Genomic DNA, 223829 nt, shown 5'->3' with positions numbered 1-223829 from the left:
GGATGTGCTGAAAAGCTTTGCGGATGCCTATCAGCCAGACTACGACAATTGGGACTTCCTGACGGGCTATTCCTATGAGGATGTCAAAGAATGGTCAATCAAATCCTTTCAATCCCCTGTCAAGAAAATGGAAGATTCCGATCAGATGGCCCACGGAACGAGCTTTTTTCTTGTCGGTCCTGACGGGGACATATTAGAGAATTACAGTGGGACAAGTGCCGACAGCATCAACGAGATCATCAAAGATTTAAAAGAATATAAAAAGTGACCAATGTAAAATGTTGTCAATCGATAGAGGGAACGCTATACTTGGATGGAAAGGAGATCTTAGATGAACAGAAAGCAGCTATCCGACCGTGAAATTGCCGAATCATTATTCATCGTAAACCGCCACGCAAAAACGGCTCCTGAGCCGAAACATTTATATGACATAAAAAAACACACCATCGACCTCCTGCTGAAGGAGAAACGGGCCAGGAAAGTTGGTCTTCATTATTCTGATCATCCTCGTTTAAGTCAGCAGCATTCCACTCTTCTGATCGAAATTGGCGGGTATTATTTTCACGTACCAGCAGCAAAGGATGACTTCCAGCACCTGGAACACCTTGGCCGGGTCGACCAGTCCTACCGCAACCCTAAGCCGAAGCTGTCTTTGTCCCGTGCGAAACGGACCTTATACCAATATTTAAACTGGAAGCAGCCGGAAAAGAGCTCTCCCCGCGCTTTTCATTCCACTCCGCAGCCATCCCTGCTCGGCCAAAGGACGGAAACCCCTTGGAATCAGCGCCCAAGAAGATGAATGTAATTCTCTTCCTTTTTGATGTTTCGTTCTTTCAGGAAGAAGGAATGAAAGTACCAGAGGAGGAGGATCACTATGACGATGAATCCAATGGACGATTTTCTATGGCACTTGAAAAAGTATATGGAGTATACCACAGAAATGAGAGCTTCTTATGAGCATCTATCCGATCATGAAAAAAGCCTGATTGTAGAATCATCCCCTACAAAACAAGGGCCGGAAACCCTTTCTAAACAGGCCTATGCCTGGCATGACGAACTGTTTGAACGACTGAAGAAATAAAGAAAAATCCGCTGATTCCAGCGGATTTTTCTTTATGTTACAAGATGTTTTGATCGATGATTTTGACCAGCTCCACGATTTCCGGTTTGGAAACCTGGGCATCTGCCCCTACTCGTTCTCCTTTATGTCGGAGATCTTCTGTAATAAGGGAGGAAAATATGACAACAGGAAGTACCTGCAGCTGCTCATGCTCTTTCAACAGTTTCGTAAAATGATGACCGTCCATCATAGGCATTTCGATATCTGTAATGATCAGCTGGTATTCCTCGGTCATCGTTTTTCCTTCTTCCATCATTCCTTCGAGATGATCCCACGCCTCCCTGCCGTTTTCAAAACTGACGGTCTGATCATACCCGGCTTCACTCAACGTTTCCTGAAGCATCGCACGGAGCATGGCAGAGTCTTCAGCTATAAGGATCTTTTTCGAAGAACGCTCCCGCTGTCCCAGCTCCCGGAGCTGTTCTTTTTTCATACTCGTTTCCGGGTTGATATCAGCGACCACTTTTTCGAAATCAAGCAGAAGCAGCATATCCTCTTCTCTTTTGATGACCCCGGTGATCTGCGTGTCGAGGCCTTGATACATTTGATTCGGTTTTTCAATCTGTTCCCATGAAATCCGGTGAATCTGAGTAACCGTATGGACGTGAAAAACGATTTTCGTCTGGTTGAATTCCGAGAGAATAAACTTATCCTTTTCCGGACGATCAGAGGCTGGAAATCCCAGCGCATGCGCAACATCGACGACGGGCACGACTTCACCGCGTATATCGATGATCCCCTCTACAGAGGGGTGGGAGTGAGGCACTTTTGTCATTGGCTGCGGGTTTAAAATCTCTTTCACTTTTATCACATTCATACCGAAGCGGTTTTCACCAATTCCAAACTCTACGATTTCGAGTTCATTGGTACCACTCTCCAGTAAAATTCCCTGGTCCTGTTTCATGAACATCGCCCTTTCTTCTAAACATCCTCCTATAGTATCGGCAGGACTCGTCCAGTGGTGAAGAAAAAAACTCTCTTTTTAAAAGAGAGTTCAAGCAGCCTTCCTTCTTTTACGCTTCGTGAATCTGAGGTACGCCTGTTTTACCGTCAGCCACCCGGCGAGGGTGAGACCGTATCCACTGATAGCGGAAAGGCAGATGAACCAGTAGTATTCCGGCAGGGTGGATGTTGTTCCTGACATGGCATACCTGTCCACCATCTGCAGGAAAACGAGCGCGATCAATACAGAGGCCCCGCCACTTAAAAAGATGAGCCAGTTTCGCAGCATCAGCCACTCGACCACCGGCTTTACCACCCACATCAAAGCCCCCATGAAAGCAAACACCAGAAGAAACTGGATGTATTCCGGCTCCATACCAAATATCTGAAGGATATCTTCATCCAGCCATTGGATCGGTTCTTCCAAAAAGTGAGGATCGAGCCATTCACCCATATTCATCATGTACGTCTCCTTTATCCTTGTTCTCTTCTCCATTATGAACAGGAGCTTTAAGGAATAAACCTAGAGACGGTCCAGCAGGTGAGGCTGCTTGTTCTTCAGCCACTTCAATCCCTCCCGGCGGCTGAGGGGACGGCATTCATGCGTCGATAAAAAATCGATAACAGCATCCGGATCGGTTTTGCTGTATTCCCTGAGGGCCCATCCGATGGCTTTTTCGATGAAAAATTCCTTCTCCTCTCTTAAACGGAGGATGGTTTCAAATAAAAGGGCTTCATCTGTCTCCCCTTTGTACTTCAGTTGAAAAAGCAGTGCGGCACGACGCAGCCACATAAAGTCCGAATCACGGAATTGTTCTGTATATGGACGCAGCTGTTCCGGGTAGAGCTTAAAATATTCGCCGCACAGATGGGAAGCGATCATATCAACAGTATCCCACCACGGTTTCATCAAAAGGAGCTCTCTGTAAAACTCCAGCGCCTCCGGAGAAACCGCCTTTTTCCCTTTTTCCAAGACAGCCAGGGCTGCATAGTGACATTCTCTCTCAGGCATCTGAAAAAGTTGAAACGCCAATCCGAATCGTTCCTTCTCATGGTAGGTTTTACTGTCGCTCACAAAAGGAGCCAGGATTTTTTTCCTTTCGGGCGTTTGGATTCCATAGAATGGAAAGTGGTTTTTCATATAGTTTTCCATCGGCTGCCGTTGGCGGTCATCCTTATGTTCCGCCAAGGCTTCATTGATTTCAGACGCTATATACTCAGGTCTCATGTCCGGCTCATTTCTAAGTGATCCATCTGAAGAAAATCGGCCAGCTGTCCTCCAAGATCCTCTGCTTCCTGATAGCCCTGCGTATAGAGGTTGTGCAGCCGGTCGCGGTTCCTCTCAATCCGGCTGACCACCAGCGGCTGGCGGGGACGGATGACGAGAGCCCTGCCCTCCTCCTCCAATTTTCTTACGTGTTCCAACTGGGCATTGTAGTTTAAATGGCGGTCTGTCATCGTTTTAGCGAAGTTCGGAAACTTTTTATACCGCCGGTTCAAATACCAGCCCGCTTTGGATTTTTCTTTCGTATACCCGTCATTTCTTGTCAGGACGATCACATGCTTTTGATTGCCGTCATCAATCGAACGCTGCAATGGGATCGGATCGGCAATACCGCCGTCCATGAGTTGAAATCCGCCGAAGTCAATGCTGGGAGCAATCATCGGAAGCGAGCTGGAAGCCCGGATGACTTTCAGAAGACTTTCCCTGTCATGGAAGGAATCAAAAAAGACCGGTCTGCCGGAATCCATGTCTGTTGTCGCTACGACGAACTTCGTCGTCTGTTTCATAAATGAGTCATAATCGAAAGGGACCAGTTCATTTGGAAGCTTGTCGAAAAGAAAGTCCATGCCAAACAACTGCCGTTTCGTCAGCATTCGCTTATAGGATATGTATTCGGGATGATCCCCGTATTCAACAATGACCCGGTAATTCCTGCCCCGCTGTCTCGCTACATAGGAGCTGCCATTACACGCGCCGGCAGAAGCTCCGACAACATAGGGGAAATGCAGACCCTGATCGAGAAAATAATCCAGGACTCCTGCGGTATATGCTCCCCGCATCCCCCCGCCTTCCAACACTAAACCAACATCGTTCATATGGATCACCTGCCTGAAAATAGTTATGGTTTATGCTTTACATTCTCCCACGTTCCTATGAAAATGTAAAAAGCAGCCCCTTGCAGGCGGCCGCTTTTTTTAGTACAGTCATTAATTTACAACATGGTCAGGACGAAGTTTATTTGTATGTTTTTCATCTATTTGTCTTTCAATTTCTTCAATCGCTTCTTCGTCTTGCAGCAGCTGCTGCTTGTTACGATCAACAAGTTCTTCAAAAGATAAACGGTGAATCGACCTCATTCTACACTTCCTTTCCCTGTCTTAGTTTGAATTATAACAAAATTCAACAAATGATACACTTGAATTGTTTGAACATTTTGTTAACTTTATGTAAAAAGGAGAGCTATAATGGAGCATTTGATCAACCCAACAGTTAAAAACATCGAAATTTCAGGCATCCGCCGCTTTTTTAATATGGTCAGCCATTATGAGGACGTCGTTTCCCTGACCATCGGCCAGCCGGACTTCCCTACCCCTGATGCCGTCAAGCGGGCGGGTATCCAGGCGATTGAAAGAGACCAGACGAGCTACACACATAACGCCGGCCTCCTTGAGCTCCGCCAGGCGGTCCAGCATCATGCGGCCGCATCCTATGGTCTTTCTTATGACGCCGAACAGGAAATCATTATAACGGTCGGAGCATCCGAAGCGCTGGATCTTTCCCTGCGTACCATCCTCCATCCTGGAGATGAAGTTATCCTCCCCGGCCCTGTATATCCGGGATATGAACCATTGATCCGGCTCGCCGGCGGCATACCGGTATTTGCAGATACGAGTGCTGAGGAATTCAAGCTCACCGGCGGCATTATTCAGTCACATATCACCGAAAAAACTAAAGCGGTCATTCTTCCCTACCCTTCCAACCCAACCGGTGTTTCATTAACAAAAGAAGAGTTGGAGGACATCGCTGAAGTCATCAAGCAGAACGACATCTTCCTCATTGCTGATGAAATTTACAGCGAGCTCGTCTACGAACAGCCGCATACATCCATTGCTTCTATTTCGGATGTCCGCGACAACGTCATCGTCGTGAACGGAGTATCCAAGTCCCACAGCATGACGGGTTGGCGGATCGGCTATCTGCTTGCACCGGAATGGCTGTCCCGTCATCTATTGAAAGTCCATCAATATAACGTGTCCTGCGCCACCTCGATCAGCCAATATGCTGCTCTGGAAGCACTGTCCAATCAGAAGCAGGAAGCGGAGAACATGCGTGATGCCTATAAGGAACGTCGCGATTATGCAGCAGATCGACTCAAACAAATGGGATTATCATTCGCTCAGCCGGACGGTGCCTTTTATTTGTTTATCCAATTCCCCCTGGATGGTAAATCGACCACAGATAAAGCCGTCGAGCTGGTGGAAGAAGCCGGCCTGGCCCTCGTGCCGGGAGATGCTTTTTCCAGCTATGGAGAAGGATATATGCGACTTTCCTACGCTTACAGCATGGAAACACTGAAAAAAGGTCTCGATCGACTTGAGAAATATTTGAAATAACAAAAACACGTGTGACAGCTTGCAGATGCAAAGGCATCATGTGTAGATGGTCACGTGCGACTTAACGCTGGATGTTTGCATCGTCACTAAGTCTTTGTGAATCAAAGCCTTTACACATGGTTAATTGCGATCAACGTTTCTCAAAACAAACCTTTATTTACAAGATTACAGAAACAAGCCCCTTATCAGAGAAACGAAGGAAAACCGACGGCCTGGGCCAAATTGTTTTAAGACACATCCATGACGGATGTGTCTTTTTATTAGAAGTGCCTGATTTTAAAAACTTTCATTCCTCTAGTACACAAACCTATGCAGCTTCTTCTTTTTATCATAGGCTGTACTATAACGATTCAAGGAGGAAAACGAATGGCGAATTGTTGTTGTCCCGACCGCGGTGGTCAATTTGCTATGGATGAGTTCTGCGGAAACTTTACGATCGATTGTTTAACTGATACGGCAGACCCGGCATTCGACCTTGCAGAAACGGTCTGGACCTCAAGTTTTTCGATTGATGCCGGTACCATCAGTGTCTTTTATGATACCGGGTGTGCCGATCCATTGACTGTTTATGTAGCGAATGGTGGAGTGGTGGTGGATACCTTTACGATCCCCCTGGCAACACTTGGGAGTAACGGAAACACACGATCAGTGACGGTCCAGACCTTTGATGAAGTCCGGATCATTTGTAATACAGAAGCGGCAGCAGGAAACGCATGCCGGGGAAAATACTGCATCAGCGCGAATTATCGATTATGAATGGCGGGGCAGGATACCTTTTACTCCTGCCTTTTCCGATTTACCCCAAAATTCAATCTTTTTAGGAAAGGTAGTGTGCCGGTATGGCCACAATAGATGAAATTGTTGAAGCACTGGTCACTCCTTTGACAAAGTGCTGTTTAGTAAATGCTACAGTGACGGGTCCATCTGTTCAAAGTGAAATTTTCTCTACGGCGCTCCAGGGTTTTCCGACGAATGGAAATGAATTTGTCGTTTTAAGCAGTGGTTTTGCCAGCCTGTCTCCAGGAACCGCTCCTACTTTTGTTTCCCAAAACACAGGCGGGCCCATCGTGCCCGCCGGAGATCCTTTAGGTTCCCCGGACGGGCAGGTGTCTCTTGATGTTGTCACCGTCAGGCTTCAATTCCTTCTGCCGAAAGACCCCGGCAAGCTGACATTCGACTGGAAATTCGGTACCGAGGAAAATCCACAGTTTGTCGGACAGTTTGCCGACTATTTCCGGGCGGATGTCTTCACTTCTCTCGGTACAGAAAATATTGCCCTGCTTCCGGATGGAAATCCTGTAACGGTTACGAATGCTGCGCCCTTTTCCAATATGCCGAATGGGAGTTCCATGGCTCCTCTTCCACCTTTCCCTACACCTAATGATGTTACGTATAACGCTGTGACTACGGACATCTACACCGCGGAGCTTGACCTGTCCTGCTACAGCTGTGAACTGATCACCCTTCAGATCAGAGTGGCTGATGTCATTGACCGGGTGTTTAACTCGGCTGCTTTTTTGGATAATCTGCGAATCACCGGATGCGAAGATCCGGAACCCGTGAAACCGATCTGTCCATGAGCCGTTATGGTTCCCTGCAGGAAGAAGATGGAGGAGCGTTTGTTACGAATGATAAAAAAGAGGGACCAGCATGAATGTTTACAGGTGCCGGCTACTATTCTAAAAGGGGGGATCTTATGGATAAGCATTGTATACAAACAGAAAAAGTGTATGACTGGGTGACCGCACCTCTTCAATTTACGAAGTGTTTAACCATTTCATTTCGTGATGATATCCTTATGGATGAGGTCTGCGGCAACTTCACCTTGACGAATGATTCCCGTCAACTGCTTTGGCAGTCGCTGTTGACTGAACCGATTACAGGAACCATTGTCCTCACCCTTCAGCAGGGAGATTTAAGCGATCTTTTTATTTTTATTAATGGCGAAAAAGTAAATAGTGGTACAGGGAAAACATTCAGCAGGACTGTTCAAGGTCTTCAGAGCCTTGAAGTTGTCCGTACGGGGGATATGGTACTGAGAGGAAAATACTGCCTGGATTTAAATTACATCCTTCCCCAAGGAAAGGAAGAACTGCCTCTCGACTGTGAATGTTACACCTGCTTTTTAACGGATGGGTGCTGCAGGAAATCAGGTCTTGACTCCATTATCTGCAGGGAAATTGGACAGAGAAAAGAAGTCCCGGTTCTTCTGCCGTCTGGTGAAAAAATCATCCTTCATGAAGTTACTTTATGTAAAGAAGGCTGTCTGGGTGTCAAACTCCCTAATGGATGCGTCTGTGTGTGTGCCTTTTCGCAAATTGAAAAACTGCTCCTTTGTGCCCCGCCCGGCACGAGTATCCAATGTGAAGTGACCCATTTTACCTGCAGGGTACAAATGATTACGAAAATCAAACACTGCCTCTGCCTGGAACTGCTGATTGATATCTGCCAGTCGGTCAAAGTGATTCACCCTGCCACCATTGCTGTGACTGCTCAGGAATGTGATCCCCGCCCTTTGATCGATCCTCTTTCCTGTTCCAATCAAACAGAAAAAAACTGATCTGCTCTTTATGTATAGATGACATCATCGCTGAGGGCAGCTACATAAAAAAACTTACAGAACGGTAAGCTCTGTAAGTTTTATGATTGTTGTTGAATCTCGTTGAGTAATGTATCCAGCCGCTGACTGATTTGAACCGATTCCACACTGGAGAATCCCTTTTCATTGGCGACCTCCATCATTCTTTTTCGAAGGTGCTCAATCTCTTCCAGCATCGTCTCTTTATCCATGACCTGCACGTGCGACGACCTCCTGCCAGTCCTATCTTTTTGTCTTTATCTCTTTCAAATACGTAAGCAAAAGGAATGTTTGTTCGCCTGTCCAACCTGCACGAAAAAAATTATCTCAATTTTCATTCCATTTGTAAAGATATATGCTAAAACAATTTACAATTCGACATAGGTTGACGAAGATTCCCCCTTTCCTATGTTACATATCCATTACATTGAAATCGATCTCCCTTTCATTTCTAAACCAATATGGTAAAATAAAAGCGAAATCATTTCTGTTCATCGAGAAAGGAAGATGAGATTGTCTGAACAATCTAAAAATGAATGGCTGGAATGGTTGAAAGCCATTGCCGTCGCCATCACGCTGGCCTTCATTCTAAGAACGTTCTTCTTCGCCACGTCTATCGTAGAGGGTGCCAGTATGGATCCTACTCTTCAAAACGGTGAACGAGTCATGTTCAATAAAATTATCTACTATATAGATGAACCTGAGCGTGGAGATATCGTGATCATTGAACGTCCTGTTAAAAGTTATGTGAAACGAATCATCGGTCAGCCGGGGGATACCATCGAAATCCGGGACCACGAGCTTTATGTTAATGGAGAAAAGCAGACGCAGGAATACTTGAGTGAAGATGCGGCCTCCGCTACGAGAGACTACGGTCCTGTGGATGTTCCAGACGGGAAATACTTTGTCATGGGAGATAACCGCTCCATCAGTAAAGACAGCCGCAACGGTCTCGGCTTTATCGAAGAAGATGAGATCATCGGCCGTACAGAACTGGTCATCTATCCATTCAATCAATGGGGGCTTACCAATTAAAAAGAACATCCAGCCTGTCATGGCTGGATGTTCTTTATTTTTGATTGATCAGCTTTTCCGGCCACTGATGCATCGTTTCAATCAACTGATCCAGCTTTCCTTCGATCCGGTGAAGCAGGTAAAAGGTCACCGCAACCGGAAAACCGACATCCGCCATGATGGATATCCACGTGTCCAAGGGCAGCATCCTCCTTTTGATAAAAAAGCCGCCCGCATCTCCCGGGCGGCTTTCTTCATTTACAACGCAATATCAAATACGTTCCGTTCCACAATACGGGCTTCTTTCTTGGATACAAGACTTCCCCCAGTTGAAGTAAAACAGTCTTGCACGAGGATTTCGTCCATCGCAGCGTTCACCAAAGCCGGATCCACTGGTTCTACTGGATCATCAAGACTGATTGTCACTGTCCTGTTTTCTTCATTTAAAAACTTAAGCTCGAGCTTTTTCATCGTTTGACCTCCTTGTTATTATTCTTCAGTAAGAATCGAGCGGTTGTCTCGGGCGACTTCTTCCATGATGTGCTGTTGAAGCGGTGCAAGCGCAGCTGCGGTTTGGTAAAGCTGTTCATCCGTTGCTTCGGTTTTCATGTTGTTAAATGATTTCGTCTTGTAAACCATGTTTCCCTCTTCATCCTGTCCAACCGCTAATACAAGCTGCAGCCGGGAATCCATGCGTGTGTTGGTTACGGCCATATTTCTCACCTCCTCTCACTTCTATAATCGAAGTGAAAGACAAATAGGTGTCGGCCTATTTTTTCTGCGGCCCAAATTACAATATGGTAAGTCTTCATAGACGGATACACAAGCTGTTTCTACGAAATGACATAGATTATTACTATAGTGTAGAAGTGAAATTTGAGACTGCAAGGAGGAATGAATATGTGTGGTGTCTATTCGGATTCCGGGTCCGCGTGCTGCCCCCAGGCACAGATCGTCCAGGAGGAAATCTGTGGGAATATCAATGAACTGCTGGTCGCTGATACTTTATGGGAGGCTCCAGCCGGCAGCTATGTTTCTGCAACGTTCCAAGTATTTAATTCAGCATCAAGTACAGGGAACATTGTCACAGCCGGAGATGTCGTTTTGACAGCCCTGCCGGGGAACACCGTTTCCGAAAGTGTTAACAACCCGACATTATTTACGGTAACCACCCTCGCCGGAGTCACCGGCACGTACTGTATTACGTTGTATAAACGTGTTTTAGCTTAATAAAACAAAGGAGAATATTACTATGTGTCAATCACATTCGGCCTGCTGTCCGCAGGCGCAGATTGTTCAGGAAAAAATTTGTGGGAATTTCAACGGTCTGCTTGCAGCTGAAGAAGTGTGGAGCGCTCCTCCAGGAAGCTACGTCTCCGGAACCTTCCAGATTTTCAACTCCGCTTCCAGTCTCGCTCCTGTAGCAGGGGCAGTCGTAGGTGTACCCGCAGGTGTGCTTGCAGCGGCTCCAGGTGTTACTGACTCTGTCAGCGTCAACAGCCCGACGTCGTTTACAATCACCTCTGCTCTTGGTGACAGCGGTACCTACTGCATCACGCTATATAAGCGCGTCCTAGCTTAATTCAACTAGATAAACAGCTCATCTGCGTACGCGTGCGTTAACAATAAAAAAGCCCGGGAACCTGTATGACAGGTTCCCGGGCTTTTTTTTCTACGTATTAACCGTGATCAAAAATCGTGAGGCCGATCAATCCCAGCATAACGACAATACTTACTACATTCATGACCATTTCCATGATCTTCCCACTCCTCTCTCTGCTCCCATTTTAACAAAAAACGCTTTCATCTGCTTCGTTTATTTTTAGACATTCTCTCTTCTTTATTCGGGATTCTTTCCCGATAACCTTCCTTTGCCCCTCACTGTTCACCATTCGTTCTTATGTTTTTGGCTATATTGTGAAATAGTGAGCAATACACCATCCATCCTCATGATTCAATATATAATGGAGTTGTAACAAAGATGCCGGCAATCATGTGAAACAATGAACATAATAAACGAAGGAGTGAGGAACATGTTGAATCATTTCCTGAGAACCAATAAAATAGCGGCTGCTGTGTTAGCGGTCATCCGGGTTTATATCGGTGTGACGTGGCTGAAAGCTGGTATTGGTAAGCTGACCGGTGGTTTTGAAGTCCAGGGATTTCTCCAGGGAGCCATCAGTCAGGCGGCAGGCGATCACCCGGCCGTACAAGGATGGTGGGCGGCTTTCCTTGAAGGGTTCGCGCTTCCGAATCATCCATTATTCGCACAGCTCGTCATGTGGGGAGAAATTCTTGCGGGCATCGCTCTTATCCTTGGATTATTTACAACAGCTGCAGCCTTTGGAGGCATCCTGATGAATTTTGCTTTCTTGTTCAGTGGTACAGTCAGCACCAATCCACAGATGGTCATCCTGACGATTTTCATCCTTGCTGCCGGTATCAACGCCGGACGGTACGGCCTGGATCACTGGATCGTTCCATTCATGCAGAAACGCCGGCCGCACATACGAAAAGGGCAGCTGGCTCATACGTAACAGAATAGACAAACACAAAGAGCAGGCCCATGCCTGCTCTTTGTGCATGAAAGGAACCCCTGTATCCGGATTCCATTTGAATACAAAATATTGTTTATTTTCTATATGGATGAGGTATCATGATAGGAGGTCTCGACCCTGTTATATATTTGATATTCTTCGTAGAAATTGAGGTGCGTTCATGTCCACTTATATTTTCCGCTTTTTTATTTTCTGGTACATATGCGGCGTATTCCTGGTTACCTTTGACTGGCTGCCCCCCTGGCTCGAATGGGCCAACAGTGTATTTTTAATCGCTGCCGGTATTGTCGCCGGGCTGTACTTTATACATATGTATGGGAAAAGAACAGGCATCCTCTACAGCCTGTTCATTATAGCTGCCAGTATTTATATCGAACATTTAGGAGTGGCCTACAACTTCCTGTTCGGAACCTATGACTACACGCAGGACTTTGGGATAAAGATCGCCGACACCCCTGTCACCATTGGGTTTGCCTGGCTCTTGATCATCGGGTGCTCCCACGAAATCGCTCGTGTTATTTCCAGCGGCCTTCCATCCCTCCCCCGCTTCCTTACGTTTCTTTTGACGGGAGCGTTGTGTGCGGTAACGATCGATCTTATTCTCGATCCTGTATCCTATAAAGTAAAAGAATACTGGATCTGGCAGGAACCCGGCTTTTATTATGACATTCCTTTCAGCAACTTTGCCGGCTGGTTTGTCACCGCCGCCTTCTTCCATCTCGTATTCCTGATATGGAATCCGGATAACCTGGTGAATGAGGGAACATGGCCGAAACGAATGGCTTTGGTGTTCGGGCTGATGGTGTTCTTATTTATCTGTATGGCCTTTACCGGGGGGCTGTATTTGGCTATCACGCTTGTCGCTCTCTTAACCGCTGGCTGGTACGCTCTTTATTTTTGGAGGAAAAAACATGTTCAAGCCGTCTCATAAACGTCCGATCATCGAGTGGGGGTTTACCCGTTTCAACCGGATGTTCCTGAACAAACATTTCAACCGGATCCTGTTGGATGCCCCGGAGACCGTTCCAAAAAAGAATACCTTATTTCTTATCAACCACTCAGCATGGTGGGACCCTTTGTTCATCTTTTATCTCAATGACCAGGTCGTCCATTCCGACGGATACGGTATGATGCATGAGGATGGGCTGCAGAAATTCCCCTTTTTCAGGAGCATTGGCGCCTTTTCCATCAACAGCAGCAGCCACAAGCATCTTATAGAATCCCTTTCCTATAGTGCGGATCTGTTATCTAAAGGAAAAACGGTATGGATTTTCCCCCAGGGGGCGGAACAGCCTTTGGAAAAACGTCCGCTTGAGTTTTTTTCCGGCATCAGTTATATCGTGCAAAAAGCTCCACACGTCAACGTGGTGCCTGTTTCCATCTATTATGCCCTGGAGCATGAACGAAAACCGAATGCTTACATAACAATCGGGGACCCTCTTCCACAGGAGGGGTACTCCGATTTGAACCGGAAATCTATGACCCGTTACTTTGAAACAGCCGCCACGAAGCAGCTGGATGAACTCCGGACACGAGTCCTACAGGAAGACCATCAGCTGTTCCGCCCTATTTAAACAGAAAGGAGGCTGCCGTCATTGCTATGGTTTTTTATCTTTGTCCTTCTTTTAGTCGTTATGAACGTATGGACAATGGTTAACAGTTTATTCCTATATCCTTTGCGGGCAGGTAAACACGAAGAGGCGGATCAAAAAGTTTCCCTGCTCGTCCCCCTCCGGAATGAAGTGGATAACGTGGAGGGCTTGATCCACTCGCTATCATCACTCACCTATCCAAATCTTGAGATGCTTCTTCTTGATGACCATTCCGAGGATGGTACCTATGAAAAACTACTCTCTCTCACAGCGGAGGATGCCCGGTTTACGATTCTGCAGGGGAAAGAGCTGCCGGATGGATGGAACGGGAAAGTTCATGCCTGCCACCAGCTTTCAGAAAAAGCAGGGGGCGACTACCTGTTTTTCCTGGATGCAGATGCCCGTGTCGCCCCATCCGTGATACAGCAAACATTGGGAACAATGAACAAAAGAAAAGCTTCTATGCTCAGCGGATTTCCGTATTACCCGAATCATCATTTTCTCAGCCATATGCTTGTGCCGCTTCAGCATATGGTCGTGTTGCTTCACCTTCCACTTTTTATGGCCAACCGCACGACAAAGCCGATGTTTACAGCAGCCTGCGGCATTTTTATTATGATTAAACGGTCGGCTTATCAGGCGGTCGGAGGTCATGAATCGGTAAAGGATTCGCTTGTAGAAGATGTTCATCTCGCTCGTGAAGTGAAAAAGAACGGTTACCGCATGATCCTTGCCAATATTACATCATCCGCTCTGTCGTATATGTACGAGTCGAACAAAGAAACGTGGGCAGGATTTAAGAAGAATCTATACACCGGCATCGGACGTTCCACATGGATGGTCGTTTTCCTAACCGTGTTGTATGCCATCCTTTTTATACTCCCAGGGGGCCTCGCCGTTTTCGGTGTCTTCACGGGAGCCTTTTACCTGCTGCTTCCCTATGTATTGCTGATTACGTTCAAAATGTATGTGGATGCACGGACAGGACACCCCTTGTGGCTGTCGTTTCTCATGCCAGTAGCAGGAGTGCTGCTGATTGCGATGATGTGGGCATCCATGCTTGTACATAAACGAGGACGTACTTATCAATGGAAAGGCAGGTCGTATCAATGAAAGCAGTCATTATCGGGGGTGGACTCGGCGGTCTTTCCGCTGCGGTCCACCTGGCCAGTGAAGGCGTAGATGTGAAATTGTTTGAAAAGAACAGCCATTTTGGAGGCAAAATGATGGCCGTAGACGAAGAAGGCTATCACTTCGACTTTGGCCCCAATACTATGACAATGCCGGATGTATTCACAAGAGTGCTGTCGAAAGCTGGACTCTCCCCCCATCTTCTCGACTTTGAAAAGATTGACACTCATACGAGAAATGTCTTTCCGAATGGCACGACCTTTGATTTTTCCACCGATCAGGATGTTATGAAAAAACAGCTGAAGCAGCTTGATCCTGAAGGGTACCAGGCTTATGAACCGTTTCTGAAGGAGATCGAGCGGCTCTACCATATGTCCCGGGAGCATTTTCTGCACAGAACATTCAACGGATGGAAGGATTATCTGTCTCCCGCCCTTATGAAGAGCATGATGAAGGTACGCCCGCTCCAATCGATGGATCATTTTTTCAGACAGTACTTTACCAATCCTGATATCATTAAGGCCTTGAACCGGTACTCGACGTATATCGGATCCAATCCTTATCAAGCTCCGGCCACATTCAGTATGATTGCCCACCTTGAATGGAATGAGGGGGTGTATTATGTGAAAGGCGGCAATACGAAAATTGCGGAAGCCTTCGTTCAAGCAGCAGAAGCTGCCGGCGTCCATCTCTACAGCGGCACCCCCGTATCAAAAATCCATACGTATCAAGGAAGTGCCGTAGGCGTCGAAACAGAGGATGGCGATTTCTTTGAAGCCGATCATGTCATCGTAAACGGCGATCTGCTCCAGGCAGTCCCGGACCTCATCGATCAGAAGGAAAGGAAAAAAATGAGTGACGGGAAGCTCGCTTCCTATGATCCTTCCATTTCCGCTTTTGTGATCATGGCAGGACTGGATACCTATCTTCCCCAGCTGCACCACCATCATCTGCTCTTTTCGGGTGATTACAAAAAAGAGTTCCGGCAGCTGTCCCGTGGAAGGTATGCCGACGATCCGACGATTTATATCTGTACGTCAGCAAAATCAGATCCTGATGTTTCTCCTAAAGGGGATAATTGTTTTATTCTCGTCAATGCTCCAGCCGTTGGCGGGCATCCGCAGAATAAGGACCATTACAAAGCGCTGATCTATGAGAAGCTGAAAAAGGCCGACATCCCCATCAGTGATCATCTTGTATATGAAAAGGTCATCGGACCGGAGGAAATTGAAGTGACATTCGGAGCCTATCGTGGTTCGCTTTACGGCCCTTCCTCCAACAGCAGGAGTCAGGCCTTTATGAGGCCGTTCAACAAATCCCAGGACTTGAAAGGCTTATGGTTCTGTGGCGGCAGCACCCATCCTGGTGGTGGTTCCCCGATGGTCGTTCTCAGTGGAGAAAACGTAGCTAATCAAATCATCGGAAAAATTGTCCATATCGAATGAATGCCACACCTGCAAAAAGAGGCTGCCGGAAATCCGGCAGCCTCTTTTATTATGTAAGTTTATGCCTGTTTTCTTTTTGGCAGACAAGATAGGAAATAGGATACGGTGGCCACCACGACCAGGATCAACAGATGGGATGGACCACTGCCAGCTCCGCCTGTCCCAGGGTCATATTGGATCGTCAAAATTATACCAGAGAGATATTCATAGAAAAAATAAAGAACGATAAAACTACTTATAAAAATCAGATACTTTTTCATCAGGCTGCCTCCTTCTTCTGTCTATACGAAAAAAGCAGCCAATCGTTTCAAAAAAAATAGGAAATGCATCAGGAAAGGGAGATTGATCGGCTCCGTAAATCCTTCCCTGACGGATCGTCTTCGTTATACAAATGACAGGCTGCATAGTGTCCACTTTCAACCTCCTGCCATTTTGGAACTTCCTCTGCGCAACGGTCCATCGCTGCGGGGCACCTTGTCCGGAACACACACCCGCTTGGAGGATCGATCGGACTGGGAATTTCCCCTTCAATAATCATTTGTTCGCGCTCATCTTCCAAATCCGGGTCAGGAATTGGAATCGCAGACAACAGCGCTTTTGTATAAGGATGGAGGGGTTTTTTATAAAGCTGATCACTGGTTGTCAGCTCGACGAGGTGACCTAAATACATCACCCCGATGCGGTCCGATATATGCTGCACCATAGACAAGTCGTGGGCAATAAACAAATACGTGAGCCCCTTCTCCTCCTGCAGCCTCTCCAACAGGTTGACCACCTGAGCCTGGACAGAAACGTCGAGCGCAGAAATAGGTTCGTCAGCAATAATGACGGATGGATCAAGAGCAAGAGCGCGGGCAATCCCGATCCGCTGCCGCTGTCCGCCGCTGAACTCGTGTGGATATCGATTGGCATGATCACGGTTCAACCCGACTTCTTCAAGCAGTTCATACACCCGTTCCATCCGCTCCCGCTTTGTTCGGAAGAGCTTGTGAATTTCCATGGGTTCCGCAATGATTTCCGCGACCGTGGATCTTGGGTTTAAAGAAGCATAAGGATCCTGAAAGATCATCTGCATCTCTCTTTTCAAGTGGAACTGCTCTTGTTCACTACGATCATGAACACTTTTCCCTTTATATAGAACCTCTCCATCTGTGGCGGAATACAGGTTCATCATCGTCCGGCCTGTGGTCGATTTGCCGCACCCGGACTCCCCGACAAGGCCGAACGTCTCCCCTTCATATACATCAAAGCTGATGCCGTCCACAGCTTTCAACGATTTGTTTCTGCCGATGTCAAAGTGCTTTTTCAATTGTTTGACTTCCAATACTTTTTCCATCGTCATCCTGCCTCCTCCGCTTCTTCCCAGTATCTTCGTACCGCACACAGTTCTTTTTCATAGATCGTGTCGTTCAGCTCAATGATTTCAATGCTCTTCCCTATGTTCGGAGAGTGAAGCATTTTTCCGTCCCCATAATAGAACCCGACATGGTGGACACGCCCCTGACCTTGATCATAGGCAAAAAACAACAGATCGCCAGGCTGCTTTTGATCGATCGGTACTTCCACTCCTTTGGTCACTTGATCAGTGGCGTCACGCGGAATGATGTAGCCATGAGCTTTGTGCAGTGCATAAGCGAAACCTGAGCAGTCAAACCCATATGCACTCATCCCTCCCCAGAAATAAGGCAGATCAAGGAAGGTTTCTGCTGATTCTATAATGGCTGCTCCACTGCCTTTCGGGACCGCTTCACCAGAAGGGTAAACCGATACAGCCTCTGCATATACATAGCCTTCTCCATGAGGGGTACGGACCTTGATCAGCACGCCCTCCTCTTGAATGACCGGAAGAGAGGTCAGATAACTGAGCTCCAGGAACGGCTGGCGTTTTTCATCCAGAAGCATCGTCTGTTTATCATGGACAACGAGCATGCCATTTCCCTGCCATTTGGAATCCGCCAGAGCACTGAGCTGCCTTTCAGGTATGTAGCCGGGATATCCCCGGGCATCTTTTTTCGAAGCCTGATGCGGAATAATAATCCGTGCCCACCCGTCCTTCATGTCATCGACGATCACTTCTTCGCCGTATAAAAGCTGGGATTGAACGAGATTGTCATCGCAGAGTGCAAGTTTCTGTTTATGATCGAGCTGGTTCAGCCATTCGGACATCGAACTGACCGCTGACAGCCCTGCTTCATCACAGTCTCTCGGGGAGTCTGGTGCCGTCCAGACCGTGGCTACTGGAACGGCCACCACCCAGACTGTTTCGATTGTTGGTTTCTTTGTCATGGTCTTCCTCCTTTTATGAAATCCCGGTATTCTTTAAAGAGAGCCTGGAAACGCCGAGACCCGGAGTTTTTGGTAGAGTCATAACCGCCTGATTGTAATGCACGCCTCCTTCAACAGGGTCTGCGGTAAGCATGAGAGGAGCATCGAAATCTACTTTCGTTACGTTCTTCTGACTGGCAGCAAAATGGGCCGCTGCGGTAATGCCGAGTTTCGTTTCAATCATACTCCCCACCATGCACGGGACGCCGAAACTTTCAGCAGCCGCATTGATTTTCAAGGCCTGGTGAATCCCTCCGCTTTTCATCAATTTAATATTAATCATATCTGCGCTTCCTGTTTTCAAAATACGTATCGCATCTTCTGGAGAAAACACACTCTCATCAGCCATAATTACCGTACTTACTGCATCGGTCACCATCTTAAGTCCATCAATGTCTCCCGCTTTGACCGGCTGCTCCACCAGTTCGATCGGAAGCTTCCTGTTTTCCATCTCACGGATCGCGTAGACAGCTTCTTTTGCTGTCCACGCTTGATTAGCGTCAAGTCGTATGGCAGCTTTTTTTCCTATTCTTTGATGAATGGCTTGTATGCGTTCAATGTCATGGTGGATACTGTCTTTACCAACTTTCACTTTCAAGACGCGGAATCCTCGCTGGATATAGGCGTCAGCGTCCTCCGCCATTTCCTCTGGTGTATGGACACTGACGGTATAATCCGTTTCCAATTGGTCCGTCCACCCTCCAAGAAATTGATAAAGAGGGAGTCCGGCAGCTTGAGAAAGCCCATCATACAATGCCATATCGACGGCTGCTTTGGCACTGGTGTTTCCTACACAGCTCCTATGGAGAGACTCAAATACAGCTTCTCTCTGCAATATGTCGGAGCCAATTAACACCGGTGTCAAAATCTCCTTGATCGTGTGCTCAATACCTCCGAGCGATTCCCCTGTGATGACATGGGTGGGCGGGGCTTCCCCGCAGCCTGTCAGACCATTATCAAATTCAATTTTCACATAGATCGATTCGGCGACGGTCACCGTACGAAGAGCGGTTATAAATGGTTTGTGTAGTGGAACGGCCACCCTCATTGTTTCTACGGACTGGATTTTCATCGCTTTCCCCCCCCCTTTCGTTATTGAACACCTGCGGCAATCCTCAAATATTCCGCGTTGCTGCACAGCTCCGCCTCCACCCCGAGAGGCACAGCATAGTGAGGCAGACAATGACCGATTCTAAATCCTGACAGGACCGGTTTTTGAAAATCAGCAAAATAATGATGGAATACTTCCTGAACTTCGATCGTTTCTTTTTTCTTTTTAGGATCGGTCTCACTGAAATCACCAACGACGATACCGGAAGCGTCGTCGAGTTTACCTGCAAGCTTTAATTGACTTAAGAAAGAATCAATCCGGTAAGGTTCCTCACCGACATCCTCGATCAACAGAAGCCGGTTCTTCGTATCGATTTCATAAGGGGAACCGATGGAGTTGACAAGAAGGGAAAGGTTTCCCCCCACAAGTCTGCCCGAAGCCGTCCCCTTACAGATTACTTGTAACGGTGATGTCTTATTGGTGTACGTAAATGTCTCCGGATGAAACAGCTGGGTAAACCGCTGTTTTGAACGATCATCAAAGCCGGGCTTCCCGACATCCGAGCTCAACATCGGTCCGTGAAATGTGACAAGACCTGCCTGACGCTGGATGGCGGTATGTAAAAAAGTAATATCGCTGTAGCCCCAGAATACTTTGGGGTTTCTGCGGATCATGCTGTAATCGATGGAAGCAGCCAGACGACTGGTCCCATACCCCCCTCCGGCACAGAAAATCCCTTTAATGGCTGGATCTCTGAACATCTGATGCAGGTCGTTCAGTCGTTCACGGTCTGTGCCAGCCAAGTAGCCGTATGTCCGCTTAACGTTTGGTCCGATCATAACGTTCAATCCCAGCGAATGCAGGAACGGCAGCGCATTTGTTAAATTCGTTAGATCCGGAGGGCTGGCTGGAGCAATCACTCCAACCGTATCTCCTTTTTGTAATCGGTTTGGTTTCTGCATAGACTCCTCCATAGAGAAGAGGCAAGCCCGGCTCAGCCGGGTGCCCCTTTGGTTGTTACTCCTTATCTGCCCATTTCAATTCCAGATAGCCGACAGGATGACGGATGACATCGGATATGCCTTCTTTTTCGAGCAGAACGAAGTTGTAGAAATGGATCGGGAAGATCGGCATCTCTTCAAATAAAATCTTCTCTGCTTCATACATATGCTCCCACCGCTTCGTTTCATCGGTTTCATTTTTCGCCTGTTCAATGAATTGATCATACTCGTCATTGGACCAGCCCGTCCGGTTCATGGATGAATCGGTGACGAAACTTTCCAGGAAGTTGATCGGATCGGCATAGTCGGCGATAAAGGAGCTGCGTGACAACTGGTGCTTCAAATCTTTTTGATTCTGGAGGAATACGTTCCACTCTGCATTTTCCAGGGTGACGTCAACATCCAGGTTTTCCTTGAACATCTGCTGGATCGTTTCCGCAACCTTTTTATGTGACTCACTTGTATTATAGGAAAGAGTGATTGGAGGCAGTTCTTCATAGCCTTCTTCCTTCATCCCTTCCTCCAGCAGCTTTTGCGCCTCTTCAGCGTTGAACTCTACAAGGTTTCCATTCTGTTCACGGAAATCTTCCCCGGAAGGGCCTTCGAATCCATAGGAAACGAATCCGTAAGCAGGTTCTTCTTTGTTTTTCGTTACATAATCGACGATGTCCTGCTGATTGACAGCCATCGCAAGCGCCTGTCTGATTTTCTTGTTCTGGAACGGCTCTTCGTTTACATTAAAACGATAAAAATAGGTGCCCGCCTGGTCTTGAACTTTCAGCTGTTCATGTTCCATCAGCTCTTCGGACATATCAGCCGGGATGTTCGTCGTGTCCAGTTCCCCACTTTCATACATCTGGTATTCTGTGTTGGTATCATTGACCATGGCCCAGTGAACTTCATCCAGCTTGACTGTATCCTTGTCCCAATAGTTTTCATTTTTCTTAAACGTCATTTCACTGTCATGCTTCCACTCGTCCAACGTAAACGGTCCGTTTCCTACAAAGCTGTCCGCTTCCGCATACCATTCGGCATTTTCTTCCGCCACACTTTCATGAATCGGGAAGAACGCCGGGTTGGAGATAATATTCAGGAAGTAACCGGTTGGTGAGGAGAGGGTCACTTTCAGCTCCTTCTCGCTTACGGCCTCGACCATCACATCTTCTTTTGATTCATCACCATTGTTAAACGCTTCTCCACCTTCAATGAAATAGCCGAGAAACGCAGCCGGAGAGGCCGTTTCAGGATCCAAAAGACGTTTCCAGGCAAATTCAAAATCTCCTGCTGTTAAGTCGTCACCATTGGACCATTTAGCATCCTCACGAATCATAAACGTGTAAACCTTACCATCTTCAGAAACTTCCCACTCCTCTGCCGCTGCAGGCTCAGGCTGATGATCCTTCCCGAGCCGGGTCATTCCTTCCATCAGGTTGTTCAAAGCGTTCCAGGAAACGGAATCAAATCCCATCGGAGGGTCAAAGGACGTCGGCTCTTCCCCATTATTGAGCAGTAATGTTTTAGTGTCTCCTGATTCTGCCTGCTCCCCTTCCGCATTGTCCTCTTCACTGGAACTGTTGGCTGTACAGGCCGCCAGCACAGCAATAATTGCAATCCCCCATAAAACATGCAGCCACTTTTTCATCGTACTACCCCTCTCTTTGATCATGATTGAATGGTTGCTGAGTATTTCTCCGCCCGCTCATCTTGAAGCCAGCAGTCCACCTCATGGGTTTCGCTGCGGACCGTTGGATATGGATAAATCCTGCTGCACACTTCCATAGCAGCCGGACACCGGGCGGTAAATGGACAGCCTTCCGGTGGTGAAAACAAATCCGGAGGCGTACCGTCAATCGGAATCAGCTTTTCTCCTTTTTGGTCCAGACGGGGAACGGAATGCAGAAGCCCTTTTGTATAGGGATGCTGCGGCTCATAAAAGATCTCCCGCCTTGTACCTGTTTCGACGACTTTCCCTGCGTACATGACCGCGATCCGGTCCGCCACTTTCGCAACCACACCCAAATCGTGTGTGATCAGGATGATCGAGACTCCGGTTTCCTTTTGAATTTTGTTAAACAGCTGGAGAATCTGCGCCTGAATCGTTACGTCAAGGGCAGTCGTCGGTTCATCGGCTATCAAGAGCTCCGGTTCACATATAAGAGCCATAGCAATGACAATCCGCTGCCGCATTCCGCCGGAAAACTGGTACGGATACTGCTTCATCCGTTCATCAGGATTCGGAATGCCGACGAGGTTCAACATGTCCACAGCCTGGCCTTCCGCTTCTTTTTTCGTCACACGCCGGTGCTGTCTGAGCCCTTCTGTAAGCTGATCACCGACAGTCAACGTCGGGTTCAAGGCTGTCATCGGATCCTGGAAGATCATCGATATGTCGACACCACGGATCCCTCTCATTTTCTTGTCGGACAGTTTCGTCATGTCCTTTCCCTTAAAGAGAATGCTTCCCTCTTTGATCTGTCCCGGAGGGGTCGGGATTAAGCGCATAATGCTTGAGGCTGTTACACTTTTTCCACAGCCGGATTCTCCGACAATTGCAAGCGTCTCTCCTTCGTACAAGTCGAGATTGACTCCGCGCACCGCCTGCACTTCTCCTCCGAACGTCTTAAAGGAGATATGCAGGTCATGAATTTCAAGAATCTTGTTCAACATCCTCACCTCCTTAAGCGTGGGTCGAGCGCATCCTGCAGCCCGTCCCCGAGCACATTAAATGCAAACATCGTTGCTGAAATAAAGAAGGCCGGGAAAAACAGCCGCCACCAGTCCCCCGACAAAATGACGCCGAGGGCATCGTTCGCCATGACTCCCCAGCTGGCATAGGGAGATTGGATGCCGAGACCGAGAAAACTTAAAAAGGCTTCGGCGAATATCGCCGTCGGAACGGTCAGCGTCATTTGTACAATGATGGGCCCCATCGTATTAGGCAGCAGATTCTTCTGGATGATCCGTTTCGTTTTGGCACCAAAGGACTGCGAAGCCATCACAAATTCGTTGTGCTTCAACTGCAGCACCTGCCCACGGACAATCCTTGCCATCCCCACCCATCCGGTTACTGTAAGAGCAATAATGATGGTCAAAAGGCTCGGCCCCATAACGACTAACAGAAGAATGACAACGAGCAGGTAAGGAAGGCCGTACAATATTTCAATGATTCGCATCATCACATTGTCCGTACGGCCGCCTTTATAACCGGAGATCCCTCCATAAACGACTCCGATAAAGAAATCAATCAGGGCGGCCATCAAACCGACAAACAAAGAAATTCTCGCTCCATACCACGTTCTTGTAAACACATCACGGCCGAGTTCATCCGTCCCAAACCAGTGACTGAGAGACGGGGGCTGGTTTTGATCAGCCAGGGAAGCTTCGGACACGGTATACGGGGAAATCCATGGGCCGATCACCGCCATGACGGCAAGCAGAATGAGGAAAACAAACCCTGCCATGGCTAATTTGTTCTGGCGGAGCCTGCGCCAGGCATCTTCCCAGTATGAAAGGGAAGGACGGACCACAGACTCAGCCTCATCGATGTTTTTCTCTTTTGGCCGGAACCACTCATCCGGAATCGATGAATGGGAATCATCCCGTTGCTTTTCTTTTAAAGCAGACATATCAGCTGCTCCCCCCTTCCTTATGAAGTTTGATGCGCGGGTCTAAAAAGCCATAGGCAATATCAACAAGGAACAGCATGAATACGAGAAAAGCGCTGTAAAATACGGTCGTTCCCATAATGACTGGATAGTCCCTCTGGTTGATCCCTTCTACGAAATATTTGCCCATACCTGGAATAGCGAAGATTTTTTCGATAACAAAAGTGCCTGTTAAAATTCCTGCAAGGAGGGTCCCCATAATGGTCACGACCGGCATCAAGGCATTTTTCAATGCATGTTTCACAACGACCTTATAGGGAGAAAGCCCTTTGGCACGGGCTGTTTTTATGTAGTCCTGGGTCAAGGTTTCCAACATGCTCGATCGTGTCAGCCTGGCGATAATCGCCATCGGCCCTGTCGCAAGGGCGAGTACAGGGAGAACCATATGAGCAGGAGAACTCCAGGTCGCTGCCGGAAGCCATTCCAGCTGTACAGCCAGCTGTTGGATTAGCATGGTAGCCAGGACAAAGTTTGGAATGGAAATGCCGAGAACGGCGATAGTCATGGCCATGTAATCAATCAGATGGTTATGTTTTAAAGCCGCAAACACTCCGAGAGCCACCCCGGATACCAGCGCGATCAGAACCGTCCAGATTCCGAGTTCAGCTGAGATAGGAAAACCACGGCCAAGCAGAGAATTCACCGTTTCGGTCGGCTGCTTGATCGAAGGACCAAAATCAAGAGTGATGATGGATTTTAAATAAAGCACATACTGGACAGCGAGCGGTTCATTCAAGTGGTAATGCTCCTCCAGATTCTGCTGAACCGCTGCATTAGTGGTCCTTTCTTCGTTAAACGGTGATCCTGGAATCAAGTTCATCAGGAAGAATGTTAACGTAGCGATAATAAAAACGGTAACAACCATGTAAACCAAACGTTTCACTATGTATGTAACCAATCGTTTTTCCTCCCCTCAGCTTGATGTCGCCTGCATCGCAAGTTCTGTCATGACGAGCATCGCCTGGTAGGCTTCCAGTAGATCGACGGACTTAAAATGAACCGTTGTTGAACCTGGTTCAAGTGTGGTTCCCGGCATCAAATGGGCCCATTCTGCCTGTCCATAGTTCATGAATTCAATTTTCAGCTCAGGGTGTGCTGCTGTCGTGAGCGGCTTTATTTCCCCCCGTCTATTTATGGCAAGTGCGGTTCGCTCCCGGAGAAGCTCACCGGCTTTTTTCGGTGTGAGGCTTTTCACGGCTGTACGGGAGATGGTCTCTTTCACAGGTGCCGTCACGATGTTCGGCACCAGGTCTTCGGCTTCAGCTGCTGCACAATCATCACCAGCCACCATCAGGACAGGCACGCCGTAGTAGCCGGCCATCAAAGCATTGAACCCCAGTTCTCCAACGGGTTTGTCGTTAATGAAAAAGTGACGCACTCCAAACGTCATGGAATGGGAAAGCACCCCTTTTTGGGCCGCTCTTGCGTGATAGCCGATAAACACCGCGCCGTCAAAGCCCGCATCAAGTCCCTGAACCATTGAATAAGGTTTCGCACTTCCGGTAATAAGCGACACATCCGGATGGATTTCATCAATAAGCAGGTTATTCATTTTAGAATGACTGTCGTTGACGAGAATCTCAGTGGCCCCATTTCGAAATGCTTCTTCAATCACATGATTCGTTTCCTGTGTCATGATTTTTCTAGCGCGTTCATAATTGTGTTTGGACGAATCGACAAAGGTGTGATCGGGAACCCCAGTAATTCCCTCCATGTCGACAGAAAGATACAGCTTCATACAGTTCTTTCCTCCCTAGTCATTATGTGTTAATATTTCTAATTTTCTCATAACTTTACCAATAAAAAGGAATAATTTCAAGAAGGAAAACGAACTATGAAATATTATTTCAAACCGCAGAATCCCTCGATTCCTCGGCAAAACAGCCGGTGTTCGACAAAAAGGGATGCAAAAAACCGCTGGATTTTCCAGCGGTTTTCAACTAAAAAGCTCTATTCCTTCCCGATTCAACACGTTCCCTTTCACCGATGGTTGATGGGGGCTGTTTTTGAAAACGTCATGACAGGGCACCATGATTCCCGAGCCTGTCTTCTCAGCCATCTGCTTATTTGAAACGCTGTATACCACCCGGCGGACGCTGGAAAACACGATAGCACCGGCGCACATGACGCACGGCTCACAGCTTGTGTACAACGTATAGTCACTCAAGTCTGTCCCCCCTGTTTCCCGGCAGAAACGCCTGATTAAGGCAAGCTCTGCATGATGGGTGGGATCGCTGTTTGTATGCACCTGGTTTCCTTCCTCCATGATTACAGCACCCTCTTTCACGAGAAGGGCACCAAACGGCGCATTTCCTTGTTTTTTAGAACGGCGGGCTATGATAAGCGCCCGCTGAATCATCTCTTCATCCTTCGTCATTATCCAATCCCTCCTGTCTAGTCCTTTTGTTCCTTGTTGTGTTCCCTTTTATTCCCTTCACCACCCATAAAAAAAAGAGACGGATGCTATTCGTCTCTTTTCTAAAGTAATCGGATGTGTGTAATTTTAGTTTCAGGAAACTTTCTCAAATGGCTTTCCCGGGCTTGTTCCCGGTGAGCAGCAAACACGGGAACACGTTTGACTACACCAGATTTTGCCTGATAGTAGATCAAATACTTCTCCTGCATCAGGACGCTCCTTTCTATAAACAACAGATCGTAGTTACAAGTATCTGCTATATTATAGAAAACTATACCTGTGGACGCCCCGGCGCATGAATCATCCGCTTTCCCTTTTTGTCCAATCGACTGCGGAACGAATCCCGCCTGACACCCCCGCTCCGGCAAGAAAGATCATCCCATAGGAGGCCAGCAGGAGCGGTCCCGGAATACCCGAAGAAATAACGGCTCCGCAAGCGGAGCCGATTCCGATAGCAGAGATCCATAAAACTAGAACATTCTTCAATATCTTATTCAAGCACAGTCCTGACACGAATAAGCCTCCTGCTATCCATAACACAAGCGTCATATAGCTTCCTCCTTTTTCTATGCCGCCCCGGTCTTGTCCTATAAAGAAAGCAGCGGTCATTCCTCCGCCCGCTGCTAATCGTGATAGCCTTCTGCTGTTTTACCAGATCCTGGTTTATTCCACAGCTCATGAAAGGCCCAGTATGGACGTCCATTTTCATAGTAAAAAAGCACAGAGTTTGACTCTGTCACCAGCCCTTTTCCTTCGTATCGCCAGTCCATCAGCCATGCTGTTTTCAGCCTTCGGATAGCTTCTGTGTCGGTAAGACGGGTGTGTACGGCAACAATTCTTAAAGGCGGTGCAACTGACACCCCTTTAATTTCCTTGACCGGTTCCCACAACTGTTCCATCAGACGTACTTTTTCCAACCACCGCAGACCTCGGCTTTTCTTTTCATGCCCATCCTGTTTTTTCTGCATCCATAAACCGATTCCCCAGCAAATGAGAAGCAGGGCACTGACTATCGATAATATTCTCACTCGTATTCCCCTCTATCAGCTTATGCGGGCAGAACAGGATCCTTTCCTACGTAAAAAAAGAAGCAGCATCACTGCATTTCTGCAATGATCTGCTTCTTCTGCTTGTCCGAAACGTAATTCCGGCGGCCGAACACTTGGTAATCATTTTTTCGAACGGTGGGAAGGATCGCACGATACATCTTCGCCGCTCCCCCCACAGGAGCTCTGGAATACACCGGATAATCGGGAATGGTTTTCAAAGCCCTCTCGTAATAGGTTTCTGCGTCATGAGCCAGGTCCTCCCACATTTGTATGAAGGCGGTATTTACTTTTCCATTCTGCAGATCCCGAGAGGTATAGCCATAGGATTCCATGACTTGTGTCGGTAAGTATACACGGTCAATTTCCACATCTTCTCCAATATCCCGCAGGATGTTGGTCAACTGCATCGCATAACCGAGTTCAACAGCCCCCTGCCTTAAAGAAGCCGTACGCCCGGGAGCAATGACAGGCAGCAGCATCACACCAACGGTACTCGCTACATGATAGCAGTAGTCAAGAAGATCTTCCTTCGTCTCAATCAAAGTCGGATACAGGTCCATCCGCTGCCCCTTGATCATATCGTAATATGGGTCCGGATCTATAGAAAAACGTCGGAAAACGTCGTCCAGAGCGAGCCAGCACGGATCATTCAGTTCAAGCTTTCCCTCAAGGAATTGGTCAAATTCAAAGGCGAACGCCTCCAGCTCTGCTTTCGGGTTCGTCCCTTCATCAACAATATCATCCACACGCCGGCAGAAAGCATAAATGGCCCAGACAGCCCTTTTCTGCTGCCTGGGCAGCATAGCGAATGCTTTGGAAAATGTCTTGGAATGTTCTTCAATAATCCTTCGACAATGATGGTATGCTTGATTCAAATCCGTCATCATTAAACACCTCGCTTGTAATTATGCCTTTTTTTAGACCCATATTGCAAATAATCTGCCAACAATTTTGCTCCCTGCATAACAATAGGGACGCCACCGCCGGGGTGAACAGACGCTCCGACAGCATATACATTCCTGACCGGATAAGGCTGAAGCTGTGGTCGGAAGACACCGGATTGGAACAGGGTGGGGGCAATCCCGAAGCTGCCGCCTTCAAACAAACCGTCTCTTGCCGCTTCCTCCGGAGAACGGACATGCATCCATTCGATATGGTTTCGGAGTTCAGGGAAACCGCGAGCTTCCATTTCATCCAGGACGTGCTCGATCAATGCTTCTTTTCCGTTCCAGTCCACGTCTTTTCCAGCTGGTACTGGAATCAGCGTATACAATACCCCTTTTCCTTCCGGAGCCAGGGAGCCGTCGATAATGGATGGGTGGAACGTGTAAAAGGATGGTTCATCAGGAAGCACTTTATCCATAAATACCTGTTTCATATGATGGTCGAAATCAGACGTCATGAAAAACTGGTGCATCGTGTTGTTTTCATAAATACGGTCAAGACCCATATAGAGGAGGAGACATCCGGAGGAAGCCGTATATTTTCGATTCAGACGCTTCTTCTCGGGCATCAGTTTATCCATTAATGGAAAGTCACCATTCAGGATATATTCATCAAAAGAACGTGTTTCTCCATTGACGGTAATGGAAGAAGCTTCTCCCCCCTCCACCTCCACATGGCTCACTTCCGCATTCGTGTGTATCGAAACGCCGCGGCGTTTCAATTCCTTTTGTATGATCTCCACAAGGTGGGCGTACCCTCCTTTGACATACCAGATCCCGTGTTCGTGCTCACTGTAGGAAACGAGCGAATACATCGCCGGAGACTGCTCGGGGTGACCGCCGATGTACAGCGTCTGGAGTGTGTACGCTTCTACAAGACGTTCATCATCGAAGTACGTCCGCATCATCTTCTTCACATTTTGATATGCTTTCAGTTTCATCAGCGTTTTGATGTTCTTCCCCGAAAAGAACGTCCGTTTTTCGACAAAAGACTTTTCAAGAAACTGTGCTTTTCCCTGCAGGAACCTCGTTTTCATGTCCTGAAGGAACCGGTCGAAATGCTGTTCGTTCCCTGGAAATTTCGCTTCCAGTTCTTCCTTCTGAAGAGCTGGATTTCTATGTTTCGTATAGATGGACCCATCCTTAAAGTGAATATGATATAACGGATCACACGGTTCCATAGGGATTTCCTCTCTCGGAATTCCCGCCTCCTCCATAATGGTGAGCAGCATTTCGGGCAGAAGGACGATGGTCGGGCCCTGGTCAATCTTGAAACTGCCGTGACGCTCATAAGTTAAACGCCCGCCTAGAAAATCGTTCTTCTCAAAAATCGACACGTGTCGTCCTTCCTGTTTGGACAAGTACAAAGCGGTCACAAGTCCGCCTATTCCTCCTCCGACAATGGCTGTACGTCTCATACCGGCTCCACCTCTTTCTCGGTAATCCATCCGGTGGTGATTCGTGCCGATTCCAAAATCGTAGGAAGACCGCTTCCCGGGTGCGTTCCTCCTCCCACAAGCCAGCAGTGATCCAGCTCCTGGAATCGGTTGTGAGGGCGGAAGTACATCATCTGCGACAGTTGGTGACCAAGACTGAACGTAGCTCCCTGATGAACAAAATGGTCCGTTTCCCATTGTTTCGGTGTCAGAACTTTCTCGACGACGATATGATCCCGAATGTCTGAAAAGCCGGTTTTTGCTTCTATTTCGTCAAAGACCAATTGTTTAAAAGTATCTTCCTTATCCTCCCAGTCGATTTCAGAATAATTGTTCGGTACAGGGGCCAGAATGTAAACAGCCGAATGACCTTCGGGTGCCAGTGTATCATCCGTGACACTGGCGTTATGAATATAGATGGAGGGTTCATCGGATAAAACGAGGTCTTTGGTCATTTCCTCCACATTCTTCTTATAATCTTCGGCGAACAGGATCGTGTGATGGGGCATTTCATACTTTTTGTCCAGGCCGACATAGATCATAAAAGTGGAACAGGAGAATTTTTTATTCTCCAGCTTCTTCTTCGAATGCTTGCGGAGGACGCCGTCATCAACGAGTTTCGTCATGGCCTCTGCAAAATCGGCGTTGATGATGTATTCGTCCGCCTTCACAATTTCGCCGGAATCCAGTTCCAGGCTCGAAATGGCCTGATGATCTGTATGGATTCGTTTTACTCCACTGTTCAAATGGATCTTCCCACCGTGTTCTTCTGTCACTGCGGCCATCGCCTTGGAAAGCTGATTGACGCCTCCAATGGGATGAAATACGCCCCATTCGTGTTCCATGTACGAGAGAATGGAAAAAGCTCCCGGGCATTCCCACGGAGACATGCCGAGATATTTAGCCTGGAATGTAAAGGCTATTTTCAACTTCTCATCCGTAAAGTAGTCGGAGAGGACATCGTACACGGATTTACCCAGTGACAACTTCGGCAGGGCTTTCAACGCCCGTTTGGAAACATAGTCCGTCAGACGGTTATGTTTCGTCTGCAGCAGCGGCATCAGCGCCTGCATCTTCTCCCCTGTCTCCTCCATAAACCGCTCATACCCGTGTTCATTTCCAGGGAAATGTTTCTGGATGACTTCCACCATCTTCTGCCGATCGCGATACATCGGGATGCGTTTCCCATCAAACTGCAGCTCATACATTGGTGCCAGTTCTTTTAAATCGAGATAATCATGGACGTTCCTCCCTGACATCTCAAAGATCTCCTCCATGATCTGCGGCATACTTAAAAATGTCGGTCCAATATCAAACGTATATTCTCCTAAAGAAAAATGACCGTTTCGTCCTCCTACAAACGGCTGTTTTTCATAAACGTCTACGTCGTACCCTTTTGCGGCTAAAATCATAGCCGATGCAAGCCCTCCGGGGCCGGCACCAATCACAGCGATCTTTTTCATTACGTTCACCTTCTCTTATGTGACATCTATTGTGCAATCATTATACAAAATATGTACAAAGCCGGCTATTCAATGTACTTCCTCAATGTGCCGGTCTTTTTCCTATACACATGATGTACCCTTCTTCGTTGTTCTATAACCTACATAAGAGCATTCACATTAATTATTTTCGACACATGTGTCAAAAAACCTTCTCCTCTACCGATTTTAACGGGATAAAATCATGAATTATGGGAAAAATACAGCCGAAGGAGGACTGTCTATGTATGCAAACCAAAGAATTTCGGGACCTTATTACCCTTCTCATTCGACTCAGCATCCGCCCCATAACCAGTATAACAATGAACAGATAAACCACTGGTGCGAAGAGCTCGACCAATGCAGCCATCAGCAGAAGCAGCAGGCTGATGCCCTTCACCAAAGGAGCAGCATTACGAAGTTATCTCCACCAACATTTATGAACTGATCTTTCTGGGTGAATGACCATACACAACAGCCTCCCTCTGCATAGGCTACGAATGTAACAACAGGAGGTGAGCTTATGTACGGAGGCTATCCTTACGGAGGAAGACAATGCCACAGACCTTGCTACCGCAACAACTTTGCTTTAATCGTCGTATTGTTCATCCTGCTTATTATTGTAGGTGCAGCATTTTACTGCTGATGGGTTGGTCATAAACTGCCGCAGTGAGATCAGGCGGCCGGGCCGGTCTGAAAAGAAAATTCGGGAACAGGAGGGTATGTCATCTCCCTGTCCCCTTTCTACAGACTCATCCTATACCTTATTAAAAAAGAACACAGCCCACGCGCTGTGTTCTTTGTCTTTATCTGCAGCATCAAAACCGTGTGAGTTGGGAATAGCTGCCCGCTGCATGATCGGTGCCGTGGACGATTTCCACGGTTACCATAAGGAACAGGAGTAGATCCTGAATCCGGCTTTGAACCTATTCTTCCACCGGTCAGGATGAATTTGAATGCTCAAGCATTCAGCTTCCTGTTGTTTATCCAATGATGATTCTTTCTCTCGGATAATGGTAATTTCCCCTGGCATCGTTTTTCTGGAACGTAAACAAGAATGTCAACAGACCTATTCTTCCTAAGAACATAAGGAGCATTAACACACACTTCCCGAATGTTGTCATTCCAGGGGTGATCCCCAGGGATAACCCGACGGTTCCGAATGCAGATGTTACTTCAAATACAAGTTCATTCAAAGTAAATGGTTCTGTAATCGTTAATGTAATCACAGCGCTCAGACAGACAAATAGAGCAACAATTAAAACGACAACGGCTTTATTCAAGTCTTCCGGATGAACCTCACGACGGAAAATGCGGATGTTATTTCCTCCGCGGGCAAAAGTGAGCACAAAAATGACCACAAGAGCAAAAGTTGTCGTTCGAATCCCGCCTCCGACACTGCTTGGAGACGCCCCGATAAACATCAGCGAGGACATGAACAACTGGGTCTGCTCTGTAAACTGGTTGATATCCAGCGTGGATAAGCCGCCGCTCCGTGTGGTGACGGATTGAAAAAGCGCATAAAAGAATATTTCATGCCAGGTCTTATCAGCAAAGAAATGATTGAACTCAAGCAGGACAATCATGATCGTCCCGAACACAACCAGGACAAAAAATGTCAGGGTTGTAAGCTTGGCAAACAAGGAAAAACGAATCGTCTTCTCCTCCTGATTTTGGAGGAGATACTGCTTCACCTCAATTAAGACGGGAAAGCCGATCGCCCCTGCGATAATCAAAATCATATTAATGAACTGGACAAAGTAGTCGTCCTTAAAGAGGACGAGCGACTGTCCTGTAATATCAAAACCACCGTTGGTCATGGCACTGATTGTCCCGAAAAATCCTTGAAGGTAAGCTTCCCCGGGATCGAAATACTGGAGGTAGTACGTACCCAGCACTAAAAATCCAATCAATTCGATTAAAAGCACTACGAGGACAATTTCCTTCACAAGCCGTACCATTCCCTGGAAGGAGGTCTGATTCTGATCGGTCATGATCAAACGCCGTTCCTTCAGGCCGATCTTCTTCCCGAGGACAAGCCAGATCAGTGTTCCAAGCGTCATGACGCCGATCCCGCCAAGCTGCAGGACGATAGCGAGGATGAATATGCCCGGTGTACTGAAAGTCTCGGCTGTAGGGACCGTTGTCAACCCTGTTACACTGACAGCACTGACAGCTGTAAATAATATATCAATAAAATCCAACTTCACGCCGTCCTGGTGAGCTACAGGCAGAGCGATCAAGATGGAAGATATGGTCACAGCGAGCAGGTAATACACTGCAATCAACTGAAATGGTGTTAAATCGTTAAGCCACCGCAGGCCTTTTCTTCTCACCCACATACTAAAACTCCTTTTGATGCTGCTTTTTCTGTTCGATGATGACCATCATTCATAGTATAGCAGGATAATCGACATAATACTTCCATGATTTATGAATTTACAAAAGCTGATAAAAGAAGCACATAGAAGGCGTCTGGGGGGGATCCCAGACGCCTCTGTCCGTTCAATTAAGCTTTCGATTCGCTGCCTTTCTGCTTGAACTGCTCCAACAGATCCTCCCCTTGATATCCTTCATCAAGCAGCTGTTTGAGCACTTTTTCAACCTGTTCCTGTTGACGATCCATCATCGTTCCCATGAAAATGACATTCATTGAACCACCAATTTCATTAAAATCGATCGGTTTGACCATAAACGTAGCGGGACGGTTTGTCTGTTTCGTAATCTTCGCCTGGATAATAATCTCATCCCCGTTCCGGTACATATCCTCAAAAAAGGAACGGTAGCTGTTATCCATGTAGGCCTCAATCACCCAGCGCCCGTGATCATCTTCACGGTTGATGATTAAACCATCCTGCAGCTTGATTCTCCGCTGCGTAATGTCTTCGTTCTTCTCTTCGACAATGTCCAATGAAATTAATTTAAAGGTTTTCATCCGAATGACCTCCGGGATTCATCATTATAACTTATTATAGAGGAAAAGGAGGGGGTGAGAAAAGCCTGAATCTTACTTTTTTCTATCCTCCGATGTAGGACATTTCAATTTTCCGCTCTTTCATCGGTTTTCCCCGGGCTCTGTCAGCCGAGTATTGATCGGCACGTCCTTCCCATACAGCCATCAAATAATCGGTCAGGTCCTCGTCACTCCAATCCTCCCGCAGACGTCCACGCAGATCGTATCCTGAATCCGCAAACAGGCAGGTATACAGCTGCCCGTCTGCTGACAAACGGGCTCTCGTGCAGCTGGAGCAGAATGCTTCAGTAACCGATGAAATGATGCCGATTTCCCCTGACCCATCTTCATATTGATAACGGGAGGCCACTTCTCCGTAATAATTAGCTTCTGCCGGAATTAAAGGCATCTCCTCATGAATAGCATCAACGATGGCTTTTTTTGATACGACGGCATCCATATTCCACCCATTATGGTTTCCGACTTCCATAAACTCAATGAATCGAAGGTTGTCCCCCGTCTTTTTAAAGTAACGGGCCATCGGAAGAATCTGATCCTCATTCATTCCTTTTTTTACGACCATATTTATTTTAATTCCCAGTCCAGCCTTTCTTGCGGCTTCAATTCCACGCAGGACCGGATCCGTATGAACTCCTCGGCCGTTGGTTTTCTTGAACACTTCATCTTCAATGGCGTCAAGACTGATGTTCACCCGGTCTAGTCCCGAGGCCTTCAATTTTTCTGCCTGCTTCACAAGCATCACCGCATTCGTCGTCAAAGCGATATCTTTGATTCCGTCAATTTCCCGGATACGCCGGATGAGTACATCCAGATCCTTTCTGAGCAGAGGTTCCCCTCCGGTCAGACGGATTTTTTCGACACCGAACTGGGCAAAGATGTGGACAAGACGTATAATCTCATCAAAGCTGAGCCGCTCTTTTTCCGGCATAAATAAATAATCCGGTCCAAAAATCTCGGCAGGCATGCAATAGCTGCAGCGGAAATTGCATTTATCAATAACAGATATCCGCAGATCTTTAATCGGCCTTCCTAGTCGGTCTATGATACGGGAATCGATAGGATCACCCCTTTAAAATTGTGTTTGACCCGTCTGGTCTTCCAAAAGGACGGCTTCCACCATGTCCCCTTTGCTGTATCCCCTTGTACCGCCTCTTAAGACGATGAAAACATCTGTATGGGCCAGTGAGGTCACAACGGCTGATTTATCCATGCCGGCGGGATAAACGACGACTTTCCCCTCTTCGTAGTGCAGTTTCCCACGGACGAACCTCATAAATGGATTGGCTTTCTTGAAATCCTCACCAAGAACAGCCTGCACCCGGGTGTGATAGGGACGTGTGTTCCCCATAAAATGCTGAAGGATCGGATGGACAAATAATTCATACCCGACATAGCAGGCCGAAGGATTTCCGCTCAGTCCATACAGCAGTTTTCCGTGATGCTCTGCGACCGTTGTGACACTCCCCGGTCTCATCGCCACCTTATTGAATAAGACTTCCGCATCCAGCTTTTCGTAAATATCCGGCATCAGATCATAATCCCCGACAGAGACGCCCCCTGTTGTCACCAATACATCGTAATCTCCAAGAGCGCTGGAGACCGCTTCATAGCAGGAATCAAAATCATCATCCAGTTTTCCTAAATATGTACACGCTGCCCCGGACCTCTGCAACTGAGCCTGAATCATAGATGCATTGGAATTGCGGATCTTCCCAGGTTCCAGAGGTTCATCCACTTCCAGCAGTTCTGTACCTGTGGCAAAAACACCTACCCTGGGTTTTTTATATACGCTGATTTCAGAATAACCGAACGTGGCCAGCAGGGCTTGGACCCCCGGATTTATTTTAGCTCCTTCCGGTACGAGCACTTCTCCCTGCTCTGCTTCCGAGCCTTTCTGAATTACATTCTGCCCTGCATCCATCCTCCTCTTAAGCGTCATAACCGGGTGCCCTGTTTGATCTTCTCCCGTGGTGCAGATTTCAAACATAGCTACGCAGTCCGCCCCCTGTGGGATTTCAGCACCTGTCATTATTCTGACGGCCTCCCCCGGCCGCAGCTCCCTTGAAGCCCGGTGTCCTGCAGCCACCGTTTCTATAACCTGGAACGTTCCCGGATTTTCGCGGGACAGGTCTTTTGTATCCGCTGAAGACAAAGCAAAACCGTCGTAAGGAGATTTATGAAAAGGAGGTACGGCATGAGTGGCAGATACATCTTCTGCCAGCACTCGTCCACCACTTTCATGAAGGAATTTCTTTTCCACCCCGCCCTTTCGTTTATACTGCATGACCCTTTCCACAGCATCCAGGACGGGAAGAGGTGTTCTATGTAAATGTGCCATCTATTTCTTTCCTTTCTGTGATCCGGTAAAATGGATACGCTTCTTAGAACATAAAGCATTTTTCCAACTTTTTCAAAGGTTGTCGAATGTAATCATTTTTTCCCTTTACAGACGATTCTGAAACATAAGGACAGCACATGTTCTTCTCATGGACGTTACGCAAAGAATCGAATATGGAAGCGTTTTGGAGTGACGGGCCTGCTGCGGATGTATCCACCGATAAGCCCCCCGGACAGGATACGGAGAAAGGTGTTCCATAAAGGGTTACCCTTCACCTATAAAAATTCAAAGGGATCATCAATAACGTGTACGATGAGGCACGCCTGTCCAGACTTCACAGAAGAATAACAAAATCCCTTGGCAGCTTGTAGAGAAACCCCTGTTTCTTTACAAGCTTTTTTCGTTCTTACCGCCAGGAGCGAAAGCCCCTTCCCTTTCCGCGGACGAGCGCCCGAGCTTCCTCGCAAAACCCACGCTCGGCGATCTCGGATCACTCGTTCTTCCGCAGGAGTGGAAGGGGCACCGCTCCTTGGGAGTTATTTAACATCGAAAAAGACTCTCCTTCACCCAGCTAATCCTTGCTGGATGGAGGACAATTTTTCCCATATTCTGGCGGGCGTCTGTGAGGTTCAACCCTACGAACTATCCATAAGCAACATTAGTTTAAATCTGTTATTATAAATCACGTTCGGAACGGATGCCATAAAAATAACCGATGAACACCATTTTGAATAATACATGAGGATCAAGGGAAGGAATCCCATTGTCTTCGGAATAGCGGGGTCGTACTTTTTCGGGGGATACAAGAGAAATCTATGTATTGGTTGATCCTACGGAGTAAGGCCAAGGTTCGTTGCCCCTGCCCCGTGCGAATGCACCAGGTTCATCAATGTGAAGAAGAAACAAAAAATCACAACCTATACAGATTCTTATTTTTAGGATATCAAATGAACAAGGTGAAAAATAAAAGAAATCAGAAAAAAACAAGGCTGTCGAGACTTTCTCGACAGCCTTGTTTGTATTGTTTATCCATTAGTAAAAAGGATGTCGGAAAATTTCCCGACACCCTCCGGACAGCTTTTGCTGTCATTTTTCAGTTAGATGGGGTCATAGACATTGACTACGTGGTTCACGGCTGTTTCACCCTGGTCTTTACCATGTCCTCGTTTACGTTCTGCTGGTTTCTTTCTGCCGGTTTCAGCAAGTTTTTTATTCCCTGAAGCCATCTCGACTCCCTCCCCTCGTCCTTATTCTTCACCGCTCTACATTTCAATATGATACCAAAATCAGGATACGCCAAAGAAAAACCCCTGCACAGCAGGGGTTTGCATCATATGTGGTATTTGGATTTCACATCATTGATCTTCTTCCCAATCGCGCGGGCACGCTGGATGGAGTGATCCATGTTTTTACGACTGGTCCGTTCAATAACAATCGTAAACATCAGCATATTCAATCTCATCGTTCTACCTCCTCTTTGTAATGAGGCTAATCCGTATCCTTCTCCGCATTGAACCAGCTCATAAAGACCATCTTGAATGTTTGTGTCATTGTTTATTCTCCTCCTTCTTGTATTTACACGTAGCGGTTAAAAGCGGATGATTTACGGTCGAGCCATTCGTCTTTGACTGTGGGTTGGTACCCGGGAACCGGCTGCAGACGCTGCTGCTTCTTTTTGGTCACATGAATCGTAAACAGGAAAAAATGAATCGTCATACGTGTCAACTCCTTCATAAATATAGTGTAATTTTATATCAAAAGAGTAAAATTACTCTTTGACAGCATAAGAAAAAGCCGCAGGAGGTCTGCGGCTTTTCAACATTCAAATCCATTAAAAAAGCCACAGGAATACAATATGCACCTCCTGCGGCTATCATGATTCATTGTAGGTAAAATAGTCGTTGGTCTCAGAAATTATTCCGAGCGCAGGTCGATGGTATGAAATTATTCAGGAAAACCGTTTTTGTGTTTTTCATGATTTCCGACCTCGCTTTCTGAGAATTTTTTCTTACAATGGAAAGTATATAGGGCTTTTTTCCAATTGTAAACCTTTTTGTGTAAATCATTTGACTTTTCTGAAACGCTTCATACAGATTCAGGATCCTTCTCATCGAAAAAGGCTTCGATTTTCTGGTCCAGTTCGTGCAGACGTTTCAATGCTTCACTTTTATCCATTTCCTTATAATGATGCAGCCCCATCGGCTGTTCATCTTTTTCATCGGCCTTGGCGACCACATGCTGGAGCGGGGTTCTTTTTTCATCCAGTCCAAACGGAAGGTAGCTGTCCGTATGCAGAAGAACAGCGACGGATACATCCTTCGCAGTCAGCCGGTCTTCCCCAAGCCGGATCAGCAGTTTATGAGCCCTCTCTGCTCCTTTGATGGCATGGATGTCATGTCGGCGGTATTCATCATAATCCCATTTCCCATCCCTGTACCATTCATAGTGCCCCATATCATGAAGCAGGGCTGATTTCGCTGCAAGATCTGGATCCACCCCTTTTTCAACCGCCATATCAAACGCATAACCTGCCACGGTGACCGCGTGATGAATGCCTGAGCGTTGAAGATACTTTTGTGTTATTCTGTGCTTAAATACATCTACCAGGGTAACACGAGCCATACGATCACCTCCGTCGATTTCCAGTCTCTCCCTGATATGGTTGGCTCTACGGGAGAGAACGTGCATCCTTTTGTTAAAAAAAAGCTTATCATGAGGCTTGCTTTTGAACAAGGCTGAAAAGCTATTCCAATCTAGAGAAAAAGGTGGACAACCCATGAGCGAACGCAATGAAACCGTCCTGATCACAGGTGCGGCAGATGGAATTGGTTTTGGGACAGCAAGATTTTATGCAGAAAAAGGCTTTCAGGTCATCGGGGTGGATAAGGACCGGGAAAAAGGAAAAGAAGCACTCGAAAGCCTTCCCGGAGGAAGAGGCGCTTTTTATTATTGTGATGTCAGTGACCCGGATAGTACAGCGGAGCTTTTTCAACAGTTGAATGAAGACAGCCGTTCCTTTTCGATCCTTATCAATAATGCCGGAGAAAGCACCTTTACATCCATGTTCGAGTTGTCTGTGGAAGATTGGGACCGGATACTGAATACCAACCTCCGCAGCGTATTTCTCTTTTCCAAGCTCGCTGCAGCACTGTGGAAAAAGAATGGGACGAACGGAAGAATCGTAAATATGGCTTCCACGAGAGCTTTGATGAGTGAGCCGGATTCAGAAGCCTATGCAGCCAGCAAAGGCGGCATTACAGCGCTGACTCATGCCATGGCCTCTTCCCTGTCTCCGTGGTCCATCCGGGTCAACTGCATCAGCCCCGGTTGGATCCACACAGGCTCCGAGGAGTTGACAGAAGGTGACCACCTCCAGCATTTATCCAATCGTGCAGGCCGGACGATAGATGTGGCGAAAGCCTGCTTTTACCTGACCGATCCGGAGAACGATTTTGTGAATGGGGAAAACCTTGTGGTCGATGGTGGAATGACACGGAAAATGATATATGAAGAGTAAATGCGTCGATGTTTAGTATAAACAGCACCGGGGTAACGTTATATCAACAAACTAATACGGAGGTGACGACAGTGAATGAGCTGTCATCTTACCAGATTCAGTTGAACCGTCCTTTAAAAACGAATGAAATCATGAAGGTGCACCATACCGTCAAACAGCATGGATGCGACTTATACATCCATCAGAATCAATTGATTGCAGATGCCGGACACCTTCCCAAAATGTTGTCTTTTTTCCTATTCATGAATATAGATGACCCATTCGTGCTGATCATTGACGGCCGCTGTGTAGAAGATGTATACGAGGAGATCACCGCATTTCTTGACGACACCATCGTAAACAGTGTCTGCCGCAGGAAATACAGTTCTTCCATGGTCACGGACGAAACATCCATCCCTGTTTAACAGGCATACTTACCGCTTTACGCAATCATCACTCTTTTATCATACGAAATGAAAAAGGAAAAGCACAGCCGCTGATACGGCTGCCTGCCGGAATCTAAAAAAGACTCTCCTCCATCCAGTAAAGTTGAGCTGGGTGAAGGAGAGTCTTTGTCGATGTTAAAGAACTCCCAAGGAGCGGTGTCCCTTCCACTCCTGCGGAAGAACGAGTGGGCCGAGATCGCCGAGCGTGGGTGTTGCGAGGAAGCTCGGGCGCTCGTCCGCGGAAAGGGAAGGGGCTTTCGCTCCTGGCGGCAAGAAAGAAAAAAGCTTGTAAAGAAACAGAGATTTCTCTACAAGCTGTGAACCCGCTCCTTATAAGGAGGCGGGTTCTTCTTGTGCTGCCGGCTTTGTCGTTTTGTTGTAGTTCAGCCTGAACTGAATGAAACCAACGGCAATGATGACAGCAAAAACTAAAAAGACGTTACTGTAAATGGCTGTGTTCCCGTTAAATCCAAGCACATTTATAGGTTGGAAAGGGTCATACAGATCCAATGCTTTTCCGATGACCGCTCCACTTAAAGCTCCTGAGACAAAGTTCAATAGATTAAACACACCCATCCCGACCCCTGTTTCATTTTTATGAAGCAGGTTGGCCAGAATATCGGCAGAAGAAGCCTGAACGAGCGGGAAGCTCATGTATGAAATAATGATAGCGGCACTCAACACATACGGATGGGCACCGACGAGGGTGGACAGAACGGCAAATCCCGTGATCAACAGCGTTAAAGCAAGATAAAGGACAAAGGTATTCCCTTTGGAATCAACAAGGTTTCCGCCCTTCTGCCCCATCAGGGCCGCACTGATCGCACCAGGGAAAAGAATCAGACCGATGGTCATCGTATCCATCTGGTAGGCATCCCTGAACATAATCGGAAGCATAAACATCATTCCGAACAAGCACACAACACCTAAAAAGCTCGTAACGATCGTCGCTGTGTATTTGACATTCTTAAACAGATGAGGCGGGATAAACGGTTCATCAATCATCTTCATCCGCCAAAGGTTCAAGGCAAAAAACAGGGCGGACACGGCAAAAAGCCACGTCACTCCGAGTGTAATCGCCAGAAGAAGGGTAGAGATGAAACCTCCGATCAAACCAGCACCCACGTAATCGATATATCCCTTCTTCGCTTCTTCCTGAGGCAGATTCTTCCTCAGAAACGGCAGGGTTATGATGATCAGCGCTGATGTCAGGAACAAATAGCGCCAGTCAAGAAAGCCAGCGATAAATCCTCCGGCGATCGGACCGATCCCCGACGCAAAAGCCATGACTGAAGATACAATCCCAAGTACTTTTCCGCGTTCATTCGGAAAATACCGGATGGGAGCCAGGAAAACAAGCGCCGGGATCATCGCACCTCCAAGAGCTTGAATAACACGGGCCATGAGGACCATGGCATAATTCTGGGCAAAGAAACCGAACAGAGACCCCACGGCAAAAACCGTTAGTCCGAACGTAATGAGCGTTCTGTACGGATAATAGTCAGCAAGCTTGCCGTAAGTAAGAGCCCCTACAGCATAAACCATAATATATCCAGTCATTACCCAGCTGACTTCTGACGGCATCAGCTGGTACGTTTTAGCGATATCCGGAACGGCAATATTGAACATTGTCCCGTTCATCACAGACATCATCATGACCGCACAAAGAGAGATCAGTAATCCCCTCGGATTGCGGACCGTTTGTTCTTCACTCATGATCTCTCCTCCTTTTATTTCGCATTCCGAAATGAATCATACGTGACATCTATGGATAAAGCAACGGGGTTGCTCACGAAATATGAAATTTATTTTTTCTAATCATTCCGATATAATTGAATTGTCTACCAATTTCATGTAGAGGAGTGACAGGCATGTACGATATTGCAATCATTGGTGCCGGTCCAGCCGGGGCCGGAGCTGGTCTATTTACAGCGAAAGCAGGTAAAAAAACGCTCGTACTCGATCACGGAAAGAGTATAACCGCAAAAGCCTGGGTCGAGAATCATTATGGGGTGGACGCGATCGAAGGTCCGGCCCTTCTTGAAACGGGACATCAGCAGCTGAAAAAATTCGGAGCGGAGTTAAAGTCTGAAGAAGTGACTAATCTTTCCTTTAAGGATGGCGCCTATTATGAAATCACAACTACGGAAGGCAGCTATGAGTCGGAACATCTCCTGTTTGCTACCGGAATGTCCGTGAAGGCGGCTGAACAGCTTGGCGTAAAGACGACTGATGGCACCGAACCGCGGGTCGCTAAAATCATTGAAACAGACCAGCATGGGCGTACATCCCTCCCGAAAGCTTGGGCAGCCGGGACAGTTGCTGGAAAAAGTGTACACACCATCATTACAGCCGGCCACGGTGCAGAAACAGCCGTCAATATCATCAGCGAATTGAACGGAAAACGGTATGTCGATCACGATATCCTGAAGAACTGAACAAAACGGAACCCCACAGCCCTGTACCGGCCGTGGGGTTCTTCTATTTATCTTTATGTGGCGGGTTGAACCGGCCGACGCCCAGTTCCCTTCCTTCCTTATAAATCGCCTTGATAAAGCTGATAACCATCAGCAGCATAATAATGGAAAACGGCAGCGCAGCAATGATCATCGTGTTCTGCAGAGCCTGCAGGCCTCCCGTGTATAGAAGAGCAACCGCTGTTGCGGAAAGAAGCACGCCCCACGTCAGTTTGATAGAAGTTCCCGGAGTCTCCGATCCCCCTGTCGTCATCATCCCGAGGACAAATGTCCCGGAATCCGCAGAGGTAATGAAGAAGGTTGCCACAAGCGTCATGGCTGTAATGGAAGCCAGCCAGCTGAGGGGGAGATTTTCAAATACTCCGAACAGGGATTCTTCAGCTGTCAGTTCCGATATCATACGAAGACCGCTGTGCTCCATGTCAATCGCTGTCCCCCCGAATGTGGAAAACCACAGGAACCCGATAATCGAGGGTACAACGAGGACCGTAAAGACAAACTCCCGGATGGTCCGGCCTCGGGAAACCCTTGCGATGAACACACCGACGAACGGACTCCAGGCAATCCACCAGGCCCAGTAGAACAATGTCCACGCGTCAATCCAGTCTCTCGTCTCGGCATTTAACGGAGCAATCCGGAAGCTCATCATCGGCAGATTCTGCACATACGTACCAATTGAGTTCGTAAATAAGTTCAAAATAAACATGGTCGGCCCAAGGATGAAGACGAGTAGAAACAGCAGACTCGCCAGTCCCATATTGGCATTACTGAGAATTTTAATTCCTTTTCCAAGTCCTGACCAGGCGGAAATCATGAACAAGACCGTCACGACAGCAATAATGATAAATTGGACAAGAATGCCGGATGGAAGGTCAAACAAGTACGAAAGACCTCCGTTTATCTGAACGGCTCCAAACCCAAGGGTGGTTGCAACCCCGATTACAGTAGCGATCACAGCCAGAATATCGATGACCTGGCCGAACGCGCCCTTCGCTGCTTTTTCACCGATCAGCGGCTTCAGTGTCGCACTGATCAGCCCCGGCTGTTCATGACGGAAATTGAAATAAGCGAGCACAAGAGCAACGATGCCATAAATCGCCCACGCATGGATGCCCCAGTGAAAGTACGTAAAGCGCATAGCATCTTTAATTGCCTGCTCAGTTCCTGTCTGCCCTGTCGGTGAACTGACAGCATAATGACTGATCGGCTCCGCTGTTCCCCAGAACACAAGCCCAATTCCCATACCTGCACTGAACAGCATCGCAATCCATGTCGGACGGGAAAATTCAGGCTTATCGTCCTTCTTTCCGAGCTTGATCCTTCCCAAAGGTGTGACTAAAAAAGATAAACAAACGAGAAGAAACAAGGTGACAACAATTAAGTAATACCACCCGAGGGTGTTGGCAATGAGTGTTTTTATGGATGAGGTCGTCTGTTCAAGCGCGTCCGGCCATATGACCCCGAACACGACCAGCACAAGCATAATAGCAGCGGATACTTTGAACACCATGTTGTATTTTTTCAGCAACGGGAATGCTCCTCCCTTGATTTGATGAGTCACGTATAGTATCCAACCGCTTGTTTTTCTTATTCTTTCGAAAGGGAAAGTTGTATTTTTTCCTTCAACCTGTCAGACTAGGGAAGAAGACCGCTCAACAGAAAGTGCAGGTGAACGAAATGATCGAAGTACGGACTTCCACACTGGAAGACGACGAACTGGGACGCGGAATGTTTGCTGTCCGTAATATTCAAAAGGACGAATTGATCCACAGGGCACCGGTTATTCCTTATCCGAACGAAGAACACGAGCATATTGAAAAAACAATGCTTGCCGATTATGCCTTTGAATACGGGGAAAACCATACCGCCTTCGTTCTTGGATACGGGATGATGTTCAATCATTCCTATAAACCGAACGCGAATTATGTCATTAATTTTGATACGCATACGTTTGACTTTTATGCTTATACAGATATCAAAGCGGATGAAGAAATCTTCATTAACTATAATGGTTTCGTCGACGACGACGAACTGCTCTGGTTTGATCAGGAAGATTAAAGTCAAAAGCGCCTGGAGGTGATCTCCAGGCGCTTTTTTTCGTTTATCGAGGTCGGCGTTCTTCCATATCAATGGAGATTTCCAAAGGGTTCCACATGCTTTCATCTCCTTTGTTTTGTAGTTATCTCCAGTATAGAACGCCCCCCTCATTTCCATAACGGCCGGACGAGTGAACTTTTCTCCTCCTTAAGACGGAAAAAAGACGGAGATTCATTCTCCGCCTTTTCCTTAATCAAACCATCCTTTATTTTTGAACCAGAAGAACATGCTTGCAGCAACACCGATCATAATGATCCAGACGATCAGGTAGCTGTATTGGAATCCAAGCTCCGGCATATGTTGAAAGTTCATGCCATACACCCCGACGATGAATGTCAAAGGCATAAAGATGACACTGATGACGGTCAAAATCTGCATTGTCCGGTTCGTCTCATGGGAGTTTAAAGACATATAGCTGTCCCGGATATCCTGCGTCATTTCCCTGTTGGACAAAATCATATCTGCCACTTTGATCAGGTGGTCATGGATATCCGCAAAGTATTCCCTCCGCTCGAACACCCCTTCCAAATGATGAGAGTTCAAAATCCGATACAAAAGATCGCGCATCGGGTGAACCGTCTGCCTTAATGTCAACAGTTCCCCCCTCCTGTCAAACAACTGCTCCAGCAGCTTTTCCATCGACAGGTTTTTCGTATTGTCCTCAATATCATTGATATGATCTTCAATTCCGTAAATGATCGGGAAATAGTTGTCGACCACTTTATCCAGAATCTGATGGAAAATATAATATTCATCCACCTGGGTGAAATCGCGCGTCCGTTTTACGATAGTATGCGCTTGATCCAGGGGGGCGTTCTTTTCCTTATGAAAGGTGACGATGGAACATTCCCCGAGAAAGATATCCACTTCCTTCCGTTCCAATGTCGTGCTGTCGACTGAATGGATGACGAGAAATGTGTGATCATCATAATAATCCAGCTTCGGCCGCTGCAATCCATGGAGACAGTCCTCCACGGCGAGCGGATGAAAATGGAAATCTGTTTCCAACCGTTTCACTTCATCTTCGGTCGGGGCTTCAAAATCCACCCAGTACCAATCCCACTGCTGGTTATGCAGGTCATCCACCGATAAACCTTCCTTCAGGCCGTTTTCTTTTGAATAGGCCATAACATGAATCATCTTCTCACCTGCCCTGCTTATGTACGTTTCCTTATTTTAATTCCACACTTCCATTTTTTCAAACAACCCTCTTCAATTATGGTACGATGGAAAAAAGTGTGAACGGAGGGGGATGCGCTTGCAAAAACTGAATAAGGCACTAAAATTGACCAGTCAGCTCGTTACACTACGAAGTATTGAAGAAGAAGATATACCCATTCTTTATCCTTTAATTTATGGAAAAAACGCGGAATGGAAAAAATGGGATGCTCCTTATTATCCTCTGGAGCCTCATACAATGGACAGCTATCGAAGTCATGAGTACGCCAGAAAGCGCAGGCTCGCCCCCGATGAACCCGATTCAAGATTGATCATCGAAGTGAACGGAGTCATCATCGGCACCGTTTCCTATTACTGGGAGCACAAGCCTTCGCTGTGGCTCGAGGTCGGCATCGGGATATACGACCCTGTCTACTGGAACGGCGGCTATGGGTCAGAAGCGCTCAAGCTTTGGATCGGTCATTTATTCGAAAACCTCCCACTGGCCCGGATAGGGCTTACGACGTGGTCGCGGAATGAACGAATGATGCGTGTCGGGGAGAAGCTGGGGATGAAAATTGAAGGAAGGATGCGGAAAGTCCGTATCTATCAGGGTGACTATTATGACTCTATCCGCATGGGGGTTCTTCGGGAAGAGTGGCAGCACCAAACATGAATCGATGGAAACTGACCAGTGCCGTTCTTCTTTTCACAACACTCCTCTCTTCCTATCTGGCATTTGATTTCAGCCGGGCGGATGATGTGGATGAATTTTCAGTGGCCGCCTCTGAATCCATCATTAAAGAACTCCCCTTTATGTTGGAAGATGTAGCGATCAGCTATGAATCCTACCACAACCAGGACTCTGGAGAGGCTGGAGCCCAAATGAAGACGGCCCTTTTGACCAAAAGTCTGCAGCGGTTGACGGGAAACCAACGCCTCTTAAATACGGCCGAGCGTTCAGCCCTGCTTGAAAAGGGATGGTTCAACGAGTACAATAACGCCCTGTTCACTCTGAACGGAATCATCACCCACCATTCCTTCGAACAGGAGACAGATGCAGACAATAAAGCATTGGCGTCTTCCTTACGAACGCTGAAGGAAGAAATCAAAACGTTGGTAAACGACCCTTCTTTTTCCATACAAAACCCATCGCAGCTCGACAAGCTGACCACAACCATCCAGCAGTTTAATGAAAACTACTAAAACGCCGCTCCCTTTAAAGGTCTGAACATGAATACACTCTTAAGCTCTCCTTATGGAGAGCTTTTTTTGTCTGTTCTGTGACTATTTCATGACAAGAATCGCACAATCATCTCGTAATTTTCTTCCTTATCCAATTCTATTTGAAGGGGTTGTCCTTTTTTTATACCCTGATAGATGGAGCTTTTTTCTCCATCCTCAAAATCTATCTATGCATATTGATCCAGTTGGATCGTTCATTCGTAATCTTTATGCCGACTAAAAACCAAACCATCCCAATGTTAAAGGAGCCGGACACATGAGCCATCATCCCCTTCCAGCAGATAAGCAGTCAAAAAAGAAAAAAAGAGCGACCCTCTACCAGACGATATGGAAATGGCACTTTTACGCAGGTATCCTTTTCGCCCCATTTCTTCTGATACTGGCCGTTACAGGAGCTGTTTACCTGTTCAAACCCCAGATTGAAGCTGTTCTTTACAGTGAGTATCATGAGGTAACAGAAACAGGCCAAAAGGTACCAGCATCCGAACAGGTGCAGGCAGCGGAAGCTGAATATCCAGAAGGAACTACTACTGCATTCCGCCCAGGAGAATCTCCCATCCGCTCCAGTGAAGTCAACCTACAGACTGAAGGGGATGGACTTACGGTATTCGTTGATCCCTACTCAGGCGAAACCATGGGAACTTTAAAAGATGAAGACCGCATTATGGATAAAATAGAAGAAATTCACGGAGAGCTGATGGCTGGCACAACGGGCGACAGAATTGTTGAATTAGCCGCGAGCTGGGGTGTTGTGTTAATCGTGACAGGCATATACTTATGGTTTCCCCGGAAAAGGAAAGGCCCCTGGGGTATATGGATTCCGCGTTTCAATAAAGGGAAGAATATTTTCCGGCGGGATCTGCACACGGTTCCTGCCTTCTGGATTTCTGCCGGCATGCTTTTCTTAATAATGACCGGTCTTCCTTGGTCCGGGCTTTGGGGCACCAACTTCCAAAACATGGCCACAAATACTGGGGAAGGCTATCCCCCTTCCGTCTGGACAGGCAGCGCTCCGACCTCGAATATGGAAACAAAGGATATTGCGGAAGTGCCATGGGCCGCAGAAACCCTGGATGTTCCCGTTTCTGCTGTCCAGGGGCTGACGCCTGTTTCCATAAATGATGTGGTTCAAAAAGCGGAACGGCTGGATATTCACCCGACGTATAGTGTTTACTACCCAAGCACCCCGGAAGGCGTGTACACCTTATCCGCTTTTCCACCACGTGCTCAAGATGAAGCAACGGTTCACATCGATCAATATTCCAATGCCGTTCTTGCCAACTATCAGTTTGAAGATTATGGCTGGATCGGAAAGACCGTCGCTCTGGGGATCACCCTTCACAAAGGAACTCAGTTCGGCATAGTCAACCAGCTTCTAAGCCTCTTCATCTGCCTTGGAATTATTCTGGTAGTTGTCAGCGGCGTTTACCTATGGTTGAAAAAGAAGCCCAGTCACAGCATGGGTGCGCCAAGAGAGAGAAAAGAAAGAAGCGTGAAGCCATTCTTCACCTTACTGCTTCTTCTCGGCTTATTCTTTCCACTGGCGGGGTTGTCCCTGCTGGCCGCCCTTCTCATTGATCAGCTGATCATTAGACGAGTGGGAACCTTAAGGAGGTTTTTCCATGAAGCTTAATGGAATATCCATCATCATTGGAGCTTTGCTGTTATTGTCGGGATGTCAGTTGAAGGAAGATGCTGCATCCATGTATAAGGTTACACACCCCCTCCAAGCGGAAATTTCCATACCTCAAGATTTAGTTAAAGGTGGATCAGCTGTTACAACTGTCACCCTCACTCAAGACGGACAGCCGGTAACAGACCCTGATTTCGTACATATCGAATGGACAAATCGGGATGGAACGTCATCTGGAATGAACGCCATGAGCCATCATAAAGAGGGATCATGGCGTTCAGAAAAAAGCTTGGAAACCGAAGGCCTGTACTTTGTAAAGGTTCATGCCTCCAATGAAGGCTCAACCATTTCACCGATGACCCAGGTTGTAGTAGGTGAACTGACTTCTGAAGACATTCAGTATCTTCAAGATCAGGCCCCTGCCGACATGACAACCCATGAAGGACACCATTAAAAAAGGAAGGCTGGTAAACAGCCTTCCTTTTCAGCTTGTAGAGAAACTTTTTTTCTAGTGACTCCAAAGGAACGATCACCAATACTTGGTCATGAATAGGATTTTCCCCACGCAAGCGGCCGTAACGCAGCTTGTCCTGTTCATTTGAAACGACGAAGGAGCGATGCTCAACGTTCTCTTTTATCATAGGGTATAGCTGCATCGGCACGAGGAGCGTTCGGTGGTGACGCCTGCAGGAACAGCGCGAGCGGAAGATCCACTTGGTCAAAAGGGTTTTCTTGACCAAGTTAGCTGAGGCCGTGCCCGCGGCAAGCATCCACCGATAAGCGGAACGTGCCTTCTCAACAGGACATACGGACCACTCTAACTGGATAGGACGAACTTTTTCTACAGACTGAAAGGAAGGCTGGTAAACAGCCTTCCTTTGGTTATCATTTTTTGTCCTTCCATTCCTGGATGAGCAGATCCAGCTTTTCTTCTATGCGGTCCATCCTATCCTTCTTTTTTCTCGATGTAATGAAAAAAGAAACCACACCAACGACAGCAGCGGCGAGAATCAGAAAAAACAAGCCCTGGACAAGCAGGTCTCCTACGAGAATACTCCCTGCCCCGAGTAACCCTGTTTCACTCATTATATCTTCTCCCTTACTTCAAATAACGATCTTTCAACAGCTGCTTCAGGTTATCGATATCTTCCTGAATCTCCTGTCCTACATTCGTTTCCATCACCTTTTTCCGTTCCAGTTCCTTGTCTACGAGGCGTTTCACGGATAATACATCGGTTCCGTCACGAAGAACCTCTTCCTTCGAGTTGAAGTGCTGGTGGGCGACGAGCTGCATCCCGTAAGAATTGTAAAGGAGCGTATAACCGGCGATTCCGGTTTTAGGCTGATAGGCTTTTGAAAAACCACCGTCGATGACGACCATTTTCCCGTTGGCCTTGATCGGATTTTCCCCTTCAATCTCCTTTACAGGTGTATGACCGTTAATAATATGACCCTGGTCTGGGTTCATATCAAACTCCTTTAGAATTTTCCTGCAGATCTCTTCATCCTCACGAAGGTAATAATAAGGATTTTTCTTCTCTTTATGAGTCGCCTTGTCACTGATGAAATAACGTTCAAACGTAGTCATGGCCCGTTTCCCGAACAAGGAGGAATGTTCTCCCGTCCATAAATACCACACCATGTCAGTGGCGAGGTCATCGATGGTATTCGGATTTGCGAAGGCCTGACGCAGGAATTTTTCAAATTGATCAAGAAGTTCCCTTCCCGCGTATGTCTGGTTTTCAATCTTCATCTCTTCCATATTTCCATCTTCATCGATAGGTATACACCCGTGGATAAGCAGGTTGCCATTATATTTCAAATAAAGACTGCCTTTTTTCATTAAGAATTTCATATGTCTCGCCAGCTTCTCAGAATGCTGGACAGAAAACAACAGTTTGTCGATGACTTCCTGCTCTTCTGGCAGCAGCCTGGACGGGTCTTCCGGATCAATGGTCGCAAAGCAGGTATTTTCCAACGGATACGTGGTTCCCTGCAGCGTAATCTCCTGCCGCTCATAGTCGACTTTTTCCAGTAGAAGGCGTTCATCCATATTAAAATATGGGCGCCGTTTAATGATTGGACTCTCGAGTTTGAACTGGATCATGGCTATGGCCTGATGGATTTTTGAAATTTGGACAATTTCATCCTCCGACGGCTGGTAACCGGATTGGATTTTCGGCCGGAAAGGCACGTTATCATCATAGTACTTTTCGGCAAGGGTCATCAGCGGACGCAGATTGATGCCGTACATATCTTCAATAATATCGAGGTTATTATAGCGCGCACAAATACGGATGATGTTAGCCAGACACACTTGTGAGCCGGCATATGCGCCGATCCAGAGAACGTCATGGTTCCCCCACTGGATATCAAGGGAATGGTAGTCCATCAACGTTTCCATGATCTTATCCGGCTCCGGGCCACGGTCATAGATATCCCCGACAACATGCAGGTGATCGACGACGAGCCGCTGTGTTGTATACGAAAGCCCGATAAGCAGCTGATCAGCCTGATCGAGGGAGATCAGCTGCTGGACGATTTTGTTATAGTAGGATTCCTTATTTGCAAAGTCCTCGGTTTTGTACAGCAGTTCTTCCACAATATAAACAAAAGGCTCTGGAAGGGCTTTGCGGAGCTTGGAGCGTGTGTACTTGGAAGAGGCATAAGAAATCAGCTTGATCATCCGCTCAATCATGACCTCATACCACAGCTCAAGATCCTCCCTGCGGTCGAAGGAATTTTTAATCCGCTGCATTTTTTCTTCAGGATAATAAATCAGCGTAGCGAATTCGTTCAATTCCTGTTCAGATAGAATGCCTTTGTACAAGTCACTGATTTTTTCACGGACTTTGCCTGACCCATTGCGGAGTACGTGCTGAAAGGCCTGGTATTCGCCGTGCAGATCACTGACGAAGTGCTCCGTTCCTTTGGGAAGATTCTGGACAGCTTTCAGATTGATCAGTTCGGTAATCACTTTTTCTTCACTATCGTATTCCTTGGCAAGCAGTTCTAAGTATTTATCCTTTAACACGATGGCTCCTCCTCTCCCGCCGGTTTGGCAGGTTCGAAATCTTTTATAAAAAGTATAGCAGGTTTTCATATGAACCGCGCGCTGAGATTTTCGAAACGATCCGGGGCCCTACCCGATATAATAAATATAAAGAAAGGTTCCGACCCATAAGGCAGCGGCTCCCTGCATAGCCGCATAAAGACCGGTTTCAAACAAGGACAGCTTTCTTCCCTTTTTCGTTTTTCTCAACTGCAGGATGGAAAGCAGACTGCATAGAAGCAGGACAGCGATGGAAAACTCGTACAAGCTCTCTATTGTATTCATTCCTTTCCCCTCCTCGTTCCTTACGGTCGAAGCCGGATTCGCACTCCGGAAGCCTGCAGAAGCGCACTCCGATTGTCTTTCCTAAATGAGTCCTTATCAAACGTTCATGAACTATGGAATAAAAAGGAAAAACTGCCGAATCAGCTTTCATGACCTCTAAAGGATATATGTAAGGCTGCACCCTGCTTCTATTGTTTCAAAAAAACTCTTGACTGGCAATTCCATCCACCCCTTTGCTATAGAAAAAAGAGACCCGTTCAAGGGCCTCATTGCATGTTTGCTGCTCAACTTCCGATATACACACTGTCACATGACCCAGGAGCCGGCTCATAATAACAGTGCTTCTTGTATTGTCCGGCAAAGGGCTGGCCGTACCATGTGTCTGGACATGGGGCGTAGGGGTTGAAATACCAGAGGGAATATTTAGCCGGATGCTGCCGCCAGTAATCCAGATTCTTTTTTGCCAGTCTTTTTTCTGTAGAACGTGCCCGGTTATAAAACATGTTGCCTTTTTGAACAGCTTCAAACGAATAGTTCCCGCCTTGAACCTGATAAATGACGTCATTGATATTCCGCACATTTCTAAAATCCAGACAATCTGCCTTGGCCCTGTTCACAATGACATTCCCTACATACAACATCCCCTGTTTTCCTTCTCCTACCGCTTCCGCCCTCATCATACGGGCCATCAAGTCAACGTCGGAATTATTATATTGAATTCTCGGCATATCCTCACCTCGACTATTAGTGTATGAAAAAAGCCGCCGGTGATGAATAAACGATGCGGATCACCGAAAGAGGATTTCTCCATGGGATGTGCGAAGCAGTGCCGTGTTCTCCTGGTCCTTCCTGTCAGGATTCGTTTTGATGAATCATGGTTTTGAAAGAAGCGGCTATGTCCCCAAGGGCTTCTTGGGCACGATCCACCGCGCCCGCCATATTGATAAAACTGTGAACGAGATCTTCGAAATGGAGCCTTGAAGCCTGGACACCGGACTCCTGCAGCTGTCTGTGATAGGCAGCGGCCTCCTCCCGCAGGGGATCGAAATGGGCTGTAACAAGCAGTGTTTCAGGCAGCCCGCGTTTATTCTTCAGGCGAAGGGGAGAAACTTCTTCTTTTTCTCCCTCTTCCTCCATATGTAAGTAATGATTGAAAAACCATTTCATCTTTTCCATTGTCAAGTTATAGCGGAAGTCTTCCTGATAGCTGAACGTCGAAAAATCGTAATTAAGGACCGGCGTAATTAACAGCTGCCCTTCAATAGAAACCTCGTGATTATCCCTGAAATATCCAGAAGCGGCTGCGGCCAGATTACCACCGGAGCTTTCTCCCCCTAAATAGACCGGAGCGTCCGGCCATTGCTGCCGGGCCCATAAAACGGAGGCACGTGCATCATCATATGCTGCCGGGAACTTGTGCTCCGGTGCAAGCCTGTATCCGACAGAAACGATGGTGACCTCTGAATGGGAGGAGAGATACCGGCAGACCGAATCAGCGCTGTCAATATCCCCGAACACCCATCCCCCGCCATGGAAATAGACAAGTACAGGGAGTTCTTCTTTACCTGAAGGCGTATAGATGCGGACAGGAATCTCATGCCCATCGGCAGACAAAACCCTGTCCTCCCTTGTATTCACACCCTGGGCAGGGAGGTCAGGGAAATACGTACGCGCGACTTTGTAGTACTCGCGCGACTGTCGGGCTGTCAACAGATCTAAAGGTGGATGCTGGAGTTGCTGCATTTTCCGGCCGATTTTATGTAATAATTCAAGCACCTGTTCATCTACTTGATGCGTCTTTTCCATATACACCCTCCTTTTCTTCTGAAATCCGGAAGGCAACTTGGATCCCCTGGCTTTTACGGACATGTTCAACCGCCTGCTTCTCTCCTGCTATAAGCGCTGCCCGCTTATGTGGGAGTTGAATCCGGTGAAGAACCTTTCCTCCCAGACCCTTCATAATGGGAATAATGATACGGTTGCGGATATCCGGTTCTCCTATGATCCGTTCTGTACGATAGGTAAAAAACAAAAACTGAATCATGGACTGCAGCAGCTGCCGTCCTGCCTGCTTGTTCAAAAATTTCTCCGGACCTACAAGTACATGCATGCCGAGGTCCCCCGCCTCGTGGTCATAATAGTGGTGAACAGGATCCTCTCCCGCCCAGTAAGCAATAAGATATCCCGCCGGCTCCCCATTCCAGTCTACAAGATAACAGTCTTTGTGATCTGCAGTGATGGATGCCCGCACCCACTCTTTAAACGATTCCATCGGAAGATTGAGCTTCCAGAAAGGGGCAATGTGCCTCTGATGCATCCATTCAAACAGCGTATCGGTATCCTTTTCACTCAAGGGCCGGAACGTAAAGGTTTCTGTTTTTTCCTGTTCGGTAATTTTTATGTCCGTGATGGTCAACATGTTCAACCCCTTATTGAAAATGATTATCATTATCGCAAATTATAGAGTTTTCTGCACAGGCTGTCAATGACATAAAAAAACTCCCCTTATGAAAGGGGAGTTCTGTGTTCCTTATCCAAAATACGTAGTAAGCGGTGGTACAACCTGTTTCTTACGGGAAACAACGCCGCTCAAGACCGCCTGGTTTCCATCAAGGGACGTTTCAAAAGCTTCGGCGACAGCTGCTGTTTCACTACCGACAGCAACGACAGTGGAGTTACTTTCAAGAATATCTGTAACGACAAGCACGAATAAATCCAGTCCTTTTTCAGCCACATTTATATCCATTGCTGCTTCGAGTTCTGCTTTACGGGAAAGGACATCATTCGTATCGACGGTATTCACCTGGGCGATCTCAACTTTCCTGCCCCCCATATCGAATTCCTTGGCATCAAGGGAAATCAATTCTTCCGCTGTTTTATCACTGATATCCGCGCCGGCCTTCAACATGTTCAAGCCGTACTCTTCTGTATCGACACCGGCGGTTTCAGCAAGCTCCTCCGCTGCACGACGGTCTTCTTCCGTGCATGTCGGAGATTTAAACAGAAGGGAATCAGAGATGATTGCTGAAAGCATCAGCCCTGCCATCGGCTTGGAAACCTCCTGCCCTTTCTCCTTATATAGCTTAAGAAGAATCGTTGCTGTACAACCGACCGGTTCTGCACGGTAGTAAAGCGGGCCTTTCGTTTCGAAATTGGCAATACGGTGGTGGTCAATGACTTCAAGAACCGTAACGTCGTCAATGTCTGCTGCACTCTGCTGCCGCTCGTTGTGATCGACAAGGATCACCTGTTCCACCTCATCAGATACACGCTCGACAAGACGCGGCGCTTCTACGTTAAACTGATCCAGTGCGTATTGTGTTTCCCCGTTCACTTCACCAAGGCGGACAGGTTCCACGTCCTCGCCAAGAGCCTTTTTCAGATCTGCATACACAATTGCAGACGTAATCGTATCGGTATCCGGGTTTTTATGACCGAAAATAAATGTCTTACTCATTTAAAATCATCCTTTCTATGTAAGTTTGCTTGTCCGATACGATTATAAAATAGATTAACGCCCGCGTCCATTACGGCCTCCATTTTTTGACGGGCCACACTCCTTCAAGACGGAGAGCATTCCATACCCAAGAAGCACCTGCACCATCATACCTGCATAAGGGTCGGCATGAAGAACCTCTGGAAAGATCATGAACCCTGGAAATAAAAAAGGTACATAAAGAAACAGAAAACAGGGTATGACATAGAAGGTAAGCAGAGTAAAGGCCGGCTTTGATAAATGAAAGGAAGAGAAATTCACCGGAAGGGCAAGGATCATCCCCACGGGAATATAGGCGGTCTGCATCATAAGCAGATACCTGTAAATGTGCCCCTCGGATGCCGTTACCTGAAGCCACGACTGCATGCCGCTGAGCAGGAACAGGTATAAAAAACAGAAAAAAACCTTCCATAAATGGATGAATTTTATCATGACAGGCTATCCCCTTTCCCTTTAAGTTTATGATTCCCATCTTATTTTCTTGCTTTACACAAGTTTCAGAATATTTTTTTAGGGAATTTCCTAAAAGGGTTTGAGATTACTCTACACTTTATGTTAGAATTCCTTACATAAAGAAAAAAGAGCTACATATCCAAAGTGAAATGGATACAAAACTTACAAATTATAAAGAGAGAGGGTAAATCAATGGGATACACGAAAGAACAGATCATTCATGAAGTAAAGGAAAACAATATTGAATTTCTTATCTTGGAATTCACGGACATGCTTGGGGATACGAAAAACGTAGAACTTCCAGTTGAAGAGCTTGAAATGGTTCTTGAGAATGAAGCAATGTTTGACAGCTCCTCCATTTCCGGATTCTCGGATATTCAGGAAAGTGACATGTATCTCTATCCTGATCTCGACACCTTCCTGCTTCTTCCTTCCCTTGTGGACGAAGATCGCAGTGCACGTTTCATCTGTGACATCTACAAGCCGGACGGAACGCCATTTGAAGGCGATCCACGCTTCATTCTTAAACGTGCGATGCAGGAAGCGGAAGACATGGGCTATACCGTTAACGTTGGTCCTGAACCGGAATTCTTCCTATTCAAACTGGACAACGCCGGCTACCCAATCCGCGAAATGAACGACCGTGGCGGATACTTCGATGCTTCTCCTAAAGATAAAGGAGATAAAGTGCGCCGTGACATCGTGCGTACCCTTAAGAAATACGGATTCGAAATGGAAGCGTCCCACCACGAAGTAGCTATGGGACAACACGAAATCAACTTCCGTTTTGACAGCATGGTGAAAACAGCCGATAACATTCAAACATTCAAAAACGTGGTCAAAGATATCGCCACCAACCATGACTATCATGCAACCTTCATGCCGAAGCCGATTTCCGGTGAAAACGGTTCTGGAATGCACTGTCACCTATCCTTGTTCCAAAACGGAGACAGCGCCTTCTTTGATGAGGATGCTTCTGACGGCATTTCCAAAACAATGAAGCAGTTCATTGCGGGTATTCTTCACCACGCAAGTGGAATCGCTGCGATTACGAACCCGAACGTAAACTCTTACAAGCGTCTTGTACCAGGTTATGAAGCGCCGGTGAGTGTGGCATGGTCCCACTCCAACCGCAGCTGTATGGTCCGAGTACCAACAACCCGCGGAAAAGGAACACGCTTCGAAGTCCGTAACCCGGACCCGACCGCCAACCCTTACTTGACGCTTGCTGTCCTGATCCAGGCGGGTCTTGACGGAATCAAGAAAGAAATGGACGCCGGTGAAGCAGAAAGCCGTAACCTGTATGAAGTCGAGGACGATAGTGTTCCAACACTTCCAACAAACTTAAAAGAAGCGCTTGGCGCTCTTGGGAAAGACGAGCTTCTTCTATCAGCCCTTGGTGATCACACATCCGGTGCCTATATTGAAGAAAAGCGTAAAGAATGGACCGAATATTCCCTGCAGGTCAGTAAATGGGAAATCGAAAAGTATATGAATAAATAAGAACGAAAAAAAGCATCTCCTATCGGGAGATGCTTTCTTATATGGTATAAACAAACGCCCCCTGTTCTCAGGGGGCGTTTGTTTATACCGATGTCTTTATTCTTTAACAGCGTTGGGACCATGCAGCATACGATTCGTCCGATGAGTTCCGTACTGATCCTTCAACTCCAGACGTCTCCGTTCACGCTTCAATTTATTGTAGCTTTTCAACCGGCTCGCTTCCATCTCTCCGCTTTGAATGGCCGCTTTGACCGCACACCCCGGCTCCTCTTCGTGACGGCAGTCTCGAAACCTGCACCCGGCGCTTAAAGCTTCAATATCAGAAAACGTATAATCAAGATTCCCTTCACCGTTTCCCCAGAGCTGAAGCTCCCTCATTCCCGGCGTATCGATCATATAAGAGCCGTCAGGCAGGCCGAACAACTCTCGATGTGTCGTCGTATGACGACCGCGATCATCTTCTTCCCTGACGGCCTGTGTCTCCTGTACTTCTTGTTCAAGCAGAGCGTTCATTAACGTGGATTTCCCTACCCCCGAAGAACCGATCAAAGAAACGGTCAATCCAGGTGTTAATTCTTGTTTCAATGGCTCCAGCCCTTCTCCAAGAAGGCTGTTCACAGGATACACAGGGACTCCCGGGGCTGCTTGTTCAACCTGAAGCAGCTGTTTATGAAGCGACGCAGATACATCCTTTTTCGTACAAACGATAACTGGACGTGCCCCACTCTCATACACCTGCTCTATATACCGTTCCACTCTTCTCGGATTCATTTCCTGAGTCAAAGCTGTGACGATAAAGACAACGTCCACATTGGCCGCTATCACCTGCTCTTTGTGGGTCTGTCCAGGAGCACTCCGGGATAAGACCGTATTCCTGTTTAATACACGCTGGATTTTCACACGCCTGCTTTGATCACAGGGCTTAATGACAACCCAGTCCCCTACAGCAGGAAAACCGCTGTCTTCAACCGTATGATAGTGGAAGCGTCCGGATACTTCACCGAAGCGCTCTGTTTCATCGTCGGCCACTGTGTAAATGCCGTGGGTGGATGTCGTCACCCTGCCGGCCTTTTCTCCATCCTGCAGCTGTTCTTTAAAGTATGTTGTAAAATCCTTCCGTTTCATTCCATTCCTCCTGAATATGTGGAGGACGCTACGAGTGGTGTCCTCCTCTGTTTTGTTGGATGCTATTTGTTATGAATCGTCTGTTATTTGACATAAACACCACTCCTTGCTTCATTATTATCCTTAGTCTACCATACGAGGAAGGCCAGAATCCCCCTTTTTCCTTAATTATCCACGGGAAACCGCCCGCTTCGCTGAGACTGCCGCAAAAGTAATGGTCAATGTACTGACGATGGTAATGGCGATGACCCCCTGCATCATATCCCAGAAGACCCACCCATCAATCAGAACTGTCCGCATACTCTCAAAAATATAGGTGGTCGGGTTGATGACCGCAGCAATTTTGAGCCACTGCGCGTCAATGAGCTCATAGGGGACGAACGTGGTGCTTAAAAATATAAGAGGAAAAAAGATAAACGTTCCGGCCTGAGCAGCCTGCGCGTTCCCTGTCCGTAAAGCAACACCGGCGGAGTACCCGGCAAAGGCAAGTCCCCATCCGATGGCGATCAGAAGGACAAACAGGACGCCTCCCACGCCTGTCCGGACTTCAAGACCCAGCAAAAAAGCTATCCCGATGATAAGCAGCGTCTGCACAAAAAGCTGGAGCATCCCCGCAATGATCGGACCAAAGACAATCGAAAGACGCGAGGCAGGCGTCAGCAGCAGCCGGGAAAAGAACCCGTTTTCAATATCCTTCACAATACTCTGCCCCGCCCCACCGGCTCCACCAATGGCTGCCGAAACGATGGATACAGGCAGAATGAAAGCTAAGTAGTTGGCTCCCTCAAACGTTGGAAGCTGAGATATCCCGCTCAGCCCTCCTTCATAGACCAATAGAAAAAAAGCGGAAATCATCAGATTGGGAATAAAAGAAAACGGATTTCTTAAGGTCGTTTTCACGTTTCTTCTTGTCATCAGCCACGTATCTCTCCACACATTACTGCTCATAGCTTTTCTTCCCCTCTCCTGTAATCTTCAGGAAAATATCATCCAGGGTCGGAGAGGATAATTGGATATCCTCGACTTCAATATTTTCCCGATCGAGAATACGTGTCACTTCCAACAGTTGTCTCGTCCCTTCCTCAACGTAAATCAAAATCTTTTCCTGTTTTCTAATAACATCCGCATCGATCAGACCGGATTTCAACAAGTGGAGCGTCCTGTCTTCATCTCCTCCATCCACAGGAGTGAGGGCGATAAGGTCACTCCCTATTCGAGCCTTAAGCTCTCTGGGTGTTCCGGAAGCCACGATTTCTCCATCGTTAATGATGCTGATCCGGTCAGCCAGACTGTCGGCTTCCTCCAAATACTGGGTGGTTAAAAAAATGGTCGTTCCCTTGTCTTTATTCAACCGCCTCAACTCCTCCCACACGGCGATACGGTTGGAGGGATCCAACCCTGTTGTCGGCTCATCCAGAAAAAGGATGGCAGGTTCATGTACAAGGGTAAGCGCCAGATCGAGACGCCGGCGCATGCCTCCGGAATACCGTCCGATTCTTCGCTCAGCAGCTTCCGTCAGCTGCACAATATCCAGAAGCTCTTCTGCGCGAATACGCCCCTCCCTTTTACCGAACCCGAAAATCCATGCCTGCAGCTCAAGCATTTCCCGGCCGGTCAGATCCGGATCGACCCCTGTTTCCTGAAGGGCCGCACCTATATGGCGCCTCACCTTTTCCGGTTCCTTGATTACGTCAAAGCCTGCAACAAAAGCCGATCCAGACGTTGCATTCATCAAGGTAGTCAAAATCTGCACAATCGTTGATTTCCCAGCTCCGTTTGGACCGAGAAAGGCGAAGAACTCTCCGTCTTCCACGTTAAAAGAAACATCCTTGACAGCTTGAACCCCGCCTTTTTTAAATGTTTTAGATAAATGATCAACGACAATCTTTCCATTCATCCTTCCAACACCCTCTCTATGTAAAAAAATGTTGTACGAACAAGTTTAAATAAGCAGCAGCACGGGAATACCTATCCATACCTCAAACAACAGAAAAGCGTCAAAACTAGACGTTTTTCACTGTTGAAGCCATTACACTCAGATGATAAACTTTTATAAAATTCAGAAAACAATCAGGAGGTACAAATAATTATGGAAGCTTTATACCTTTATCCATGGGCAGCACCGCTGCTTGTCGGACTAGCCATTCTTTCCCTCATCGGGACCTACTTCAGTTTTAAACAGGAAAAGTATCTACTAATGATGAGCATGGGGATCATCCAGACAATGATCAGCACCTACCTTGTCACTGGTGCCGCTCCCGTCCTGTTCGGTGTCGGACTTACCCAGATATACTTAGGAGTCGTCAATGTAAAAAGGGTGAAAGCTGTAAGACATGAGTAATCATCGTCTTATAGAGCTTTCACCCTTTTTTCGATATACGCGCATAAATCTCCGACGGTCCCAAAAACAGCAAACGGGTTTTCCGGAAGAACATGCGGTGTATAGATGAGTTTCCAATGGACCAGCAGCGATTGAAAGGTATGCAGAAAAAGCAGGCGGTTATCATGATAAATTTCCTGCAGACTGCCCTGGGTGGACATGTATTCAAATGCTGGCTGCTGAAGTTCCGTGACATCCAGATGAATATAATAAAGCACACTCTGATAGACCGCTACGGGGAGCCTTTTATCCGGGATCAGTTCTATTGTTTCCTTCCTTTTTTTAAAAGAATGGAAGCTGTAAAGTTCCGCCACTTTTACCACCTCGTCTTTTTCCTATACCTTAAGATTCTGCACCCCTCTAACGGATTCCTTCTATTCCTGTAAGAATAAAAACAGCCATATCATTACCATTCTCCTGTCGATTTTGTTACCTTAAAGGAAGAAAATGAAAAAGATCCATGTGCAGCACTTTTGAGGAGGCAGGAAAATGAACCAGACGATAGAGACTTTGTTGAACCACCGCTCCATCCGTAAATTCAAAGATGAAAAGTTGACAGACGAACAACTGAACACCATTATTGAAGCAGCCCAGCAGGCTTCCACATCCAGTTACATGATGGCTTACAGCATCATAGGTGTGACGGATGAGGAGAAGAAATCCCAGCTGGCCGAAATTTCGGGCCAGGGTTATGTAAAAAACAACGGACACCTGTTGGTTTTTTGTGCGGACTTATACCGCCATACATTGTACGCCACACCATCTGAGTATGAGCAGATGCTGTCCAACCTGGAAAACAGCGAACATTTTCTCGTGTCCGCCATCGATGCAGCGCTTGCGTCCCAGAATGCCGCCATTGCCGCTGAAGCGATGGGACTGGGCATCTGCTATATTGGAAGCCTTCGGAATCAACTGGATAAAGTTGATGAAATCCTTGACCTGCCTAAGCATGTCCTGCCTTTATTCGGCATGGTCATCGGCGTCCCGGATCACGAGCCCGATCTTAAACCACGCCTGCCAAAACAGGCTGTTTACTTTGAAAACAGCTACAAGCGGGACCACAAAGAGGAGCTTGCTGCTTTTGACAAGGAAATTGCTTCTTATTACGAGGCCCGTCAGACGAACAACCGAAGCGACTCATGGACGGATCAGATGCGGCGTCGTTTCTCAAAACCGATGCGTATGGATGTGACCGGTATCGTGAAGAGAAAAGGATTCAATAAACAGTAAGGAGAGATCCTCATGTCCTATGAAGCAGCAGCCCGCCGGATAAAACGCGCAGAGCGGATCGTCGTTCTCACCGGGGCGGGTGTATCAACGGCAAGCGGAATACCTGATTTCCGCTCCAGTGAAGGATTGTGGACAGAAGATCATGCGCGGGAATACTACATGTCCAGCGATTATTTCCAAAGGCATCCGGATGACTTCTGGAAAAAGTACAAAGCCATCTTCCGTTTAAAGCTTCTGCAGGAGTATCGTCCAAACGACGTCCATCAATTTATTCACGAGCTTGAATCGGAGCGACGTAATGTGTCTGTCATTACCCAGAATGTCGACGGTCTTCACCAGCTCGCTGGCAGCTCATCTGTTCTCGAGTATCACGGAACGTTGAACCAATCGTTCTGCCAGGACTGCGGACGCTCTTATTCGTTGGAAAGTGTGATGGAGAGGATGGTTCCTGTGTGCAGGGAGTGTGGGACGACGCTGAAACCCGGCGTCATGCTGTTCGGGGACCTGATTACAGCTCATGACGAAGCCGAGCGGATCATCAGGGAGGCTGACCTGCTTCTCGTTATGGGAACTTCCCTGCAGGTTACACCATTCAGTCTTCTTCCTTATTTCGCACGGGAACACGGCAGAGCGGCGTCGATCCTGATCAATAATGAACCTACGGACAAGGACAATTGGTTTGATATCGTTCTCCATGAGGATCTTTCCTGTGCCGTCCAACAGCTTCAAGAGCTTCTTTAAAATAGGGACCTGAGAATCGGTGGATGTCTGCTGCAGCCGTCACCACCAATAAGCTGTTCGTGAATACAGCACATTCACACAACAAACAGGCTTTCCTTAAAGCCTATCCAAAGATCCTGACGAGCATAACGTAGAAAAGAAAACGACCAGTTTGCGCTGGTCGTTTTTTTATGAAGATAGGAGCACGGCTGTCTTGGTGGACCAGAGTTCGATACAAGGCCCGGCAAGGAGGACAGACAGGATCGTCCCCATCCCCACCGGTCCGCCGACCCCAGCGGAATGGGAAGAGCTGTACGCTTCGTTTCTATTCCGGGATCACTTTGTCGCTGGGGTTTCCAATGACTCTCCTCTTGCTGATCTGGAGACCGTATCCCTGGAGGAATGCTTGAAGGAGCATCAGATTCTTCCTGCTGAAAACCAGCGGTTCACAAGCCGCTTCCAGTCCCTTGCTGAAGAAATGGGAGGCTCTTACGAAAGCACGGCGGTGCATGAACATGCCCACTCCGGTTTTGTTTCCCAGGGCATGGGAATCGCTTATTTTCCTGAATGGATGGCAAAACATATGGAATACAGAGGCATTACTTTTTTTCCATTGAAGGACGACCCACATGTATCTTGCGGCAGCCTCTCCTTCTGCCTTTCAACGACTCAGGCATGTGTTTGGTACAGGTTCAGTATAAAACCAGTTCGAACCGTTCCGAAAATGCTCATTTAACATGGGGTTATAACTTTTAGACATAAAAAAAGACGCCGGGAAACGGCGTCTTTGTTCGGGACTCAGACAAGACCAAGCTTTTTGATCAGCGGCTTCAATGTCAGCCCTTGGACAATCAATGAAAACAGCACGACTGAGAAGGTTAACAGCAGCACCTGGTCCCTCCCGGAAAAATCCATCGGCAGACTGAGCGCAAGGGCGACAGACAAACTTCCCCGCAGACCGCCCCAGTTGATCAGCAGACGCTCCTTGGCACTCAGTTCCTTGATCCAACCCGTACTGATATAAAGAGCGATCGTCCGGCCGATCAGTACAATCACGACAGCCCCTGCGATATAGGCCCAGTTTTCCGATAGATTGATGTTCCGGATTTCCAGACCGACCATAAGGAAGATCAACGCATTCGCAAGGAGTGTGATCGAATCCCAGAACGTGTTGATGTTCGTTTTTGTCTGCTTGGACATGCCGACTTTCGCCCCGTAATCTCCAAAAACAAACCCTGCTACGACGACAGCGATAACTCCGGATGTATGGAAATGCTCGGCAATGAAATAGCTCCCGAAAAACAAGAGGGCGCTGAAGGCCACCTCGAGCGGATAATCATCAAAGAAACGAATGATCTGCGAGAAGAAAAATCCAAGGGCAAGACCGACAAGCGCCCCCCCAATGGCGAATTTCAGGAACATGAAAACTCCGCTGCCAAGGCCAGACCATCCCATTTCAATGTAGGTAAGCAGATAAATGCTCGCGATTTTGAATAATACGACCGCAATCCCGTCATTGAATAGAGACTCGCCTTCCATAATCGTCGACATCTTCTGAGGTACTCCGAGCGACTTAAAAATGGACAGGACACTGATGGGATCCGTCGCACTCATGAGCGCAGCGAACGTGAAAGCAACAGCCAAAGGAAGGTCCAGGAAGAAATAGGACGCAGTCCCGATACAAATCGCTGAAATGAACGTTCCCATAAAGGCCAGTCCCATGACGGTTTTCTTTTCGGAAAACAAATGATGAAACGGCAGCTTCAACGTTGCATCACCCAGTAAAATCGGCAGAAACAAAGAGATGATCGTCGCTTGGAACACTTCCGATTGTGTGATGTACCGTTCTGCTTCCTCGATCACCGGAAGTTCCGTCAATCCCAGCACAAGACCGACAAGGACGAGCGCGATCGAATCCGGCTCCTTTAACAATTTGGCAATCGCGATAACGGTAATGGAAATCGCTAATAAAATTAAAATCTGGATGAAAACATCATGAAACCCATGCACAACAGGATGCCCCCTTATTAGAAAATGACATCTTTAGTCATTCCCCAAACCCGGATGGACTAAGCATTCATGTTACGGGCTAAGCGTAAGCACTCCGCCTTCCTGTTCATCCAGGCTTGTTACATGATAGTCGCCTTCAACCCAGTCCTCCAGCTGATCATGGTACCAGGCGCTTCGGAAATGCCCGGACTGCCCGGGACCAACGAGATGGTATCCTTTCTGTGACTCGGCCATATCGATGACAAAACGCCAGGAGGCACCGTGATTGACGAGGCCGTTCTCATTAAAACCCGCGGCTCTGACGGTTACCCGGCTTCCACTGACAGGGGAAGGATCGCCTGGATTTAAGAAACGCTCCAGAAAACCAATACTGGATAACGGATGAGTAAATTCCACGGCGTGATACTCTCCCCATTTCCACGCAGAAGGATCTTCCCCATATTCCTCAGCCAATTCCCGAACCGTGGTTTCAAAAGCCGTCGTGATCACCTTTGAACTTCCTCCGGCTTTCTCCATCCATAAAGAATTTCCACCGTCCCTGTCCATTCTCAACAGCTCATCTGTCGTTTGAGCTGAACCTCGGAAAAGACTTTGAATGGACTTGGGAATGGATGATTCATACAATTCGTTTTCGATGCCGGCCATCCAGAGATGGAATAGAAGCGGCTGTGGGAGATTCCGATCATCTTCAAAATTCCATTCTTCCAACAGGGTGACCGCCTGCTTTTCCAAGTTTCCTTCAGCTTCCGTATGTTCCAACAGATAAGGCAGAAATTCTTCAGCCTGCAGGTTTTTGACATCCATCTGCATGTCCTGCATATCAGCCAAAGTTACCGATTCATGATTTTTAAGCATCTCAGCAATTCTGTTATACCGGTAAGGCTGAGCCCAGTTATGACTGATGTGATAAGGATAATCATCGGAAACGACTTTGTTGTTGGCTGTAGCCACAAACCCTTCCTCAGGATTGATGACCGTAGGCAGCTCATCAAAAGGGATATAGCCCTGCCACTCATCCTCTGCTTCCCATCCTCTTAATGGCAGCAGCGCATCATCCGGATTGTCATAAATCGGAATACGGCCGTTCGCTTTATAGGCGATCGTGCCGTCCTTCCCGGCAAAAACAAAATTCTGTGCAGGAGCTAAAAATTTTTCCAGGCCTTTCTCAAACGATTCCCAGTCATCCGCCTGATTGATTTCCAGTATCGCATCAAGCTCTGTCGTTGCATCCAGTGCTGTCCACCGGAGCGACAGGACCGTATCTCCCTCTGCTCCTTCACTGAACTCGCTGATCACAGGACCATGTCTTGTCTCCAGTACATCCATCTGAACATCGCTTCCATCTTTCACCTCAATGGTTTCTTCGATCACATCCGCCTGCTCCCACCGGCCTTCATATAAAAATTCCTCCGGATTATCCGGATTTCTTTTTTCCATGTACAACTGCTGCACATCCGGGCCGACGTTCGTCACCCCCCAGGCTGCCGATTTGTTGTGGCCGAGGATGATTCCCGGGATACCGGCAAAAATGACACCGGAAACCTGGTAATCATCAGCCATTAAATCCATCTGATACCAAATGGACGGGGTGGCCATTCCGAGATGAGGATCATCAGCCAGCATCGGCGAACCGGAAGCCGTCCGGCTGCCACTGACCACCCAGTTGTTACTGCCGTTGAATTCGTGTGGAATAACCGCATGAGCCAGACTTTCTTCCACGTCCAGCCCTTCCGCATCCGCTAGAACGGTTGGAGCTCCTTCCGGATAAGCGGGAAACAATTCATAGGCTTCCTCTTCAGAAAAATTATCCAGAATATAATAGTTGAACGCCTGGCGTTCCCAGTGCCCGCCCAGGTCAAAAGCCATATATTTTCCAATTGTTAATGAATCAAGCGGTGTCCAGGGCTCGGGATCAATGGCCATCATGGCAAATTCGGGTGGGAGCGGCTCTGTTTCCATATAAGCGTTCACTCCGTCTGCGAAAGCCTGCAACAGTTCCATCGTTTCCTCTGGATATACAGCCAGCGATTTCTCCGCCGCCCGTCTAAGTCCCAATGTCCGGAAATACCGGTCCTGTTCAATGGCTGCTTCACCAACCACTTCACTCAACCGGCCGGACGCCTGCCTGCGGGCCAGCTCCATCTGGAACATCCGGTCCTGCGCCTGAACATAGCCCTGGGCCATGAATAAATCATCCAGGCTTTCCGCTTCAATATGAGGCACACCATTTTCGTCACGGAGCACCTCAACCTGTCCGTTTAACCCCTGCAGCGAAACGTCACCTTCTGTTTCAGGAAGGCTCCTCAAAGTGTAAGCGTTTACAAAAATAACGACAGCAATCATTAAAAAAATCGTAATTCCAAGCGTCCAAAATACAGGCCTTTTCCATTTTTTCCGGTGCTTTTGTTTTTCTGTATGAAACTTTCCCGCTGTTTCCACTCCCCCAGCCCCTTTCGTCATTACCATCATTATAACCTGCCATCTGGAAAGTGGATAGGTTCGGCTGGAAAAGTTACAAATGGGTGTGGTTAATTTCTGCAAAAATCGGGTACAGACCATAATGTGTTTGATTGTGGAGGTGAAGAAATAATGGAAAAAGTAAGAATTAGTAATACATCAATGGAAGCCAGCCGCATCGGCCTCGGCACATGGGCCATCGGCGGCTGGATGTGGGGCGGCACAGATGAAAAGGAATCCATCCAAACGATTCATGCCGCTCTCGATCAAGGCATTAACTTAATTGATACAGCCCCTGTATATGGGTTTGGTAAATCAGAGGAAATTGTCGGAGAAGCCGTCCGCCAGTATGGACGCCGCGAAGATCTTCTCTTAGCGACGAAGGTAGCTATGGACTGGAAAGACGAAGAAACGGTCTTCCGTAATGCAAGCAAAGAGCGGATCCACCAGGAAGTGGAAGATTCCCTCCGACGCCTGCAGACGGATTACATCGATATCTATCAGGTGCACTGGCCGGACCCGGTCACACCGATCCATGAGACCGCTGAAGCGCTGGCCTACCTGCATAAGCAGGGAAAAATCCGTGCCATCGGAGTGAGTAATTTCACGCCGGAGCAGATGGATATATTCCGTGAAGCTGCACCGCTTCACACGCTCCAGCCCCCTTACAATTTATTTGAACGTGATATTGAATCCAAAACACTGCCATACGTGCAGGATCATGAGATCACAACGATCTCCTACGGTTCCCTCTGCCGCGGACTCCTTTCCGGAAAAATGTCCACCGATCGGGAATTTGAAGGCGATGATTTGAGAAACAATGATCCGAAATTCAACCAGCCGCGGTTCAAGCAGTATTTAAACGCTGTACAGGAACTGGAACAGCTTGCTGAGAAACGGTTCGGAAAATCGGTCCTTCAGCTTGCGGTGCGCTGGGTGCTTGATCAGCCCGGCTCCGGTATTGCTCTAATGGGCGGACGTCGTCCGGACCAGCTCAATCCTGTCAAAGGTATCAGTGATTTCCAGATCGACGAGCAGACGATGCATGATATTGATGAGATTTTATTGAAGCATGTCAACGACCCGGTCGGTCCTGAATTCATGGCTCCACCGGACCGCCAGGAACTAGGACTAAAATAACCCCCCTAAAAGCGGACCCTCAAAAGGGTTCGCTTTTCAGCTTGTAGAAAGGTTTCTATTTTCTACAAGCTCTTTTTATATCTGCTTGAGCTCCAAACTTCCCTACAAAAACCACATTGACGCAGTCTATGGCCATCACTTTCGATGAACAAAAGAACATTTCCAATGAAAACATCCGTAAAAATCGGCGGGACTTCAATAATTAATCTATCCTCTCAGTGGATTCTGCTGTTAGAAGAATACAGACTTCTTCGAAACCAGGAGTGCCCTCATTTTGTTAGTTATTTGAGGAGGTATCGTGGAGCATTCGGTGGTGACGCCTGCGGAAACAGCGCGAGCCGAAGATCCACTTGGTCAAGTGACCTTCTTGACCAAGTTAGCTGAGGCCGTGCCCGCGGCAAGCATCCACCGATAAGCGGAACGTGACCTGCACATAAAATTGGGGGGCAGTTCCCCAATGGACAAAATAATTGATCTGTGAACGGTGACGAGTGCCTTTTTTTCTCTTTTGTACAAACTCTAAGCACTTAAGGAAGAAAGAAAAGTTTAGAAACCTTTTTTGTTGTGAATCGTAATAGAAGCGTAGTGTAAATGAGGAGGATGGAACAATGGAAATTCTAATATGGGTATTCATCATTGCAAGTTTCGTGGCGAGTTTTGCCAGTGTCACATTCCCGATCATTCCAGGACCATTGGTTTTATGGATTGGATTCCTGATCTATTTCTTTTTTGTAGATGGGAACGAACTGTCGGTCTTTTTCTGGATCGGTGCGGTTGTGCTTACGATTCTGCTTATCATATCCGATATCATCGCCAATAGTTATTTTGTGAAACGGTATGGGGGAAGCAAATGGGGCGAGCGGGCAGCGGCCATCGGCGTCATTATCGGCTCGTTTATTATCCCGCCATTTGGGATCTTAGTCGTCCCTTTTGTCCTTGTCATCATTGTAGAACTTGTTCAAAAGAGGGAAAGCCAGGATGCCTTCAAGGCCGCTATCGGCTCTTTATTCGGCTTCCTTAGTGGTACCGCGGCTAAAATTGTCATCACACTAATCATGGTCATCTGGTTCTTCATCGATATTTAAAAACACGCCCGGGGTGCAGCCTGCATCCCGGGCGTAGTTTTATTTGGCTGCACGTACGTTTTTCTGGTTCCGAAGCCGGCTTTCCGGAAGCCGTTTATGATGGGTGGCGATTACATAGACGGCCGCGGTCATAATCATGGCGGCTAATATAGAGCCAAGATTGAAAATCCCTTTTTCAGCCGTCCAGACGATGGCCAGTCCAACCAATCCGCCAATCATAGACGGAAATTCAGGTCCGAGAAGGTTTGCAACGATGGTATACGGAATGGTCATGGCAAAAGCAGCAAATAAAGCAAACTCCCAGACACGGATGCCTTCAACAATTTATTCATATCATAACCGGCAACATTTTTTACGACCTTCCCACCTGTAGGGATGATCCGTCCATCAGGATAGACCACACGTAGTCCGATGACGAGATCACGCCCGAATCCGTAGGCTAACCGCTTCGTGCCTCCGGATTCAACAGCCACGTGCGGCCCTTCCTTATGGGCCTGTGTCAGCAGTTCCCTGATTCCTTCCTCCGTTACGGGTTCATGAAGCAGGCTTCCTCTATTTCCATAGATATCCTTAAGCTTCACATGTTCCTGAGTGTCCATCAGGCTCCTCCCTTCTGGTTTCCTACCAGACCCTGCCGGAAAGAGAACAGGAGCCGGAATTCCGGCTCCCTTTTCTTAATGGCTGGCATATTGTTTCTGTTTCGCTTCGCGGCGTCGTCTATGAAGAATCGGTTCGGTATAGCCGTTCGGCTGTTCTTTTCCTTTGAACACAAGATCACAGGCCGCCTGGAAGGCCACGCTTTGCTCATAGTTATGGGACATCGCTTTGTACTCAGGGTCATCCACATTCTGTTCGTCCACGACCTTCGCCATCCGCTTCAATGTTTCCATGACCTGATCTTCCTGGACGATACCATGGTGGAGCCAGTTCGCCATATGCTGGCTGGAAATCCGAAGCGTCGCCCGGTCTTCCATCAATTCAACGTCGTCGATGTTCGGTACTTTCGAACATCCGACGCCATGCTCGACCCACCGGACAACATAGCCGAGAATTCCCTGGGCATTGTTATCCAGCTCATGCTGGATATCCGCTTCCCTCCAGTCTCTGTCCTTTGATACAGGAACCTTCAGAATGTCCTGCTGAAGAACGGCAGGGTCCCCGGAAATTTCTTTTTGTACATCGGCTGTATCTACTTCATGATAGTGAAGGGCATGAAGAGTTGCAGCTGTCGGGGAAGGCACCCATGCGGTGTTCGCTCCCGCCTTCAACTGGCCGTCCTTCACGGCCATCATCTCTGCCATTCGGTCCGGCATCGCCCACATTCCTTTTCCAATCTGCGCGCGGCCTCGGAATCCGGCATGGACGCCGACAAGGACATTCAATTTTTCATAGCCCTGCAGCCATGGCGAATCTTTCATATCATTTTTGCGGATGACAGGCCCCGCTTCCATAGATGTGTGGATTTCATCGCCGGTCCGGTCAAGAAATCCGGTATTAATAAATGCGATGCGCTCCTTCACTTCATTGATACAGGCCTTCAAATTCAAGGTTGTGCGCCGTTCTTCATCCATGACGCCGATTTTCAATGTGTTTTTTTCATAGCCAAGCAGCTGCTCTGTCCGGTTGAACAACTCGTTGGCGAACGCCACTTCCTTGGAGCCATGCATCTTCGGTTTTACAATATACACAGACCCTTTGGCGGAGTTTTGATACGGCCCATTTTTCAACAAATCATGTTTCGCCAGCAGTCCGGTGACAACGGTATCGAGGATTCCTTCCGGCACTTCCTCCCCGTTTTGATCAAGAACCGCATCGGTCGTCATGAGATGCCCGACATTCCTTGCAAACATAAGAGAGCGCCCGGATAGAATCAGGGAACTTCCGTCCGGCGTCGTATACGTCCGGTCCGGGTTCAGCTCTCTCTTGATCTCACGGTCTCCCTTTTGAAAAGTGACAGAAAGACCGCCTTTTAACAGACCGAGGTAATTTTGATAGACTTCGACCTTATCGTCCGCATCAACGGCCGTCACGGAGTCTTCAAAATCCATAATCGTCGTCACTGCTGATTCCACAAGCACATCTTTCACACCAGCCTTGTCCGTCTGACCGATCGGATGATTACGGTTGATTTGAATCTCGACATGGAGACCATTGTTGACAAGCAGCACACCCGCCGGTGCATCTGGTCCTCCAGTGAATCCAGCCAGCTGCTCCGGATATTTCAGCTCCGTCGGTTCTGCTGACGTTTTCACTTGCAAACGGCCGTCAAATATCCTGTAACCTTCGACGTCTTCATGTGAGCCTTCAGCAAGTGGGAATGTCCGATCAAGAAACGATTTTGCATAGGTGATGACTTTTTCGCCGCGTATGGGATTGTAGTCCCCTTTAGGTTCGGCTCCATCTGCTTCACTGATCACATCCGTCCCATATAACGCATCATACAAGCTTCCCCACCGGGCATTGGCAGCATTGATGGCATATCGGGCATTGTTTACAGGCACCACAAGCTGAGGACCTGCCTGACGGGAGATTTCATCGTCAATATTTTCTGTGGAAATGGAATAGTCCCCGACTTCCGGCTCGATGTAATCCAGTTCCTTTAAAAACGACGTATAGGCCTCTTTGTTGGATAGATCATGGTTGAGATGCCAATCATCGATTTTTTCCTGCATCTCATCACGGATTTGCAGCAGCTGCTTATTTTTTGGAGTGAGGTCGTCCAGGATGGCTTCAAGACCGGACCAGAAGTCATCACTGGAGATGCCGCTTTCCGGCACCGCCTGTTTATTAATAAATTCATACAGCACAGGAGCGACCTGAATGTTTCCCACTTTCACATAGTCCTGCATTCTTTATTCCTCCTTCATAAATGGAAAGAACATCCGACAGAAAACGCTTCCAATAATTGTCGGAAATTTCTATCTATTGGTTGCTTTCTATCATATAATAGATGTGAGCATATCTAAAATACATATTTGGAATCACTATTATTCCATTTAGTTATACTAGGACATTTGAATGACCTGATTTTTACAGGGAGGAATGGATATGGATATTCGTCATTTGCAATACTTTGCAGAAGTCGCTAAACAAATGAGCTTCACAAAAGCCGCTTCTACCCTGCATGTGTCCCAGCCTTCGTTAAGTAAAACGGTCAAGCAGCTGGAAACAGAGCTTGGTGTGCCGCTGTTTTACAGATCCAAGGTCCTGCAGCTGACCGATGCCGGAGAAGCTGTACTCGCCCATGCCATTCAAGTACTGGATGCCTTTCACAATTTGACGGCGGAGCTGGATGATATTACGAACGTGAAAAAAGGGAAGATTCGTATCGGCATACCACCGATCACAGGGGCAGCTTTTTTCTCAAAAATCATCCGTTATTACCGTGACAAATATCCCGAAGTGGACATTCTCTTAAGTGAAGTCGGATCGAAGATGATCAAGCAGGGCGTTGAAGACGGTTCACTGGATTTTGGACTCGTATGCAACCTGCCTGTGGAATCGTCGCAATTTCATACGTTAAAGGTTGTGGACGATCCTTTGATGCTTCTTGTCCATAAAGATACAGCTACGGCTGCTAAGGAAACCGTCCATCTAGGTGAACTCCAGGATGAACCTTTCATTCTATACCGGGAGGATTTTACTCTTCACGACCGCATCATTGAAGAGTGCCGGGCAGCCGGCTTTCACCCGAATATCGTCTGCCACAGCTCCCACCGTGACTTTATGATGGAGATGGTGGAGGCAAAAGTCGGCGCCGCCCTGCTTCCAAGTCAGATTGCACGGGAAGCGGCTGACAAAAATATCGCTGTTCTTCCTCTGTCGCATCCCAACCTCCGCCTGGAGCTCGGGCTGGTATGGAAGAAGAATAAGTACCTCGCCTTTTCAGCGCGGGAGTTCATTTCAATGTCGCGGGATTATGTAAAAGAAACGGCCCGTCTTTCATAAGAAAAGCCGTGACCGTCCCTGTCAGCTTCCAAGGGTGGTTTTTTATGAACGGAAGCCTCCATCGGAATGGATGATCTGCCCCGTCACCCACCCGGCATCTTCTCCGACTAGAAAACAGATCAGGCGGGCCGCGTCCTCAGGTTCACCGATCCGTCCCATTGGAAATCTTGGCTTCAGTTCATCTTTAAGCGTCCCGGTCATCCACCCTGTGTTCGTCGGGCCCGGGTCGACAGCATTAACAGTAATATTCAGCGGCGCCAGTTCAACCGCTGCAGATTTCGTGAAGGCAGAGACAGCCCCTTTCGTCGATACATAGGCAAGGTTTCCCGGTTCCGGCGATTGATCCTGTCCGGAAACCATATGAACCACCCTTCCTCCGTGTCTGCCTTCGATTCTCCTTGCAAAAGCCGTCGTTAATAAAAGGGTGCTTCTGACATTCACCTCGTAATGGGCATCAAGGATAGCTGCATTCATAGATTTAAAGTCTGCGTCAATGGAATAGGCCGCATTGTTTATAAGAATGGAAGGACTCCCGAGGCGTTCTTCCACCTCATCGAGCAATTTTTCCGGGGCTTCTTTTTCCGATAAATCCAGCTCCAGTGACGCACAGCGGACCTCGGATTGTTGAATCTGCGCTTCCAGTTTATCCGGCCATCCTTCATCTTTATCTCTGTCATAAAAAGGCATCGACCGGTCATAAGCCGACCAATAAGTGAAGAAAATATCCACTCCAGCAGACGCCAGTGCGTGACATACCGCTGTACCGATGCCTTTTTCCCTCCCCACTCCTGTAACAATGGCAATGGTTTGATTCAACATAGTTCATCCTCTCCTCCCAATGACGAATCTGAACAAAGAAGCCTGAACCACATGTTGGTTCAGGCTTCTATTTGCTGATTACTTCTGTCCCATCCCTTTTAAAAAGGACATCAGCATTGTCAGGCTCCGGTTGATTTCCGGATCTTTCAATACTTTGGCAAAATCAAGCATGTTCATCTTTTTCGTCGTTCCTTCATCCTCCATACGCTCCAGACCATTATTCAGGCGGCTGCTCAAGCTGCGGATGCCACTGACGTTCAAGTCGCCAAGCAGGAAAACAAGCTCAGGAAGATTGTTCAACAGTGGTGTATACTGTTCCTTGTCAATTTCCCTGACAACATTGGCGAGGGTTTCATCCTTCGCCTTCACAAAAGCCGACAGCGTTTCAAGCGTTCCTTCTTTTTGAAGGGCGCTGAGCAGTTCGATGCCTTCCAGGATCGCATCCTTGTTGTCTGCGACCGCTTCTTTGACCTCCTGGACATTTTCTTCAATGACTTCTTCCCGCGATTTCTCCAACCGTTTGATATCGGTGATCGCCCGTGCCATTAATGAGCCCCCCTGCCTGGGAATGTGTAATCTTCCCGCTGCCATTTTTTCTGGACCTTCACACTAATCTGGGGCACCGGGTTTCCATTCCGGTGGTTATTTTTCGGAATCGGCGACTTCCCTTTCTTCTTCAGCACTTTCATTTTCACAGCAATTTCCTTATACGCCGGTGTATCGGTATCTTTATCGACACGGTTATCAGTCAGATAGTTGATGGCTGATTTACCATTGCTGTTCAACGGCAGGAAGATCTCTTTTCCACGGACACGGTCAGTAACCGTCACCTGTCCGGTCGCTTCTCCTGATTCAGAAATCAGCTTCACTTCCGCTCCTTCTTCAATGCCCCGCTCTTTGGCGAGTTCCTCGGAAACTTCTATGAAGGCATTCGGTGTTTTCCTCTGGATGCCCGATGTTCGGTAAGTCATGTTGCCTTCGTGGAAATGCTCCAGCAGCCGGCCGTTGTTCACATGAAGGTCATACTCTTCATTGGTGTCGTACATCAGCTCATACGTCAGTGGATAAAGCTTCGCCTTTTTATCCTCAAACGGGAACCCTTCCGTAAAGAGAAGCGGTTCATCTGTTCCGTCTTCGGCTACAGGCCACTGCAGGGAATTGTACCCTTCCAGACGGTCATACGTAACACCTGCAAATAACGGTGCCAGTCCGGCCGCTTCTGCCATAATTTCAGATGGATGCTCATAGCCCCAGTCCACACCAAAATGTTTGGCCATCAGCTGGATGATTTCCCAGTCCGGCTTTGTGCCTTCCAGCGGGTCAAAGCTCTTATAAAGACGCTGGATACGTCGTTCCGTATTCGTAAACGTGCCGTCCTTTTCAAGACTTGGGGAGGCCGGCAGCACAACGTCGGCATATTCAGCGGTCTTGGTCAGGAACAAGTCCTGTACGATAAACAGATCGAGCTTTTCAAAGGCGGCTGTTACATAATTGATATTGGCATCGACAATTCCTGTGTCCTCACCCATGACATACATCATGGAAAGCTCCCCGTCATGAATGGCTTCAATCATCTCGTGGTTATCCATGCCGGTTTCTTTCGGAAGCTCTGTTCCCCAGGCTTTTTCATAACGGGCCCGGACTTCCTCATCCTCTGTCGATTCATAGCCGGGGAAGAAGTTCGGCATACTTCCGAAGTCACTGCATCCCTGTACGTTGTTGTGGCCGCGCAGTGGATAAGCGCCTGTACCCGGCTTCCCGTAGTTTCCGGTAATAAGCAGCAGATTACTGATCGCTGTACTTGTATCACTGCCAAGCATATGCTGCGTCACGCCCATCGCCCAGCAGATCGCTACCGTTTCCGATGTGGCCACTTCTTCCGCCACCTGCTTCAGTTCCTCCTGAGGGATACCGGTTAGGTCAGATGCATATTCCATCGTAAACGGCTCCAGGCTTTCCCGGTATTCATCAAAGCCGTTGACCCAGTCGTCCAGGAAGTTTTTATCTTCCCAGCCTTGATCAAGAATGTATTTCGTAACAGCGGAAAGCCAGACAAGATCGGTTCCTGATTTCGGCTGATAAAAACGATCCGCACGCTTCGCCATTTCATGCTTTCTCAAATCAAAGACGAACAGCTTATGTCCCAACAGTTTCTGGGAACGTTTGATGCGCGAAGCAAGAACTGGGTGGGACTCCGCTGTATTGGAGCCGATGGTAATGACAAGTTTACTGTCTCCGAGATCATCAATGGATCCGGAATCGCCGCCATACCCCACCGTACGGAACAACCCTTTCGTTGCCGGTGCCTGGCAGTAACGGGAACAGTTATCCACGTTGTTCGTTCCGATCACCTGACGGGCCAGCTTCTGCATCAGGTAGGATTCCTCGTTGGTCGCTTTGGAGGATGCGATGAAGGCCAGGTGATCCGGTCCTTTTTCAGCAAGGATCTTCTTCATACGATCGACCACATACTGCATCGCCTCGTCCCATTCCACCTCTTCAAAATGATCACCGCGGCGGACGAGAGGTTTCTGAAGACGGTCTTCACTGTTTACATAGTCCCAGCCGAATTTCCCTTTAATACATGTGGATATGCCGTTGGCCGGTGACTGGGCACTCGGTTCCACCTTCAGAATCTGGCGGTCCTTCGTCCATACATCAAAGGAACATCCGACACCACAGTAGGTACACACGGTTTTTTCCTTCTTGATCGTTTCCTCACGCATCGCTGCTTCAGAATCAGATACAGCGAACAATGGACCATAACCGGTTTCCACCTTCTTCGTTAAGTTGATCATCGATTTCAGGATTCCAGGCTCGGTGTCCGTCAAAAATCCGGCCTCTCCCTCCATGCCGACTTCCATCATGGCGTTACACGGACAGACGGTGGAGCACTGCCCACAGTTGACACAGGAAGACTGATCAATCGGAACATCATTATCCCAGATGACACGCGGCTCCTGACGCTCCCAGTCTATCGTCAGCGTCTCATTTACCTGAACGTCCTGACAAACTTCCACACAGCGGCCGCACAGGATACACTGGTCAGGGTCGTAACGGTAAAACGTGCCGGAGTAGTCCTTTTCATAACTTGTTGGCTGAAATGGACGTTCCTGGTGCTCAATGCCGAATTCTGCCATTGTATTGTGGATTTCACACGATCCATTGTTATAATCACAGACCGTGCAGTACAGTTCATGTTTTTCCAGAACACGGTCAAGTGCTTCCTTCTGTGCTTTATGTACATGTGGAAGCTGCGTCTGCACTTTCATCCCCGCCCTGACTTTGGTCCCGCACGCCCGGACAAGCTCTCCGTCGACCTGAACGATACAGGAATCGCAGGTCTGGATCGGTCCAAGGGATTCGTTGTAACAAATCTGAGGGACCTGCTCATTGACTTTATTCATTAATTGGATGAGTGTCTGGTCCGGATGATCAGCAAGGTATTCTGTGCCGTTTATTTTTACGACGGTATGTTCATTCAATCATAACTCCTCCTCTACTTTCTTCCTTTACACGGCCGGGATGGGTGTACACGTTCATCCGGTTTCCTCTGACAAACCCGGCGGCTGTAATATTCAGATCATCAGCCAGCTGCAGCGCCAGATCTGTGGGGGCCGATTTTGACAAAAGCAGTCCGAAACGCATTTTGGATACTTTCAAAAGAACCTCCGAAGAAATCCGGCCACTGAAAATCACGATCTTTTCTTTTGGACTTACCTGCTTTCGCAGCATCCACCCATATAATTTATCAAGAGCATTATGACGGCCGATATCTGTATACGCCTTCAAAATGCCCGAAACACCAGCAATGGCAGCCTGGTGGACGCCTCCAGTCTGTTTGAACATGCCCGCTTCCTGATGAAAGGATTCCATCAGCTGATAACACTTTTCTGGAGAAAACGACGTCGTATCCACGGCCGTCTTGGCGGTAGCCGCATCACTTTGAAAGTAAAAGGCGCGGCTTTTTCCGCAGCAGCTTCCAAGCCAGCGTTTCTGCCCTTCTTTTACAAACGGAACGCTGCGGGATGTTTCCACATAGGCAAAGCCGCGCTCCTCGTCGATCGTCAGGCTCGTCAATTCCCTATACGAAAGAATGACACCTTCCGAAGCAAGAAAACCAATGACAAGGTCTTCCATATCCATCGGTGTGCAGACCATCGTAGCGAATTCCTCTCCATTGACAACGATGGTCAACGGGTATTCGACAGCTACGATGTCTTCTTCCTCCTGCCCGTACTGTTCGTTGTAGCGTTGAATGTTCCACATACGGGTTTCCAAAATTATCCCCCCTCGAACGTTACCAATCCTTTCCCTTTCTTTCGACAAAACAAACACCTGACAGCATTTGGATGTCAGGTGTTGATCAGGGTCTTATATAAATAGGAGACTATCGTACGCCTACTCCTCCAGAAGAGGAAGCTTCAACGTGAAAATTGTGCCGTTCTGCGATGATTCAGTCAGCTCAAGACGTCCTCCGTGCGCCTCGGCAAGCATACGACTGAGAGGAAGACCGAGTCCGAGGCCTCTCTGTTTCAGCTTTTTGTCTTTCCCTCGGTAGAAACGTTCGAAAATGAGCGTCTGCTCGTCATCCGGAATGCCTGTTCCGGTATCGGAAATTTTCATGATCAGATCGGATTCGTCCCGGCTGACATCTATAGTGACTTTTCCTTCCTCGACTGCTTGATCGGCATTTTGAACAAGATTGAATAAGATCTGCTTCAGCCGGTGATCATCAACAGAAAGAGGGACAGCCTCCGCTGGGAACCGCACGTCCAAGGGTATGTGATCCGGATCTGACTGCCACTGTTTTTGAAACTGGGTCAGAATCGGACGAAGCGGCTGATGCTTTTTGTACATCGGCAGGGCTCCTGCGGCGTACGTATTAAAGCTCAATAGATCCTGAATCATGACTTGGAGGCGTTCCACCTCCTGCAGAGATAAATCAAGATATTCTTTGGCTTCCTCCCCTTCGACAATCTCATCCTTGACCGCCTGGATCAGACCGCTCATCGAAGTGACAGGGGTTTTCAAGTCGTGAGTCACCCCCGCCAGGAGTTCAGTGCGCATCTCTTCCAACTGCTTCAGCTTGGCGGCCATATCCGTAAAGGAATCCATCAATTCGGCCAGTTCTTTTTCCTTCGGCGGCGAAGACATTTGGATATCATAGCTGCCTTCACTGACCATCCGGGCTGCACGGGCTGTCTCTTTCAACGGCTTCGACAGCTGTCTTGTCAAATAATAGATGACCCCCCAGCCGAGCAGACCGACACCACCGAGCAGCAGAGCCAGCAGTCCGTATTCCTGATTCAGACGGCTGAGCGTTTCCTTATCATTGACTAAAACGACATACCCAAGCGTTTCTTCTCCGCTGACAATCGGCTCGCTGATGACGTACGCCCGCTGATTCTGATCCAGCGAAATTACAGACTCGGTCGTCTGATACAACGATTCATCGACATAATCGCCGGCATTCCTGATCTGGCCTCCGCGCTGATTCGAAACGAGGATTTCTCCTTGATCGGTGACTATCAGTGCGGCCGGAGATTCATCCACATCCAATTCTCCTGCGCGGTTTCTTAAAATCTCCTCAAACAACGGCCCCGAAAGAATCCGGCCATTTGTCGTCACAATTCTATCAGCGATTTCCTGTCCGACAATGTGCATGAGATTCAACCGGTGATCAACGGTCGTCTTCTTGATCCACCAGACGGAACCTGCGGCTATGAGAATCAGTCCGATGAGAAGCGTAGCTAAGTATCTTCTGGACCAATAATGGAAAATCGTTTTACGCTTCTCAGGTTTGTACACTCCACTGATACCCCAATCCCCGCAGTGTTTTGATGTCATACGGCTCTTCCTTTGAGTCTCCCAGCGCCTTACGGATACGCTTGATCGACAAATCCACCGCGCGGTCACTCCCCTCATATTCGTAGCCCCATACCCGGTCAAGCAGCTGCTCCCGTGTGAAGGTCTGGTTCGGATGACGGGTAAGAAAAATAAACAGCTTGCCATCCTTTGGAGACAGTTCAATTTCCTCTCCATTTTTATGGACGGTATGAGCAGCCGGGTCGACGACAAGTGATCCTATGCGGAGAAGCTGGTCCTCCACTCTTGCCGGAGGGCGGCTCAGGACCGCTTTCACTCTTGCCACCACTTCTTCACCGATGAATGGTTTAGCTATGTAATCGTCTGCCCCTGTTTCAAACCCTTTCAGTTTATGATCGATTTCGCCGAGCGCGGTCAGCATGATGACGGGGCAGGCACTTTTTTCACGGATTTCCGTCAGCACCGTCCATCCATCCTTGTCCGGAAGCATCACATCAAGCAGAACGAGATCCGGGCGCTGTGCAGTGAATTTTTCCATGGCTTCATTCCCCGTCCACGCCTGTTCAGTGATCATGTCATTTTTGGATAAATAGGCTTGGAGAACACGGGAAATGGTCGGTTCGTCTTCTACAATCAATACTTTGTTCATCGTTTCAGCTCTCCTTTGCTTCCATTATAAAGGGTAACCAGGGCCGGTGAGAAAAAATCATAAAAAAAGAAGGCTTTGTGGGAAAAGCCTTCTTTACTCGCAAGAGGAGATTATACAGCGGAATCCGTAGGTTCTGCTTCTTCACTTTCCTCTGTATCCGGGGCCTGACCGCGAGGTTTTATGTCCAAGCCAAGTTCCTCGAGCTGGGCCTGTGCTTCCTCCTGTGTCAGTTCACCGCTTTTGACCTGCTCACGGATCTCCTTCACCTGGGTGCGCTCTTCCTCAGTCAGGTCTGCGCCCATGCGATGACCTTTTCCACCGCGATGACGGGGCTGCTCAATCCCGAGCTCCTCCAGTTCTGCTTTCGCTTCTTCCTTCGTCCATTCGCCTGCTTCCACCTTGGACCTGATCTCTTCCAGTTTCTCTTTGGTTTCTTCATCTACGTCCTCAAAATGGTGGCCGCCTGTTTGGAAGAAAAAGCGTTTCTGCTCCTGCAGCTTTTCAAGAATTTCATCTTCGCTCAGCTCCCCGTTTTTAAACTGCTGGAGCAGGCTGCGGATTTCCGTTTCCCCGCTTTCCACCGATTCCTGCGCGGCTTCTGAACCCGTATCTGTTTCTGCATCTGTCGCCGCATAAGAGATACCCGGGATGGCAATCGCCAATGCAAGAGCCCCTGTCAGCGCTTTTTTCGATAGTAGGTTTTTCATGTCTTTACGTCCTCCTGTAGACTTCATGTATTTGGTACATGTTCATCATAAAAAAGAAATAAGTCAGGAAGATGTCAAAGCGAAAACTTTTTTGCCGGAGGTGATATCGGTCGGTCAGACGGGGCTATCAGTCTTTTTCCACATATATCGATTTTTTTTAGAATATATCAACTAAATTTGTGATATATCGATTTTTTCCAGTCTATATCAATTAATTTCGCGATATATCAATTTTTCTCCATTTTCCCCATAAAAAAAACGGAGGCCGCAGCCTCCGTTACTCATTATTGGTGTTGATTCAATGTTTCAGCAAGTTCTTCTCTTGATTTGAAGCCGACTTTTTTATCAACCAGCTCTCCGTCTTTGAAGAAAAGAAGTGTCGGGATGCTCATTACTCCATATTCCTGCGCAGTTTCTGGGTTTTGGTCAATGTCCAGTTTTACGATTTTCGCTTGTTCGCCCATTTCAGCATCCAGTTCCTCAAGAACAGGGGCGATCATTTTACATGGTCCGCACCATGGGGCACCAAGATCCGCAAGGACAAGGCCTTCTTTGGTTTCATTTGCAAAGTCTGCATCGGTTACGTTTGTAACTGCCATGATATATTCCTCCATTTGCCGGTTATTTTCTAACCTGTAAATATTTTTATTACGGTTAGAATGATAAGGTATGTTAAACTATAAGTCAATAGAAAGGATTCGGAGGTTTTATGATGCAGGATCGGATGACACTGTCCCAATTTTCCTCTTATGTATTTATTAACTTTTTCAATACGATAAACAGCCACTGGGATCAGGCGAATGATTATTTAACGACAGAAGAAGAGGTGTATCAATGGCTTGACCTCATGTCTTACCACGGACTCCTCTCGGATCAGCAGATGAAAGCTCTCAAACAGGAAGCCTTTCACACTGATAAACTCCGCGATTTCCGTGATCGAAGCCGTTCTTATTTTTACAGGAAAGAGAATGAAGAAGGATTCACACACATGCTGAGTGAATGGACGAAAGGAACGCTGCAGTTCATGTTCGAACAGGGTGCGCTTGTACCCGTCCCTTTAAAAGGGGGTTCGGACGGGCTGCTGGCACTCCTTGCCTATCAAATGCTCCATCACAAGGAAGCCGGCATCTGGGAAAAGATTTCTGCATGCCAGAACGATGACTGTCTGGCGTTGTTCGTGAACCAAAAAGGACGGCGCAAATGGTGTTCCATGGACGTCTGCGGCAACCGGATGAAAGCAAGAAAGCATTACAGCAAGAAGAAAGCCGGCCAGGCTTCTGAATAAAAAAGGAAGCGTTCATCATGAACGCTTCCTTTTTTATGGCTGTAGAAAAATCGCTTCGAGCGGCGGCTGCTCACCAGCTAATCCGACCGCAACAGCCGTATAAGCTTCATTCGGGTTCAAGGTTACCCCCGGCACTTCGAGAACGACCTGATTCGTTCCCGCTACCCGGACCTCTAAATCAGCTGTCGTCGGTGGAACCGTGATATAGCGGGTCGCCCGGCCGAACGGCACATTTCTGAACAGGACATCTCCGCCTTTGACAGCTACATCTACAGCCGGTGCGTTTGGAGACAGGTGCCAGAAACGGACCTTGGCATTGCCGTACGCGGTGTGATCGTTGTCGACAACCAGGATGAGCTGAAGCTGATTGACTTTTCCAGCTGCGGCCACCGTATAGGATTGATCTGCCTCAACAGCTACAGTCTGGGTCAGAACAGGCTGCGAAGTGTCACCAGCGGCATAAATATCTATGCGGTACTGCCCTTGAGGAACTTCCAAATACTCACTCTGCTGCTTATACGGGACGTTTTCCAATATTTTCTGACCGTTCACATAGACATCCACGTTCGGTGCATCCGGTGAAGCATGAAGAACTCTTACTTTTGCTGTTCCACCGCCGCCTCCGCCCATGCCCATCCCTTCACTGCGTTCACACATCACCCACTGCTGCATGCACTGCAGGTGCTTATGGTAATAGTGGATATGCTTATTCGGGTCAATATACTTGTAGTAATTCGAAAGCATATCATATTTCATCGCCTGCCACGCCAGCTGCTCCGGATTTTCGTTTGGATACATCGTGCCACTCCCCTTTCAAGAAATCCCCATCTTCATCTTATTCAGCAGATTCATGGACAGAACTATTTATCCCGGATGCCGTCTTTTCTCGTTCATGATAAAGTGGAGGATGGATAAAGAAAGAAGGTGACGGTATGAAAAAGAAAGGAGCCTTGCTGGTATTTACCGGAGCAGCAAGTTTCGGTTTCACCCCGATTTTTGTGAAGCATGGATTTGCTGAGGGGTATTCGCTCGGTCAGTTGAACATCGCACAGATGATGATCGCGTTCATTCTGCTGTGGCTGTTGTCCTTCCCGCATTGGAAGGAGATCCGGCAAATGAAGTACATTGACCGGCTCAAGGTGATGGGCGCCGGGTCGTCCGTAGGCTTAACAAGTATTTTTTATTACGGAGCGATGCAGTATATTCCCGCTTCCATGGCCATACTCCTGCTTTTCCAATTTGTCTGGATCGGAATGCTGATTGAATGGGTCTTTTTAAAGAAATCACCGGAAAAAGTGCATTTCGTCTCCCTTGCGATTACATTGTCGGGTGTCATTCTGGCGTCCGAGGTGCTTTCGGGAGGCGTGGGTGAACTCCCTCCTGCCGGCTTGATCCTCGGCCTTTTATCTGCACTTTCCTATGCGGCGTTTATTTATACGAGTGGACAGGCCGCACCGGAAGTGAATTCCGTGCTCCGCAGCTCCTGGATGATCACAGGCTCACTCCTGCTCGTACTGATAGTTTTTTCCAGGGACATTCCAACGTTCCCTGTCTTCGAAGGAGAGCTTTGGCTGATCAGTCTCGGTATTGCGATGGTTGGTGCTGTGATTCCCCCATTGTTTTTCGCTGGAGGGGCCCCGCACATTTCTGCGAGGCTGGCCAATATTCTCAGCTCTGTAGAACTGCCGGTCGCCATTGTATCGGCTATGGTGGTGTTAAAGGAACAGGTGACCCTCCTGCAGTGGGCGGGCATCGGCCTGATTCTCTTTTCCATCGTTGTCAATGAAACCGGAGACAGGTGGTTCCGACGCTCCCAAAAAAAGAAAGCCGCTTCATAATCAGCGGCTTTCTCTATTCTCATCTCTTCTTGTTCTTCTTTTTAAAACCACCGACCGCCATAAATAAGGTGAACAACAATATAAACCAGGAAGCAAAACCCACGTCCGTCCACCTCCCTTGTTGTTAAAAAACACGTGTGACCATCATCATAAACAGCAGCACCGACATCAGCAGCTTACTCACTGCTGTTATGAATGAGCGATCCTTCCACGCTTTAACGCTGTCATACATTAGAAAGATTGACACGACTCCAATAAATACGGTGTAACCGGCTGGAAATATATCTATAACCTTAATCAGAAGACCTATAGCTGCCATAACTAAAATCACCGGCAGTAGATGACGCATTTAAGACGCTCCCTTATTCAGATCTGTCAGTTTTCCCCGCCGATGCAGGACTTCAAGAGTTCCTATGATGACTACTGCCCCTGTGATCATCACCCCAAAAGCGGTTCGATCCGCCCACACGTTAAAAACCGCAAGCAGAAAAGAGCCATTCATGATGATTACGAACGAATAAATCAGCCATCTCAGCATATGAATTCCCCCCGGACATTTTTTCTCTGCCTTTCTATACGATTGAAGCCGGCGGACGTTTCACTTTCGCCATTGTTTTTCCCACGTTCTTCTCCAATGACTTTAATTGGATCGATTGATATAATAGTAAGATCACCTGTTTGGAAGGAGGGAAAAGATGCGTCTCTTTATCGCAGGAGGCATGCTGTTGTTTGCAGCGGTTTTAAGTCCGCATGGAAAATTTCAGGAGCTTGCCTACAGCTGGTCTGACGATTTGAATATCGCGTCATCTGTTCAGTTGTCGGACGGCGCGGCCGTCTTTTTCCAGCCTCTATCCTTTCATCTGCCTCCGGACCAGGATGATGAGGGACCTTCTGCGTTTTTAAACGCTTTCCTTTTCTCCCTTGTCCAGTTCCATGAACTAGTTGAGAACCAGGTGTTTGGTTATAAGGGTGAAAACAGAGGATTTCTCATTGCCAGGCATGCGAATTCAACCTATACATAAATGCTCCTTTCTCATGGATCCACACGATTCCATATAAAGGAGACAGCGCGTTGAAAAATTCTAAAGACACAGGGCTTTATGCCGTGGTCGTTCTATTTATCTATCTATGCTTTTTCGGGTCTGTCTGGTTCTTCGGTGCTCTAAACGGAGCGGACTGGTCCTCCTGGTGGATCGATTTTTCCTGGGACATGGTCAATACGAAAGAGCTGAAGCAGATCATAAGTTTGTAAAAACGGGACCATGCTTGGAGCTGCAGGCATGGTCCTTCATCTACACATTGAATAAGGGAGTTATGGAATGTTTATTGAAGCTTTTGGAACGGATGCGTTTGTACTTATTACCGCTTTTTTACTTTTCAGCGGCATCGTGGCCGCCAAGTTTTCCAGCCGCTGGGGGCTGCCGGCGTTGATTCTGTTTATGATTGTCGGAATGATTATCGGGAGTGACGGCCTTGGGATCATCTATTTCGATGATGCGGGAGTGGCTCAGTTGTTCGGGGTCTTCGCCCTTGTTCTGATTTTGTTTGAAGGCGGGCTTCACACAAAATGGTCGACCGTCCGCTCGGTGGCCCTCCCTTCTCTGTCCCTCGCTACCATCGGCGTTGTCCTTACATCGACGTTAATTGGGGCGGCGGCTTTTCTTCTGCTTGACTTAAGCTTGATGGAGGGACTGCTGCTCGGGGCGATTGTCGGTTCGACCGATGCCGCCGCTGTATTTTCTGTGTTAAAAGAACGGAACATCAAAGCGAAAATGGGAGCGACCTTGGAAGCGGAATCCGGCACCAACGATCCTATGGCCGTCTTTTTGACGCTTTCTTTCATTGAATTGATTTCCAATGAAGGGAGCTCCATCTGGATGCTCATCCCCACATTTTTCCTTCAGATGGGCCTGGGCCTCGTGTTAGGTGTCCTGTTCGGCTGGACAGCCTCCTTTTCTATCAACCGCATCCGACTCGGATCAAGTGCCCTTTATCCAATCTTATCGATTGCATTTGCGCTCTTGACCTACGGAATTACCGCGTTCGTCGGCGGAAGCGGCTTCCTGGCCGTTTACATTGCCGCGCTTGTTATTGGAAACCGGGAACTGACATACCGGTATTCCATATTTCAATTTAATGAAGGCTTTGCCTGGATGGCACAAATTCTCATGTTCATCATCCTCGGGCTGCTCGTCTTTCCGGACCAGCTGTTTTCATCCGAAGTGATGTATGACGGCATCATCCTGTCTCTGCTGCTCATCTTTGTTGCGCGGCCGGCCGCTGTATTCCTTTCCTTGATCCGCCTCAACTATACGTTCAAGGAAAAACTGTTCATTTCATGGGCCGGACTGCGGGGAGCCGTTCCAATCGTCCTGGCTACTTTTCCGGTCGTAGATGGATTGAACAACAGTCAGACCTTATTCAACATCGTCTTCTTTATCGTGTTGACGTCTGCGTTGATCCAGGGCTCGACGATCTCATGGATGGCGGACCGCTTAAACCTTGTCGGGCCGAAAAAGGATACCCCGCACCATTCCATCGAGCTGATATCGATGGGGAAGGTGGCTGTGGAAATGATCCAGTATCAGACAAGCCAGGAATCAGCGGTGGTGGGAAGCCGGCTGCGGGACTTGTCTTTCCCGAACCATGCGAACATTAATGCCATCATTCGTGATAATCAGGTCATCACCCCTTATGGTGAAACAGAAATCAAAGCTGGAGACTTCCTTTATATTCTAGTGGAATCCAAATATAAGGATCAGGTGACAAAGGAGCTGGAGAGGACAGTCACTCCTATAAAAACCGGATCGGAATCATAGAAAAGGAGAGGGCCCCGGGGTCCTCTCCTCAGCTTGTAGAGAAACCCCTGTTTCTTTACAAGCTTTTTTCTTTCTTACCGCCAGGAGCGAAGCCCCTTGGGGGTTCTATAACATCGCCAAAGACTCTCCTTCACCCCGCTCACCCTTGCTGGATGGAGAACAATCTTTTTCATATTCCGGCAGACAGCCGTCATCAGCGCCTGTTCTTTCCCTTCTTTTCCACGCAAGCGGCAATAGCGCAGCTCATGCCGTTCTTTGGAATCTGCGAACCTGCTTCGTGCACAATCTCTCTCCTCTATATTCTAACGTCGACACGTGGAGCGTTCGGTGGTGATGCCTGCGGGAACAGCACGGGCCGAAGATCCACTTGGGCAGGCGACCTTCCTGACCAAGTTAGCTGAGGGCGTGCCCGCGGCATTCATCCACCGATAAGCGGAGTGTGACCCTTCCCACGACAAATGGACAACGCTAACGGGTTGACACAGGCTTTTTCTACAGACAAGGAGAGGACCTCAGGGCCCTCTCCTTTTTTATTTATTCCTCTGCGATTTCCACCTGGTTTAAACATTTGTACACGAGGAGCTGTACCAGAATAAAGCCGATCCATAAGAGCACCAGACTATTACGGTACATAAAAACAGAGAGTTCATGGTCTCTATGCAGATCAAACAGGCTGTCTACAATAATCATTGTCCCCATCCAGCTGTAGATCAGACTGATGATGAAAAACAGCCACTTGTTTTTCCGATCGGTAATGATTGACTTTTCATATGTATACGACACAGCAAATAGAATGACAGCTGTCAGCAGATGGACAACGACCATGACCATTAGACCGGAATGGTTTAGTACAGGTAACATTCCTCCCCCCCTTTCTTACGGAAAATCCCGGACCATTATCCCGTACTCAGCCGGATTTTTCAATACTCTAAGGGATCAGCAGAGCGCATCATACGTTTGTTTATCACAGACGACACGGATATGCGCCCCTTCAGGGAGCGGCTCATCCAAGTGTTTATAGATGTCCATGTTTTCTCCGACGGCGATGACATTGCCCCCTTGGGACGTGACATCCTCGACAACATCGCGGTAGGTCTTCCATTCTTCTTTTCTTTCAATCTGGCGCAGATCATAACCGGACTCCCGGCTGATAAGCTGATTGAATAACCCGGAAACGCCTTTTTGGAACGAAGAGCGGACGAGCATTCGGGAGACAAACTCATCGGATAAAACGACCTCATCTACTTTGCTGTGCTTGAACATCGGAACGTGGTCGCGGTCGAGCACCTCGACCGTTGTATGGACGTGAGGGGCATTCTTTTCCAACGCTGCAGCAACGAGCAGCGAGTTGCCGTCGACAAGCCTCGAACTGTCCGAGCAGTCTGTCGCAAAAACAATCGCACTTTTACTGTCTTCAAGATTGGCTTTGTCAAGAACATCCTTTTTCATCGGACTGCCGTTTATGTAATGGACACGCTTCATGTTGAGAGGTTCTTTTTCTACCTCATCGATGAGGACAATTTCTGTCTCTTTATCGGCCAGCAGGATTTCATCAATGGCCAGCGCCGCTTTTTTGGACCAGCCGACGATGACAATGTGGCCTTTACCGTGATAACTCAATTTCCCTTCCTCCTTCCGCTTTTTAAAAATTCCCATCGCATTGGCAATCAGGCTGATGACAACACCCAGCACACCGATACCCACAAGGTAAAGCAGCATGGCAAAATTTCTACCGGCGGTTGTTTGTGGGGAGATGTCTCCATAACCGACGGTCGATATCGTCGTCATTACCCACCAGAGGCTGTCGTGAAAACTCGTGAAGGTTTCGGGCTCGATCCACATGATGGTGAACGTACTGCCGAAAATAATCAGGAAAGAGCCGATCAGCAGCGTCGTTTTATCAAGGCGGATAAATTTGATTAGAATATTACGCAAAGGACTCCCTCCTATCTCTGTTGTGCATCGTTTCATAGATTATTTCTCGTATTGAAAAATTGAAACGCGCGTAAATAAAGATCGATCGTTTCGCAAGCTGAAGGAAAGAAAACGGCCCTGCCCCCCTCTGCTTTCGGAAGCCAGGTCCAATAGTTTCAAGAATCCGGGTTTTCGTCAAACCGGGGCCGGTTGTCATCAATCCTACCTTCGTCCTATGTCCTGTCAGTATTACAAACCACATGGTAAAACACAAGTAAAAACAGAAAGAGACAGCTCTATGGCTGTCTCTTCAAAGTGGTTCGAAAATTCACGGCAGGCTTTACAGGGATCCACAGCGTACACTGGTGACGTCTGCGGGAACAGAACCTCATCAATAAATGGAACGTGAGTACGGATACTGATCAATCCCACTGACGAATATGCAGGAGTTCCAGTTATTCGCCGATGTTCTCTGTGGTTACCAGTTTCAAAGGAACCGGAATTGTTTCCTCTACTTCCTCTCCCTGCAGTACATCTGCGCCTGCCTGGACAGCCAGCGAGCCGATCTGTTCCGGCTGCTGGGCGACGGTTGCGGAAAGATTGCCGTTCTGAATACTCGTCATTGCATCTTCATTTCCGTCAAAACCAACGACTAGTACATCACGGCCGGAGCTTTGAATGGCCTGATAGGCGCCCAGAGCCATTTCATCATTGTGGGCGAAGACTGCTTCCAAATCCGGATTTCCCTGAAGAATGTTCTCCATCGTATTCAAGCCTTCTGTACGATCGAAGTTCGCGGTCTGCTTAGCCGTCACATTCAACTGCTCATCAGCTACCGTATGGAAGCCGCTTCCCCGCTCCCTCGTTGCAGAGGCTCCGGGAACACCTTCAAGCTCTGCCACTTTGGCGTCCTCTCCCAGCTGTTCCACCATATATTCAGCGGCCATCTTCCCGCCTTTTTCGTTATCCGAACTGACGAGAGTGGCCACTTCTCCTTTTTCAGAAGAACGGTCCAGCGTAACGACGGGAATGCCTAGGCTGTTGGCAGACTGGACAGCCGTTGAAACCGCCGAAGAGTCGGTCGGGTTGATCAGCAGGACGTCGACCCCCTGCTGGATCAAGTCTTCCACGTCGCTGACTTGTTTAGCTGCATCATTCTGTGCATCAACGACGACAACATCCATCCCCTGGGCTTCTGCTTCTTTCTCCACCCCGTCCTTCATGGAAACGAAAAACGGGTTATTCAAAGTCGACACAGACAATCCTATTTTGATATCTTCCGGATTTTTATTATTGTTCGGTTTGGCCCATTCCGGCGGCTGCAGAGAACATCCGCTAAGAAAAAGCAGGACTGCACCGATGATAAGTAACAATCGTTTGTTCATGTTCATCCCTCCTACGCTGATTTCTTCCGGTCCATGAGGACGGCAATAATAATGACGACACCTTTAACAACCATTTGGAAAAAGGAGGAGACCCCGAGCAGGTTCAGTCCATTGTTCAACGTTCCAATAATCAAGGCGCCAATCAATGTACCGACAATCAAACCACGCCCTCCGGATAAGCTCGTCCCGCCAAGCACAACGGCAGCAATCGCATCCAGTTCATAGGATGTACCGGCAGTCGGCTGTGCTGAATTCAAGCGTGAGGTAAGAATCGCCCCAGCAAGTGCAGACAATAGACCGGCTAAAGAATAGACAAGGACTTTCACCCGGGAAACATTGATTCCTGAGATGAACGCTGCTTTTTCGTTACCACCAATCGCATACGTCCGACGTCCGAACGGTGTTTTATGAAGAATCACCCAAAGAACAGCAAAAGCGAGCAGCATGGTCACCGCAGGTACAGGTATGCCGAGGAAATAGCCGCGGCCGAACAGCTGAAACGCATAGCTGTCGCCAAGTCCTGTAATCGGGTTTCCGTCGGTATAGACAAGAGTCAGACCACGGAACATCGTCATCGTTGCCAATGTAGCAATAAACGGAGCCATCTTTCCTTTTGTAATCAACAGTCCGTTGACAGCTCCCATCAGCGCACCAAGCAGGCATCCGATCAGAATAGCTAAAATCGGATCAATGCCGGATACCATCATCCCGGCCATCAGGGCACTCGATAGAGCAAGAATCGATCCGACGGACAAATCGATGCCGCCGGTGAGAATGACGAAGGTCATCCCATAGGCAATGAGGGCGTTAATGGCAACCTGACGTAGCAGGTTTAATAGGTTCAAAGGTTCCAGAAAGCTTGGGTTTATAATGGATACAACGGTAATAAGTACAAGAAGCCCGACCAGCGGCCCCAGCTTCTGCAGTGACTGGCCGATGCTGTTCGTTTTCTTAATGGCGTTCATCATGGACGTTCCCTCCTGTCGCAAATGTCATAATCTTTTCCTGTGTCGCTTCCGACCGGTCCAGTTCACCGGAAATGGTGCCCTCGTGGACGACGAGAATCCTGTCGCTCATGCCGAGTACTTCCGGCAGTTCAGAGGACACCATCAGGATAGCTACTCCACGGTCGGTCAGCTCGTTCATCAACTGGTAAATCTCCCGTTTTGCCCCGACGTCCACTCCACGTGTCGGTTCATCAAGAATCAACACTTTCGGCCCGATGCCGATCCATTTGGCAATGACCACTTTCTGCTGATTCCCGCCGGATAAGTTCTTCGCTTCAGTTTGGGCGGATTCGGTTTTGATTGTCAGGCGCTTGATCAACATCTCCACGAATTCCAGCTCCCTGCCATCCTGGATGAGCGAACGCTTTGTGAAGCTTTTCAGGCTGGGGAGAGCGATGTTATCTTTAATAGGAAAATCAAGCACGAGTCCTTCGTCTTTCCGGTCTTCTGTAATTAACCCAAGTCCGAGTTTGATCGCCTGGCCCGGATTCTTCATAACGGCACGCTGACCGTTCACATGGATGTCTCCCTCGTATTTTCCATCCAGTCCGAAAATCGTCCGCATGATCTCTGTTCTTCCCGCCCCCATCAATCCAGCAACCCCAACAATTTCACCAGATTTCACTTGGAAACTGACGTCCTGGAATACGCCCGGACGTGTCAGGTTTTTCACCTCAAGGACGGTTTCTCCCGGATCGGCCTGCCTTTCTGGAAAACGATCGGTGAGTTCACGCCCCACCATTTTGCGGACCACTTCATCAAAGCTCGTGTCCGGAATCGGTGTCGTATCAATGGTACGGCCGTCCCGCATGACGGTGATACGGTCGCAGACGTCAAAAATCTCCTCCATCCGGTGGGAAATATAAACAATAGAAACCCCCGAGGCTTTTAAGGAACGGATCACGCCGAACAGCTTTTCAATCTCTCTGTCGGTTAAGGCTGCTGTCGGTTCGTCCATAATAATCACCTTGGCATCGGTCATGAGCGCCTTGGCGATTTCAATCATCTGCTGCTCCCCGACCGAACACTGTCCGGCATCCTTATGAAGCGGGATGGAAATGGAGAGCTTTTCAAACTGTTCCTTCGCAACCGCTTTCATTTTTCTCGTATGGATAATCCCAAAAGATGTAACCGGTTCCCGATTAATGAACAGGTTCTCCAGAACGGTCAACTCCGGCCAGACATTCATCTCCTGATGAATAAAAGCGATGCCGTAGTTTTCCGCTTCTTTTGGGTTGGAGAACGTTTTTTCCTGACCGTCAATCTGGATCGTCCCCTGATCCTTTTTGTGAAGGCCGGTCAAGATATTCATGAGCGTTGATTTACCTGCCCCGTTCTCTCCCATGAGGGCATGGACTTCCCCTTCCTTGATTTCGATATCCACGCCTTCCAGCACTTTGTTCGTTCCAAACGCTTTATGAATCTGATTCATCGTAATATGCATCGTCTCACCCCTTTTTAGAAAATGACCCCGGCATGCAGGATACAGTTGGCATAAGGCGTCATTTCACCTGTGCGGATGACAGCTTTGACATCTGTCAGCTCCTGCTTGAACGCTTCATGGGAACGTTCGTCCATCCCGATATCCGTGAACATTTCTTTCATTTTTCGATGAACAGCCGGGTTGGATATCATCTCTTCCGCTGTGGTCACTTTTTCTACACACATCTCCTCCTGCACGACCTGTACCACTTCCATAAACCCGGGTACTCCCTCTTTTAAGGCAAGGTCGATCTTCAATGTTCCTGCCGGTATCGGAAGGCCCGCATCAGCGATGGCGATCCGGTCGGTGTGACCGAGATCGGCGAGCACTTTACTAATGCTGCTGTTCAAGATGCCGTGTCTCTTCATGGCTTCATCGCCTCCTCAACATCCTCACGGGACGGCATTCCCCCCTGCGCTCCGAAGCCGGTGACAGACAAGCTGGCCGCCCGGTTGGCAAAACGCAGGCTTTCTTCCATCTCTTTTCCTTCGGCAACAGCTACAGCAAAGGCGGCATTAAACGTATCCCCCGCTCCCGTCGTATCGACAGCCTTGACCGGGAAGGACGGTACGAGAACTTCTTCCCTTCCATTATGGTAACGGACGCCGGCTGCGCCTTCGGTGATGAACAATTTATTCTGGTGTGCCTGGAGCGCCTCTGATAAAGCCAGGCCTCCAAATAATACAGCGGCTTCATGTTCATTCGGTGTGACGTAGCTGACTTGATCCAGGACCACTTGTGGTACAGGTCTTGCCGGAGCTGGATTTAACAACAAAGGCACGCCATAACGGGAGCACAGCTCTGCGGCATGAACAACCGTTGCTTCCGGCACTTCCTGCTGAATCATCACAAGATCACTGTTCTTCAAAAGTTTTTCTGCTTTTTCAATATACTGCGGAGTGACATGGTCGTTCGCTCCCTTGACGACGACGATGCTGTTATCGCCTTCTGCTAAGATGATGTGGGCTGTTCCACTTCTTTCATGTGTAACCGGTTCCACATAGTCGATTCGTACACCGTTTTTCTTCAGATTGGCTGTGATTTCTTCTCCGTAAGTGTCTTCCCCTACACATCCGATCATATAGACATCAGCTCCCAGACGGGCGGCTGCGACCGCCTGGTTCGCCCCCTTGCCCCCGGGCACGGTATCAAATGCTTTACCTAATACGGTTTCACCTGCCTCCGGCCGTTTGTCAGAGGAGACGACAAGGTCCATGGAAGAGCTGCCAATGACAGCGATGGTCGGCTTTTTCATTCTTGATCATCCTTTCGTGTTGTATGTCGTTCGATCAATTCCACCGGCATTTGAATGGACCGGTGCTCTTGTTGAGGCTGTCCAATTCTTTGTATTAACAGTTCAGCCGCTTTTCTACCCATTTCATAAGCCGGCTGGCGGATGGTCGTCAGCGGCGGATAGGACAGACGGCTTTGTGGGATATCGTCATAGCCGATGATCTGCAGATCCCCGGGGATGTTTTTCCCCCGCTTCAACGCTTCATGGACGATGGCGATGGCGACAATATCATTACTGGCAATGATGCCGTCGGTTTCAGGAAATTTCTGAAACAGCTCCTCGGCCCAGTTCAAAGCTTCCTCAAAGGCATAGGAGGTCGTTGACATGACGGAAAAATCCACGTCCGCTTCCCCAAGAACCTCCATGGCACCCCGGTAGCGATCAACTGCGGGTTTAACGTGGGCAGGGCCTTTGACGAGCGTCACCCGCTGCGCCCCTTTTTTAATGAGGGTCTCTGCTGCGAGCCTTCCTCCTTCCCGGCCGTCTGCGTACACAGCGGGATAACTGCTTGACGTACGGTCAAGCAGGACCAGCGGGAGATCGAGCGACTGGTACATATCATAATCCACGTGGTTCGTCGCCGTAATCATACCAACCACATTATTCTGGACAAAGGTTTGAATGTAGTCCATTTCCTTTTCGATATCCTCATCACTGTTTCCGAGTAGAAGACGGAAGCCCTGGCGGCCGGCCTCATCCTCCACTCCTCTGGCCAGCTGAGGGAAAAACGGGTTTGTTATATCCGGAAGAAGCAGGCCGATCAATCTGGAGCCCCGCTTATACAGCGACCGTGCCACTTCGTTCGGGCTGTAATTCAGCTCTTCAATAGCCGCCATCACTTTCTTCCGTGTTTCTGTGCCTACATAGCCATTATTATTCAACACGCGTGATACCGTAGCCACGGACACCCCCGCATGTTTCGCTACATCTTTTATCGTTACCATAGCTTCACTCCTGCATTGTGTAACCGGTTACATAGAACATAGCATAAACGTTTCAAGAAAGGCAAGAACAAAATGAAAAAACCCGGAACAGCTGATCCGGGTTTCTGGATATTCAAGCTCTTTTCATCTGTACGCCGCTTTGTACCGGCGCACTCCCTTTTTTAACGGACAGGCTGTGCAGAATGATTCCTGTGATTAATAACCCCATTCCCAGAAAGGCCGTTGAACCAGGAAGGGGCGCAGACAATAGAAGCACTTCTCCTAGAAGGACGAACAGAACCTGGGTGGACTGCGTGGCTTCGACAGCTGCAAGCTTTCCGCTCTGATGCCTGGCGCGGTCTGTTGCTATAAAAAATAAGGTTGTGGCTGCCACACCGGAGCAGACGGCGACAATGAAGGACTGGAGTACCTGCCCCTGCGCCGGCGGCCCCGCTGTGACCAAAGCCGTCGTACTTAAAATCAACCAGAACGGGAGACTGGCAAGCGTCATGCCTAGAATGCGCTGGAAGGTATCCAGACGATCACTGCTGAAGGCCATCATTTTCCGATTTCCAAGAGGATAACAGAAGGCAGCGATAAGAACAGGAAGAATCCCTGCTGTTAGTTCCAGTGGTGTGACCTTCTCCAAATGCTGGAGTTGAATCAGACAGACTCCTGTTAAAATAAGAAAGGAAATAAGCAGCGAGCGCATCGGAATCCGCTCCCGCCTTTTTTCAGGACGATTCCCGATGTACACCGTCGTGTGGAAAAACGGAGTGAGGAGGATACCGGCCGCAATAGTCACCTGCCACGTCCCGGCGATCAACCATCCAGGACCGTAGGCAGCGGCATAGGTTAAGGGAGCGTAAAACAGAACGAATCCGACAAAGCTCCATCCGATCCAGGTGGCCGGATGCTTTTTCAATTCCATAAACACTTGTTTCCCATTCTTTCTTACACGTACAATGAGAAGCAGGAACGGGACCATAAATAGAAAGCGCAGGGATGCACTCCACATCCAGCTGCCACCGGCTAGTTCCATCGACCGATTCAGAATGAAGGTGACAGCAAAAAACATCGAGGCCGTTACACCGAGCAAAATCTCTCTCATCTCCACCACACCTTTATATATTATATTTAACTGATGTTACATCATAATATACCAAAAGAATGATCAATTGAAAACCATCTACAGGAGGAAAAATGATGAGCGATCCCCAAAAGAACGATGCTGAAAAAATAGCCAGACAGGCCGGAGTGACGCTCAGGCGCCTGCGAAAAGGAAAACAGCTCAGTCTGCAGGACCTGGCCGACCTCACGAATGTCAGTAAACTGACGCTTGGCAACATCGAGCGCGGAGAAGCCAATCCATCCCTTACCGTCATGTGGAAAATTGCCAACGGTCTGCAGATCCCTCTTTCCACGCTGCTTGCCGAGGAGCAGGAAATTGTCATATCAAGAAAACATGAAGGAAATAAAGTTCTGAGTGCAGATGAGTCCTTAACACTTGAACCGATGTTTTCCACCCGCGGCTTTGACGCAATCGAGACGCACCGCGCCTTTTTAAAGCCGGGAACCGAATATGTCACCGATGCCCACCAATCCGGAGTGGTCGAATACATCACAGTGATGGAAGGACGTGCCCGTATTCAGATCCAGGACGACTTCTATGATCTAAAACCGTATGATGCGATTAAATTCAGTGCTGATCAGCTCCACGGGTATCATAACCCCTACGATGAGCCGGCCGTCCTCCATTTTGTAATGATGTATAATTAAAAGCCATGAAAGGACCGGACAAAATTCGTAACATCACCAAATCAAAAAAGAAAACAGGGAGGAGCTTCTGTCAGACAGAAGCTCCTCCCTGTTTTCCATAAACATGATAGAAGAATCGCTGGACTCCTGAATTACAAAAAAACATCCGTTTTCTTCACAACCGGCCGCGGGAGGATTCATCCATTTTCACAGCCTCCTGCCTTTTAAACCGCCGGCGCGCTGAAACGGTCTGCGGGCTGATTTTTGTATGACCGATGGCTTTAGCCAGCCCGAATTTCGGCATGTTTCCATAGATCGATTCAAACTGCCCCGGTTTCTGAAGATACGTTTCATGATAGATGCCGACTTCTTCTGTATCCCCGGCTAGTTGGTAAAACTTCTTCCACGCCTGCCGATGCTTTTTCCCACGGGCATAGTCCATCAAGGCCTCCTCAGATTTCCAGTACTGCACCATCAGCACCGTCCGGCCTGTAAAGAAGTTCTCCATATCAAGAAATCCCATGTCCTTATGTGTATAAAGCTCCTTGATCATCGGCGGCATCGCCCGGAGCACAGGAAGCCATTTGTGTACCGCCCGCCATTTATTGATCCGCATCCCGATGAGAAAAACGACAAACCCTTGCTCTCCTGCCGCTTGTGTCGTATAACGTCCTTGAAACACTTGTTTCCCCACGTTACTCCTCCTTCATTTCATCGATACGGGATTTCGTTTTCTCACACCATTCGACAGCCGCTTCCGTCGTAGCGAGTCCGTAATCCAGGGTAATGATCCAGAACGGCGCGTCTTCCGACGGACACTCCTCGCTCAGCAGCAGTTCTTTGATGCTCTGGTACGTATGCTGCTTCTCATACAGTTTTTTTCTGTAGCTTTCCAACTGATGAAGAATGACGGATTTCTGCTGATTCCGGCTGAAAAACAGCTTCAGCAGCAGTTCATTTTTCTCCACCGGGAGATCCTCCACCGGTTTCATCAGCCAGGACCGGAGCTGTTCCTTACCGGACGGAGTGATGATGTACTCCTTCTTATCCGGCCGGCCTTCCTGTGAGGTGACATGAACCTCTGCATTTCCCTCCTCCACCAGTTTCTTAAGCGTCGGGTAAATCTGTCCGTAGCTGATCTTCCAAAAGTGATTCAAGCTCCCATCCATCATCCGCTTCATCTCATAGCCTGTGTGAAATCCTGCTGTCATCAAGCCAAGCAGGGCATAAGGGGTATGATTCTCCTTCATAGGCTGCTCCTTTTATATCAATATGATATATATCTATTTGATATAATTATAAAACAGAACGCCCGCATAATAAACAGACTATTTTCAAATCCACCCCTTCTTTTTTCCATAAGCAAGCAGCCCTTCATATGGATCCCCTTCGATTTCTAATGGATCACAGAATGCGGCTTCCGTGGAAAAGCCGTCTTTCTTATTCTGAAGAATGATGGGTTTGAGAGCAGGATCCTCCCGGAGGATACGGTATTCAATAAACATGTGAAGCCAGGCATGCTGCTCGGTCACCGGCTGGTTCTGAGCGAACAATTCCCACTCCAGTCCCCCGTACCGGAAATTGGCTTTTGCGACCTTACGCCCTCGTATGTATTTTTCTACAGTTTTAAAATTGGAAAAGTCTCCATACAATCTCTCCCATCTTTCCAATAAAAAGGAATGGTTTTCTGTCTGCATGATGATATCAACGTCGGAGTCCTCCAAATCAATCCCGAGTGGAATGGTTCCACAGATGACCGGGTGGTTTTCCTTGAATTGTGCAGCGATGTTCAGTTTGTGAAACAACCGCAGGACGTGCCGCTGCTTCTCAGACCCTGTGCGTAATAGTTCCATCACGTTCATCCAGCTCCCTCCTTTCTCCCTACCATAAAAAGAAACACCCCTGTCTGCAAGGACAAGGGCGTTCGTTTATTAATAAGCTCCGTCAGAATACGTCAGCTCATAGCTGTGGGAGTAAATTTCAAAAATGTTGCCGAACGGATCTTCAACATAAACCATCCGGTACGGCTTATCTCCAGGATAGTATTCACGGATCGGCATGCGCTGCTTTCCACCGTGGGCTTTAATTTTTTCAACCATGCCCTCTACATCCGGGTCCTGGATGCAGAAATGGAAGATGCCTGTCTTCCAGTATTCAAAATTGTTTTCCGGCTGCTCGTTCTCCGGAAATTCGAACATCTCGACACCGATACGGTCACCTGTAGCGAGGTGGGCAATGCGGAACTGCTCCCACTCGTTTCCGAAGACGTCACGGCACATCTGGCCGATGGCTGTGTCATCATTTTTCACTTCTGAAGGCTCCATAATGACATACCAGCCAAATACCTCCGTGTAAAATTTAAGGGCTTCATCTAAATTCGGGACAGAAAGTCCAATATGGGAAAAAGATCTTGGAAAAGTCATCATTATTTATTCCTCCTTGTTTTATTTCCTTTACAAATTCCATTATAGTTAGATTTAGACGTTTGAGAAGAACGCACTTTAAAGTAAGAGGCTTACCAAAAAGTTAGAAAGGAGCCCGTTTATGAAGGCACCGATGGACGATAATGGAAAGCTTAAATGCTCCATTGAATATACATTGAAAAAGATCGGCGGCAAGTGGAAAACCGTCATCCTCTGGCACTTGAGCGTAGACGGCACGCTTCGCTACAACGCTTTGAGGAACCTGCTTCCCGGCATTTCGCATAAGGTGTTGAGTCAGCAGTTGAAGGAACTGGAGGAGGATGGATTCATCATCCGCTTCCAATATGATACTGTTCCTCCAAAAGTCGAGTATTCCATTACAGATATGGGAAAAACGCTGATGCCGATTCTTGAACAGATGCATAAGTGGGGAACCACCTATGGAGATTTGGAACCATAAAAAAACCTGCAGCAAGGCCTGAACTTAGCCTGCTGCAGGTTTTTCTTTTTATTCCGATTTTGCTTCCTCAACCATTTGAACGAGGTCATCGATAGAGCTGCCTTCAAACTTTTCACCATTAACGAAGAGCGTCGGCGTTCCAGTGACATCCCAATCACCAGCCCAGTCAAGATCACGATCCAGCGCTTCTTCTCCAGCACCATCCTGATAGGCGGTAAGAACAGACTGCGCTTCTTCTTCACTGACGACTTCTGCCAGTGTGTCATATAAGTAATCTTCGGTGTAAACTTCCTGCTGCTCGGTTCCCGGTTCCTGCTTTTCATACATCAATTCATGAAATTCCCAGAAGGTGTCGTTTCCAAGCTCCTCATAAACGACTTCAGCAAATTCAGCAGAGCGGTCGGAATCCGCATTGATGAATGGATATTGAATAAAGTAAAATTTCACATCTCCGGTTTGAATCAGCTGTTCATCAATCAATGGAAAGAATCCAGACTCAAAATCCTTACAGTACGGACACTTGTAATCCCCGAATTCCACAATATTTACTTCTGCGCTCTCCTCACCTAAGTAAGGCTGGCTTTCATAACGATCCGCTGTATCTTCACTTGACTGGCCCCCGCTTAATAAAGCTATGGCGCCGATCACAATGACAACGGCGGCTGCAACAGCCATCCAGATCCACGTTTTTTTCATGTATGTTTCCTCCCTGTGTACGATTTCAGGCTTCGGCCATTCAACCACGATGACCCGCCTGGACGATCCCCCATTTTCCGTACAGCCGGAAAAATCTCCTACGGAAATATCATGCATGACCACTCTGGGAAAGTCAAAAAAATCATCTAATAGCAAGGGTGGAAACGGGTCTCTATCCAGATCGTTCCAAAGAAAACGATGCCATTTTTGAAAAAGACAAATAATTTCAACGAATTGCGGTAAGCCTATTGTTCCTTCCATCGTTTCTTGGTAGGATAATCTTTATTCGTTCAGCGAATGACGACTACATCGAAGAAAGGAACATGCATATGCAACAACGAACTTCCATTTCCACCTACATCATGATCGGAACCATGCTGTTCGGGTTATTTTTCGGGGCCGGGAACTTGATTTTTCCGATTCAGCTTGGACAGCTTGCTGGAACTTCCTTCTGGCCGGCTTTGATCGGTTTTCTCGTCACAGCCATCGGACTTCCGTTCATGGGTATCCTTGCCATCGGCTTATCCGGAAGCCGCGGACTGCATGACCTGGCCAGCCGGGTCCATCCATTATTCGGCACGGGATTTGCTCTTTTATTATACTTAACCATTGGACCGTTTTTTGCGATTCCCCGGACAGCTACCGTCCCATTTGTCGTTGGATTCGAACCTTTCCTTGACCAAGGATCAGCGGCTATCTGGCTCGGCGTTTTCACCTTTATCTTTTTTGCGGCGGCCTACTACTTTTCTCTTAATTCGGCAAAAGTGATGGATATCGTCGGAAAGTATCTGACTCCGACCTTTTTACTGTTCTTATCCATTCTTATCGTTACAGCCATCATCAAGCCGATGGGAAGCTTCGGTGCCCCGACCGGAGCTTATGAAGCCATGCCGTTCATGACCGGCTTCAAGGAAGGCTACAACACGATGGATGCGCTCGGCGCCCTCGCTTTCGGGATTGTGGTCATTCATGCGATCCGCCGTCTCGGGATCACCGACTCCAAAGCGATTGCGAGTACAACGTGGAAATCCGGCTTGTTTGCCATGAGTTTGATGGCGCTGATTTACGGATTGATTACGTATATGGGGGCCTCCAGTACAGCAGCCGTCGGCCAGTTTGAAAACGGCGGATTGACCTTTGCAGCGGTTTCTCAGTTCTACTTCGGTTCCTATGGTTCCATTCTGCTTGCCTTGATCATCATCCTGGCCTGTTTGAAAACGTGCATTGGTCTGATCATTGCCTGCAGTGAATTTTTCCATACGATCTATCCGAAAGTCAGCTATAAGACGTTCGTCCTTGTGTTATCCCTGTTTTCCTTTATCGTAGCAAACGTTGGGCTGACGAATATCATCGAGTATGCAGTGCCTGTACTGATGTTCTTATATCCGCTGGCCATCGTTCTTATTCTGCTCGGTCTCAGCTCTAAAATGTTCAACCATAAGCAGACCGTTTATGCTGGAGCCATGGGGCTCACCTTTTTCGTCAGCATCATCGATGGATACAATGTCCTCGTGGGAACGATCCCATCAATTGCAGCCGATTGGCTGGAATCAGTCAACACCCTCTATGCTGCCTACCTGCCGTTTTACGATATCGGCCTTGGCTGGATACTGCCGGCCGTGATCGGAGGATTGGTCGGTTATTTTTGGAAGAATCAGCACGTCCAGCCTTCGAAGAACATGCAGACAGAAACGATTCAATCATAAAAAGAAGCGTACCTGATCTTTTTCAGGTACGCTTCTTTTTTATTTAATCAGCAGGAGCAAGGAGGTGTTCCTTCACTTTTTGAGCAAATGCTTCGCCGGACATCAGCTTCCGGCCGCCCCCTTGAACAAAGTGAGGCCGGCCGCCTCCCTTGCCTTCAATCAGCGGCATCACCTGTTTGGCGACCGCATTCATATTCCCATCGAGGGATTCCCCTCTTGCCATAACAAATTGAAGCTGATCTTCCTGCTCACTCACAAAGACAACCTGATGGTCAGAGGTCTTCTTGAGCACGGCCTGCGCCAGAGACTGCAGAGCCTTGATGGAACGATCCTTGTACACATTCACAATGAGCTTTTCCTCCCGATGAGCGGCTGCCAGCTCTGAAGCTTCATAAGATAACAGCTCCTCTTCCAGTTCAGCGATTTTTTTATCTTTTGCCTTGTCACCTTGGATGAGAGACTTCACCTCATCTACCAGCTCCGCTTCCGGACGGGAAATCAGCTGCTTGACTCCTTGGATGACCTGATGTTTGTTTTCAAGCTGCTTCAAAACACGATCGCCGCAGACAAATTCCAGACGGACCTGCCCTTTGTTCTTCGTCCAGCCGAGGAATTTCACTGTTGCCACTTCCGCAGTCGATGATGGATGTGTACCGCCGCAGCCGCTGTAATCGATCTCCGGGATGATGACAAGACGCACGTCCCCTTCCACACTTAACGATTTGCGAAGTGGATAGGTGTCTGCTTCTTCCACTGTCACCCATTTCGTGTCAATCGGATAACCAGCGCGGATGACCTTATTGATTTTCGCTTCTGCTTCCTTCATGACAGCTTCACTGAGTTGAGGGGTATCCAGGTCGATGGTAACCGTATCGTCACCCAAATGAAAGCTTGTCGTTGGAATCTGGTAATCATCATGGAAAATGGCGGATACGATGTGCTGTCCGCTGTGCTGCTGCCGATGGTCATTCCGCCGCTGTTCGTCCACGACGCCATGGACACTTGTGTCTTCCAGCGGCAGGGCTTCAGCCAGGTAATGACGGATCTCCCCATCGATTTCCTCGACATCAACAACCCTAGTCCCGTTCAATGTGCCGGTATCGTGAGGCTGACCTCCTCCTGTCGGATAAAAGGCCGTTTCCTCAAGAACCGCGTACGTTCCGCGGTCATCCATTCCGGTTTCTTTTACATATGTATGAAAACTCGTAAGGTACGCATCTTCGTAATACAATTTCTTTGTCATCGTTCTTCCTCCTGTCTATCCCCTATCGTACCATGAGCGCCTTTTGCTTTGCATGCAAACTCGGACTCTGATTCCAACAGTCCAAATACATCATGATCCACGTGCGTCTTCCCGAGCATCTCTGCTTCACGGATTCGTCCTTCATATGCGAAACCGATCCAGTCGATACTTTCCTATCTATCCTTTTTTCAGATCCACTTTCGTTCTGCTTCCCGCAAACTCATCCAAAGCCTTGCGGTAATTAACCACCTGCTCTTTAGATGAAAAGAAATGCTTCGGCACAATAAAAATTTTCGTGCGGTAAACGGATAAGAAGAAATGCTCTTCTCTTTCCATTATAGAGGTGAGTTCATCCCACTCCAGTAATAAATACGCGTTTTTTCCCTTCTGAATAACACCTTCTGAAGATAATTGATAAGTGATGGGTGATTGTAAATGCCGGTTTTTCGCATAAGTTAGACGTGTGGTCATATAGACGAATAACCGGCATAACAGCCAGAGGAAAAAGGTATACAATAAAGCTTCCATTACAGAAAACACAATGTTGACCAGCCAGTGTCCCTGAGACCATGAGATAAAGAATCCCGTTAATATTAAAAAAGAGAATAAGACCACACGCTTTATTGATCTTTGCATTTTCAACCGCATAAACGTGTGGACATCCTTAAACGTTAATACCCCTTGAACTTCTGTTTCTATGTTCTCCATACAACTTCCCTTTCGACAATGGATACGGATGAAAGTTTCACCTCTTATAGTCGTTCACATTCTGAATCCACTTTCACCCCATTGGTATTGGTTCCGGCGGTTGATTTCTCATCCAACCCTTCTAATCTCTATCCATCCACCACTTCGCTATAATAAAGAAAAGAATAAAGACAACGATGGCACTCCAATAGTACCATTGAGGCACATGCTCGAACCCATACATACACACACCACCCTGACAGATTTATAGATTGGGACTCCAAGTACGTTTCAAGCATTATGTAACTGATCAAAGACGATGACCGGGATCATCAGGATCAACAGCTGTTGAAACTCAGAAAGATCACTACGGTTGTTGACCTCATAATGATCCATGGACACTAAAGCTTCCTTTGTTGTCGGATATGGAATCGACCGTTTTTTGATAGTCGAGAGCTTTGAGGAAGGATCACCTTCTTCATATACCACAAAATCCAGTGACCCATTCTTTCCCTCCGCCGAAAGCAGCAGGCGGCCAACTGTATCCCGGACGCTCAACCGTTGAGAACTGAATTTTAATTTCTGCTCAAGGACGGCCACCCGCTTCCCATCCCGGCCAAAAATATCGATCTGCTGATTCAGTCCTCTCTTTTTACTAAAGACAGCCACAGGCTCAGCTTTAGGGTTGGTCATACGAAAATGTTTACTGCATATAAAATGTAAGCTGACCCATTGAAGCAGCTGATCCTTCCAGCTGGACGCCGACTCAGCTGTTTCTTCGATCATCCCGATCAACGCCCCACCTGCCCGAATCGAAAACTGCTGCTTCTGACTTTTATAGAGAGATTGCGGCTTAACTTCCAGTTTGCTGTGGCTGGTAAACAATGAATGATCACTTCTTTCCTTCTCATTTAGTGATTCTCTGATGTTTTCTTTCGATCCTTCATGAAATTATCGATGGCCCACTTGGAGAAGGTGGCAGCAACAGCTGTCCCTGCAATCTCCATCCATCCGTCCTCAAACGTTGAAAAAAGAACCAGAAAGATCGTCATTCCAACGATCATCCATATAAAGAATCGGATATATTCCTTCACACTGACACCTCCTGAATCGGACCTATCCATTATTTCAAAAAAATACCACACCCTCAACTTGATTTTTTATTAAAGGCATAGGAAAACCCCCGGCAGCTGGTGCCGGAGGCTGAAGTTAGGAGGCGTTGTTTTTAAATCCATATAAGTAATTCACAAGCTTGTCATAATCTTCGTCCGAAGAACACTCAATCTGCAGATCAATGAAGGCCATAACGATATCTTCCTGTTCAAATGGAAAGTGACTGCTGTCGACGTTGGAGAGAATATCCCGATTGGACAGCCCCTTATTTTTTAGTACATCAACCGTCTGTTCCATAGAAAATACCCCGGACATGATGCATTCCTCCTCCATCATACTTGAGTTTCTAAAAGAGCAGGACGACCTTGTCCTGCTCTTTTATTTATTCGACATGAAGAAGAGAAATTCCTTTTCAAAATCCTGTGATCATACAGGTCCCCAGTTGATGACAACCCCGATGGAGAGCATCACGACAGCAATGACGACCCAGATCAGCATCAGGGGAAGCATCCATTTCGCCCATTTGATCCACGGAACTCCTGCAACGGCCAGACTGGCCATCAGCGGGCCTGACGTCGGGAAGATGCTGTTTGTAAACCCGTCCCCGAATTGATACGCTTGAACGGCAACCTGGCGGGTAATCCCGACCATATCCGCCAGCGGGGATAGAATCGGCATGGCGATCATCGCCTGACCGCTTCCGGATGGGACGAGAAAGTTCAGGACTCCGTTCGCCGCAAACATACCGAGCGCAGCTGTGACGGGGGTGAGTTCCTGCAGAGGAACCGACAGGGCGTGTACAGCTGTATCAAGGATCTTGGCGTTCTCCATCACAATAAGCACAGCCCGGGCAACACCGATGATCAGAGCGCCGTACACCAGCTTCTGACATCCATCGAGAAACGTCAGTGCCAGTTTATTGTAGTTCATACCAGCGATGATGCCCGCTCCAAGACCAATGACGATAAAGAAGGCGGACATATGATTGATCGTCCAGGAAAACTGGATTGTAGCGTAAATGAAAAAGGCAAGGCAGGCCCCGACAAAACCGAGCAGCCATTTATGGCGGGTGGTGAACGGTGCTTTTAACCCCCCTTTTTCCTCCCCTTCATCCAAGACACCCATCAGGCTTTTCGACGGATCCTGTAACAACTTTTTCGCATATCTCCACGTATAAGCAATGGTCACCCCGACGATCACGACGAACGCAGTCATTCTCAGCGCCATCCCTGAAAACAAAGGGATGTCAGCAATCGACTGAGCAATTCCTACGGTGTAAGGGTTCAGGAAACCTACGTTAAACCCGGCAAACGTCGCTCCGAACGTAATCGATACCGCCACAATCGCATCGAGCTTCAACGCCCGGGCAATGATGACTCCGATTGCTACGAACGGAATGACCGCGTTCGCAATTACACCGACCGCTCCACCAATGGCAAATAACGTGGAGACGACAGCGATGAGCCAGAACTCTTTCCCCCGGGTCAAATGGACCGCTCTCAGGATTCCTCCCTTGACCGCGCCTGAACGTTCAACCACTTCGAAGGCTCCACCGGCAAACAAGACTAAAAAGATCATCCCGGCAGACTGGATCATTCCTTCCTGAAGCGCCATGAAAATGTCCATAAATCCGGCCGGGGATCCGTCAGCGGCACTAAAGGTGCCCGGAACCACACGTTCCACCCCATCAACGGTTTCCCGCTCAAACGTTCCAGCGGGGACGAAATAGGTAGCAATGGATGCAGCAAGGAGAACGGCAAATAAAATGACGTACGTATCCGGCATCTCCCACCGGCGTTTTTTCTCATGCTGCATCTCTGTCTTCTCTGCTGGTACACTCATATACGATACAATCCTCCTGAATATGTATTCATAGTTTCTTTTCCCTGCCTATGAAACGTAAAGATTTCCTAAAATGGATGTTGTATAGTATATAAGCTCCGGTGAATATTTGCAAAATTTAAAAGAAACAAAATGTTGATCCATCATCCCTCCCTTCTATTTCACGCAGGACTATAGTCACAAAAAAACCGCTGCTTCATGAAGAGCAGCGGGGTCATTTACAGGAGGAACCATCTGAGGAGCTCCCTCCTATTTTCTTAATTCACAGGACGAAAGCGTTTTTATTTCCGTAAAAGGCGCTCGATGAATAAAAAGCTGATCGTTCCAAGCAGCAGTGTCTTGTTTTCCTTTGTCAGCGTATCCGATAACTCTACCATATCATTGTCTATATCACGGAAGATCCGGGTATATTCGATAGGAAAGCGTCCGTTATAAAAATGGGCCCAGGTGTGACCGGTCTCATCCTTGAGTGTGAAATCCCCGGATAACCCGGAAGCCTGCACGAATAAGACCTCCTCCCCCCGTGAATTCTTTATCATCCCCTTCATATGGATAAGGCTTTTGAATTCCTTTTGTATGTAAGAGCCCACCTTTTCCTCCTTCTCATTATCAATTGCCACCACCGTTTCCTTAAACCCTTTCCTATGCAGGGAAAACAACGGTCTCCCTTCATTGGAGTAAAAACGAAAGGTGCAGGGAATAAAAGACAGAAAAGAGGAACGGAAGGCAACGAGCGGGCGGCTCCACCATGGCAGGTCATCCACTTTCAACATTCCTACATATGCTCCGTTTTTCTCAAAAGCGAGAAGCCTCGGGTACAAGCCTGCATCCGGCTGGATAACGAGATGATCCAGTTCCTTTAATGAACGAGTGGAATCTTCGATAGCCATATTTCGGACTTTGTTGTATTTCCTCCGGCTTGAAAGCGAAATGAAAATCAGGAGGAGGATCGGAAAGAGAAAGAATCCCGTTTCCATCCACTCTTCTGTTCCTGACGGCCTCATAAAAATAATCACCCCAGCTGTAATGAGCAGCACAAGGATTAAAAGACTGTACGCGGTCCGCTCTCTTCTTTTATACATATCGGCAATCATGAAAACTCTCCCTTCCATTTCTTGTACGTTTCAGGAAATATACGGGTTTCAATCTTTCAAGGATGAATGATTACCGGATTGGATGAGTTGCTGTTATAATGTACTTTTGTACAAGAAAGAAAGGGGTAACCTATGAAAAAAATCTGGCAGTTATACAAACATTCTTCTTTTCTATTAAAAATGACCATCGGATTCGTCCTTGGTATTACAGCGGGCATTGTCGTCGGACCGGAGATGGAAATCGTCCAGCCGCTGGGAACCATCCTTATCAATCTTCTCAATCTGATCGCCGTTCCCGTCATTTTCCTGACCGTCGTCCTGGCTATCAATGAAATCAGTCCGAAACACCTCGGCCGGCTTGGTGGTAAGCTGCTCGGCTATTACGGCATAACGACAGCGGCCGCTGTTTTAATCGGGGTCGGACTTGCGCTTTGGATCAACCCGGGCACAGGCCTCACCCTCCCTGCTGCTGATGTTGAGAAGCCGGAGACACCGGGATTCTCTGATGTATTGCTGAATATCGTCCCGAACAACTTGTTCCAGGCGTTCTCCTCAGGTGAACTGATGGGCATCCTTTTCCTCGCTGTCATCATCGGGTTGACGTTATCCATAATGCGTTTCCGTGGAACAGAGGAGCATAAGGAATACGGCGATCTTCTATACCGCTTTTTCCGTGCCGCTAATGAAATGTTTTTCCTTCTGTTAAAAGGAATCCTGCTTTATGCACCCATCGGGATTTTCGCTATTGGAGCTTCTACATTTGCCACACAAGGATGGGAAACCTTCCAGTCTCTGTTCGCCTTTACCGGTGTTTTCTATTTAGGCGTCGCACTTCTCTGGATTTTCGTCTATACCGGTTTTCTGATGTATGCCAAAGTGAACATCCGACAATTTTTCAGCCGGACAAAAGATGCCTACGTGACCGCCTTTTTCACTTCCAGCAGTATTGCATCCCTGCCGGTAGCTGTTGAAGCGGCTAAAAAAGCAGGCATATCCGAACGAACCGCCCACTTCTCCCTCCCGATCGGAGCGGTTTTCAATTCCGATGGAGGCGCACTGCGCATGGGGGTTTCCATCGTCTTTGCCGCCAACATCACAGGGCTCGATCTTTCTGCCGTCGATTTTATTACGATCGTCGCTGTCGGCACGCTGCTTTCCATCGGAACAGCAGGCATCCCGGCGGCTGGGCTCGTCACCCTGTCTGCGGTATTGACGATGTTCAACCTGCCGCTTGAAATTGTCGCCCTCATCGCCGGCGTGGATGTACTGATCGGCATGGCCGGCACAGCCTCTAACGTGCTTGGTGATATCGTCGGATCCGCCGTCGTTGATAAAAAAGAAAAGAACGCTGACCAGGCAGCATGAAAAAACCGGACTTGATTACCCATCAAGTCCGGTTTCTTTCTACTTCTCTGCGTCTCCACTTCCATTTGACCACCGTCCACCATAGTGTCAGTCCGATAGTAATGAAGAAAGCCATTTCGTATATCAAGGTGTTCTTATACCCCGTCAGATAAAGCACGAGACAGATGATCAGTCCTACAAGCGCTGCTGCCTGCAGCCTTCTCATGATTCATCATCCTTTTTGTGAATAGGTTTTACCTGTAAGCCTGACTACGTAAGTTCTTTTCCTTCTCTATTCCCTTCTTGAAGGTGTTTCAAAATCTGTTCGTTGGTTTTATTCAATTTCCGCAGCTGCAGTTCAATGGATATGGCCGTTACAATAATAATAAAAATAAGCACTAAACCCATAAAGGACTTCCTTTCCCATGGATGGATCATCTATAAACCTAAACCATCCACCTCTTGGAATCTTTTTAACGGATAGCTTTCTAAAAACTGATGGAGGAAACGATTGAATTCCTCCGGCTTCTCCTGATGGACCAAATGGGAGGCAAATGGGACCACCGCTCCGTGAACATGCTTATGATTTCTTTTATATTTCAAAACAGTGGCTGTTTCAAACTCATTTTCTTCACCGGCGATACAAAGAACAGGAATACTTCCCCCGTCCAAGTCTTCTGTGTAAGAAAATGGATACCAATTCTCATCTTGAGCAAGGTCCAGCAGCTTCACCCAACCTGGTCCGTGCAATTCTGTGAAATGTTGATTTATGTCTTTATCATTACGCAGCTGTCTTTGAAAAGACGCTTCTTTTTCATGGATTTCCAGCCAGTGATCCGGCTTGTCCGCCATGATCCCTGAAGTCGTTAACGTAGCCACATACTCCGGAAACCGTTTCGCAAAGACTACCGAAGCCAAGGCTCCCATAGAGGCACCGATGAGATGGGCGAGCTTCAGCTTTAAGTGATCGAGCGTATCCTTGATATCTTCCGCGCATGCTTCAAAATAATGACCCAGATCATCACTCTTTGATTTTCCATGCCCTCTTAAATCCAGAGCAATGACACACATGGTAGATTTCAGCGATTTCCGCTGTTCCACAAAATCTCTCTCCCCCGTCTGAAGCCCTGCGTGAAGAAAAACGGCAGGATCTCCCTCCCCTTCTATGATCGAATGCAATATCATAACACCCCTCCTCCCTCTCTCATCCCCATCGATAAAGAATAAAACCTGCTTTATCATTCTTATGAAAATAATAACATAGTTTACCAATTAAGTTGTTTATTACAAGATAACCCTGGCAAACGAACCGGTATTCACCCATATATTTCTATAGGAAAATTTAACCACGTATGACTCTGAGCAGTTTGCTTCTCTTTTTTCATCAAGGACTTCTATAATAAACATGAAACACCGGAAACACATCATTTCTACTATTGACATAGGAGGTTATCATGATGAGTAAAGTTGCAATTGTTACAGGAGGCGGCAGTGGCCTGGGCCGTTCCGCTGCACTGAGACTGGCAGAAGAAGGTGTCAACATTTCCGTCGTTGATGTCAACGAGGAAGCGGGAGAGGAAACCGTCAAACTGGTAAAAGAAATCGGACCTGATGCGATTTTTGTACAGGCTGACGTTTCCAAAGCGGAAGAAGTGAAAAAATATGTCGATGAAACCGTCGAAAAGTTCGGTACCATCGATTACTTCTTCAACAACGCCGGCATCTCCGGGAGCGGAAAATACTACTTAGATACAGATATCGAAGAGATTGAAAAGATCATCAATATTAACTTAATGGGAAGCATGTACGGCATCCGCTATGTAGCCGATGTGATGATTAAAAACGGCGGAGGCGCTATCGTAAACACCGCTTCCAGTGCCGGAGTCATCGGACAGACAACGGTTGTCACATACTCCGCCACGAAACACGCCCTTGTAGGAATTACGAAGAGTATGGCGGCCGAATATGCCAAAGACGGTCTGCGGATCAACGCCGTAGCCCCAGGTCCGACCGAAACACCAATGGTCGCTTCCTACTTTGAGGCGAACCCGGAAATGAAGAAAAGCGCAGAAGCAGGAATTCCGCAGCAGCGGCTCGGAACACCAGAAGAAGTGGCCGAGCTTGTCAATTTCCTGCTTACATCGAAAGCTCAGTATATCAATGGCGAAGTGGTCCGCATCGACGGCGGCTTCACGAACGCCAAATAAAACCAAAAAGGTTCCACGTCTTAAACGTGGAACCTTTTTTCTGTAGAAAAAGCCTGTGCTAACCAGTTAGAGTTTTCCAATTGTCGTGTAAAGGGATCACATTCCGCTTATCGTTGGATGAATGCCGCGGGCATCACCACCGATAAGCTCCTCGTGCCGACGTTAGAATATAGAGGAGAGAGGTTGCACCCTATGCAGGTTCGCAGATTCAAAAGTACGGCATGGGCTGCGCTGATGACGGCTGCCTGCCGGAATATGAAAAAGGTTGTCCTCCATCCAGCAAGGGTGATCCGGGTGAAGAAGAGTCTTTTTCGATTTTAAAGAACGAGTAGTCCGAAATCGCCGAGCGTAGGTATTGCGAGGAAGCTCGGCCACGGAAAGGGGCTTTCGCTCCTGGAGGTAAGAAAGAAAAAAGCTCGTAAAGAAACAAAAATTCCTCTACAAGTTGAAGGTTCCACGTCTTAACGTGGAACCCTTCCCCATCGGTTTGGTTACACTCCCACTTTTAATGTTTACAAGTCAATTGATTTCCACAAAGGAATCGACTTTTAATTCACCATTTTCTTCTTTGAGGAGATAAGTCGCTTCAAAAGTCGGTTCTTTGTAGTCTCCATCTGAGTAATCAATTTCATAAGTTTCACTCATGGTTACCTCATATTCACCTTCGTCCACTTCTTTCAAATTGAGCATTTTTCCATCCAGTAAAGTTTCACTCTCAACTCGACCTGATTCTATAAAATCACGTGATTCTGCTTTACCAGTTCCGTCTGCACTGAAATATGGTTCCACAATGGAGAAATCCTTAGAATTTAAAGCATCTATGCTCTGCCCCAAAAACTGCAGCATGAAATCTTCCACTTCAGCCTTTTCAATAGTCTCCCCCTGGCTATTATCCGCATCCTCTGTTGTGTTGGTATTGGTATCGGGCTCTCTGTCCGCATGGACTTCTTCCGCTTCCAACTCCTCAAAATATAATGGTATTGACCCCCATAGATTGGATTGTGTATCCACCTTTTCAGTTGTATGAGTCTTCCCATCTTCATCTTCCCACTCAGCGTGAACCGTCACTTCTTCCTCTACGGGAAACGGCCCGAGTTCCGGGTAGGCTGACAAAGGCTTATCCGTACTTTCTCCATTGATAAATAAAATAGCGTCTTCTTTATTTGTATCCAGGGTGTAGGAATTACTTGGAAAATCAATCATTAACTCAGACTCGTTTAATTCATTGGGAAAAACACTCCATGTACCCCTGTACTCAAAAGTTCCGAACTCGGATTCAGCCTCTCCCTTAACGTCATACTCTCCTGGATAGGCCAGAGTAAGATCCTGGTATTCAGAAACGCCCTTCACTCTCAAAGTTTCTCCTTCAATGGAAACACTCGTATCTTCCACATTTGCAGAAGCGACCACTTGATTGGGGATGGCTTCGATATCATAGGTGGAATACAAGCCGAACACCTTAGGATGCTCTTTTACAGTGAACACTTTACCTCCACCATATTCGTAAATGGAGAAATCAAACGTTTGCCCATCTTCACTTTCGAACCCTTCCGTCAACTGGATTCGCATGCTTTCCCAATCAGAAGAATGAATATAAGATAAATATTCTTCTTTATTAATCAATGCGGTCTCATTAACATCCACCTCATCAAAAAACGCTTCTGCATCTTGATCAGTGACCGCTCGATCCATTGCCTGAACGATCTTTAACGGATCGGTTACCGATGAAATAATAAAATGTGCACTCGTTAATAAAACGACTAAAGCAATAATTGAGAAAATCCCGACTCTTTTCTTCTTTGACATCGGCTTACTTGGAGGACGATGCTGAACAGGCTGTGCGACATTTGCTTGAGCCTCCGGTTGATTTTCCATCTGCTTAGATCCACAGGAAATACAAAACGTTTGGTTCTCTTCAAGACTCTCCCCGCATTTCGTGCAATATTTCAATTGTACCGCTCCTTTATTCTATAACTCTATAGATTGCGTTTGTATACTATTAAAAGAAGGATAGAAATGAATCGACTTTATCCAACATATCCGAAATAATCCAATCCCAAATCAAGTAGGAAATAAACAAAATCAATAAGCTGGTTCCTGTACTCCAATAAAACACATTTCGATCCGCATTCAACAAAAGTCCCTTATGATAAATAAATATAGCTGGTACCACTGTAAGCACGAACGTGGTGGAAATCCCTAATAACGACATTGTCATAACCACGGCCCCGCTAAGTCCAAATACAATGGCCAGCACGTTAATAGCAGCAAACGGAGTGACTAAGGAGCCATATTGAGCAATTAGTTGTTTAATCGTTAATGACAGCCCCATAAACCTTGCCATCATAAACAGAGAAGCCAAACAAATAACCAGTCCAATCAAAGAAACTAAAAATAATCTGGAACTGATATTGAAGAACGGAAGAGAAGCCTGTTCTCCAAAACCCATGCCCATAAGCTTGAATAATGAATTAGCTAAGAAATAAAGACTCATAGAAAAAGCCGCCATATAGATGATCAGCGTGACAAGGCCTTGAGCAAAAGCCGATTCTCCTGTATGGAAGGCTAAGGAAGGCTGCTTTAGAAAACGCAGAGCTCCTTGACCATAGTCTCCCGACATCTTTTTAACTTTCTCCACCGATTCCTTGCCGGATCCGGCTGATTGATTTCCCATGGTAGAAGCTGTTGCAGCCTGTTCCGCGTTTCCTACCGGAGTGGATTGATCCAACGGAGCACCACAGGCTCCGCAGAACTTCCCGGATATTTGTTCATGGTTACATTGTGGACATTTCATCTCATCATCCCTTTTTAAGTATTTTTCGCCTGAAACTGCGTTGCTGATATGTATGGTATAGGCTTCAGAAAACAGCTATATGAAAAGCGCGCGTTTCATGATTTGTACTCCTTTCTCAAAATTAAAAAATTATCCTTATCATGTAATATTTTACTGATAAGGATAACTAACCCTATTATACATATAAAAACTAAATAACCTAGTTTTTTTACAAAAAATAAACAAAAATATGGTACTTATTATTCATTAAGAAAGATTCACCCAGCTTTAAAGTATTTCAGGTTGATGCTTTTGCATTTGAATCGCAAACCAGCGATGGTTATTACCAACCGGAGTTTTTTCTATCCCCCCCTTTATATATGCACCTACAAAAACAACCCCTTAGGAATAGGCAGGTAGGAATTACTCTGCGCGAACCTTCTTCAGTAATTTACCTATAAATGAATAGGCATGTATGATTCTATAAAGATCAACTTAAAAAACCACATGGAAAGATTCCATGTGGTTCTGGAGTGAAGATGGATTTAATCAAGAAAGAATCTTACAGACTGTGCATCCCGACTGTTTGGTCCTACGAAAACCTCAAATTCCCCTGCATCACTTTTATGTTCCATGTTCGAATGATAATACCTGAGCTGATCCTCTGTAAGAGTGAAATGAATGACCTTCTTCTCATTAGGATGGAGATAAACCTTTTCGAAATCCTTCAACTCTTTCAACGGTCGGACAACCTCTCCCACCAAATCTCTCACATATAACTGAACGATTTCTTCTCCAGCATAATCACCTGTGTTGGTAACTTGTATAGAGACTGTCAGTGATTCATCTTGTTGGATCCGCTTCGAGGAAACCATCAATTGGGCATATTCAAATCGGCTGTAACTCAATCCATACCCGAACGGAAATAATGGTTCATTCGGGATATCGAGATATTGAGATACATAGCGCTCCTGGGCATCCGGCGCACCTTTAGGACGGCCTGTGTTGTAACGGTTGTAGTAGATCGGAACTTGTCCAACGGAATAAGGTAACGACATCGTCAGTTTAGCCGATGGGTTCACTTCGCCGAATAGGAGATCTGCGAGCGCGTTCCCGCCTTCGGTTCCTGGATACCAGGCTTCAATGACGGCGTCGGCATTTTCAATGACTTCGCGTAGATCCAGAGGACGTCCATTGAATAGAACGGCAGTGACAGGTTTCCCTAATGCTTTGATTCTTTTCAGAAGCTCTAGCTGGACCTCAGGAATGCGGATGTCTGCCCGGCATCCAGCCTCCCCGCTCATATCAGAATGCTCCCCCAGCGCTACAACGATGGATTCTGCCTGTGCGGCTTTTTGCAGTGCCGCTTCCATTTGTTCGTCCGTTCCCGTTTCAATGCCGGTCCCTGCTGAAGTTAGGAGCTGGTTTACATATAAGTATTGGGAGAAGCCGGAAGCAACGGTAACAGTATCATCGGCTGAACCTCCCCATGACCACGGCCCGAGAATATCGGTATTGTCGGCGAATGGACCGATCAAAGCGACCTTTTGATCCCTCTGCAAAGGTAGAGTCCCTTCGTTTTTCAGGAGTACCATCGATTTAGCGGCCAGTTCACGGGAAGCCTTTCTGTTTTCCGTGGAGAGAATATGGGTGTCTTCCTCTTGTTCACTCGCTCCCCGGTAAGGATTATCAAACAATCCAAGTTTCTGTTTCAATTGCAGAATACGCAGCACAGCTTCATCGAGGGTGCTTTCTTCCAATCTCCCCTCCTCGATCAGTTCTTCTACATGATTGACGTAACAGGACGTCATCATTTCGACATCGACGCCCGCTTTCATTGCTTTTTCCGCTGCCTGCTTTTCATTTTCTGCGACGCCGTGAGGGATCAATTCCTTCACCGCTCCCCAATCAGAAATGAGCACGCCATCAAACTTCCATTCATCTCGGAGAAGGCCCCTCATTAACGGTTCATTCCCTGTCGATGGCATACCATTTAAAATATTGAAGGCTGTCATCACCATTTGCGCACCTTCATCTAACGCAGCCTTGTAGGCGGGAAGGTAGTTTTCACGCAGCTGCCATTCGGACATATCGACGGTATTGTAATCACGTCCGCCCTCCGGCGCCCCATAGGCAGCAAAGTGTTTGACGCAGGAAGCTACTTTGTGAGGATCATTTTCCAGATCTCCTTGAAAACCTCGGACGAATGACCGGGCAAACTGGCTGTTCAGGAAGGTGTCCTCCCCTGTGCTTTCCATGATTCGCCCCCACCTGGGTTCCCGTGATAAATCCACCATCGGAGCGAAAGTGACGTGCACGCCGGCGACAGCCGCTTCTCTAGCTGCAATGGAAGCACTCTTTTCAGCCAGCACCATATCCCAGGAGCAGCCGATTGCTAAGGGTACAGGAAAGATGGTCTTGAACCCATGAACAATGTCCGACATGAACAACAAAGGAATGCCTAACCGACTCTCTTCCATATGAACCTTTTGAATATTGATCGTTTCTTTCGCTCCTGAAGCTCCTAGTACTGAACCTGTACGTTTGATATCTTCTTCATCTATATTCATGTGAACCATCGGACCTGTAATTTCCCCTCGATCGGAAGCTCCTTTGAAAAAGGGTGTGGCCAATTGGACGAGCTGTCCCACCTTTTCTTCTACAGTCATTTGATCCAATAAGTGTTTCAGTTGATGTTCTCCCATGAATGTTCCCCCTCAGTTTAAGAATTAGTGAAACGTTTCGAATAAGTATATTCGCAGTATAATGTCACCATAATTATCCGTCAACTGCTTTATTTATTTATTAAATAAGTCTTTATTAAATTTTATAAAAAAATCAAAGAAGTAGTTGAAAGCGGATACAAAGTAAATTATAATTCATTTATCGAAACGTTTCAATAAACTTTGATTTTTCAAAAAGGGGTGCTTTACGTGAAGGGAAAACTATGGTTGTTGATCGTTGTTGTTATGACATCATTGATGTTGGCAGGATGCTCGGACAGCTCATCCTCTGAAGGGGATAAAAACACGGTAACGGTGTGGGCGATGGGAGAAGAAGGTAAAAAACTGAAACAGTTCAGTAAAGATTTCGAGGAAAAGAACGAAGGTTTGACGGTCGATGTGCAAGCTATTCCATGGGATACAGCCCATGATAAATTGTTAACAGCGGTGGCCTCAGGAAATGGACCCGATGTCGTCCAACTGGGCACAACATGGGTACCGGAATTCGCAGACGCAGGAGCTCTCCTCGATTTATCCGAATATATGGAGGATTATCCGAATTTCGCAAAGGAAAATTACTTCGATGGTTCTGTAACGACGATGGAACATGATGACGAGATCGTAGGCATCCCTTGGTATGCCGATACACGGGTTATTTACTACCGGAAGGATATCTTGAAAGAAGCAGGCTATGAAGAAGCACCGAAAACGTGGGACGAGCTGAAGGAAGCCGCTCAAACGTTAGCGGACCGTGGCGAGGATATGTATGGTCTGGATATCGATCGAAATGATCAGATCACCCCTTTCATTTTCGCATGGCAGAATGGTTATGAGGCGGACCTTGAAGAAGGGAATTTGAATTTTGATTCTCCGGAATTCAAAGAAGCGATGCAATATTATACCAGTTATTTCGAAGAAGGAATCAGTCAGAAACAGGAAGGCAAAGACATCGTGGAAGCTTTCAAGGAGGGATCGAAACCAATGTTCTTCAGTGGGCCCTGGATGATCAATATCATCAATGATCAGGCCCCGGACCTAGAAGGAAAATGGGCGACCGCTGTCATGCCGACCAAAGAAACGAATACGTCCAGCATGGGTGGCGCGAACCTATCCATCTTTGAAAGTTCCGACAACGTGGAAGGTGCACTGAAATTCATTTCCTATATGACAGATGTAGATACACAATTGAGCTGGTTGGAAGAGTCCAACACTCTCCCTTCCCGGACGGAAGCGTGGGAAGATCCAGTGATGCAGGAAGATCCGATGTATGCAACATTCGGAGAGCAGCTGGAGAATACAAAGCCTGGTTTGCAGACCGAACAATTTGAACGCATTGCCCAGGAACTATTGGCTCATATCGAGCGCATTACTGTAGGTGGAGCCGACGTAGAAAAAGAGCTTGAGGAATTCAACCAGGAAGCTCAAAGCTTGATTGAAGAATAAAACATCCATGGAAGGATGGAATGGAACCCCATTCCATCTTCTTTTATCCATGTCATAACAAGGTAGGTGGGTTTTCATGAAATTAAAAAATAGATATCCTTATCTGTTCATATCTCCAGCTGTTCTCCTGTTATCCCTTTTCAGTTTGATTCCGATTCTTATTGCCTTTTTTATCAGTTTCACGGATATGAACTTGAAAGGTCTGGCCGATTGGTCTTCGATTTCCTTCATCGGATTTGAAAATTACCAAACCCTATTCGCAGATGATACATTTATCAAGTCCATTTTCAACACTATCTTTTACGTGGTTATTGGTGTTCCTTTAGTCATCATATGTTCATTATCCATCGCTTTGCTGTTGAACTATGGAACCAGCAGGCTTTTCTCGATGTTCCGGGCCGTGTACTACATGCCTTCGATCACGAATATCATTGCTGTCGCTGTGATCTGGGGTTATTTATACAACACGGAATACGGCTTGTTCAACTATATTCTCTCCCTGCTTACAGTTGAAAACATCCCATGGCTGCAGGAACCGACCATCGCTAAGATTTCATTGATTATCTTAGCGGTTTGGAAAGGGATCGGGATCAATATGATCATTTTCCTGGCGGCTCTCCAGGGCATCCCAAAATCCTATTATGAAGCAGCCGAAATGGATGGAGCAAACCGTTTGCAGGTGCTTTTTCATGTGACGTTGCCGCTCCTGCGCTACGCTACGTTCTTCGTGACCGTGACCACCCTGATTGGCTGGATGCAGTTTTTCGAAGAACCGTTCGTCATGACTGATGGCGGGCCGTTGGACGGCACGATTTCCATTGCCCTTTTCATTTACAAGGAAGGTTTTCAATTTAGTGAATTCGGTTATGCAGCAGCTGGGTCTTTTGTGCTTTTCGCCATGATCATCGTTGTAACGATGATCCAATTCAGATTGAGAAAATCAGATACGGAATATTAACCGAAGGGGGTTTCAGCAGTTATGGCAGCAGCGACTAAGAAAAACAAGTGGGAACAAGCGCTTGTCATCTTTATTATGGTAGCGGGAGGCATTCTCGTTTCGATTCCATTCATTTGGATGATCTCCAGTTCTTTCAAGCCTGAAAGTGAAGTGTTGGCGATCCCACCGACCATCATTCCGGAAAACCCAACCCTTGAAAATTACATCAACCTCTTTACCAACATGAATTTTGCCGTCTATTTGAGGAATACACTCGTCATTGTGTTCTTCTCTTTCCTCGGGTTATTATTTAATGCGATGGCGGGCTATGGTTTCGCTAAATATGATTTCAAAGGCCGGGAAAAAGTGTTCTATATCGTCTTGGCGACAATGATGATCCCCGGTCAGGTCACCATGATTCCTGTGTATCTGTTGTTAAATGCCATGGGACTTACGAATACGATGACAGGTATTATCTTACCGGGCTTGGCTGTCGCCTTCAGCATCTTTTTATTCCGTCAGTTCATGACGACAATCCCTGATGATTTGATTGAAGCAGCGAGGCTGGATGGCGCGGGAGAATTTTACATCTTTTTCCGTCTGGTCATTCCGATTGCGAAACCGATTTTTGCTGTTCAAGGGATTCTGACCTTCATCGCAGGGTGGAACAGCTTCCTTTGGCCGTTGATCATCGCCAACGATGAAAGTCTTTACACCTTATCCGTGGGACTTTCCTTACTGCAGGGACAATATGCGAATAATTTTGCCCTGCAAATGGCAGGGGCTGCTTTCATGGTCGTACCCATCATCATCATCTTTTCTTTTTTTCAAAAGTATATTGTGGAAGGTTTTACCATGTCAGGAATCAAATAAGCCGGTTTTCTTGTGAGAAGTGTTATAGTTTAAGTATATGAATGGACAGATGGAGGATTTAATATGGCTACAATTAAAGATGTGGCTAAGCGCGCAGGGGTTGCTCTTTCGACAGCTTCCTATGCGTTAAATGGCAATCAAAAAGTGAGTGCATCGACGATTGAAAAGGTGCTTAAGGCCGCCAGAGAATTAAATTATCAAAAGAACGGGTTCGCTTCCGATCTGAAACGGACCAAAACGAATACCATCGCCTTAATATTGAGTGATATGTCAGGGCCCTACTTTTCTGAGTTAATCAAAGGGGTCCAGGAAGTGACCGCCAGCCATCAGTATGATTTGATCGCCTGCAGCTCCCTTGGGGGCGATCGATCCACTGCGACAAAATTCCTGCGGGAGAAACGGGTGGACGGAGCCATCATTCTTGCGAATAATGTCAGCACCCAGTTAATTGAGGAGTCTGCACGTGAAGACTTCCCTATCATCGTGCTGGATCGGGAAGTTCAAAATCCGTTTGCAATCCATGTGAAAGTTGATAACCGTCATGGAGCCAATCAAGCCACGGAGCATTTGATCAAGAATGGGCACAGGTCGATCGCCTATATTAGTGGTCCCCATGATTCCCACGACAATGAGGAACGGTTTAAAGGCTTTTCAGATGCCTTGAAAGACAATAACCTCCCGTTTCAATCCCGCTTTAAAATTAGCGGGAATTTCACTCGTGAAGGTGGTTACCGGGCAACCAAAATGCTTATTGCCCAGCAGCAATTGCCAGATGCTGTGTTTTATGCTAATGATGAGATGGCCATCGGTGGCCTTCAAGCTTTCTCGGAAAAAGGGATATCTATTCCGGATGACGTTTCTATCGTGGGATTTGATGATATCCAGTTATCGGAATATGTAACCCCCCCTTTGACAACCATCAAGCAACCAAAGTATGAAGCAGGCGCTTTAGCAGTCCATACCATTTTCCAAATGCTTGCCGGAGAGCAGGTGGACCAGTCGTTTGATCTTTCCACAGAGTTTGTGAAACGCTCTTCTGTAAGAAGCAAATGAAATAACCCGGTGATTCTCTCTTGAGAGTCACCGGGTTATTGATTATTCGATGGAGAATTCTTCTTTGATCAGTAAATCTTCAGGACCGTGTCCAATGTCCGATTCATGGAAATAATCTCTGATTACCCCATCTTTCAAATAATTGATGATCGAAACCATTGTCATACCCTGATCGAGAGCGAGATAAGCATTGGTCACTTCCCCTGTTTCTACATTGACGGAATCTAAGAAGCCATACTTGCTGTAAGTATCGAAACGTTTCAATTGCTGGATATTTTTGAAGGCTTCCATCGGTGCGTAGTCAAGAGCTAAGAAAGTGGCGTGAGGCGTTACCGTGCCATCTGACTTATATCCATCCATGCCAAGCGGTGTAGCGGCGAATTCCGAATAATCCTCAGGCGTCGCGGCAGGAGACATTCCCCATGCTGCGTATCCTTCCTCTTTCGCATATTGGATTTGAATGTCAGCATGACGCTTATTGTTCAGTCCCAGGGCGTCTTTACCCAGTTCTTTTTCTTTTAATACAAGAGGTGGCATGAGAGCTTCGAACATGCTTCCGCCCCAGCTTGGTACATACTTTTTACCCTTGTAAGAATAGTGGCCCTCAAACACGTCCACACCATCATACGTCGTCAAATATCCTTCCGGCTTCTGAGCTTGCCAATCCCAGCTGTCCGGCATCGTGCGGTACATCATCCACCAGTGTTCTTTTGGAACATCTCCCTTACCGATAGCGATGTAGCTGGCGACACGTGGTTCCGTGTAAAACGCTCCGTAATGGTGGGACGTATAGCTTTCTGCTGCGACATCATATCCGCCTCTCATCTGCCCGACTTCAGGCGTATAGAGGGTGGAATAATCCATATCCTCTACGATTTCGTCAGACTGATCATAGAGCTCCGGGTACGCTTGCCCGACGACAATCAACCCTGCAGAAAGCCAGCCATTATCTACGGTTGAAATGAACTCCCCCCAGTCCGTATACAGCGATCCATCGGATGTATTGTACCAGTTATAAAACAGCCCATTCCATGTTTCCATACTTTCAAGGGTCGTAAGTGTCGTCTTAATTTTTTCAACAGCTGTATCACGGGAAATGTGCCCCGCTTCCTCCGCTGCAATCGTACTCATCATATAGATTCCTATATTAGTTGGTGAAGTATGCTTCTGTGCTGTCATCTCCCCATTTTCATCATATCTGACAGCATCATAAGTGAGTCCCGTCTCGTCCACTGTAAAATCTTCAAAATAACGGTACGTCTTTTTTGAAATCGCTTTCAATTGTTTGGTTAAAGCAACCTCTTTTCCCTTTGGGGACTGTTTAGCAGAAGATTCGGCTGGTACGGCAACACTCATCACTAGGATAAGGGTAAAAAACAAAAGGAAAACCTTCTTTTTCAAAAAAACACTTCCTTTCAAAGATTGGTGAAACGTTTCGATTTAAGTGTACAGGACTATAGGGTAGTGGTAAATACGATAATAGTAGTAATTGTCTTAAATTTCAGATCGTAACTAAGGTTAAAGTAATGGTTCATTTTTCTAATGAGTAACGGTAAGGATCAGAAAAGCGGAATTATCTCAGTTTGTGCTATCAGCGTTTTGCCGGCGGTACCCAAGACTGGGGGGGATTAAAAAAGTCGTCCGTCAATGGCTTTTAATAAAGGGGGAATTTTCTATTGGCATAATAGCTGCATTATGTTACACTTATCCAGCGATGAGCTGAATTGCATAAGACGAGATTGACGCGCCTTTATGGCAAGGCACTAATGTGGAGTGCTGTCACTCGCCGCAATACGCAAAGACGCCCTTTTTAGGGCGTCTTTTATTTTTGGAAAATGAGATCTTCCATATTATGTTATTCCTTATATTCTATTAGAATCATGGTTTAGTTCTTTCTGTTCTTTTAAATCGTTTCTTAATTTCTCTACTTTCTCGAACTTCCTTACAGTCAGCAATGAAAAAACACTAACTACAATATACTTCATCATTATTTCATCTTTATTTTGCTCAATAATTTTTTCCACCAGAATGTTCCTTTATTTTTTTTTTAAGTATATTATAAAGAAAAACACCGCATGAACATTACCTCTTAAAATTCAGCCTCCACTTATAGAAGACTTGATTTCGAGGTGTGTGCGAATCAATTACTACAATCCATTTATTGAAACTACGACAGGCTTTGGAAAAGAGTGATCGTTATAAATAAACTAGATAAACAACCAGCAGACAATAATGTTATCATTTTCCACCGGTTTATTTTATTTGAAGGTTTTACAGCCTCTTTAGACACCATAACCCATGCAGCCATAGATATGATAACTATGAGAAACAGCACCTCTTGAGACATATTTCACACCGCCTTTCTTTATATATTACGATCAGCTTACTTTAAAGTTTCAAAAATCATCCAATTCCGCCTCATATCTCGAAACTGAGTCTCCTGCCCTTTCACTGAAGACTCAATTTCGGGATAATGACAAACACAACTCAACCTCCATAATAGTCTTTTAACAATTCATCCATCACACGGTTGGTGCGAAGAGCCGTCTCCCCTGTACTCGGACACGTCCCTTTGCCTGTAAGCTCATGAACGATCGACTCGATATGAGGCTGCTGGATATGCTTGGGGTGTTCAATAGTAAAGTCTTCTTCTCCCTTTTCTGTAAGCAGCTTCACCGGTTTGTCATCAAACGTGGAAAACTGGATTTCTCCTTTTGAGCCGACGATCTTGTTGTTATCTTCATGTTTGTAAGAGGAGAAGTTCCACACGCCTGTGCCTGCCGCTCCAGATTCAAACCGCCACGTTCCGCTGACCGTATCCTCTGCGGGGTACACGTCAGCGAGGTTACAGGCGGTGCCTTTCACGTCCTTCAGCGGACCCAGGAGATAGTCAAAAAGGTCGAGGGTATGGGCCCCCACATCATAAATCAACCCGGCGCCGCTCGTTTCCGGCATGACGCGCCACGGCCAGTTCCCTTGCTCGTCTCTTTCCGTTAAACGCTGCGTCTGTTGGATGGATACAAACCGGACATCCCCGATAGCTCCATTGTCGAGCAGCTCTTTAACCTTTAAAAACCTCGGAAGTGATCGACGGTAATAGGCGACAAACAGAGGTACGCCATGCTTTTCACAAATCTCCACCATCTCGGCACAAGCTTCCGTACGGTCTGCCATCGGCTTCTCCACATAAACGGGTTTGCCCGCTTCTGCTGCCATGAGCGTATATTCCTTATGAGAGGAAGGCGGTGTGGCTATGTAGACGGCATCCACTTCAGGATCATGAATCAGTGCTTCCGCTTTGTCATACCATTTCGGAACACCGTGACGCCGGGCGTAGTCTTCAGCCTTCTCCCCGTCTCTTCTCATAACCGCTGTGAGCGAGCTGTTGTCGATAAGTTGAAACGCCGGACCACTTTTGACTTCTGTGACATTGCCGCATCCTATGATTCCCCATCGGACTGTATTCATTTGTTACTCCTCCTGTCTTGTTTCAATGATGTAAAATAGCACTCCCTTTTCTTCTTTCCACGCCAACGAAGCATTTCCCTGTTCGAAATAAGAAAAAACCCCTGCTTTAAGCAGAGGCTTTTCGGTCAGGAAGAAACCAGCTGTTCTTCCTTCCATTTTTTATTGTATTCATCCATACGCTCATTGTGGGAGGAGACCATCGCACGGGCACTGGCCTCTGGATCGATATACTGCTTGGCCAGGTTCACGGCATTGGCTGCATCCTGGAAGGCCCCGGCAATCAAGTGAAGCTTTCCTTCGTGATGAAGGATGTCACCAGCAGCGAACAAGCCCGGGACCGAGGAGGCACTCTGGGCAGAGCCTTTTATGAAAAAGTCATCCACCCGCTCCAGCGGGATCGGGCTTTGGTCAAGAAGGGATGCGTCTCGGTTGAAGCCATGGCTGATGATGACTTCATCGACATCCAGCGTTCTTACCCCGTGTTCCGGATGGGTGAGCGTAACCTGACTGATCTCCGTTCCTGCTTCATTGGCGGTCAACGCCTGGATGGCGGACTGCTCATTCAGCTCAACGCCCTGTTCGATGAGAAGGTCAATACTCGCTTCATGACCTTTCAGTTCTTCCCGGCGGTAAACGAGATGGACACGTTCTGCAATGGGAGCCAGTTCATTCGCCCAGTCGATGGCTGAATGACTTCCTCCCGAAATGACCACACGCTTGCCGGCAAAGCGCTGAAAGGACGGCACGGTATAATGAAGGTTGCTGACTTCAAATTTCTCCGCTCCCTGGATATCCAGTTTCTTCGGTTCGATGATGCCGCCGCCGACTGCGACAATCACAGATTGCGACCAGTGCACTTGTCCGTTATGGGTGGTGAGCTTAAATGTACCGTCGACCTTCTCGATGGACGTTACCTTTTCTCCCAGCACGATATCCGGATCGAACGTCGTTCCCTGCTTTACGAGGTGATCGATCAACTGCTGTCCGGTGACAGCCGGAAGACCCCCGACATCCCAGACTATTTTCTCAGGGTATACATGCACCTTGCCGCCGAGAAACGGGTGGCTTTCGATGATTTTCGTTTTCATGTTTCGTAAACCGCTGTAAAAAGCTGAGAAAAGCCCGGCTGGTCCTCCGCCGATAATCGTCACGTCGTGCATATGTATCCGCTCCCTTTTTTGATCTGTTACACACATTATAGTGAAAGTGAGAATCATTTTCAATAAGAATCATCAAAAAGAAAACAGCTCCCGCCTAAAAGCAGAAACCGTTTTGTGGACGATTATCTTCTAGGAATAGCACGACGGAGATCAAAAAAGTCGAACAAACCGCAGATAACACCGCCGGCAAGGAAAAACCAAGGCAGGAAAAGACCCCCTTCTCCCCATGTATGTACGAACGTATAAAAACAAGGAGAGCGCCATACGTCCGGCAGAACTTTTCCAGCTTACGCCCGGCTGTCTTCATAGTTCTCCTCCTTTTCGTTCATGAGGGAGATCAACAACCTAATCATGTTCAGCACTGCTGCATAAAGCAGGGCACTGCCCGCCCCTAAGCCTGATAACAGGAGGTCTTCCTCCGATTTCACAAAGCAAACACCCAGGATGCATCCGGCAGCACCTCCCGCCAGGATCCAAATAACAAGACGAAGCGGTGAGCGTATCGGAAAGCTTTTGTGAACAGATGTAATGATCTTGTCAGCCAGCGTTCCTCCGATTAGAAAGAGCGGGAATGTAAAGCCGAAAACCATGACCGAATTGTCATATCCCGGGCTTCTTATGTTCCAAATGATACTTAAACTGATAGCAGCTAAAAAAGCGGCCAGACTTCTATGAAAAATACCTATTCCCCCAGACTCATTGTCTATTCTTATGTAAAGTGTTCTGTTTTCTATGACCTGTCAAGTGGATATGGTAAGATAGGAACAGCCCCTGCCAAGACAACCAGCAGGACAACGTGATTGACAGGAGGAAGCCGCTATGAAAGACAAATTGAAAAAGGATGAATGGTTCCATTACATCATCGCCATCGCTGCCCTGGCGTCCGGACTGCTTCATTTCTTCTTTAATTGGGACTATTACCATCATCACCATTACTTAACTTCAGGACTGTTGTTCTTTACCATTGGTCCTGTCTTATACGTGGTTTGTGCCTTTGCCTATTACCGGGCAAAAACTCACGATTGATTGAAAAAGGCCGTGCCTGTTCCGTGTACGGCCTTTTTTTCGTTCAACTTTACCTATCATCGACGACGATGTAGGTCGCCTTCACCGGACCGTGCACCCCGACAATCAGGTTCATTTCAATATCCGCGCTGTTGCTCGGACCTGTAATAAAGCTCACGCATGAGGAAACAGGCACCCCTTTTTTCTCCTGCTCATGAATGATTTTTGCTGCCTGCGTCATCCTCGGGACGAGCGTACTTTTCGGGATAACCGCTACGAAGGTTTCCGGGAGCAGGCTGATTGACCTTCCGTTCCAACGGTCGTTGAAAAGGGTGACGGTCCCTGATTCAGCAAGGGTCACATCGCTGAACACGATGCCGGCCCCGGCCTTTTCTGCGGTCGTCACGTTCTTCTGTCCTTCCTGCTCATCCCACACATGGACATGGTAACCATCCTGTCTCATTGTTTCAAAGACATCAGAAAGACCGTACGCTTCCAGACGGGGACCGCCGGCGCTGACGATGGTTTGAATGTGATCCTCCTCCCATACATGCCTCAAGGTTTCTTCAAGCTCTTCAGTCGTCGTTACGAGACACTTCGTATGAATAATCTTACACTGCTCCTTTAGTTTTTCCAGCAGCTGGTCCTGGTCTGCTCCTTGGAAGACCCGCTCCTGAGGCTGTACGGAGTAGGCTGGTCGTTCAGCCCTTGTTCTCCGGTCCCTTCCCAATTGTCCGGCGAGTTGATCCAGGAAGCGTTCCCGATTATAGACGGTCATCTTTCTCCCTCCTTTTCTCCCGTTCATCAAACCACGTTCGAAAGCCCTTTTTCGCTGGTGCCGGAAAATCCCGGGCTGCCGTCCACGCTTTCATCGGACCCGGTCCATTCTTGATCGACCCGTCCTTCGTCCACGGTTTCAATACCGTTCCCGCCATTTTCGTACTGAGTTTGTAAGCAGCAGGCGTCGAGGCCCATTGTGCAAAACCGTTCATAGCGAGCCGCTCCGCTTTGGTCGTTTTCTGTTCCTTTTCCACGATGATTTCCCTGTGGCGGATCAAATGTTCATGAAGCGGGATTTTCACCGGACAGGCTTCGGTGCAGGCCGCACAAAGACTGGAAGCGTAAGGCAGCTCCTTATGGTCTTCATACCCATCAAGCAGCGGTGTAAGGACAGCCCCGATCGGTCCCGGGTAAATGGAATTGTACGAATGTCCGCCGACATGGCGGTAAACCGGACAGACGTTGATACATGCCGCGCACCGGATGCAGTGGAGGGCGGACTGGAATTCCGTTCCTAAAATCTTCGAGCGGCCGTTATCGACGATGACCAGATGAAAATCTTCCGGGCCGTCCACTTCATTTTCCAGACGCCTGCCCGTCAGCGACGTAATGTAGCTCGTCAGTTTCTGCCCGACCGCCGCGCGGGTCAACAGGCTGACAAGCACCTCCAGCTCCTCCCATGTCGGTACGATTCGTTCCATGCCCATCACAGCAATCTGTGTATCCGGGAGTGTACTGACCATACGGGCGTTTCCTTCATTGGTGACGAGCGTCACGGTACCCGATTCGGCTACGGCAAAATTACAGCCGGTTACACCGATATCCGCTTCCAAAAAATCCTGCCGGAGCTGCTCGCGGGCAAAAGCCGCCAGTTCTTCCGGGTCATCGGTTTTCGTATAGCCTTTTTTCGTGACGAACGTCTCTCTGATCTGGCTTTTATTTTTGTGAAGGGCGGGCGTAACGATATGGGACGGGGGATCTTCATCGAGCTGCAGAATCCATTCGCCAAGATCCGATTCCACAACTTCACACCCACTTTCGTCAAGGGCTTCATTCAAGCCGATTTCCTCCGTCACCATTGACTTCGATTTGACGACTTTCCGGGCCTGTTTTTCCGCAGCGACCTTCTTCACATAGGCGTTGGCTTCCTCGGCCGTCTCAGCAAAAAACACCGTTCCGCCCCTTTTTTCCACCTGCTCACTCAACTGATGCAAGTAGGAGTCGAGGTTTTCCATTGTATGCCTGCGGATCTCCTCCCCAAGCGTACGCCAGTCCTCCCAGTCTCCGAGCTCTTCTGCCGCTTTCAGCCGCCCTGTCCGGAAACGGCCCTGCGCTGAGCTGACGGCATGGCGCATAAACGTATTGTCAATCCCTTCCTGAATCCGATCCGCATACGTTTTCGTTCCAATCTTTATACTCATTTGTCCGCCCTCCCCGTTATTGGCTGTTCAGAACTTGAGCGATGTGCAGCACTTTCACGTCATCTTCGTTCCGTGATAAGCGTCCGCCGATATTCATGAGGCAGCCCATATCGCCGCCGATTAAGTATTCCGCTTTTGTCTCCGTGACGTGGCACGTTTTCTCCTCGACCATCTGTGCGGATATGGCCGCATTTTTCACAGCAAATGTCCCGCCGAACCCGCAGCAGTCCTCCTCTTGAGGCAGATCGATCAAGGTGAGTCCTTCGACATTTTCCAAAAGGCGGCGCGGCGCATCTTTTACTCCCAGCAGCCTCGTCATGTGACAGGAGGGGTGGTAGGTAGCTGTACCTTGAAAAGTAGAGCGAACGTCTTCGATGCCTAAAACGTCTACGATGAACTGCGTCAGCTCGTAGGTTCTTCCGGCTACATGTTCTGCGCGTTTCTGCCATTCCGGTTCGTCCCTCAAAATATGTGGATATTCTTTCATCATCTGCACACAGGAACCTGATGGACCAACGACATACTCGGACGCATCAAAGGCGGCAATCATCTGCTTGACGGCTTGTTTGGACTGGGTCGTGTACCCGCTGTTGTAGGCGGGCTGTCCGCAGCATGTCTGACCAGCTGGAAAATCCACTTCGCATCCGAAACGCTCCAACAGCTGTACCGTATCCTTCCCCACATCCGGCGTAAAGGTATCACACAAACAAGTGATAAATAACGAAACGTTCATCATTCATCCTCCCTTTTAATCATAAGGTCATCTGATGACTGGAGTAGAACCCTTTCATCACGAAATGATTCCACTGAGCGATTCTCTGACGTGATTCAAATGTTCCACCATAAATGCCTGCGCTTCCTCGTTTTTTTCTTCCTTTATAGCAGCAAAAATCCGTTGATGCTGGTCCAGCAGCTGACGTGTGCCTTCTTCGGTGTGAAGGAGCTTCCTTGTCTCCCGCATGCCCTGCATCATGATTTCCGACACGCTCTGCATGAGGTGAAACAGCATTTGATTGTGAGCAGCTTTTACCAGCGCCATGTGAAACGCCAGATCCGCCTGCTCCCCGATGTCCCCATTTCCCTTCGCTCTTTCCATCTCAAAAAGAGCCGCTTCCATGGCTTGAAGGTCTTCATCTGTCCGTGATAAAGCTGCCGCTCCTGCCGCCCCCACCTCGAGGATCTGCCGGACTTCCAACAGTTCTCTCATATCTTCCGGCTTCATTAGAAACGCGACAGATGCAGGAACGGTGAACCGGGCAGGATCGAACGTTTTGACATACGTCCCTTCGCCCTGGTGCATTTCAAGAATACCCATGGCCCGCAGCGCACTGAGCGCTTCCCTGATCGCTGACCGGCCGACATCAAAGCTTTTGGCCAAAGCTTCCACACTGTCCAGCTTATCCCCCGGCTTCAACCGACCTTCCTTTAAAGATTCCAATAACGAATCCGCTACCTGTTCATAAATTTTCTTTCTCCGAATCGGTTTATACTCCACGCCACTTCCCCCAACCCTATCTTTTAATTTCAGTTTACTGTATTCTTCCATTCTTTGAAAGCGCTCACGGAAAAATAACAAAAGATTCGGAAGGTTTTTAAAGACACCAGAAAGGTTAAAGGAACGCAGGCTGTATTTTTGACGTTTTTCCTTAACGTATGTAAAATGACCGCATAAACAAATTTTGCACGAAGGCAACTTTTAGAAAGGTGATAACTATGATTGAAGCGTTTCAAGATATGAACCCTGTGATGCAGGCCTTTATCGGTACTCTTTTTACGTGGGGCATGACAGCTCTCGGAGCCGCTCTCGTCTTCTTCGTAAAGGGGACGAATCAAAAGTTTCTCGATAGTATGCTGGCTTTTGCCGGCGGGGTGATGATTGCGGCGAGTTACTGGTCATTGCTTGCACCGGCTATTGAAATGTCTGAGAATGGTCCTGTACCAAGCTGGATTCCAGCCCTTGTCGGTTTTTTACTGGGCGGAGCCCTTCTATTGATGATTGACCGGATGCTTCCGGCTTTGGATACAGATAAGTATTTGAATGACATCAAGGATAACCGTGCTAAAAATCGGACCGCCCTGCTCATTTTTTCCATGACGCTGCACAACATCCCGGAGGGACTTGCCGTCGGTGTAGCCTTTGGTGCGCTTGCCTCGAGCGGAACGGAATCGACGCTTGCCGGAGCGGTCGCCCTGGCGCTTGGTATCGGTATTCAAAACTTCCCGGAAGGTACAGCCGTATCCATGCCGCTCCACCGTGACGGGATGGGCAAGAAGAAAAGCTTTATGTTCGGGCAGTTTTCCGGCATGGTCGAACCAATCGCGGCCGTCGTTGGTGCCGTTGCTGTGATTTTCATCGAACCGATTCTTCCTTATGCCTTAAGCTTTGCTGCCGGAGCGATGATTTTTGTCGTGGCTAAGGAAATCATCCCGGGTTCTCATGAAAAAGGGAACGTGAACCTCGCTTCGATCAGTCTCATGCTCGGTTTCGCCATCATGATGACGCTCGATGTCGCGCTGGGGTAACGATGTGCTTACCTATTGGAAGAACTGCTCCCTATATTATGCAGAGTGCCCACGTTCCGCTTTTTGGTGGATGCTTGCCGCGGGCACGGCCTCAGCTGACTTGGGCAGGAAAACCACCTGCCCAAGTGGATCTTCGGTCCGCGCTGTTCCCGCAGGCGTCACCACCAAACACTTCACGAGACCTTACTAAATGACGAGATGAAAATAGGGATGGGTTGACTTGAACGCTCATCAGCTTAAAGCGGTTTGCCGGAGCTTCAGGAGGCATTAGAAAAGAACACGTGCTCTCTACAAATGGAAAAAAGCTCAGAGACAGGGTCTCTGAGCTTTTTTTATCCTGTATACCGATGATAGAGGGTTTTCGCTTCGGCTACACTCTGGGTTCCGTGAATGAGGGCACGTCCGTCTTTAAAGAACACCATCCGCTTATCCCCGGTCGTAAACGAAAGCAGGTACGGGTTCTGTTCCACCTTGCCGTCCTGACCGGACAGGGTCTCGGCGAGCACGGTCAGGTTCCATTCCTGCTTCGATGCCGGGCGGATCTGCACAGAGTCGCGCCCGCAGAGGACAGCTGTCTTCATCTGCTGGTCATAGGATAAGAACGGATAGGATGCCTCTCGGCCGCAGGACGGACAGTCATCCTTTTTCACGCTGGAGACGCCGATGGCTGAATGCTGGTTCGTCCATAGATCAAAAGAAACGAGTTTCTTCCTGACAGCGTCCCAGTCTTCGACTAACAGTTTCATAGCTTCTGCTGTCTGATGAGCGGTCACCATCTGGACCGCTGGACTGATAATACCTGCGGTGTCACATGTCAATCCTCCAAGCGGCACCTGCTCCATCAAGCAGTGCAGGCACGGCGTATCTCCCGGAAGAATGGTATAGCTGATGCCATAGCTTCCGACACAGGCCCCGTAAATCCACGGGATCTGATGCTTTTGGGCAAGATCATTGATGATCATCCGGATATCAAAATTATCAGTGGCATCAATGATGACATCAACGCCCTCCAGAAGGGGCTCCAGTTCAAGGGGTGTCGCATCGACGACTTTTGCATCAATGATGACCTCACTGTTTACCTGCTCCAGTTTCTGCCGGGCAGCGACCGCTTTCGGAAGCCGGGTCTCTGCGTCTTTTTCTGTATACAGCTGCTGACGCTGAAGATTGCTCCATTCCACATAATCCCTGTCAAGGATCGTCAGTTTTCCCACCCCGGCGCGCACAAGATTTTCAGCGGCTCCGGTTCCGAGGGCACCTGCCCCGATGATCAGTACATGTTTGCTGCTGATTTTCTCCTGCCCCGTTTCCCCGATGGGCTGGAACAGAGTCTGTCTTGAATATCGGTCGTTCATGTTCGGCTCATTCCCTCCATTGGACTGCTGGCCGCAGCATAACGCTTTTTCGGGATCCTCCCTGCTTCAAATCCGAGCCGTCCGGCCTGTATGGCAAGCTTCATCGCTTCCGCCATTTTCACAGGATCATCGGCGGCAGATACAGCAGTATTCAACAGCACACCATCAGCGCCAAGTTCCATCGCCGCTGCTGCATCGGCTGGTGAACCGATGCCCGCATCCACAATGACCGGCACTTCGGCCTGTTCAATGATCAAATCCAGCTGATGCGGATTGAGAATCCCCTTCCCTGACCCAATCGGGGACGCCCCTGGCATTACGGCGTGGGCTCCCATTTCTTCCAGTCGTTTTGCAAGGACGACGTCATCCGACGTATAAGGAAGAACCGTAAAGCCTTCCTCCAACAGCATTTCCGTCGCCTTTAACGTTTCGACCGGATCGGGCAGAAGCGTTTTTTTACAGCCGATCACTTCTACCTTAATCATATCGCAAAGTCCGGAAGCTTTGGCTAATTTTGCATGCCGCACCGCCTCTTCAGCATTTTCCGCCCCTGCTGTGTTAGGCAGAAGTGTATAACTGCCTACGTCCAGCTGTTGAAGCAGGTCCGGCTGCTGCGGTTCAAAAATATTCATTCTCCGGACGGTAAAGGTAAGGATATCGGTTTCCGATACGTCTACAGCCTTTTTCTGTGCTTCAAAATCAGGATATTTCCCTGTCCCCAAAAGCAGTCGTGAGTTAAACGTGAAATTTCCAATCTTAAGCATGATTATCCTCCTCCTACGAATTGGACCAGTTCCATTTGATCGCCTTCATGCAACTGTGAATGGCCGTGCTCGCTTTTTACTAAAATGGTGTCGTTCAGTTCCACCATCACCACCCGGTTATCCAATTGAAAGTGACTCAGAAGCGTACGGACATCATCCAGATGGTCAGGAATCTCATGCCACTCGCCGTTTATTTTCACATTCATGATGATCCTCCTTTATAACGTGATGAAGCTTTGTCCACTCGTCACCCAGTCCAGCTCCACCGGCTTCCCTTCGATTTGGTCCGCCACCAGCGTTCCAGTCACCGCCGAAAGCAGGATGCCGTTCCGGTAATGGCCTGTCGCCAGCCACAGCCCCTCTTTTTCAGGATGAGGACCGACATAGGGAATGCCGCTTTTCGTCTGCGGCCGGATTCCGGCCCACGTATCTTCCATTTCGGATTCCCGAAGTGAAGGAACGAGGCGTCGGGCTTTTTCCATCAATTGAAAAAGGCCCTCTACAGTAACGGACTCGTCGAAGGAACCCACCTGTTCAGTGGCGCCGATAACGAGGCGGTTTCCCGCCTTCGGAACGATGTAGCAGCCTTTTGTGAAAAGGGTCCCTGTGATGAGCGGCCGTTTCGTCCGGACAGAAAAGCACTCCCCTTTGACCGGGTACGTTTCCACAATGGTGCGTTCAGCATTCAAAAGCGAAGCACTCCACGCCCCGGCCGCTGCGATGACAGCATCCCCTGTATACGTGCCTCCGATGGTGCTGACTCCAATGATCCGACCGTTTTCTTCCACCAAACCGGTGACGTCCGTGTGTTCCAGGAAATCCGCGCCGAGCGCTGCGGCCGAAGCCGCATACGCTTTTGTCAGCTTTGGTGCGTCTACCTGTCCGTCTTCCGGCAGGTATAATGCTCCTGTAATCCTGTCGGAAAGAGACGGCTCTGTATCACGCATTTCATCACGATCGATCCACCGGGCTGTTTCACCGACCGCTTCCTGCGATTTCCCCAGCTGCTTCCACGCTTCCTTTTCCTCATTCGTAAGGGCAATTTTATACAACCCTTTCTGCTGGAGTCCGATATCCACCCCGCTGAGTTCTTTCAATTCAGCTGCAAGAGAAGGAAACATCGCCCGGCTCGTTCTCGCCATTTGAAAAAGCGGATCGTCCCCTTCCCATTCGGACTGAGCCCCAAGCATGCCGGCGGCGGCGCTTGATGCTTTCTGTCCAGTTTTCCCCCGGTCGATGACGAGGACTTTTTTCTGCCGCTTAACCAGCTGATACGCAATAGAATTCCCAATCACTCCACCACCCACAACAATTGCGTCATAAAACATCCCTTCATCTCCTTCCCAGTCGGTATTGATAACGGCGGACCGCCTTTTCCGCATCGTCTGCTAATAGAATGCCGGATAGTACAGCCGCTCCCGACGCTCCAAAGGGCTGAAGACGGCTGACATTTTCCGGTGTCAATCCCCCTATCGCGGTGACAGGCAGCGAGACTGCCTGTGTGACCCTCTGCAGAGCCTCGAGCCCGCGTCCCGCCGATCCAGGCTTGGATGCTGTCTCAAAGACATGTCCGAACAAAATAAAATCTGCTCCCCGTTTTTCTGCAGTGACAGCTTCTTCTACAGAATGGACCGAACACCCGGCGTTTAAAAAAGGAAAAGCCCGCTTAACCTCTTCGACCGGAAGACTGTGTCCGGCCAGCTGCACGTGAGGCACTGCTTTTGCCACGGCTACATCCACCCTGTCATTGATGACGAGCTTTTCGGTTGGAAACCCAAGGTCTGTCAAAGCATCTACAGTATCCGCCACTTCACTTGCGGACCACTGCTTTTCACGAAGATGGAAGAAATCAATCATCGGTTCAATCGCAGCCACCCTTGTGCACAGTTCCTCCCTGGACTGCCGCCCTGTGGAAATGACGTGCAGTTTCATTCACGTCCGGCTGCGATCGACTGTTTTAAATCAAACGGCCATTCCTCCATACGGTAAGCCATTTCCCAGAACATATATTCATACTGACTGCTGATGATAAACAATTCCTTCATCCGGGATCTGCCGGCATCTGTTTTCGCTTCAGCCAGTTCATCAAGGCGCTCGATCTGCTCTTCTACAAGCGTCCGGAACCAATCCCCTCCGTAAGCCGCAATCCATTCCTGATAGACCGGTTCTTCCGGTGACGATTCTTTCAAATGTTCGCCGACTTCATAATACAGCCAGTAGCACGGAAGAATCGTCGCAATCACATCCCCTAAGTCCCCGTTATACGCTCCTCTGTACATATGGGACGCATACGCATAGGCCGTTGGTGACGGTTTGAACTGCTCCCGCTCTTCCTGCGTAATGCCGAGCTGCTTCAAAAAATTCTCATGAAGCCCAAGCTCAGCTTCATACGTACTTTGAGCATGAGACGCCATATTGGCCATGACAGCCATATCTTCAGACTTTGCAGCTCCCAGTGACTGGACACGGGCAAAATGAGACAAGTAATACGAATCCTGAAGCACATAATAACGGAACTTTTCGAGAGGAAGCGTTCCCTCTCCAATCCCTGTGACAAAAGGATGGTGAAAACTTCCCTCCCAAATCTCATCCACGGCCTTTCTGATTTCTTCTGAAAATGTCATATCCACTCTCTCCTTTGTTGAACGATCCGCCACTGATTTTTCCCACTAAAAAAGCCACTTTCCCCGGCATAGGAAAAGTGGCTGATATACATTTATTTTCATAGACATGTATAGGTATCGGCCACTTCCCTACGCTGGTATAAACCAGATCAGGTTCCAAGAGTCTTAAAGCATCACTTTAATCTCAGCCTTTGAGAAGGCACCCCTAGTGGATCGCTCGTTATTCAATTCCCTTTCATCGTAACACGTTAGAATTTTTTGTCAAAAACAGATTTTCGACTGCCGTTCCACGGCTTTCTGGATACTGTTGGCGGTCCATGGAGGAATCGGGACGGGACTCTCGTTTAGACCCGGCTCGACCCAGACCATGTCCGCCACTTCTTCCGGACTCTTTATATAGGGCTCTCCTGTGAAATCCGTAGTCAAAAACACGATATTCAGAACCTGGATATCCCCGATTAAAAAAGTATTGCTGTGTACATAGGTAAGGTCCCCATCCAAAGTGAGGCCGATCTCCTCTTTAATTTCACGGCGGACGTTATCTTCCAGCACATCAAGGGAATCCGGACTGAACTCCATTTTCCCTCCAGGCAGCGAATACAATCCTCCCGCGTGCTCCTCTTCCGGTGACCTTTGAATAAGTAGAATATGGTCCTCTTTCATAATGGCCGCTTCTACGTTTATGATATAAGAATACGACATATACAAACCTCCTTTTTTAACCAATCCTTACCAAATTCGACACACCGCTTCAATTTCCTCCCCCTCATGAAGAAAAGACTATTGAGCATATTCATAGTGTCTCTTTATTATAAACCGTTACACAGAACGGATAATAACGTCTTTGACTTTCTGCATCGCTCCATCAATGGCAGAAGCCTTCAGGGAAGCGAGGTAGACAACGACACCTGCTCCTTCTTCCACCTTACCAAAGCGCTGGATATCCACGATAATGGTCCTCTGCAGGGAAGGACAAGTCAAGTCATTTCATTCTAAAAACACCCGCCCTTTTCAGGACGGGTGTTTTTTTATGCTCATCTCAGGTAAAATATGGCTCGGAGAGGAGGAAAACAATGACACAACTGAAAGTCCTTTCTGCGTGGAACATCCTTCCCGCTGCGCTTTTGATCACTGCCGGATGGTTTCTGTTGGATGTCAATCCATCCAACACCTACACGGGATCCCTCTTTCTTATCCTGTTCTGGACAGTGAAAAGCGGACTGGACGCCTGGAGGTATCACTTGATCCGCCAAAATAAGCATGCCATTTTAAACTTCGGCTTTACCGCTGTCAGTCTTGTCTTGTTGTTTTATGTCCTCTAAGGGAAGGCAGCAGTTAAAGAGAACCATCCACTTATAAGGAGCGGATACATATGTTAAAAAAGATTCGAATCCTCTTATCAGTCATAATCATCCTTTTGTCCGGCTACGGATTATGGACAGATAAATCAGGAGACCTTTTGTCTTTCACTCTCGCAGGTTTTGCCATTCTTATGGTTATCCTTGGCCTTGAAGAACAAAAAGAAACAACCAAAAAGCGTGCCTCCATTTATTATGCGGTCTCTGTTTTCTGTCTGTTTACTTCCATAGCCGGATTCATCCAATAATAAGAGTCCCTTTAGATGAGATCCCTATTCCTGCAAACGCGACTTAAACATCCTAGATCGCATAAGGGAAGGCGACGTGGAGTGTTCGATGGTGACGCCTGTGGAAAAGCATAAGGTGAAGATCCACTTGGGCAGGTGGTTTTCGTGCCCAAGTCAGCTGAGGCCGTGCCCGCGGCGGGCATCCACCGATAGGCGGAGCGTGACAATCGCAGTCCCCCCCTCGAGGAGAAAAGCTTTTCTACATGAGGAGAGCCCCTGGAGAGGGGCTCTTTACACCAACGTATGGATAAAATCAATTTCACTCATCACCTGTATGCCGTTCCGTTCAAGCAGGGCCGCCGTGACCCCTTTTCCAGTAACCTGTCTCCCGCTGAACGTGCCGTCATAGACGAGGGTACTGCCGCAGGACGGGCTTCCCTCCTTCAACACTACCGTATCAATCTGCAGATCTCTTACCGTTTCCAACGTCAAATATGCCCCTCTTATGTACGTCTCTGTTACATCGGTTCCTGTCTTTTCCATTACACGGGCCCGGCCTTTCAGGACATCCTCTCCATCACCGCCGATAATCTCTGCCGGAGGGCGCGGGACCATGAATCCTCCCAGCAGTTCCGGGCAGGCGGGAACCGCTTTCTTTTCCAATATTAATTTTTGAATTTTCTCCTGGAGGCAGTCGGTGCCATCGTAGCGCACTTTCATACCAGCCAGACAGGAACTGATCAAAATCACCCTTCTTTTCCTCCCTTTATCTTTTATTAAAAAGAAAGTCCAGACCCTGCTGACAGAGTCCGGGCCTTCCACCTAAACCACTTCCATCAGACAGACACTGAAATACTCTCTTTCATCTGATACGACACGCTGAAGCAGAAAACCGCTCGATCTGCCCAGTTGAATCATATCTTCCGGATCATATTTATAGGAGTTCTCTGTATGGATTCTTTCCTGCTTTTTCATCTCAATGGTATACCCGCCGACGGAAAGAACCTGATCCCTGACGCTTTCCAGGTGCATTTCAATTCTCCCGGCAGTTGAATTATAAAGAGCCACATGAGAAAAACTCTCCACATCAATCGATGCTCCATGTTCACGATTCATCCTTGTGATCAAGTTTTTATTAAACGCTGCGGTCACCCCTGCCGCATCATCATAAGCGGCTTCTATGATCGTTTCGTCTTTTTTGCGATCAACTCCGAGGATCAGCTGATCGCCGGGTTGCAGGAGGCTTCGGATATTTCCGAGAAAACGCTCTGCCTCCTCCGGTTCAAAATTTCCGATCGTAGAGCCTGGGAAGAAAACGACTTTCTTCTTCCCCTTCAAATCAGGGAGTGTAAACGGCTGTGTATAGTCCGCACTGACGCCTTGAATATGAATCCCCGGATACGATGTCTGCAGCTGAGTCACCGTATCCGCCAGAAATTCTTCAGAAATATCGATGGGAATATAGCTTTCAATGTTCTTCACATGATCCAGCAGAATTTTCGTCTTTTTACTGCTGCCGCTGCCCAGCTCAATCAGGGCGGATGGTTCATGGAAAACGGATTTCCATGCACTCAGGTTTTCCAGAAGAATCTGCGCTTCTGTCCGTGTCTGGTAATACTCCGGCAGATCTGTAATCTGTTCAAACAGCTGTGACCCCTGCTCATCGTATAAAAATTTAGAGGAAATCCATTTCTTTTCTTCTAAAAGACCGGTGAGAATATTGGATGGCGCCTTTACATTCAAATGCGCCTTCATACATCCTCCGCCAATCGGATACCGCTGAACTGCCAGCGCATCTGCGGATGGAAAAAGTTCCGGTACGTCGCCCGGATATGGGACTGCGGTGTAACACAGGAGCCTCCACGGAGAACGATCTGGTTCGCCATGAATTTGGCATTGTATTCACCAAGAGCTCCGTCCAGTGGTTTATTTCCCGGGTAGGGAACGTATGGGCTCTGTGTCCATTCCCACACATCGCCGTATGCCTTTTCGATCGTTCCATCTCCCTTATAAATGGAATGCGGCTGATACTGCTCATGCTCCATAAAGTGACCGTCCACCTCAAGCGCTTCCATGGCATGCTCCCACTCCTGTTCTGTCGGAAGCCTGTGCCCGGACCATCTCGCATACGCGTCGGCTTCGTAAAAGCTGACATGGCTGACCGGAGCATCCAGATCAATTTTCTGCAGACCGGAAAGTGTGAACATGTGCCATTCCCCGTCTTTATTCACCCAGTACTGAGGATGCTTCCACTGATGTTCCTTCACCGTTCCCCAGCCGTCCGAAAGCCAGTGCTCGGGCTGTTCATAGCCACCTGCCTCCATAAACTGCATGAACTCCCCGTTTGTTACCGGCCTGTTGGCAATGCGGTACGGATGAAGGTACGTTTTGTGGCGCGGACCTTCATGGTCAAAAGCAAACCCCTCCCCGTTATGACCGATTTCCGCGACCCCTTCTTCGAATTCAAAGAACGAAAGCTCAGGAGCACGGCCATAGGAAGCATCCACCTGCTCCTTGAATACCGGATAAAGCGGGTTATAGGAAAAGTTGTATTTGATGTCCATTAAGATGAGCTCCTGGTGCTGCTGTTCGTGCTGCAGACCGATTTCCACAAGCCCGTCAATATCTGCGTCACCGACACGTCCGGCAAGCAGGCGGCTCATTTCCTGATCCACATGACGGCGGTAATCCATCGTTTCCTCCACCGTCGGGCGGGTAATCAAACCACGCCTCTCCTGCGGGTGGAATTCTCCGACGGTTTCATAGTAGGAGTTGAAGAGGAATAGGAACGCCTCGTTATAATGCCGGTAATCAGGAATGTACACTTCCAGAATGAATTTCTCGAAAAACCATGTCGTGTGCGCCAGGTGCCATTTCGCCGGACTCACATGCTTAGCCGCCTGGACGACAAAGTCTTCCGTCTTCAGCGTTGCAACAAGCTTCTCTGTGAATGTTCTCGTTTCTGTATAGACACTTAATACACTTTGATGGGTCGTTTCCATATAGCAGCTCCTTTTACTCTGTGGTATTCCCAACAGCAGGAATAGGGTTTTCCTTGAAAATACGGGCCAGGTGCAGCGTATTGTAGGCAAGCATCTTCACATGACCTTTTGTAAACTCATTCTCCTGTCCGCCGCCTTCATCCAGATAAGACGCGCCGGGACCGGCTTCTCCGACCCAGTAGGCATCCACATTCGGCGGAATGACGAAACCGATATGGGAAAGCCCGTAAATAATGGAGGCAGCGGCGTGCTTCGCTCCATCTTCGTTCCCGGTAATGACGACGCCTCCGACTTTGTTGTAGTAGACCGCCTGCCCTTTTTCATTCGTTTCACTGCTGCTTCCATACAAACGTTCCATCGCCACGCTTGCGATGCTGCTTTTCTCCCCGAGCCAGAGCGGTGTTCCGATCAGAAGGATGTCCGCTTCTTTGACCTTTTCAAAAATCTCCGGCCACTGGTCTCCGCCCCCGAGGTCCTTCGCCACGCCGTTTGGAATATGATAATCCGCCAGACGGACCGTTTCCGTATGTACCCCTTCATTCTCCAGAATATCGAGTACCTCCCGCCCGAGAGCTTCGGTATGGGATGTTTCATCCGATGTTTTCTTTAAGCTGCAGTTCAAGATCAGCGCTTTCAAATCTGCCATCGTTTCAAACCTCCTTATAAGTATATTGAATCCTTTTTCCCTTCTGCCTTTATTTTAATCCTGCTTTTTCCAATTTGTAAGGTAAATGACAAAATCTTTACACATGTTTACATTTGAATATGGGCATTTTAGGAGAGAAGAATGGATGAAGGAGTGTGTATGAATGTTCAAATTGAATGACAAAGCGCCTGATTTCACCCTTCCGAAAATTACCGGCGGGGAATTCTGTTTCTCTGAGGATTTAAAAAGCCATGACGAGGATCACTGGCATTTGATTATATTTTTCCGTGGATCGTGGTGCCCTGCCTGCATGAACGAGCTCGATCAGCTGGAAAAGGACCAGGGATACTTCAACGATAAAAAGATCCATCTGATTACTGTGACTCACGACGAAAAAGCCGATCTTGAAAAAATGCAGGAGGAGCATCAATTCAGCTTTCCTGTGCTGAATGATACGGACTTCCAGTTTTTAAAAGACTACCAGGTGCACTTCCACGATGAAGATGCGCCTTACGAAGACCACGGCACGCACGGAGACCCGGCCTACTTTCTGACCGATGCTGAGGGACGGGTGTTGTACCAGCAGAGACAAACGAGTCCATTCGGTCGTCCGGCACCGACAGAACTGAGGAAAATCATCCAGTATATCCGCAGCAACTTAAAAGGCTGAACACAAAAATCCCGTCCGGTGAACGAAACCTGTTCACCGGACGGGATTTTTGATTTTCCTTATTCCACGAACCGCCATGCATACTGAAAACGTGCTTTCACGTTAAAAACGAATCTGGGTATAATGCTTCATCATTCTTTGGTTATGTTCGTCAGAGCCATCCACATTCCCGCTTTTGAATATCGGCACTTCCTTACCGCTCTCCTCCAAGTGCTGAATGGTGCGGGTCAAAAGTTCGTGGATGATAGCCGTTCCAAGTACCGTGGATACGGGGGAATGATCCGTTTCCTTCCCTTTCATGACTGCGTCACCGACCGGAACTTCCATATCAATCACATCCTCAGCCCTATCTTCCAGCCGCTTCCCGGAATCCAGCCGGGAAGGCTGGGAGTCAGCATAACGGAGCGATGTCAGAGCTGTTGTGTACACACCCATCTCCCTGAAAAATTCCGCTGCTTCCACTGGAGCCGGATTTCGGCCTGAGGTGGAGATGATCAGTACCGCATCTCCAGGCTGTACGTCTTCCTTTTCCAGATACGGACCGACAAAACCGGGGGTTCTTTCATATTGGCTTGCCTGCACGGCGCCCTTGTGAAGCATGAGCGGCTCGATGAGTATCGGACGGACCGGAACGAGACCGCCTGCCCGGTAATACGCTTCCTGGGCAATCAAACTGGAATGCCCACAACCGAACGTATGAATCACACCGCCCCTGCTGATTACTTCCGCAAACCGACGACTGATGGCTTCAAAAGCCTCTGACTGGCGCCCTGCCAATGACTGAAGGCGGCGGGTCACATCCAATAAGTAACTCATGACATCCTCCTTACCGCTCAATATCACTGATGAACTTATAGCGATCCGCCCTGTAGGTGGATTTGACGACTTCGAACGGAACTTTGTTATCAAGATAACTGCAACGCTCAATATGGAGAACAGGCGAGTGGGCTTCAATATGAAGATCTCCACTGTCTTTTTCATCGGCCGCACGGGCTTCAATCTCCTGACGCGCATGACTAATTCTAAAATCAAGCACGTTCTCCAAATACTCATACATCGATCCCTGGACGATTTCCTCTGTAAGATCCGGAAGCAGAGAAACAGGAAGAAAAGACGTTTCCACTGCCATCGCCTGTTTGTCAGCGAATCGGATTCGTTTGACGGCATACACCTCCCCGCCATCTTCAAGGTTCAATTTAGAGGCAATGTCCTGAGGGGCCTGTATTACATCAAACGATAACAGACGGCTGGATGAACTCATGCCGCGCAGCTTCATGTCCTCGGTAAAGCTTGTCAGCCCTTTCAGAGGCTGTTCAATTTTCTTTTCTGCGACGAACGTTCCTCTTCCCTTTTCCCTGTACAGGATGCCGTCGTTGACCATGTTGGATACGGCCTGTCTGACGGTCATCCGGCTCACTTGAAAGCGTTCCGACAACTCTCTTTCCGAAGGGATCATATCTCCCGGATGGAACGTTCCTTCCTTGATTTCCTGCTTTAAAAACTCTTCAATTTGATAATACATCGGGAGCGGATGATTCTTTTTCAGCACAATCCCTCACCCTTTCTCGTTTACTAACGCATAAGCCTCACGGTCGACGATCAGCGTCAAATCATGATGCTCTTTCAAGGAGGAAGCCGGAAACTGCTCATCCCTCTCCCCGTAAATCAGCTGACGGATCGCTTCAGCCTTGCGCTTTCCGGAGGCCAGCAGAATGATTTTTTTACTTTTATGAATGGATTGAATCCCCATCGTAACCGCATGCGTCGGTACTTCCTCCATTGTATCAAAAAAACGGGCATTCGCCTGACGCGTAGAAGGCGTCAATTCCACGACATGGGTGCCGCTCTCAAATGACGTTCCCGGCTCATTGAAACCGATATGGCCGTTTTCGCCGATGCCAAGCAGCTGCAGGTCCGGCGGGCCGATCTGATCAATGACCTGCTCATACCGTTCACACTCCTCAGTGAGGTTCCCTGCCTTGCCATCAGGAATGTAGGTGTTGGCTTTCTGGATGTTCACCAGGTCAAAGAGATGCTCGTTCATAAAACAGCGGTAACTTTGATGGTGATCCGGACTCAAGCCGACGTATTCATCCAGGTTCAACGTAGAAACCTGGCTGTAGTCCGTCTCTCCTTTTTCATAACTCTTTACAAGCTCCCTGTACGTTCCAAGGGGTGTGCTGCCTGTAGCTAAACCGAGGACAGAGGCAGGGTCTTTCTTCACCTGGCTGTCAATGATCTCTCCCGCTTTTCTACTGAGTTCCTCATAGTTGTTCGTAACGATGATTTCCATTACTGCCCCTCCTCTGCGTTGTAGCTGATCGTTCCTCTGCACATGGTAAGGGTGACATTTCCTTGTTCATCCAACAGCACAAGGTCGGCATCCTTTCCTTGTTCGATGCTCCCCTTACGGTCTTCGACACCAAGCTGGACGGCGGCGTTCCAGGAAGTGATACTGACCAGTTCCTGCCATGACAATCCAGCGTCCTGTTTCATCTTTTTAGCGGCTTCCTCCAACGTTAAAATGCTGCCGGCAAGGGTTCCATCGGACAACCTGGCTTCATTGTTTTCTACAAAAACATCCTGCCCGCCAAGATCATACGTCCCCGGCGGAAGACATTTGGCACGCATCGCGTCTGTGATCAAAACCGACCGTTCGCTTCCGATATTCTGATACGCTAATTTGACGGCATCCGGATGGACATGAATATGATCGACAATCATTTCCACGAGCAGACGGTCATTCATAAAGGCGGCGCCTACAAGTCCGGGCTCCCGGTGATGCAGGCCGCTCATCTGGTTGTACAAGTGCGTGACATGACGCGCTCCTTTTTCGACGGCTTCTGTTACCTGATCGAAACGCGCATCGCTGTGACCGAGCGAGCAGACCACACCTGTCCGGCTCACGTCTTCAATGAAAGCAGAGGCCCCCTCGGTTTCAGGGGCAACCGTAACAAGCTTGATGTGACCGCGGCTTTCCTGCTGCCATTCGTGAAACAACTCGACGGATGGTTTGATAATGTGATCCGGATGCTGGGCGCCGGCCTTTTTCTCTGAAATGAACGGACCTTCCAAGTGGATGCCGAGCATTTCGGCACCCTCGCCGGGGACCTGAGATTCCTTGAATGCCCCAGCGTTTCTGATAGCTTTCGTTATGTTTTCGCGTGACTGGGTCATCGTCGTCGCAAGGAAGCTGGTCGTTCCTTCTTCCGGCAGCTGTACACTCATGCCATGGAGCGCTTCCGGCACAGCATCCATCACGTCATGCCCAGCCGCTCCATGGATGTGTACATCAATGAACCCAGGGAGCATCCTCCGGCCTTTCCCATCAACAACTGTTCCAGAGCTTTTCAGTGTCCCAGTCGAAACTTCAGCGATTTTCCCCTCTTGGATCCGCACAGAGCCGGATGAGATGGTACGGTCAGTGAAAACGATGTCCACATTCGTCATGACCATTTCATTCATTGCCATCGTCCTCCTTTTCACTGGTGACTTCCACAATCTCTTTATCTCCACGATCTGCTGTTCCCTGCTTGAGCACATGGACGACTTCATTCTCCAGGTTCGTGAAAATAATCGGTGTAATGACGGACGGTGCTTCCTTCTTCACGTCATCAAGAGCCACCTGCAATAACGGCGTTCCTTGATCGACAAGATCGCCGGCTTCAACAAGAGCTTCGAATCCTTTCCCTTGAAGTTTCACCGTATCCAGACCAACGTGAATCAACAGTTCAAGACCTTTATCTGTTTCCAGACCAACCGCATGCTTCGTCGGGAAGACTTGGACTACTTTTCCTTTGACCGGAGAAGTGATGGTGCCATCGGAAGGTTCCACTGCAAGACCCGGCCCCATCATGCCTTCTGCAAAGACTTGGTCCGGTACTTCTTCAAGCGGTAGAATTCGTCCATTGACCGGCATGGCGAACTCTTCTTTGTTCAATGTTCGTCCGGTAGATCCAGGAGCTTTTTCCTTTTCGGCCCTTGGAGCAGAGGAAACCGTCATTCCTGGGTTCTGCATCTGTTTCTTCATAGCTTCCGCTACAAACTCCACCGTCGTTCCAACGATGACCTGCAGGTTGTTACGGCCGATCTTCATTACGCCGCGGGCGCCGGAACGCTTCAAAGCGGGTTCATTGACAATGTCACGGTCCTTCATTTCAAGACGTAGACGGGTTGTACAATAGTCGAGCGTTTCAATATTATCTCTACCACCAAGAGCTTCTAAATAATGATAAGCTTTGGCTTCATATTCGTCTGCTCCATCTTCCACCTCTGTCTGCACTTCTTCTTCGTCTTCACGACCTGGTGTTTTCAAGTTTAATTTGATGATCAGGAAGTAGAAAACAAAGAAATAGACGGCAGCCATGAACAATCCGATCAAAATAAGAGTGAACGGGTTTTGGGCAATATTGTAATTCAATACGTAGTCGATCAACCCGGCAGAAAATCCAAAACCGTGACGAACATCAAAGAGGTAGGCCAGAATCATCGATACTCCTGTTAAAGCAGCGTGTACAACATAAAGGAGTGGAGACAGGAACATGAAGGAAAATTCGATCGGCTCTGTTACACCTGTCAGGAACGATGTCAGACCGATACTGAGGAACATCCCCCCGACGGCTGCCTTGCGTTCTTTTTTCGCTGCGGCATACATAGCGAGACAAGCTGCAGGCAGACCGAACATCATGACAGGGAAGAATCCGGCCAGGAAGCTTCCTGCAGACGGATCGCCGTTCAAGAAGCGGTTGATCTCCCCGCGCACGACCTCTCCGCTTTCTGTTGTGAACGTACCAAAATCAAACCAGATCAATGTATTCATCACATGGTGCAGTCCGACTGGAATCAACAGACGGTTTAAGAATCCGTAAATACCGACACCAGCGGCTCCACCATTTAATATCCAGTCCGCTGTTGAATCCAATAAGGCCTGCGGATAGACCCAGACATAACCCAGAACAAAAGCGGCGACAACCATAACCGCGGACGTAATGATGGGTACAAATCGTTTTCCTCCGAAAAATGATAAAAATTCCGGGAACTTCACATCATTGTAGCGGTTGTAAAGCAAACCAGCCGCAATCCCGGCGATCACCCCGGCAAAAACGCCCATCTTTACATCTTCATTTATGGCACCGATTCCATTATCAAGAACCAGATACCCGACGGCACCCGCCAAAGCGGCGGCTCCGCTTCCATCCTTCGACAAACCCATCGCAATTCCGATGGCGAATATAAGGGCAAGGTTGCCTAGAATTCCGTTTCCCGCTGCTGTAATGAACGGAAGATCGAGAAAATCCTCCATCCCGAGCCTGACAAGCAGGGCAGCAGCCGGCAGCGTAGCAATCGGAAACATGAGCGACTTTCCGATTCTTTGTAAAAAGTTCAACATGATAGTGTACCTCCTCTAAAATATGAAAACGTTTCATTGAAGCCATCGTACCACCATTCCCTTATAGTTGTCTATACCAGTTTAAATTATTAGAATATTTAAACTTAAAGCGATTCCAAATGGTCGGTTCCCCCCCGTTCTCCTCTTTTCTACAAACTTTTGTGTTTTTTTACAAATGTAAGCGCTTAGAATTTCACATCTACACAAATAGTTATAGAAACAGGAATGGTAAAGTGTGAAAGGAGAAACCGTTTACATCCACCACACAACAACGTATCAACCGATTTCAGGGGGGATTTCATGCTGGAACTATTAAATCAAATCAACGATGTCCTATGGGGAACACCCAGTCTTATACTATTATTCGGGACAGGCTTATTTTTAACGGTGATGCTGCGGGGACTGCAGTTCCGAAAGCTTTTTTATGCCTTCAAGCTCGCCTTCACAAAAGAGGAAAAAACGGATCAAACCGAAAGTGCCGAAGGAGATATCAGTAACTTCAAAACGCTGATGACGGCTTTATCGGCGACAATCGGAAATGGAAACATTGCCGGTGTGGCTACGGCACTGACACTCGGTGGGCCTGGAGCGATCTTCTGGATGTGGATTGTCGGTCTTCTCGGGATGGCTACCAAGTATGCTGAAGCCCTGCTTGCCATGAAATACCGCGTAAAAAATGAAAATGGCGAATACTCCGGGGGACCGATGTATTACGTGGAACGCGGGCTTGGAAGCAAGTGGAAATGGCTCGCTGTCGCTTTCGCCTTCTTCGGTGCCTTTGCTGCACTCGGGATCGGCAACAGTGTGCAGTCCAACACCATTGCGGATGTGATGAACGAAAGTTTTCATATCAATGGCTGGATTACGGGAACGGTGCTCGTCCTGTTTACGGCCCTGATCATTTTCGGCGGGATTCAGCGGATCAGTACGGTGGCCGGATTTTTTGTACCGGTCATGGCTTTTCTCTACATAGGCGGAGCCCTGCTGATAATTACGATGAACTACAATGCGATCATACCGGCGTTTGAGATGATCTTCACCTACGCTTTCCAACCTATTTCTGCGGTCGGCGGTTTTGCTGGTGTCGTCGTTATGGAAGCTGTCCGGAGCGGGGTTTCCAGAGGAATCTTTTCCAACGAAGCAGGACTTGGTACAGCTGCTTTGATTGCGGGGAATGCCAAAACCGACCACCCGGTAAAACAGGCGCTTGTAGCGATGACCGGTACGTTTATTGTGACGATCATCGTTTGTACAATGACAGGACTTGTCCTTCTCATGACCGGATTCTGGGACCCGTCCGGCGGAGATATTTCAGGCGTCCAGCACGCGTCCGGCCTTGACGGTGGTGCGCTTACCAGTGCAGCCTTCGGTCATGCGCTGGGAACTGTCGGGGAATATATCGTCGCCTTTTCGGTGATCTTTTTCGGGTTCTCAACGATTGTAGGCTGGTATATGTATGGGGAGAAATGCTTTGAATACCTGGCTGGATTGAAGTATATCGTGCCTTACCGTCTTGTTTACGTCGGGGCCACTTTCATGGGGGCTGTCATGCAGCTGGATCTTGTCTGGGCCTTCGCCAACATGGCCAATGCGCTTATGATGATTCCGAACTTAATCGCGCTCCTGCTGCTTTATAAAGTGATTGTCAGAGAAACCGATTCGTTCTTTAACGATTATTTGATGAAACCTCATCACAGCAGCCGGAAAGCAAGCTGACTAAGCAAAGACCTGCCATATCGGCAGGTCTTTTCATGTGTTGAAAAACGTTGATATGCCCCTTGCCTCCAAGAACAAAAATGACACTCCTTTTCTCATTCGTCCCTTTCCAAGTGAATTTGAGATGTCTCTTATCCACTGAATACGCGTTGCCAAGATCTATCCTCGAACCTGTTCATTTGGCGATGGCACGAGAAGCGTTCGGTGGTGACGCCTGCGGGAACAGCACGGACCGAAGATCCACTTGGGCAGATGCCCTTCCTGCCCAAGTTAGCTGAGGCCGTGCCCGCGGCAAGCATCCACCGATAAGCGGAACGTGACCATCAGCACGACACACATCCTCCCCACTTGAAGAAAGAAAAAAGAAACGTCTGCGGGGGATCTTCCCAACAGACGTTTACTTTACCAAAGCGCTTCTTCTTTATTCGTCAGTTCCACCATCCATGGAAAAGCGGTTAAAAAGCCGGCTTCCGCTGTAAAAAGCAGAGCCAGTCCAACAGCTATCGAGACATCCATCACAAGGGCAAACGGCAGGACCGATAATGGCATCATATGAAAAAGCGATACTTTGCGCATGCTTTTGCGGGATTGGAACTGCTTCTCGCCGCAGAACTGGCAGACCGCTCCGCGATCCCTGCGTATGGACAGCCTCTGGGTATCTTTCCAAGGCCATTCATGCCCACAATTTCTGCATACAGGCATTCTTCACGCCCCCTTCTTCTCTTTTTCTAAACGATCATGGCACCGGACCTCTCTATGGCCTTGCCAGGACCTTCCCATTACGAGAAAAATCGCTGCTATGGATAGAGAGCTGCCAGCTTATGAAAGGGTTCGACCGATAGTTGCGATGCTTTCTTTACCCTTCAGCCCTGTTTTCAGAGGGGTTACTTGAACATGACGTTATGTACGGTCGTATTGATCAGGTCCGCATAACGGATCCACTGGATGAGGAAAAACACACAGACAGCTGTATGGAGAACAATTGTTACCCACAACAGCCCCTTTTTCCTGGGATGTCTGCCGAGGGCTTTCCTACTCGTCAATACGGCGTATGTTGCTATGAAAACCGGGAGGAGAACCGCTGCCACGAGAACCCATTGGTTAAAGGCTTCCATATGTGTGCCAAGCTTACTTAAACCAGCCTCTTCACCGGAAACGTTTGAATTCATGATTGGCCCGGGTTCTTTCCATCCTTCATGGATAACGAGCTGATCTTTATCGGTTACACTATAATCCAAATAACTGAAATTCATCGTATAATAGATGCCCAGCGTCGCCAATAAACTAAGGACAAACACAAGCATCCACCGGCTAGAAACAGAAGTCATTGGATCCTCCCCTTTTATTCCAAAATCAATCTTCCCACACCGTCCCTCCAAAGCTGAGGGTTATCCCATTTCCCGAGGTCAGCCCATACCAGTATAGATAAGGATGGAAACGAACAGGAACCCGGAGAGAAACAACGCTCTCTTGGAGCGGCTCCACGATTTCATCCAACCCCACCTTTTTCTGTCCACATCAAGCCAGAAATAATCAACGGCCACTGAGATCATAATAATCAGGAGTGCTGGTATCATCGGCCTCCCTCCTTCCATTACGTTCACCTTATCATAAAACAACCAATATATTCCATTGTGACTGAGAACAAAAACGGGTTTTCTTTTCGACGGTTTGCAGGTATAAAGGAAAAAAGCGCAAATATATAAAACACACGTTCTTTCTATAAAGATCACGTGAGAAGGAGGAAAGCAAGTGTATAGAAGCAAACAGAAGCGGCGTTGGTTATGGTCCATCCTTTTCCTTGTGTCATTGCTGATTTTCCCTGCCCAAGGATGGGCAGCAGAATCAACTGAAAACGGAAAATGGAGATACACGGCGCTTGGTGATTCCCTCGCCTACGGTATTCAATCCGACGGTTCTGCAGGACTCAGCTATGCCGACTTTTTAGCCAACGATTTGGAAAACGTCGACAGGCTGGAAACGTTCACGAAGGCCTATGCTGTCCCCGGCCTCACCTCGGAAGGGCTGCTCAGTCAGATGCAGACCAATGAGAAGGCTCTCAAATCAGCCGGTGAAGCCGACTTGATTACGATCAGTATCGGAGCCAACGATTTTTTACAGGTATTCAGTAAAAACCCTGACGAGCTTAAAAATCCGGAAGTCGTACAATCAATCCTGCAGAATGTGGGCGAGAATTATGGAAAAGTCGTCCGTCAGATTCGAACCGTCAATCCGGATGCGAAGATCTTCCTTATGGGCTACTACAATTCGTTTCCTGCCTACCCTGAAGAAGACCAGCAGCAGTTCATTCAGTTGATGGACGCATTGAACCAAACCATCCAGAGAGTGGCGTCTGCATCAGGAAGTGACTATGTCGCTACGTTTGAGGCAGTGGCTGAGAATTATGACGCCTATCTCCCGAACCCGCAGAACGTCCATCCTGGTGAAAAGGGCTATGAACGGATCGCTGAGGAGTTCTGGAAAGCGGTCAAACCATTCGTCCCTATTGCCACAGACCGGATTGCCGGAGAGAACCGTTATGAAACAGCTGTTGAAATCTCTAAACAGGGCTGGGACGAATCAGACACCATCGTCCTTGCCAGGGGGGATCATTTCCCAGATGCACTGGCAGGCTCTCCACTTGCCTACCATATGGATGCGCCCATCCTGCTGACAAAGGAACGCCTGCCAGCTGAGGTCAGGGAAGAAATCCAGCGACTCGGAGCGGACAAAGCCGTTATTCTCGGCGGTACAGAAGCGGTCTCTCCTTTTGTTGAAAGTCAGTTAAAGGGAATCGGCCTTACCGTTCAGCGTATTGGTGGTAAAGACCGGTTTGTAACGGCAGCTAATATTGCTGCTGTCTTGAACGGAAATCCTCAACAAGCAGTAGTGACGAATGGTATGGACTTCCCTGATGCGCTGGCCATCGCCTCCTACGCTGCTGGAGAGGGCCACCCAATCTTACTTACGAAAGACACCCAACTCCCCGACGTGACGGCCCTGGCCCTTACCGATGTGGATGCGTCGATAGCGGTCGGCGGCACCCGTGTAATCTCTGATGAAGTTTTTCAAGCGCTCCCTTCAGCCGTCCGTTACGGCGGCGAAAATCGCTATGAAACTTCAGCCTTGATCGCTAAGGAGTTGAATCCGGCAGACCGGGCATTTATAGCCACCGGTTCAGATTTCGCCGATGCGTTGACAGGATCGATCCTGGCGGCTAAAGAAAACAGCACGTTCCTGCTTGTTCCTCCTGATTACCTTGATGCTTCCATTGCAGAAGCAGCAGAGGAGCTCGGCATCCGTCACTTCACCATTTTAGGCGGAACAGGAGCGGTCGGTCCTTCCGTAACAGAAGATCTGATGAAATCAGCACACGAATAAAGGAAGACCTGCCTCGTGCAGGTCTTCCTTCTTTTGTAGAAAACACACAACACAGGATCCGCCATTCATCAAAGCGGCTTTTTTGTAAAGTCTTTAGTAGAATAGAATAACAACAGATGTAGAGAAGGAGACAGCTTATGAAAAAATGGCTTCTGTATATCCTTGCTGGTATGTTCACCCTCGCTCTGCTTGCCTTTGGAGCTTTCTATATATGGGCGGAGCAGACTTACGAACCCTCGGACCAGCTATCAGACATTCCAGAGCGTCAGGAAGACTGGGTAATCTTTGAACCGGACGGGGAGCCGAAGGCCGGGGTTGTGCTATATCCTGGAGCGAAAGTCGAACCCGAAGCGTACAGCTATATTGGGAATCAACTGCGGGAACAGGGATACCTGACGGCAATTCCGTCCACGAGGTTCAACTTTCCCATCCTAGAAGCACAAAAAGCGGATGAAATGCTGGAAAACTCCCCCCTTGATGAATGGTTCATTGGAGGACATTCCCTTGGTGGTGTTGCCGCTGCCTCTTATGCCGATGACAATCAAGAACAACTGGACGGCTTGTTTTTCCTGGCTTCCTACCCGGCTGATCAAAATGACTTTTCGGACTCCGACTTCCCGATGCTGTCCATCTACGGAGAAAAGGATGGCCTGACTACGCTCACAGATATCGAGGAAAAGAGTCCGCTTCTTTCAGATATGGCTGTCCTCTATGAAGTCAAGGGTGGCAACCACGCCCAATTCGGCTGGTACGGAGAGCAAAAGGGGGACAATCCAGCGGATATTCCTGTTCAAGAACAGCAGGACATTATTATCAAAACATTGGTTACGTGGCTTGAATCACCCTAGAACAAACAAGATGGGCTCCAGGCGTGTATGACGGACCCTGATTTTCATGCAGGCGCCCTTCCCTGTTTTTTAAAAAATGAAGAGGCTGCCTGGACAGTCGCAGGCAGCCTCTTCTGTATAACACCGTTCTTTGTCAGCGAAGAAAGATCGAAAAAAGAATGAAGCCCAGAATCAAACCGACAAGAATCAGTCCTGTTCCTTTCCAGCCGAGGCTGCCGACTAAATCCATCAGTCCGCCGCCGTGTTCCCGGCCGGGACTGTTTCTTTTTAAATCCTCCTGCCTCAGCTTTTCTCTATCATAAGCTTTATCTGATTGGGTCATAAATGATCCGCTCCCCTTTGTTCATGAATCGAAGCACTTCTTCAATATTCATTCTGGCAAATCTTTGATGCGCACAAAAGATCCAATATTCATACCTATCCAAGCTCCCAGTAAAGGAATAACGTCACCTGGAAAACCCTGTTGAGATTGTTGAATTGCATCATGATTAAGGAAAATAAGAAAAGCTATGATGGCAGAAACGAAAAGGAAAATAAAAATAGACTCCATCCACTTCTTTCTCCGCCACCTTTGAGTCCCTTTCACATCTTTTTCGTAGGCCTGAATAGTTCTGACCATTTTCGTCCCTTGGGGCTCTCCTTTCCATAAAGACAGAAGAGCAAAAAACCCGATCCCTGAAAGCACGACCGCACACAGAACTAAAAAGTGAGCAACCGGCCAGCCGTTAATTGCGTATATGCTGAAGAAAATAACGATGAATAACATAACAATATTCTGTTGAAGCAGCAGTCGCTTTTTCAAACGCCGGATATGTTTAACGTCCCATCCTTCAACCTTCACTTCCTCATTCGTCGGCATTCAGCAAATCCCCCTCCAAATGTAAGTATCTGCTATATTTCCCCTTAACCAAATGATTCCGAAACCTAATCAAGTTGGTCAGCGTATGTATAACAAAGACTGATTTCCTTATGGAGGTGAACAGCATGTTCTTCCGGCTCTTTCACAAACTCGACCGTCCAAAGAAAATGGCCCTGCTCTTCGTGTCTATCCTTTTACTGATCGGGGGCATAGTCATGCTCTTTCTGTAACTAAGCCCCATTACTCCTTACGTCCCGGACGGCTCATACGTTTCATCATCGATCCATTCCAATTGAAAGACGATCGCATAATCCGCCTCTTTCACAGCATCCGGCATCTGCCGGGCATCTTCGATTCCCGGCACACGCAGCATATCCTCTTTACCGGCAATCATATAAGCAGGATAATAGGAAACCCCTTTTTCCATGTTGAAGGCCTGCTCGATTCCAGTAAATGAATACCCGGTTAACGAGTCCGGAAGCTGAATCGTTCCTCCTGACCGGCCCCCCATCGTTCCGACGCTCACAGACGTTTGTTCTTCCATTTCACCGAGGTGAAAGCTGAAGAGGTCTTTTTTATAGATTTCCTCCCCTTCTTCTCCGGAGAATGATGAAAACCGTTCTTCCGGTTCGCTTCCATCTTCGATTACATAAGTCGTAGTCTTTAAGCCCTCTCCCTCAGGTATTTCCCCCTCTATAGTGTAAAAACGTTCGAATCCGCTGCCCAGATGGGAAATGATTGTTTCTTCACGCTCCGACAATTTTGCCGGCTTAACTGCCAGCGTATCCTTCGATGCTTCCTTCTGTTCAGGTTCTCCTTCTTCATTCGAGCAGGCGGCCAACAGAAGACCGAGTATCATAAATATCCCTAACTTTTTCATACCATTCTCCTTCTCACCCTTGAATGGAAAGCAGTTCAGACACTGTCACGAACTGATAACCTTCCTTCTCCAAATAGTCCAGCAGCGTCGGCAGAGCTTCGGCTGTTTCCTTATGCACATCATGCAGCAGGACAATCGAGCCGGGTACGACTTCTTCCTTGATCACTTTATTCACGGCCTCCGGATCTCTGCTTTTCCAGTCGTGGGAATCCACGGACCATAATACGACTGATAACCCAAAGTGCCTTGCCGCTTCCTCTACGGTTTCATTGACAGCACCGTAAGGAGGGCGGAAAACCGACGGCTGCTGCCCTGTGACGTTTGAAATTTTCTTACGGGACGCCTGCATTTCATTCTTGACGGCCGGCATCCCAATCTTCGTTAAATCCTTGTGCTGGTCGGTATGGTTACCGATCTCATGCCCCTCCTCAGCCACCCTTTTGGCAAGGTCGGGATATTTATCCACCTTTTCGCCCATCATGAAAAAAGTGGCTTTGGCATGGTGATGCTTTAAAATATCCAGAACTTCCGGTGTCACTTTCCGGTCTGGACCATCATCAAAGGTAAGCGCCACCACTTTTTGTCCGGAGTCTGTAAAAGAAAAAATCCTTTCCAACGATACGTTCACTTGAACAAAATCTTCCTTGTCTATTCCAAGGTCTTCCGGATTGAAATAAGCGGTCAAATCTTTCCCTTGTATGGACCAGTTCCAATCATCCGGCCGGTTTATCATATCTGCAAGCGCCTCCCCATCAGGGTTCTCCTTTTTCAACTGCTTCTCCACACCTTCCTGAATCCCTCGGACGGCTTCAGGGTTATCCAGCAGGTTCGTAAGCGTGACGCTTTGATTTTCCCTGTTTAGTGTAAAGACCCGTACCTTGGACTCGGACTGCTTTTCCTCCACCCTTTTGTGGGAGCGGAAAATAAAGCTGTATGTATCCCCGCGCCCCTGATGAGCATCAACCTCAATGGTTAAATGCGCACGTCGGCCGTCACCGAGCTCCCCGTTATACTTTTCCACTTTGTTGAAAAAGCTTTCTTTTTCCTGTTCAATCCACGCTTGGACAGCCTCGTTCTGTTCATCCTCTTTCATGGAGGCGGTGCTGATGGAGAGCGTGTAGGTATCCGCTTCCTCCGTCTCCTCCTGGAAATAGAGATAGGGGGCGCTGCTGCTTTGACCAGATACAGGCGTGAGCCATTTTACCATTCCCATTCCTATTAGACCGGCAATCAGCAGAAGAACGACCCAGCCAGGCCATTTAATCCGTTTGATCAGTGGTTTTCTTCCTGCCATATCCCCTTCATCCCTTTTCTATTATTCTCTCTATCTATTATTCCAAATTTATACATATTTCTCAATGCTAATCTCTTTGAAGGATACTCTCTTCCAGTTGATAGAGAGGCAGGTCATTACCTGTAAAAAAACCAGCAGATCGTGAGAGATTAACCATAAAAAAGCCCGCCATAATGGCGGGGTGGAGTCTTTTCCTGACCTTAGGTGTTCATTTTTCTTCGGGCATTGAATTCTGTCCCAAAGAACACGGCTCCCATAAGAAAAAGAATGCTGGAGAAAAACAGAACCATGCCGTTCCATTGACCATCAAAAATTGTAATGTTCACAAGGGTCATGGTATGTGTAATTAATAAAAGCACAAACAAAATCACATAGGTTTTCATACGTCGCGACCTCCTAAACGTAACCTCTACTCTTCTTTCATCTTCTTCCACCCTAAATAAAACAGCCCTGTCACAAAAAGAAGCCAGGGCAGCCAGGGCACAGCGCTGGAATCATACCGGAATGACATTCCCGGAAAGCTCTGCGCCATTTCTATGATGACAAACAGCAGCATGGAAAAAGAAAAATAGATCGCCGCTGCTATATGGTGTACCAATGAACATCCTCCTTTGTTATACCGTTCTCCGGCCGAACCGGACATACATCAACAGGGCACTTCCCACGGCAAACATCCCGGCTGCTATTCCAAAGTAAAAAAAGAGATGTCCGCCAATTGTGGAGGAAGCATAGCTGAGGTAACTGAAAGCGAACAGCCCCGCCCCTAACAAAGTCAGTAAAACCATCGACCCTTTCCACCGGCCTTTCGTCAGGATGGAGCCCACCGCCAAAAGCAATAAAATGAAACTGCTGAACATCAGCATCGGAAACAGCGGACTGAACTTAGCGGCATATACAAAGTAATCCAGCTGGATGATCTGCTCCTCTCCCCTTACCTCTCCGTTGATCATTTGGGAAAAAGGAGTAGAATGGGCCCATTCCCATGATTTATCCAGAAGCGCACTTCCTTCATACCAGGAAACAAAGGCAGAAAAAATGAAAACAACGGAAAGAAGAACACATACGACAAAGGATCGATACATAGAACTCCTCCTCTTTCATTTCCTTTTAGGAATCCATCCGTTCCAAAAGCCTGTAGTCCTTTGTTTTTTCTACATCGATTTGATTTCTCCTGCCAAAAGCCAGTAATTCGTCATACCCCTCCGGCTCTGTCATCACCACTAACGGGATGTTCAAGCCCTTATAGGTTTGAATGGCAGCGGCTTTCTTTTTCCACCCGGTCCGGAAGAATTTAAGCGTTTGGATATGCGCAGGTACCAGTTCTTTCTTTAACACCCGCTTCTTCAGATAGGTAACGGTATAAATCAATCGCTGATCCTGAATATCAATTTGAAATCGAAATAAACTCCCCATCGCTAAGAATAATAGAATCACCAGGAACAGTTGAATCGATGCACCGAATGCGCTGGAGAGGAGTAACCACAGAAGGGGAAAGAGAAGTGTGACCGTATCCCTGATCCTCTTCGGATTGATGGAATAACTCATGACTGATCACCTCCAAACCTTTCCAGCTTCCTTTGGACACTCCAATAAACAGCTAAGGCTGCCATTTGAAGTGGTAAAAGAAACCGAAAAGGAGAAGATGAATGTGGATGAATGATTTGATAAATGCCGGCTGTTATGACCATTAGACCCATTCCTAATACGACCATCCGCAGAATCTTTTTCAGCTTATAATCGTTCGTTAAAATTTCCCCCACTCCTCTTTCAACAAACCATAAACGATCCTGTCGTGATGGCTTCCGTTCAAATATTCATACTCACGCAGGACTCCTTCCTTCGTGAATCCGAGCCGTTCGGGGACCGCTCTGCTTTTCCCATTTCCTACGGCCGTCTGAATGTCCACTTTTCTTAAACCGAGCTCAAAAAATGCGTAATCGACCATCTTCCGGACCGATTTCGTTACCAACCCCCTGCCCGTAAAGTCGTCTCCGAGCCAGTAGCCGATTTCCGTTCTTCCCGTTTCCTCATCTATGTATAGAAATCCAGTGGAACCGGCCAGTTCTCCTTTATACAGGATGCCGGCCCAGAAACCTTTTCCATCGGCCATCCTTGTCAGGGACCTGCTTATAAAGGCAGCAGAATCGTCCGCTTCCTTCGTTTTGTTTGGGAAGGAAAGCCACATCCCAAGATGACTCCTGTTTCTGTCGACCAGCTTGAACAAGGCATCCGCGTGTCTTGGTTCCAGGATGGACAGCTCTACGTCATCATCCACATGCATCGTAAACATATGTTTTCCTCCTCTTCTACGATTCCAATTATTTCAAAAGATTCCCCTGAACTCAATCATTAAAAAAACCTTCTTTTTTATAAAGAAGGCTTTATCTGCTTTATTTCTTCACAGGCTGTCTGGAAGTTTTCCAGTGATTCTCCTCCCAGCGCAGACCTGTCACCGCCGAACAATCGCTGCAGGACGATTTCCTGCGCTTGTTCGATAGAGAGGTCTCCACTGTTTAACACGAGCTTTATATAAGACTTAAAATATTCCTTGGTCAATGCGCCCGATTGATGCAGCATGCGTCATTCCCTCCTCCATTCTTCATCACAGAAGCAGGAGAGCCTTCCTTGAAGACTCCCCCGGCAGACTCTATGCGTTTTCCTGACGGTTTTCCTCCTGTCCCTCTTCGCTATCGTTTTCCTTTGTTTCTTTTTCCTCTACCTCTTCAATGTCTACATGACAGCAGTTTTTATCAGATTTGGAAAACAAACCGCGGAGCCCTTTCTTTTTTTCAGCCATGGATTTCACCTCCTTTAAAGTATCGTCTGCACGATAAACCCTGTGGATACCGCCACGACGAGGATGGAGACAACAAAAGCGGTGACGAGCTTCGGTTTGAACAGTTTATTCAACAAAACCACCTCGGGAATACTCGCACCCGCACCACCGATGACCAAGGCGATAATGGCACCGATCCCCATGCCCTTACCCACCAGTGCATCGGCAATCGGCAGAATCGCTTCCGCTCGGATGTACATGGGGATACCAATGACAGAAGCCACCGGAATCGTCCATGGTTGATCTCCACCTGCAAACCTGGCAATCATCTCCTGAGGAATGAAGTCATGGATGAATGCTCCGATGAATACCCCAAGTAGAAGGAACGGCAGGACAGGGTAAAAGAAGCCCCAGGCGTCCCGCAGCGCCACCTTCCATTTCGGCTCATCCGCTTCAGCAGTAGTGCTTCCTTTCCGGACCCTTACATTTTTCACGAACTTTTCAAGCCCGAGCAGATCCCATACCACTCCAATCAGGATAGAGAAAGCACCGACAATCAGAACATAGGACAACGTCAATTCCCACCCGAGCAGCGTCCACAGCAGAAGGACAATGACGGGGTTCAATAATGGTGAGGCTACTAAGAAGGACATGGACGGTCCAAACGGTGCTTTAGAAGAAAGCAGTCCTGCCAGAATCGGAATCGTCGAACATGAACAGAAGGGCGTCAGTGCCCCGAGCACCGTTCCATACAGGTAGCCGCTCCACTTATTCGGTCGTTCCAACACCCGTTTAATCCGCTCCTCTGTCACCTTCTGCTGCAGAAGACTGACGAGGAAGCTGATGAGAATGAACAATGCGGTCAACTCCGCAAACAAAATGAGGAATGTTTTCATAAACTCGAGAAAATCATTCATAAGATTCCTCCCTGCATCAACTTTTTTTGATGTAATGATCACAGTAGATCAATTTTTTTTGATGTATAATGTATAGATTTACCCTGACTACTGACCAGGGTAAAAGATGCAGCAGAGTTCCGGGGATAGGATGGATTTAACTTCCGAATCGTTCAGCTGATAATAGTTCCAGGTCCCCTTCTTTTCCCTCTGAATAAAACCGGCATCATGGAGGATTTTCAAATGGTAGGACAGTTTGGACTGCGGGAGTCCGACAAGCTCTGTCAGATCACAGACACACAGCTGTCCCTTCTGATTCAGTTCATACATGATTTTAAGACGAAGCTGATCTGCGAGTGCCTTGAATTTCTTTTCGTACCCTTCAAAGGAAAGTTCCTTCCCAGTTCCTGCATGTTGATCGACCGTTTCCATCGTCTCACCTCTACATCAAATTTTTTTGATATAACTGCATTATATTCATCCCTCAGGAAGGATGTCAATTGAATGCATCAAATTTTTTTGATGTATGTTCATTCATCCCTTCCTAAGTAATGCGTCTCCAGCTCTTCTTCCTGTATACCACGGTTATGATAAAGCCGGTGAGCCCTGGCATTCGGCTTAGAACTCACCACTCTGTGCAGATGGTGATCAATATAGTGGGCAGCCGCATGATCATCTACGGCCAGTCCGGGCTTGATTTTCCCTTCGGCCATTAATTTCTTATATGCCGGCCTCCGTTTCGGTTCGCCGTCATAATGCGGACAGTGGCTTCCCGAAAGAAAGCCCAGCCCTTGCAGCGGTTCCAGCTCCCCTCCGAAGGAATCCGTGACGCCTTCTTCAAACCAACAGATCGATCCGGCACTGACACCTGCAAGGATGACGCCCTGCTCCCACGCTTTCTTCAAGATCACATCCACTCCCCATTCTCTCCATAACGCCAACATATTCCTCGTATTTCCACCGCCGACGAAGATGATATCCTTTTCCAGTAGAAAACTGTCCAGATCTCTTGTGGGTGGGTGAAATAATGAAAGGTGGGAAGGCTGACAGGCATAGTTTTCGAAAAAGTTGTAAAATCTGGCCGTGTAGCTGCCGGAATCTCCGCTGGCGGTCGGTATAAAACAGATGTGGGGCTTTGTTTTCGAAGACTGCTCCAGCAGGTACGTATCCAACAGCGGATTTTCAGGATCCATCGAAAATCCTCCTCCACCTACAGCGATGATCTGTTTCATAAGCAGCACTCCTTTTCAACATTGATTTATGAGATAAAATATGTAAAAATATCCAGGAATACGAAGGTATTTCTATTACTCCTCATCAAAAGGGAGAGGTAAAATGATTGGATTCTTATACAATAGTACGTTGGCTGGATTATTCGGTTTAGGGATGTATCGGTTTATTCTTTTTGAAGGAACAGCATCCAAAGAGCATGCGCTTTCGTTTATCATTTCTGCCATCGTTATTCTGATCACAGCCCTTACAGGGAAGCGTTTCGCAGCCAAAGCATCTGAAAGAGCATCGAATGACTGGTTTTACGTGTCTCTTCTGTTTCCATTTCTATGGGGAGTAGACGCTTTTCAAGCCATTCAATATGCGTATCCCCCATCGTTCATTGCCATTATCGGGTGTGGGCTTGCGACCTCTCTTCTGGTCTCTGCATGCTTATGGGATAGACCTGTACAAACAAACAGAAAACGGATTGTCTCAGAGGCCGTCCACGACTAAATGGAGATAATCCCCATGTCCTCTGATCAAATCCACTTCCTCTACGGACGAAATCCAGAAGAAGTGGAAGATCAGCCCTTTTTCTTCTTCTCCCCCGGACGGTTCGTGCAGCCAGCTGCCTTTCACCTCCGGGGTGTGGAGCTGATAAAAATACCGCTTATGCGGCTTTCCGTCCTCATTCATCCACGTATCCACCGCCAGTAATTTTTCTACATAGACGGAATTCAGCCCTGTTTCCTCCACCATTTCCCTTACAACAGCATGAAGAGGATCTTCCCCCGGGTTCACAGTTCCTTTAGGAATTTGAATGCCGGCCTCAGGAACCGAATGTTGAAAAACAAGCACCTGCGGCTTTTCTTTGTAAAAGCGGGTGATATATCCATAGACTTTCCATACAGGTTCCACAAGCACACCTCCTTTGTTACTGACCCGGGATGATTGTTCCTTGATGGAAATACAGCTGCCATCTGCCATGGATTTTCTTCCAGACTGAGCTCCTCCATGTGTTCCGCTTCCGCGTCGTATCCTTGACTTTATATGTACTCAGGACCGTATCCTCTGCCAGAATCTGAATCTCATAATGATGCAGCGTCATTTCTGACAGAACGACCCCAAGATTCAGGCAGTCTTTTTTCGTATAGATGATTCCGGAACTGCCAATCTCCCAAAAATCATCTGCAAGGATCTGATCCAGTTTTTCAGCGGAAGACCTGACGTCCAGACTGATATGTGCTCCTTCTAATTCCCTGAGATGGTTTTTTAGATCTTTCATCTATCCTCCCCCTCTTCTGCTTACCGCCCCTTTATAAAGATTAGTTCTACACATTTCCTTTTTTATCCTTTTTGTTCAGCATACACTCCTGTTTATGACCAGAAAAAAAGACCCCTTGAGGGCCTTTCTTTGATTGATTAAGAGTACCATCCACCGTGGCTGTGATGAACGCCGCCCCACGGATAATAATTTCCCTGGCCGTAATGGTACCCGTAGCCGGGTGCATAGCTGCTGTGTCCGTGCTCGAAACCGGATCCTCCATACGTTCCCTGCCCATGATGATACCCGTAGCCCGGGACATAGGTGCCATGTCCATGGTGATAGCCATACCCCGGGATATAAGTCCCATGTCCGTGATGGTATCCTTCGCCGGGTACGTAGGTGCCGTGTCCATGATGATAAATCCGTTCCACAACGATCGCCCCTTCCGTTTGCTTCAACCTTAGCCTATGCCGGGCGAGAAGGTGTGGTCTGGGCGTTATCCATAAAACAAACCACGCTGCCTCTTGACAGCGCGGCTTGTCTTTTATTTAGATTCATAGATCAAACGTATGGTTTTCCACCGTTTCCTTATACCAGTAGTAGCTGTCTTTCGGTGTACGCTCAAACGTATCAAAATTGACGTGGATGATTCCGAAGCGCTTGTCATAGCCTTCCGCCCATTCAAAATTATCAAGAAGCGACCAGACGATGTACCCGGCAATCGGGACGCCGGCCTCAATGGCCCGGCTCAGCGATGTGAGGTGCTGTTTCAAGTATTCGATTCGTTCCTGATCATGCACCTTTCCATCCTCTTCTACGTCGTGGTTGTAGCAGGCCCCGTTTTCTGTGATGTACAGCTGCACGTCACCGTACGTTTCATGAAGATCCTTTAACGTTTTGTAGAAGCCTTCTGCATAGATCGGCCAGTCGATATCTGTGCGGCGGTCGTCCACGGGAATCTCCTCGACCTGGAATATGCCTCCGTCTTCCTTGTAGCGGCCGAGGCTTCCTGTGTAGTAGTTGATTCCCATAAGATCGATTGGCTGGGAGATGATATCGAGATCTCCTTCTTCCATACGCAGCACGGCATCCTGTTCAGCAAAGATGTTCTGCAGCGTCTCTGGGTATGTTCCTTTGAACACAGGATCCATGAACCATTCCTTCTGCCACATCATCCCTCTGCGGCAGGCTTCCACATCTTTTTCATCCGGAGAAAAGGGCTCCAGCCAGCCAACATTCGGAGCATACCCGATCTCCCCGTCCGGCACAAAATTCCGGAACGATTGGACTGCTTTGCCATGAGCAAGCAGCAGGTGGTGGGAAACATCAACGGCGGCCTGCAGGCTCGTTTTTCCCGGCGCATGAATGCCGAGGTAGTTGGATAAAAAGGAGGCACACCACGGTTCATTGATGGTCAGCCACTTTTTCACCTGTCCACCGAACGCCTGAAACATTGCTTCGGCATAGGATAAGAACGCGTCTGTCGTGTCGCGGTTCTCCCATCCGCCCTTTTCCTGAAGCACCTGGGGAAGATCCCAATGATAAAGGGTGATCATCGGCTCGATCCCGTTTTCGATCAGATCATCAATCAGATGACGGTAATAGGCCACTCCTTCTTCGTTCAGATCTCCGGTCCCATCAGGAATGACCCGGGACCATGATATCGAAAAGCGGTAAAGATCGACACCAAGGCTTTTCAAATGCTGCACGTCTTCCTTGTACATATGATAACTGTTGCAGGCCTCATCTCCATGATCCCCGTTTTTTACGTTGCCGGGGGTATGAGCAAAGACGTCCCAGATCGAAGGAGTCCTGCCTCCCTCTTTTGCTGCCCCTTCGATTTGGTAGGACGCGGTGGCCGCCCCCCACTTAAATTTTTCTGGAAATTGAATAGTTGTCATAAGCGATACCTCCAGTTTTTACCCGGAACGTTCAGCTTTCCTTCGTAGAAGCTCTGAGCACAAGCTCAGGGTCTACTTTCATATCCTGGATATCATGGTCATCCTTGATCAAATCCTCCAGCATATAAGCAGCCAGCTTTCCGAGCTTTTGTTTGTCCTGTTTGACTGTTGTGAGTGGTGGATCGCTGTACCGGCATGCTTCAATATCATCACAGCCGATCAGCTGGATATCCTCAGGAACGGATAATCCTTCTTCCTTGATCGCCTTCAACGCACCGAGTGCCATCATATCAGACGCTGCGAAGACAGCTTCCGGAAGACGATCGGCTTTCAGAATCTCCTTCATTCCTTCATAGCCGCTTTCTTCGAAAAAGTCCCCGTAATAGAGCCAGTCCTTTTCAATAGGAAGACCAAACTGATTCATCGCATCGATAAAACCGATGTTACGGATACTGGACACCAGCGAGTCCTGTTTTCCTCCGATATAGGCGATGGTACGGACCTGGTTCAAGTACAGGTGCTCCACCACTTTGGCTCCGATTTTCGCATTGTCGGTCATAATATAGCTGGATTGCGGGCCTTCCAGTTTCAAATCAATGCCCACGCTTGGAATGTCACTTTGGGCAATGTCATGAACGGCCTCTTCAATTTCATCCCCTGCGATGATCAGACACCCGTCCACGTGGAAATGCTTGCACCTTTCCAAATACTTGCTTTCTCCCTGGTAAATCTTTTCATTCGAGAACAGCAGCAGGTCATACCCGAGCGATCCGACCGCTTTTTTGAACGAATTGACGACTTCGTTGAAAAAAGGGTGGGTGAAATCAACATTGATTTTCCCCGCATAGATAAGTCCGATCAAATTCGATTTCTTCGTCGCCAGCGACTTTGCTGAAAACGTCGGCTGGTACTTCGTATCTTCAATGATTTTATAGACTTTCTTTCGTGTCGATTCACTGATGCCTCCATAATTGTTGATAATCTTGGAAACCGTGGCTGGAGACACTCCGGCCATCTTAGCTATGTCGCGTATTGTCAAATCCATATCTCTTTCTCTCCTTCAAAATCAGCCTCCATGTCATTACCATCTATTGTATCAACAATTTGGAGAAGCGGGACAGATTTACTTGATGGATCCTTCTGTGATACTTGAAATGAACCATTTGTTGAAAATCAGGAAAATGAGAATAAGTGGAACCGTCGCCCAGAAGACACCGCTCAACAGCATCCCGAAGTCCACACGGAAGGCATTGTTCAAGGAAGCAAGCGCCACCTGAAGCGTATAGGAAGCCGGATCACGCAGAACCGTAAACTGCCACAAAAATTCACCCCAGACGAGCGTGAACACGATGATGCCTAGCGTCGCAAAGGCGGGTTTGATGATTGGGAGCACGATGCTCCTGTAAATCCTGAAGTTGGAACAGCCGTCCAGCTTCGCCGCTTCCATCAACTCATCAGGAACCGATTCACTGATGTACTGCCGCATCAGGAAAATCCCGAGCGGGTTGAGTAAAAACAGCACGCCCGCCCCTAACAGGGTGTCGAGCCATCCCAGCTGAGAAACCAGGTAAAACTGAGGAATCAAGCCGAGCTGCGGCGGAATCACCATCGTTAAGAGAATCAGAATGAAAAAGAAGTTCTTCCCCGGGAACTGAAATTTCGCAAAGGCAAAACCCGCCAGTGAACTGATAAACAGGACAGCCAAGGTCACCGTCGAGCACAGTACGATCGTATTCCACATCGCCTGGAAGAATGGTATCGTATCCAGCACTTTCATGAAGTTCTCCACCAGCTGATCACCGGGAAGAAGCGTCGGTGGAATGGAATTGTAGGCCGCACTTGGCTGTGTGGCCATTACAAACATCCAGTAAAATGGAAAGATCGAAACGAGTGACGCAAACCCAAGGGCGATATAAACAGGGAGCGTTCCTTTTGCAGCACGTTTCATTTTATTCATTTGGTAAACGCCCTCCTCTTCTGCTTACGACCGAATCCGGACGTGAGCCACGTATTGATTGCGGCAGCCGCCACGATAATGATCAACAGAAGCACCGCCGTTGCGGACGCTGTTCCGAAAGAGCCAAGGTTGAACGCATCACGGTACAGGTACATGACTACAGTCATCGCCTCATCCCTGTTGAAAGCGGAGGAACCGAGGAATACAGCCGGTTCAGCAAACAACTGAAGCGCCCCGACCGTCGACATGAATACCGTAAGGACGATAAACGGCTTCAACAATGGAATGGTGATGTGAAGAAACTGCTGGACTTTTCCAGCGCCGTCGATCGTTGCGGCTTCGTACAAATCCTTCGGTATGCTTTGAAGACCAGCTAAATAAATGATCGTATTGTAGCCGACCCATCTCCAGAAAACCATGAGGGAAATAGCAATTTTCGCTCCCCATTCCGACGTTTTCCAACTGACCGGATCAACACCGAACAAACCGATGACATAGTTGGCAAGCGCGGTTTCACTGCTGCTGAAAAACACACCGAATACTAATGCGACAGCTACCATCGATGTAATGTAAGGCATAAAGATGGTGACCCGGAAAAAATTCGTAAAGCGGATGACCGCCATATTAAGAAAATAAGCAAGAATAATGCCGACAACCAGCTGAGGAGCCGTTCCCATTAAACCGATGATGACTGTGTTATACAACGACTTCCAAAACAGCGGATCCTGAAGGACGACAACGAAATTGCTGAACCCGACAAACTCCATGGCCCCGAGGCCGTTCCATTTCTGGAAGGCGAGGACGATGCTGAAAACAGCTGGATAGAGACCGATGATGGCAAATATGATGAAAAAGGGTGCGATATACAAATAACCGGACAGCATATCTTTCTTTTTCTCAGACATCGGTGTCTTCGCTGCGGCTTTGGATGCATGCTGACGCTTCTGTACACTCTCCACTTCTTTCCCTCCTTTATGTAGGAGGGCCGGATGTTCCCCACCCAGCCCCGTGACATTTTAGCGGTTCATAAGATCTTCAATTCGTTTGACAGCCCCTTCCCATTCCTCCTCTGGGTCGGCTCCTTCCTGCACATTGCGCAGAGCCGTCAACACTTCATTGTTTACCGTAACGTATTTCGGCCCTTTGTAGACTTCAGGTATTTCCTGAGCAGCCTCTGCGAAATAAGCCGCGGTATTCTGTCCACCGAAATACTCGTCGGAATTGTTCACGAACTCTTCCATTTCATACACTTCAGGAGCAGATGGGAATAAACCGCTTTCTGTGAAAGACTTCAACTGGTTTTCAGGAGAAAGCATCCACTGAGCAAAGGCATAGGCTTCTTCACTGTTTTTCGTTTCAGATGGAATGGCCACATAAGAACCGCCCCAGTTACCGGCAAAATCCGTTGGAAGTGTGGTCACTTTCCATTTCCCTTCGCCCTCCGGCGCATTTTCGGTCATGTAGCCTTTCAGCCAGGCGGGTGCCATTTCTACAGCAAACTCTCCTTTATTCAAGGCGTTGGCCCATTCCGGCGTCCACATTTCAAAAGATCCGACGACACCTTTCTCCTGGAGATCCACCGCATAATCGTAGGCTTCTTTCACTCCATTATCAGCTTCATTGATAAGAAGCTCTCCATCACGATTGAAATAGCTTACCTGCAGGGCATCCATATTGGCACGAAAAGCCATTTCCATGCTGTCGACCATCGGCTTGCCAGTTTCCTCCAAAACTGTCTCCGCAGCCTCTGAAAATTCATCCGGAGAGGAAATCATGGTGCTCACCTCATCTGGATCTGTCGGCAGGCCGGCCTCTTCAAACACATCGGTATGGAAATACATCGCTTTAGGTCCGATATCGGTTGGAAGACCAAAGAGGAAATCGCCTCCCCCGTTTTCTGCCATCTTCCATTTCCAATCTAAGTATTGATCCTGAATTTCATCCGCTCCTAACTCATACAAGTTTACGAAACGACCCTGCGCTTCGCGGTAACGGTCCAGCTGATCGACTTCTATCATTGTCAAATCCGGGGCGCCTGTTCCGGCAGAGATGGCTGTAAACAAGCTGTCGTGGTGATCGCCAAGCTCAGAATTTTTAATGTTGACCGTAACATCCGGGTTTTCCTTTTCATATTCATCAGCAAGCGTCTCATAGTTCGTTGCTCCAAATACCCAGAAGTCCAGTGTCACTTTCCCTTCTCCAGATGCGGCTTCATCATCACTGCTGCAGGCAGAAAGAAACATAGATAAGACCAGTAACAGAACGAGTGTGAACCTCTTTTTCACATTGACCATCCCTTTCGTATCCATCAATTTAGTTGCTTCCCTTCGATTAACGAAACCGGTTTCGTTAATACCTAAAAAAAATCAATTGATTTGTAAGGTTAGCTTGATTATAACGACAAATGTATCCGTTTTCAATAAGATTTTTCTATTTTTTCGACAGTTTTATATAAATCAAGTAAACCGGTTTCGTTAACTGCGGGTTTCTTTTTCTACAAACAAGCTTTCAGAAAAAATGGCGCCCTCGCTTTAAGGACGCCGTCTTCGTGCTATCATTATTGAACCCTCGCCGCTCCCCGGGCAGCAAAGGATGCGGAATGTTTCTTCCTGTATACACTCAGCACCAGACCGAATAGAACCGCATGAAGAACGGTAGCGTCCATCCCGTAGCTGAGAAACGGAAGCGGAAAGGAAGCGGTTGGAAGGATTCCTATAAACATCAGTACATGGTAAAGGACTGGAACAGCATAGAAAACCAGGCTCCCTCTTACAAGCAGCTGACCAAAGGGTTCTTTAATCTCCCTTGTCATCCAGAACAGGCGGCCAATCACAAGTATCAGAAGAGTCAGGAGAAGAAGGGCAGCGGCCCAGCCCAGCTGATTCACTATTGAAAGAAAGACAAAATCGGTGTGACCGGAAGGCAGCGGTTCCGCTTGTGAACTCTCCCCTATCCATGCGGCATGACTGATGACTTCCTCCATCCGCAGATACATGGACCCGCCCCCATTTGAGAATTTCTCAGGGGATAAAAACGACAACAGCCGCTCCTTTTGATAGCTGGCAGCAACTGCAAAGAACCACCAGCCAGCATATACAGCTCCGATGATGGCTAACGAAACCAACGACCAGAGGATTTTTTTGTTCACCTGTTTACGAAGGAACAGGGCCGTAAAGAGCAGGGTATAAATGAACGCAGCATTCGGATCCGCAGCTCCCATGAAAAAATAAACGGGAAGCACATACAACAGGATCCCCTTCCACACCTTCATCGGTCCGTTACTGCCGATGGCAGCAAGACCAATGAGAAGCAATGGAATGAAGTCAATGCTGGTCACATGAAAGGGTCCGGCCTGAATACCCACGCTCCCCAAAATAAGCGTGGTCATCGACATCGGCCCCCACGTCAGAAACATGGCTCCTGCCAGACCCAGCCCATAAAACAGCCACCCTAATGGCTGGAGTTTCCTATAGTCGATAAACAGGAGTGACCCTGCCACCAAGATACCGACCACAGTGAAGAAAAATTTCCCGTTGAATGAATAGCCATTTTCCCCGCTGAAGATCAGAGCCGTCAGAAAACCAAAGCCCATCAATGCAGCCAGAAGAAAGACCAGCCATCCGTCGATTTTTTCCTTGTACACGTCCTGGAAATGACGGCCGGTTTCCGGTGCACTCCCCATCCGGCGGACCGCTTCCGCCTCAGCCGCTTCCGGACTGAACCCCTTGTTCAGCAGGCTTTCTTTTTCCTGTTGGATATGGCTGTTCAACTCACAGGCAATCCTATTCCCGGTTTCTTTGTCTTTAATAAAGGACTGGACGGTTTGAAGGTAATCGCTTCGTGATCTCATATCTGTCCCGCCTCCACGAGCGTTCGCAGCACCTGCGGTTTGTCGGGGGAGGACTCATATTTCTTAAGCAGTTTCCTTCCCTTTTTCGTCAGTTGATAATATTTCTGCTCTTCTTCTCTCCACTCCGACTGGATGCACCGCTTCTGTTCAAGAATGTGAAGCGTCGTATACAGCGCACCTTGATCGCTTTCAAACGTTTTAATCCCTCTTGCCCGGATTTTACCAGCCAGCGTATAGCCTGTCTCTTCCTGTACGAGGAGCTGTAAAATAGACAGGCGGATTTGTTCCGGGCTACATTCCTGTTCGGCTATTTTCTCCATCACTTCATTTCGACGCGCCTGATCGAATGTCAATGGCTTGAATGATGTATGATCGAGTGCCTGCTTCAACTTTCTTAATCGGTTTTCCATCAAAGTGTCCCTCCCAGGCGTTGTTTAAGTAGAACTTTTGCGCGCTTCAATCGTGTCTTTAATGTATTTTCATTTTTCTTCAAAACATCGGCCATCTCTCTCGTCGATAAGTCCTCGTAGTAGTGAAGATAGATGACCTCCCTGTATTTCTCAGGCAGGTCCATCACCGCTGCGGCCAGTTCGTGATCGACATGGTTCTGGATGACCGTGTCTTCTGTACTGGAAGCATCTTTTGTCTGTTCCAGCTGTTCCTGCTCGGAGACGGTGACTTTCCGGTTATACCAGCTTTTTAGATGATCCTTACAGTGATTGATGGCGATCCGCCACAACCATGTTGTCAGTTTGGATGTGCCGTTGTATGTATGCAGGTGGTGATAGCCCTTCACGAAAATTTCCTGCGTTAAATCCTCCGCCAGTGCCGCATCCTTTACGTATGAATAGACAAGGTGGAGGATGGCTGTTCCGTAGTTTTCCATCAGTTCCTGGATGATTGCTTCTCTGTTTTCATGTTCGATCGGTGTATTCATTGAGTGTTCCACATTGTCCCCTCCTGCCCCGTTAAACGATACAGGTCTGGAAATAGTTTTACAAAAATAAAAAAAGACAGCACGATGTGTGCTGTCTCAGGCTGAAAAGTCCGGTGCAGGCCGTTAAAGGTGGCTCCAACCCGGATTTCCTCACTGAAATACGAGGCTGTTTCTTTTTAGGAAGCGGTCATGGAACGTTAGAGGCACGCCTTCTCCATCTTTTTCTGCATGAATGTGGAGGTGCGGCTCCGTCGTATTTCCTGTGTTTCCCACTTCCCCTAAGAGATGGCCCGCCTCGACCGCATCTCCCTCCTGGACATGGACTGAGCCCGGTTTCATATGAGCGATATGAACATCCACGCCCTGACAGGAAAGAATGACATGATTTCCTGCCGGGTGCTGCTCCTTGTCCGGCTCTGCCTGCGGAAGAATGTCTTCATATTCGTCCACCGCTGCTGTCACTTCACCTGTGCACGGACTGTACAGCGGCTCCCCATAAATTTCATAATCTTCCAATTTGGCAGGGGATATGCCGTCAGCACGGGCGGTAAGCGCATTGACTTTAAGAATGTCATAAGCATAAGCCTGTGTCTCGGATTCATAGTGATAGTTGATGGACGTACTGGCTCCCCCATGACCGAATGCATAGACCCCCTTCTTCATTGGAAATTCCATGTCGACAGCCTTGTCTTCTTCCGACAGGGCGTATCCCGACAGTCCGGAGACCGCAATGGATCCAAAATAAAGGATAAGAAGAAAGCTGATGACCATGGAAAATCCAGCCCCTTTATTCTTCTTTTCCGATTTCTTAGGCAGCCTTCGCCAACGCCTGTAGACAAAAACACTTCCTACGAGAAAGCTGAGAGGCAGAAGCCAGCGCATATAGTGGGTAAAAATATGCCACGGCCCGATGATAAAAATAAATGCCATGAACATAAGAGCCGCAGCCCAGTCTATCAAGAGATATGTACGTTTCGAATACGCTGATTTCAATAAATGGACAAACAATAGTACGGGCAGCACGAGGTGGATAAAAGCCTGAAACCAGATCAACCAATCATTCCCTTCGCCAAATTAGAACGATGACGCTCTTTAATCATCTATACGTTCTGCAATGGAAAAAGTTTCATAGGTTTCAGGCTGTCCCTCTTCATGTACGTCTGCTTAAGTATTCACTGGCCCCCAGCACCGCAATAGCAAACACAGCAATCGTGATGACCAGCGCGCCCGGAACACCGGAGGATCCGAGGTAGAACAGAAGCAGGATAGCCCCGCCGATGCCAAAAGTAACAAACAGCAGCGTCAAAATAACCGAACGCCCATGTGTCAAGGACTTCCATTTCTTCCATCCGACCGCGGCCAGAATGAGCGCAGCAGCAAAAGCAATGACAGCACCTGTCGTCATATGACTTCCCTCCTTTTGTAAAGGTATACCCGGAAGAGAAGCGTTCAATCGGGTAATTTCATATTTTTTACATTGACAAGAAGAATGATCCATGATTAAAATAGTATCCAACTGTTAATAAAAAGAACGGCTGAGAGAGAAATCAAGTAGCCGTCAGGATCCCTGTCCCAGAGAGCCGGTGCGTGGTGAAAACCGGCACACATCCTGACTGTGAATTTCACTTCTGGAGCTTTTTCCACCGTGGTGGGAAACAGTGGCGACTGTTATACGCACAAGTGATGAGTGTATGCTCATAACAAGGGTGGTACCGCGGTCCAACCGTCCCTACGTCATGTAGGGGCGGTTTTTTTATTTGTCAGCCCTTTGGCGCATAGATGCGTCAAAGTAAAAAAGAAGGTAAAGGAGCTTATGTCATTATGAAACAACAAGAGCAGTGGACATCCAAGATCGGATTTATATTAGCTGCCGCCGGTTCCGCCATCGGACTCGGCGCCATCTGGAAATTCCCTTATATCGCCGGCCAGAACGGAGGCGGAGCATTCTTTCTATTATTCATTATCTTTACATTGTTTCTCGGTTTGCCCCTGCTGTTAGCAGAGTTCTCCATCGGACGCACCGCTCAGAAAAATGCTGTAGAATCCTACAAAACGATCTCACCAGGAACGAAATGGCATTGGATCGGCATCATGGGGATGATCACATCCTTCCTGCTTTTGTCGTTCTATAGTGTGATCGGCGGCTGGATCGTCGCTTATTTGTATAAAACACTCACCGGGCAGCTGGCGTCCGTGGATGCCTCTTCCTACGCAGAGATATTCGGAAGCACCATTTCCCATCCGTTCGGAAGTGTGCTTGTCCAGCTGATCTTCATGGTCATGACCATTCTTGTGGTCTCCCGGGGTGTCCAGCAGGGCATTGAAAAAGCCAGTAAAATCATGATGCCTGCCTTGTTTGTATTGTTTATCCTGCTTGTCATCCGGGCCGTGTCTCTTGATGGCGCGATGGAAGGCATCACCTTCCTGTTGATGCCTGACTTTACCAAAGTAACCTCGCAGACGATTCTAGAGGCGATGGGGCAGTCCTTCTTCACCTTGAGTGTCGGAGTTTCCGTTATGGTAACGTACAGTTCATACCTGCCTAAAACAGAAAACCTGCCCCGCGCTGCCTTATCCATCGGTGGCATGAACATTTTCATCGTTCTGCTTGCGGGACTGGCCATTTTCCCAGCAGTGTTCGCATTTGACCTCCAGGCGGATGCCGGACCTGTCCTGTTGTTCCAGGTGCTTCCGACTGTATTCAGCCAGCTGCCGGGCGGCATGATTTTCTTTGCCGGCTTCCTGCTGTTGTTCTTGTTTGCGACGTTGACCTCGGCTTTCTCTATGCTTGAGATCATCGTATCCGTGCTCTCGAAGGGCGACAAAGCGAAGAGGAAAAAATGGGCGTGGATCATCGGCCTCGCCATCTTCGCTGTCGGGATCCCATCGACATTGTCCTACGGAGTCCTGGCAGACGCCACCCTGTTCGGACGGACGTTCTTTGACAACATGGATTATGTAGTCAGCAACATCCTGTTCCCGATCGGGTCGCTTTTGATCGCCTTGTATGTACCGAACAAAATGAAAAAGTCAGCGCTGTATGAAGAACTGCAAAGCGGCAGCCGGATGAAAAAAGGGTTGTTCCAAACATGGTTTATCCTGCTCCGCTATGTGGCGCCGCTTCTGATTATCATCGTCATGCTTGATGTGCTTGACGTATTTTAACCGATAGACTTTGTTAAAGACTCTTACTAAAGAAGAGGAACCTCCACTTTTGGACGTTCCTCTTTTTTAAACACGGATAACACGAACTCCAGCCATTTTTCTTTTCGAATATATGGAACTACTCCCGTGGGGCGAGTAACATGACCGCTACACCGACCATGCATATTCCTGCACCAATCCAATCATATAAATCAGGTGTTTTTTTATCTACGCCCCATCCCCATAAAACAGAGAGAATGATAAACACTCCCCCATATGCCGCATAAACTCTCCCGAAGGACGGAAAAGCTTGGAATGCAGCAATCACACCATACAACGCCAAAGCTGCTCCTCCGCCCAATCCCCAGTACAGCGGTTTACCTTCTCTCAGCCACAGCCAGATCAAATACCCTCCCCCTATCTCCGCTATACCTGCAAGGACAAAGAGTAAAATCGTATGTAGGATAATCGTAATCACTTCCTAAACTATCGAGTCTATGAACTGTTTTTCCTTTTTATCAAGGGATTCTCCCCATTTCCTTATAGGTATAGTATTCCATATTATTGTATGGGAGGCCATCCTTTGTGATCGTTCTGCGCCTTTACTAAAAGGTGGATACTCTATTGAAAAATCGCTGCTACCCTATTTTTGTTATTCCTCATATTCTATGGAAATCGTTGGCCGGTTCCAGTTGTTCTCTTAACTCTCTCCGAAGTTTCTCCACCTTCTTTAACTTCCTTAAAGTGAGCAATGAGAAAACACGAACAGCACTATATTTCACCATTATTCTGCTTCATCATCTTTTCCAGTAGAACCTTCCTTTCATCATTCAAAAGGATAGGTACACGACCTTACTAAAGAGGCGTGAAGAAATCTCCTCCTAAAGCAAGGGTTTCTTTACACATTAAAAAACATAAATTTCAATGGGGAGATTTGCCTGGATTTAACAATTATTTTATAATAAAAGTCATATGATGTCGAAACTATTCCGCTTATGTCCAACAAACCTCACAGGCCTGCTTATCTAGGTCCTGTAATGACGCTTTATCATTATTCTAAAGGTATGAGTGGTGGTTTATGGGACCATGCAATATAAATATCGACAACAGGAGGGTTTGATGAAAAGGAAAAGCCTGCTTATCATTTCAGCGCTCATTTTGGTTATTAGTTTCATTGGCGCTTCCACCATCTTCTCCCAACCGAACGAAGAAGACACGGAAGAACGTGTGTCATCCAATATGAGAACGCTCAACAAACCAACGAACAAGACCGATGTGACGGAAGTTTCACTCGCTGCTGTGGGGGATCTGTTAATCCATAAAGAAGTATACAATGATGCGAAAACTTCTTCAGGCTATGATTTTAATCCGATGTTTCAAGAGGTCTCCCCCCATCTTTCCAATGCCGACATTACCTTTGCAAATTCAGAGAGCATCATGGGCGGTGCGGCCATCGGCGTATCCACCTACCCTTCATTCAACACCCCCTTTGAATTAGGGGATGCGTTAAAAGCGAACGGCATTGATATTATTTCCATGAGCAACAATCATACGCTGGACCGGGGAGTCCCTGCGATTGAAAACGCGATTAATCAATGGGATTCACTGGGAATTAAAAAGGTGGGTGCCTACTTGTCACCGGAGGAAAGAGATAGGATCACAACGATCAAAAAGAATGACATCACTTTCTCCTTTCTGGCTTACACCTATGGAACAAATGGAATCCCGACCCCTGATGGAAAACCTTACCTGGTGAACAGGATTGATAAAGATCTGATTGCCTCTGACATTAAGAAGGCCGCCGGAGAATCTGATGTCGTCGTCATGAGTTTACATTTCGGCAATGAATATGAAAGAAACCCGAGTACAGATCAGAAGGAATTGGCAGCCTTTGCGGCCGAACAAGGAGCAGATATTATACTCGGGCATCACCCGCACGTGCTGCAGCCACCGGAATGGATTGAAAATACAGATGGGTCTCAAAGTCTCGTTTTTTATTCTCTCGGTAATTTTCTCTCCGGCCAGGAGGAAAAGTACCGGCGGATGGGTGGCATAGCGGGAGTGACTGTGCAGAAAGTAAAAGGTATAGAGGGAACATCCATCGATATAAAGGAACCACGGTTTAAACTTACGTATGTAGACTTTGCAAATGATCAGGATTTCAAGATTCTCCCTATGAAGGAATTTGATCATGACATGTTCGAGGAACTATCCAAACACATGAAAACATCCATCCATGATCTATCGGTAAACTAAGCAAAAAACGCACGCTCTTCCTAAGAGCGTGCGTTTTTTGCTACTGAAAAGGACACCATCGATTCAAAGGATTCGTTTCCTTAAAAACTCGCAGCTCGTCCTTTGGCATCAATAACACCAACCTGCTCTTATGCTTAAGAGTTTTTTGGTCAACTTCTCCATGACTTCTTCTAAATACAATAATTAGATTATCGGAATAACAAGTAGCAGCCGCCTAAAAAGACGATGAATAGGATGCTTAAGAAAATACTCTTTATGATGCGTCTTTCTTTAGTTTTAGGAATAATACCGAAAACATAACAAAAAATGAACAAGCGTATGAAGAAAATGAAAAGAACTCAATAACTCCAGACAATGTTAAAGTTTCATTGTCCCAAAATGAGCAGAACATTACCTCTGAATCAGTTCTAAACTGTTTCTCATCAAACAAATGCTCTGAAGAAACTGTAAAGCGAGAATTAAATAATGTTCATTTAAATGAAATGACTGAAAATGTAAGGATCACTCCTGTTAAAGAAGATGAAGAAATCATCGTTAACATTGACGGCCCACAACCCCAAAAAATAAGTTATATAACAAAAACGCTAAAGAACGATACTGCATCTATTTCGGATGAGGTTGTCGATGGTCATTCATTCGTAATTAGCAGTCAGGGGGAGTACAGTATTCTTTTAACAGCACAATGGGAAGATGAAAATGGAAAGTTTGAAGGCAGTGTTTCCAAAGCTGCTAAATTAAATGTTAAGTAGATCGTTGTTTACAAGATTAAAAAGAACAATATTATCAATCATCTTTTATCCTGCAGGACCTCTGACTTCTTGAATCTATCTTTGCCATGCAAGCCCGAGCTAAAGGCCCCCCTTTTATGAGGTGGGGTTTTCATGCACATTTAATTCATAAGTGATGAGGTTTTTGTTATGAACAGGTAAAATATGATGGCTTCAACACGAACCAAAATCAACACATTCTTTAATGTATGATCTTTAAGCTGCACCAAATAACCTATACCCCAAACTACCGTTACCAGTATTGGAATTAAAATTACTGCAGCATTTTCTTCAAGAGCAAATGCTGCAACAGCCCAGGCTAAGAAAACGCTAAAACCTACAGCCAATACGCCTATAATTATATTTATCATATGTATGTATTTATTCGCCATTACAGCCCTCCTACCTTCCAAATGTAACAATTTAATGATTTTAATCATTCTACCTCAAACAGATGTTAACAATGAACGAATGCCAGGGGCAATTTCCCACGCTATGGACAAAGCAGTCAAATTCCCTGTCAGGGCCATCGCCGCCGGCACTTTTATCAAAGATATCGTCTGATCTACATCAGCCACAGCGCTTTCCCTTCTTCTATTGTAAAAGAGAAGTACGTCACAAAAAACTGCTGCAGACTCTCATCCGAAGTCCCCTCCACCCATTCACGATAGATATCCAGTAATGTATGGACACTTCCTCCGCAGTACTTTTCTACGAGCTCGGAAACGACGTGGGTACTTCTCCAATAATCATAAAAAGCGGCGGATAGCGCTTCACTGCTTCCTCCCCGGTATCCCGCCGCACCAAATTGATCAAGCGGATATGTTCCGTATTCTTCCTTATATTTGTCGATCAATAAGCGTTCGGCCTCCATGATGGTCTGGCACCGGTCTTTACTCAAGATCAGTGTTCTTGGTATGTAAAAGCAGAGTCCCTCTTCAAACCACATATCCCGGGCATCTTCTTCCTCCCATGTTTCAAACTCAGAATGAAAAACATCGGCGTGGTGAGTAAGTTCATGAGCGGCAATTACAGCCACATCTTTTACGGTCAGGCTGTCATAATACCTCTCCGCTTCCGGTACTCCTGCTGCACTTGGTCTATACAACTCTTTCCACGTCTCTACCACAGGATGAAGGTGAATCAGATCCCTGGAGGTATACGCCGGAAGTGGAATGGTCGAATAAAGTTCTGTTGCTGATGGAACATCATGAAAAACGATGCCCCGCGGTGATTCATACGAGGAAATTGTCCTGAGCTGTTCAGAAAACCTTTCAAGCTCTTCCAGCATCAGCTTCCCGCTTTTTTCGATGGATTGTACATGGGATGTGTCGGTTACAGATACGGCGTATTTCATCGAATCCCCTTTCTCTTTTAAAACCGGAGTGACCCTCTGAATCCGCGGGCGGCATAGTAGGATTCCGCCCCATTATGATAGGTGAATACACGCCCGTAGCGGAAATCACAGAAAATCGCCCCGCCTTTGGAGCGGACGTCATCCGGCGTTTTTACCCAGCTGGATGTTTTCGTATCATACTCTCCCGTTTCCTGAAGAAAACGGTATTCCTGTTCAGAAAGCATTTCGATGCCGATGTCCCCGGCCAGGTCCACTGCTGATGTTTCCGGTTTGTATTTCTTTCTCGCTTCCAGCGCCTTCCGATCATAGCAGACGCTCCTCCGTCCTTTTGGACTTTCCTTCACACAGTCAAAAAAGACAAGCTCATCTTTCTCTTCATCGTAAAAAACCACATCCGGCTCACCGCCCGTCTCTTCCATACGATAAAGCACAGCGTTTTTTTCAGAGTGAGTGTTCAGCTTTCTTTCTACAACAGCCCACTGAATTCCCTGATGACGTTCCGGGTGCTTGTCAAAACGCTGCTTCAATGAAGATCGAAGTTGATCGCTTTCCTCTTGAGATAAAAGCTTTTCCTTAGACATGCTTTTTCCTCCTTTAACGTTTCTTTGTTCCGATCCTATCGCAGTCCAAAATTCAGTGCTCCCCTTTTCCCAAATAGGAGGCCGGGTGATCAGGACAGACGAAGACACGGAAGGATCCTTTATCCATCCTGATGATCACTTTCCGCAATCTTTTTCAACTGTTTCCCAATAAACTGCAGGTTGCGGGCAATGACAATAAGAACGATAGCGATGAATGCTAAAGCAATGGTAATCAAGCATGAGCCTCCTTTTAATACTTTCCAATAAATTCTTGGAACTGAATGCTAAAACCGGTTAATAAAACGATCCCTGTAACCAGACATCCGATGTGAATGATCCGTTGAAACGTATTTTCTTCTTTTACCTTCCGAATGGTAACGAGCGAAAACAAGTTCAGCAGCACACCAAATAAAAGAGCGAAATCGATGACACCCCTCTCCTTATCTTTGGATGTTGTCTAACATATAAGCTTGTTCCATTCATTCTAGGATTTTCATAATAAATCGTTTCATTGTTTTTACTCACCATTCCTCCGTATACAGGTAAATCTCTCCTGCCCTTGATCTTCCGAGTACTGACAGAAAGATAAGGAACTCGTGCATCTGACTCCCACTCAACGCTGGGAAAATGTACGCTTGCAGAAACGGATCGGAATGGCCTTAAATGGCATCGTTCAGCCGTCTTGGTTCACAAACCTTTTTAAAATGGTCGTGAGCTGGATCTGGTCTTTTTCCATGCTTCCTTGTTTACCCTATATCCTTTCTCTTCTTACGCTCCTCTTCGACAAAGATTCAAAATCACCTTCCTGATTCCAAGAAAGTATGAAAGTTAGAAAGTATCATATTTCACGTGGTCTGACACAGTTCGATTATTCAACTTAAATATGGGGAATGTAAATTTCCTGATTCTACGGGGAGTTGTGTATTAAAAGTAAACATCCATACCAATAACAGCTGATAAGAACTATGGCAATAAAAAAGCAGTTATTCAAAACGAATAACTGCTTTTTTACGAACCTATGAAATAAATCCACCCGACACGTCCTTCACGTTGTGCACAACAATAAAGGCGTCAGGATCGGTTTCTTTTACAACCCGCTTCAACTTAAGAAGACGGTGGGTATGAACGATAATGTACAGCACCCGGCGCTCCTCCTTGGAATATTCACCTGTTCCATAGAACAGCGTCGCACTGGAAGCAAGCTCCGTCGTAATCCGTTGAGAAATTTCCTCTGTCTTTGGAGAAATGATATTGATGGCTTTTTTCGAGTCAAAGCCACCGAGCACAAAGTCTGTCACGATCTTTCCGACGTACAAGGTGATCAGCGTGTACATGGTGGAGATGGGACCGATGATAAAGATACCTGCAACAACGACCATCGCATCAAGCGCGAACGTCACTCCGGTCAAATCCCACCCGAGCTGATGGTTGAGCATCCGGGCGATAATAGAGGTCCCTCCGACCGAACTGCCGGCCTGATAAATGAAGCCGAAACCGATTCCGGTAATAACCCCGGCAAAAATGGCGGCAAGCAGCGCATCTTCGATCGGATACGCCCAGATGTGTTCGAAAAACCATAGAAAAAAGGAAAATAAGGCCACATTAAAAACGGTTTTGATTACCATCGGCTTCGGAAGATACCTTATGCCGACACCGAGAAGGGCGACGAATATGATTGGTGTCGTAATTCCGGGGGAGATTCCGGTGCCGTAGTAAATCAAAAGAGAAGCACCGACAATACCGCCCTCAGCGATGGAGTTCGGCATCGCCAGCTGCGTCACTGCCAACGCAAATAAAAGAGATCCAATAATAATGTACAGGGTGTTTTTCATAGATTTTCCTCCCATCTCCAACAAAAATGTCATCCACCTTTTCTAGCAGCTTCTTCTATGAGAAGCGAATAGAAAAGGCAGGTTTGTAAATGATTCACTTCAAGATCCATAGATAAACCTGTTTTTCAGCTGAGGAACAAAGGCTCAGCCGTCATTTTTTCAATACGAATTCTTCTTTGTTTTCTCCCCATTCGACGGTCACTCGGATGGTCTGATCACTGGTGAACACGGAAGAGTTACTGCCGGAATGGTGTGTGAATGTTCTGCTTTCCGGGGTATTCTCGAAGTTGATTTCTCCACGCCCTTTAGACGTGATCATTTCATACTCGTATTCTAAATAACCAGCTTCCCCCAGCTGCTCAACATCTCCGTTGAATATCAAAGCAAAATCTTCAGTCGTTTCCTTCTCCGTCACATTCACTTCCATTTCTCCATGCCAATGTTCACTATCTCCTTCATAAATATAGCGTTCCTGATTGGAACAGCTGCTCAGAATGAGTAAACCGAGAAGGGCCGTCATGACCCATCCCTTCTTTTTCATAACACCCCTTCTTTCTATATAGTTTGCAGAGGATGCGATGTCTGCAAAAGATGAAACCCAGGTTATGATAATTATTTCAGAATCCCTCACAATCCTCAATATCCTCTCTGTAAAAAAGAAAAAAAGCTGAAGACACGTCCTTCTTCAGCTTTTCGTGCGTGTTCAGTGTGAACTGACGGGGATATGCTTCTGCTGGGTCGTATCAAACAATCCTTTCGTTGTCAGCTTTAACTCCGGTATGACGGGGAGGGTTAAGAACGATAAGGTCAAAAACGGATGGATATCGACATCATTCTTTAACACGCGTTCCAACGCAACATCGATTTTTTTCAAACCGTCATAAAGCGCTGGTGCGTCCTGCTTGGACATCAGTCCGGCAATTTCAAGCTCCACGGAAGCCAGAACCTTCCCGTTTTGAACGACGGCGAGACCTCCACCAATGGCGTGGAGATGATGGATCGCAGTCAGGATATCCTTGTCACTCGTTCCTGCCGCGACCAGGTTATGAGAGTCGTGAGCGACTGTCGATGCGATGGCCCCATTGTTCATTTTCAGCCCTTTTACGATTCCAAGACCTGTATCTCCCGTGTTCTGATGACGCTCGACCACGACGAGTTTGCTTTGATCACGTTCCTGTGAAGGGACAAACAGCCCGTTTTCGACATCCACACGTTCGATTCGTTTATGTGTCAGCAGCCGGTTGGGGATGACTTCGATGACCGCACCTTGCTTGTGAAAGACAGGGATATCAAGGGAGCCTTCTTTCATTTCAGGAATACGAACGGTGTCACAGACCGATGGAACGACAGGGTCAGCTTCACGCGGATCACCGGCATAGGCCCCTGCCTCCGCCACCTTCACTCCTGCTTTATAGACCGTTTGAACCTTTATGTTCTCTAAATCCTCAAAGAAAACAAGGTCCGCCTCATATCCCGGGGCGACTGCTCCCTTCTCTTTCAGGCCGTAGCATTCCGCTGCGTTGATTGTCGCCATCTGAACCGCCTGCACTGGATCGATCCCATGTTCAATGCTCAACCGGACGTTATCATCGATGCTGCCTTCCTCAATTAATTCGTCCAAGCCTTTATCATCCGTACAGAAAAGGAACCTGTGCGCATTACGATCGGTTACCACAGGAACAATAGATGAAAGATCCTTGGAGGCCGATCCCTGCCGGATGAGGACATGCATGCCCCGCTCAATCCGCTCCAGGGCTTCTTCGCCTGTATTGCATTCATGATCCGTCGTGATGCCGGCGGCCTTATAAATGTTCAGGGCACTTTCATCAAATCCTGCACCATGGCCGTCAATCGGAACACCGAGACGGGAAGCGGTAAGCAGCTTGTCCATCATATCCTCTGCTCCTGATGCGACAGCCGGGAAGTCCATGACTTCAGCGAGTCCGAGCACCTGCTTATGTTTATAAAAGCCCTCGAGGTCATCAGCTGTAAGATACGCTCCGTTCTGTTCAAGGCTTGCAGCGGGCACACAGGACGGCAGCATAAAATAAACATCCAACAGGCAGTCTGCGGCATCATCCATCATGAACTGGATCCCTTCCTTTCCACAGACGTTGGCGATTTCATGAGGATCCGTCACCACAGACGTCACACCACAGGAAAGAGCGACTTTGGCAAATTCACTCGGTCTCACCATGGACGATTCCATATGAACGTGTCCGTCGATGAAGCCGGGCGCGACGTACATTCCAGCGGCATCCACGATTTCTGCAGCCGAATCATAGCAACCCAGACCGACAATGAGACCATCCACGATGGCGACGTCCTTTTGCACCACCCGCTGGTTAAAGACGTCGATCACCCGGCCATTCTTGATGACCATGTCAGCAGAGCGTTTTCCGGCTGACACCTCTATACGTTTTCGTAACTGCTCTTTGTGTTGATCCATGCTCCTGCCCCTTTCTATGAACGAGATAAGCACGTACCGCCGGCTGGTCATCGATATAAAAAAACTCCAGGAAACAGACCTGGAGTTTGACGTTAAGGAGTAATGAATAGACGGGTAACTGTCCATGGTTAGACGTTCCCTTCTCATTCTTTCCTCGTAGTCAAACTATTTACGGTAGTTTGGTAGAGACTTTTGGACCTTATTTCCAACGTTATACGAGTCGTTCTGAAGTTGTGTTTAAAGATATTGTTTTCTATTGTAAGCAGAGACGGTTGTCCGGTCAACAAAAATTTTATAATGTCTTTCTGCGCTGGGTTTGGTTTTCATCATGCTTCTCGAAATCCGCAACCGCCAATCCCACTTTAATTAACACCATAGCCATGACGCCCATCCCGACAAACAGATAGATCATCGTAAACCATTTACTCAAATCCTCCTGCGGGACAAGGCCGGTATTGCCGCTGGTTGGAATCAGACTGCTGAAGGCATAATAAAAGGCATCCAGATACGTCCAGCCCTCCACCCCTCTGTAAAATAACGTACCGGACAGCAGAATGAAAGCTAGTGTCGTCAGCAGCGAGCGGAAGACGGGCTCCTTCATACTCCGGAATAAGGCGCTTAACAGCCGCTTCAATGTTAATAGAAATGAAATCATACGTACGTCCCCTTTGTGATCGAACCATATACCGTCCATTTTACCACAGAGACCAAGAGGAAAAAGCGGAAAAACAGGCCGGCTTTTTGACAAGGCGGTTTCTTTTTCTATATGTTTAAACCCGTATCCCATTGATCTACTGAAGGAGAGACATCATGAAAAATTTGGATTTGTATTTCGACTTATTCGACCGCTCCAGAACGAGTGAACAAGCGGAAGAAGAGCTTCACCAGCTGTTCAGTGAAGATATCGTTTTCGTTCTGAACGGTGACCGTAAAGAAGGCTTGGAGAACTGGAAAGCCTTCTTACGCAGCATTTATGAAAACAACGTGGATTTGAAGCATATGTATGAAGGCTGGAGAAAACATGAGGGAACAGACCTTTATATAACGAGATGGGCCGTCTGCGGGAAACTCGCTTCCGGCAAAGTCTACACCCAGACCGGCATCGACAAGGCGATGCTCAATGAAAATGGGGAAATCACCTACCTCGAAAACATTCCGGATCAGCAGGATTTGTTTGACGCGTACTGATCATAAAAAGGCAGCGCTCCACGTGGAGCGCTGCCTTTTTCCTTTATTCAAAGTCGTACGTTAACTCCCACTTCTGGCGGGCTTCATCCATTAACTCCATCACCTGGCGGGAAAGCGGAAGGGTCCAGTTTTCCCCTTTTTCCAGTATCAAACGGTTCATGGCCTCGACCTCATACTGCAGCGCCTGCTTCGTTTCACCGGCCTCGATCGTTTCAACGGAGCCATCTGCTGTATAGGTGATGGTCGCTTTTTCGGCTCTCGGGAAATCATCCACGGTAATGAAGCCTTCATCACCAGCGATAATCCCGCGCTTCGGCATCTTCGCACGCATCGCAAGGGAGACGACGGCCATTTCGTCATCATCATTCTTCATGACGATGCCGGACTGTTCATCGACGCCCGTTTGATATTTTTTCACGGTCGTATGAAGCTCTGTCGGCTGGCTGGACAGGAAGAAACGGACAAACGACAGCGCATAGGTGCCGATATCCAGCATTCCGCCGCCGGCCAGATCCGGGTTGAAGAAGCGGTTGGATGGATCATCCTCCTTACAGCTTCCGAACGTCACGTTGACCATGTTCACCTTCCCGATTCTTCCAGATTGTATGATTTCGTCCAGCTTCTGATACAAAGGCATATGATACAGGGTCATCGCTTCTGCGACGATGAGGTTTTCAGCTTCTGCAACCTCGACAATTTCCTCAAGCTGTTTTCCGTTCATCGTAATCGCCTTTTCACAGAAAACGTGCTTGCCGTGCTTTAATGCGTCCATAATATAATCATAATGAATGCTGTGTGGGGTGGCTATGTACACGACATCCACGTTGTCATCCAGCATCAGCTGCTTGGTTTCTTCATAGACGTGCTCCACTTGATATTCATCGGCAAAGGCTCGGGTCTTCTCAGGATTGCGGCCCCATACTGCGTATACGCTTCCATTCACCTCCTGGATCGCTCTGGCAAAGCTGCCGGCAATCCCGCCGGGTCCTACAATTCCCCAATTCACTTGTCTCATCTTACATCTCCTCCTCTTTTCATTTCCTGTACTCCTGTTTCTCCGGCCATCAGTACCTTGGTAACGACAGACGTAAACAGCGAGGTATCGACCACACCGGTCACCCCTTTGAAACGGCTTTCCAGATCAGCACTGTCCTGCCCCGCTTCCATATAAACGTCTACTAAGAGGTTTCCATTCCCGGTATATACCGGTCCATCCTGTCCGCTGCTTTGACGGACGTGAGATGCGCGGGCCGTAAACGATTTCAACTTTTGATTTACAAAATGCAGCGCCTGGGGCAGCACTTCCAAAACGACCGGATGGTCATAGGTTAATAAAGGGACAACCTTTGTCTCATCGACAAGCAGAATATATTCCTCTGAGAGTCCAGCGACCAGTTTTTCCATCGAATGAATGCCTCCCCCGCTCTTCAAGGCGTGAAACTGCTCATCGACCTGGTCACAGCCGTCAAATGCTGTATCGATCTTACTAACGTCTGTGATTGAAACGACCTCCAGGCCGGCGTCGATGCAATGCTGTTTCGTCTCCCACGACGGCGTCACTACTTTCACATACATCTTGTTTTCATTAATCAGCGTAATCAGGTGCTTGATTGTACTTCCTCCACCAAGCCCAATGATGCTGCCTTCGGTTATGTATTCCAGTGACTTCTCCGCACACCGCTGCTTCACATCCATCTTCATCCACCACCTTGGGACCAATGTACAGCAAGGGTGTGTTTTCTGCAACTTAGATGCTCCATTTTTATCCAAGTCGTTCTTTTTCCCTGTTTTACAAAAAACCCCCATGCATCCGCTTACAAATGTTTACAACAATTCGTGCTGTGGAACTTCACTTCCACAACAAATAAGGAGGAGATTCATATGGATATTCAAAAACAGCAGCTGGGAGGCCAGCCCAGACAGACCCAGCCTGAGCAGCCTGGGATCGAATCCAAAATGGATCCGGCACCTATTCAGCCGTTCGATTATAAAGGCAGTGAAAAGCTGAAAGGAAAGGTGGCATTAATTACAGGCGGAGACAGCGGAATAGGAAGAGCTGTCGCTATCACCTATGCCAAAGAAGGCGCACACGTGGCCATCAACTATGTCGAAGGTGAGGAATCGGACGCGGAAGAAACGAAGCAGTGGGTGGAACAGGAAAACGTTCAGTGTCTACTTCTTCCAGGGGATGTAACGAAAGAGGAAACCTGCCGCCAGCTTATTGAGGATACGGTCGATCACTTTGGAAAGCTGGATATTCTCATCAACAACTCAGCCGTCCAGTACCCGACGGATGACCTTCAGAACATCTCTTTTGAACAGTGGCAGGAAACGTTCAACACCAATATCCACTCGGTTTTTCATATGACGAAATATGCCCTTCCCCATCTAGGCGAAGGCAGTGCCATCATTAATACGACATCCGTCAATCCATATAAAGGCAATCCTGTCTTAATTGACTATACATCTACGAAAGGTGCGATTGTCGGTTTCACACGAAGCATGGCGGCCAATCTTGTTGATAAAGGCATCCGCGTCAACATGGTCGCCCCGGGTCCGATCTGGACACCATTGATTCCTTCTACGTTTGACGGCGGATCTGTTGAAGAATTCGGCACTGATACACCCATGGGCCGTCCTGGACAACCGGCTGAACTCGTTGGAGCCTATGTCCTTCTTGCATCAAAAGAAGGTTCCTATATGACCGGGCAGTGTATACACGTCAACGGCGGACAGATTATGACTTCTTAATCAACGAGGAAAGGAATGAGACGATGACTATAGCTCAATGGTCGACACGTGAGGTTCAAAGAAAGGTCCATGAATATTTCCAAAAAGCCGATATCCTTCTTAGAGATGAGGAAATCCAGTCCATTGAAGTGAATGATTACGGACTTGGACGTCTTGACGAAATAGGACTGCAGCTGTTTGTCTACATCAACACCGACCGCTACTGTGCGAAGGAATGGGTATTGTTCCCACGCCAGACCTGTCCGGAGCATCTCCATCCTCCTGTAACCGAAAACGATTCGGGCAAACAGGAAACGTTCCGGGTTAAGTATGGAACGGTTTATCTATATGTAGAGGGAGATCCTGTAGAGAACCCTGCTGCCCTTCCCCCGGAAAAAGATCAGGATCATTTTACAGCTTTTCATGAAATCATTTTAACAGCTGGGGACCAATACACGATTCCTCCTAACACGAAGCACTGGTTCCAGGCAGGCGAAACTGGAGCGGTGACAGCCGAATATTCATCAACAAGTACGGATGACCATGACATTTTTACACATCCGGATATCTAACCGAAAGCCCGGCCGCTGCCCGGGCTTTTTTTCATTACTTTTTTCTAAGAATCTGCCTCATATGTTATTTCAACATACTTTCATCCCCCAAAGTCCCTACTCCATTATACCGATTGTTATAGTTGTTGATGATTCTACGTTTAATAAAGGTTTCCTGATGGAATATGCCCTAAATAGATCTGGTAAATAGAGGAGGAAGCTTATGAAATATATCGGTGTCACATTCATTTTGACCGCCGCTGTCTTATGGGGTATGACCGGTGGTGTGGCAGACATTTTAATGGATAAAGGATGGAGCCCTGGGGTCATTTCCTTTTACAGGGGAGCCATCGGTCTCGTCTGTGTTTTCATTTGGTTTATCATCAAGCCGCGCCAGCATATGCCACGCACATATTCGCTCGTTTTATGGGCAGCTCTCGCTGGTGTCGGCGTCGCTGGGAACTTCACACTTTATTTTCTTAGTATAGAATCATCCAGTATTGCGGTAGCGGCAACACTCATGTACACCGCACCTGTGTTTGTGCTGCTTGCTTCTTTCTTTCTGGGAATCGAACGGTCTTCCTGGCTGAAATGGGGCTGTATCGTTTCCGTATTGATCGGGATCGTACTGCTTACCGGAGCCTATAGCAGCAGCGGGGCATCCGTCAATCTGACCGGAGCACTCACTGGACTGGGCTCAGGCCTGTCCTACGCTCTGTTCATTTTCGCCTTTAAAAAAGCAGCCGCAGAAGGAAGCGCACCAACCACTCTGACGATTTCCTTCATCGTTTTCAGCATCCTGTTGTTTTTCTATATGGATATTCAGGAAGCAGCTTCTGTTCTTACATCAGAGGATCTGCCTCTGTTCATCGTACTCGGATTGATCGGTGCAGGCATTTCCTTCGTCCTCTATGTATTCGGGATTAAACGGACAGCTCCTACTACAGCTTCCATTGTTGCTATGGTGGAACCGGTCACAGCCTCCATTTTCGGCGTCCTTATCCTCAGTGACAGCTTATCGCTCATCCAAGGGGCCGGCATGGTTATTATCCTGATGACGATTACGCTGCTTTCCTTTAAACAGGCTCAAGATTGAGTCCAAAAAAAGCCGATCCAGTTACTGGACGGCTTTTTTTATATCTATTAAATTTTATTCCTTTTTCACTCCGGAAATGACAGCTATAAGAAAGAAAACAAAATACACAAGGCCTACTCCGATCAATATGTTCATGACTACATCCATACGTACGCCCTCCTCCAATTAATAGAGTTTGTTTCTATAGCTCTCATCGAGCCGGTCCTGAATCGAATCCACCGTGGAGTTCGGAAGCTTGGCATGTGTAAACAGCATGCGGGCGGCAGAAGGACGTTCCCCTTCTGCGATCCAAGCTTCCGGCTGCCAGAGTTTTGAGCGTATGAGGGCTTTGGCACAGTGAATAAAACACTCCTCCACCTCCACTGCAATGCCGAGCTCAGGCGGACGTCCTTTGACCGCCATTTTTTTCAGCATATCCTTATCCTTTATAATCTGCGCATGCCCTTTGATTCGGAGTGTTTCTCCAAGTCCCGGGATGAAAAAGAGCAGACCGGCACGTGGATTGGTGATAATATTGCGCAGGGAATCGACTCGCTTGTTCCCGGGTCTTTCCGGTATCACAAACTGTTTTTCGTTTAAGATATGGACAAAGCCGGGATGGTCCCCTCTCGGCGATGCGTCCGGCTGCCCCTTTTCACCTGAGGTCGTAAGTACTAGAAACGGAGATTTAGAGATAAAATCCATACAGCCGTCATCAAGGAAGGAAATAACCTTACTTACCACGAGATCACTTGGATCTCCGACATGACTCTGAAGCTCTTTTTCATCCGAAATCGTCTCCTTGAACCGATACATCCGCTTCCACCCCTTCTATTTCTTATAAAAACGCCGCCCCCACAATCAATAAGACAAGAAGAGGGAGGAAAACAAAAATCATGATCAGCACCTTCACGTTTTCCACATCCCTAAACATCGTCCTGCGATTGAGATACAGCATGAAAGCAAGTAAAAGAATCGATATCCCTGTCAGCCATCCGTACATGCAGACTCCCCCTCCTTATCTTATTTATGGCAGGATGTCTTTAATATCATACAGATGATCCATTAAAGAAAGACCTGTCAGCACAACCCCCAAAGAACTGTAAAGGATGGTTTTCCGAACACTCTCCCCTTTTTTTACATCAACGGCAATCCAGTACAACGCTGCGAAGATGGAAATAAAAAACACCCAATAGTGGATGGACTGGTCGTTCACCAAATCCACAAGCATACTGACTTTCCATTGATCCTCTTCAGGCGGCTCATACACCACCGTTTCCTCCGCCACTCCGTAAGCGTTGTTTTTCTCCAAAGTGAGAGCTGTATGGTCTTCATTGACCATTTTCATTCCGACTGTGTCGTAGCCGAGTGGATAATAGTGGAGCGAATAAGCGAGGAGGAAGGAAAGACCGAAGGCAGCCAGTGCAAAACCTATATAGCCTAGCTTCCTTTTCCACGTCTTGTTTTCATTGAATTTCATGATGAGCCTCTCTTTCCTCAATAGATATATATCTAAATTCTATAAGTTATGGATGTTTTTGTCACACCCTCTCATCGCTTTCCTTTCATCATTCTCTCGTGATAGTTAAGTGAATAACAAAAAAGAACGGTCCTTAAGAACGATCTTTTTCTCTCCTGGTTATGTTCAATTATCAGCTTTCCTCCAGATGCGGTCCCGATAAAGACAACCATTGCCACAACATTGGGAGCACTGACCAACACCATCCTGACACCTCGGTAGCACGCGCTTTTTTGTCCAAAGGTCTCCCCCTTCAAGAAATAAAAAGGCTGTACTACATTTGTATGTACAGCCTCACTCTTATCCCGGTACTTATTGATAGGGGGTTCCTTCCAGTAAAGGCATGACCCGCTTTAAATCACGTAGATCTTCAATGACAACATCCGCCTGTGCCAGTTCTTCCTCCCGCGCAAAATCAAAGCGGCATCCCACGGCTGTAAATCCATTTTCCTTGGCTGCCCGGATATCAGACAGTCGGTCACCGACGACTGCCCCTTCCTGTATAGCATGCTTTTGGATAATTTCCTGAACGCGCCTGGATTTATCAAGAGAGTCGATTTGTTCTATGCTGAATGTCTCCGATACCCACCGGTCAAGGTGATAATATTCTACAATGGTCTTCAGGTACCTTTTCAAACCATTACTGGCGATGTATACCGAAACCTCCTGACTTTTCAGGTCTTCCATCGTTTCCTCCACCCCTGGATACAAGGATCCCCTGCCATTCTGAATATTGCTGATGAGCCTGTCTAAAAAGAGCGCATCCACTTCGTTTCTTTCATACGTAGTGAACTCAGGCAGCAGGGTCTCCCACACTTTCGGAAGAGGCACGCCCATAATCCGCTGATATTCAGCCAGCGGAGCTGCTCCTTTCCATTTATTAATTTTTCTCAGTTCCTGGAAAGTATCTTCAAGAGAGGCTTCCAGAATTTGATTGGTTTGAAATAGTGTTCCGTCCATATCAAAAATGATGGCTTTTGTCATAGTATCCTGCCTTCCGCTTTTCAGTCAGTTTTTTTCTGGTCCATTAAAAGGGCCCATTACTCAGGCCGGTTGGTGGATGAGGAAAGGTCCGAACACCAGGCCGATTCTCCCTATAATAATCAGTCCCAGCCATTTTCTTTTTTCTACAAGTTTGTTGCGACAGCCGCTAGTGAAGTTATAAAGATGACGCCACCTCCCCGGTAGTCAAGGAAATCATGCTCTATAAACAAGTCAATCAGAAAAAGATCAGCAGTTATAGACAACACAATCAGTCCAAAAAATCGAAAAATTTATCGATAGGCATCCCTCCACTTTTGTGGAAGATTCATAGATATCCTATATGTAGATGCAATGGTTTCATTGTAATACAAATTGGAATTGTTTTCCTCATCAAAGAGATAAATCTACTAAAAATGGAAAGCAATTAAAATCAAAAGAGGTCCGCTCAATACACCAATGGCCACATACATCCAATGCCCATGGATTTTCACAGGCAGATCGTTCAACATGATCGCTCCCCATCCGATGACAACGATGAATGTTATAATAATCGCTGAAATACCCGTCTCCACGACATCTTCCCCCTTGTAAGAGATTCGATGATTTCATCACCAAGATATAGATAAAATACCGGGAACCTCTTCAGATGATCGTTTCTATAAACAGCCACTTGTTATAGGAAAACAACAAAAATTATATTCCAAAAATGTTTGCTAAACCAAGTGACGGGAAAATATGTTCTGAGGGGGAATTTAAAATGGAATTACTCCAATTCCTTAGGGGGGAAATGTATACTGGAATAAGTTTTCACAACGAACATAACAATCCTGTCTGCTGTGACCTGGGGGCGTTGACCTCTAACGAGCAGCTTTTACTCTTTATGAGATTAAAACCAACGACAGTAAAGTACTTTCCCATGGAAAGAAATCCGTACTTAATTTGTTCAGACCAACACCATTCGCAAACTTATTTCCTTACTACATGACCTGGGCATACCGGGGGTCCGCGGAATTCCCGGCAGTCCCCCTCCCTTTATAATACATCCCGCTTCAAATTCCAATTATTTCAAAATGAACAATGATGCGCAACTTGAAAAAGGCTTATCCACTCATGGATAAGCCTTTTTCTTATGAAGAAAAATCCTGTTCATTCTGTAATGATTCTTTCACGGGTACAGTGGCCGCACTTTTCGAACTGACCCGCTGCAGCATATATTCAAGCAGAAACAGGTAATCCTGTTGATGTCCTGTATTCTTCGAAAGCTCGGACAGCTGTTCAATAATATACAGGCAGTCATTTTCATAAAGGCTGTAATTATCAAAACCGAGGATCGTCTGGCGCGCAAACTCCCATAAATCTTCGTGGACGTCCTTCTCCATCGTTTTACTGAGCAGAGAAACCATCGTCAGCAGTTCCGTCATGACCGTCGAATTCTGGTCCGCATATTCCCTGATGGATGCGAACCCTTTATGAAGGTAGTAGCGGAAGTCCTTCTGGTTCAAAATGACCCTGAGGCTTTCCTCCTGATCAAAGAGATAAGGGGAAAAATTGGTCGACTGACCGATCCGCTTCAAAAGATCTGTGATCTGGTGGATGGTATTGGTCACCGTCAGCGGGTCGTTATGACCGAGCGCTTTGATGGCGACTTCTGCAAGTTTGATTAAACCATACTCCAGGTCCTGAATCTCCGTTTGTTTCACACCGATTTCGATGGACTTGAAGTACCGTTCCGGATCAACCTTAGAACCGGATTCCCAGTAGCTGAACACCGGTGTCCCCTCCACCACAAATTCACCAATCCGGACATCGAACCGCAGGATCCCTTCATCTCTGGAAGCCTGCTTGACGAGCCTTGCAAAATCGGCCACCTGCAGATACCCGGACTGAGGGGAGGTTATGACTTTCCTATCCTCTTCAGGCGGGAGTGAGTCAGGATCGACGTCTTTATCAAGGTGAAAAGGAGCCAGCTCCTTTTCCAAAGCCGTCTGGACTGATTGAGATTTGGCGTTCATATTGTAGCTGATGTTATGAACCTGCATCCATGTCGTCGTATGGTTGATGAAATAGATGAAGGTGACGGCAGCTATAATCGCAGTCAGGATTGACAGGACCGGCGTTGCGGCAATGTACTCCTCTTCCTCATGCGTCACATACAGGAAGTTCAGCAGCACATAAATGAAGCTTCCGTTAAAAATACCGAGCACGTGCTGGGTCGCCCGGTCACTCACGAAGTTGACAAGCATTTTTGATGAAAACTGCCCGCTGAACGTTGTTAAAGCGACGAGCAGAGAGTTGATTGTAAAGGCGCTCAGTGTAAGGACGCCTCCGACGAGCGCACTCAGCAGCACCTGCAGCGTCTGACCGCTGAACCCGATTGCCGGTGGCAGATATAAACTGACATCCACGATGTAGTCGAGGTAAAAAGTGAAGGCGGACAAGCCGACCGCCCCGAGAATATACCAAAAAGGCATAAACCACAGCGTCGATTTCAGCTCACTCCTGCGCTGACGTTTGGACATGTTAAAATATTTCTTTATATAGTAGAAGAAACCCATAAGCGGCACACCATTCTGTTCTAGAGTATTGGAATTCTTCTAATTCCTTCCCTTGAACGGTCGCCGCTAACCTGATTTCGTTTAATTCTTCAGGGTGGATGCAGGAATTGACCGATATATCGCAGATTTGACTGATATATTCAGAAAAAGATCGATATATTGCAGATTTAGTCGATATATCCGAAAAATAATCGATATACGCAGAAAAAAACCGATATCCATATGTGAGCGGACCTTCAAAAGATCAGTCTTCCTTAAAAGCCGCAGCCAGGAACATTGAAGCGTCCTGCTTCATGAATATCTTCTCCCCGTGGTGAAACGTGTGAACATGGGAAGACACAAAGCCTGCTTCCTTTAGAAGATTCTGTAGATCTTCGTGATAAAAACCGTTATGCACTTTAGGGTGGTTGATTTGGTCGTTTTTATCAAAATCGACGATGAGCAGCTTCCCGCCCCTGTTCAAGAGGTGGAACAGCTTCTGTAAAATGTCCTTGGTGTCCGGGATGTGGAGCAGCACAAGAGAGACCAGTACGATATCCGCCTGTGGTTCCGGTGTTTCTTTAGTATAATCTGCACAGAGAACAGAGGCATTGGTGATGCCGCTGCGTTTGATCTTCTCTTCAGCGATTTTCAGCATCTGTTCAGAAGAATCGATAAGCTGGACGGACTTCACTAGATCCGCCAATGCCAGCCCCACCAAACCTGTCCCTCCTCCATAATCTACAAGGAACTTGGTAGAACTGTCTTCCAGTTCTTTTCTTACTTCTTGAACGATATAACCGGCCGTTTCTTTCCTCTCGGGCGAATCGTAAGTTGCCGCTAATTGTTCGAATACGTTGTCGTCCATATTTCCACCTCCATTCCTATTTAAAAAACCGGCCGGAAATCCGGCCGGTCTGCTTCTTACTTTTGATCGGTCTGTGCTTTGATCGCTTTTATTGTGCCCGTATGTACCCCTTCGTGATACAGCGTGAAATTCAAAATTTCACCAACGGTTTTCATGGATAGAAACTCCTCTGCTGCCTCGTCATCAAGTTTTCCTGTGAGAGCTTCCTTCAGAAGTTCCGGCTGGTGTTCGAGATGTTTTCTCAATTCATCAAGAGTAGGAACACTGCCTTCCCAATCCGCCGGCTTCGTTCCCGGAGCGAACAGCTGGAAAAAGCGCGGAGGCGTGTCGACCTGTGTACCGGCGAACTTGGCTATCATCCCATTTTGAGCAGCAACAATATGGCCGAGATTCCATCGGATATTGTTGGCAAATCCTTTCGGTTGGAGATCCGCCTGCTCTTCCGTGATTCCATCTAAAATTTTCAATGTTGCTTTTCTCACTAATGCTATTTGTTGAAAGATTTGTTCTTCGTTCATGCTACCAACTCCCTTCTCTCCTATTCTATCCTTCTGTGCTGTATTTCTCAAAGAATTGGAGACTGAAAGGCAGCATTTAGAATCTGAAGATAATCTTCTTTCGTAATCGTCCGGGCATTGCTCGGGGTCGAGTTGTTGCGTTCCGCAAGTTCAGCCATCCGCTCGAAGTCCTCTTCCTGAACCGCAGGTATTTCACTCAAAAGAGGAATGTCCAGCTGTTTTGTGAACGCATAGATTTGACGGACGAATTTCTCTACGGCCTCCTCATCCGAATCGTTATCTTCTGCCATCTTCATAAGCCGGGCCATTTCCGCGTGCAGCGGCACGTTTTCCTGCGCATTGAATTCCATGACATGAGGAAGGAATATGGCATTCGCTACGCCGTGCGGGGTATCATAGAGGCTGCCAAGCGCTTCCGCCAAGCAGTGGACAGCCGCTACATCCGCTGACCCAAAGCATAGACCCGCAAGCAGGCTTCCCTCCTGCATTTTCGCCCGTGCCTGAAGATCTGCTCCGTGTTCAAACACTTGAGGAAGATGCTCGACAATGACCTCCATCGCTCTTGCTCCCATCGCCTGTGATACAGGGTTCGTCACCTTACACGAATACCCCTCGATAGCATGGACAAGGGCATCGACTCCTGTTGCTGCCGTTACGTCCTTTGGTACCGTCAACGTCAGTTCCGGGTCCAGCACAGCTGTTACCGGACGGAGCATCGCGTGCTTCAGCGTGATTTTCCGGTGCGAGTCCGCGAGTGTAATGACCGAAGAGCGGGTAACTTCTGATCCGGTTCCGGCCGTCGTTGGAATACAGAGGATCGGTGCCGCATTCGTATAAGCCCTCTTCCCCTCTACATAGTCCTCGGGACGGCCGCCGTTCGGGCCAAGAAGCGCCACCGCTTTTGCCGTATCGATGGGACTTCCACCGCCAATCGCAATGACAGCCGAAGCTTTTTCTTTTTGAAACACTTCCACTCCCATCAGGCATTCCGTATCGCGTGGGTTCGGAGATACCTGGTCAAAATCCACCACACGATAGCCCGCATCTTCAAGAGAATCTAAAACAGGCTTTACGATTCCAGCCTTTTTCACACCTGGATCGCTCACGACCATCACGGTTGCCCCCGGCTCTGTCATCTCCTTCAGCAGTCCCGGTACTTCCTTGGAACGTCCAGGTCCCATCACAATTTTAGTCGGGCAGTAGTAGTCAAAATTCAATAGCAAAACCTCCTCTTCTATTTATCCGGCCCTCGGCCCTGTGTTTGAGTATGTACGCATGCTTCCTTTGCGTGTATCAGCTCGGTCCCCGTCCCTCGATTCCATTTATTCTCGTCACCATTTCTACTATACATCTTTTCACATAATATTCCGACAGATCAAACACTCTTTTTGATCAAAAAGAGTGTCAGCTCGTATAGAAATTCCTGTTTCTTTACGAGCTTTTTTCTTCCTTACCGCCAGGAGCGAAAGCCCCTTCCCTTTCCGCGGACGAGCGCCCGAGCTTCCTGACCAAGTCAGCGGAGGGCGTGCCCCCGGCATTCATCCACCAACAAGCGGAGTGTGACCCTTTACACGACAGAGGGACAACTCTAACTGATTACAGGCTTTTTACGCTTTTTCCTCAAAGGGAGTGTCTTTTCCTTCATACAGTGGCAGCGAAGGATCTCAATCATTACCTGACCTGTTCTCAGGTATTAGAATGGAGTGACGATGAATGATACGAGGGCGGCCAGGAATTTATTTCCAAGTGATGAAACCTATGATACCCTTGGATTATCTACTTTCACGATGTAACCATTGAGAGAACAGGTTGATTCAGTTACAAGTAATGGAAAGAGGTGTTTATTTGAGGAGAATATGGCTCCCTTTATTAACATCCGTTGGGACAATGGCTCTATTATATTGGATTGGAGATCTATTTCATGTATCTCTTTTCAGGTTTTCATTCGAATTAAATGAACCACTGGAAAATGGGTTTTTTTTCGATGTGGATATTGAAATATCACCGATTGTTATCGGCTTAATCGTTGGATTTATTGTGGAACGCAGACTTAAAGTCTAAAGTAAATAAAAAAGAGACACACCAGCTCTGTTAGAAGAGCGATGTCTCTCTTTCTGCCTGTTACCCGCGCAGGATTTTTTCCATAGCCTTGCCTTTCGCCAGTTCATCCACCATCTTATCCAAATAGCGGATTTCCTGCATGATGGGTTCTTCAATGTCTTCCACCCGGACACCACAGACAACCCCTTTGATCAGCTTACGTGACGGGTGAAGCTCAGGCGCTTCCTCGAAAAAGGTTTCAAAATCCGTCTTTTCTTCCAAGTGCTCCTCCAGCTGTGCCTGGGACAGCCCGGTATGCCAGCGGATGATTTCGTCCACTTCTTCTTTGGTGCGTCCTTTTTTCTCAGCTTTTGCGACGTAATGAGGATAGACACTGGCAAAACTCATACTGTAGATTTTATGTTTGGTCATTCCACGACACCTTCCTTTTAACAGGATCTGTATCAGTATTATAGCATGGTTTTACGATCCGCTATTCCAACCCAGCAGGAATTCCTCGATAACATTCGTAACTTCGAACGGTCCGGATTGCTGATTGGAAGGAACCACTGTGATGAGGCCTGCATCCGGATAATAGGAGGAACGGAAGCTGACACCGGGATCAAAGCCCGTGACGTGGTAGTTGTATATATGCCCGTCTTTTTGGTTCATCCAAATCCCGTACCCGTAATGAATCGTTTCATTCACCTGCACGTGAGGATGCAGAAGCTCATTGGTCATCTCTTCGCTCAGCAGTTCATATTGGAATAAAGCTTCCCAGATCTTCGCCATATCCGGAGCTGATAAAAACGCGCCGCCATCTGAACCGCCTTGTTTGGGTATCGAATAAACATTCGTCCGCCATGTACCCTTTTCCTTGTCATCGATATAGCCGATCGCTGTATTGACCGGGAGCTGATCGAGAGAAAAATACCCGGAGTCATACATCCCGCAGTGATCAAAAATCTCTGATTGAACATAATCCGTATACGTCCGTCCTGTTTGTTCCTCAATGATTAACCCAAGCAGAATATAGGCCGCATTGTTGTAGTGGAACCGCTCACCCGGCCTGCCGTTCATCGGTTTCTTTTGAAAAAGGGGCAGAAAATCCTTGAGCGTTTCGATTTTATAGACAGGCACATCCTTCCATAAATTCTCGTAATCCCCCATTACTTCTTCATCAAAATAATCCGGCAGGCCGGACGTATGTGTTAACAGGTGATGAATGGTTACATCCTTATCAAAATAAGGGAATTCAATCGCCAGACAGTCGGACAGTGGTGTATCAAACTCCAGCTGTCCTTTTTCCACAAGCCGGCAGACGGCCACAGCGGTGAACAGTTTGCATCCGGAGGCGGTTCCGAAACGGGTGTTGTATGTATTCAGCCTTTTCTCCGCTCTGTCTGCATTACCATAGGCCTTCTTCAAAAGCACCTGTTCCCTGTCCTTTACATAGACGACTCCGGAAAAGTTGATTTCCTTACATTTATCGTGGATCACTTCCTGCAGCTCTTTATGTATTCTCATCGATTTCCTCCGCTCCATTTTGTTTCGAATGAACCACCGAGATCTCAATCAAGGAAAACTAGCGGCTTCGGTTTCGGCCAGCCATTTATCGACAGCTTTGACAGGGAAATAATATTCGTAGCCGATTTTCACATAAGGGATCTGACTCTTCACAACATCGCCCTCTTTCTTCGGAAGAACCTTTTCTATCTGCTCGTCACTGAGACCCAGGTAATCCTGAAGTTCCAAATAACTCATCAGCTGAGGATCCTCAGGCTGTTCGCGGACTATAACCTGTTCACCAGCCTCATGGGAGCTCTGCGTGAGGGCATTGGAAAGAATAATCGCTCCTGACAAGATGCAGGCGCCTACAATTAATAATGACATGTTGGTCGTTAATTCTTTCATGACCATCCTCCTTTACGGCCCTATTATTCCAAAACTCCCCTGGAACCTCAATCCTTTTTGGAAAAACCGTACAAGAAAAGACTATTCGTTGCGCTCTTTCTGCCGGAGACCGTACATATAAAAAGCGGGGAGGACCGAACAGACAAAAACGATTCCTCCAACCAACAGACCGTCCATCACGTTGTACCCATTCGTCAAGGCGGTGAAAGTGACAAATAAAAGAGAAATCAATGTGATTACACCGAGAGATATGTACAACCGTGTCACGGGGGACCGTTTTGTTTTCTCATGCTCCACACTGATACTCATAGAAAGGTAGGCATTAATCACTCCTGTCAAAATGAAAACAAACCAGACAGGATTGTCCGTCATCCCGTCCATCCCATAGTTAATCAGATCATAAAGCAGGATTCCGATCATTCCTAAAGTCTGGACAATAAAAGTAATCCTGATGTTTTTTAAATTTTTCAACTGCAGACGTTCATCTTTAATTTTTTCCATTATTTTCACTCCTTTCGTTCCTGCCAGAATACCTCATCCAACGTTTGGTTAACGGCATAACAGATCTCCAGACACAGCTTCAACGTTGGGTTGTAACGGCCTTTTTCAATCAAGCTGATTGTCTGACGTGTCACACCGACCTTCTCTGCAAGTTCCTGCTGGGTTAAATCCAGGCTGACACGCGCGATCTTCACTTTATTTTCCATAATTATCTATCCCTTCCTCATCAATGTAACATATAAGTTACATAATGCAATGCATATATTCCATTTATCACAAAAACAGCCTTACTGCTTAAAAACGGTTATTAAAAAAGACCCACCCGGATGTCGAGTGGATCTTAAGCCTTTACTGCTTAGAGAAATCCGGAAGAACGCCTTCCTGCTGGAATTCACGGAACAGGCGGGTAAACATTTCTTCACTGTCTACAAATTTGTGGAATCCATATTCTCTGAGTTTTGTTGTAGATGTCATCACATCATAATCACAATTGAAAATGAAGTCTCCAAAGCCCCATAAGGCCAATTTGTCATAAGGAATGTCCTGCAGGTGGTATTTCTCTTTCATCTGCTCCCATAACTCCTGCTTGTCGGCCATCATCTCAGAGAGTTGGATTGGCGGCTCTGCTCCTGCTGCTTCCATATCAAAATAGTCGGCAATCGTCTTCCACATGTGCTCCCAGCGGAAGTAATCCCCGTTCGTCACATTGAATATTTCAAATGCGCAGGATTCCTCAACCGCAGCCCACTCCACACACTGAGCGAGAAGGGTCGCATCTGTTACCTGAGCAAGATACGGATGCGCTTTTCCAGGAAAACGAAGAGGCAGACCCAGTTCCTTGGATATCGAAGCGTAGGCGCCGATCACCATAGCAAGGTTCATGGGCTTTCCGACTGAATACCCGCAGACGACATCTGGACGGAGGATTGTCCAGCTCCAATCTTTCCCTTCCTGTGCCCGGCGCATATAGTCTTCCTGTGTAAAGTAGAAGTTCGGCGGCATATGGCGGGCGTCCGTTTCCTTGGCTGGCGTTTTAATAGGTCCGAGATGCACGCCGTAGGCTTTTGCCCCCTGCATCAAAATCACACGCTCCAAGTGGTCCGCGTTTTTTTCTACGGCATTTAATGTATTTTCAAACATCGTCTGATTGACCTCCACCTGCTTTTGAGGATCAGATTCATAGTCCTGATATGCCGCATAAATGAAATGGGTCACTTCTGAGAACGATTCCAGATTCTCCTGGACGTTCTGACCATCCATCATATCCGCTGAAACATAAGTGATATCCGATGGATCATCAGGGATATGACGGGCAATGCCGATAACATCCCAGCCCTCCAGCTTACTCAGGTGCCTGGCAATGTAACTGCCGATCACTCCTGTAGCTCCGGCAACGACAGCTGTTTTCTTCTGCATATTCCATACCTCCCGGATCAGATTAATGTGAGTTTCACATAAGTATGACTTTACCCGCGATATTCTTCCTCCAAACAACTTCCATTCCAATCATGGTGAAAAAAGGAAGTTCAAGCACCTCTTTCAGGATGACTAATTGATCATTTATGCCTGCCTTTTTTTGGTTTTTTCCGATCACTGAGAGGAGCAATCCAGAAGCCAATGACAAAGCCGGCAACCAGCATTCCTATTAAATGATTCCAGTCGATCGCACCATCATTTATGTATCCCAGGATAACAGAAAACGGGCCCAGTATGCCCCACATCAGAAGGACGGACATGATTCTCTTCTTCAAACTCATGTCCCCGCCTCCCTCAACGTCCGGCTGATATCAATCCCTGGATTATTCCTCTGCAGAAGGCGAAGGAAAGCCTTCTCATCTTTGGGAGAAATATGTGTAATGGCATGGTCGGACGAATGGATTTCGAGACGCCTTACCGCGAGTGCAGGAGCGGCAAACGGACTGTTTCTCTGCTCCACTCTATGAATATCTTCGATGCGGATCTTTTTTCTCATCGGACCAAATTGAATGTGCAGACAGCCATGTATGATTTTGTATCCGGTCGAAAACCAGATCCATAAAAGGACTCCTATGATACCTGCACTAAGAAGGTACCCAGGCACGCTTTTATATGTAATCAACTGCCAACCGGCCGCTTCTCCCCCAAATAAATAGAGTAGAACAATGCTTCCAATGATTCCTCCGTACATAAGCACAAACAACAAGTCTTTTCTGGACGGAAAATACACGTCCATCACCTCCACCATCTATACGTGTTCCTATCCGTAAAAGTTTCGCAAGGTATGGAGGAAATTGTAAAAAAATCAACCTTGAGAGCATCCCCGCTGCAATCGGGGATATAAAGATGAAAAGAACTGGATACGAAGCCCTTGTAGTCAACTAAAAAGAAAGAGTGCCGGATGTAACCTGACACTCTTTCGTCTTTATATCTTACCTGTCGTCTCTTGCTTCTTTATTAAAGAGGTTGTACAGCACTATGTTTCTGGAGAAAACGACGGACCAGTTCTACGTATCTTTCATTCTCCTCCAGCTGGGGAGAGTGACCGCTGTTTTCAAAAATGACGAGCTCGGCATTCGGCACGCATGAGGCAATCGTCTCCGAGCAGATCACAGGAGTGACCCAGTCATGCCTTCCGACAGTCACAAGCGTCGGTACGTGGATCTCTGCCAATTGATCAACCAGATTAAACGCGGGTTTATTATGCCGGAAAGCGAAGTTATGGGTTTCGTGCCTGTAGTAAATCTGCTCGAGTCGCTGACGCACGGCTTCTTCATCATATTCAACGGTATACAGAGGCTGGATCAAAGTGAACAGCTCTTTCAAATCCTCATCGGAGTGTACCTCCCCTCCAAAAAGGCGGGTCATGTTTTCTTTTGTAATGCCGTCAATTCCACTCTCAAGAGCACGGTCGATGGAAAGGTAGTCAAAGTCACTGCTTGCTGCGGTATCTCTCAACAGCACGCGGGTGACACTGTCAGGGTAGCGGATGGCATATTCAAGCGTTAGAAATCCGCCGTACGAGCCGCCTAAAATGGTGATCGGACCTCCGACAAGCTCCAGGCGGACAGCTTCAATATCCGCCGTCCACTGTTCATGAGTGAAAGGGGGACGGACCTCCGATCTTCCTGAACCTCTCATATCCATAAAAACGAGCTTGTACGTATCTCCCAAGGCGGAGAAGGCTTTGATATCACCACGGCAGTCTCCCAGACCAGGAGCTCCGTGAATAAAGAAAATCACCTCTCCCTCGGGATTTCCATGGACTTCATAATACAACTCATTATCATTCACGTTCATGAACAAGGCGCTTCCTCCTCTTTATTTTTTCGCAAAACGCGGGTCCAGGGCATCCCTCAGTCCATCACCAAGAAAATTATAGGCCAGTACAACGATGGTGATCGCTACACCCGGAAGCACACCTAAAATTGGAGCCGTCCAGATGTACTGCTGGGAATTCTGCAGCATGTTCCCCCATGTCGGCGTTGGTGGCTGGATGCCGAGACCGAGATAGCTGATCGCACTTTCCGTAAGAATGGCCCAGGCAATAGCGAGTGTTCCGGAGACAATGATCGAGGGAAGAATCTGCGGAACGACATATTTTAAGAGAATCCTTTTCGCAGAAGCCCCGGCCGCATTGGCCGCTTCAACAAACTCGTATTCTTTCCACTTCAACGTTTCTCCGTAAACGACACGGGCAATTTCCACCCAGCCAGTCAGGGCGATGACAAGCACGACCATGAATGGCGTCGTCCCAAGCACCGTAAGAGCAACAAGGACGAAGAAAAAGTTCGGAATCGCCATCATTGCTTCTGTAATACGCATGAGGACCGCTTCGACCACTTTTCCAAAAAATCCGGCGCAGGCGCCTATGATCGTGCCAATGATCAAGGAGAAAAGCATCGCACATAACCCGACTAAGAGTGTCACACGCCCGCCGTGAAGCATGCGTGCGAAAACATCCCTGCCCAGGTCGTCCGTTCCGAAGGGGTGCTGCAGCGTCCAGCCGGCAAGGGCCCCTGCATCGGTCAGTTCATCCGGAGTAATCGGCCACAGGACAGGACCGAGAAAGACGACGGCGTGGACAACGACTAAAAACCATAACGATAGATACGCCACTTTGTTCTGCTTCAACCTTGTAAGTAATACGAAGCGCCGCTTTTCCTTTTTCCGGTGCTGCTCTTCCATATCTTCTTTTATAGAAGCTCCTAACATTCGGTCCCCTCCTATGCCATGTTTTTCACACGCGGATCGACTTGAGAATAAATGATGTCGACAAGCAGATTGCTGATGATAACGACAAGCGTAATGACAACGGTAATGCCCATGATCAATGGATAGTCACGGCCATTGGCTGCTTCAATAATCAACGTCCCGATTCCTGTCCATCCAAAAATCGCTTCGGTGATCACAGCACCGCTCAGCAGTCTCGGAATCAGCACGCCTATGATGCTGATGATCGGAATCATCGCATTCCGAAGCGCATGCACATACAAAACGACAAATTCCTTCGCCCCTTTGGAACGGGCGGTACGGATATAGTTTTGTGAAATGACTTCCAGCATCGATGATCTCGTGAAGCGGACGATATTCGGAAGCACGGTCGTCGATAAAATCAGTACTGGCATGGCTAAATGAGCCATCCAGCCCCAAAAGTCAAAGTCCGAGCCCCTCGGTCCGACACCGGACGATGGCAGCCAGCCAAGTTCAACAGAAAATAAGAGAATCAGCATCAGCCCGAGCCAGAAGGAAGGAACCGACAAACCGATGACACTCGAAAAGTTGATCACGTGATCCGCTGCTTTTCCTCGTTTCAAGGCGGAGATGACTCCAAGGATGATGCCTGCAATGACTGAAAAGATGATCGTGAATACGGTCAGTTCCATCGTATAAGGCAGACGTTCTGCAATCCTTTCCACGACCGCTTCACTGGAGTTAAATGATGTGCCGAGATCACCGGTGACAGCATTCCCCACCCACTCAAAATAGCGGACGATTACCGGCTGATCCAGGCCGAGACGTTCGATTACCGCCTGACGCTCCTCGGGTGATGCATCCATACGCATGACCCCTGTGGGCCCACCTGGCGCGAGATTGATAAGAAAAAAGGTAATGACGGTCACAATGAACAATAAAATGATACTTTGTCCAAAGCGGTTGAGTAAAAATCGAATCACACAGGTCCCCCCTTTTTATAAAAGAGAAGTGCACGCGGTGGTGCACTTCTCCCATGACTTACTCCGCCATATACCATTCCTGGATATAGTGAAGCGTATCTCCGAAGGCCAGTTCAGGTACGCCGTCGATATCCGAGCGCTTCACCTGTACTTCCTGCGGGTACCAGAGGAACATGTAAGGAAGTTCTTCAGCCATCAGCTTCTGGGCTTCTGTGTAGATTTCCTTCCGCTCCTCTACATCGCTCGTTTCCGCACCAGCGTCCAAAAGCTTGTCCATTTCTTCATTTCGATAAGCCGGGATGTTGTTCCCCTGCTCAGCAAAATCGGAGTGCATGTACGCCTTCAAATCCGGATCCGGCGGATAGCGCCACCAGTTCAAGGTCATCGCATAATCCCTTTGGATGACGACTTTGTCAATCATCGTATTCCAGTCCATCGTGTTCAACTGTACATCCAGCCCGATATCAATCAAGTACTGCTGAACAAGCTGGGCGATCGCTTCTAAATCCCCTTGAATACCGATATCAAAGATGATTTCGAAGTTTTCTCCATCCTTATCGACAAATCCATCACCGTTCGTATCCTCCCACCCTGCTTCAGCAAGGAGTTTTTTCGCTTCTTCCGGATCGAAGGGATACTGCTTCACATCATCGGTGTAATACTCCGACAACGCCGGCGTAATTCCTGCATCTGCAATCGTTCCATAGCCTTGAAGGACGGTATCGATGATGTTCTGACGGTCAAGCGCATGTTCCATCGCCTGGCGTACCTTCACATCCTGGAACCTTTCTTCCTGCTGGTTGACGATCAGCCAGAAGAAACGGTTCGTATCGCGCCCGTTCACATCCACACCGTCCGCACTTTCAATCCGATCGACAGCAGAGGTGTCATCCAAAGCGAAAATGGAAAGTTCTCCGCTCAACAGCTGCGCCACATGGGTGTTGGCATCAGGAAGGATTTTGTATTCCACTTCGTCCAGATTCGCGGCATCTCCGAAGTACTCCTCATTCCGCTCCAGCACGACGCTCTGGCCGGAAGTGTAGGATTTAAGCTTGAAAGGTCCTGTTCCTACAGGGTTCTCCTTGTTAAAGCTTGTTAGATCCCATGGGTCTTCTCCTTGAAAAATGTGTTCAGGAATAATCTCTGTGTTAAAGCTCAGGTAAGCCGGAAGCGCGGCAACCGGACTCGATAAGTTGAACATAACGGTGTAGTCACCATCTGCTTCCACACTTTCCACCTGTCCGAAATAGGAGGCACTGTTCGCTCCAAGCTCTTCATTCAACGTAATATCATTGAACGTAAACACGACGTCTTCTGATGTGAACGGTTCGCCGTCGTGCCATGTGACATCATCACGGAGCTGGAAGGTCCAGGTCAGGCCATCCTCGGACGTTTCCCACGATTCAGCCAGATCCGGTGCAGGCACCAGGTCTTTCCCAGGTTTCGTCAACCCGTCGAATATGACACGGTTAATGACATTGGACTCTGCATAGGCACTCGGGTGCCACGGATTAAAGGTTGGATCGGCGACAATCGGAATCGATACCTTTCCGCCGGAAACGGCCTCTTCAGAAGACGCCGTCGCTTCTCCCTCTGCCTCCTCTTCCCCTCCGTAGGAACAGGCTGCCAGGAACAACGCCATTAGTGCAGCTGATAAAAAGACCCACCATTTTTTATTCATCGTCATCGTCCCTCTCTTATTATTTCGCCCACGTTTCTTTCAGCACACGCATAATGTTTCCGCCGGTGACTTTACGGATGTGTTCCCGGCTGTATCCTTTAGCGACAAGCCAGCGGACAATGTTCGGAAAACATTCCGCCGGATTTTCCAGCCCTTTGACATAATCGACACGCTCCATCGAGGATTTCTGTGCACTTTTGATGGATAATTGACCGGCCAGTGTATCATGAAGGCCGACATGGTCACCGAATAAGGTGTCCGGCCCAAAGGCTACATGCTCGATCCCTACCAGGTTCGCCGTATATTCGAAGTGTTCCATGAACGAATCGATATTATGGTGCGGATGATTTTCCGATATGGTGGAATGCGGAGCTGCCTCAATTCCTATCACCCCGCCTTTTTCAGCACAGGCTCGGATGACACTGTCCGGCTTCATACGCTTCGTATCCCATACACCACGAGCACCGGCATGGTTGATGGTGACCGGTTTTGTACTCGTTTCAATCGTGTCAAGCGCCGTTTGGTCACCAGCGTGAGAAACATCCACAGTGATGCCGAGCTTGTTCATCCGTTCGACCGCCTGTTTTCCAAAAACGGAAAGACCGGCATCCTTCGGTTCACGAAGGCCCGAGCCCAGCATATTCGATTCAGAGTAGCACACGCCCATCGTGCGGATGCCGAATCCATACAGCACATCAAGCCGGTCCAGCTCATTTTCAATCATGGATGCCGATTCCAAGGCTCCGACAAAAGCGATTTTCCCTTCTCTTTTCGCCCTGGACAAATCCTCGATACGCTCGGCTTTGATCACCATATCCTGATGAGCGATGTCGCTGAAGCGGATGCCCAGGTCGTGAATGACATCCGACCATTTCCACCCTGCGAGTGAGGTGATCATCGCTGTTCCGTCCATGAAGTTCTCAAAGATGACATCAAGTCCGGAATGGCTCAGCGCTTCAAACGCTGTAAAGTCCCTGCCCTGCCGGCGGAATTCGTAAAACTGGTTAAGATCTTCCGGTGCGATGAATGTGTGTTCATGCATGGAGATCATCAAGTCCTCTTCCAGGATCGTCTGGACCTCGTTTTCCTGCTCATTCGTCACAGGATAGGAAAAGCTCGGGACACGGTCCACCTCTTTTGCGAGAGTGTAAGATTTATAATCGACGCCCGCTTCCAGGTATTGAAAAGACTTATAGCCGTCATAGACTTTTTGGTTGCCTTTTTGAATGAGTTCAGCCAAAGGATATTCCCCTTCCTTTTATTTACTGTTTATGCCATAATAAGGTTGTTAGTTTTGTTGTCAGATGGTTTCTTACGTTGAGCGACAGCTTCTTTTAACGTCTGCCCTTTTTCCAAAGGATAATGGCAGGCTGTGAAATGGCCGTTTCGCGTTTCCTGCCATGCTGGAACTTCCTGACTGCATCGTTCTGTTGCAAGTGGACACCTCGTCCGGAAATTGCACCCTGAAGGTGGAGATGCTGGTGAAGGCACTTCCCCTTTAAGAACGATGCGTTCTTTTCTTGCTTCGGGATCGGCTTCTGGTACAGTCGACAAGAGTGCTGCTGTATACGGATGCGCAGGATCATTGAAGATCGAATCCGTATCGGACAGTTCGACGAGTTTTCCTAAGTACATCACACCCACCCGGTCGGAAATATGACGCACAACGTTCAGTCCGTGCGCAATGAACAACAGTGTCAATCCCATTTCACGCTTCAGCTGGATCAACAGATTGATGACCTGGGACTGGACCGACACATCCAAAGCGGACACCGGTTCATCCGCAACGATGAATTCCGGCTCAAGCGCAAGCGCCCTCGCTATACCCACCCGCTGCCTCTGTCCTCCGGAAAATTCATGGGGGTAGCTGTGATAACGGCTCGCATCCAATCCTACAAGCTCCAACAATTCCTTAACCTTTCTTTCTTTTTCCGCGCCTTTGGCAAGACCGTGAATCTCATACATCTCCCCGATAATCTGCCCGATTGTGAAACGCGGGTTCAAAGAGCCGAATGGATCCTGATAAATGATCTGCATGTCCTTGCGGAGTCTGCGCATGTCTTTCTTCGAATATTCAAGAATATTACTCTGACCATAAAGCACCTGACCGTCCGTCGGATCCTGCAGTCTTAAAATGTTCCGGCCGAGTGTCGATTTCCCGCAGCCGGATTCTCCGACAAGTCCGAGAGTCTCTCCTTTATAAATATCAAAAGAAACATCATCCACCGCCTTCAGCGTCTGCTTCCGTTTCCCTAAGGCCCCACCTCCTTTAATCTCAAAGTATTTCTTCAAATGCTGAATTTCCAACAGCTTTTCTTTATGATTTTGATTCAACGGGATCCTCCTTTCTATGAAAAAGGTCAAGCTGCGAGGCAGTGAACTCTTCCACATGCCAGCACGCGACGTCACGCCGGCCCATTTTTTGAAGCGGGGGTTCTTCCTGATGGCACTTTTCTGTGGCAAAGCTGCAGCGCGGCGCAAACCGGCAGCCTTCAGGCATCTGGTTCACGCCTGGAATCGTTCCTTCAATGGTCGGAAGAAGCTCCCCTCTTGCACCGCTCATTTTCGGAATCGATTCAAGCAGCCCTTTTGTATAAGGATGATGCGGGAGGTCAAACAAATCGCTGGTCTCTGCAATCTCCATCACCTTCCCGGCATACATGATGATGATCCTGTGGGAAAGCTCTGCCGCTACCCCGATATCGTGGGTAATGAGCATGATGGACATGTCTTCTTCATCCCTCAACTTTCGGAGCAGCTCGAGGATCTGCGCTTCGATTGTGACATCAAGCGCTGTTGTCGGTTCATCTGCAATGAGAAGCTTCGGTTTGGAAGCGAGCGCAATGGCAATCATGACCCGCTGCCTCATCCCTCCCGACAATTCGTGGGGATACTGCTTCAATCTTGTTTTCGGTTCAGAAAGCCCGACAAGGGTCAGCAAATCCTCCGCCTTGTCCATCGCTTCCTTTTTCTTCAGCGGCTCATGGTAACGGATCGCTTCAACAATCTGCTGCCCGATGGTGAAGACAGGGTTCAAAGCGGTCAGCGGCTCCTGGAAAATCATTGAAATCTCTGCTCCTCTGATTTTCCTCATTTCCTCATTCGTCTTGGTTGTCAGTTCTTCTCCCATATACTCAATCGATCCGCTTACGATTTCCCCATTTTCAAACTCGACCAGTCTCATCACAGACATCGATGTGACACTTTTACCACTGCCGGATTCCCCGACGATGCAGACGGTTTCTCCTTTTTCAATATCAAAACTCACCCCGTCGACCGCCCGGACAAACCCTTCCTTTCCCTGGTATCCCGTCACGAGGCCTTCCACCTTCAACATGTGTGATCCCCTCCTTTAATGAAGACTTTCAAGAAGATAGTTCCTTCTGGTCGGAAAACAAACTTTGCTTAAAACAGAATCAAGCTCTCCTCTGTGACGAATGAGATCAGGTAAAATCTGTTCCGCTACTTCTTCTGTGAGACGGTAGCTGGGGCCGGCTATCGATAACGATCCGAGGACCATGTGTCCGTAATCAAACAAGGGAATAGAAACCGCAGCTACATCACTGATCGTTTCACCGGAGGAATACGCCCACCGCTTTCTTTCGATGTCCTCAAGTTTTTCCAGCATATCGGTTTCTGATGGGATGAGGCCGGGGTGTTGGACAGCCCCTTCATGAACAATTCTTCGTTGTACTTCTTTAGGCAGGTGACAAAGGATGACTTTATGGGAAGCCCCGATATAAAGTGGGGAACGACGGCCGACTGAGCCCGCGAAACGGACAAGGCGGCTGCTTTCTACAATCTTGGAGAAGACTCCTTCCTCGTTATCCAGAAGTGTCATAACGACACTTTCCCCGGTTTCGGAAGCAATCTTATGCATGATGGGATGGATGATCTCAGAGATTTGAAAATGTTGTTCGACGATGTTGCTGAGCTCAAGGAATTTAATGCCGAGCTCATATTTCTGCGTATCCACGCTGCGGTACACATACCCCCGTTCTTCGAGGGTGGTCAGCATCCGGTGGACAATGGTATGACTCATATCAAGCGCCCGGGACAATTCCCGTAGTCCCCACTTCGGATGTTCCAGCGTGAACATATCAAGGACCTGCAGCGCCTTATCGACGGTTTTTGAACTCACTCGGCTTCACCGCTTTCTAAGTGGTTCTATAATCGAACCAATATTCTGAATTTTATGATTACTAATGATACTAGCACAAAATGACCATTTTGCAACTACTTTTTCCGACTTTTTTCGGGAACCGAAATAAAAAGAAGCCTTGGGCTCAGGCGGCTCAAGACTTCTTTTATAAAGATTCTGGTAAAATTCGGTGTAGACCCTACTAAAAAAAAGAGCTGTCCTCCTGGAAGAGAGAACAGCTCTTTTATAAGCCATGACCAATTAAGACGGGAATCCAAGAATCGCTTTTTTCTCAAGATATTCTTCAATTCCATAATCGCCCCACTCACGACCAATACCAGATTGCTTATAGCCGCCAAATGGTGCATTGAAATCATGAGAGGCATCATTGACCTTGATGCGCCCGGCACGGATGGATGTGGCAACTTTTTTAAGGGTTTCCGGATCTTTACCATAGACGTACCCTGCTAAACCATAGACAACATCATTCCCGATTTCAATCGCATGATCGATGGTGTCATACGTAATGATACTCATCACAGGTCCAAAGATCTCCTCTTGTGCTATGACCATATCATTCGTTACATCCGTGAAAATGGTTGGTTTAGCGTAATACCCTTTATCCAGTCCTTCTGGAAGTCCTGTACCACCGGCAATTAAGTTTGCACCTTCTTCCATCCCTTTTTCAATATAGGATTGAACGGTATCCCACTGCTTCTTGGATACAAGGGGTCCGACATAATTTCCTTCACGAGGATGGCCTACCGGGAATTCAGGAAGCACATCTAAGACGGCTTGTTCAAATTCTTCCTTCTTGGAAGCTGGAACAATCATCCGGGTCGCAGCAGAACAAACCTGCCCGGTATTCGTGGCGATATTGCTTACTGCATTTCGGGCCGCATCTTTCATATCCGCATCTTCCAGAACAATCAATGGAGATTTACCTCCGAGCTCAAGAGCGACGTTTTTAATCGTTTCAGAAGCATTCTGCATGATTTTCGTTCCAACGCCCCCGGAACCCGTGAAGGATACAAAGTCAATATCAGGGTGTGAACTGATGCCGTCACCAATCGTTTCGCCTGTACCATTAACCAAGTTGAACGCTCCTTTAGGTACGCCCACCTCATCAAAGATTTCTGCTAACATGATGGCAGCGAACGGCGTCATTTCAGAAGGTTTCAATACAACAGGGCTGCCGGCTGCAAATGCGCTGGCAATTTTTGTTGAAGCTTGGTTTGTCGGGAAGTTCCATGGGGTGATTAAGCCGCTGACCCCGACAGATTCCTTGACTACCGTATGGTTGCCGCGGTGCTCCATGAATTCAATAGTTTTAAGAGATTCAGCCGCTTGAGCAAAATGATTGTAGCCCATGCTGTAGTGAATCTTCTCCGAAATTTCAAGAGGTGCACCCAGCTCTTCCGTCATCACATCGATGAATTCATCTTTGCGTCGTGCATAGGCTTCGGCTATGTTCTCAAGCATTTCAATACGCTCTTCTTTAGAAGTTTGAGAGAAACTCGGGAAAGCATCGCGGGCGGCTTGAACAGCTTTATCCAGGTCTTCCTTCGTTCCCAGACTAATTTGACCCATCGGTTCTTCCGTGGCAGGGTTTATGACGTCCTCGGTGTCATTTCCCGTGGATTCAACCCATTCACCGTTAATGTAATGCTTCAAAATCGTACGCATATTCAAATTCTCCTTTATAAAAAGTTGTGTAGTTTGCTTTGTTTAGTCATGTATTACCGCTAACGCTCTACACAAAACATCTCGAAGCTAAGAGGGGTTATTGAACATGCCTCTGACTGCGCTTCCATTACTGATATAGCAGGAATAGGAATTTGATATAAGAATTACGAAAAGAAAACAGCGGCCTCCTTTACAGACACGGAAGCCGTTTATGAACAGGTCAATGGAATTGACCCCTTCTTGCCTCGACAAACGCCCACTGCTAACATGAATAGAGAAAAGGAGGTTATATCCATGACTGGCAATCACAAAGGATTCAGATACTTGGCCATTCTATGTATCCTACTATCTCTGCTCGTCCAGAATCTCAGCCTGTTGGATGTCGTTTCCTTCCACGAGAATGTATTATTCCTGTTCAACTGGATGCTGCCGGCATCCGCTCTCGCATTATCCATCGTCTCGTTCTCAAAGTCGCAGAATAAGAAAGATCTGCTTATCACGGGTTTTGCTGTACTGGCCTTTTTCTACAGTATCATCTTTATCGTCTTCGCCTGGATGATGATGGATACTCCTTAACCGCCGTTCCATACATAGACGAATTCGCCGTCTTCCTCTTCCATCCTCTGAAACCCTGATTTCTCCAGCAGGTTGATCGATGGAAGGTTTTCTTTTTCCACACCGGCCTTGATCACGTAATCCCCTTTGGATCGGATCCAGTGAGTCAGGGCTTGGACAACCTCATACGCATAGCCCTGCCGCTTATACGAAGGATCAATCGTATAGCCCACCCAGAAATCATCCTCCTTCTTCAGCAGAAATACATCACCGAGGAGCACTTGGTCTTTTTTTCTTATCACAGCCAGCTGAGAACCATCTTCCACTCTCTGCGGATTCAGCAGGGTCGTTTCATAGACCTGACGGGTGAATCCTTTGAACCCCTGGTATTTCATCCAGTCCAGATCATTCCGGTAGCTCATGAACGCCTCGATGTCCACGGAAGTAAAAGGTCTTACATAACAGCGCGGAGTTTCTAAAACAGCGTTCCTTTCCTCACTCACACCGAGTTCCCCCTCTACCATTCAGCGGCTTATGGTAACTATACATCCGTTTCTTTTCATAGATCCTCTCTCTGTATATAAGAAAACCAAGAGAAGTCCAGAACGTTACGGCAGGGAGATTGTCCGCATGAACAGCCATTTCAATCACGTCCGCCTGCCGCTTTTTCATAAGTTCCTCATAAACCCTGTACACCTTTTTCCCAAAACCCTGACCATGATAGGTGCTGTCAATCAGCAGCAGACTCAGCCATGGATTTCCGGAGTTCGGCGACTGCATGCCGTATTCAATGATTCCGATGAAACTTTCACCATGACCAACCAAATATCTCTCATTCCCGAGTTCATCCGCTTCTCTCCACTGCGCTCTTATGTCATCTGCTGCTAGAAATTCCTTGTCATAAGCGATTTTATTGTAGGCAGGACTTGAGTTGTGAACCCTACACTCTTTTTGGATATGAGCCTCCTGCACTTTTGTAAAGCTGAACATGTTCCTAACTCCTTCAGTTCCATATGACATTTCCAATAAGGGCAAAAAGCATCATCAAGGCAATACCTCCGAACAAAACATACCCAATCCATTTAATCGGGCCGGGCAGTCCGCCCTCACTCGGTTTTGGATACCCTTCGATTTTCTTTTGATGATCGATGGCATCATTAAAAGATGAATCATCGTTGGAATGGTTGGACATAGACTCACCTCCATATATAGGATCAAGAACCGTCATGATCGCTGATATCGTCAAAAAGATCTCCCGTAATAAGGTCGTCATCATAGGAATCAAAAGTATTGTAGTATTTGGCGTCCGGATGTCCTAATACAGCGTTTTTCCTTCTTTCATAGGTGCGGATGAGGTGAAGGACCGAATAACCGATGCCACCAGCCAGGGCTGTGTATACTAGAAAATCTGCCCTATAAAAAAGATATGTACAAACGGCAGCTATAGCGGAGAGGAGCAGCACAACCTCGAAAACTTTGATAGTCATCACCTCCTTTTGGTTACACATACTTCCCTTCGATACGAAACTTTTTGATTCTATCCTTTTCATGCAAAGGAAAGAACAGCCATGACATGGACAACGGAAATCGTCAAAATGCCGAGGATGTTCGCTAACACGAAGAATGCCTTCCAACGCTGAGCTTTCAGGCCGGTCAACAAGCCGATGACAGGAAGCAGCATCGTCATGATAAAAATCAGACGGTATTCCTCGATGAAAGACCCGGCGGGAGCTTCAGGATTGATGATCATCAGGATGAAGGCAGTCACGATACAGAGTAAAGATACAGACGCACGCATCATTGATCCACTCTCCTTTTATATTTCTATACCCTGATGTCCACTTTTTACCAACATGATCTTTCCGGTTCCTCTTTGACTCTCACGGCAAAGTACCGCATGCCTCTCGGAATCCCCTTGATATCCAATCTGTTTTCAAGAACCAGCTGAATCAATCGGTATTCTATAAAAGCATCACTGACTCCCTGCCTCGAATGCCCGATCACTTCTCCTATGATCCTGGCTGCTGGGATGAAATCAACACATCCGGCATCTTCATGAAGGCTTCTTACGCTTTGAAGAATGAAGGAATCAAAGTAGTCGACCGCTTTTGAAAAGACTCCTTCATTCCATATTCTCAGCTCCACGTTTTCCAAGGATAACCGCAGCCAGTCTTTCTCCAAACGATTCCTCGCTTCAAAAGGAATGGGCTCATTTGAAGCGTGATGAATCATCTCCCCGAACTGGTCAGGGGAGATTTCACCTGTATGGATGGGATATCCTTTGGAACGTTTCATATGGCTTTCACTTACGTTGATTGTCCTCACACGACCGTTCCATGCTTTCAGCAGCTGCAGAACGAAACGCAGCCCAAGCTGCTCATGGGCATTACTTCCAATCCAGATGGTCGTCTGGATATGATCAGGAATGTTCCGGATGCCTTCCATGGCCTGTTTGTTTTCCTGAACATAAGTGAAGATCTCTTCGTCATCCAGGTGAATGCGGTCATAGAGCCAGTCCAGGCGTTCCTGCAGCCCTTCTGGCTGATCAAGATTCCGGACCGGCCCGATAGAAAACATCAAAGGGAGGTTGATGACCATGTCATTGTCTCTTTTAAGATTTTCAAGCGTATTTTTGAGCGCCCCATATGCGGAGTGGCCAAACACGATATGGACCTCTTTCACGTCTGTCTGATCGCCGTATAAAGGATTCATTCGCTGTTTATACATCTGATCCACACTGTTTTTTACGGATTTTATCCGTTCTACATATTCATCTGCCGATAAATGTCCGCTACCCGCATATTCCAGCATCAACCATGATTGTAAAACGATTGAACGAACTTCTTCTCCGCTCAAGGACTCCACTTTCTTTTTCATTAAAGGATCCATTTTCCCACTCTTCCTTATCGGTTTAATGTTAGTAACTACAGGTATCACACCCTGAAACAAACTTGCTGAACGCGCATGGAAAGCCGTACGGAATGAAAAACTTTTTCCCTCATCAGAACGACGCTGGAAAGGGACCAATCCCTTGAACAATGTAAATCAGGAGCTGCCCGCTTGATAAGAAGCCGCTTCTCTTTTTATTAGTGAAATCAACTCAGCTTCATTCATGTCAGAATGGAAGGGATCATACACGAGTAGATCGATGCTGGACAGCTGTTTCCACCCTAGATCCCCCCTCTCACCTATTTATTCATGCTCACCACGTGGAAGAAGACCGTTCGTGACTTTATGTATAGTCTTATTCATTAGAGAAACACATATTGATAGCGCCGCAATCACGATCAGAATAAATACGATAGTACTTAAAATCTCATACGGCATCTTTCCTGCTATCCAATTTCCTCCGTAATAAATCATTATAAATCCGATAAAAACGCTGACCACAAAAGCCGCACCTACACCGATCATTTGGTAGACCGTCAGCTGCGCTAAGCGTTTTTTGTTTTTTAAGACCTTTGCGATGATAACTGCGATAAGAGATATAAACGTAAGGACCGCTTCCATTTCCTGCACCTCCAAGCTGAACAAATTCTTAAGCATCCGCCTCTATCAATTTATAGTGTCTTAACTACTTTTCGAACGAATGATAAGCTTGATTTTCAAAATTCTTTGTATCATCAATGGAAAAAATGAGGATGCCATAATGGTCAACAGAAACCCCAAGTCCTTTATTCATTACCTGAGAATATAAGTTCCCAGGTCCGGAATCATCAACATAAACATCCCAGAGAGGTTCCCAGATTCTTTTGTATGCGACAACCTCCAAGTCATACCCTTCATAATATCCAATGTGAAAATGCAAGTCCGGATTGTACATCAGCTTTTCTCCTTGAATGACTCCCTAACGTCCATAAGGATCCTCCTTTATCAATGCTTAGATTATTCACCCAAAACCTCGTATCGTGCTGCTGAAATAGAAAAGTACCTTCCTACATGACCCAGGCACCCAGCAGAATGAATCCACTTCCTATAGTCATGACAACACTCTTTGCCAGAGGATAAGGAAGCTTGTTCAGGAGTTTCATCAGACTTTCCCACTCCATATATCCGCTTGATCCAAGTCGCGTATCATCCACATAATCTTTCTGTTCTTTCATCTTGAATATGGACGCATACAAGATAAAGAAACCCTTTCTTTGCCGGCTGTTGGTGCTTCAAACGCCTCCGCTCAGTGTCCCGATGATGTTAAAAGCAATCGGGAACAAGAAGAGACCAATGTTAAAAATCATTCCTGCCCGTGCCAGGTTGTCATGGTTCATTTTATAGCCGATCAAACCAAGGGCTGCTCCTATTGGACAGATGACAAATGGAAGGACGAGAGGCAGTCCCTGTATGTTCAAAGGAACGATACCGAACAAAAAGTTTACAATCAAAGTCGTTAAAACGGTTGGGATCAGAATAGATACCACACTAATCAGCTTTTTCACTATAAAACGTCCTCCTCTCTCCTCTGCGAGTTTTCATGAAGTGCGGTTGAGAAATCACCCTCCATCCTATACGGTCAAGAATGAAATTGGTTTCAAATAAAACCATTTAATGGATAAAAGCACAACAAAAGGAGCAGCTGCTTGCATGCAAACAGCTGCTCCTTGATAAGTGATCATAGTATCGTGAACGAACCTTGTAATCTCGTGAATGCTCTCATTATTGATTGGATTTAGAGAAACTTTGGTAATTCTTATTTCCCCCGGAAAGGTTATAAACTTCCTCAAATCCCATGTTGATCAGCACGTTCTGGGCAGCATTTCCCGTTACACCCTTATTGCAGTAAGTCACTGTCGGGATGCTCGGGTCCAGCTGTTTCGCTTCCGCGCGCAATTCAGCCAATGGAATGTTGACCGCTCCTTCTACATTGGATACTTCGTACTGCTTCGGCGATCGTGTATCAATGACTTGAATCTTCTCCCCGTTCTGGATTCGATTCGTCAGTTCCTGAGGCGTGATGATCCGGTTCTTTTTGTCCATCGCATTCTGAAGAGCCATACCTGTATACATAACCGGATCTTTAGTGGTACTGAATGGTGGCGCATAGGCTAAGTCCAAGTGGAATAGATCTTCGGCACTCGCTTTTAAGGAAATCGCCGTCACAAACACATCGATGCGCTTATCGACGCCGTCTTCCCCGACAATCTGTACACCTAGAATCCGGTTTGTTTTACGATCGGCGACCGCTTTGATCACCATTTCCTTCCCACCAAGGTATTCGGCTCTTGCCGGTTTAATGTTGTGAAGAACTTCAATGTCATAGCCTTCTTTGACCGCATCTTTTTCACTTAAGCCGGTATAGCCGACAGCTAAGTCAAACACTCTTAAAATTCCTGTCCCTAAAATACCGCGGTGGGCCAGATCTCCGCCGGTGATGACATCTCCAGCGATCCTGCCCATCTTATTCGCTGTCGACCCGAGCGGACGATAAAGCGGGTTTCCAGTTACGATGGAATAACTTTCCGCAACGTCCCCAACGGCATAAACATCCGGGAGATTCGTCTGCATCTTTTCATTGACCTGGACGGCCCCGGATACGCCTAATTCTACACCGATCTGTTCAGCCAGCTTCGTATTCGGGCGTACACCTGTCGCTAAAATGACCATATCCGCATCGATGACGCTTCCCTTGGTTGTTTCTACGGAAGTCTCTGTAATGGCTGCCGCTTCTTCATGGAGTAATAGGTTGACCCCGTTTGCTCTCAAGTGCTCTTCCACCCGGAAGGCCATATCCTTATCCAAGTGCGGCATAATTTGATTGCTGCGTTGGACAATCGTTACATCCAGTCCTCTATGCTTCAACTGCTCAGCCATCTCTAGTCCGATGAAGCCCGCACCGATAATCGTCACTTTTTCTGGGTGGTTCGCTTCCATATAAGAATGGATGGATGCTGTGTTCTGGATATTTCGGACATGGAACACATGCTCCATCTCCACTCCGTCCACCTGCGGCGTCGTTGGAGCCGCCCCGGTAGCAAAGACCAGTGTATCGTAATGATCTTCGATGATTTCATTGTTGTTCAGATTCTTCACAGTGACCACTTTTTGAGCCGGGTTAATCTCTACAACTTCATGACGGGTGTGAATGTCCACGTTGTAGCGCTTTTTGAACCATCCGGAACTCCTAGGAGTGAGTGTTTCAAGTTCGTCCACTTCGCCTCCTAAAAAGTAAGGAATCCCGCAGATGGAATAGGAAATATCGTAATCGGCATTGTATAATGTAATGTCTGCGTTCTCATCGTTTCTTCGTGCCTTTGCAGCGACAGATGTACCTGCTGCAACGGATCCAATAATAATGATCTTCATTTGGGTGCAACCCTCCAGGTTTCTCTTGATGTTTTTCTTAGCAGCACTGATCCATGCCGAGCAGGACAAACTGTGCTCCTTCTGGTGTATCTTCCTGATCTAACGTTAAGCTATCCACTGTATCTTTGACATCCTGATCAATGGAAACCTTCAGGCCGTCCATATCTTTAACAAGGTCGTTTTCTTCTGGTGCATCCAGAGAAATACCGAGTTGTGGACCACAGCATCCGTCCCCCATGGAATAAAAACGGACCCCTTCTGCTCCATTTTCTTCAATCATGCCCTGTAGTGTACTTTTTGCATTTTCTGTAATTTTCATGTTCATCACCTCTTCATTAGGATTGAATGTAAGCTTTCCATTGTTCATAGGCCGCATGTTTTCCGGCTCCCCATGGAATCAGCGCACTTCGTGCGGATAATTCTTCCTGTACCTTTCTGATCCATTGTTTTTCCGTTGCTGCGCGGGCCTCTAAAACAGGGTCCTTCGTTCCAGCTGCATAGAAGCTTCGGTTGATGACCCACCATTTCGGAGTAATTTCCGCCCGCTTCAAGTCTTCCTGCAGACGCCCTGCTTCAAATACAGGAGTCGCTTCCGGCAGAGTTACGACGACTACACCTGTCTCTTCCGGGTTCCGCAGTCTTGGCAGTAATTTCGTTACGCTCTCAGGAATGTCACCTGTGGAGCGGCTCATTTCCTTGTGATAGGCCTCAGAAGAGTCGAGTAAAAGCAGGGTGTGACCGGTAGGAGCCGTATCAATGACTACGATTTCCTCCTCGGAATCTACAACATCGGCAAAGGCTCGGAAAACGGCGATTTCTTCGGTGCAGGGCGAATCCAAGTCTTCTTTCAGATAGGCGAGCTCCTCTTCATTCAGCTCACCAGCTTTCGTTATGACTTCTTCCTTGTATTTTTCCACTTCGACTTCCGGATCGATGCTGCTGATGGTGAGGTTACTATGGACCCGGCTGTCCTTGAACATATCCGCTACGTGAGAAGCCGGGTCTGTCGTCGTTAAGTGGACGCGGTGACCTTTTTCAGTCAACCCAACGGCGATCGCAGCCGCAGTGGATGTTTTTCCGACGCCGCCTTTACCCATTGTGAAAATGACACGCGTGTTTTTCGCTGAGAAGTCATCCACGACCTCTTTTAATGATGGGAGCGGTGACAGATCCATGCCTTCGTCCGCGCTCTCCACCTCAGCATACGGAGACTCACTCACAATCTGACGCATGTGCTGAATATCCGTTAAGGAATAAGGAACATAAGGTAAAGCATACGTATCGATATTCTGCAGGGCTTGAGGGATCTCCTTCAGGGCTTCCTGCTGCTCACTGTAGAACGCAGAAGCTACTTCATCCCCGGCATCATACGACTGGAATACACCATTGATCACCAGCATTTGATGTTCAATCCCGATTTTGCCAAGCTCGACGGCTGCCCGCTCAGCTTCAAAAATCGTGGATTCCTCCGGCCTTGCTACCATGACCAATGTCGTCTTCTCTCTATCCGAAAGGGAATCCATGGCTTTTTGGTACATATTCTTTTTGTCGCCGAGTCCGGACAATGGCCCCAGACAGGACGCTCCGTGTGTGGATTCTTCCAAATATCCGGACCATGCTGTTGGAAGGGTCAAAAGCCTTAACGTGTGCCCCGTAGGTGCTGTATCAAACAAGACATGATCAAAGTCTTTGAATATCTCATCATCTGCGAGCAGATGGGAAAATTCATCAAAGGCTGCTATTTCAACGGTACACGCTCCGGAAAGCTGCTCTTCCATCTGGTTGACGACCGATTCAGGCAGCTTGTCCCGATACGGGCCCACCGTCTTTTCCCGGTAGGCTCTTGCTGCTTCTTCCGGATCAATGTTACTGGCGTACAGATTGTTCACACTTGGAATCGCCACAGGTTCACGGTTCAGTTCCATATTAAAGATATCCTGGAGATTGGAAGCTGGATCCGTACTCACCAACAGAACTTTCTTCCCCTGATCCGCCAGGCTTATCGCTGTGGCACAGGCGACGGATGTTTTTCCAACTCCGCCTTTTCCAGTGAAAAACAGGTACGGCGTTTGAACATGTGTACGTGGATGGTAGGATGTCTGCATAACTACGGCTCCTTTATTTGTCCATATTGATAGAAACACGGACTTTCGGTTTCTGCGTCAATTCTTCTCCTTTGATTTCAAGCCATTCACTGAACTCTTCATTCGTCGGGTATTCTCCTGCTTTGACAACCTGACCGTCCAGAAGAGTAACAGGAAGAGCATCTGCTCCTTTTTCCTGCAGTACTTCGTTCACTGCTCCATTCTCAGCAAAAGCTTCTGGTTCATTGGCCAGGTTGAATCTTGTAATGTTCACACCTTTTTGCTCCAATGAATAAACGGCTGAAGCCACTCGTGTCAGGTTCGGGTCGACACTCGGTCCGCAGACGCCTGTGGAACAGCACATGGCCGGGTCGAATATTTCTACCTTTTTCATATGTAAATCCTCCTTAGGGATGTTCGTAAATGTTAAAGCACGCATGCTGCCGGTGGCTCTTTTAGATCTTACCTCTTCCGTTCGTTATCACCATTTAAAGATTACAGCATCATTATATAATTAAATGCTTATATATCTCAAGGGATAATTTAATAACTTCTCCTTGAAAATGACCACATCCCTGTTATGTCAGGTGTAGTGGAAAAGACTTAATTAAAAAGCTCTGTTAAAGTCTGTTGTTGATATTTTAAAAGATTACTAAATTGTTTCTGTCTGGAATTAGGGGTCCGGTCCGTTATTTACTCAGAGCATGGAATGGCAGGGAAAACCGTCCGCTTTCCGCGGGGAACGATGAGCCTCCTCGAACTTCGTTCTCCGGGGTCTCCCCTTGTTCCTTTTTCCCGCAGGAGTCTACCTGTTTTCCCT

General features: G+C 47.6%; 261 protein-coding genes, 4 pseudogenes, 2 riboswitches and 1 other annotated feature (1 of these 268 running past the window's edge). Of the genes and pseudogenes, 65 read left to right on the top strand and 200 right to left on the bottom strand.

The features are described 5' to 3' along the window. The 3 genes from ACXAJH_RS01325 to ACXAJH_RS01315 form a co-directional block, all read left to right on the top strand. A protein-coding gene (locus ACXAJH_RS01325) for an SCO family protein (protein WP_474992901.1) crosses the window boundary here: on the top strand, window positions 1-268 show its 3' end. 287 nt of this gene lie to the left of the window's left edge; the window shows 268 of its 555 coding nt (coding positions 288-555); its start codon lies off the left edge, out of view; its stop codon occupies window positions 266-268. Window positions 269-331: 63 nt separating this feature from the next. Then, complete coding sequence (locus tag ACXAJH_RS01320; protein ID WP_474968349.1) at window positions 332-799, top strand: YkyB family protein; 468 nt, start codon at window positions 332-334, stop codon at window positions 797-799. A 75-nt stretch (window positions 800-874) separates the two neighbouring features. Next, entirely contained in the window at window positions 875-1081 is a 207-nt protein-coding gene (locus ACXAJH_RS01315) for a hypothetical protein (protein WP_035531270.1), read from the top strand. A gap of 37 nt (window positions 1082-1118) precedes the next feature. Here the strand turns inward: ACXAJH_RS01315 and ACXAJH_RS01310 are convergent, their stop codons facing one another. The 5 genes from ACXAJH_RS01310 to ACXAJH_RS01290 all read right to left on the bottom strand — a co-directional run bounded on the left by ACXAJH_RS01310 (window position 1119) and on the right by ACXAJH_RS01290 (window position 4423). Next, window positions 1119-2024, bottom strand: coding sequence for a chemotaxis protein (locus ACXAJH_RS01310; protein WP_474970381.1), 906 nt, complete (start codon window positions 2022-2024; stop codon window positions 1119-1121). A gap of 90 nt (window positions 2025-2114) precedes the next feature. Continuing rightward, a complete protein-coding gene (locus ACXAJH_RS01305; RefSeq protein ID WP_474968348.1) occupies window positions 2115-2522 on the bottom strand; it encodes a hypothetical protein in 408 nt (135 codons plus the stop codon). Window positions 2523-2585: 63 nt separating this feature from the next. Next, a complete protein-coding gene (locus tag ACXAJH_RS01300; RefSeq protein WP_474968347.1) occupies window positions 2586-3290 on the bottom strand; it encodes a DNA alkylation repair protein in 705 nt (234 codons plus the stop codon). Next, a complete protein-coding gene (locus tag ACXAJH_RS01295; protein WP_474971549.1) occupies window positions 3287-4162 on the bottom strand; it encodes a patatin-like phospholipase family protein in 876 nt (291 codons plus the stop codon). Before ACXAJH_RS01295 ends, ACXAJH_RS01300 begins: the two co-directional genes overlap by 4 nt. A 111-nt stretch (window positions 4163-4273) precedes the next feature. Continuing rightward, window positions 4274-4423 carry an FbpB family small basic protein gene (locus ACXAJH_RS01290; protein WP_474968345.1) on the bottom strand — a complete coding sequence of 50 codons (150 nt, stop codon included), beginning with the start codon at window positions 4421-4423 and terminating at the stop codon, window positions 4274-4276. Between the two features lie 108 nt (window positions 4424-4531). Between ACXAJH_RS01290 and ACXAJH_RS01285 the strand changes: the two genes are divergently transcribed. The 4 genes from ACXAJH_RS01285 to ACXAJH_RS01270 all read left to right on the top strand — a co-directional run bounded on the left by ACXAJH_RS01285 (window position 4532) and on the right by ACXAJH_RS01270 (window position 8240). Further along, the gene (locus ACXAJH_RS01285; RefSeq protein WP_474992899.1) at window positions 4532-5680 is read left to right on the top strand and encodes an aminotransferase A; all 1149 of its coding nucleotides are present in this window, start codon (window positions 4532-4534) and stop codon (window positions 5678-5680) included. Between the two features lie 366 nt (window positions 5681-6046). Further along, entirely contained in the window at window positions 6047-6436 is a 390-nt protein-coding gene (locus tag ACXAJH_RS01280; RefSeq protein ID WP_474991804.1) for a DUF3992 domain-containing protein, read from the top strand. An 83-nt stretch (window positions 6437-6519) separates the two neighbouring features. Beyond that, window positions 6520-7260 (top strand): choice-of-anchor L domain-containing protein, encoded by a 741-nt coding sequence (locus ACXAJH_RS01275; protein WP_474991802.1) that lies wholly within the window; start codon window positions 6520-6522, stop codon window positions 7258-7260. Window positions 7261-7376: 116 nt separating this feature from the next. Further along, window positions 7377-8240 (top strand): BMQ_0737 family morphogenetic spore coat protein, encoded by an 864-nt coding sequence (locus ACXAJH_RS01270; RefSeq protein ID WP_474968341.1) that lies wholly within the window; start codon window positions 7377-7379, stop codon window positions 8238-8240. An 80-nt stretch (window positions 8241-8320) separates the two neighbouring features. On the opposite strand, the gene ACXAJH_RS01265 is transcribed toward ACXAJH_RS01270, so the two are convergent. After that, window positions 8321-8470: a Spo0E family sporulation regulatory protein-aspartic acid phosphatase gene (locus tag ACXAJH_RS01265; protein ID WP_474970380.1), complete on the bottom strand. Its 150-nt coding sequence runs from the start codon at window positions 8468-8470 to the stop codon at window positions 8321-8323. Between the two features lie 295 nt (window positions 8471-8765). Between ACXAJH_RS01265 and lepB the strand changes: the two genes are divergently transcribed. Next, window positions 8766-9293, top strand: a complete 528-nt coding sequence (gene lepB, locus ACXAJH_RS01260) for a signal peptidase I (RefSeq protein WP_474968340.1) — start codon at window positions 8766-8768, stop codon at window positions 9291-9293. Window positions 9294-9327: 34 nt separating this feature from the next. Here lepB and ACXAJH_RS01255 read toward each other — a convergent pair whose 3' ends face one another. Genes ACXAJH_RS01255 through ACXAJH_RS01245 form a run of 3 tightly spaced genes read right to left on the bottom strand, consistent with a single transcriptional unit; the run spans window position 9328 to window position 9986 of the window. Next, complete coding sequence (locus tag ACXAJH_RS01255; protein WP_160835417.1) at window positions 9328-9471, bottom strand: YvrJ family protein; 144 nt, start codon at window positions 9469-9471, stop codon at window positions 9328-9330. Between the two features lie 59 nt (window positions 9472-9530). Continuing rightward, complete coding sequence (locus ACXAJH_RS01250; protein WP_474968339.1) at window positions 9531-9743, bottom strand: DUF2922 domain-containing protein; 213 nt, start codon at window positions 9741-9743, stop codon at window positions 9531-9533. Window positions 9744-9761: 18 nt separating this feature from the next. Then, window positions 9762-9986, bottom strand: a complete 225-nt coding sequence (locus tag ACXAJH_RS01245) for a DUF1659 domain-containing protein (RefSeq protein ID WP_474971552.1) — start codon at window positions 9984-9986, stop codon at window positions 9762-9764. Window positions 9987-10172: 186 nt separating this feature from the next. Here ACXAJH_RS01245 and ACXAJH_RS01240 point away from each other — a divergent pair, with 186 nt between their 5' ends. The 7 genes from ACXAJH_RS01240 (at window position 10173) to ACXAJH_RS01210 (ending at window position 15998) form a co-directional block, all read left to right on the top strand. Then, window positions 10173-10502 carry an S-Ena type endospore appendage gene (locus ACXAJH_RS01240; RefSeq protein WP_474991798.1) on the top strand — a complete coding sequence of 110 codons (330 nt, stop codon included), beginning with the start codon at window positions 10173-10175 and terminating at the stop codon, window positions 10500-10502. A 22-nt stretch (window positions 10503-10524) separates the two neighbouring features. Continuing rightward, complete coding sequence (locus ACXAJH_RS01235) at window positions 10525-10854, top strand: S-Ena type endospore appendage (RefSeq protein WP_474992897.1); 330 nt, start codon at window positions 10525-10527, stop codon at window positions 10852-10854. A gap of 451 nt (window positions 10855-11305) precedes the next feature. Beyond that, complete coding sequence (locus ACXAJH_RS01230; RefSeq protein WP_474992895.1) at window positions 11306-11809, top strand: DoxX family protein; 504 nt, start codon at window positions 11306-11308, stop codon at window positions 11807-11809. 181 nt (window positions 11810-11990) lie between these two features. Further along, on the top strand, window positions 11991-12761 hold the full coding sequence (locus tag ACXAJH_RS01225; protein ID WP_474968334.1) for a carotenoid biosynthesis protein: 771 nt from the start codon (window positions 11991-11993) through the stop codon (window positions 12759-12761). Continuing rightward, a complete protein-coding gene (locus ACXAJH_RS01220; protein WP_474968333.1) occupies window positions 12742-13404 on the top strand; it encodes a lysophospholipid acyltransferase family protein in 663 nt (220 codons plus the stop codon). The genes ACXAJH_RS01225 and ACXAJH_RS01220 overlap by 20 nt, the downstream gene beginning before the upstream one ends. A 21-nt stretch (window positions 13405-13425) precedes the next feature. Beyond that, window positions 13426-14535, top strand: coding sequence for a glycosyltransferase family 2 protein (locus tag ACXAJH_RS01215; protein WP_474992893.1), 1110 nt, complete (start codon window positions 13426-13428; stop codon window positions 14533-14535). Beyond that, window positions 14532-15998, top strand: a complete 1467-nt coding sequence (locus ACXAJH_RS01210) for a phytoene desaturase family protein (RefSeq protein WP_474992891.1) — start codon at window positions 14532-14534, stop codon at window positions 15996-15998. The genes ACXAJH_RS01215 and ACXAJH_RS01210 overlap by 4 nt, the downstream gene beginning before the upstream one ends. A 59-nt stretch (window positions 15999-16057) precedes the next feature. On the opposite strand, the gene ACXAJH_RS01205 is transcribed toward ACXAJH_RS01210, so the two are convergent. The 16 genes from ACXAJH_RS01205 to ACXAJH_RS01130 all read right to left on the bottom strand — a co-directional run bounded on the left by ACXAJH_RS01205 (window position 16058) and on the right by ACXAJH_RS01130 (window position 31348). Continuing rightward, the gene (locus ACXAJH_RS01205) at window positions 16058-16258 is read right to left on the bottom strand and encodes a hypothetical protein (RefSeq protein WP_474968330.1); all 201 of its coding nucleotides are present in this window, start codon (window positions 16256-16258) and stop codon (window positions 16058-16060) included. A gap of 68 nt (window positions 16259-16326) precedes the next feature. Further along, the gene (locus ACXAJH_RS01200) at window positions 16327-17340 is read right to left on the bottom strand and encodes an ABC transporter ATP-binding protein (protein ID WP_474968329.1); all 1014 of its coding nucleotides are present in this window, start codon (window positions 17338-17340) and stop codon (window positions 16327-16329) included. Next, a complete protein-coding gene (locus tag ACXAJH_RS01195; protein ID WP_474992889.1) occupies window positions 17337-18284 on the bottom strand; it encodes a C40 family peptidase in 948 nt (315 codons plus the stop codon). The genes ACXAJH_RS01200 and ACXAJH_RS01195 overlap by 4 nt, the downstream gene beginning before the upstream one ends. Window positions 18285-18297: 13 nt before the next feature. Then, window positions 18298-19395 (bottom strand): dipeptide epimerase, encoded by a 1098-nt coding sequence (locus ACXAJH_RS01190; RefSeq protein WP_474968327.1) that lies wholly within the window; start codon window positions 19393-19395, stop codon window positions 18298-18300. Window positions 19396-19415: 20 nt separating this feature from the next. Then, window positions 19416-20336: a S66 peptidase family protein gene (locus tag ACXAJH_RS01185; protein ID WP_474992888.1), complete on the bottom strand. Its 921-nt coding sequence runs from the start codon at window positions 20334-20336 to the stop codon at window positions 19416-19418. 55 nt (window positions 20337-20391) lie between these two features. After that, the gene (locus ACXAJH_RS01180) at window positions 20392-22017 is read right to left on the bottom strand and encodes a peptide ABC transporter substrate-binding protein (RefSeq protein ID WP_474992886.1); all 1626 of its coding nucleotides are present in this window, start codon (window positions 22015-22017) and stop codon (window positions 20392-20394) included. A gap of 20 nt (window positions 22018-22037) precedes the next feature. Further along, window positions 22038-23039, bottom strand: a complete 1002-nt coding sequence (locus tag ACXAJH_RS01175; protein WP_474970379.1) for an ABC transporter ATP-binding protein — start codon at window positions 23037-23039, stop codon at window positions 22038-22040. Between the two features lie 5 nt (window positions 23040-23044). Next, window positions 23045-24001: an ABC transporter permease gene (locus tag ACXAJH_RS01170; RefSeq protein WP_474971563.1), complete on the bottom strand. Its 957-nt coding sequence runs from the start codon at window positions 23999-24001 to the stop codon at window positions 23045-23047. A 1-nt stretch (window position 24002) separates the two neighbouring features. Continuing rightward, the gene (locus ACXAJH_RS01165; RefSeq protein ID WP_474968323.1) at window positions 24003-24938 is read right to left on the bottom strand and encodes an ABC transporter permease; all 936 of its coding nucleotides are present in this window, start codon (window positions 24936-24938) and stop codon (window positions 24003-24005) included. A 15-nt stretch (window positions 24939-24953) separates the two neighbouring features. Next, window positions 24954-25778 carry a M55 family metallopeptidase gene (locus ACXAJH_RS01160; RefSeq protein WP_474971564.1) on the bottom strand — a complete coding sequence of 275 codons (825 nt, stop codon included), beginning with the start codon at window positions 25776-25778 and terminating at the stop codon, window positions 24954-24956. A gap of 198 nt (window positions 25779-25976) precedes the next feature. After that, on the bottom strand, window positions 25977-26417 hold the full coding sequence (locus ACXAJH_RS01155) for a nucleoside deaminase (RefSeq protein WP_474971565.1): 441 nt from the start codon (window positions 26415-26417) through the stop codon (window positions 25977-25979). 339 nt (window positions 26418-26756) lie between these two features. Then, window positions 26757-27005, bottom strand: a complete 249-nt coding sequence (locus tag ACXAJH_RS01150; RefSeq protein ID WP_474992884.1) for a hypothetical protein — start codon at window positions 27003-27005, stop codon at window positions 26757-26759. A gap of 74 nt (window positions 27006-27079) precedes the next feature. Next, window positions 27080-27484, bottom strand: coding sequence for a hypothetical protein (locus tag ACXAJH_RS01145; RefSeq protein ID WP_474992882.1), 405 nt, complete (start codon window positions 27482-27484; stop codon window positions 27080-27082). 68 nt (window positions 27485-27552) lie between these two features. Next, a complete protein-coding gene (locus ACXAJH_RS01140; RefSeq protein ID WP_474992880.1) occupies window positions 27553-28389 on the bottom strand; it encodes a phytoene/squalene synthase family protein in 837 nt (278 codons plus the stop codon). Between the two features lie 2 nt (window positions 28390-28391). Beyond that, window positions 28392-29867, bottom strand: a complete 1476-nt coding sequence (locus ACXAJH_RS01135; RefSeq protein WP_474992878.1) for a phytoene desaturase family protein — start codon at window positions 29865-29867, stop codon at window positions 28392-28394. Continuing rightward, window positions 29864-31348, bottom strand: a complete 1485-nt coding sequence (locus ACXAJH_RS01130) for a phytoene desaturase family protein (RefSeq protein WP_474968316.1) — start codon at window positions 31346-31348, stop codon at window positions 29864-29866. Before ACXAJH_RS01130 ends, ACXAJH_RS01135 begins: the two co-directional genes overlap by 4 nt. A 262-nt stretch (window positions 31349-31610) precedes the next feature. Here ACXAJH_RS01130 and ACXAJH_RS01125 point away from each other — a divergent pair, with 262 nt between their 5' ends. Both ACXAJH_RS01125 and ACXAJH_RS01120 read left to right on the top strand, forming a co-directional pair. Beyond that, window positions 31611-31814, top strand: coding sequence for a hypothetical protein (locus tag ACXAJH_RS01125; protein WP_474968315.1), 204 nt, complete (start codon window positions 31611-31613; stop codon window positions 31812-31814). A gap of 75 nt (window positions 31815-31889) precedes the next feature. Next, entirely contained in the window at window positions 31890-32012 is a 123-nt protein-coding gene (locus ACXAJH_RS01120) for a YjcZ family sporulation protein (protein ID WP_084162986.1), read from the top strand. Window positions 32013-32349: 337 nt separating this feature from the next. Here the strand turns inward: ACXAJH_RS01120 and ACXAJH_RS01115 are convergent, their stop codons facing one another. From ACXAJH_RS01115 to ACXAJH_RS01075, 9 genes and pseudogenes are all read right to left on the bottom strand, one after another. Continuing rightward, complete coding sequence (locus ACXAJH_RS01115; RefSeq protein ID WP_474968314.1) at window positions 32350-33708, bottom strand: TrkH family potassium uptake protein; 1359 nt, start codon at window positions 33706-33708, stop codon at window positions 32350-32352. A 167-nt stretch (window positions 33709-33875) separates the two neighbouring features. Next, window positions 33876-34301 carry a YwpF-like family protein gene (locus ACXAJH_RS01110; protein WP_474968313.1) on the bottom strand — a complete coding sequence of 142 codons (426 nt, stop codon included), beginning with the start codon at window positions 34299-34301 and terminating at the stop codon, window positions 33876-33878. Between the two features lie 82 nt (window positions 34302-34383). Further along, the gene (moaA, locus tag ACXAJH_RS01105) at window positions 34384-35397 is read right to left on the bottom strand and encodes a GTP 3',8-cyclase MoaA (protein WP_474972313.1); all 1014 of its coding nucleotides are present in this window, start codon (window positions 35395-35397) and stop codon (window positions 34384-34386) included. Between the two features lie 12 nt (window positions 35398-35409). Next, a complete protein-coding gene (locus tag ACXAJH_RS01100) occupies window positions 35410-36678 on the bottom strand; it encodes a molybdopterin molybdotransferase MoeA (RefSeq protein WP_474968312.1) in 1269 nt (422 codons plus the stop codon). A gap of 678 nt (window positions 36679-37356) precedes the next feature. Further along, window positions 37357-37519, bottom strand: a pseudogene (locus ACXAJH_RS01095) (transposase); the annotation flags it as partial. 256 nt (window positions 37520-37775) lie between these two features. Continuing rightward, the gene (locus tag ACXAJH_RS01090) at window positions 37776-37904 is read right to left on the bottom strand and encodes a hypothetical protein (protein WP_474991779.1); all 129 of its coding nucleotides are present in this window, start codon (window positions 37902-37904) and stop codon (window positions 37776-37778) included. Window positions 37905-38008: 104 nt separating this feature from the next. Beyond that, window positions 38009-38140: a hypothetical protein gene (locus tag ACXAJH_RS01085; RefSeq protein WP_474968310.1), complete on the bottom strand. Its 132-nt coding sequence runs from the start codon at window positions 38138-38140 to the stop codon at window positions 38009-38011. Between the two features lie 113 nt (window positions 38141-38253). After that, window positions 38254-38394 (bottom strand): hypothetical protein, encoded by a 141-nt coding sequence (locus ACXAJH_RS01080; RefSeq protein ID WP_474968309.1) that lies wholly within the window; start codon window positions 38392-38394, stop codon window positions 38254-38256. Window positions 38395-38763: 369 nt separating this feature from the next. Then, complete coding sequence (locus ACXAJH_RS01075) at window positions 38764-39300, bottom strand: HD domain-containing protein (RefSeq protein ID WP_474968308.1); 537 nt, start codon at window positions 39298-39300, stop codon at window positions 38764-38766. Between the two features lie 154 nt (window positions 39301-39454). Here ACXAJH_RS01075 and ACXAJH_RS01070 point away from each other — a divergent pair, with 154 nt between their 5' ends. Then, window positions 39455-40195 (top strand): SDR family NAD(P)-dependent oxidoreductase, encoded by a 741-nt coding sequence (locus tag ACXAJH_RS01070; RefSeq protein ID WP_474992876.1) that lies wholly within the window; start codon window positions 39455-39457, stop codon window positions 40193-40195. 71 nt (window positions 40196-40266) lie between these two features. Further along, on the top strand, window positions 40267-40599 hold the full coding sequence (locus ACXAJH_RS01065; protein ID WP_474968306.1) for a hypothetical protein: 333 nt from the start codon (window positions 40267-40269) through the stop codon (window positions 40597-40599). A 351-nt stretch (window positions 40600-40950) separates the two neighbouring features. Here the strand turns inward: ACXAJH_RS01065 and ACXAJH_RS01060 are convergent, their stop codons facing one another. Then, a complete protein-coding gene (locus ACXAJH_RS01060; protein WP_474992874.1) occupies window positions 40951-42336 on the bottom strand; it encodes an MFS transporter in 1386 nt (461 codons plus the stop codon). 155 nt (window positions 42337-42491) lie between these two features. On the opposite strand from ACXAJH_RS01060, the gene ACXAJH_RS01055 reads away from it, so the two are divergent. Then, window positions 42492-43058, top strand: a complete 567-nt coding sequence (locus ACXAJH_RS01055) for an FAD-dependent oxidoreductase (RefSeq protein ID WP_474968304.1) — start codon at window positions 42492-42494, stop codon at window positions 43056-43058. Window positions 43059-43101: 43 nt separating this feature from the next. Here the strand turns inward: ACXAJH_RS01055 and ACXAJH_RS01050 are convergent, their stop codons facing one another. After that, window positions 43102-44622 (bottom strand): glycine betaine uptake BCCT transporter, encoded by a 1521-nt coding sequence (locus tag ACXAJH_RS01050; RefSeq protein WP_474970377.1) that lies wholly within the window; start codon window positions 44620-44622, stop codon window positions 43102-43104. Between the two features lie 152 nt (window positions 44623-44774). On the opposite strand from ACXAJH_RS01050, the gene ACXAJH_RS01045 reads away from it, so the two are divergent. Continuing rightward, window positions 44775-45155 carry an SET domain-containing protein gene (locus ACXAJH_RS01045; protein WP_474970376.1) on the top strand — a complete coding sequence of 127 codons (381 nt, stop codon included), beginning with the start codon at window positions 44775-44777 and terminating at the stop codon, window positions 45153-45155. A gap of 228 nt (window positions 45156-45383) precedes the next feature. Here the strand turns inward: ACXAJH_RS01045 and corA are convergent, their stop codons facing one another. Beyond that, window positions 45384-46334 carry a magnesium/cobalt transporter CorA gene (corA, locus tag ACXAJH_RS01040; protein ID WP_474968303.1) on the bottom strand — a complete coding sequence of 317 codons (951 nt, stop codon included), beginning with the start codon at window positions 46332-46334 and terminating at the stop codon, window positions 45384-45386. Between the two features lie 127 nt (window positions 46335-46461). Between corA and ACXAJH_RS01035 the strand changes: the two genes are divergently transcribed. The 4 genes from ACXAJH_RS01035 to ACXAJH_RS01020 all read left to right on the top strand — a co-directional run bounded on the left by ACXAJH_RS01035 (window position 46462) and on the right by ACXAJH_RS01020 (window position 49684). Beyond that, window positions 46462-47028, top strand: a complete 567-nt coding sequence (locus tag ACXAJH_RS01035) for a GNAT family N-acetyltransferase (protein ID WP_474970375.1) — start codon at window positions 46462-46464, stop codon at window positions 47026-47028. Next, window positions 47025-47558, top strand: a complete 534-nt coding sequence (locus ACXAJH_RS01030) for a hypothetical protein (RefSeq protein WP_474992872.1) — start codon at window positions 47025-47027, stop codon at window positions 47556-47558. The genes ACXAJH_RS01035 and ACXAJH_RS01030 overlap by 4 nt, the downstream gene beginning before the upstream one ends. 295 nt (window positions 47559-47853) lie before the next feature. After that, the gene (locus ACXAJH_RS01025; protein WP_474968301.1) at window positions 47854-49230 is read left to right on the top strand and encodes a PepSY-associated TM helix domain-containing protein; all 1377 of its coding nucleotides are present in this window, start codon (window positions 47854-47856) and stop codon (window positions 49228-49230) included. Beyond that, window positions 49220-49684, top strand: coding sequence for a FixH family protein (locus ACXAJH_RS01020; RefSeq protein ID WP_474968300.1), 465 nt, complete (start codon window positions 49220-49222; stop codon window positions 49682-49684). The genes ACXAJH_RS01025 and ACXAJH_RS01020 overlap by 11 nt, the downstream gene beginning before the upstream one ends. A 431-nt stretch (window positions 49685-50115) precedes the next feature. On the opposite strand, the gene ACXAJH_RS01015 is transcribed toward ACXAJH_RS01020, so the two are convergent. The 8 genes from ACXAJH_RS01015 to ACXAJH_RS00980 form a co-directional block, all read right to left on the bottom strand. Next, window positions 50116-50316, bottom strand: coding sequence for a hypothetical protein (locus tag ACXAJH_RS01015; protein ID WP_474968299.1), 201 nt, complete (start codon window positions 50314-50316; stop codon window positions 50116-50118). 13 nt (window positions 50317-50329) lie between these two features. After that, window positions 50330-52264 carry a fructose-1,6-bisphosphatase gene (locus tag ACXAJH_RS01010; RefSeq protein WP_474991772.1) on the bottom strand — a complete coding sequence of 645 codons (1935 nt, stop codon included), beginning with the start codon at window positions 52262-52264 and terminating at the stop codon, window positions 50330-50332. Between the two features lie 108 nt (window positions 52265-52372). Then, entirely contained in the window at window positions 52373-52567 is a 195-nt protein-coding gene (locus ACXAJH_RS01005) for a hypothetical protein (protein WP_474992870.1), read from the bottom strand. A 284-nt stretch (window positions 52568-52851) separates the two neighbouring features. After that, window positions 52852-53295, bottom strand: a complete 444-nt coding sequence (locus tag ACXAJH_RS01000) for a cell wall hydrolase (protein WP_474968296.1) — start codon at window positions 53293-53295, stop codon at window positions 52852-52854. 124 nt (window positions 53296-53419) lie between these two features. Next, a complete protein-coding gene (locus tag ACXAJH_RS00995; RefSeq protein WP_474992868.1) occupies window positions 53420-54373 on the bottom strand; it encodes an alpha/beta hydrolase in 954 nt (317 codons plus the stop codon). Then, window positions 54348-54986 (bottom strand): GNAT family N-acetyltransferase, encoded by a 639-nt coding sequence (locus ACXAJH_RS00990; RefSeq protein ID WP_474992866.1) that lies wholly within the window; start codon window positions 54984-54986, stop codon window positions 54348-54350. Before ACXAJH_RS00990 ends, ACXAJH_RS00995 begins: the two co-directional genes overlap by 26 nt. Window positions 54987-55097: 111 nt before the next feature. Beyond that, on the bottom strand, window positions 55098-56024 hold the full coding sequence (locus ACXAJH_RS00985) for a manganese-dependent inorganic pyrophosphatase (RefSeq protein WP_474992864.1): 927 nt from the start codon (window positions 56022-56024) through the stop codon (window positions 55098-55100). Between the two features lie 54 nt (window positions 56025-56078). Next, window positions 56079-56495, bottom strand: coding sequence for a hypothetical protein (locus ACXAJH_RS00980; protein WP_474992862.1), 417 nt, complete (start codon window positions 56493-56495; stop codon window positions 56079-56081). Between the two features lie 213 nt (window positions 56496-56708). Between ACXAJH_RS00980 and glnA the strand changes: the two genes are divergently transcribed. Next, a complete protein-coding gene (glnA, locus tag ACXAJH_RS00975) occupies window positions 56709-58019 on the top strand; it encodes a type I glutamate--ammonia ligase (RefSeq protein ID WP_474968291.1) in 1311 nt (436 codons plus the stop codon). Window positions 58020-58115: 96 nt separating this feature from the next. Here the strand turns inward: glnA and rsgA are convergent, their stop codons facing one another. The 3 genes from rsgA to ACXAJH_RS00960 form a co-directional block, all read right to left on the bottom strand. After that, window positions 58116-59144 (bottom strand): ribosome small subunit-dependent GTPase A, encoded by a 1029-nt coding sequence (rsgA, locus tag ACXAJH_RS00970; RefSeq protein ID WP_474992860.1) that lies wholly within the window; start codon window positions 59142-59144, stop codon window positions 58116-58118. Between the two features lie 168 nt (window positions 59145-59312). Next, window positions 59313-60092: an ABC transporter permease gene (locus ACXAJH_RS00965; protein ID WP_474992858.1), complete on the bottom strand. Its 780-nt coding sequence runs from the start codon at window positions 60090-60092 to the stop codon at window positions 59313-59315. After that, complete coding sequence (locus tag ACXAJH_RS00960) at window positions 60082-61041, bottom strand: ATP-binding cassette domain-containing protein (protein ID WP_474992856.1); 960 nt, start codon at window positions 61039-61041, stop codon at window positions 60082-60084. Before ACXAJH_RS00960 ends, ACXAJH_RS00965 begins: the two co-directional genes overlap by 11 nt. A gap of 192 nt (window positions 61042-61233) precedes the next feature. Here ACXAJH_RS00960 and ACXAJH_RS00955 point away from each other — a divergent pair, with 192 nt between their 5' ends. Further along, window positions 61234-61485, top strand: coding sequence for a hypothetical protein (locus ACXAJH_RS00955; RefSeq protein ID WP_474968286.1), 252 nt, complete (start codon window positions 61234-61236; stop codon window positions 61483-61485). Window positions 61486-61493: 8 nt separating this feature from the next. Here the strand turns inward: ACXAJH_RS00955 and ACXAJH_RS00950 are convergent, their stop codons facing one another. After that, on the bottom strand, window positions 61494-61838 hold the full coding sequence (locus ACXAJH_RS00950; RefSeq protein WP_474968285.1) for a hypothetical protein: 345 nt from the start codon (window positions 61836-61838) through the stop codon (window positions 61494-61496). A 175-nt stretch (window positions 61839-62013) separates the two neighbouring features. Between ACXAJH_RS00950 and nfsA the strand changes: the two genes are divergently transcribed. The 3 genes from nfsA (at window position 62014) to ACXAJH_RS00935 (ending at window position 64210) form a co-directional block, all read left to right on the top strand. Further along, complete coding sequence (gene nfsA / locus ACXAJH_RS00945) at window positions 62014-62754, top strand: oxygen-insensitive NADPH nitroreductase (RefSeq protein WP_474968284.1); 741 nt, start codon at window positions 62014-62016, stop codon at window positions 62752-62754. A 12-nt stretch (window positions 62755-62766) separates the two neighbouring features. Continuing rightward, the gene (locus ACXAJH_RS00940; protein WP_474968283.1) at window positions 62767-63495 is read left to right on the top strand and encodes an NAD-dependent protein deacylase; all 729 of its coding nucleotides are present in this window, start codon (window positions 62767-62769) and stop codon (window positions 63493-63495) included. 196 nt (window positions 63496-63691) lie between these two features. Continuing rightward, window positions 63692-64210 (top strand): substrate-binding domain-containing protein, encoded by a 519-nt coding sequence (locus tag ACXAJH_RS00935; RefSeq protein ID WP_474968282.1) that lies wholly within the window; start codon window positions 63692-63694, stop codon window positions 64208-64210. A 62-nt stretch (window positions 64211-64272) separates the two neighbouring features. On the opposite strand, the gene ACXAJH_RS00930 is transcribed toward ACXAJH_RS00935, so the two are convergent. Next, window positions 64273-65484, bottom strand: coding sequence for a cation:proton antiporter (locus ACXAJH_RS00930; protein WP_474992854.1), 1212 nt, complete (start codon window positions 65482-65484; stop codon window positions 64273-64275). Window positions 65485-65556: 72 nt separating this feature from the next. Continuing rightward, entirely contained in the window at window positions 65557-67950 is a 2394-nt protein-coding gene (locus ACXAJH_RS00925) for a penicillin acylase family protein (RefSeq protein ID WP_474968280.1), read from the bottom strand. A gap of 123 nt (window positions 67951-68073) precedes the next feature. Between ACXAJH_RS00925 and ACXAJH_RS00920 the strand changes: the two genes are divergently transcribed. Both ACXAJH_RS00920 and ACXAJH_RS00915 read left to right on the top strand, forming a co-directional pair. Further along, entirely contained in the window at window positions 68074-69081 is a 1008-nt protein-coding gene (locus ACXAJH_RS00920; RefSeq protein ID WP_474968279.1) for an aldo/keto reductase, read from the top strand. A gap of 608 nt (window positions 69082-69689) precedes the next feature. Then, window positions 69690-70166 (top strand): DUF456 domain-containing protein, encoded by a 477-nt coding sequence (locus ACXAJH_RS00915; RefSeq protein WP_474992852.1) that lies wholly within the window; start codon window positions 69690-69692, stop codon window positions 70164-70166. Window positions 70167-70334: 168 nt separating this feature from the next. Here the strand turns inward: ACXAJH_RS00915 and ACXAJH_RS00910 are convergent. The 3 genes and pseudogenes from ACXAJH_RS00910 to ACXAJH_RS00900 form a co-directional block, all read right to left on the bottom strand. Continuing rightward, window positions 70335-70484: pseudogene (locus tag ACXAJH_RS00910) on the bottom strand (L-lactate permease); the annotation flags it as partial. Window positions 70485-70486: 2 nt separating this feature from the next. After that, window positions 70487-70621 (bottom strand): annotated as a pseudogene (locus tag ACXAJH_RS00905) (FAD-binding oxidoreductase); the annotation flags it as partial. A gap of 219 nt (window positions 70622-70840) precedes the next feature. Further along, complete coding sequence (locus ACXAJH_RS00900) at window positions 70841-73015, bottom strand: malate synthase G (protein WP_474992850.1); 2175 nt, start codon at window positions 73013-73015, stop codon at window positions 70841-70843. Between the two features lie 199 nt (window positions 73016-73214). On the opposite strand from ACXAJH_RS00900, the gene ACXAJH_RS00895 reads away from it, so the two are divergent. After that, window positions 73215-74114: a LysR family transcriptional regulator gene (locus ACXAJH_RS00895; protein ID WP_474968276.1), complete on the top strand. Its 900-nt coding sequence runs from the start codon at window positions 73215-73217 to the stop codon at window positions 74112-74114. Between the two features lie 42 nt (window positions 74115-74156). On the opposite strand, the gene ACXAJH_RS00890 is transcribed toward ACXAJH_RS00895, so the two are convergent. The 8 genes from ACXAJH_RS00890 to trxA form a co-directional block, all read right to left on the bottom strand. Continuing rightward, window positions 74157-74933, bottom strand: a complete 777-nt coding sequence (locus ACXAJH_RS00890) for an SDR family oxidoreductase (RefSeq protein ID WP_474992848.1) — start codon at window positions 74931-74933, stop codon at window positions 74157-74159. Between the two features lie 78 nt (window positions 74934-75011). After that, on the bottom strand, window positions 75012-75479 hold the full coding sequence (locus ACXAJH_RS00885; protein WP_160835348.1) for a helical membrane plugin domain-containing protein: 468 nt from the start codon (window positions 75477-75479) through the stop codon (window positions 75012-75014). Then, complete coding sequence (fdhF, locus tag ACXAJH_RS00880; protein ID WP_474991741.1) at window positions 75479-78418, bottom strand: formate dehydrogenase subunit alpha; 2940 nt, start codon at window positions 78416-78418, stop codon at window positions 75479-75481. Before fdhF ends, ACXAJH_RS00885 begins: the two co-directional genes overlap by 1 nt. Continuing rightward, on the bottom strand, window positions 78411-79214 hold the full coding sequence (gene fdhD / locus ACXAJH_RS00875) for a formate dehydrogenase accessory sulfurtransferase FdhD (RefSeq protein WP_474968273.1): 804 nt from the start codon (window positions 79212-79214) through the stop codon (window positions 78411-78413). Before fdhD ends, fdhF begins: the two co-directional genes overlap by 8 nt. Before the next feature lie 120 nt (window positions 79215-79334). Beyond that, window positions 79335-80783 carry a HAMP domain-containing sensor histidine kinase gene (locus ACXAJH_RS00870; RefSeq protein ID WP_474968272.1) on the bottom strand — a complete coding sequence of 483 codons (1449 nt, stop codon included), beginning with the start codon at window positions 80781-80783 and terminating at the stop codon, window positions 79335-79337. Next, window positions 80731-81411 (bottom strand): response regulator transcription factor, encoded by a 681-nt coding sequence (locus ACXAJH_RS00865; RefSeq protein ID WP_474971584.1) that lies wholly within the window; start codon window positions 81409-81411, stop codon window positions 80731-80733. Before ACXAJH_RS00865 ends, ACXAJH_RS00870 begins: the two co-directional genes overlap by 53 nt. Before the next feature lie 110 nt (window positions 81412-81521). Then, window positions 81522-82118, bottom strand: coding sequence for a hypothetical protein (locus ACXAJH_RS00860; protein ID WP_474992846.1), 597 nt, complete (start codon window positions 82116-82118; stop codon window positions 81522-81524). A gap of 284 nt (window positions 82119-82402) precedes the next feature. Then, a complete protein-coding gene (gene trxA / locus ACXAJH_RS00855) occupies window positions 82403-82732 on the bottom strand; it encodes a thioredoxin (protein WP_474992844.1) in 330 nt (109 codons plus the stop codon). 98 nt (window positions 82733-82830) lie between these two features. Between trxA and ACXAJH_RS00850 the strand changes: the two genes are divergently transcribed. After that, window positions 82831-83403, top strand: coding sequence for a CGNR zinc finger domain-containing protein (locus ACXAJH_RS00850; RefSeq protein WP_474968268.1), 573 nt, complete (start codon window positions 82831-82833; stop codon window positions 83401-83403). A gap of 33 nt (window positions 83404-83436) precedes the next feature. Here the strand turns inward: ACXAJH_RS00850 and ACXAJH_RS00845 are convergent, their stop codons facing one another. After that, window positions 83437-84201, bottom strand: a complete 765-nt coding sequence (locus ACXAJH_RS00845) for a DUF4397 domain-containing protein (RefSeq protein ID WP_474992842.1) — start codon at window positions 84199-84201, stop codon at window positions 83437-83439. 134 nt (window positions 84202-84335) lie between these two features. On the opposite strand from ACXAJH_RS00845, the gene ACXAJH_RS00840 reads away from it, so the two are divergent. Next, on the top strand, window positions 84336-85241 hold the full coding sequence (locus ACXAJH_RS00840; RefSeq protein ID WP_474992840.1) for an EamA family transporter: 906 nt from the start codon (window positions 84336-84338) through the stop codon (window positions 85239-85241). A gap of 124 nt (window positions 85242-85365) precedes the next feature. Here the strand turns inward: ACXAJH_RS00840 and ACXAJH_RS00835 are convergent, their stop codons facing one another. Then, window positions 85366-85590: a hypothetical protein gene (locus tag ACXAJH_RS00835; RefSeq protein ID WP_474992838.1), complete on the bottom strand. Its 225-nt coding sequence runs from the start codon at window positions 85588-85590 to the stop codon at window positions 85366-85368. Next, window positions 85591-85779 (bottom strand): hypothetical protein, encoded by a 189-nt coding sequence (locus ACXAJH_RS00830; protein WP_474992836.1) that lies wholly within the window; start codon window positions 85777-85779, stop codon window positions 85591-85593. It lies immediately after the preceding gene. A 157-nt stretch (window positions 85780-85936) separates the two neighbouring features. On the opposite strand from ACXAJH_RS00830, the gene ACXAJH_RS00825 reads away from it, so the two are divergent. The 3 genes from ACXAJH_RS00825 (at window position 85937) to ACXAJH_RS00815 (ending at window position 88060) form a co-directional block, all read left to right on the top strand. Further along, window positions 85937-86263, top strand: coding sequence for a hypothetical protein (locus ACXAJH_RS00825; protein ID WP_474992834.1), 327 nt, complete (start codon window positions 85937-85939; stop codon window positions 86261-86263). Window positions 86264-86313: 50 nt separating this feature from the next. After that, window positions 86314-86493, top strand: a complete 180-nt coding sequence (locus tag ACXAJH_RS00820) for a hypothetical protein (protein ID WP_474971587.1) — start codon at window positions 86314-86316, stop codon at window positions 86491-86493. Between the two features lie 67 nt (window positions 86494-86560). Further along, a complete protein-coding gene (locus tag ACXAJH_RS00815; RefSeq protein WP_474968261.1) occupies window positions 86561-88060 on the top strand; it encodes a potassium/proton antiporter in 1500 nt (499 codons plus the stop codon). A gap of 534 nt (window positions 88061-88594) precedes the next feature. Here the strand turns inward: ACXAJH_RS00815 and ACXAJH_RS00810 are convergent. The 9 genes from ACXAJH_RS00810 to ACXAJH_RS00770 form a co-directional block, all read right to left on the bottom strand. Continuing rightward, entirely contained in the window at window positions 88595-88921 is a 327-nt protein-coding gene (locus ACXAJH_RS00810) for a hypothetical protein (RefSeq protein ID WP_474968260.1), read from the bottom strand. A gap of 75 nt (window positions 88922-88996) precedes the next feature. Next, window positions 88997-89995, bottom strand: coding sequence for a potassium channel family protein (locus ACXAJH_RS00805; protein ID WP_474968259.1), 999 nt, complete (start codon window positions 89993-89995; stop codon window positions 88997-88999). A 434-nt stretch (window positions 89996-90429) separates the two neighbouring features. Further along, window positions 90430-91359 (bottom strand): ribose ABC transporter substrate-binding protein RbsB, encoded by a 930-nt coding sequence (rbsB, locus tag ACXAJH_RS00800; protein ID WP_474968257.1) that lies wholly within the window; start codon window positions 91357-91359, stop codon window positions 90430-90432. A gap of 11 nt (window positions 91360-91370) precedes the next feature. Further along, a complete protein-coding gene (gene rbsC / locus ACXAJH_RS00795; protein WP_051254585.1) occupies window positions 91371-92327 on the bottom strand; it encodes a ribose ABC transporter permease RbsC in 957 nt (318 codons plus the stop codon). After that, complete coding sequence (locus ACXAJH_RS00790) at window positions 92311-93810, bottom strand: sugar ABC transporter ATP-binding protein (RefSeq protein WP_474968256.1); 1500 nt, start codon at window positions 93808-93810, stop codon at window positions 92311-92313. Before ACXAJH_RS00790 ends, rbsC begins: the two co-directional genes overlap by 17 nt. 14 nt (window positions 93811-93824) lie before the next feature. Then, window positions 93825-94217, bottom strand: a complete 393-nt coding sequence (gene rbsD, locus ACXAJH_RS00785; protein ID WP_474968255.1) for a D-ribose pyranase — start codon at window positions 94215-94217, stop codon at window positions 93825-93827. Then, entirely contained in the window at window positions 94214-95104 is an 891-nt protein-coding gene (rbsK, locus tag ACXAJH_RS00780) for a ribokinase (RefSeq protein WP_474968254.1), read from the bottom strand. The genes rbsD and rbsK overlap by 4 nt, the downstream gene beginning before the upstream one ends. Further along, window positions 95101-96087 (bottom strand): LacI family DNA-binding transcriptional regulator, encoded by a 987-nt coding sequence (locus ACXAJH_RS00775; protein ID WP_474968253.1) that lies wholly within the window; start codon window positions 96085-96087, stop codon window positions 95101-95103. Before ACXAJH_RS00775 ends, rbsK begins: the two co-directional genes overlap by 4 nt. Window positions 96088-96199: 112 nt before the next feature. Continuing rightward, a complete protein-coding gene (locus ACXAJH_RS00770; RefSeq protein ID WP_474991725.1) occupies window positions 96200-97177 on the bottom strand; it encodes a DMT family transporter in 978 nt (325 codons plus the stop codon). Window positions 97178-97272: 95 nt separating this feature from the next. On the opposite strand from ACXAJH_RS00770, the gene ACXAJH_RS00765 reads away from it, so the two are divergent. Next, on the top strand, window positions 97273-97845 hold the full coding sequence (locus tag ACXAJH_RS00765; protein ID WP_474992832.1) for a helix-turn-helix domain-containing protein: 573 nt from the start codon (window positions 97273-97275) through the stop codon (window positions 97843-97845). A gap of 154 nt (window positions 97846-97999) precedes the next feature. On the opposite strand, the gene ACXAJH_RS00760 is transcribed toward ACXAJH_RS00765, so the two are convergent. From ACXAJH_RS00760 to ACXAJH_RS00745, 4 genes are all read right to left on the bottom strand, one after another. After that, on the bottom strand, window positions 98000-98518 hold the full coding sequence (locus tag ACXAJH_RS00760; protein ID WP_474992830.1) for a DUF4188 domain-containing protein: 519 nt from the start codon (window positions 98516-98518) through the stop codon (window positions 98000-98002). Window position 98519: 1 nt separating this feature from the next. After that, entirely contained in the window at window positions 98520-99074 is a 555-nt protein-coding gene (locus ACXAJH_RS00755) for a PadR family transcriptional regulator (RefSeq protein WP_474992828.1), read from the bottom strand. An 84-nt stretch (window positions 99075-99158) separates the two neighbouring features. Then, on the bottom strand, window positions 99159-99686 hold the full coding sequence (locus ACXAJH_RS00750) for a DUF4269 domain-containing protein (protein WP_474991721.1): 528 nt from the start codon (window positions 99684-99686) through the stop codon (window positions 99159-99161). A 69-nt stretch (window positions 99687-99755) separates the two neighbouring features. Beyond that, the gene (locus ACXAJH_RS00745) at window positions 99756-100247 is read right to left on the bottom strand and encodes a lactoylglutathione lyase family protein (RefSeq protein ID WP_474993445.1); all 492 of its coding nucleotides are present in this window, start codon (window positions 100245-100247) and stop codon (window positions 99756-99758) included. 121 nt (window positions 100248-100368) lie between these two features. On the opposite strand from ACXAJH_RS00745, the gene ACXAJH_RS00740 reads away from it, so the two are divergent. Beyond that, the gene (locus ACXAJH_RS00740) at window positions 100369-100707 is read left to right on the top strand and encodes a winged helix-turn-helix transcriptional regulator (protein ID WP_051254583.1); all 339 of its coding nucleotides are present in this window, start codon (window positions 100369-100371) and stop codon (window positions 100705-100707) included. Window positions 100708-100755: 48 nt separating this feature from the next. Here ACXAJH_RS00740 and ACXAJH_RS00735 read toward each other — a convergent pair whose 3' ends face one another. Further along, on the bottom strand, window positions 100756-101403 hold the full coding sequence (locus ACXAJH_RS00735) for a DsbA family protein (protein WP_474968247.1): 648 nt from the start codon (window positions 101401-101403) through the stop codon (window positions 100756-100758). A gap of 329 nt (window positions 101404-101732) precedes the next feature. Here ACXAJH_RS00735 and brnQ point away from each other — a divergent pair, with 329 nt between their 5' ends. Continuing rightward, complete coding sequence (gene brnQ / locus ACXAJH_RS00730) at window positions 101733-103109, top strand: branched-chain amino acid transport system II carrier protein (protein ID WP_474992826.1); 1377 nt, start codon at window positions 101733-101735, stop codon at window positions 103107-103109. A gap of 43 nt (window positions 103110-103152) precedes the next feature. Here brnQ and ACXAJH_RS00725 read toward each other — a convergent pair whose 3' ends face one another. The 7 genes from ACXAJH_RS00725 to ACXAJH_RS00695 form a co-directional block, all read right to left on the bottom strand. Further along, window positions 103153-104352 (bottom strand): alanyl-tRNA editing protein, encoded by a 1200-nt coding sequence (locus ACXAJH_RS00725; RefSeq protein WP_474992824.1) that lies wholly within the window; start codon window positions 104350-104352, stop codon window positions 103153-103155. Window positions 104353-104529: 177 nt separating this feature from the next. Beyond that, the gene (locus ACXAJH_RS00720) at window positions 104530-105060 is read right to left on the bottom strand and encodes a YcxB family protein (RefSeq protein ID WP_474971598.1); all 531 of its coding nucleotides are present in this window, start codon (window positions 105058-105060) and stop codon (window positions 104530-104532) included. Window positions 105061-105330: 270 nt separating this feature from the next. Continuing rightward, window positions 105331-105924: a hypothetical protein gene (locus ACXAJH_RS00715; protein WP_474971599.1), complete on the bottom strand. Its 594-nt coding sequence runs from the start codon at window positions 105922-105924 to the stop codon at window positions 105331-105333. A 26-nt stretch (window positions 105925-105950) separates the two neighbouring features. Then, complete coding sequence (locus ACXAJH_RS00710) at window positions 105951-106133, bottom strand: hypothetical protein (RefSeq protein WP_474971600.1); 183 nt, start codon at window positions 106131-106133, stop codon at window positions 105951-105953. Between the two features lie 115 nt (window positions 106134-106248). Further along, a complete protein-coding gene (locus ACXAJH_RS00705; RefSeq protein WP_027953913.1) occupies window positions 106249-106467 on the bottom strand; it encodes a hypothetical protein in 219 nt (72 codons plus the stop codon). Between the two features lie 111 nt (window positions 106468-106578). Continuing rightward, window positions 106579-107994: a YfcC family protein gene (locus ACXAJH_RS00700; RefSeq protein ID WP_474968240.1), complete on the bottom strand. Its 1416-nt coding sequence runs from the start codon at window positions 107992-107994 to the stop codon at window positions 106579-106581. A 281-nt stretch (window positions 107995-108275) separates the two neighbouring features. Continuing rightward, on the bottom strand, window positions 108276-109088 hold the full coding sequence (locus ACXAJH_RS00695; RefSeq protein ID WP_474971602.1) for a hypothetical protein: 813 nt from the start codon (window positions 109086-109088) through the stop codon (window positions 108276-108278). Between the two features lie 132 nt (window positions 109089-109220). Here ACXAJH_RS00695 and ACXAJH_RS00690 point away from each other — a divergent pair, with 132 nt between their 5' ends. After that, complete coding sequence (locus ACXAJH_RS00690) at window positions 109221-110453, top strand: dicarboxylate/amino acid:cation symporter (protein ID WP_281657844.1); 1233 nt, start codon at window positions 109221-109223, stop codon at window positions 110451-110453. A gap of 22 nt (window positions 110454-110475) precedes the next feature. Here ACXAJH_RS00690 and ACXAJH_RS00685 read toward each other — a convergent pair whose 3' ends face one another. The 3 genes from ACXAJH_RS00685 to ACXAJH_RS00675 are packed head-to-tail and all read right to left on the bottom strand — an operon-like array spanning window position 110476 to window position 111617. Beyond that, window positions 110476-110658 carry a hypothetical protein gene (locus tag ACXAJH_RS00685; RefSeq protein ID WP_027953909.1) on the bottom strand — a complete coding sequence of 61 codons (183 nt, stop codon included), beginning with the start codon at window positions 110656-110658 and terminating at the stop codon, window positions 110476-110478. A 44-nt stretch (window positions 110659-110702) separates the two neighbouring features. Then, complete coding sequence (locus ACXAJH_RS00680; RefSeq protein WP_156896435.1) at window positions 110703-110840, bottom strand: hypothetical protein; 138 nt, start codon at window positions 110838-110840, stop codon at window positions 110703-110705. Window positions 110841-110870: 30 nt separating this feature from the next. Further along, entirely contained in the window at window positions 110871-111617 is a 747-nt protein-coding gene (locus ACXAJH_RS00675; protein ID WP_474992822.1) for an alpha/beta fold hydrolase, read from the bottom strand. Window positions 111618-111889: 272 nt separating this feature from the next. Between ACXAJH_RS00675 and ACXAJH_RS00670 the strand changes: the two genes are divergently transcribed. Together ACXAJH_RS00670 and ACXAJH_RS00665 are read left to right on the top strand one after the other, a co-directional pair. Further along, window positions 111890-112639: an SDR family NAD(P)-dependent oxidoreductase gene (locus ACXAJH_RS00670; protein ID WP_474968236.1), complete on the top strand. Its 750-nt coding sequence runs from the start codon at window positions 111890-111892 to the stop codon at window positions 112637-112639. Between the two features lie 192 nt (window positions 112640-112831). After that, window positions 112832-112960 carry a hypothetical protein gene (locus tag ACXAJH_RS00665; RefSeq protein WP_280513294.1) on the top strand — a complete coding sequence of 43 codons (129 nt, stop codon included), beginning with the start codon at window positions 112832-112834 and terminating at the stop codon, window positions 112958-112960. Between the two features lie 198 nt (window positions 112961-113158). Here ACXAJH_RS00665 and ACXAJH_RS00660 read toward each other — a convergent pair whose 3' ends face one another. The 4 genes and pseudogenes from ACXAJH_RS00660 to ACXAJH_RS00645 all read right to left on the bottom strand — a co-directional run bounded on the left by ACXAJH_RS00660 (window position 113159) and on the right by ACXAJH_RS00645 (window position 118117). Further along, window positions 113159-114514 carry a TcaA NTF2-like domain-containing protein gene (locus tag ACXAJH_RS00660; protein ID WP_474972316.1) on the bottom strand — a complete coding sequence of 452 codons (1356 nt, stop codon included), beginning with the start codon at window positions 114512-114514 and terminating at the stop codon, window positions 113159-113161. Between the two features lie 9 nt (window positions 114515-114523). Further along, window positions 114524-114589, bottom strand: a pseudogene (locus tag ACXAJH_RS00655) (zinc-ribbon domain-containing protein); the annotation flags it as partial. 49 nt (window positions 114590-114638) lie between these two features. After that, a complete protein-coding gene (locus ACXAJH_RS00650; RefSeq protein ID WP_474992820.1) occupies window positions 114639-115367 on the bottom strand; it encodes a hypothetical protein in 729 nt (242 codons plus the stop codon). A gap of 590 nt (window positions 115368-115957) precedes the next feature. Then, entirely contained in the window at window positions 115958-118117 is a 2160-nt protein-coding gene (locus ACXAJH_RS00645) for a glycoside hydrolase family 3 N-terminal domain-containing protein (protein ID WP_474971605.1), read from the bottom strand. Window positions 118118-118345: 228 nt separating this feature from the next. On the opposite strand from ACXAJH_RS00645, the gene ACXAJH_RS00640 reads away from it, so the two are divergent. The 4 genes from ACXAJH_RS00640 to ACXAJH_RS00625 all read left to right on the top strand — a co-directional run bounded on the left by ACXAJH_RS00640 (window position 118346) and on the right by ACXAJH_RS00625 (window position 122441). After that, window positions 118346-119578, top strand: a complete 1233-nt coding sequence (locus ACXAJH_RS00640) for a sugar ABC transporter substrate-binding protein (RefSeq protein ID WP_474992818.1) — start codon at window positions 118346-118348, stop codon at window positions 119576-119578. A gap of 76 nt (window positions 119579-119654) precedes the next feature. After that, window positions 119655-120536: a carbohydrate ABC transporter permease gene (locus ACXAJH_RS00635; protein ID WP_474992816.1), complete on the top strand. Its 882-nt coding sequence runs from the start codon at window positions 119655-119657 to the stop codon at window positions 120534-120536. 21 nt (window positions 120537-120557) lie between these two features. After that, window positions 120558-121388 carry a carbohydrate ABC transporter permease gene (locus tag ACXAJH_RS00630; RefSeq protein ID WP_474971608.1) on the top strand — a complete coding sequence of 277 codons (831 nt, stop codon included), beginning with the start codon at window positions 120558-120560 and terminating at the stop codon, window positions 121386-121388. Window positions 121389-121451: 63 nt separating this feature from the next. Beyond that, window positions 121452-122441: a LacI family DNA-binding transcriptional regulator gene (locus tag ACXAJH_RS00625; protein ID WP_474971609.1), complete on the top strand. Its 990-nt coding sequence runs from the start codon at window positions 121452-121454 to the stop codon at window positions 122439-122441. Between the two features lie 42 nt (window positions 122442-122483). On the opposite strand, the gene ACXAJH_RS00620 is transcribed toward ACXAJH_RS00625, so the two are convergent. The 4 genes from ACXAJH_RS00620 to ACXAJH_RS00605 all read right to left on the bottom strand — a co-directional run bounded on the left by ACXAJH_RS00620 (window position 122484) and on the right by ACXAJH_RS00605 (window position 127659). Continuing rightward, window positions 122484-123842, bottom strand: a complete 1359-nt coding sequence (locus tag ACXAJH_RS00620; protein WP_474992814.1) for a glucoamylase family protein — start codon at window positions 123840-123842, stop codon at window positions 122484-122486. 1086 nt (window positions 123843-124928) lie between these two features. After that, window positions 124929-125909: a Gfo/Idh/MocA family protein gene (locus ACXAJH_RS00615; RefSeq protein WP_474992812.1), complete on the bottom strand. Its 981-nt coding sequence runs from the start codon at window positions 125907-125909 to the stop codon at window positions 124929-124931. A 125-nt stretch (window positions 125910-126034) separates the two neighbouring features. After that, on the bottom strand, window positions 126035-127069 hold the full coding sequence (locus ACXAJH_RS00610) for an NAD(P)/FAD-dependent oxidoreductase (protein ID WP_474968234.1): 1035 nt from the start codon (window positions 127067-127069) through the stop codon (window positions 126035-126037). 287 nt (window positions 127070-127356) lie between these two features. Next, the gene (locus tag ACXAJH_RS00605) at window positions 127357-127659 is read right to left on the bottom strand and encodes a hypothetical protein (RefSeq protein WP_474992810.1); all 303 of its coding nucleotides are present in this window, start codon (window positions 127657-127659) and stop codon (window positions 127357-127359) included. A 229-nt stretch (window positions 127660-127888) separates the two neighbouring features. Between ACXAJH_RS00605 and ACXAJH_RS00600 the strand changes: the two genes are divergently transcribed. Then, window positions 127889-128095: a hypothetical protein gene (locus ACXAJH_RS00600; RefSeq protein WP_474968232.1), complete on the top strand. Its 207-nt coding sequence runs from the start codon at window positions 127889-127891 to the stop codon at window positions 128093-128095. A 49-nt stretch (window positions 128096-128144) separates the two neighbouring features. Here ACXAJH_RS00600 and ACXAJH_RS00595 read toward each other — a convergent pair whose 3' ends face one another. The 4 genes from ACXAJH_RS00595 to ACXAJH_RS00580 are packed head-to-tail and all read right to left on the bottom strand — an operon-like array spanning window position 128145 to window position 131770. Next, window positions 128145-128852 carry a LutC/YkgG family protein gene (locus ACXAJH_RS00595; protein WP_474968231.1) on the bottom strand — a complete coding sequence of 236 codons (708 nt, stop codon included), beginning with the start codon at window positions 128850-128852 and terminating at the stop codon, window positions 128145-128147. Beyond that, window positions 128839-130275, bottom strand: coding sequence for a LutB/LldF family L-lactate oxidation iron-sulfur protein (locus ACXAJH_RS00590; protein WP_474992808.1), 1437 nt, complete (start codon window positions 130273-130275; stop codon window positions 128839-128841). Before ACXAJH_RS00590 ends, ACXAJH_RS00595 begins: the two co-directional genes overlap by 14 nt. A 16-nt stretch (window positions 130276-130291) precedes the next feature. Next, window positions 130292-131008 carry a (Fe-S)-binding protein gene (locus tag ACXAJH_RS00585; protein WP_474971615.1) on the bottom strand — a complete coding sequence of 239 codons (717 nt, stop codon included), beginning with the start codon at window positions 131006-131008 and terminating at the stop codon, window positions 130292-130294. 57 nt (window positions 131009-131065) lie between these two features. Beyond that, complete coding sequence (locus tag ACXAJH_RS00580) at window positions 131066-131770, bottom strand: FadR/GntR family transcriptional regulator (RefSeq protein WP_474971616.1); 705 nt, start codon at window positions 131768-131770, stop codon at window positions 131066-131068. Between the two features lie 218 nt (window positions 131771-131988). Between ACXAJH_RS00580 and ACXAJH_RS00575 the strand changes: the two genes are divergently transcribed. Then, on the top strand, window positions 131989-132798 hold the full coding sequence (locus tag ACXAJH_RS00575) for a ZIP family metal transporter (RefSeq protein ID WP_474968228.1): 810 nt from the start codon (window positions 131989-131991) through the stop codon (window positions 132796-132798). A gap of 36 nt (window positions 132799-132834) precedes the next feature. Here the strand turns inward: ACXAJH_RS00575 and ACXAJH_RS00570 are convergent, their stop codons facing one another. The 9 genes from ACXAJH_RS00570 to ACXAJH_RS00530 all read right to left on the bottom strand — a co-directional run bounded on the left by ACXAJH_RS00570 (window position 132835) and on the right by ACXAJH_RS00530 (window position 138519). Continuing rightward, window positions 132835-132963 carry a hypothetical protein gene (locus ACXAJH_RS00570; protein ID WP_474992807.1) on the bottom strand — a complete coding sequence of 43 codons (129 nt, stop codon included), beginning with the start codon at window positions 132961-132963 and terminating at the stop codon, window positions 132835-132837. 167 nt (window positions 132964-133130) lie between these two features. Further along, window positions 133131-134150 (bottom strand): thiazole biosynthesis adenylyltransferase ThiF, encoded by a 1020-nt coding sequence (locus ACXAJH_RS00565; RefSeq protein WP_474992805.1) that lies wholly within the window; start codon window positions 134148-134150, stop codon window positions 133131-133133. Next, on the bottom strand, window positions 134147-134914 hold the full coding sequence (locus ACXAJH_RS00560) for a thiazole synthase (protein WP_474992803.1): 768 nt from the start codon (window positions 134912-134914) through the stop codon (window positions 134147-134149). Before ACXAJH_RS00560 ends, ACXAJH_RS00565 begins: the two co-directional genes overlap by 4 nt. 2 nt (window positions 134915-134916) lie before the next feature. Beyond that, window positions 134917-135120 carry a sulfur carrier protein ThiS gene (thiS, locus tag ACXAJH_RS00555; protein WP_474992801.1) on the bottom strand — a complete coding sequence of 68 codons (204 nt, stop codon included), beginning with the start codon at window positions 135118-135120 and terminating at the stop codon, window positions 134917-134919. Between the two features lie 12 nt (window positions 135121-135132). Then, the gene (gene thiO, locus ACXAJH_RS00550; protein ID WP_474992799.1) at window positions 135133-136242 is read right to left on the bottom strand and encodes a glycine oxidase ThiO; all 1110 of its coding nucleotides are present in this window, start codon (window positions 136240-136242) and stop codon (window positions 135133-135135) included. A 4-nt stretch (window positions 136243-136246) separates the two neighbouring features. Next, on the bottom strand, window positions 136247-136846 hold the full coding sequence (gene tenI, locus ACXAJH_RS00545) for a thiazole tautomerase TenI (RefSeq protein ID WP_474968222.1): 600 nt from the start codon (window positions 136844-136846) through the stop codon (window positions 136247-136249). Continuing rightward, on the bottom strand, window positions 136843-137538 hold the full coding sequence (gene tenA, locus ACXAJH_RS00540; protein WP_474992798.1) for a thiaminase II: 696 nt from the start codon (window positions 137536-137538) through the stop codon (window positions 136843-136845). Before tenA ends, tenI begins: the two co-directional genes overlap by 4 nt. A gap of 109 nt (window positions 137539-137647) precedes the next feature. Further along, window positions 137648-137755, bottom strand: a riboswitch (TPP riboswitch). A gap of 44 nt (window positions 137756-137799) precedes the next feature. Continuing rightward, the gene (locus ACXAJH_RS00535) at window positions 137800-138240 is read right to left on the bottom strand and encodes an NUDIX domain-containing protein (RefSeq protein WP_474971620.1); all 441 of its coding nucleotides are present in this window, start codon (window positions 138238-138240) and stop codon (window positions 137800-137802) included. A gap of 117 nt (window positions 138241-138357) precedes the next feature. Further along, window positions 138358-138519, bottom strand: coding sequence for a hypothetical protein (locus ACXAJH_RS00530; RefSeq protein WP_474971621.1), 162 nt, complete (start codon window positions 138517-138519; stop codon window positions 138358-138360). 92 nt (window positions 138520-138611) lie between these two features. On the opposite strand from ACXAJH_RS00530, the gene ACXAJH_RS00525 reads away from it, so the two are divergent. Beyond that, window positions 138612-138860, top strand: coding sequence for a hypothetical protein (locus ACXAJH_RS00525; RefSeq protein ID WP_474971622.1), 249 nt, complete (start codon window positions 138612-138614; stop codon window positions 138858-138860). A 50-nt stretch (window positions 138861-138910) separates the two neighbouring features. Next, a complete protein-coding gene (locus ACXAJH_RS00520; RefSeq protein ID WP_474971623.1) occupies window positions 138911-139144 on the top strand; it encodes a hypothetical protein in 234 nt (77 codons plus the stop codon). A 270-nt stretch (window positions 139145-139414) separates the two neighbouring features. Here the strand turns inward: ACXAJH_RS00520 and ACXAJH_RS00515 are convergent, their stop codons facing one another. The 4 genes from ACXAJH_RS00515 to ACXAJH_RS00500 all read right to left on the bottom strand — a co-directional run bounded on the left by ACXAJH_RS00515 (window position 139415) and on the right by ACXAJH_RS00500 (window position 142771). Then, on the bottom strand, window positions 139415-139873 hold the full coding sequence (locus ACXAJH_RS00515; protein ID WP_474971624.1) for a 2-thiouracil desulfurase family protein: 459 nt from the start codon (window positions 139871-139873) through the stop codon (window positions 139415-139417). A 72-nt stretch (window positions 139874-139945) separates the two neighbouring features. Then, complete coding sequence (gene egtD / locus ACXAJH_RS00510) at window positions 139946-140878, bottom strand: L-histidine N(alpha)-methyltransferase (RefSeq protein WP_474992796.1); 933 nt, start codon at window positions 140876-140878, stop codon at window positions 139946-139948. Beyond that, on the bottom strand, window positions 140875-142125 hold the full coding sequence (gene egtB, locus ACXAJH_RS00505) for an ergothioneine biosynthesis protein EgtB (protein ID WP_474992795.1): 1251 nt from the start codon (window positions 142123-142125) through the stop codon (window positions 140875-140877). Before egtB ends, egtD begins: the two co-directional genes overlap by 4 nt. A gap of 13 nt (window positions 142126-142138) precedes the next feature. Next, a complete protein-coding gene (locus ACXAJH_RS00500; protein WP_474968213.1) occupies window positions 142139-142771 on the bottom strand; it encodes a flavodoxin family protein in 633 nt (210 codons plus the stop codon). Between the two features lie 163 nt (window positions 142772-142934). On the opposite strand from ACXAJH_RS00500, the gene ACXAJH_RS00495 reads away from it, so the two are divergent. Continuing rightward, the gene (locus ACXAJH_RS00495; RefSeq protein WP_474971626.1) at window positions 142935-143441 is read left to right on the top strand and encodes a peroxiredoxin family protein; all 507 of its coding nucleotides are present in this window, start codon (window positions 142935-142937) and stop codon (window positions 143439-143441) included. Window positions 143442-143543: 102 nt separating this feature from the next. Here the strand turns inward: ACXAJH_RS00495 and ACXAJH_RS00490 are convergent, their stop codons facing one another. Genes ACXAJH_RS00490 through nagE form a run of 5 tightly spaced genes read right to left on the bottom strand, consistent with a single transcriptional unit; the run spans window position 143544 to window position 148830 of the window. Further along, entirely contained in the window at window positions 143544-144257 is a 714-nt protein-coding gene (locus ACXAJH_RS00490) for a sugar isomerase domain-containing protein (RefSeq protein ID WP_474992793.1), read from the bottom strand. Between the two features lie 10 nt (window positions 144258-144267). Next, window positions 144268-144990 carry a phosphonate metabolism transcriptional regulator PhnF gene (phnF, locus tag ACXAJH_RS00485; protein WP_474968210.1) on the bottom strand — a complete coding sequence of 241 codons (723 nt, stop codon included), beginning with the start codon at window positions 144988-144990 and terminating at the stop codon, window positions 144268-144270. Window positions 144991-144996: 6 nt separating this feature from the next. Further along, entirely contained in the window at window positions 144997-145734 is a 738-nt protein-coding gene (gene nagB, locus ACXAJH_RS00480) for a glucosamine-6-phosphate deaminase (protein WP_474992791.1), read from the bottom strand. Further along, the gene (gene nagA / locus ACXAJH_RS00475) at window positions 145734-146906 is read right to left on the bottom strand and encodes an N-acetylglucosamine-6-phosphate deacetylase (protein WP_474968208.1); all 1173 of its coding nucleotides are present in this window, start codon (window positions 146904-146906) and stop codon (window positions 145734-145736) included. Before nagA ends, nagB begins: the two co-directional genes overlap by 1 nt. Further along, on the bottom strand, window positions 146899-148830 hold the full coding sequence (nagE, locus tag ACXAJH_RS00470) for an N-acetylglucosamine-specific PTS transporter subunit IIBC (protein WP_474971630.1): 1932 nt from the start codon (window positions 148828-148830) through the stop codon (window positions 146899-146901). Before nagE ends, nagA begins: the two co-directional genes overlap by 8 nt. 300 nt (window positions 148831-149130) lie before the next feature. On the opposite strand from nagE, the gene ACXAJH_RS00465 reads away from it, so the two are divergent. Next, on the top strand, window positions 149131-150546 hold the full coding sequence (locus ACXAJH_RS00465) for an alanine/glycine:cation symporter family protein (protein ID WP_474968206.1): 1416 nt from the start codon (window positions 149131-149133) through the stop codon (window positions 150544-150546). 402 nt (window positions 150547-150948) lie between these two features. On the opposite strand, the gene ACXAJH_RS00460 is transcribed toward ACXAJH_RS00465, so the two are convergent. The 3 genes from ACXAJH_RS00460 to ACXAJH_RS00450 all read right to left on the bottom strand — a co-directional run bounded on the left by ACXAJH_RS00460 (window position 150949) and on the right by ACXAJH_RS00450 (window position 152123). Continuing rightward, a complete protein-coding gene (locus tag ACXAJH_RS00460; RefSeq protein ID WP_474991668.1) occupies window positions 150949-151248 on the bottom strand; it encodes a TIGR04104 family putative zinc finger protein in 300 nt (99 codons plus the stop codon). A 182-nt stretch (window positions 151249-151430) separates the two neighbouring features. After that, window positions 151431-151874: a hypothetical protein gene (locus ACXAJH_RS00455; protein ID WP_474992790.1), complete on the bottom strand. Its 444-nt coding sequence runs from the start codon at window positions 151872-151874 to the stop codon at window positions 151431-151433. 78 nt (window positions 151875-151952) lie between these two features. After that, window positions 151953-152123, bottom strand: coding sequence for a hypothetical protein (locus ACXAJH_RS00450; protein WP_474992788.1), 171 nt, complete (start codon window positions 152121-152123; stop codon window positions 151953-151955). 175 nt (window positions 152124-152298) lie between these two features. Between ACXAJH_RS00450 and ACXAJH_RS00445 the strand changes: the two genes are divergently transcribed. Next, window positions 152299-153927, top strand: a complete 1629-nt coding sequence (locus ACXAJH_RS00445; RefSeq protein ID WP_474992786.1) for a cell wall-binding repeat-containing protein — start codon at window positions 152299-152301, stop codon at window positions 153925-153927. Between the two features lie 137 nt (window positions 153928-154064). Beyond that, on the top strand, window positions 154065-154775 hold the full coding sequence (locus tag ACXAJH_RS00440; protein ID WP_474992784.1) for an alpha/beta hydrolase: 711 nt from the start codon (window positions 154065-154067) through the stop codon (window positions 154773-154775). 133 nt (window positions 154776-154908) lie between these two features. Here the strand turns inward: ACXAJH_RS00440 and ACXAJH_RS00435 are convergent, their stop codons facing one another. From ACXAJH_RS00435 to ACXAJH_RS00370, 14 genes are all read right to left on the bottom strand, one after another. After that, window positions 154909-155097, bottom strand: coding sequence for a DUF6366 family protein (locus ACXAJH_RS00435; RefSeq protein WP_474992782.1), 189 nt, complete (start codon window positions 155095-155097; stop codon window positions 154909-154911). Window positions 155098-155145: 48 nt separating this feature from the next. Further along, window positions 155146-155634: a hypothetical protein gene (locus ACXAJH_RS00430; protein ID WP_474992780.1), complete on the bottom strand. Its 489-nt coding sequence runs from the start codon at window positions 155632-155634 to the stop codon at window positions 155146-155148. 247 nt (window positions 155635-155881) lie between these two features. After that, complete coding sequence (locus ACXAJH_RS00425; protein WP_474968198.1) at window positions 155882-156514, bottom strand: hypothetical protein; 633 nt, start codon at window positions 156512-156514, stop codon at window positions 155882-155884. A 13-nt stretch (window positions 156515-156527) separates the two neighbouring features. After that, a complete protein-coding gene (locus tag ACXAJH_RS00420; RefSeq protein WP_474992779.1) occupies window positions 156528-157808 on the bottom strand; it encodes a polysaccharide deacetylase family protein in 1281 nt (426 codons plus the stop codon). A gap of 200 nt (window positions 157809-158008) precedes the next feature. Continuing rightward, complete coding sequence (locus ACXAJH_RS00415) at window positions 158009-158191, bottom strand: hypothetical protein (protein WP_474968196.1); 183 nt, start codon at window positions 158189-158191, stop codon at window positions 158009-158011. A 26-nt stretch (window positions 158192-158217) separates the two neighbouring features. Next, on the bottom strand, window positions 158218-158406 hold the full coding sequence (locus ACXAJH_RS00410; protein WP_474968195.1) for a hypothetical protein: 189 nt from the start codon (window positions 158404-158406) through the stop codon (window positions 158218-158220). 16 nt (window positions 158407-158422) lie between these two features. Then, a complete protein-coding gene (locus ACXAJH_RS00405; protein WP_474992777.1) occupies window positions 158423-158890 on the bottom strand; it encodes a YjdJ family protein in 468 nt (155 codons plus the stop codon). Window positions 158891-158915: 25 nt separating this feature from the next. Then, complete coding sequence (locus ACXAJH_RS00400; protein ID WP_474968193.1) at window positions 158916-159353, bottom strand: hypothetical protein; 438 nt, start codon at window positions 159351-159353, stop codon at window positions 158916-158918. Window positions 159354-159552: 199 nt separating this feature from the next. Then, window positions 159553-160098, bottom strand: coding sequence for a GNAT family N-acetyltransferase (locus ACXAJH_RS00395; RefSeq protein ID WP_474968192.1), 546 nt, complete (start codon window positions 160096-160098; stop codon window positions 159553-159555). A 77-nt stretch (window positions 160099-160175) separates the two neighbouring features. Further along, window positions 160176-160385, bottom strand: a complete 210-nt coding sequence (locus ACXAJH_RS00390; RefSeq protein ID WP_474968191.1) for a hypothetical protein — start codon at window positions 160383-160385, stop codon at window positions 160176-160178. 70 nt (window positions 160386-160455) lie between these two features. Further along, window positions 160456-160605: a hypothetical protein gene (locus tag ACXAJH_RS00385; protein WP_474968190.1), complete on the bottom strand. Its 150-nt coding sequence runs from the start codon at window positions 160603-160605 to the stop codon at window positions 160456-160458. A 14-nt stretch (window positions 160606-160619) separates the two neighbouring features. Beyond that, window positions 160620-161501, bottom strand: coding sequence for a permease (locus ACXAJH_RS00380; protein ID WP_474992775.1), 882 nt, complete (start codon window positions 161499-161501; stop codon window positions 160620-160622). An 87-nt stretch (window positions 161502-161588) separates the two neighbouring features. After that, entirely contained in the window at window positions 161589-161912 is a 324-nt protein-coding gene (locus tag ACXAJH_RS00375) for an ArsR/SmtB family transcription factor (protein WP_474968188.1), read from the bottom strand. Window positions 161913-162010: 98 nt separating this feature from the next. Then, complete coding sequence (locus tag ACXAJH_RS00370) at window positions 162011-162712, bottom strand: Type 1 glutamine amidotransferase-like domain-containing protein (RefSeq protein WP_474992773.1); 702 nt, start codon at window positions 162710-162712, stop codon at window positions 162011-162013. Between the two features lie 103 nt (window positions 162713-162815). Here ACXAJH_RS00370 and ACXAJH_RS00365 point away from each other — a divergent pair, with 103 nt between their 5' ends. After that, window positions 162816-163205 carry a hypothetical protein gene (locus tag ACXAJH_RS00365; protein ID WP_474992772.1) on the top strand — a complete coding sequence of 130 codons (390 nt, stop codon included), beginning with the start codon at window positions 162816-162818 and terminating at the stop codon, window positions 163203-163205. Here the strand turns inward: ACXAJH_RS00365 and ACXAJH_RS00360 are convergent. From ACXAJH_RS00360 to ACXAJH_RS00300, 13 genes are all read right to left on the bottom strand, one after another. After that, a complete protein-coding gene (locus ACXAJH_RS00360) occupies window positions 163185-163610 on the bottom strand; it encodes an NUDIX hydrolase (RefSeq protein WP_474992770.1) in 426 nt (141 codons plus the stop codon). The genes ACXAJH_RS00365 and ACXAJH_RS00360 overlap by 21 nt on opposite strands. Before the next feature lie 16 nt (window positions 163611-163626). After that, a complete protein-coding gene (locus tag ACXAJH_RS00355) occupies window positions 163627-163977 on the bottom strand; it encodes a nuclear transport factor 2 family protein (protein WP_474991645.1) in 351 nt (116 codons plus the stop codon). A gap of 137 nt (window positions 163978-164114) precedes the next feature. Beyond that, window positions 164115-164390 (bottom strand): hypothetical protein, encoded by a 276-nt coding sequence (locus ACXAJH_RS00350; protein WP_474992768.1) that lies wholly within the window; start codon window positions 164388-164390, stop codon window positions 164115-164117. Window positions 164391-164513: 123 nt separating this feature from the next. Beyond that, window positions 164514-165860: a GH1 family beta-glucosidase gene (locus tag ACXAJH_RS00345; RefSeq protein WP_474992766.1), complete on the bottom strand. Its 1347-nt coding sequence runs from the start codon at window positions 165858-165860 to the stop codon at window positions 164514-164516. A 31-nt stretch (window positions 165861-165891) separates the two neighbouring features. Beyond that, on the bottom strand, window positions 165892-166905 hold the full coding sequence (locus ACXAJH_RS00340) for a LacI family DNA-binding transcriptional regulator (RefSeq protein WP_474968181.1): 1014 nt from the start codon (window positions 166903-166905) through the stop codon (window positions 165892-165894). 78 nt (window positions 166906-166983) lie between these two features. Next, on the bottom strand, window positions 166984-167817 hold the full coding sequence (locus ACXAJH_RS00335) for a carbohydrate ABC transporter permease (protein WP_474968180.1): 834 nt from the start codon (window positions 167815-167817) through the stop codon (window positions 166984-166986). Further along, window positions 167814-168722 carry a carbohydrate ABC transporter permease gene (locus ACXAJH_RS00330; RefSeq protein ID WP_160836443.1) on the bottom strand — a complete coding sequence of 303 codons (909 nt, stop codon included), beginning with the start codon at window positions 168720-168722 and terminating at the stop codon, window positions 167814-167816. The genes ACXAJH_RS00335 and ACXAJH_RS00330 overlap by 4 nt, the downstream gene beginning before the upstream one ends. Before the next feature lie 111 nt (window positions 168723-168833). Next, entirely contained in the window at window positions 168834-170111 is a 1278-nt protein-coding gene (locus ACXAJH_RS00325; protein ID WP_474972317.1) for an ABC transporter substrate-binding protein, read from the bottom strand. 263 nt (window positions 170112-170374) lie between these two features. Then, window positions 170375-171667: an FtsW/RodA/SpoVE family cell cycle protein gene (locus tag ACXAJH_RS00320; protein WP_474992764.1), complete on the bottom strand. Its 1293-nt coding sequence runs from the start codon at window positions 171665-171667 to the stop codon at window positions 170375-170377. Then, on the bottom strand, window positions 171664-172077 hold the full coding sequence (locus ACXAJH_RS00315) for a PadR family transcriptional regulator (protein WP_474968178.1): 414 nt from the start codon (window positions 172075-172077) through the stop codon (window positions 171664-171666). Before ACXAJH_RS00315 ends, ACXAJH_RS00320 begins: the two co-directional genes overlap by 4 nt. Next, on the bottom strand, window positions 172077-172616 hold the full coding sequence (locus ACXAJH_RS00310; RefSeq protein ID WP_474968177.1) for a sigma-70 family RNA polymerase sigma factor: 540 nt from the start codon (window positions 172614-172616) through the stop codon (window positions 172077-172079). The genes ACXAJH_RS00315 and ACXAJH_RS00310 overlap by 1 nt, the downstream gene beginning before the upstream one ends. Window positions 172617-172754: 138 nt before the next feature. Then, window positions 172755-173657, bottom strand: coding sequence for a M23 family metallopeptidase (locus ACXAJH_RS00305; RefSeq protein ID WP_474992762.1), 903 nt, complete (start codon window positions 173655-173657; stop codon window positions 172755-172757). Between the two features lie 97 nt (window positions 173658-173754). Beyond that, window positions 173755-174009: a hypothetical protein gene (locus ACXAJH_RS00300; RefSeq protein ID WP_474992760.1), complete on the bottom strand. Its 255-nt coding sequence runs from the start codon at window positions 174007-174009 to the stop codon at window positions 173755-173757. A 123-nt stretch (window positions 174010-174132) separates the two neighbouring features. After that, window positions 174133-174338 (top strand) — a binding site (T-box leader). Between the two features lie 87 nt (window positions 174339-174425). Between ACXAJH_RS00300 and ACXAJH_RS00295 the strand changes: the two genes are divergently transcribed. Beyond that, complete coding sequence (locus tag ACXAJH_RS00295; RefSeq protein WP_474992759.1) at window positions 174426-175769, top strand: sodium-dependent transporter; 1344 nt, start codon at window positions 174426-174428, stop codon at window positions 175767-175769. 118 nt (window positions 175770-175887) lie between these two features. On the opposite strand, the gene ACXAJH_RS00290 is transcribed toward ACXAJH_RS00295, so the two are convergent. Beyond that, window positions 175888-176214 carry a YnfA family protein gene (locus ACXAJH_RS00290; RefSeq protein WP_027953838.1) on the bottom strand — a complete coding sequence of 109 codons (327 nt, stop codon included), beginning with the start codon at window positions 176212-176214 and terminating at the stop codon, window positions 175888-175890. A gap of 653 nt (window positions 176215-176867) precedes the next feature. Between ACXAJH_RS00290 and ACXAJH_RS00285 the strand changes: the two genes are divergently transcribed. Together ACXAJH_RS00285 and ACXAJH_RS00280 are read left to right on the top strand one after the other, a co-directional pair. After that, entirely contained in the window at window positions 176868-178004 is a 1137-nt protein-coding gene (locus ACXAJH_RS00285; protein ID WP_474992757.1) for a CapA family protein, read from the top strand. Window positions 178005-178372: 368 nt separating this feature from the next. Then, window positions 178373-178753, top strand: a complete 381-nt coding sequence (locus ACXAJH_RS00280) for a hypothetical protein (RefSeq protein WP_474992755.1) — start codon at window positions 178373-178375, stop codon at window positions 178751-178753. Window positions 178754-178893: 140 nt separating this feature from the next. Here ACXAJH_RS00280 and ACXAJH_RS00275 read toward each other — a convergent pair whose 3' ends face one another. The 8 genes from ACXAJH_RS00275 to ACXAJH_RS00240 all read right to left on the bottom strand — a co-directional run bounded on the left by ACXAJH_RS00275 (window position 178894) and on the right by ACXAJH_RS00240 (window position 185645). Further along, the gene (locus ACXAJH_RS00275) at window positions 178894-179163 is read right to left on the bottom strand and encodes a hypothetical protein (RefSeq protein ID WP_474992753.1); all 270 of its coding nucleotides are present in this window, start codon (window positions 179161-179163) and stop codon (window positions 178894-178896) included. Between the two features lie 54 nt (window positions 179164-179217). Then, complete coding sequence (locus ACXAJH_RS00270; RefSeq protein WP_474968171.1) at window positions 179218-179349, bottom strand: hypothetical protein; 132 nt, start codon at window positions 179347-179349, stop codon at window positions 179218-179220. Continuing rightward, on the bottom strand, window positions 179337-180128 hold the full coding sequence (locus ACXAJH_RS00265) for a hypothetical protein (protein ID WP_474992751.1): 792 nt from the start codon (window positions 180126-180128) through the stop codon (window positions 179337-179339). Before ACXAJH_RS00265 ends, ACXAJH_RS00270 begins: the two co-directional genes overlap by 13 nt. 17 nt (window positions 180129-180145) lie before the next feature. After that, window positions 180146-180709, bottom strand: coding sequence for a DUF4256 domain-containing protein (locus tag ACXAJH_RS00260; protein ID WP_474971658.1), 564 nt, complete (start codon window positions 180707-180709; stop codon window positions 180146-180148). Between the two features lie 1016 nt (window positions 180710-181725). Next, window positions 181726-182541, bottom strand: coding sequence for a YitT family protein (locus ACXAJH_RS00255; RefSeq protein WP_474968167.1), 816 nt, complete (start codon window positions 182539-182541; stop codon window positions 181726-181728). A gap of 151 nt (window positions 182542-182692) precedes the next feature. Next, the gene (locus ACXAJH_RS00250; RefSeq protein WP_474971659.1) at window positions 182693-183082 is read right to left on the bottom strand and encodes a hypothetical protein; all 390 of its coding nucleotides are present in this window, start codon (window positions 183080-183082) and stop codon (window positions 182693-182695) included. A gap of 162 nt (window positions 183083-183244) precedes the next feature. After that, window positions 183245-184990 (bottom strand): adenine deaminase, encoded by a 1746-nt coding sequence (gene ade / locus ACXAJH_RS00245; protein WP_474992749.1) that lies wholly within the window; start codon window positions 184988-184990, stop codon window positions 183245-183247. Between the two features lie 137 nt (window positions 184991-185127). Next, window positions 185128-185229, bottom strand: a riboswitch (purine riboswitch). A gap of 53 nt (window positions 185230-185282) precedes the next feature. Next, the gene (locus ACXAJH_RS00240) at window positions 185283-185645 is read right to left on the bottom strand and encodes a potassium channel family protein (RefSeq protein WP_474991627.1); all 363 of its coding nucleotides are present in this window, start codon (window positions 185643-185645) and stop codon (window positions 185283-185285) included. Between the two features lie 155 nt (window positions 185646-185800). Here ACXAJH_RS00240 and ACXAJH_RS00235 point away from each other — a divergent pair, with 155 nt between their 5' ends. Continuing rightward, a complete protein-coding gene (locus ACXAJH_RS00235) occupies window positions 185801-186178 on the top strand; it encodes a nuclear transport factor 2 family protein (RefSeq protein WP_474992748.1) in 378 nt (125 codons plus the stop codon). 43 nt (window positions 186179-186221) lie between these two features. On the opposite strand, the gene ACXAJH_RS00230 is transcribed toward ACXAJH_RS00235, so the two are convergent. Further along, the gene (locus ACXAJH_RS00230; RefSeq protein ID WP_474992746.1) at window positions 186222-187193 is read right to left on the bottom strand and encodes a Gfo/Idh/MocA family protein; all 972 of its coding nucleotides are present in this window, start codon (window positions 187191-187193) and stop codon (window positions 186222-186224) included. Then, a complete protein-coding gene (rpiA, locus tag ACXAJH_RS00225) occupies window positions 187190-187873 on the bottom strand; it encodes a ribose 5-phosphate isomerase A (RefSeq protein WP_474992744.1) in 684 nt (227 codons plus the stop codon). The genes ACXAJH_RS00230 and rpiA overlap by 4 nt, the downstream gene beginning before the upstream one ends. A gap of 186 nt (window positions 187874-188059) precedes the next feature. On the opposite strand from rpiA, the gene ACXAJH_RS00220 reads away from it, so the two are divergent. The 3 genes from ACXAJH_RS00220 (at window position 188060) to ACXAJH_RS00210 (ending at window position 190555) form a co-directional block, all read left to right on the top strand. Beyond that, window positions 188060-188929: an SDR family oxidoreductase gene (locus tag ACXAJH_RS00220; RefSeq protein ID WP_474971663.1), complete on the top strand. Its 870-nt coding sequence runs from the start codon at window positions 188060-188062 to the stop codon at window positions 188927-188929. A 23-nt stretch (window positions 188930-188952) separates the two neighbouring features. After that, window positions 188953-189480: a D-lyxose/D-mannose family sugar isomerase gene (locus ACXAJH_RS00215; RefSeq protein ID WP_474971664.1), complete on the top strand. Its 528-nt coding sequence runs from the start codon at window positions 188953-188955 to the stop codon at window positions 189478-189480. A gap of 202 nt (window positions 189481-189682) precedes the next feature. Then, window positions 189683-190555: a DMT family transporter gene (locus ACXAJH_RS00210; protein ID WP_474968160.1), complete on the top strand. Its 873-nt coding sequence runs from the start codon at window positions 189683-189685 to the stop codon at window positions 190553-190555. 165 nt (window positions 190556-190720) lie between these two features. Here ACXAJH_RS00210 and ACXAJH_RS00205 read toward each other — a convergent pair whose 3' ends face one another. The 26 genes from ACXAJH_RS00205 to ACXAJH_RS00080 form a co-directional block, all read right to left on the bottom strand. Continuing rightward, a complete protein-coding gene (locus ACXAJH_RS00205) occupies window positions 190721-191350 on the bottom strand; it encodes a pyridoxamine 5'-phosphate oxidase family protein (protein ID WP_474991619.1) in 630 nt (209 codons plus the stop codon). A gap of 22 nt (window positions 191351-191372) precedes the next feature. Next, complete coding sequence (locus tag ACXAJH_RS00200) at window positions 191373-191537, bottom strand: hypothetical protein (protein ID WP_474991618.1); 165 nt, start codon at window positions 191535-191537, stop codon at window positions 191373-191375. Window positions 191538-191561: 24 nt separating this feature from the next. Then, window positions 191562-192014 (bottom strand): hypothetical protein, encoded by a 453-nt coding sequence (locus tag ACXAJH_RS00195; RefSeq protein ID WP_474992742.1) that lies wholly within the window; start codon window positions 192012-192014, stop codon window positions 191562-191564. A 351-nt stretch (window positions 192015-192365) separates the two neighbouring features. Beyond that, on the bottom strand, window positions 192366-193037 hold the full coding sequence (locus tag ACXAJH_RS00190) for an HAD family hydrolase (protein ID WP_474992740.1): 672 nt from the start codon (window positions 193035-193037) through the stop codon (window positions 192366-192368). Window positions 193038-193444: 407 nt separating this feature from the next. Next, complete coding sequence (locus tag ACXAJH_RS00185; RefSeq protein WP_474992738.1) at window positions 193445-193609, bottom strand: hypothetical protein; 165 nt, start codon at window positions 193607-193609, stop codon at window positions 193445-193447. A gap of 555 nt (window positions 193610-194164) precedes the next feature. Continuing rightward, a complete protein-coding gene (locus ACXAJH_RS00180) occupies window positions 194165-195556 on the bottom strand; it encodes a DUF2254 domain-containing protein (RefSeq protein WP_474968149.1) in 1392 nt (463 codons plus the stop codon). 280 nt (window positions 195557-195836) lie between these two features. Next, window positions 195837-196439, bottom strand: a complete 603-nt coding sequence (locus ACXAJH_RS00175) for a class I SAM-dependent methyltransferase (RefSeq protein WP_474968148.1) — start codon at window positions 196437-196439, stop codon at window positions 195837-195839. Window positions 196440-196495: 56 nt separating this feature from the next. Then, a complete protein-coding gene (locus ACXAJH_RS00170; RefSeq protein ID WP_474992736.1) occupies window positions 196496-196957 on the bottom strand; it encodes a DinB family protein in 462 nt (153 codons plus the stop codon). A gap of 47 nt (window positions 196958-197004) precedes the next feature. Beyond that, window positions 197005-198180 carry an iron-containing alcohol dehydrogenase gene (locus tag ACXAJH_RS00165; RefSeq protein WP_474992734.1) on the bottom strand — a complete coding sequence of 392 codons (1176 nt, stop codon included), beginning with the start codon at window positions 198178-198180 and terminating at the stop codon, window positions 197005-197007. An 898-nt stretch (window positions 198181-199078) separates the two neighbouring features. Beyond that, window positions 199079-199429 (bottom strand): DUF2200 domain-containing protein, encoded by a 351-nt coding sequence (locus tag ACXAJH_RS00160; protein WP_474968145.1) that lies wholly within the window; start codon window positions 199427-199429, stop codon window positions 199079-199081. Between the two features lie 51 nt (window positions 199430-199480). Beyond that, window positions 199481-200524, bottom strand: coding sequence for a serine hydrolase domain-containing protein (locus ACXAJH_RS00155; protein ID WP_474992732.1), 1044 nt, complete (start codon window positions 200522-200524; stop codon window positions 199481-199483). Between the two features lie 48 nt (window positions 200525-200572). Next, the gene (locus ACXAJH_RS00150) at window positions 200573-200911 is read right to left on the bottom strand and encodes a MerR family transcriptional regulator (RefSeq protein ID WP_474991607.1); all 339 of its coding nucleotides are present in this window, start codon (window positions 200909-200911) and stop codon (window positions 200573-200575) included. Window positions 200912-200992: 81 nt separating this feature from the next. After that, window positions 200993-201412 (bottom strand): hypothetical protein, encoded by a 420-nt coding sequence (locus tag ACXAJH_RS00145; protein ID WP_474992730.1) that lies wholly within the window; start codon window positions 201410-201412, stop codon window positions 200993-200995. Window positions 201413-201417: 5 nt separating this feature from the next. Then, window positions 201418-201618, bottom strand: a complete 201-nt coding sequence (locus ACXAJH_RS00140; RefSeq protein ID WP_474992728.1) for a helix-turn-helix transcriptional regulator — start codon at window positions 201616-201618, stop codon at window positions 201418-201420. 142 nt (window positions 201619-201760) lie between these two features. Then, window positions 201761-202828: an SDR family oxidoreductase gene (locus ACXAJH_RS00135; protein ID WP_474992726.1), complete on the bottom strand. Its 1068-nt coding sequence runs from the start codon at window positions 202826-202828 to the stop codon at window positions 201761-201763. 140 nt (window positions 202829-202968) lie between these two features. Beyond that, on the bottom strand, window positions 202969-203169 hold the full coding sequence (locus tag ACXAJH_RS00130) for a hypothetical protein (protein ID WP_474971677.1): 201 nt from the start codon (window positions 203167-203169) through the stop codon (window positions 202969-202971). Next, the gene (locus tag ACXAJH_RS00125; RefSeq protein ID WP_474968138.1) at window positions 203166-203636 is read right to left on the bottom strand and encodes a PH domain-containing protein; all 471 of its coding nucleotides are present in this window, start codon (window positions 203634-203636) and stop codon (window positions 203166-203168) included. The genes ACXAJH_RS00130 and ACXAJH_RS00125 overlap by 4 nt, the downstream gene beginning before the upstream one ends. Window positions 203637-203845: 209 nt before the next feature. Continuing rightward, complete coding sequence (locus ACXAJH_RS00120) at window positions 203846-204688, bottom strand: alpha/beta fold hydrolase (RefSeq protein WP_474993444.1); 843 nt, start codon at window positions 204686-204688, stop codon at window positions 203846-203848. A gap of 21 nt (window positions 204689-204709) precedes the next feature. After that, window positions 204710-205603, bottom strand: coding sequence for an ABC transporter permease (locus ACXAJH_RS00115; protein WP_474992724.1), 894 nt, complete (start codon window positions 205601-205603; stop codon window positions 204710-204712). 11 nt (window positions 205604-205614) lie between these two features. After that, window positions 205615-206565 carry an ABC transporter permease gene (locus tag ACXAJH_RS00110; protein WP_474992722.1) on the bottom strand — a complete coding sequence of 317 codons (951 nt, stop codon included), beginning with the start codon at window positions 206563-206565 and terminating at the stop codon, window positions 205615-205617. 58 nt (window positions 206566-206623) lie between these two features. Beyond that, window positions 206624-208252: an ABC transporter substrate-binding protein gene (locus ACXAJH_RS00105; RefSeq protein WP_474971680.1), complete on the bottom strand. Its 1629-nt coding sequence runs from the start codon at window positions 208250-208252 to the stop codon at window positions 206624-206626. A 13-nt stretch (window positions 208253-208265) separates the two neighbouring features. Further along, a complete protein-coding gene (locus ACXAJH_RS00100) occupies window positions 208266-209486 on the bottom strand; it encodes a dipeptidase (RefSeq protein ID WP_474971681.1) in 1221 nt (406 codons plus the stop codon). A gap of 29 nt (window positions 209487-209515) precedes the next feature. Further along, window positions 209516-210580: an ABC transporter ATP-binding protein gene (locus tag ACXAJH_RS00095; RefSeq protein ID WP_474992720.1), complete on the bottom strand. Its 1065-nt coding sequence runs from the start codon at window positions 210578-210580 to the stop codon at window positions 209516-209518. After that, window positions 210564-211583: an ABC transporter ATP-binding protein gene (locus tag ACXAJH_RS00090; RefSeq protein WP_474968132.1), complete on the bottom strand. Its 1020-nt coding sequence runs from the start codon at window positions 211581-211583 to the stop codon at window positions 210564-210566. Before ACXAJH_RS00090 ends, ACXAJH_RS00095 begins: the two co-directional genes overlap by 17 nt. A gap of 15 nt (window positions 211584-211598) precedes the next feature. Next, window positions 211599-212387, bottom strand: a complete 789-nt coding sequence (locus ACXAJH_RS00085) for an IclR family transcriptional regulator (protein ID WP_474968131.1) — start codon at window positions 212385-212387, stop codon at window positions 211599-211601. Window positions 212388-212648: 261 nt separating this feature from the next. Beyond that, window positions 212649-214073 (bottom strand): aldehyde dehydrogenase family protein, encoded by a 1425-nt coding sequence (locus ACXAJH_RS00080; protein ID WP_474968130.1) that lies wholly within the window; start codon window positions 214071-214073, stop codon window positions 212649-212651. 294 nt (window positions 214074-214367) lie between these two features. Between ACXAJH_RS00080 and ACXAJH_RS00075 the strand changes: the two genes are divergently transcribed. Beyond that, window positions 214368-214649 carry a hypothetical protein gene (locus ACXAJH_RS00075; protein ID WP_474968129.1) on the top strand — a complete coding sequence of 94 codons (282 nt, stop codon included), beginning with the start codon at window positions 214368-214370 and terminating at the stop codon, window positions 214647-214649. Here ACXAJH_RS00075 and ACXAJH_RS00070 read toward each other — a convergent pair. The 14 genes from ACXAJH_RS00070 to arsD form a co-directional block, all read right to left on the bottom strand. Further along, a complete protein-coding gene (locus ACXAJH_RS00070; RefSeq protein WP_474971683.1) occupies window positions 214646-215131 on the bottom strand; it encodes a GNAT family N-acetyltransferase in 486 nt (161 codons plus the stop codon). The two genes, ACXAJH_RS00075 and ACXAJH_RS00070, sit on opposite strands and share 4 nt — an antisense overlap. After that, the gene (locus tag ACXAJH_RS00065; RefSeq protein ID WP_474992718.1) at window positions 215124-215618 is read right to left on the bottom strand and encodes an N-acetyltransferase family protein; all 495 of its coding nucleotides are present in this window, start codon (window positions 215616-215618) and stop codon (window positions 215124-215126) included. The genes ACXAJH_RS00070 and ACXAJH_RS00065 overlap by 8 nt, the downstream gene beginning before the upstream one ends. 13 nt (window positions 215619-215631) lie before the next feature. Further along, entirely contained in the window at window positions 215632-215820 is a 189-nt protein-coding gene (locus tag ACXAJH_RS00060; protein ID WP_474971685.1) for a hypothetical protein, read from the bottom strand. A gap of 22 nt (window positions 215821-215842) precedes the next feature. Continuing rightward, window positions 215843-216115: a hypothetical protein gene (locus ACXAJH_RS00055; protein ID WP_474971686.1), complete on the bottom strand. Its 273-nt coding sequence runs from the start codon at window positions 216113-216115 to the stop codon at window positions 215843-215845. Window positions 216116-216174: 59 nt separating this feature from the next. Next, window positions 216175-216429: a hypothetical protein gene (locus tag ACXAJH_RS00050; RefSeq protein WP_474971687.1), complete on the bottom strand. Its 255-nt coding sequence runs from the start codon at window positions 216427-216429 to the stop codon at window positions 216175-216177. A 44-nt stretch (window positions 216430-216473) separates the two neighbouring features. Continuing rightward, the gene (locus ACXAJH_RS00045) at window positions 216474-217517 is read right to left on the bottom strand and encodes a DUF1835 domain-containing protein (RefSeq protein WP_474992716.1); all 1044 of its coding nucleotides are present in this window, start codon (window positions 217515-217517) and stop codon (window positions 216474-216476) included. 303 nt (window positions 217518-217820) lie between these two features. Then, entirely contained in the window at window positions 217821-218138 is a 318-nt protein-coding gene (locus ACXAJH_RS00040; protein WP_474971689.1) for a hypothetical protein, read from the bottom strand. Between the two features lie 64 nt (window positions 218139-218202). Further along, on the bottom strand, window positions 218203-218451 hold the full coding sequence (locus tag ACXAJH_RS00035; protein ID WP_474971690.1) for a DUF3986 family protein: 249 nt from the start codon (window positions 218449-218451) through the stop codon (window positions 218203-218205). Between the two features lie 112 nt (window positions 218452-218563). After that, window positions 218564-218752: a hypothetical protein gene (locus ACXAJH_RS00030; RefSeq protein ID WP_474971691.1), complete on the bottom strand. Its 189-nt coding sequence runs from the start codon at window positions 218750-218752 to the stop codon at window positions 218564-218566. A 36-nt stretch (window positions 218753-218788) separates the two neighbouring features. Continuing rightward, window positions 218789-219061 carry a hypothetical protein gene (locus tag ACXAJH_RS00025; RefSeq protein ID WP_474971692.1) on the bottom strand — a complete coding sequence of 91 codons (273 nt, stop codon included), beginning with the start codon at window positions 219059-219061 and terminating at the stop codon, window positions 218789-218791. Between the two features lie 217 nt (window positions 219062-219278). Further along, the gene (locus ACXAJH_RS00020; RefSeq protein WP_474992714.1) at window positions 219279-220925 is read right to left on the bottom strand and encodes an FAD-dependent oxidoreductase; all 1647 of its coding nucleotides are present in this window, start codon (window positions 220923-220925) and stop codon (window positions 219279-219281) included. Window positions 220926-220962: 37 nt separating this feature from the next. Continuing rightward, on the bottom strand, window positions 220963-221244 hold the full coding sequence (locus tag ACXAJH_RS00015) for an adhesin (RefSeq protein WP_474968117.1): 282 nt from the start codon (window positions 221242-221244) through the stop codon (window positions 220963-220965). A gap of 16 nt (window positions 221245-221260) precedes the next feature. Continuing rightward, window positions 221261-223030, bottom strand: a complete 1770-nt coding sequence (gene arsA / locus ACXAJH_RS00010; protein WP_474992712.1) for an arsenical pump-driving ATPase — start codon at window positions 223028-223030, stop codon at window positions 221261-221263. 13 nt (window positions 223031-223043) lie between these two features. Further along, on the bottom strand, window positions 223044-223403 hold the full coding sequence (gene arsD / locus ACXAJH_RS00005) for an arsenite efflux transporter metallochaperone ArsD (protein ID WP_474992710.1): 360 nt from the start codon (window positions 223401-223403) through the stop codon (window positions 223044-223046). Between the last annotated feature and the right edge of the window lie 426 nt (window positions 223404-223829).

The sequence above is a fragment of the Halobacillus sp. ABD4_316 genome (genome assembly GCF_056161385.1).
The sequence above is the reverse complement of the archived record's forward strand: the minus strand, read 5'-3'. Positions and strand labels throughout refer to the sequence as shown.

Bases quoted from the DNA above. Each gene is read 5' to 3' on its own strand.
- ACXAJH_RS00885 (WP_160835348.1), bottom strand. From the start codon at position 75,479: ATGGCACGGGCGATCACCGATATCAAACGGTTGGAGAAATCGCGGGAA.
- ACXAJH_RS00740 (WP_051254583.1), top strand. From the start codon at position 100,369: ATGAAGGCACCGATGGACGATAATGGAAAGCTTAAATGCTCCATTGAA.
- ACXAJH_RS01210 (WP_474992891.1), top strand. From the start codon at position 14,532: ATGAAAGCAGTCATTATCGGGGGTGGACTCGGCGGTCTTTCCGCTGCG.
- ACXAJH_RS00155 (WP_474992732.1), bottom strand. From the start codon at position 200,524: ATGAGAATACATAAAGAGCTGCAGGAAGTGATCCACGATAAATGTAAG.
- ACXAJH_RS01055 (WP_474968304.1), top strand. From the start codon at position 42,492: ATGTACGATATTGCAATCATTGGTGCCGGTCCAGCCGGGGCCGGAGCT.
- brnQ (WP_474992826.1), top strand. From the start codon at position 101,733: ATGCAACAACGAACTTCCATTTCCACCTACATCATGATCGGAACCATG.
- trxA (WP_474992844.1), bottom strand. From the start codon at position 82,732: ATGGAGGAATATATCATGGCAGTTACAAACGTAACCGATGCAGACTTT.
- arsD (WP_474992710.1), bottom strand. From the start codon at position 223,403: ATGAAAAAGGTAGAAATATTCGACCCGGCCATGTGCTGTTCCACAGGC.
- thiO (WP_474992799.1), bottom strand. From the start codon at position 136,242: ATGTTTTATGACGCAATTGTTGTGGGTGGTGGAGTGATTGGGAATTCT.
- ACXAJH_RS01300 (WP_474968347.1), bottom strand. From the start codon at position 3,290: ATGAGACCTGAGTATATAGCGTCTGAAATCAATGAAGCCTTGGCGGAA.
- ACXAJH_RS00585 (WP_474971615.1), bottom strand. From the start codon at position 131,008: ATGAACGTTTCGTTATTTATCACTTGTTTGTGTGATACCTTTACGCCG.
- ACXAJH_RS00105 (WP_474971680.1), bottom strand. From the start codon at position 208,252: ATGACGATGAATAAAAAATGGTGGGTCTTTTTATCAGCTGCACTAATG.
- nagE (WP_474971630.1), bottom strand. From the start codon at position 148,830: ATGTTGAACTTTTTACAAAGAATCGGAAAGTCGCTCATGTTTCCGATT.
- nagB (WP_474992791.1), bottom strand. From the start codon at position 145,734: ATGGAAATCATCGTTACGAACAACTATGAGGAACTCAGTAGAAAAGCG.
- ACXAJH_RS00995 (WP_474992868.1), bottom strand. From the start codon at position 54,373: ATGGAAAAGACGCATCAAGTAGATGAACAGGTGCTTGAATTATTACAT.
- ACXAJH_RS01090 (WP_474991779.1), bottom strand. From the start codon at position 37,904: ATGGCTTCAGGGAATAAAAAACTTGCTGAAACCGGCAGAAAGAAACCA.
- ACXAJH_RS00660 (WP_474972316.1), bottom strand. From the start codon at position 114,514: ATGGAAAATCAACCGGAGGCTCAAGCAAATGTCGCACAGCCTGTTCAG.
- tenA (WP_474992798.1), bottom strand. From the start codon at position 137,538: ATGACATTTTCAGAAGAAATCAGAAAGGCCGTGGATGAGATTTGGGAG.
- ACXAJH_RS00920 (WP_474968279.1), top strand. From the start codon at position 68,074: ATGGAAAAAGTAAGAATTAGTAATACATCAATGGAAGCCAGCCGCATC.
- ACXAJH_RS00725 (WP_474992824.1), bottom strand. From the start codon at position 104,352: ATGACAAAGAAATTGTATTACGAAGATGCGTACCTTACGAGTTTTCAT.
- ACXAJH_RS00455 (WP_474992790.1), bottom strand. From the start codon at position 151,874: ATGACTTCTGTTTCTAGCCGGTGGATGCTTGTGTTTGTCCTTAGTTTA.
- ACXAJH_RS00705 (WP_027953913.1), bottom strand. From the start codon at position 106,467: ATGTCCGGGGTATTTTCTATGGAACAGACGGTTGATGTACTAAAAAAT.
- ACXAJH_RS00665 (WP_280513294.1), top strand. From the start codon at position 112,832: ATGCAGGTTCGCAGATTCAAAAGTACGGCATGGGCTGCGCTGATGACG.
- nfsA (WP_474968284.1), top strand. From the start codon at position 62,014: ATGAACCAGACGATAGAGACTTTGTTGAACCACCGCTCCATCCGTAAA.
- ACXAJH_RS00250 (WP_474971659.1), bottom strand. From the start codon at position 183,082: ATGAAAAAGAAGGGATGGGTCATGACGGCCCTTCTCGGTTTACTCATT.
- ACXAJH_RS00135 (WP_474992726.1), bottom strand. From the start codon at position 202,828: ATGCAGAAGAAAACAGCTGTCGTTGCCGGAGCTACAGGAGTGATCGGC.
- rbsK (WP_474968254.1), bottom strand. From the start codon at position 95,104: ATGAAAAAGCCGACCATCGCTGTCATTGGCAGCTCTTCCATGGACCTT.
- ACXAJH_RS01160 (WP_474971564.1), bottom strand. From the start codon at position 25,778: ATGAAGCTGTATCTTTCTGTCGACATGGAGGGAATTACTGGGGTTCCC.
- ACXAJH_RS00200 (WP_474991618.1), bottom strand. From the start codon at position 191,537: ATGTACGGATGGCTGACAGGGATATCGATTCTTTTACTTGCTTTCATG.
- ACXAJH_RS00175 (WP_474968148.1), bottom strand. From the start codon at position 196,439: ATGGACGACAACGTATTCGAACAATTAGCGGCAACTTACGATTCGCCC.
- ACXAJH_RS00925 (WP_474968280.1), bottom strand. From the start codon at position 67,950: ATGGTAATGACGAAAGGGGCTGGGGGAGTGGAAACAGCGGGAAAGTTT.
- ACXAJH_RS01290 (WP_474968345.1), bottom strand. From the start codon at position 4,423: ATGAGGTCGATTCACCGTTTATCTTTTGAAGAACTTGTTGATCGTAAC.
- ACXAJH_RS00865 (WP_474971584.1), bottom strand. From the start codon at position 81,411: ATGAACAAAGTATTGATTGTAGAAGACGAACCGACCATTTCCCGTGTT.
- ACXAJH_RS01265 (WP_474970380.1), bottom strand. From the start codon at position 8,470: ATGGATAAAGAGACGATGCTGGAAGAGATTGAGCACCTTCGAAAAAGA.
- ACXAJH_RS01310 (WP_474970381.1), bottom strand. From the start codon at position 2,024: ATGAAACAGGACCAGGGAATTTTACTGGAGAGTGGTACCAATGAACTC.
- ACXAJH_RS00380 (WP_474992775.1), bottom strand. From the start codon at position 161,501: ATGAATGATTTTCTCGAGTTTATGAAAACATTCCTCATTTTGTTTGCG.
- ACXAJH_RS01270 (WP_474968341.1), top strand. From the start codon at position 7,377: ATGGATAAGCATTGTATACAAACAGAAAAAGTGTATGACTGGGTGACC.
- ACXAJH_RS01280 (WP_474991804.1), top strand. From the start codon at position 6,047: ATGGCGAATTGTTGTTGTCCCGACCGCGGTGGTCAATTTGCTATGGAT.
- egtD (WP_474992796.1), bottom strand. From the start codon at position 140,878: ATGAAGGCGCATTTGAATGTAAAGGCGCCATCCAATATTCTCACCGGT.
- ACXAJH_RS00670 (WP_474968236.1), top strand. From the start codon at position 111,890: ATGAGTAAAGTTGCAATTGTTACAGGAGGCGGCAGTGGCCTGGGCCGT.
- ACXAJH_RS00890 (WP_474992848.1), bottom strand. From the start codon at position 74,933: ATGTTGAATCAAACCATTGCCATTGTTACAGGAGTGGGGAGGGAAAAA.
- ACXAJH_RS00775 (WP_474968253.1), bottom strand. From the start codon at position 96,087: ATGGTAACGATAAAAGATGTAGCGAAACATGCGGGGGTGTCCGTGGCT.
- ACXAJH_RS00255 (WP_474968167.1), bottom strand. From the start codon at position 182,541: ATGAAAAACACCCTGTACATTATTATTGGATCTCTTTTATTTGCGTTG.
- ACXAJH_RS00020 (WP_474992714.1), bottom strand. From the start codon at position 220,925: ATGAAGATCATTATTATTGGATCCGTTGCAGCAGGTACATCTGTCGCT.
- ACXAJH_RS01155 (WP_474971565.1), bottom strand. From the start codon at position 26,417: ATGACGAAGGATGAAGAGATGATTCAGCGGGCGCTTATCATAGCCCGC.
- rsgA (WP_474992860.1), bottom strand. From the start codon at position 59,144: ATGAAACGGAAGGATTTTACAACATACTTTAAAGAACAGCTGCAGGAT.
- rpiA (WP_474992744.1), bottom strand. From the start codon at position 187,873: ATGGATGTGAAGCAGCGGTGTGCGGAGAAGTCACTGGAATACATAACC.
- glnA (WP_474968291.1), top strand. From the start codon at position 56,709: ATGGGATACACGAAAGAACAGATCATTCATGAAGTAAAGGAAAACAAT.
- ACXAJH_RS00450 (WP_474992788.1), bottom strand. From the start codon at position 152,123: ATGATACCAGCACTCCTGATTATTATGATCTCAGTGGCCGTTGATTAT.
- ACXAJH_RS00560 (WP_474992803.1), bottom strand. From the start codon at position 134,914: ATGCTTAAGATTGGAAATTTCACGTTTAACTCACGACTGCTTTTGGGG.
- ACXAJH_RS00235 (WP_474992748.1), top strand. From the start codon at position 185,801: ATGAAAAATTTGGATTTGTATTTCGACTTATTCGACCGCTCCAGAACG.
- ACXAJH_RS00635 (WP_474992816.1), top strand. From the start codon at position 119,655: ATGAAATTAAAAAATAGATATCCTTATCTGTTCATATCTCCAGCTGTT.
- ACXAJH_RS00215 (WP_474971664.1), top strand. From the start codon at position 188,953: ATGACTATAGCTCAATGGTCGACACGTGAGGTTCAAAGAAAGGTCCAT.
- ACXAJH_RS00625 (WP_474971609.1), top strand. From the start codon at position 121,452: ATGGCTACAATTAAAGATGTGGCTAAGCGCGCAGGGGTTGCTCTTTCG.
- ACXAJH_RS00770 (WP_474991725.1), bottom strand. From the start codon at position 97,177: ATGAGAGAGATTTTGCTCGGTGTAACGGCCTCGATGTTTTTTGCTGTC.
- rbsD (WP_474968255.1), bottom strand. From the start codon at position 94,217: ATGAAGAGACACGGCATCTTGAACAGCAGCATTAGTAAAGTGCTCGCC.
- ACXAJH_RS00300 (WP_474992760.1), bottom strand. From the start codon at position 174,009: ATGACGACAGGTGCTGTCATTGCTTTTGCTGCTGCGCTCATTCTGGCC.
- ACXAJH_RS01195 (WP_474992889.1), bottom strand. From the start codon at position 18,284: ATGACAAAGAAACCAACAATCGAAACAGTCTGGGTGGTGGCCGTTCCA.
- ACXAJH_RS01030 (WP_474992872.1), top strand. From the start codon at position 47,025: ATGAATCGATGGAAACTGACCAGTGCCGTTCTTCTTTTCACAACACTC.
- ACXAJH_RS00600 (WP_474968232.1), top strand. From the start codon at position 127,889: ATGAAAGACAAATTGAAAAAGGATGAATGGTTCCATTACATCATCGCC.
- ACXAJH_RS00055 (WP_474971686.1), bottom strand. From the start codon at position 216,115: ATGACTATCAAAGTTTTCGAGGTTGTGCTGCTCCTCTCCGCTATAGCT.
- ACXAJH_RS00390 (WP_474968191.1), bottom strand. From the start codon at position 160,385: ATGCTGCATCAATCGGGCGCATTGACCAAGGAATATTTTAAGTCTTAT.
- ACXAJH_RS01305 (WP_474968348.1), bottom strand. From the start codon at position 2,522: ATGAATATGGGTGAATGGCTCGATCCTCACTTTTTGGAAGAACCGATC.
- ACXAJH_RS00765 (WP_474992832.1), top strand. From the start codon at position 97,273: ATGAGCGATCCCCAAAAGAACGATGCTGAAAAAATAGCCAGACAGGCC.
- ade (WP_474992749.1), bottom strand. From the start codon at position 184,990: ATGGATCAACACAAAGAGCAGTTACGAAAACGTATAGAGGTGTCAGCC.
- ACXAJH_RS00985 (WP_474992864.1), bottom strand. From the start codon at position 56,024: ATGAGTAAGACATTTATTTTCGGTCATAAAAACCCGGATACCGATACG.
- ACXAJH_RS00190 (WP_474992740.1), bottom strand. From the start codon at position 193,037: ATGACAAAAGCCATCATTTTTGATATGGACGGAACACTATTTCAAACC.
- ACXAJH_RS00375 (WP_474968188.1), bottom strand. From the start codon at position 161,912: ATGGAAACGGTCGATCAACATGCAGGAACTGGGAAGGAACTTTCCTTT.
- ACXAJH_RS00700 (WP_474968240.1), bottom strand. From the start codon at position 107,994: ATGAGTGTACCAGCAGAGAAGACAGAGATGCAGCATGAGAAAAAACGC.
- ACXAJH_RS01285 (WP_474992899.1), top strand. From the start codon at position 4,532: ATGGAGCATTTGATCAACCCAACAGTTAAAAACATCGAAATTTCAGGC.
- ACXAJH_RS00870 (WP_474968272.1), bottom strand. From the start codon at position 80,783: ATGACATCAAAACACTGCGGGGATTGGGGTATCAGTGGAGTGTACAAA.
- ACXAJH_RS00295 (WP_474992759.1), top strand. From the start codon at position 174,426: ATGAAACAACAAGAGCAGTGGACATCCAAGATCGGATTTATATTAGCT.
- ACXAJH_RS00590 (WP_474992808.1), bottom strand. From the start codon at position 130,275: ATGAGTATAAAGATTGGAACGAAAACGTATGCGGATCGGATTCAGGAA.
- ACXAJH_RS01085 (WP_474968310.1), bottom strand. From the start codon at position 38,140: ATGAGATTGAATATGCTGATGTTTACGATTGTTATTGAACGGACCAGT.
- ACXAJH_RS00150 (WP_474991607.1), bottom strand. From the start codon at position 200,911: ATGAAAGAATTAACGACCAACATGTCATTATTAATTGTAGGCGCCTGC.
- ACXAJH_RS01075 (WP_474968308.1), bottom strand. From the start codon at position 39,300: ATGGCTCGTGTTACCCTGGTAGATGTATTTAAGCACAGAATAACACAA.
- ACXAJH_RS01025 (WP_474968301.1), top strand. From the start codon at position 47,854: ATGAGCCATCATCCCCTTCCAGCAGATAAGCAGTCAAAAAAGAAAAAA.
- ACXAJH_RS00420 (WP_474992779.1), bottom strand. From the start codon at position 157,808: ATGGCAGGAAGAAAACCACTGATCAAACGGATTAAATGGCCTGGCTGG.
- ACXAJH_RS00750 (WP_474991721.1), bottom strand. From the start codon at position 99,686: ATGAACGTGATGGAACTATTACGCACAGGGTCTGAGAAGCAGCGGCAC.
- ACXAJH_RS00115 (WP_474992724.1), bottom strand. From the start codon at position 205,603: ATGTTAGGAGCTTCTATAAAAGAAGATATGGAAGAGCAGCACCGGAAA.
- ACXAJH_RS01200 (WP_474968329.1), bottom strand. From the start codon at position 17,340: ATGACGATGGAAAAAGTATTGGAAGTCAAACAATTGAAAAAGCACTTT.
- ACXAJH_RS00575 (WP_474968228.1), top strand. From the start codon at position 131,989: ATGATTGAAGCGTTTCAAGATATGAACCCTGTGATGCAGGCCTTTATC.
- ACXAJH_RS00075 (WP_474968129.1), top strand. From the start codon at position 214,368: ATGACTGGCAATCACAAAGGATTCAGATACTTGGCCATTCTATGTATC.
- egtB (WP_474992795.1), bottom strand. From the start codon at position 142,125: ATGGAAACGACCCATCAAAGTGTATTAAGTGTCTATACAGAAACGAGA.
- ACXAJH_RS00060 (WP_474971685.1), bottom strand. From the start codon at position 215,820: ATGTCCAACCATTCCAACGATGATTCATCTTTTAATGATGCCATCGAT.
- ACXAJH_RS00610 (WP_474968234.1), bottom strand. From the start codon at position 127,069: ATGCACGACGTGACGATTATCGGCGGAGGACCAGCCGGGCTTTTCTCA.
- ACXAJH_RS01000 (WP_474968296.1), bottom strand. From the start codon at position 53,295: ATGCCGAGAATTCAATATAATAATTCCGACGTTGACTTGATGGCCCGT.
- ACXAJH_RS00565 (WP_474992805.1), bottom strand. From the start codon at position 134,150: ATGAACGACCGATATTCAAGACAGACTCTGTTCCAGCCCATCGGGGAA.
- ACXAJH_RS00355 (WP_474991645.1), bottom strand. From the start codon at position 163,977: ATGAAAGATCTAAAAAACCATCTCAGGGAATTAGAAGGAGCACATATC.
- ACXAJH_RS00080 (WP_474968130.1), bottom strand. From the start codon at position 214,073: ATGCGTACGATTTTGAAGCATTACATTAACGGTGAATGGGTTGAATCC.
- ACXAJH_RS00365 (WP_474992772.1), top strand. From the start codon at position 162,816: ATGATTGGATTCTTATACAATAGTACGTTGGCTGGATTATTCGGTTTA.
- ACXAJH_RS00675 (WP_474992822.1), bottom strand. From the start codon at position 111,617: ATGATATTGCATTCGATCATAGAAGGGGAGGGAGATCCTGCCGTTTTT.
- ACXAJH_RS00265 (WP_474992751.1), bottom strand. From the start codon at position 180,128: ATGAAATACGCCGTATCTGTAACCGACACATCCCATGTACAATCCATC.
- ACXAJH_RS01045 (WP_474970376.1), top strand. From the start codon at position 44,775: ATGATCGAAGTACGGACTTCCACACTGGAAGACGACGAACTGGGACGC.
- ACXAJH_RS00120 (WP_474993444.1), bottom strand. From the start codon at position 204,688: ATGAACGTGAATGATAATGAGTTGTATTATGAAGTCCATGGAAATCCC.
- ACXAJH_RS00595 (WP_474968231.1), bottom strand. From the start codon at position 128,852: ATGACCGTCTATAATCGGGAACGCTTCCTGGATCAACTCGCCGGACAA.
- ACXAJH_RS00535 (WP_474971620.1), bottom strand. From the start codon at position 138,240: ATGTCGTATTCTTATATCATAAACGTAGAAGCGGCCATTATGAAAGAG.
- lepB (WP_474968340.1), top strand. From the start codon at position 8,766: ATGAGATTGTCTGAACAATCTAAAAATGAATGGCTGGAATGGTTGAAA.
- ACXAJH_RS01125 (WP_474968315.1), top strand. From the start codon at position 31,611: ATGTATGCAAACCAAAGAATTTCGGGACCTTATTACCCTTCTCATTCG.
- ACXAJH_RS00815 (WP_474968261.1), top strand. From the start codon at position 86,561: ATGTTTATTGAAGCTTTTGGAACGGATGCGTTTGTACTTATTACCGCT.
- ACXAJH_RS00065 (WP_474992718.1), bottom strand. From the start codon at position 215,618: ATGTTCAGCTTTACAAAAGTGCAGGAGGCTCATATCCAAAAAGAGTGT.
- ACXAJH_RS00240 (WP_474991627.1), bottom strand. From the start codon at position 185,645: ATGATTTCATTTCTATTAACATTGAAGCGGCTGTTAAGCGCCTTATTC.
- ACXAJH_RS01235 (WP_474992897.1), top strand. From the start codon at position 10,525: ATGTGTCAATCACATTCGGCCTGCTGTCCGCAGGCGCAGATTGTTCAG.
- ACXAJH_RS00205 (WP_474991619.1), bottom strand. From the start codon at position 191,350: ATGTATCGGTTCAAGGAGACGATTTCGGATGAAAAAGAGCTTCAGAGT.
- ACXAJH_RS00230 (WP_474992746.1), bottom strand. From the start codon at position 187,193: ATGAGACAAGTGAATTGGGGAATTGTAGGACCCGGCGGGATTGCCGGC.
- ACXAJH_RS00790 (WP_474968256.1), bottom strand. From the start codon at position 93,810: ATGCATATTACGATGAATCAGATTCATAAAGCGTTTGGAACGAACAAA.
- ACXAJH_RS00745 (WP_474993445.1), bottom strand. From the start codon at position 100,247: ATGACTTTTCCAAGATCTTTTTCCCATATTGGACTTTCTGTCCCGAAT.
- ACXAJH_RS00090 (WP_474968132.1), bottom strand. From the start codon at position 211,583: ATGTTGAAGGTGGAAGGCCTCGTGACGGGATACCAGGGAAAGGAAGGG.
- ACXAJH_RS00615 (WP_474992812.1), bottom strand. From the start codon at position 125,909: ATGAATACAGTCCGATGGGGAATCATAGGATGCGGCAATGTCACAGAA.
- ACXAJH_RS01070 (WP_474992876.1), top strand. From the start codon at position 39,455: ATGAGCGAACGCAATGAAACCGTCCTGATCACAGGTGCGGCAGATGGA.
- ACXAJH_RS00130 (WP_474971677.1), bottom strand. From the start codon at position 203,169: ATGAGTTTGAAGAAGAGAATCATGTCCGTCCTTCTGATGTGGGGCATA.
- ACXAJH_RS00415 (WP_474968196.1), bottom strand. From the start codon at position 158,191: ATGAAAACCTATGTGATTTTGTTTGTGCTTTTATTAATTACACATACC.
- ACXAJH_RS00695 (WP_474971602.1), bottom strand. From the start codon at position 109,088: ATGATTGCCGATATGTATAAAAGAAGAGAGCGGACCGCGTACAGTCTT.
- ACXAJH_RS00915 (WP_474992852.1), top strand. From the start codon at position 69,690: ATGGAAATTCTAATATGGGTATTCATCATTGCAAGTTTCGTGGCGAGT.
- ACXAJH_RS01080 (WP_474968309.1), bottom strand. From the start codon at position 38,394: ATGACGATTCATTTTTTCCTGTTTACGATTCATGTGACCAAAAAGAAG.
- ACXAJH_RS00275 (WP_474992753.1), bottom strand. From the start codon at position 179,163: ATGGCGAATAAATACATACATATGATAAATATAATTATAGGCGTATTG.
- ACXAJH_RS00260 (WP_474971658.1), bottom strand. From the start codon at position 180,709: ATGTCTAAGGAAAAGCTTTTATCTCAAGAGGAAAGCGATCAACTTCGA.
- ACXAJH_RS00330 (WP_160836443.1), bottom strand. From the start codon at position 168,722: ATGTCTGAGAAAAAGAAAGATATGCTGTCCGGTTATTTGTATATCGCA.
- ACXAJH_RS00960 (WP_474992856.1), bottom strand. From the start codon at position 61,041: ATGAATGGAAAGATTGTCGTTGATCATTTATCTAAAACATTTAAAAAA.
- ACXAJH_RS00645 (WP_474971605.1), bottom strand. From the start codon at position 118,117: ATGGGAGAACATCAACTGAAACACTTATTGGATCAAATGACTGTAGAA.
- ACXAJH_RS01320 (WP_474968349.1), top strand. From the start codon at position 332: ATGAACAGAAAGCAGCTATCCGACCGTGAAATTGCCGAATCATTATTC.
- ACXAJH_RS00425 (WP_474968198.1), bottom strand. From the start codon at position 156,514: ATGAAAAAGTTAGGGATATTTATGATACTCGGTCTTCTGTTGGCCGCC.
- ACXAJH_RS00685 (WP_027953909.1), bottom strand. From the start codon at position 110,658: ATGAGAAGGCTGCAGGCAGCAGCGCTTGTAGGACTGATCATCTGTCTC.
- rbsB (WP_474968257.1), bottom strand. From the start codon at position 91,359: ATGAACAAACGATTGTTACTTATCATCGGTGCAGTCCTGCTTTTTCTT.
- ACXAJH_RS00990 (WP_474992866.1), bottom strand. From the start codon at position 54,986: ATGTTGACCATCACGGACATAAAAATTACCGAACAGGAAAAAACAGAA.
- ACXAJH_RS00050 (WP_474971687.1), bottom strand. From the start codon at position 216,429: ATGATGCGTGCGTCTGTATCTTTACTCTGTATCGTGACTGCCTTCATC.
- nagA (WP_474968208.1), bottom strand. From the start codon at position 146,906: ATGAATGAAATGGTCATGACGAATGTGGACATCGTTTTCACTGACCGT.
- ACXAJH_RS00180 (WP_474968149.1), bottom strand. From the start codon at position 195,556: ATGTCCAAACGTCAGCGCAGGAGTGAGCTGAAATCGACGCTGTGGTTT.
- ACXAJH_RS00490 (WP_474992793.1), bottom strand. From the start codon at position 144,257: ATGAGTTACTTATTGGATGTGACCCGCCGCCTTCAGTCATTGGCAGGG.
- ACXAJH_RS00680 (WP_156896435.1), bottom strand. From the start codon at position 110,840: ATGGGTTTAGTGCTTATTTTTATTATTATTGTAACGGCCATATCCATT.
- ACXAJH_RS00980 (WP_474992862.1), bottom strand. From the start codon at position 56,495: ATGATAAAATTCATCCATTTATGGAAGGTTTTTTTCTGTTTTTTATAC.
- rbsC (WP_051254585.1), bottom strand. From the start codon at position 92,327: ATGATGAACGCCATTAAGAAAACGAACAGCATCGGCCAGTCACTGCAG.
- arsA (WP_474992712.1), bottom strand. From the start codon at position 223,030: ATGCAGACATCCTACCATCCACGTACACATGTTCAAACGCCGTACCTG.
- ACXAJH_RS00370 (WP_474992773.1), bottom strand. From the start codon at position 162,712: ATGAAACAGATCATCGCTGTAGGTGGAGGAGGATTTTCGATGGATCCT.
- ACXAJH_RS00045 (WP_474992716.1), bottom strand. From the start codon at position 217,517: ATGGATCCTTTAATGAAAAAGAAAGTGGAGTCCTTGAGCGGAGAAGAA.
- ACXAJH_RS00735 (WP_474968247.1), bottom strand. From the start codon at position 101,403: ATGAAAAAAACGTGGATCTGGATGGCTGTTGCAGCCGCCGTTGTCATT.
- ACXAJH_RS01120 (WP_084162986.1), top strand. From the start codon at position 31,890: ATGTACGGAGGCTATCCTTACGGAGGAAGACAATGCCACAGACCTTGC.
- ACXAJH_RS01100 (WP_474968312.1), bottom strand. From the start codon at position 36,678: ATGGCACATTTACATAGAACACCTCTTCCCGTCCTGGATGCTGTGGAA.
- corA (WP_474968303.1), bottom strand. From the start codon at position 46,334: ATGATTCATGTTATGGCCTATTCAAAAGAAAACGGCCTGAAGGAAGGT.
- ACXAJH_RS00340 (WP_474968181.1), bottom strand. From the start codon at position 166,905: ATGGATTTGACAATACGCGACATAGCTAAGATGGCCGGAGTGTCTCCA.
- ACXAJH_RS01240 (WP_474991798.1), top strand. From the start codon at position 10,173: ATGTGTGGTGTCTATTCGGATTCCGGGTCCGCGTGCTGCCCCCAGGCA.
- ACXAJH_RS00835 (WP_474992838.1), bottom strand. From the start codon at position 85,590: ATGCGTCATCTACTGCCGGTGATTTTAGTTATGGCAGCTATAGGTCTT.
- ACXAJH_RS00895 (WP_474968276.1), top strand. From the start codon at position 73,215: ATGGATATTCGTCATTTGCAATACTTTGCAGAAGTCGCTAAACAAATG.
- ACXAJH_RS01150 (WP_474992884.1), bottom strand. From the start codon at position 27,005: ATGACGCTTGTGTTATGGATAGCAGGAGGCTTATTCGTGTCAGGACTG.
- ACXAJH_RS00605 (WP_474992810.1), bottom strand. From the start codon at position 127,659: ATGGTTTTCGGCTTTACATTCCCGCTCTTTCTAATCGGAGGAACGCTG.
- thiS (WP_474992801.1), bottom strand. From the start codon at position 135,120: ATGAATGTGAAAATAAACGGCGAGTGGCATGAGATTCCTGACCATCTG.
- ACXAJH_RS01250 (WP_474968339.1), bottom strand. From the start codon at position 9,743: ATGAAAAAGCTCGAGCTTAAGTTTTTAAATGAAGAAAACAGGACAGTG.
- ACXAJH_RS00860 (WP_474992846.1), bottom strand. From the start codon at position 82,118: ATGAAAAACCTACTATCGAAAAAAGCGCTGACAGGGGCTCTTGCATTG.
- ACXAJH_RS00160 (WP_474968145.1), bottom strand. From the start codon at position 199,429: ATGACCAAACATAAAATCTACAGTATGAGTTTTGCCAGTGTCTATCCT.
- ACXAJH_RS01170 (WP_474971563.1), bottom strand. From the start codon at position 24,001: ATGTCTGCTTTAAAAGAAAAGCAACGGGATGATTCCCATTCATCGATT.
- ACXAJH_RS01275 (WP_474991802.1), top strand. From the start codon at position 6,520: ATGGCCACAATAGATGAAATTGTTGAAGCACTGGTCACTCCTTTGACA.
- ACXAJH_RS00460 (WP_474991668.1), bottom strand. From the start codon at position 151,248: ATGCCTGTATGCAGAAATTGTGGGCATGAATGGCCTTGGAAAGATACC.
- ACXAJH_RS00040 (WP_474971689.1), bottom strand. From the start codon at position 218,138: ATGGAAGCGGTCCTTACGTTTATATCTCTTATCGCAGTTATCATCGCA.
- ACXAJH_RS01020 (WP_474968300.1), top strand. From the start codon at position 49,220: ATGAAGCTTAATGGAATATCCATCATCATTGGAGCTTTGCTGTTATTG.
- ACXAJH_RS00850 (WP_474968268.1), top strand. From the start codon at position 82,831: ATGCAGGATCGGATGACACTGTCCCAATTTTCCTCTTATGTATTTATT.
- ACXAJH_RS00035 (WP_474971690.1), bottom strand. From the start codon at position 218,451: ATGTACAATCCGGACTTGCATTTTCACATTGGATATTATGAAGGGTAT.
- ACXAJH_RS00015 (WP_474968117.1), bottom strand. From the start codon at position 221,244: ATGAAAATTACAGAAAATGCAAAAAGTACACTACAGGGCATGATTGAA.
- ACXAJH_RS00845 (WP_474992842.1), bottom strand. From the start codon at position 84,201: ATGTATCCAAACGAAAATCCGGAGCAGCTGGCGTGGCAGGCGATGAAA.
- ACXAJH_RS00465 (WP_474968206.1), top strand. From the start codon at position 149,131: ATGCTGGAACTATTAAATCAAATCAACGATGTCCTATGGGGAACACCC.
- ACXAJH_RS00400 (WP_474968193.1), bottom strand. From the start codon at position 159,353: ATGAGTTATTCCATCAATCCGAAGAGGATCAGGGATACGGTCACACTT.
- ACXAJH_RS00405 (WP_474992777.1), bottom strand. From the start codon at position 158,890: ATGTATCGATCCTTTGTCGTATGTGTTCTTCTTTCCGTTGTTTTCATT.
- ACXAJH_RS00325 (WP_474972317.1), bottom strand. From the start codon at position 170,111: ATGGTCAATGTGAAAAAGAGGTTCACACTCGTTCTGTTACTGGTCTTA.
- ACXAJH_RS00435 (WP_474992782.1), bottom strand. From the start codon at position 155,097: ATGACCCAATCAGATAAAGCTTATGATAGAGAAAAGCTGAGGCAGGAG.
- ACXAJH_RS00940 (WP_474968283.1), top strand. From the start codon at position 62,767: ATGTCCTATGAAGCAGCAGCCCGCCGGATAAAACGCGCAGAGCGGATC.
- ACXAJH_RS01015 (WP_474968299.1), bottom strand. From the start codon at position 50,316: ATGAGTGAAACAGGGTTACTCGGGGCAGGGAGTATTCTCGTAGGAGAC.
- ACXAJH_RS01205 (WP_474968330.1), bottom strand. From the start codon at position 16,258: ATGAAAAAGTATCTGATTTTTATAAGTAGTTTTATCGTTCTTTATTTT.
- ACXAJH_RS00195 (WP_474992742.1), bottom strand. From the start codon at position 192,014: ATGAAATTCAATGAAAACAAGACGTGGAAAAGGAAGCTAGGCTATATA.
- ACXAJH_RS01225 (WP_474968334.1), top strand. From the start codon at position 11,991: ATGTCCACTTATATTTTCCGCTTTTTTATTTTCTGGTACATATGCGGC.
- ACXAJH_RS01180 (WP_474992886.1), bottom strand. From the start codon at position 22,017: ATGAAAAAGTGGCTGCATGTTTTATGGGGGATTGCAATTATTGCTGTG.
- ACXAJH_RS01130 (WP_474968316.1), bottom strand. From the start codon at position 31,348: ATGAAAAAGATCGCTGTGATTGGTGCCGGCCCCGGAGGGCTTGCATCG.
- ACXAJH_RS01315 (WP_035531270.1), top strand. From the start codon at position 875: ATGACGATGAATCCAATGGACGATTTTCTATGGCACTTGAAAAAGTAT.
- ACXAJH_RS00440 (WP_474992784.1), top strand. From the start codon at position 154,065: ATGAAAAAATGGCTTCTGTATATCCTTGCTGGTATGTTCACCCTCGCT.
- ACXAJH_RS01005 (WP_474992870.1), bottom strand. From the start codon at position 52,567: ATGAATACAATAGAGAGCTTGTACGAGTTTTCCATCGCTGTCCTGCTT.
- ACXAJH_RS00830 (WP_474992836.1), bottom strand. From the start codon at position 85,779: ATGCTGAGATGGCTGATTTATTCGTTCGTAATCATCATGAATGGCTCT.
- ACXAJH_RS00140 (WP_474992728.1), bottom strand. From the start codon at position 201,618: ATGGAAAATAAAGTGAAGATCGCGCGTGTCAGCCTGGATTTAACCCAG.
- ACXAJH_RS01230 (WP_474992895.1), top strand. From the start codon at position 11,306: ATGTTGAATCATTTCCTGAGAACCAATAAAATAGCGGCTGCTGTGTTA.
- ACXAJH_RS00385 (WP_474968190.1), bottom strand. From the start codon at position 160,605: ATGGCTGAAAAAAAGAAAGGGCTCCGCGGTTTGTTTTCCAAATCTGAT.
- ACXAJH_RS00285 (WP_474992757.1), top strand. From the start codon at position 176,868: ATGAAAAGGAAAAGCCTGCTTATCATTTCAGCGCTCATTTTGGTTATT.
- ACXAJH_RS01140 (WP_474992880.1), bottom strand. From the start codon at position 28,389: ATGACGGATTTGAATCAAGCATACCATCATTGTCGAAGGATTATTGAA.
- ACXAJH_RS00315 (WP_474968178.1), bottom strand. From the start codon at position 172,077: ATGGAAAACCGATTAAGAAAGTTGAAGCAGGCACTCGATCATACATCA.
- ACXAJH_RS00955 (WP_474968286.1), top strand. From the start codon at position 61,234: ATGGAAGCTTTATACCTTTATCCATGGGCAGCACCGCTGCTTGTCGGA.
- ACXAJH_RS00170 (WP_474992736.1), bottom strand. From the start codon at position 196,957: ATGAACGAAGAACAAATCTTTCAACAAATAGCATTAGTGAGAAAAGCA.
- ACXAJH_RS00210 (WP_474968160.1), top strand. From the start codon at position 189,683: ATGAAATATATCGGTGTCACATTCATTTTGACCGCCGCTGTCTTATGG.
- ACXAJH_RS00825 (WP_474992834.1), top strand. From the start codon at position 85,937: ATGCGTCTCTTTATCGCAGGAGGCATGCTGTTGTTTGCAGCGGTTTTA.
- ACXAJH_RS00810 (WP_474968260.1), bottom strand. From the start codon at position 88,921: ATGTTACCTGTACTAAACCATTCCGGTCTAATGGTCATGGTCGTTGTC.
- ACXAJH_RS00500 (WP_474968213.1), bottom strand. From the start codon at position 142,771: ATGGCAGATTTGAAAGCGCTGATCTTGAACTGCAGCTTAAAGAAAACA.
- ACXAJH_RS00755 (WP_474992828.1), bottom strand. From the start codon at position 99,074: ATGAAGGAGAATCATACCCCTTATGCCCTGCTTGGCTTGATGACAGCA.
- ACXAJH_RS01115 (WP_474968314.1), bottom strand. From the start codon at position 33,708: ATGTGGGTGAGAAGAAAAGGCCTGCGGTGGCTTAACGATTTAACACCA.
- ACXAJH_RS00840 (WP_474992840.1), top strand. From the start codon at position 84,336: ATGAAAAAGAAAGGAGCCTTGCTGGTATTTACCGGAGCAGCAAGTTTC.
- ACXAJH_RS00520 (WP_474971623.1), top strand. From the start codon at position 138,911: ATGTTAAAAAAGATTCGAATCCTCTTATCAGTCATAATCATCCTTTTG.
- ACXAJH_RS00145 (WP_474992730.1), bottom strand. From the start codon at position 201,412: ATGGAAAAAATTAAAGATGAACGTCTGCAGTTGAAAAATTTAAAAAAC.
- ACXAJH_RS01060 (WP_474992874.1), bottom strand. From the start codon at position 42,336: ATGAGTGAAGAACAAACGGTCCGCAATCCGAGGGGATTACTGATCTCT.
- ACXAJH_RS00900 (WP_474992850.1), bottom strand. From the start codon at position 73,015: ATGCAGGACTATGTGAAAGTGGGAAACATTCAGGTCGCTCCTGTGCTG.
- ACXAJH_RS01190 (WP_474968327.1), bottom strand. From the start codon at position 19,395: ATGAAAATCCAGTCCGTAGAAACAATGAGGGTGGCCGTTCCACTACAC.
- ACXAJH_RS00965 (WP_474992858.1), bottom strand. From the start codon at position 60,092: ATGAGCAGTAATGTGTGGAGAGATACGTGGCTGATGACAAGAAGAAAC.
- ACXAJH_RS01135 (WP_474992878.1), bottom strand. From the start codon at position 29,867: ATGAGACGTACAGCCATTGTCGGAGGAGGAATAGGCGGACTTGTGACC.
- ACXAJH_RS01185 (WP_474992888.1), bottom strand. From the start codon at position 20,336: ATGCAGAAACCAAACCGATTACAAAAAGGAGATACGGTTGGAGTGATT.
- ACXAJH_RS01245 (WP_474971552.1), bottom strand. From the start codon at position 9,986: ATGGCCGTAACCAACACACGCATGGATTCCCGGCTGCAGCTTGTATTA.
- ACXAJH_RS00690 (WP_281657844.1), top strand. From the start codon at position 109,221: ATGAAAAAAATCTGGCAGTTATACAAACATTCTTCTTTTCTATTAAAA.
- ACXAJH_RS00125 (WP_474968138.1), bottom strand. From the start codon at position 203,636: ATGGTGGAGGTGATGGACGTGTATTTTCCGTCCAGAAAAGACTTGTTG.
- ACXAJH_RS01295 (WP_474971549.1), bottom strand. From the start codon at position 4,162: ATGAACGATGTTGGTTTAGTGTTGGAAGGCGGGGGGATGCGGGGAGCA.
- ACXAJH_RS01110 (WP_474968313.1), bottom strand. From the start codon at position 34,301: ATGAAAACCTTTAAATTAATTTCATTGGACATTGTCGAAGAGAAGAAC.
- ACXAJH_RS00345 (WP_474992766.1), bottom strand. From the start codon at position 165,860: ATGACAACTATTCAATTTCCAGAAAAATTTAAGTGGGGGGCGGCCACC.
- ACXAJH_RS00430 (WP_474992780.1), bottom strand. From the start codon at position 155,634: ATGCCGACGAATGAGGAAGTGAAGGTTGAAGGATGGGACGTTAAACAT.
- ACXAJH_RS00335 (WP_474968180.1), bottom strand. From the start codon at position 167,817: ATGAATAAAATGAAACGTGCTGCAAAAGGAACGCTCCCTGTTTATATC.
- ACXAJH_RS00525 (WP_474971622.1), top strand. From the start codon at position 138,612: ATGACACAACTGAAAGTCCTTTCTGCGTGGAACATCCTTCCCGCTGCG.
- ACXAJH_RS00720 (WP_474971598.1), bottom strand. From the start codon at position 105,060: ATGGAGAACATAGAAACAGAAGTTCAAGGGGTATTAACGTTTAAGGAT.
- tenI (WP_474968222.1), bottom strand. From the start codon at position 136,846: ATGAAACTGCACGTCATTTCCACAGGGCGGCAGTCCAGGGAGGAACTG.
- ACXAJH_RS01220 (WP_474968333.1), top strand. From the start codon at position 12,742: ATGTTCAAGCCGTCTCATAAACGTCCGATCATCGAGTGGGGGTTTACC.
- ACXAJH_RS00495 (WP_474971626.1), top strand. From the start codon at position 142,935: ATGTTCAAATTGAATGACAAAGCGCCTGATTTCACCCTTCCGAAAATT.
- ACXAJH_RS00220 (WP_474971663.1), top strand. From the start codon at position 188,060: ATGGATATTCAAAAACAGCAGCTGGGAGGCCAGCCCAGACAGACCCAG.
- ACXAJH_RS00395 (WP_474968192.1), bottom strand. From the start codon at position 160,098: ATGTTTACGATGCATGTGGATGATGACGTAGAGCTGTCCATCCTGGAA.
- ACXAJH_RS00630 (WP_474971608.1), top strand. From the start codon at position 120,558: ATGGCAGCAGCGACTAAGAAAAACAAGTGGGAACAAGCGCTTGTCATC.
- ACXAJH_RS00320 (WP_474992764.1), bottom strand. From the start codon at position 171,667: ATGAGATCACGAAGCGATTACCTTCAAACCGTCCAGTCCTTTATTAAA.